This is a genomic window from Micromonospora chersina (assembly GCF_900091475.1).
Taxonomy (GTDB): Bacteria; Actinomycetota; Actinomycetes; order Mycobacteriales; family Micromonosporaceae; genus Micromonospora; species Micromonospora chersina.
Window position 1 is genome coordinate 171,119 of the sequence record NZ_FMIB01000002.1, and the last position, 223,195, is coordinate 394,313.

Annotated in this window: 217 protein-coding genes, 3 pseudogenes and 2 riboswitches (2 of these 222 cut by a window edge); of the genes and pseudogenes, 133 read left to right on the forward strand and 87 right to left on the reverse strand. The window is 75.4% G+C overall.

Annotation, left to right across the window (positions count from 1 at the left end; genetic code table 11):
- The 3 genes in view from GA0070603_RS00620 to GA0070603_RS00630 are tightly spaced (at most 50 nt apart) and all read left to right on the forward strand, a layout consistent with a single transcriptional unit that may run on beyond the window.
- Positions 1-1,549: the 3' portion of an acyl-CoA dehydrogenase family protein gene (locus GA0070603_RS00620; RefSeq protein WP_091305607.1), read on the forward strand. It extends 173 nt beyond the left edge of the window; only the last 1,549 of its 1,722 coding nucleotides appear in the window; its start codon lies beyond the left edge, outside the window; the stop codon is at positions 1,547-1,549.
- 50 nt (positions 1,550-1,599) lie between these two features.
- Positions 1,600-2,142 (forward strand): GNAT family N-acetyltransferase, encoded by a 543-nt coding sequence (locus GA0070603_RS00625; protein WP_091305609.1) that lies wholly within the window; start codon positions 1,600-1,602, stop codon positions 2,140-2,142.
- Between the two features lie 41 nt (positions 2,143-2,183).
- Entirely contained in the window at positions 2,184-2,594 is a 411-nt protein-coding gene (locus GA0070603_RS00630; RefSeq protein WP_091321334.1) for a hypothetical protein, read from the forward strand.
- Between the two features lie 45 nt (positions 2,595-2,639).
- Here GA0070603_RS00630 and pgi read toward each other — a convergent pair whose 3' ends face one another.
- A complete protein-coding gene (gene pgi / locus GA0070603_RS00635; protein WP_091321335.1) occupies positions 2,640-4,274 on the reverse strand; it encodes a glucose-6-phosphate isomerase in 1,635 nt (544 codons plus the stop codon).
- Positions 4,275-4,523: 249 nt separating this feature from the next.
- On the opposite strand from pgi, the gene GA0070603_RS00640 reads away from it, so the two are divergent.
- The 4 genes from GA0070603_RS00640 (at position 4,524) to GA0070603_RS00655 (ending at position 9,403) form a co-directional block, all read left to right on the forward strand.
- Positions 4,524-6,485, forward strand: a complete 1,962-nt coding sequence (locus GA0070603_RS00640; RefSeq protein WP_091305611.1) for an ABC transporter ATP-binding protein — start codon at positions 4,524-4,526, stop codon at positions 6,483-6,485.
- A 78-nt stretch (positions 6,486-6,563) separates the two neighbouring features.
- Positions 6,564-7,613: an aldo/keto reductase gene (locus GA0070603_RS00645; RefSeq protein WP_091305613.1), complete on the forward strand. Its 1,050-nt coding sequence runs from the start codon at positions 6,564-6,566 to the stop codon at positions 7,611-7,613.
- Between the two features lie 132 nt (positions 7,614-7,745).
- Positions 7,746-8,813, forward strand: coding sequence for a hypothetical protein (locus GA0070603_RS00650; RefSeq protein ID WP_208862769.1), 1,068 nt, complete (start codon positions 7,746-7,748; stop codon positions 8,811-8,813).
- A 41-nt stretch (positions 8,814-8,854) separates the two neighbouring features.
- Positions 8,855-9,403: an RNA 2'-phosphotransferase gene (locus GA0070603_RS00655; protein ID WP_091305615.1), complete on the forward strand. Its 549-nt coding sequence runs from the start codon at positions 8,855-8,857 to the stop codon at positions 9,401-9,403.
- A gap of 52 nt (positions 9,404-9,455) precedes the next feature.
- Here the strand turns inward: GA0070603_RS00655 and GA0070603_RS00660 are convergent, their stop codons facing one another.
- The 5 genes from GA0070603_RS00660 to GA0070603_RS00680 form a co-directional block, all read right to left on the reverse strand.
- Positions 9,456-10,727, reverse strand: coding sequence for a sulfite oxidase (locus GA0070603_RS00660; protein ID WP_244282329.1), 1,272 nt, complete (start codon positions 10,725-10,727; stop codon positions 9,456-9,458).
- A 97-nt stretch (positions 10,728-10,824) separates the two neighbouring features.
- Positions 10,825-11,340, reverse strand: coding sequence for an NUDIX domain-containing protein (locus GA0070603_RS00665; RefSeq protein WP_091305619.1), 516 nt, complete (start codon positions 11,338-11,340; stop codon positions 10,825-10,827).
- 39 nt (positions 11,341-11,379) lie between these two features.
- On the reverse strand, positions 11,380-11,907 hold the full coding sequence (locus GA0070603_RS00670; RefSeq protein ID WP_091305622.1) for a DUF2199 domain-containing protein: 528 nt from the start codon (positions 11,905-11,907) through the stop codon (positions 11,380-11,382).
- A gap of 10 nt (positions 11,908-11,917) precedes the next feature.
- Positions 11,918-12,490, reverse strand: coding sequence for a riboflavin biosynthesis intermediates N-glycosidase (locus GA0070603_RS00675; protein ID WP_425270396.1), 573 nt, complete (start codon positions 12,488-12,490; stop codon positions 11,918-11,920).
- Between the two features lie 52 nt (positions 12,491-12,542).
- Positions 12,543-12,872 carry a nucleoside triphosphate pyrophosphohydrolase family protein gene (locus GA0070603_RS00680; protein WP_091305628.1) on the reverse strand — a complete coding sequence of 110 codons (330 nt, stop codon included), beginning with the start codon at positions 12,870-12,872 and terminating at the stop codon, positions 12,543-12,545.
- Between the two features lie 121 nt (positions 12,873-12,993).
- Here GA0070603_RS00680 and GA0070603_RS00685 point away from each other — a divergent pair, with 121 nt between their 5' ends.
- Positions 12,994-13,359, forward strand: a complete 366-nt coding sequence (locus GA0070603_RS00685) for an ADP-ribosylation/crystallin J1 (protein WP_091305631.1) — start codon at positions 12,994-12,996, stop codon at positions 13,357-13,359.
- Positions 13,360-13,411: 52 nt separating this feature from the next.
- Here the strand turns inward: GA0070603_RS00685 and GA0070603_RS00690 are convergent, their stop codons facing one another.
- From GA0070603_RS00690 to GA0070603_RS00710, 5 genes are all read right to left on the reverse strand, one after another.
- Positions 13,412-14,053: an SRPBCC family protein gene (locus GA0070603_RS00690; RefSeq protein ID WP_091305634.1), complete on the reverse strand. Its 642-nt coding sequence runs from the start codon at positions 14,051-14,053 to the stop codon at positions 13,412-13,414.
- Complete coding sequence (locus GA0070603_RS00695; protein WP_091305637.1) at positions 14,050-14,412, reverse strand: ArsR/SmtB family transcription factor; 363 nt, start codon at positions 14,410-14,412, stop codon at positions 14,050-14,052. The genes GA0070603_RS00690 and GA0070603_RS00695 overlap by 4 nt, the downstream gene beginning before the upstream one ends.
- 92 nt (positions 14,413-14,504) lie before the next feature.
- On the reverse strand, positions 14,505-15,167 hold the full coding sequence (locus GA0070603_RS00700; RefSeq protein WP_091305640.1) for a peptidoglycan recognition protein family protein: 663 nt from the start codon (positions 15,165-15,167) through the stop codon (positions 14,505-14,507).
- 74 nt (positions 15,168-15,241) lie between these two features.
- Entirely contained in the window at positions 15,242-15,988 is a 747-nt protein-coding gene (locus tag GA0070603_RS00705) for a lysozyme (RefSeq protein ID WP_091305642.1), read from the reverse strand.
- 144 nt (positions 15,989-16,132) lie between these two features.
- Positions 16,133-16,843: an MBL fold metallo-hydrolase gene (locus tag GA0070603_RS00710; protein WP_091305645.1), complete on the reverse strand. Its 711-nt coding sequence runs from the start codon at positions 16,841-16,843 to the stop codon at positions 16,133-16,135.
- Between the two features lie 147 nt (positions 16,844-16,990).
- Here GA0070603_RS00710 and GA0070603_RS00715 point away from each other — a divergent pair, with 147 nt between their 5' ends.
- From GA0070603_RS00715 to GA0070603_RS00755, 9 genes are all read left to right on the forward strand, one after another.
- Positions 16,991-17,341 (forward strand): YciI family protein, encoded by a 351-nt coding sequence (locus GA0070603_RS00715; protein WP_091305648.1) that lies wholly within the window; start codon positions 16,991-16,993, stop codon positions 17,339-17,341.
- On the forward strand, positions 17,338-18,558 hold the full coding sequence (locus GA0070603_RS00720) for an RNA polymerase sigma factor (RefSeq protein ID WP_091305652.1): 1,221 nt from the start codon (positions 17,338-17,340) through the stop codon (positions 18,556-18,558). Before GA0070603_RS00715 ends, GA0070603_RS00720 begins: the two co-directional genes overlap by 4 nt.
- Positions 18,555-19,391, forward strand: coding sequence for an SMP-30/gluconolactonase/LRE family protein (locus tag GA0070603_RS00725; protein WP_091305654.1), 837 nt, complete (start codon positions 18,555-18,557; stop codon positions 19,389-19,391). The genes GA0070603_RS00720 and GA0070603_RS00725 overlap by 4 nt, the downstream gene beginning before the upstream one ends.
- Before the next feature lie 192 nt (positions 19,392-19,583).
- Positions 19,584-20,405 carry an ABC transporter ATP-binding protein gene (locus GA0070603_RS00730; RefSeq protein WP_091305657.1) on the forward strand — a complete coding sequence of 274 codons (822 nt, stop codon included), beginning with the start codon at positions 19,584-19,586 and terminating at the stop codon, positions 20,403-20,405.
- 5 nt (positions 20,406-20,410) lie between these two features.
- Complete coding sequence (locus GA0070603_RS00735) at positions 20,411-21,118, forward strand: ABC transporter ATP-binding protein (RefSeq protein ID WP_208862770.1); 708 nt, start codon at positions 20,411-20,413, stop codon at positions 21,116-21,118.
- Between the two features lie 27 nt (positions 21,119-21,145).
- Positions 21,146-22,024: a branched-chain amino acid ABC transporter permease gene (locus GA0070603_RS00740; RefSeq protein WP_091305667.1), complete on the forward strand. Its 879-nt coding sequence runs from the start codon at positions 21,146-21,148 to the stop codon at positions 22,022-22,024.
- Complete coding sequence (locus GA0070603_RS00745) at positions 22,021-23,160, forward strand: branched-chain amino acid ABC transporter permease (protein WP_244282330.1); 1,140 nt, start codon at positions 22,021-22,023, stop codon at positions 23,158-23,160. Before GA0070603_RS00740 ends, GA0070603_RS00745 begins: the two co-directional genes overlap by 4 nt.
- 52 nt (positions 23,161-23,212) lie before the next feature.
- Positions 23,213-24,484 (forward strand): ABC transporter substrate-binding protein, encoded by a 1,272-nt coding sequence (locus tag GA0070603_RS00750; protein WP_091305669.1) that lies wholly within the window; start codon positions 23,213-23,215, stop codon positions 24,482-24,484.
- Positions 24,485-24,624: 140 nt separating this feature from the next.
- The gene (locus GA0070603_RS00755) at positions 24,625-25,251 is read left to right on the forward strand and encodes a TetR/AcrR family transcriptional regulator (RefSeq protein WP_091305672.1); all 627 of its coding nucleotides are present in this window, start codon (positions 24,625-24,627) and stop codon (positions 25,249-25,251) included.
- 42 nt (positions 25,252-25,293) lie between these two features.
- Here the strand turns inward: GA0070603_RS00755 and GA0070603_RS00760 are convergent, their stop codons facing one another.
- Positions 25,294-25,737, reverse strand: coding sequence for a MarR family winged helix-turn-helix transcriptional regulator (locus tag GA0070603_RS00760; RefSeq protein ID WP_187399461.1), 444 nt, complete (start codon positions 25,735-25,737; stop codon positions 25,294-25,296).
- Positions 25,738-25,771: 34 nt separating this feature from the next.
- Between GA0070603_RS00760 and GA0070603_RS00765 the strand changes: the two genes are divergently transcribed.
- Positions 25,772-27,592, forward strand: a complete 1,821-nt coding sequence (locus tag GA0070603_RS00765; RefSeq protein ID WP_244282332.1) for an ABC transporter ATP-binding protein — start codon at positions 25,772-25,774, stop codon at positions 27,590-27,592.
- Positions 27,593-27,646: 54 nt separating this feature from the next.
- On the opposite strand, the gene GA0070603_RS00770 is transcribed toward GA0070603_RS00765, so the two are convergent.
- A complete protein-coding gene (locus tag GA0070603_RS00770; RefSeq protein ID WP_091305679.1) occupies positions 27,647-28,690 on the reverse strand; it encodes a hypothetical protein in 1,044 nt (347 codons plus the stop codon).
- Between the two features lie 487 nt (positions 28,691-29,177).
- On the opposite strand from GA0070603_RS00770, the gene GA0070603_RS00775 reads away from it, so the two are divergent.
- The 4 genes from GA0070603_RS00775 to GA0070603_RS00790 all read left to right on the forward strand — a co-directional run bounded on the left by GA0070603_RS00775 (position 29,178) and on the right by GA0070603_RS00790 (position 34,714).
- The gene (locus GA0070603_RS00775) at positions 29,178-32,108 is read left to right on the forward strand and encodes a M36 family metallopeptidase (protein WP_091305681.1); all 2,931 of its coding nucleotides are present in this window, start codon (positions 29,178-29,180) and stop codon (positions 32,106-32,108) included.
- Positions 32,109-32,322: 214 nt separating this feature from the next.
- Positions 32,323-33,591 carry a cellulose binding domain-containing protein gene (locus GA0070603_RS00780; protein WP_091305684.1) on the forward strand — a complete coding sequence of 423 codons (1,269 nt, stop codon included), beginning with the start codon at positions 32,323-32,325 and terminating at the stop codon, positions 33,589-33,591.
- 259 nt (positions 33,592-33,850) lie between these two features.
- The gene (locus GA0070603_RS00785) at positions 33,851-34,222 is read left to right on the forward strand and encodes a ribonuclease domain-containing protein (RefSeq protein ID WP_370464071.1); all 372 of its coding nucleotides are present in this window, start codon (positions 33,851-33,853) and stop codon (positions 34,220-34,222) included.
- Between the two features lie 60 nt (positions 34,223-34,282).
- Positions 34,283-34,714: a barstar family protein gene (locus tag GA0070603_RS00790; protein WP_091305689.1), complete on the forward strand. Its 432-nt coding sequence runs from the start codon at positions 34,283-34,285 to the stop codon at positions 34,712-34,714.
- Positions 34,715-34,727: 13 nt separating this feature from the next.
- Here the strand turns inward: GA0070603_RS00790 and GA0070603_RS00795 are convergent, their stop codons facing one another.
- On the reverse strand, positions 34,728-35,447 hold the full coding sequence (locus GA0070603_RS00795) for an HD domain-containing protein (RefSeq protein ID WP_091305691.1): 720 nt from the start codon (positions 35,445-35,447) through the stop codon (positions 34,728-34,730).
- Positions 35,448-35,490: 43 nt separating this feature from the next.
- Positions 35,491-35,934, reverse strand: coding sequence for an ATP-binding protein (locus GA0070603_RS00800; RefSeq protein ID WP_244282334.1), 444 nt, complete (start codon positions 35,932-35,934; stop codon positions 35,491-35,493).
- A 181-nt stretch (positions 35,935-36,115) separates the two neighbouring features.
- On the opposite strand from GA0070603_RS00800, the gene GA0070603_RS00805 reads away from it, so the two are divergent.
- Positions 36,116-36,751 (forward strand): DedA family protein, encoded by a 636-nt coding sequence (locus GA0070603_RS00805; protein ID WP_208862771.1) that lies wholly within the window; start codon positions 36,116-36,118, stop codon positions 36,749-36,751.
- Positions 36,752-36,791: 40 nt separating this feature from the next.
- Here the strand turns inward: GA0070603_RS00805 and GA0070603_RS32300 are convergent, their stop codons facing one another.
- Entirely contained in the window at positions 36,792-36,917 is a 126-nt protein-coding gene (locus GA0070603_RS32300) for a hypothetical protein (RefSeq protein ID WP_279627467.1), read from the reverse strand.
- Positions 36,918-37,116: 199 nt separating this feature from the next.
- Between GA0070603_RS32300 and GA0070603_RS00810 the strand changes: the two genes are divergently transcribed.
- Positions 37,117-37,725, forward strand: a complete 609-nt coding sequence (locus tag GA0070603_RS00810) for a bifunctional 4-hydroxy-2-oxoglutarate aldolase/2-dehydro-3-deoxy-phosphogluconate aldolase (protein ID WP_208862772.1) — start codon at positions 37,117-37,119, stop codon at positions 37,723-37,725.
- A gap of 147 nt (positions 37,726-37,872) precedes the next feature.
- On the opposite strand, the gene GA0070603_RS00815 is transcribed toward GA0070603_RS00810, so the two are convergent.
- From GA0070603_RS00815 to GA0070603_RS00900, 18 genes are all read right to left on the reverse strand, one after another.
- Positions 37,873-38,880 (reverse strand): LacI family DNA-binding transcriptional regulator, encoded by a 1,008-nt coding sequence (locus GA0070603_RS00815; protein ID WP_091305695.1) that lies wholly within the window; start codon positions 38,878-38,880, stop codon positions 37,873-37,875.
- Between the two features lie 84 nt (positions 38,881-38,964).
- Positions 38,965-39,735 (reverse strand): hypothetical protein, encoded by a 771-nt coding sequence (locus GA0070603_RS00820; protein WP_091305722.1) that lies wholly within the window; start codon positions 39,733-39,735, stop codon positions 38,965-38,967.
- Between the two features lie 48 nt (positions 39,736-39,783).
- Positions 39,784-40,260 (reverse strand): hypothetical protein, encoded by a 477-nt coding sequence (locus GA0070603_RS00825; RefSeq protein WP_091305725.1) that lies wholly within the window; start codon positions 40,258-40,260, stop codon positions 39,784-39,786.
- Positions 40,257-41,177: a carbohydrate-binding protein gene (locus tag GA0070603_RS00830; protein WP_091305727.1), complete on the reverse strand. Its 921-nt coding sequence runs from the start codon at positions 41,175-41,177 to the stop codon at positions 40,257-40,259. The genes GA0070603_RS00825 and GA0070603_RS00830 overlap by 4 nt, the downstream gene beginning before the upstream one ends.
- The gene (locus GA0070603_RS00835; RefSeq protein ID WP_091305730.1) at positions 41,174-41,911 is read right to left on the reverse strand and encodes a phage tail protein; all 738 of its coding nucleotides are present in this window, start codon (positions 41,909-41,911) and stop codon (positions 41,174-41,176) included. The genes GA0070603_RS00830 and GA0070603_RS00835 overlap by 4 nt, the downstream gene beginning before the upstream one ends.
- The gene (locus GA0070603_RS00840) at positions 41,892-44,510 is read right to left on the reverse strand and encodes a putative baseplate assembly protein (RefSeq protein ID WP_091305733.1); all 2,619 of its coding nucleotides are present in this window, start codon (positions 44,508-44,510) and stop codon (positions 41,892-41,894) included. Before GA0070603_RS00840 ends, GA0070603_RS00835 begins: the two co-directional genes overlap by 20 nt.
- Positions 44,507-44,944 (reverse strand): GPW/gp25 family protein, encoded by a 438-nt coding sequence (locus tag GA0070603_RS00845; protein WP_091305735.1) that lies wholly within the window; start codon positions 44,942-44,944, stop codon positions 44,507-44,509. Before GA0070603_RS00845 ends, GA0070603_RS00840 begins: the two co-directional genes overlap by 4 nt.
- A complete protein-coding gene (locus tag GA0070603_RS00850) occupies positions 44,941-45,279 on the reverse strand; it encodes a hypothetical protein (RefSeq protein WP_091305738.1) in 339 nt (112 codons plus the stop codon). Before GA0070603_RS00850 ends, GA0070603_RS00845 begins: the two co-directional genes overlap by 4 nt.
- Positions 45,279-46,850, reverse strand: a complete 1,572-nt coding sequence (locus GA0070603_RS00855; protein ID WP_091305741.1) for a phage baseplate assembly protein V — start codon at positions 46,848-46,850, stop codon at positions 45,279-45,281. Before GA0070603_RS00855 ends, GA0070603_RS00850 begins: the two co-directional genes overlap by 1 nt.
- A 61-nt stretch (positions 46,851-46,911) precedes the next feature.
- Positions 46,912-47,673 carry a CIS tube protein gene (locus GA0070603_RS00860; protein ID WP_091305744.1) on the reverse strand — a complete coding sequence of 254 codons (762 nt, stop codon included), beginning with the start codon at positions 47,671-47,673 and terminating at the stop codon, positions 46,912-46,914.
- Positions 47,673-47,882, reverse strand: a complete 210-nt coding sequence (locus GA0070603_RS00865) for a hypothetical protein (RefSeq protein WP_091305746.1) — start codon at positions 47,880-47,882, stop codon at positions 47,673-47,675. The genes GA0070603_RS00860 and GA0070603_RS00865 overlap by 1 nt, the downstream gene beginning before the upstream one ends.
- Before the next feature lie 1,351 nt (positions 47,883-49,233).
- Entirely contained in the window at positions 49,234-49,716 is a 483-nt protein-coding gene (locus tag GA0070603_RS00870) for a phage tail protein (protein ID WP_091305749.1), read from the reverse strand.
- Position 49,717: 1 nt separating this feature from the next.
- Entirely contained in the window at positions 49,718-50,932 is a 1,215-nt protein-coding gene (locus GA0070603_RS00875; RefSeq protein WP_091305752.1) for a phage tail sheath family protein, read from the reverse strand.
- Positions 50,933-50,949: 17 nt separating this feature from the next.
- Positions 50,950-51,630, reverse strand: a complete 681-nt coding sequence (locus GA0070603_RS00880; protein ID WP_091305755.1) for a carboxypeptidase-like regulatory domain-containing protein — start codon at positions 51,628-51,630, stop codon at positions 50,950-50,952.
- Positions 51,627-52,235: a glycine zipper family protein gene (locus GA0070603_RS00885; protein ID WP_091305757.1), complete on the reverse strand. Its 609-nt coding sequence runs from the start codon at positions 52,233-52,235 to the stop codon at positions 51,627-51,629. Before GA0070603_RS00885 ends, GA0070603_RS00880 begins: the two co-directional genes overlap by 4 nt.
- Positions 52,236-52,249: 14 nt before the next feature.
- Entirely contained in the window at positions 52,250-52,594 is a 345-nt protein-coding gene (locus GA0070603_RS00890) for a hypothetical protein (RefSeq protein ID WP_091305760.1), read from the reverse strand.
- A gap of 107 nt (positions 52,595-52,701) precedes the next feature.
- Positions 52,702-53,484: an LppM family (lipo)protein gene (locus GA0070603_RS00895; protein ID WP_091305761.1), complete on the reverse strand. Its 783-nt coding sequence runs from the start codon at positions 53,482-53,484 to the stop codon at positions 52,702-52,704.
- 152 nt (positions 53,485-53,636) lie between these two features.
- On the reverse strand, positions 53,637-54,794 hold the full coding sequence (locus GA0070603_RS00900; protein ID WP_091305763.1) for an FAD-dependent monooxygenase: 1,158 nt from the start codon (positions 54,792-54,794) through the stop codon (positions 53,637-53,639).
- A 70-nt stretch (positions 54,795-54,864) separates the two neighbouring features.
- Between GA0070603_RS00900 and GA0070603_RS00905 the strand changes: the two genes are divergently transcribed.
- Both GA0070603_RS00905 and GA0070603_RS00910 read left to right on the forward strand, forming a co-directional pair.
- Positions 54,865-55,500 carry a TetR/AcrR family transcriptional regulator gene (locus tag GA0070603_RS00905; RefSeq protein WP_244282335.1) on the forward strand — a complete coding sequence of 212 codons (636 nt, stop codon included), beginning with the start codon at positions 54,865-54,867 and terminating at the stop codon, positions 55,498-55,500.
- A 101-nt stretch (positions 55,501-55,601) separates the two neighbouring features.
- Positions 55,602-56,726, forward strand: a complete 1,125-nt coding sequence (locus GA0070603_RS00910; RefSeq protein ID WP_091305765.1) for an FUSC family protein — start codon at positions 55,602-55,604, stop codon at positions 56,724-56,726.
- Positions 56,727-56,732: 6 nt separating this feature from the next.
- Here GA0070603_RS00910 and GA0070603_RS00915 read toward each other — a convergent pair whose 3' ends face one another.
- Both GA0070603_RS00915 and GA0070603_RS00920 read right to left on the reverse strand, forming a co-directional pair.
- Positions 56,733-57,428 carry an alpha/beta hydrolase gene (locus tag GA0070603_RS00915; protein WP_208862773.1) on the reverse strand — a complete coding sequence of 232 codons (696 nt, stop codon included), beginning with the start codon at positions 57,426-57,428 and terminating at the stop codon, positions 56,733-56,735.
- 75 nt (positions 57,429-57,503) lie between these two features.
- Positions 57,504-58,493 (reverse strand): LacI family DNA-binding transcriptional regulator, encoded by a 990-nt coding sequence (locus GA0070603_RS00920; RefSeq protein ID WP_091305767.1) that lies wholly within the window; start codon positions 58,491-58,493, stop codon positions 57,504-57,506.
- Between the two features lie 105 nt (positions 58,494-58,598).
- Here GA0070603_RS00920 and GA0070603_RS00925 point away from each other — a divergent pair, with 105 nt between their 5' ends.
- Together GA0070603_RS00925 and GA0070603_RS00930 are read left to right on the forward strand one after the other, a co-directional pair.
- A complete protein-coding gene (locus tag GA0070603_RS00925) occupies positions 58,599-59,855 on the forward strand; it encodes an MFS transporter (protein WP_425270398.1) in 1,257 nt (418 codons plus the stop codon).
- A gap of 101 nt (positions 59,856-59,956) precedes the next feature.
- A complete protein-coding gene (locus GA0070603_RS00930) occupies positions 59,957-60,289 on the forward strand; it encodes a hypothetical protein (protein WP_091305770.1) in 333 nt (110 codons plus the stop codon).
- A 7-nt stretch (positions 60,290-60,296) separates the two neighbouring features.
- On the opposite strand, the gene GA0070603_RS00935 is transcribed toward GA0070603_RS00930, so the two are convergent.
- Positions 60,297-61,004, reverse strand: coding sequence for an MBL fold metallo-hydrolase (locus GA0070603_RS00935; protein WP_244282336.1), 708 nt, complete (start codon positions 61,002-61,004; stop codon positions 60,297-60,299).
- Positions 61,005-61,145: 141 nt separating this feature from the next.
- Positions 61,146-61,275, forward strand: a riboswitch (cobalamin riboswitch).
- 46 nt (positions 61,276-61,321) lie between these two features.
- Between GA0070603_RS00935 and GA0070603_RS32305 the strand changes: the two genes are divergently transcribed.
- The 14 genes and pseudogenes from GA0070603_RS32305 to cobA form a co-directional block, all read left to right on the forward strand.
- The gene (locus tag GA0070603_RS32305; RefSeq protein ID WP_279627468.1) at positions 61,322-61,456 is read left to right on the forward strand and encodes a hypothetical protein; all 135 of its coding nucleotides are present in this window, start codon (positions 61,322-61,324) and stop codon (positions 61,454-61,456) included.
- A 152-nt stretch (positions 61,457-61,608) separates the two neighbouring features.
- Positions 61,609-65,277 (forward strand): cobaltochelatase subunit CobN, encoded by a 3,669-nt coding sequence (gene cobN, locus GA0070603_RS00940; protein WP_091305774.1) that lies wholly within the window; start codon positions 61,609-61,611, stop codon positions 65,275-65,277.
- On the forward strand, positions 65,274-67,637 hold the full coding sequence (locus GA0070603_RS00945; RefSeq protein WP_091305775.1) for a VWA domain-containing protein: 2,364 nt from the start codon (positions 65,274-65,276) through the stop codon (positions 67,635-67,637). The genes cobN and GA0070603_RS00945 overlap by 4 nt, the downstream gene beginning before the upstream one ends.
- Positions 67,637-68,248 (forward strand): cob(I)yrinic acid a,c-diamide adenosyltransferase, encoded by a 612-nt coding sequence (gene cobO, locus GA0070603_RS00950; RefSeq protein WP_091305777.1) that lies wholly within the window; start codon positions 67,637-67,639, stop codon positions 68,246-68,248. Before GA0070603_RS00945 ends, cobO begins: the two co-directional genes overlap by 1 nt.
- Positions 68,242-69,597, forward strand: a complete 1,356-nt coding sequence (locus tag GA0070603_RS00955) for a cobyrinic acid a,c-diamide synthase CobB (RefSeq protein WP_091305779.1) — start codon at positions 68,242-68,244, stop codon at positions 69,595-69,597. The genes cobO and GA0070603_RS00955 overlap by 7 nt, the downstream gene beginning before the upstream one ends.
- A complete protein-coding gene (cobI, locus tag GA0070603_RS00960) occupies positions 69,594-70,352 on the forward strand; it encodes a precorrin-2 C(20)-methyltransferase (protein ID WP_091305780.1) in 759 nt (252 codons plus the stop codon). The genes GA0070603_RS00955 and cobI overlap by 4 nt, the downstream gene beginning before the upstream one ends.
- A 2-nt stretch (positions 70,353-70,354) precedes the next feature.
- A complete protein-coding gene (cobM, locus tag GA0070603_RS00965) occupies positions 70,355-71,188 on the forward strand; it encodes a precorrin-4 C(11)-methyltransferase (protein WP_091321348.1) in 834 nt (277 codons plus the stop codon).
- Positions 71,185-72,330: a cobalt-precorrin-5B (C(1))-methyltransferase gene (locus tag GA0070603_RS00970; RefSeq protein ID WP_091305782.1), complete on the forward strand. Its 1,146-nt coding sequence runs from the start codon at positions 71,185-71,187 to the stop codon at positions 72,328-72,330. The genes cobM and GA0070603_RS00970 overlap by 4 nt, the downstream gene beginning before the upstream one ends.
- A 2-nt stretch (positions 72,331-72,332) precedes the next feature.
- Positions 72,333-72,932, forward strand: a pseudogene (cbiE, locus tag GA0070603_RS32525) (precorrin-6y C5,15-methyltransferase (decarboxylating) subunit CbiE); the annotation flags it as partial.
- 808 nt (positions 72,933-73,740) lie between these two features.
- Positions 73,741-75,486 carry a precorrin-3B C(17)-methyltransferase gene (cobJ, locus tag GA0070603_RS00980; protein ID WP_091321350.1) on the forward strand — a complete coding sequence of 582 codons (1,746 nt, stop codon included), beginning with the start codon at positions 73,741-73,743 and terminating at the stop codon, positions 75,484-75,486.
- Positions 75,474-75,632: pseudogene (locus GA0070603_RS00985) on the forward strand (4Fe-4S binding protein); the annotation flags it as partial. The gene cobJ and the pseudogene GA0070603_RS00985, both read left to right, overlap by 13 nt.
- A 26-nt stretch (positions 75,633-75,658) precedes the next feature.
- A complete protein-coding gene (locus tag GA0070603_RS00990) occupies positions 75,659-76,735 on the forward strand; it encodes a HoxN/HupN/NixA family nickel/cobalt transporter (RefSeq protein WP_244282337.1) in 1,077 nt (358 codons plus the stop codon).
- Positions 76,732-77,325 (forward strand): precorrin-8X methylmutase, encoded by a 594-nt coding sequence (locus GA0070603_RS00995; protein WP_091305790.1) that lies wholly within the window; start codon positions 76,732-76,734, stop codon positions 77,323-77,325. The genes GA0070603_RS00990 and GA0070603_RS00995 overlap by 4 nt, the downstream gene beginning before the upstream one ends.
- Positions 77,322-78,980: pseudogene (gene cobA / locus GA0070603_RS01000) on the forward strand (uroporphyrinogen-III C-methyltransferase); the annotation flags it as partial. The gene GA0070603_RS00995 and the pseudogene cobA, both read left to right, overlap by 4 nt.
- A 38-nt stretch (positions 78,981-79,018) precedes the next feature.
- Here the strand turns inward: cobA and crcB are convergent.
- The 3 genes from crcB to GA0070603_RS01015 form a co-directional block, all read right to left on the reverse strand.
- Complete coding sequence (crcB, locus tag GA0070603_RS01005; protein ID WP_091305794.1) at positions 79,019-79,381, reverse strand: fluoride efflux transporter CrcB; 363 nt, start codon at positions 79,379-79,381, stop codon at positions 79,019-79,021.
- Positions 79,378-79,872: a FluC/FEX family fluoride channel gene (locus GA0070603_RS01010; protein ID WP_208862981.1), complete on the reverse strand. Its 495-nt coding sequence runs from the start codon at positions 79,870-79,872 to the stop codon at positions 79,378-79,380. The genes crcB and GA0070603_RS01010 overlap by 4 nt, the downstream gene beginning before the upstream one ends.
- A gap of 121 nt (positions 79,873-79,993) precedes the next feature.
- Entirely contained in the window at positions 79,994-81,214 is a 1,221-nt protein-coding gene (locus GA0070603_RS01015) for an MFS transporter (protein WP_091305798.1), read from the reverse strand.
- 137 nt (positions 81,215-81,351) lie between these two features.
- On the opposite strand from GA0070603_RS01015, the gene GA0070603_RS01020 reads away from it, so the two are divergent.
- The 5 genes from GA0070603_RS01020 (at position 81,352) to GA0070603_RS01040 (ending at position 84,800) form a co-directional block, all read left to right on the forward strand.
- A complete protein-coding gene (locus GA0070603_RS01020; protein WP_091305799.1) occupies positions 81,352-81,801 on the forward strand; it encodes a MarR family winged helix-turn-helix transcriptional regulator in 450 nt (149 codons plus the stop codon).
- 141 nt (positions 81,802-81,942) lie between these two features.
- Entirely contained in the window at positions 81,943-82,380 is a 438-nt protein-coding gene (locus tag GA0070603_RS01025) for a DUF6766 family protein (protein ID WP_208862774.1), read from the forward strand.
- Positions 82,381-82,468: 88 nt separating this feature from the next.
- Entirely contained in the window at positions 82,469-83,776 is a 1,308-nt protein-coding gene (paaK, locus tag GA0070603_RS01030; RefSeq protein ID WP_091305801.1) for a phenylacetate--CoA ligase PaaK, read from the forward strand.
- A 37-nt stretch (positions 83,777-83,813) separates the two neighbouring features.
- On the forward strand, positions 83,814-84,185 hold the full coding sequence (paaI, locus tag GA0070603_RS01035) for a hydroxyphenylacetyl-CoA thioesterase PaaI (RefSeq protein WP_167544618.1): 372 nt from the start codon (positions 83,814-83,816) through the stop codon (positions 84,183-84,185).
- Positions 84,186-84,233: 48 nt separating this feature from the next.
- On the forward strand, positions 84,234-84,800 hold the full coding sequence (locus GA0070603_RS01040) for a dienelactone hydrolase family protein (RefSeq protein WP_091305805.1): 567 nt from the start codon (positions 84,234-84,236) through the stop codon (positions 84,798-84,800).
- A 60-nt stretch (positions 84,801-84,860) separates the two neighbouring features.
- On the opposite strand, the gene GA0070603_RS01045 is transcribed toward GA0070603_RS01040, so the two are convergent.
- Entirely contained in the window at positions 84,861-87,197 is a 2,337-nt protein-coding gene (locus GA0070603_RS01045; protein WP_208862775.1) for an adenylate/guanylate cyclase domain-containing protein, read from the reverse strand.
- Positions 87,198-87,387: 190 nt separating this feature from the next.
- On the opposite strand from GA0070603_RS01045, the gene GA0070603_RS01050 reads away from it, so the two are divergent.
- Entirely contained in the window at positions 87,388-90,330 is a 2,943-nt protein-coding gene (locus GA0070603_RS01050) for a helix-turn-helix transcriptional regulator (protein ID WP_091305807.1), read from the forward strand.
- A 112-nt stretch (positions 90,331-90,442) separates the two neighbouring features.
- Entirely contained in the window at positions 90,443-91,213 is a 771-nt protein-coding gene (locus GA0070603_RS01055) for a DUF5995 family protein (RefSeq protein ID WP_091258857.1), read from the forward strand.
- 81 nt (positions 91,214-91,294) lie between these two features.
- On the opposite strand, the gene GA0070603_RS01060 is transcribed toward GA0070603_RS01055, so the two are convergent.
- Complete coding sequence (locus GA0070603_RS01060; protein ID WP_139131783.1) at positions 91,295-91,843, reverse strand: CGNR zinc finger domain-containing protein; 549 nt, start codon at positions 91,841-91,843, stop codon at positions 91,295-91,297.
- A 124-nt stretch (positions 91,844-91,967) separates the two neighbouring features.
- Here GA0070603_RS01060 and GA0070603_RS01065 point away from each other — a divergent pair, with 124 nt between their 5' ends.
- From GA0070603_RS01065 to GA0070603_RS01075, 3 genes are all read left to right on the forward strand, one after another.
- A complete protein-coding gene (locus GA0070603_RS01065; RefSeq protein WP_091305809.1) occupies positions 91,968-92,819 on the forward strand; it encodes an alpha/beta hydrolase family protein in 852 nt (283 codons plus the stop codon).
- Positions 92,820-92,932: 113 nt separating this feature from the next.
- Entirely contained in the window at positions 92,933-93,334 is a 402-nt protein-coding gene (locus GA0070603_RS01070) for a hypothetical protein (RefSeq protein WP_091305811.1), read from the forward strand.
- Between the two features lie 80 nt (positions 93,335-93,414).
- The gene (locus tag GA0070603_RS01075) at positions 93,415-95,517 is read left to right on the forward strand and encodes an APC family permease (RefSeq protein ID WP_167544462.1); all 2,103 of its coding nucleotides are present in this window, start codon (positions 93,415-93,417) and stop codon (positions 95,515-95,517) included.
- Positions 95,518-95,607: 90 nt separating this feature from the next.
- On the opposite strand, the gene GA0070603_RS01080 is transcribed toward GA0070603_RS01075, so the two are convergent.
- The 6 genes from GA0070603_RS01080 to GA0070603_RS01105 all read right to left on the reverse strand — a co-directional run bounded on the left by GA0070603_RS01080 (position 95,608) and on the right by GA0070603_RS01105 (position 101,003).
- Entirely contained in the window at positions 95,608-96,567 is a 960-nt protein-coding gene (locus GA0070603_RS01080; protein ID WP_091305813.1) for a TIGR03557 family F420-dependent LLM class oxidoreductase, read from the reverse strand.
- A gap of 190 nt (positions 96,568-96,757) precedes the next feature.
- Entirely contained in the window at positions 96,758-96,964 is a 207-nt protein-coding gene (locus GA0070603_RS01085) for a hypothetical protein (RefSeq protein WP_091305815.1), read from the reverse strand.
- A 118-nt stretch (positions 96,965-97,082) separates the two neighbouring features.
- The gene (locus tag GA0070603_RS01090) at positions 97,083-98,285 is read right to left on the reverse strand and encodes a low temperature requirement protein A (protein WP_091305818.1); all 1,203 of its coding nucleotides are present in this window, start codon (positions 98,283-98,285) and stop codon (positions 97,083-97,085) included.
- Between the two features lie 254 nt (positions 98,286-98,539).
- Positions 98,540-99,469 (reverse strand): helix-hairpin-helix domain-containing protein, encoded by a 930-nt coding sequence (locus GA0070603_RS01095; protein WP_091305821.1) that lies wholly within the window; start codon positions 99,467-99,469, stop codon positions 98,540-98,542.
- A 234-nt stretch (positions 99,470-99,703) separates the two neighbouring features.
- On the reverse strand, positions 99,704-100,051 hold the full coding sequence (locus tag GA0070603_RS01100) for a TcmI family type II polyketide cyclase (RefSeq protein ID WP_091305824.1): 348 nt from the start codon (positions 100,049-100,051) through the stop codon (positions 99,704-99,706).
- A 133-nt stretch (positions 100,052-100,184) separates the two neighbouring features.
- Positions 100,185-101,003, reverse strand: a complete 819-nt coding sequence (locus GA0070603_RS01105; protein WP_425270399.1) for an AfsR/SARP family transcriptional regulator — start codon at positions 101,001-101,003, stop codon at positions 100,185-100,187.
- Positions 101,004-101,436: 433 nt separating this feature from the next.
- On the opposite strand from GA0070603_RS01105, the gene GA0070603_RS01110 reads away from it, so the two are divergent.
- From GA0070603_RS01110 to GA0070603_RS01150, 9 genes are all read left to right on the forward strand, one after another.
- On the forward strand, positions 101,437-101,769 hold the full coding sequence (locus tag GA0070603_RS01110; RefSeq protein ID WP_091305827.1) for a TcmI family type II polyketide cyclase: 333 nt from the start codon (positions 101,437-101,439) through the stop codon (positions 101,767-101,769).
- Positions 101,766-103,496, forward strand: coding sequence for an acetyl-CoA carboxylase carboxyltransferase subunit alpha (locus tag GA0070603_RS01115; protein ID WP_208862776.1), 1,731 nt, complete (start codon positions 101,766-101,768; stop codon positions 103,494-103,496). The genes GA0070603_RS01110 and GA0070603_RS01115 overlap by 4 nt, the downstream gene beginning before the upstream one ends.
- Positions 103,493-103,972, forward strand: a complete 480-nt coding sequence (gene accB / locus GA0070603_RS01120; RefSeq protein WP_091305829.1) for an acetyl-CoA carboxylase biotin carboxyl carrier protein — start codon at positions 103,493-103,495, stop codon at positions 103,970-103,972. Before GA0070603_RS01115 ends, accB begins: the two co-directional genes overlap by 4 nt.
- Positions 103,972-105,495 (forward strand): acetyl-CoA carboxylase biotin carboxylase subunit, encoded by a 1,524-nt coding sequence (locus GA0070603_RS01125; protein WP_091305832.1) that lies wholly within the window; start codon positions 103,972-103,974, stop codon positions 105,493-105,495. The genes accB and GA0070603_RS01125 overlap by 1 nt, the downstream gene beginning before the upstream one ends.
- Complete coding sequence (locus GA0070603_RS01130) at positions 105,492-106,202, forward strand: SRPBCC family protein (protein ID WP_091305835.1); 711 nt, start codon at positions 105,492-105,494, stop codon at positions 106,200-106,202. Before GA0070603_RS01125 ends, GA0070603_RS01130 begins: the two co-directional genes overlap by 4 nt.
- Positions 106,199-106,606, forward strand: coding sequence for a cupin domain-containing protein (locus GA0070603_RS01135; RefSeq protein WP_091305838.1), 408 nt, complete (start codon positions 106,199-106,201; stop codon positions 106,604-106,606). The genes GA0070603_RS01130 and GA0070603_RS01135 overlap by 4 nt, the downstream gene beginning before the upstream one ends.
- Complete coding sequence (locus GA0070603_RS01140) at positions 106,603-107,871, forward strand: beta-ketoacyl-[acyl-carrier-protein] synthase family protein (RefSeq protein ID WP_091305841.1); 1,269 nt, start codon at positions 106,603-106,605, stop codon at positions 107,869-107,871. The genes GA0070603_RS01135 and GA0070603_RS01140 overlap by 4 nt, the downstream gene beginning before the upstream one ends.
- 115 nt (positions 107,872-107,986) lie before the next feature.
- A complete protein-coding gene (locus GA0070603_RS01145) occupies positions 107,987-109,234 on the forward strand; it encodes a beta-ketoacyl synthase N-terminal-like domain-containing protein (protein ID WP_091305844.1) in 1,248 nt (415 codons plus the stop codon).
- Positions 109,235-109,483: 249 nt separating this feature from the next.
- Entirely contained in the window at positions 109,484-110,866 is a 1,383-nt protein-coding gene (locus GA0070603_RS01150) for a class I adenylate-forming enzyme family protein (protein ID WP_091305847.1), read from the forward strand.
- Here GA0070603_RS01150 and GA0070603_RS01155 read toward each other — a convergent pair.
- A complete protein-coding gene (locus GA0070603_RS01155; RefSeq protein WP_091305849.1) occupies positions 110,764-111,483 on the reverse strand; it encodes a 4'-phosphopantetheinyl transferase family protein in 720 nt (239 codons plus the stop codon). The genes GA0070603_RS01150 and GA0070603_RS01155 overlap by 103 nt on opposite strands.
- 17 nt (positions 111,484-111,500) lie before the next feature.
- Here GA0070603_RS01155 and GA0070603_RS01160 point away from each other — a divergent pair, with 17 nt between their 5' ends.
- The 12 genes from GA0070603_RS01160 to GA0070603_RS01215 all read left to right on the forward strand — a co-directional run bounded on the left by GA0070603_RS01160 (position 111,501) and on the right by GA0070603_RS01215 (position 122,769).
- Positions 111,501-111,764 carry an acyl carrier protein gene (locus GA0070603_RS01160; RefSeq protein WP_091305851.1) on the forward strand — a complete coding sequence of 88 codons (264 nt, stop codon included), beginning with the start codon at positions 111,501-111,503 and terminating at the stop codon, positions 111,762-111,764.
- The gene (locus GA0070603_RS01165; protein WP_091305853.1) at positions 111,764-112,009 is read left to right on the forward strand and encodes a hypothetical protein; all 246 of its coding nucleotides are present in this window, start codon (positions 111,764-111,766) and stop codon (positions 112,007-112,009) included. Before GA0070603_RS01160 ends, GA0070603_RS01165 begins: the two co-directional genes overlap by 1 nt.
- Positions 112,002-113,135 carry a beta-ketoacyl-[acyl-carrier-protein] synthase family protein gene (locus tag GA0070603_RS01170; protein WP_091305856.1) on the forward strand — a complete coding sequence of 378 codons (1,134 nt, stop codon included), beginning with the start codon at positions 112,002-112,004 and terminating at the stop codon, positions 113,133-113,135. Before GA0070603_RS01165 ends, GA0070603_RS01170 begins: the two co-directional genes overlap by 8 nt.
- Before the next feature lie 53 nt (positions 113,136-113,188).
- Positions 113,189-113,716: a beta-ketoacyl synthase chain length factor gene (locus GA0070603_RS01175; protein ID WP_091321359.1), complete on the forward strand. Its 528-nt coding sequence runs from the start codon at positions 113,189-113,191 to the stop codon at positions 113,714-113,716.
- Positions 113,713-115,329, forward strand: a complete 1,617-nt coding sequence (locus GA0070603_RS01180) for a class I adenylate-forming enzyme family protein (RefSeq protein WP_091305858.1) — start codon at positions 113,713-113,715, stop codon at positions 115,327-115,329. Before GA0070603_RS01175 ends, GA0070603_RS01180 begins: the two co-directional genes overlap by 4 nt.
- A complete protein-coding gene (locus GA0070603_RS01185; protein ID WP_091305861.1) occupies positions 115,326-116,585 on the forward strand; it encodes a beta-ketoacyl-[acyl-carrier-protein] synthase family protein in 1,260 nt (419 codons plus the stop codon). Before GA0070603_RS01180 ends, GA0070603_RS01185 begins: the two co-directional genes overlap by 4 nt.
- Before the next feature lie 65 nt (positions 116,586-116,650).
- Complete coding sequence (gene hppD / locus GA0070603_RS01190; protein WP_091305863.1) at positions 116,651-117,757, forward strand: 4-hydroxyphenylpyruvate dioxygenase; 1,107 nt, start codon at positions 116,651-116,653, stop codon at positions 117,755-117,757.
- Complete coding sequence (locus tag GA0070603_RS01195) at positions 117,754-118,677, forward strand: phytanoyl-CoA dioxygenase family protein (protein WP_091305865.1); 924 nt, start codon at positions 117,754-117,756, stop codon at positions 118,675-118,677. Before hppD ends, GA0070603_RS01195 begins: the two co-directional genes overlap by 4 nt.
- A 2-nt stretch (positions 118,678-118,679) precedes the next feature.
- Positions 118,680-119,477, forward strand: a complete 798-nt coding sequence (locus GA0070603_RS01200; protein ID WP_091305867.1) for a DUF3050 domain-containing protein — start codon at positions 118,680-118,682, stop codon at positions 119,475-119,477.
- The gene (locus GA0070603_RS01205; protein ID WP_091305869.1) at positions 119,474-120,445 is read left to right on the forward strand and encodes a thiamine pyrophosphate-dependent dehydrogenase E1 component subunit alpha; all 972 of its coding nucleotides are present in this window, start codon (positions 119,474-119,476) and stop codon (positions 120,443-120,445) included. The genes GA0070603_RS01200 and GA0070603_RS01205 overlap by 4 nt, the downstream gene beginning before the upstream one ends.
- The gene (locus tag GA0070603_RS01210; protein ID WP_091305871.1) at positions 120,445-121,410 is read left to right on the forward strand and encodes an alpha-ketoacid dehydrogenase subunit beta; all 966 of its coding nucleotides are present in this window, start codon (positions 120,445-120,447) and stop codon (positions 121,408-121,410) included. The genes GA0070603_RS01205 and GA0070603_RS01210 overlap by 1 nt, the downstream gene beginning before the upstream one ends.
- A 3-nt stretch (positions 121,411-121,413) precedes the next feature.
- The gene (locus GA0070603_RS01215; protein WP_091305873.1) at positions 121,414-122,769 is read left to right on the forward strand and encodes a hypothetical protein; all 1,356 of its coding nucleotides are present in this window, start codon (positions 121,414-121,416) and stop codon (positions 122,767-122,769) included.
- A 72-nt stretch (positions 122,770-122,841) separates the two neighbouring features.
- On the opposite strand, the gene GA0070603_RS01220 is transcribed toward GA0070603_RS01215, so the two are convergent.
- Positions 122,842-123,675, reverse strand: a complete 834-nt coding sequence (locus GA0070603_RS01220; protein ID WP_091305875.1) for an alpha/beta fold hydrolase — start codon at positions 123,673-123,675, stop codon at positions 122,842-122,844.
- 58 nt (positions 123,676-123,733) lie between these two features.
- Between GA0070603_RS01220 and GA0070603_RS01225 the strand changes: the two genes are divergently transcribed.
- Complete coding sequence (locus tag GA0070603_RS01225) at positions 123,734-124,423, forward strand: TetR/AcrR family transcriptional regulator (protein WP_244282340.1); 690 nt, start codon at positions 123,734-123,736, stop codon at positions 124,421-124,423.
- A gap of 23 nt (positions 124,424-124,446) precedes the next feature.
- Here GA0070603_RS01225 and GA0070603_RS01230 read toward each other — a convergent pair whose 3' ends face one another.
- Positions 124,447-125,130 carry an SGNH/GDSL hydrolase family protein gene (locus tag GA0070603_RS01230; RefSeq protein ID WP_091305879.1) on the reverse strand — a complete coding sequence of 228 codons (684 nt, stop codon included), beginning with the start codon at positions 125,128-125,130 and terminating at the stop codon, positions 124,447-124,449.
- 75 nt (positions 125,131-125,205) lie between these two features.
- On the opposite strand from GA0070603_RS01230, the gene GA0070603_RS01235 reads away from it, so the two are divergent.
- A complete protein-coding gene (locus GA0070603_RS01235) occupies positions 125,206-125,667 on the forward strand; it encodes an SLOG cluster 4 domain-containing protein (protein ID WP_091305881.1) in 462 nt (153 codons plus the stop codon).
- Here the strand turns inward: GA0070603_RS01235 and GA0070603_RS01240 are convergent, their stop codons facing one another.
- The 5 genes from GA0070603_RS01240 to GA0070603_RS01260 form a co-directional block, all read right to left on the reverse strand.
- Positions 125,668-126,570 (reverse strand): hypothetical protein, encoded by a 903-nt coding sequence (locus tag GA0070603_RS01240; protein WP_139131784.1) that lies wholly within the window; start codon positions 126,568-126,570, stop codon positions 125,668-125,670. It abuts the gene before it with no gap.
- A 114-nt stretch (positions 126,571-126,684) separates the two neighbouring features.
- Positions 126,685-127,317: an HAD family hydrolase gene (locus tag GA0070603_RS01245; RefSeq protein ID WP_091305884.1), complete on the reverse strand. Its 633-nt coding sequence runs from the start codon at positions 127,315-127,317 to the stop codon at positions 126,685-126,687.
- Positions 127,314-127,706 carry an MmcQ/YjbR family DNA-binding protein gene (locus GA0070603_RS01250; RefSeq protein WP_091305886.1) on the reverse strand — a complete coding sequence of 131 codons (393 nt, stop codon included), beginning with the start codon at positions 127,704-127,706 and terminating at the stop codon, positions 127,314-127,316. Before GA0070603_RS01250 ends, GA0070603_RS01245 begins: the two co-directional genes overlap by 4 nt.
- 245 nt (positions 127,707-127,951) lie before the next feature.
- Complete coding sequence (locus GA0070603_RS01255; protein ID WP_091305888.1) at positions 127,952-129,175, reverse strand: MFS transporter; 1,224 nt, start codon at positions 129,173-129,175, stop codon at positions 127,952-127,954.
- Positions 129,172-130,743, reverse strand: coding sequence for a class I adenylate-forming enzyme family protein (locus tag GA0070603_RS01260; RefSeq protein WP_091305890.1), 1,572 nt, complete (start codon positions 130,741-130,743; stop codon positions 129,172-129,174). The genes GA0070603_RS01255 and GA0070603_RS01260 overlap by 4 nt, the downstream gene beginning before the upstream one ends.
- 358 nt (positions 130,744-131,101) lie before the next feature.
- On the opposite strand from GA0070603_RS01260, the gene GA0070603_RS01265 reads away from it, so the two are divergent.
- The 7 genes from GA0070603_RS01265 to GA0070603_RS01295 all read left to right on the forward strand — a co-directional run bounded on the left by GA0070603_RS01265 (position 131,102) and on the right by GA0070603_RS01295 (position 139,177).
- A complete protein-coding gene (locus tag GA0070603_RS01265; RefSeq protein ID WP_208862982.1) occupies positions 131,102-132,382 on the forward strand; it encodes an SGNH/GDSL hydrolase family protein in 1,281 nt (426 codons plus the stop codon).
- Between the two features lie 59 nt (positions 132,383-132,441).
- Positions 132,442-133,665, forward strand: coding sequence for a cytochrome P450 (locus GA0070603_RS01270; protein WP_091305894.1), 1,224 nt, complete (start codon positions 132,442-132,444; stop codon positions 133,663-133,665).
- Positions 133,662-134,645: a LipP1 family hormone-sensitive lipase gene (locus tag GA0070603_RS01275; protein ID WP_091305896.1), complete on the forward strand. Its 984-nt coding sequence runs from the start codon at positions 133,662-133,664 to the stop codon at positions 134,643-134,645. The genes GA0070603_RS01270 and GA0070603_RS01275 overlap by 4 nt, the downstream gene beginning before the upstream one ends.
- 79 nt (positions 134,646-134,724) lie before the next feature.
- A complete protein-coding gene (locus GA0070603_RS01280; protein WP_091321362.1) occupies positions 134,725-135,846 on the forward strand; it encodes an alpha-hydroxy acid oxidase in 1,122 nt (373 codons plus the stop codon).
- Between the two features lies 1 nt (position 135,847).
- Positions 135,848-137,161, forward strand: coding sequence for an aminotransferase-like domain-containing protein (locus GA0070603_RS01285; RefSeq protein ID WP_091305898.1), 1,314 nt, complete (start codon positions 135,848-135,850; stop codon positions 137,159-137,161).
- Between the two features lie 69 nt (positions 137,162-137,230).
- Positions 137,231-137,482, forward strand: coding sequence for a hypothetical protein (locus GA0070603_RS01290; RefSeq protein WP_013286617.1), 252 nt, complete (start codon positions 137,231-137,233; stop codon positions 137,480-137,482).
- Between the two features lie 39 nt (positions 137,483-137,521).
- Positions 137,522-139,177, forward strand: coding sequence for a ribulokinase (locus GA0070603_RS01295; protein WP_091305899.1), 1,656 nt, complete (start codon positions 137,522-137,524; stop codon positions 139,175-139,177).
- 151 nt (positions 139,178-139,328) lie between these two features.
- Here the strand turns inward: GA0070603_RS01295 and GA0070603_RS01300 are convergent, their stop codons facing one another.
- The gene (locus GA0070603_RS01300) at positions 139,329-140,765 is read right to left on the reverse strand and encodes a glycine hydroxymethyltransferase (RefSeq protein WP_091305901.1); all 1,437 of its coding nucleotides are present in this window, start codon (positions 140,763-140,765) and stop codon (positions 139,329-139,331) included.
- An 18-nt stretch (positions 140,766-140,783) separates the two neighbouring features.
- Positions 140,784-140,873: riboswitch (ZMP/ZTP riboswitch) on the reverse strand.
- 140 nt (positions 140,874-141,013) lie between these two features.
- Between GA0070603_RS01300 and GA0070603_RS01305 the strand changes: the two genes are divergently transcribed.
- A complete protein-coding gene (locus GA0070603_RS01305) occupies positions 141,014-141,820 on the forward strand; it encodes an SDR family NAD(P)-dependent oxidoreductase (protein WP_091305903.1) in 807 nt (268 codons plus the stop codon).
- A 60-nt stretch (positions 141,821-141,880) separates the two neighbouring features.
- Here the strand turns inward: GA0070603_RS01305 and GA0070603_RS01310 are convergent, their stop codons facing one another.
- The 4 genes from GA0070603_RS01310 to GA0070603_RS01325 all read right to left on the reverse strand — a co-directional run bounded on the left by GA0070603_RS01310 (position 141,881) and on the right by GA0070603_RS01325 (position 145,710).
- On the reverse strand, positions 141,881-142,381 hold the full coding sequence (locus GA0070603_RS01310; RefSeq protein WP_091305905.1) for a hemerythrin domain-containing protein: 501 nt from the start codon (positions 142,379-142,381) through the stop codon (positions 141,881-141,883).
- 110 nt (positions 142,382-142,491) lie between these two features.
- A complete protein-coding gene (locus GA0070603_RS01315) occupies positions 142,492-143,985 on the reverse strand; it encodes a S8 family peptidase (RefSeq protein WP_091305907.1) in 1,494 nt (497 codons plus the stop codon).
- A gap of 146 nt (positions 143,986-144,131) precedes the next feature.
- Positions 144,132-144,995 carry an NAD(P)H-hydrate dehydratase gene (locus tag GA0070603_RS01320; RefSeq protein WP_091305909.1) on the reverse strand — a complete coding sequence of 288 codons (864 nt, stop codon included), beginning with the start codon at positions 144,993-144,995 and terminating at the stop codon, positions 144,132-144,134.
- Positions 144,979-145,710 carry a histidine phosphatase family protein gene (locus tag GA0070603_RS01325; RefSeq protein WP_091305912.1) on the reverse strand — a complete coding sequence of 244 codons (732 nt, stop codon included), beginning with the start codon at positions 145,708-145,710 and terminating at the stop codon, positions 144,979-144,981. The genes GA0070603_RS01320 and GA0070603_RS01325 overlap by 17 nt, the downstream gene beginning before the upstream one ends.
- Before the next feature lie 146 nt (positions 145,711-145,856).
- Between GA0070603_RS01325 and GA0070603_RS01330 the strand changes: the two genes are divergently transcribed.
- From GA0070603_RS01330 to GA0070603_RS01340, 3 genes are all read left to right on the forward strand, one after another.
- Positions 145,857-146,087 (forward strand): hypothetical protein, encoded by a 231-nt coding sequence (locus GA0070603_RS01330; protein WP_091321364.1) that lies wholly within the window; start codon positions 145,857-145,859, stop codon positions 146,085-146,087.
- A gap of 142 nt (positions 146,088-146,229) precedes the next feature.
- The gene (locus GA0070603_RS01335; RefSeq protein WP_091305915.1) at positions 146,230-146,559 is read left to right on the forward strand and encodes a hypothetical protein; all 330 of its coding nucleotides are present in this window, start codon (positions 146,230-146,232) and stop codon (positions 146,557-146,559) included.
- A 35-nt stretch (positions 146,560-146,594) separates the two neighbouring features.
- A complete protein-coding gene (locus tag GA0070603_RS01340; protein ID WP_091305917.1) occupies positions 146,595-147,578 on the forward strand; it encodes a DNA polymerase domain-containing protein in 984 nt (327 codons plus the stop codon).
- Positions 147,579-147,582: 4 nt separating this feature from the next.
- Here GA0070603_RS01340 and GA0070603_RS01345 read toward each other — a convergent pair whose 3' ends face one another.
- Positions 147,583-148,089, reverse strand: coding sequence for an Lrp/AsnC family transcriptional regulator (locus tag GA0070603_RS01345; RefSeq protein ID WP_091305919.1), 507 nt, complete (start codon positions 148,087-148,089; stop codon positions 147,583-147,585).
- A gap of 72 nt (positions 148,090-148,161) precedes the next feature.
- Here GA0070603_RS01345 and pdhA point away from each other — a divergent pair, with 72 nt between their 5' ends.
- From pdhA to GA0070603_RS01370, 5 genes are all read left to right on the forward strand, one after another.
- Positions 148,162-149,367, forward strand: coding sequence for a pyruvate dehydrogenase (acetyl-transferring) E1 component subunit alpha (gene pdhA / locus GA0070603_RS01350; protein WP_091321367.1), 1,206 nt, complete (start codon positions 148,162-148,164; stop codon positions 149,365-149,367).
- Entirely contained in the window at positions 149,367-150,371 is a 1,005-nt protein-coding gene (locus GA0070603_RS01355) for an alpha-ketoacid dehydrogenase subunit beta (protein ID WP_091305921.1), read from the forward strand. The genes pdhA and GA0070603_RS01355 overlap by 1 nt, the downstream gene beginning before the upstream one ends.
- Positions 150,368-151,753, forward strand: coding sequence for a dihydrolipoamide acetyltransferase family protein (locus tag GA0070603_RS01360; protein WP_425270400.1), 1,386 nt, complete (start codon positions 150,368-150,370; stop codon positions 151,751-151,753). Before GA0070603_RS01355 ends, GA0070603_RS01360 begins: the two co-directional genes overlap by 4 nt.
- 97 nt (positions 151,754-151,850) lie before the next feature.
- Positions 151,851-153,530 (forward strand): right-handed parallel beta-helix repeat-containing protein, encoded by a 1,680-nt coding sequence (locus tag GA0070603_RS01365; RefSeq protein ID WP_091305924.1) that lies wholly within the window; start codon positions 151,851-151,853, stop codon positions 153,528-153,530.
- A gap of 196 nt (positions 153,531-153,726) precedes the next feature.
- Positions 153,727-155,004: a L,D-transpeptidase gene (locus tag GA0070603_RS01370; protein ID WP_091305926.1), complete on the forward strand. Its 1,278-nt coding sequence runs from the start codon at positions 153,727-153,729 to the stop codon at positions 155,002-155,004.
- Positions 155,005-155,065: 61 nt separating this feature from the next.
- Here the strand turns inward: GA0070603_RS01370 and GA0070603_RS01375 are convergent, their stop codons facing one another.
- Entirely contained in the window at positions 155,066-156,085 is a 1,020-nt protein-coding gene (locus GA0070603_RS01375) for an SMP-30/gluconolactonase/LRE family protein (RefSeq protein ID WP_091305929.1), read from the reverse strand.
- Positions 156,086-156,271: 186 nt separating this feature from the next.
- Here GA0070603_RS01375 and GA0070603_RS01380 point away from each other — a divergent pair, with 186 nt between their 5' ends.
- Entirely contained in the window at positions 156,272-156,637 is a 366-nt protein-coding gene (locus GA0070603_RS01380; RefSeq protein ID WP_091305931.1) for an STAS domain-containing protein, read from the forward strand.
- An 81-nt stretch (positions 156,638-156,718) separates the two neighbouring features.
- Here GA0070603_RS01380 and GA0070603_RS01385 read toward each other — a convergent pair whose 3' ends face one another.
- Together GA0070603_RS01385 and GA0070603_RS01390 are read right to left on the reverse strand one after the other, a co-directional pair.
- The gene (locus tag GA0070603_RS01385; protein WP_091305934.1) at positions 156,719-157,087 is read right to left on the reverse strand and encodes an FKBP-type peptidyl-prolyl cis-trans isomerase; all 369 of its coding nucleotides are present in this window, start codon (positions 157,085-157,087) and stop codon (positions 156,719-156,721) included.
- A gap of 175 nt (positions 157,088-157,262) precedes the next feature.
- Positions 157,263-157,829: a DoxX family membrane protein gene (locus GA0070603_RS01390; protein WP_091321371.1), complete on the reverse strand. Its 567-nt coding sequence runs from the start codon at positions 157,827-157,829 to the stop codon at positions 157,263-157,265.
- 228 nt (positions 157,830-158,057) lie between these two features.
- On the opposite strand from GA0070603_RS01390, the gene GA0070603_RS01395 reads away from it, so the two are divergent.
- Positions 158,058-158,756 carry a CBS domain-containing protein gene (locus GA0070603_RS01395; protein ID WP_091305935.1) on the forward strand — a complete coding sequence of 233 codons (699 nt, stop codon included), beginning with the start codon at positions 158,058-158,060 and terminating at the stop codon, positions 158,754-158,756.
- 13 nt (positions 158,757-158,769) lie between these two features.
- On the opposite strand, the gene GA0070603_RS01400 is transcribed toward GA0070603_RS01395, so the two are convergent.
- The 6 genes from GA0070603_RS01400 to GA0070603_RS01425 form a co-directional block, all read right to left on the reverse strand.
- A complete protein-coding gene (locus GA0070603_RS01400) occupies positions 158,770-159,486 on the reverse strand; it encodes a helical backbone metal receptor (RefSeq protein ID WP_091305936.1) in 717 nt (238 codons plus the stop codon).
- Between the two features lie 78 nt (positions 159,487-159,564).
- Positions 159,565-160,116, reverse strand: coding sequence for a hypothetical protein (locus GA0070603_RS01405; RefSeq protein ID WP_091305938.1), 552 nt, complete (start codon positions 160,114-160,116; stop codon positions 159,565-159,567).
- Positions 160,113-160,631 carry a DUF6286 domain-containing protein gene (locus tag GA0070603_RS01410; RefSeq protein WP_091305940.1) on the reverse strand — a complete coding sequence of 173 codons (519 nt, stop codon included), beginning with the start codon at positions 160,629-160,631 and terminating at the stop codon, positions 160,113-160,115. The genes GA0070603_RS01405 and GA0070603_RS01410 overlap by 4 nt, the downstream gene beginning before the upstream one ends.
- 28 nt (positions 160,632-160,659) lie before the next feature.
- Positions 160,660-161,115 (reverse strand): Asp23/Gls24 family envelope stress response protein, encoded by a 456-nt coding sequence (locus GA0070603_RS01415; RefSeq protein WP_167544463.1) that lies wholly within the window; start codon positions 161,113-161,115, stop codon positions 160,660-160,662.
- 164 nt (positions 161,116-161,279) lie between these two features.
- Positions 161,280-161,468, reverse strand: coding sequence for a hypothetical protein (locus GA0070603_RS01420; RefSeq protein ID WP_091305946.1), 189 nt, complete (start codon positions 161,466-161,468; stop codon positions 161,280-161,282).
- A 77-nt stretch (positions 161,469-161,545) separates the two neighbouring features.
- Complete coding sequence (locus tag GA0070603_RS01425) at positions 161,546-162,625, reverse strand: DICT sensory domain-containing protein (RefSeq protein WP_091305949.1); 1,080 nt, start codon at positions 162,623-162,625, stop codon at positions 161,546-161,548.
- A gap of 183 nt (positions 162,626-162,808) precedes the next feature.
- On the opposite strand from GA0070603_RS01425, the gene GA0070603_RS01430 reads away from it, so the two are divergent.
- Both GA0070603_RS01430 and GA0070603_RS01435 read left to right on the forward strand, forming a co-directional pair.
- Positions 162,809-163,675 carry a DUF2726 domain-containing protein gene (locus GA0070603_RS01430; protein WP_091305951.1) on the forward strand — a complete coding sequence of 289 codons (867 nt, stop codon included), beginning with the start codon at positions 162,809-162,811 and terminating at the stop codon, positions 163,673-163,675.
- 253 nt (positions 163,676-163,928) lie between these two features.
- Positions 163,929-165,245, forward strand: coding sequence for a hypothetical protein (locus tag GA0070603_RS01435; protein WP_167544464.1), 1,317 nt, complete (start codon positions 163,929-163,931; stop codon positions 165,243-165,245).
- Between the two features lie 161 nt (positions 165,246-165,406).
- Here the strand turns inward: GA0070603_RS01435 and GA0070603_RS01440 are convergent, their stop codons facing one another.
- Both GA0070603_RS01440 and GA0070603_RS01445 read right to left on the reverse strand, forming a co-directional pair.
- Positions 165,407-166,225: a hypothetical protein gene (locus GA0070603_RS01440; RefSeq protein ID WP_244282341.1), complete on the reverse strand. Its 819-nt coding sequence runs from the start codon at positions 166,223-166,225 to the stop codon at positions 165,407-165,409.
- Positions 166,226-166,397: 172 nt separating this feature from the next.
- On the reverse strand, positions 166,398-166,745 hold the full coding sequence (locus GA0070603_RS01445; RefSeq protein ID WP_091321378.1) for a histone-like nucleoid-structuring protein Lsr2: 348 nt from the start codon (positions 166,743-166,745) through the stop codon (positions 166,398-166,400).
- A gap of 247 nt (positions 166,746-166,992) precedes the next feature.
- On the opposite strand from GA0070603_RS01445, the gene lon reads away from it, so the two are divergent.
- Positions 166,993-169,329 (forward strand): endopeptidase La, encoded by a 2,337-nt coding sequence (gene lon, locus GA0070603_RS01450; protein WP_091305954.1) that lies wholly within the window; start codon positions 166,993-166,995, stop codon positions 169,327-169,329.
- A gap of 54 nt (positions 169,330-169,383) precedes the next feature.
- Here the strand turns inward: lon and GA0070603_RS01455 are convergent, their stop codons facing one another.
- Both GA0070603_RS01455 and GA0070603_RS01460 read right to left on the reverse strand, forming a co-directional pair.
- A complete protein-coding gene (locus GA0070603_RS01455; protein WP_091305957.1) occupies positions 169,384-171,183 on the reverse strand; it encodes a DEAD/DEAH box helicase in 1,800 nt (599 codons plus the stop codon).
- 105 nt (positions 171,184-171,288) lie between these two features.
- The gene (locus tag GA0070603_RS01460; protein WP_091305959.1) at positions 171,289-172,116 is read right to left on the reverse strand and encodes a hypothetical protein; all 828 of its coding nucleotides are present in this window, start codon (positions 172,114-172,116) and stop codon (positions 171,289-171,291) included.
- A 133-nt stretch (positions 172,117-172,249) separates the two neighbouring features.
- Here GA0070603_RS01460 and GA0070603_RS01465 point away from each other — a divergent pair, with 133 nt between their 5' ends.
- Positions 172,250-173,392 carry a sensor histidine kinase gene (locus GA0070603_RS01465; RefSeq protein ID WP_091305961.1) on the forward strand — a complete coding sequence of 381 codons (1,143 nt, stop codon included), beginning with the start codon at positions 172,250-172,252 and terminating at the stop codon, positions 173,390-173,392.
- Positions 173,389-173,994, forward strand: coding sequence for a response regulator transcription factor (locus GA0070603_RS01470; protein ID WP_091305963.1), 606 nt, complete (start codon positions 173,389-173,391; stop codon positions 173,992-173,994). Before GA0070603_RS01465 ends, GA0070603_RS01470 begins: the two co-directional genes overlap by 4 nt.
- 117 nt (positions 173,995-174,111) lie before the next feature.
- Here the strand turns inward: GA0070603_RS01470 and GA0070603_RS01475 are convergent, their stop codons facing one another.
- Positions 174,112-174,852 (reverse strand): ArsR/SmtB family transcription factor, encoded by a 741-nt coding sequence (locus tag GA0070603_RS01475; protein WP_091321380.1) that lies wholly within the window; start codon positions 174,850-174,852, stop codon positions 174,112-174,114.
- Between the two features lie 129 nt (positions 174,853-174,981).
- Between GA0070603_RS01475 and GA0070603_RS01480 the strand changes: the two genes are divergently transcribed.
- Entirely contained in the window at positions 174,982-177,195 is a 2,214-nt protein-coding gene (locus GA0070603_RS01480) for a glycoside hydrolase family 43 protein (protein ID WP_091305965.1), read from the forward strand.
- A gap of 73 nt (positions 177,196-177,268) precedes the next feature.
- Here the strand turns inward: GA0070603_RS01480 and GA0070603_RS01485 are convergent, their stop codons facing one another.
- Positions 177,269-177,802, reverse strand: a complete 534-nt coding sequence (locus GA0070603_RS01485) for a 2'-5' RNA ligase family protein (RefSeq protein ID WP_091305967.1) — start codon at positions 177,800-177,802, stop codon at positions 177,269-177,271.
- A 121-nt stretch (positions 177,803-177,923) separates the two neighbouring features.
- Between GA0070603_RS01485 and GA0070603_RS01490 the strand changes: the two genes are divergently transcribed.
- The 7 genes from GA0070603_RS01490 (at position 177,924) to GA0070603_RS01520 (ending at position 185,078) form a co-directional block, all read left to right on the forward strand.
- Entirely contained in the window at positions 177,924-179,036 is a 1,113-nt protein-coding gene (locus tag GA0070603_RS01490; RefSeq protein ID WP_244282342.1) for a cytochrome P450, read from the forward strand.
- Complete coding sequence (locus tag GA0070603_RS01495; protein WP_091305969.1) at positions 179,033-179,818, forward strand: isocitrate lyase/PEP mutase family protein; 786 nt, start codon at positions 179,033-179,035, stop codon at positions 179,816-179,818. The genes GA0070603_RS01490 and GA0070603_RS01495 overlap by 4 nt, the downstream gene beginning before the upstream one ends.
- Positions 179,819-179,925: 107 nt before the next feature.
- The gene (locus GA0070603_RS01500) at positions 179,926-180,891 is read left to right on the forward strand and encodes a hypothetical protein (protein WP_091305971.1); all 966 of its coding nucleotides are present in this window, start codon (positions 179,926-179,928) and stop codon (positions 180,889-180,891) included.
- Positions 180,892-180,895: 4 nt separating this feature from the next.
- Positions 180,896-182,500: an asparagine synthetase B family protein gene (locus tag GA0070603_RS01505; protein ID WP_091305973.1), complete on the forward strand. Its 1,605-nt coding sequence runs from the start codon at positions 180,896-180,898 to the stop codon at positions 182,498-182,500.
- A gap of 94 nt (positions 182,501-182,594) precedes the next feature.
- On the forward strand, positions 182,595-183,068 hold the full coding sequence (locus GA0070603_RS01510) for a DUF1203 domain-containing protein (RefSeq protein WP_091305975.1): 474 nt from the start codon (positions 182,595-182,597) through the stop codon (positions 183,066-183,068).
- A 36-nt stretch (positions 183,069-183,104) separates the two neighbouring features.
- Positions 183,105-184,040, forward strand: a complete 936-nt coding sequence (locus GA0070603_RS01515) for a PfkB family carbohydrate kinase (protein ID WP_091305977.1) — start codon at positions 183,105-183,107, stop codon at positions 184,038-184,040.
- A gap of 45 nt (positions 184,041-184,085) precedes the next feature.
- Positions 184,086-185,078, forward strand: coding sequence for a linear amide C-N hydrolase (locus tag GA0070603_RS01520; RefSeq protein ID WP_091305979.1), 993 nt, complete (start codon positions 184,086-184,088; stop codon positions 185,076-185,078).
- A gap of 50 nt (positions 185,079-185,128) precedes the next feature.
- Here the strand turns inward: GA0070603_RS01520 and GA0070603_RS01525 are convergent, their stop codons facing one another.
- Entirely contained in the window at positions 185,129-186,571 is a 1,443-nt protein-coding gene (locus GA0070603_RS01525) for an LVIVD repeat-containing protein (RefSeq protein WP_091305981.1), read from the reverse strand.
- 138 nt (positions 186,572-186,709) lie between these two features.
- Here GA0070603_RS01525 and GA0070603_RS01530 point away from each other — a divergent pair, with 138 nt between their 5' ends.
- Positions 186,710-187,393, forward strand: coding sequence for a DUF305 domain-containing protein (locus GA0070603_RS01530; protein ID WP_091305982.1), 684 nt, complete (start codon positions 186,710-186,712; stop codon positions 187,391-187,393).
- A gap of 41 nt (positions 187,394-187,434) precedes the next feature.
- Here the strand turns inward: GA0070603_RS01530 and GA0070603_RS01535 are convergent, their stop codons facing one another.
- On the reverse strand, positions 187,435-187,746 hold the full coding sequence (locus tag GA0070603_RS01535; RefSeq protein WP_091305984.1) for a hypothetical protein: 312 nt from the start codon (positions 187,744-187,746) through the stop codon (positions 187,435-187,437).
- A gap of 205 nt (positions 187,747-187,951) precedes the next feature.
- Here GA0070603_RS01535 and GA0070603_RS01540 point away from each other — a divergent pair, with 205 nt between their 5' ends.
- From GA0070603_RS01540 to GA0070603_RS01560, 5 genes are all read left to right on the forward strand, one after another.
- Entirely contained in the window at positions 187,952-188,179 is a 228-nt protein-coding gene (locus tag GA0070603_RS01540; protein WP_091305986.1) for a GntR family transcriptional regulator, read from the forward strand.
- A 39-nt stretch (positions 188,180-188,218) separates the two neighbouring features.
- Positions 188,219-189,433: a sensor histidine kinase gene (locus GA0070603_RS01545; protein WP_091321384.1), complete on the forward strand. Its 1,215-nt coding sequence runs from the start codon at positions 188,219-188,221 to the stop codon at positions 189,431-189,433.
- Entirely contained in the window at positions 189,430-190,095 is a 666-nt protein-coding gene (locus tag GA0070603_RS01550) for a response regulator (protein WP_091305987.1), read from the forward strand. The genes GA0070603_RS01545 and GA0070603_RS01550 overlap by 4 nt, the downstream gene beginning before the upstream one ends.
- A gap of 121 nt (positions 190,096-190,216) precedes the next feature.
- On the forward strand, positions 190,217-191,008 hold the full coding sequence (locus tag GA0070603_RS01555) for an ABC transporter ATP-binding protein (RefSeq protein ID WP_091305989.1): 792 nt from the start codon (positions 190,217-190,219) through the stop codon (positions 191,006-191,008).
- Positions 191,009-191,013: 5 nt separating this feature from the next.
- Positions 191,014-193,494 (forward strand): ABC transporter permease, encoded by a 2,481-nt coding sequence (locus GA0070603_RS01560; RefSeq protein ID WP_091321385.1) that lies wholly within the window; start codon positions 191,014-191,016, stop codon positions 193,492-193,494.
- Between the two features lie 105 nt (positions 193,495-193,599).
- Here the strand turns inward: GA0070603_RS01560 and GA0070603_RS01565 are convergent, their stop codons facing one another.
- Positions 193,600-195,003: a serine/threonine-protein kinase gene (locus GA0070603_RS01565; RefSeq protein WP_091321387.1), complete on the reverse strand. Its 1,404-nt coding sequence runs from the start codon at positions 195,001-195,003 to the stop codon at positions 193,600-193,602.
- 555 nt (positions 195,004-195,558) lie between these two features.
- Here GA0070603_RS01565 and GA0070603_RS01570 point away from each other — a divergent pair.
- The 8 genes from GA0070603_RS01570 (at position 195,559) to GA0070603_RS01605 (ending at position 202,708) form a co-directional block, all read left to right on the forward strand.
- A complete protein-coding gene (locus GA0070603_RS01570) occupies positions 195,559-196,200 on the forward strand; it encodes an RNA polymerase sigma factor (RefSeq protein WP_091305991.1) in 642 nt (213 codons plus the stop codon).
- A gap of 16 nt (positions 196,201-196,216) precedes the next feature.
- Entirely contained in the window at positions 196,217-197,014 is a 798-nt protein-coding gene (locus GA0070603_RS01575) for a hypothetical protein (protein WP_208862777.1), read from the forward strand.
- Positions 197,015-197,177: 163 nt separating this feature from the next.
- The gene (gene egtA / locus GA0070603_RS01580) at positions 197,178-198,413 is read left to right on the forward strand and encodes an ergothioneine biosynthesis glutamate--cysteine ligase EgtA (protein ID WP_091305993.1); all 1,236 of its coding nucleotides are present in this window, start codon (positions 197,178-197,180) and stop codon (positions 198,411-198,413) included.
- Complete coding sequence (gene egtB / locus GA0070603_RS01585; RefSeq protein WP_091305995.1) at positions 198,410-199,744, forward strand: ergothioneine biosynthesis protein EgtB; 1,335 nt, start codon at positions 198,410-198,412, stop codon at positions 199,742-199,744. The genes egtA and egtB overlap by 4 nt, the downstream gene beginning before the upstream one ends.
- A gap of 16 nt (positions 199,745-199,760) precedes the next feature.
- Entirely contained in the window at positions 199,761-200,507 is a 747-nt protein-coding gene (egtC, locus tag GA0070603_RS01590) for an ergothioneine biosynthesis protein EgtC (RefSeq protein WP_091305997.1), read from the forward strand.
- A gap of 39 nt (positions 200,508-200,546) precedes the next feature.
- Positions 200,547-201,512, forward strand: coding sequence for an L-histidine N(alpha)-methyltransferase (gene egtD / locus GA0070603_RS01595; RefSeq protein WP_091305999.1), 966 nt, complete (start codon positions 200,547-200,549; stop codon positions 201,510-201,512).
- A 237-nt stretch (positions 201,513-201,749) separates the two neighbouring features.
- Entirely contained in the window at positions 201,750-202,337 is a 588-nt protein-coding gene (locus tag GA0070603_RS01600) for a TMEM165/GDT1 family protein (protein WP_091306001.1), read from the forward strand.
- A 167-nt stretch (positions 202,338-202,504) separates the two neighbouring features.
- Positions 202,505-202,708, forward strand: coding sequence for a hypothetical protein (locus GA0070603_RS01605; protein WP_091306003.1), 204 nt, complete (start codon positions 202,505-202,507; stop codon positions 202,706-202,708).
- Positions 202,709-202,741: 33 nt separating this feature from the next.
- Here the strand turns inward: GA0070603_RS01605 and nhaA are convergent, their stop codons facing one another.
- Complete coding sequence (gene nhaA, locus GA0070603_RS01610) at positions 202,742-204,043, reverse strand: Na+/H+ antiporter NhaA (RefSeq protein WP_091306005.1); 1,302 nt, start codon at positions 204,041-204,043, stop codon at positions 202,742-202,744.
- A gap of 154 nt (positions 204,044-204,197) precedes the next feature.
- Positions 204,198-206,054, reverse strand: a complete 1,857-nt coding sequence (locus GA0070603_RS01615) for a polysaccharide biosynthesis protein (protein ID WP_091306007.1) — start codon at positions 206,052-206,054, stop codon at positions 204,198-204,200.
- 188 nt (positions 206,055-206,242) lie between these two features.
- Between GA0070603_RS01615 and GA0070603_RS01620 the strand changes: the two genes are divergently transcribed.
- The gene (locus tag GA0070603_RS01620; protein WP_091306008.1) at positions 206,243-207,694 is read left to right on the forward strand and encodes a tyrosine-protein kinase domain-containing protein; all 1,452 of its coding nucleotides are present in this window, start codon (positions 206,243-206,245) and stop codon (positions 207,692-207,694) included.
- Here GA0070603_RS01620 and GA0070603_RS01625 read toward each other — a convergent pair.
- Positions 207,675-208,250 (reverse strand): arsenate reductase/protein-tyrosine-phosphatase family protein, encoded by a 576-nt coding sequence (locus GA0070603_RS01625; protein ID WP_091321389.1) that lies wholly within the window; start codon positions 208,248-208,250, stop codon positions 207,675-207,677. The genes GA0070603_RS01620 and GA0070603_RS01625 overlap by 20 nt on opposite strands.
- A 144-nt stretch (positions 208,251-208,394) precedes the next feature.
- Between GA0070603_RS01625 and GA0070603_RS01630 the strand changes: the two genes are divergently transcribed.
- The 7 genes from GA0070603_RS01630 to GA0070603_RS01660 all read left to right on the forward strand — a co-directional run bounded on the left by GA0070603_RS01630 (position 208,395) and on the right by GA0070603_RS01660 (position 215,344).
- Positions 208,395-209,624, forward strand: a complete 1,230-nt coding sequence (locus tag GA0070603_RS01630; protein ID WP_091306010.1) for a glycosyltransferase family 4 protein — start codon at positions 208,395-208,397, stop codon at positions 209,622-209,624.
- Between the two features lie 126 nt (positions 209,625-209,750).
- Positions 209,751-211,535: a DUF4012 domain-containing protein gene (locus tag GA0070603_RS01635; protein ID WP_244282344.1), complete on the forward strand. Its 1,785-nt coding sequence runs from the start codon at positions 209,751-209,753 to the stop codon at positions 211,533-211,535.
- 13 nt (positions 211,536-211,548) lie between these two features.
- On the forward strand, positions 211,549-212,166 hold the full coding sequence (locus GA0070603_RS01640) for a hypothetical protein (RefSeq protein WP_091306015.1): 618 nt from the start codon (positions 211,549-211,551) through the stop codon (positions 212,164-212,166).
- A gap of 144 nt (positions 212,167-212,310) precedes the next feature.
- Positions 212,311-212,730 (forward strand): protein-tyrosine phosphatase family protein, encoded by a 420-nt coding sequence (locus GA0070603_RS01645; RefSeq protein WP_091306017.1) that lies wholly within the window; start codon positions 212,311-212,313, stop codon positions 212,728-212,730.
- A 68-nt stretch (positions 212,731-212,798) separates the two neighbouring features.
- Complete coding sequence (locus GA0070603_RS01650) at positions 212,799-214,061, forward strand: D-alanyl-D-alanine carboxypeptidase family protein (protein ID WP_091306019.1); 1,263 nt, start codon at positions 212,799-212,801, stop codon at positions 214,059-214,061.
- Positions 214,062-214,166: 105 nt separating this feature from the next.
- Positions 214,167-215,141, forward strand: coding sequence for a lysylphosphatidylglycerol synthase transmembrane domain-containing protein (locus GA0070603_RS01655; protein ID WP_091306022.1), 975 nt, complete (start codon positions 214,167-214,169; stop codon positions 215,139-215,141).
- A 20-nt stretch (positions 215,142-215,161) separates the two neighbouring features.
- Complete coding sequence (locus GA0070603_RS01660) at positions 215,162-215,344, forward strand: hypothetical protein (RefSeq protein WP_139131785.1); 183 nt, start codon at positions 215,162-215,164, stop codon at positions 215,342-215,344.
- 24 nt (positions 215,345-215,368) lie between these two features.
- On the opposite strand, the gene GA0070603_RS01665 is transcribed toward GA0070603_RS01660, so the two are convergent.
- A complete protein-coding gene (locus GA0070603_RS01665; RefSeq protein WP_091306027.1) occupies positions 215,369-215,563 on the reverse strand; it encodes a hypothetical protein in 195 nt (64 codons plus the stop codon).
- 196 nt (positions 215,564-215,759) lie between these two features.
- On the opposite strand from GA0070603_RS01665, the gene GA0070603_RS01670 reads away from it, so the two are divergent.
- The gene (locus GA0070603_RS01670; RefSeq protein WP_091306078.1) at positions 215,760-217,046 is read left to right on the forward strand and encodes a D-alanyl-D-alanine carboxypeptidase family protein; all 1,287 of its coding nucleotides are present in this window, start codon (positions 215,760-215,762) and stop codon (positions 217,044-217,046) included.
- 13 nt (positions 217,047-217,059) lie between these two features.
- On the opposite strand, the gene GA0070603_RS01675 is transcribed toward GA0070603_RS01670, so the two are convergent.
- Entirely contained in the window at positions 217,060-218,085 is a 1,026-nt protein-coding gene (locus GA0070603_RS01675; RefSeq protein WP_091306080.1) for a LacI family DNA-binding transcriptional regulator, read from the reverse strand.
- Between the two features lie 127 nt (positions 218,086-218,212).
- Here GA0070603_RS01675 and GA0070603_RS01680 point away from each other — a divergent pair, with 127 nt between their 5' ends.
- A complete protein-coding gene (locus GA0070603_RS01680) occupies positions 218,213-219,043 on the forward strand; it encodes a M15 family metallopeptidase (RefSeq protein WP_244282346.1) in 831 nt (276 codons plus the stop codon).
- A gap of 37 nt (positions 219,044-219,080) precedes the next feature.
- On the opposite strand, the gene GA0070603_RS01685 is transcribed toward GA0070603_RS01680, so the two are convergent.
- Positions 219,081-220,121, reverse strand: coding sequence for a M36 family metallopeptidase (locus GA0070603_RS01685; protein WP_091306084.1), 1,041 nt, complete (start codon positions 220,119-220,121; stop codon positions 219,081-219,083).
- A gap of 98 nt (positions 220,122-220,219) precedes the next feature.
- Between GA0070603_RS01685 and GA0070603_RS01690 the strand changes: the two genes are divergently transcribed.
- Together GA0070603_RS01690 and GA0070603_RS01695 are read left to right on the forward strand one after the other, a co-directional pair.
- Positions 220,220-220,726: a DinB family protein gene (locus tag GA0070603_RS01690; RefSeq protein WP_091306086.1), complete on the forward strand. Its 507-nt coding sequence runs from the start codon at positions 220,220-220,222 to the stop codon at positions 220,724-220,726.
- A gap of 106 nt (positions 220,727-220,832) precedes the next feature.
- Positions 220,833-221,873, forward strand: a complete 1,041-nt coding sequence (locus GA0070603_RS01695) for a zinc-dependent alcohol dehydrogenase family protein (RefSeq protein ID WP_091306088.1) — start codon at positions 220,833-220,835, stop codon at positions 221,871-221,873.
- A gap of 59 nt (positions 221,874-221,932) precedes the next feature.
- Here GA0070603_RS01695 and GA0070603_RS01700 read toward each other — a convergent pair whose 3' ends face one another.
- Positions 221,933-222,712 (reverse strand): alpha/beta hydrolase, encoded by a 780-nt coding sequence (locus GA0070603_RS01700; RefSeq protein ID WP_091306090.1) that lies wholly within the window; start codon positions 222,710-222,712, stop codon positions 221,933-221,935.
- Between the two features lie 164 nt (positions 222,713-222,876).
- On the opposite strand from GA0070603_RS01700, the gene GA0070603_RS01705 reads away from it, so the two are divergent.
- Positions 222,877-223,195 carry the 5' portion of a hypothetical protein gene (locus GA0070603_RS01705; protein WP_091306091.1) on the forward strand. Its footprint extends 74 nt past the window's final position, so the window shows 319 of its 393 coding nt (coding positions 1-319); it begins with the start codon at positions 222,877-222,879; its stop codon lies beyond the right edge, outside the window.

Here is a 223,195-nt window from a genome sequence, read left to right on the forward strand (position 1 = left end):
CAAGGAGGGACTCTTCGCCACCTTCCTCACCCCGGCCGCCGACGCCGGCGACGACCCGGACAAGCGCTGGGACACCGCCCGCAACGCCGCCCTCAGCGAGATCCTCGGCTTCTACGGCCTCGGCTACTGGTACACCTGGCAGGTCACCGTGCTCGGCCTCGGGCCGGTCTGGCAGAGCGGCAACACCGCCGCCCGGGCCCGCGCCGCCGCGCTGCTCGACGAGGGCCACGTCATGGCGTTCGGTCTCTCCGAGCGGCCGCACGGCGCCGACATCTACTCCACCGACCTGCTGCTCACCCCCGACGCCGACGGCGGCTTCCGGGCCACCGGCGGCAAGTACTACATCGGCAACGGCAACGTCGCCGGCCTGGTCTCGGTCTTCGGCCGCCGCGCCGACGTCGAGGGCCCCGAGGGGTACGTCTTCTTCGCCGCCGACAGCCGGCACCCGGCGTACCGGCTGGTCCGCAACGTGGTCAACGCGCAGATGTACGTCAGCGAGTTCCGCCTGGAGAACTACCCGGTGCGCGCCGAGGACGTGCTGCACACCGGCCCGGCGGCCTTCGACGCCGCGCTCAACACCGTCAACGTCGGCAAGTTCAACCTCTGCACCGCCTCCATCGGCATCTGCGAGCACGCCATGTACGAGGCGGTCACCCACGCCCACCAGCGGATCCTCTACGGCCGGCGGGTCACCGACTTCCCGCACGTGCGCCGCGAGCTGACCGACGCGTACGCCCGCCTGGTGGCCATGAAGCTGTTCAGCGACCGGGCGGTGGACTACTTCCGCTCGGCCGGCCCGGACGACCGGCGCTACCTGCTGTTCAACCCGATGACCAAGATGAAGGTCACCACCGAGGGCGAGAAGGTCATCGACCTGCTCTGGGACGTGATCGCCGCCAAGGGCTTCGAGGCCGACACCTACTTCGACAAGGCCGCCAAGGACATCCGCGGCCTGCCGAAGCTGGAGGGGACGGTGCACGTCAACCTGGCGCTGATCCTCAAGTTCATGCCCAACTACCTGTTCCGGCCGGCCGCGCACCCGCCCGTGCCGACCCGGCAGGATCCGGCCGACGACGAGTTCCTGTTCCGGCAGGGCCCGGCCCGCGGCCTCGGCGCGATCCGCTTCCACGACTGGCGTGCCGCGTACGACGCCCACGCCCACCTGCCCAACGTGGCCCGGTTCCGGGAGCAGGCCGACGGGCTGACCGCCCTGCTCGCCGCCCACGCGCCGGACGAGGCCCAACAGCGGGACCTGGACTTCCTGCTCACCGTCGGCCAGCTCTTCGCCCTCGTCGTCTACGGCCAGCTGATCCTGGAGCAGGCCGAGCTGACCGGACTCGACGCCGACCTGCTGGACGAGATCTTCGACCTGCTGGTCCGGGACTTCTCCGCGTACGCCACCGACCTGCACGGCAAGGCGGCCACCACCGAGGCGCAGGCCGCCTGGGCGCTGGCCCACCTCCGGCGGCCGGTAGTCGACGCCGACCGCACCGCCCGCGTGTGGCAGCGGGTGGTCGCCCTCTCCGGCGCGTACGAGATGCACCCCTGACCAATGCGGCGGGGGCGTCCTGGGGCGTCCCCGCCCGGTAGGTTGCTCGGGTGTTCGCCCTCTCTCTGACCGACGACGCCGAGCTGCGGCAGCTGATGCCGTGGCACGCCGACGAGTTCCTCGCCAACCTCGACCGGTGCCGGGAGCACATCGCCCCCTGGGTGGGCGCGTCCTTCGTGGCCACCGACGCCGAGTCCGCCCGCCGGGTGCTGCAGAACTACGCCGACCGGTGGGCCCGCGACGACGGCGGGATCTGGGGCATCTGGCAGCGCGGCACCCTGGTCGGCGGCGTGCTCTTCGTCTCGCTCAGCACCACCACCGGGGTCTGCGAGGCCGGCTGCTGGCTGGAGGCGGGCGCCGAGGGGCAGGGCCTGGTCACCCGGGCGGCCCGGGTGATCATCGACTGGGCGGTCCGGGACCGCGGCATCCACCGCGTCGAGTGGGTCACCAAGGCCGGCAACGACCGCAGCATCGCGGTGGCCCGCCGGCTCGGCATGAGCCGCGACGGGGTGCTGCGCGGGGCCGCCCCGACGCCGGAGGGCCGTGCCGACATGGAGGTCTGGTCGGTGCTCGCCCCGGAGTGGACGGCCTGACCCCGGCCGGTTCTGTCGTACCCGGACGTCAACATGTGTCCATGGCTGTCCCCGCACTGGCCGACCGGTCCCCCCAGCCGCGCGCCCTGCCGCTGCGCGAGGTCCGCACCCGGCTCACCCAGCTCGTCTCCCTCGCCGAGCTGACCGACACCGTCACCGTCGTCACCCGCGACGGCGATCCGCGCCCGGTCGCCGCGATAGTGCCCGCCGCGGCGGCGCGCACCGCGGCGCAGGCCCGCGCCGACGCCGAACGGATCGCCGCGATCAGCGCCGGCTGGTCCCGGCGGCTGGAGGAGCTGCACCGGCAGAGCAGCCGGCGGCACGCCGCCGAGCTGCGCGCGCTCACCGACGCCCTCGCCGAGGTGTGGGCCGAGCTGGACCGTCGCGCACCGGCCGGCGACCCGGCGCTCGCCCGGCTCCGCGCCGCCCACGCCGACCTGCTGCGCGGCTGACCGCGCGGCCTCCGACCAGCTCGGGCCGGAGGCCGCGGGCGTACGTCAGTCCCGGCCGCGCTGGGACCGGTAGCGGCGGATCAGCGCGGCCGTGGAGGAGTCCACGTCGCCGAGATCCGGTCCGCTCCCGGTGAGCTTCGGTGCGAGCTGGTTGGCCATCACCTTGCCCAGCTCCACGCCCCACTGGTCGAAGGCGTTGATGTCCCAGACCGCGGCCTCGGTGAACACGATGTGCTCGTAGAGGGCGATGAGCTGGCCCAGCGTCGCGGGGGTCAGCTTCGGCGCGATGATCGACGTGGTCGGGTGGTTGCCCGGCATGACCCGGTGCGGCACCACCTCGGGCGCGGTGCCCTCCGCCTCGACCTGCTCCCGGGTGCGGCCGAAGGCCAGCGCCGCGGTCTGCGCGAAGAAGTTCGACATGAACAGGTCGTGCATGTCGCCCAGGTCGTGGTTGGGCTGGCTGAACGCGATGAAGTCGGCCGGGATCAGCCGGGTGCCCTGGTGGATGAGCTGGTAGAAGGCGTGCTGCCCGTTGGTGCCCGGCTCGCCCCAGAAGATCTCCCCGGTCGGGTACGTGACCGCCCGGCCGTCCCGCGTCACCGACTTGCCGTTGCTCTCCATGGTGAGCTGTTGCAGGTAGGCCGGGAACCGGTGCAGGTACTGCGAGTAGGGCAGCACCGCGTGGGTCTCCGCGCCGAGGAAGTCGGTGTACCAGACGTTGAGCAGGCCCAGCAGCGCCGGCACGTTGCGCGCCACCGGCGTGCTCCGGAAGTGCTCGTCCACGGCGTGGTAGCCGGCCAGCAGCTCCCGGAACCGCGCCGGCCCCACCGCCAGCATCACCGACAGCCCGACCGCCGAGGGCAGCGAGTAGCGCCCGCCCACCCAGTCCCAGAAGCCGAACATGTTCTCCGGGTCGATGCCGAAGTCGCGGACCCGCTGCTCGTTGGTGCTGACCGCCACGAAGTGCCGGGCCACCGCGCTGTCGTCGGCGTCCAGGCCGGCCAGCAGCCAGCGCCGCGCCTGGTCGGCGTTGGCCAGCGTCTCCTGCGTGGAGAACGTCTTCGAGACCACCACGAACAGCGTGCTGGCCGGGTCCAGGTCGGTGGTCTTGTCGTGGATGTCGGTCGGGTCGATGTTGGACACGAACCGGCAGGTGATCCCCGCGTCCCGGTACGCCTTCAGCGCCTCGTACGCCATCACCGGCCCGAGGTCGGAGCCGCCGATGCCGATGTTGACCACCGTGCTGATCCGCTCGCCGGTGTGGCCCCGCCAGGCGCCGGAGCGGACCCGCTCGGCGAAGGCCGACATCCGGTCCAGCACGGCGTGCACGTCGGCGACCACGTCCTGGCCGTCCACGGTGAGCGACGCGTCGCGGGGCAGCCGCAGGGCGGTGTGCAGCACGGCCCGGTCCTCGGTGGAGTTGATGTGCTCCCCGGCGAACATGGCGGCGATCCGGTCGGTCAGCCCGACCCGCTCGGCGAGCGCGGTCAGCAGGCCCAGCGTCTCGTCGGTGACGAGGTTCTTGCTGTAGTCCACGTGCAGGTCGGCGACCTCACCGGTGAGCCGGTCGCCCCGCTGCCCGTCCGCGGCGAACAGCTCCCGCAGGTGCGTGCCGCGCATCGCCTCGGCGTGCTTGCGCAGGGCCTGCCATTCGTCCGTGGTGGTGACGTCCACAGCCATCGGGTCGATCTTCTCCTTCACGACGGGTCTGCCAGCGGGCCGGCGTCGCCCCGCTGCCGGCGACCCCACCAGCCTGCCACCCGGGACGGGTACGCGCGACGCGACCCGACATCGCCCCACCCCTCGGGAGCAGAGAACCGCCGGCGCGACACGTGATTGGGACGCGTGTTCGACACGCCGGTTACGGGCAGACAGCTATCGACTGCGGAAAGTAAGCTCCGGTGCTGCCCGTCCCGGCCAGGAGGTGCCATGACCAGGGTGATCGGCCCACGCCCCCCGTCCGAGCAGGACGACCCGTCCGAGCAGGACGACCCGGCCGAGGAGGCGGGGCTGCCCGAGCTGGAGGACCCGCACTGGATGCACCGGGCCACGGAGTTCGCCCACACCACTTTCTGGTCGGTGGCGCGGCGGCTGCCCGCCCTGGTCCGTGAGGCCCTCGCGCTGGCGTGGCGGACCAGCCGACGGGACACCATCGCCTCGATCGGGCTCAACGTCGCCGCCGGGGTGCTCACCACGCTCGGACTGCTCGCCACCACGGGGGTGCTGCAGCAGCTCTTCGCCGCCGGTCCGACGCCGCAGCGGATCCGCGCGGCGGTGCCCGCCCTGGTGCTGGCCGCGGCGGCGGTCACCGTCCGTGGTGCGCTCACCGTGGCTGCGGGCTGGGCACAGGCCCGGCTCGTTCCGCAGATCAACTACGCGGTCGAGCTGCGGCTCTTCGAGACCACCTCGGCGGTCGAGCTGGCCGCCTTCGACGATGCCGGCTTCGCCGAGGAGATGGATCGGGCCCGGGACCGGGGCCTGGCCGAGGCGGCGTCCATCGTGAACGACACCGTCAACCTGGTCACCGGGGTGGTCGGCGTGGCGGCCACCGCCGTGGCGGTGACGGTGATCCACCCGCTGCTGCTGCCCTGTCTGCTCCTCGCCGCCGCGCCGGAGGCGGTGACGGCGGTGCGGATGGCCCGGCACCAGCACCTCGATTGGCTGGCCCGGATCACCCGGCGGCGACGGAAGTGGATGCTCGCCGACCTGATGGCCGAGCGGCGGACCGCCGCCGAGATCCGCGCCTACCAGATGCGCGAGTTCCTGCTCGCGGAGTTCCACCGGATGATGACTCTGGAGACCCGCGCCGAGCTGCGCCTGGCCCGCTCGCAAATGCTGACCCGTGGGGTCGGCCTGTCGATCACCGGCGTCGCCACCTTCGTCCTGTACGCGGTTCTCGGCGGTCTGTTGCTCACCGGGGTGGTCGTCCTCGCGGCTGCGGCCACCGCCCTGCTGGCACTGCAGTCGGCCCGGGCAGGCCTGCGGACCGCGGTGTTCGCCACCAACTCGCTCTACGAGGACGCCCTCTATTACCAGGACTACCGGAACTTCGTCGACCGGGCCCTCCAACGTGTCCCCGTCGGCGGCACCCGGCCGGTCGACGGCTTCGAGCGGATCGATCTCGACCGGGTGAGCCTCCGCTACCCGGACACCGAGACGGCCGCCGTCGACGAGGTCAGCCTGACCGTCCGCCGCGGCGAGGTGATCGCGCTGGTGGGGGAGAACGGCTCCGGCAAGACCACCCTGGCCAAGCTCATCGCCGGCCTCTACCGGCCCACCGCCGGCGTCATCCGCTGGGACGGCGTGGACACCGCGGAGCTGGACCCCCGGCAGACCGCCGCCCAGGTGGCGGTCATGAGCCAGGACTGGTGGAAGTTCCCGTTCACCGCCCGGCAGAACATCCGGATCGGCCGGCACGACCGGCCCGCCGACCGGCCGGGGCCGAACATCGAGGACGCCGCCCGCGACGCCGCCGCGCACGACATGATCACGGAGCTGCCGTTCGGGTACGACACGCTGCTGGACCGGCAGTTCAAGGACGGGCAGGACCTCTCGGGCGGGCAGTGGCAGCGGCTCGTGGCGGCCCGCGGTCTCTACCGGGACGCCCGGCTGCTGATCTGCGACGAGCCGTCGGCGGCCCTCGACGCGCGGGCCGAGCACGCCCTCTTCCAGCACCTGCGGCGCCACCCCGACCGGGCCGTCGTGCTGATCACACACCGGCTGGCGAACGTCCGGCACGCCGACCGGATCTTCGTGATGGACCACGGCCGGCTGATCCAGCAGGGCGACCACGACGAGTTGATGGCGCAGGAGGGTCTCTACCGGGAGCTGTTCGAGTTGCAGGCGGCCGGCTACCTGGCGCAGGCCGGGGAGGCCGCGGCGGAGAGTTGACCTCGAGCACGCTCGAACTCCTACGGTGACCGCACCGGCCGCCGCCCGGTCAGCGCGGCGTCATCCCAGGGAGCCCACATGCGTTACCGCGTCCTCGGCGGCACCGGCATCCAGGTCAGCGTCCACTGTCTCGGCACCATGATGTTCGGGTCGGTCGGCAACCCCGACCACGACGACTGCGCCCGGATCGTCCACACCGCCCTCGACCGGGGGATCAACTTCGTGGACACCGCCGACATGTACTCGGCGGGCGAGTCGGAGGTGATCGTCGGCAAGGCGCTGCGGGGCCGGCGCGACGACGTGGTCCTGGCCACCAAGGTGCACTTTCCCATGGGGGAGGGACCCAACCGGGGCGGGAACTCGCGACGCTGGATCGTCCGCGCCGTCGAGGACAGCCTGCGCCGCCTGGGCACCGACTGGATCGACCTCTACCAGGTGCACCGGCCCGACCACACCACCGACGTGGAGGAGACCCTCGGGGCGCTCACCGACCTGGTCCGGGCCGGCAAGATCCGGGCGTTCGGCTGCTCGACGTTCCCGGCCGAGGAGATCGTCGAGGCGCAGCACGTCGCGGAGCGGCGGGCGCTCGGCCGGTTCCGCACCGAGCAGCCGCCGTACTCGATCCTGGCGCGCGGGATCGAGCGGGCGGTCCTGCCGGTCTGCCAGCGGTACGGCATGGGCGTGCTGGTGTGGGCCCCGCTCGCCTCCGGCTTCCTGTCCGGCACCTACCGGCGGGGCGCGGCCGTCGACCTCACCGCCGGCCGACCGGCGCGCAACCCGGACCGGTTCGACCCGGCGCTGCCCGGCAACGCCGCCAAGTACGCCGCCGTCGAGGAACTGGTCGCGCTCGCCGAGGAGGTCGGCTGCTCGCTGCCCGAGCTGGCCGTCGCGTTCACCGTGGCGCACCCGGGTGTCACGTCGGCGATCCTCGGGCCGCGCACCATGACCCAGCTGGAGGGGCTGCTCAAGGGCGCGGCGCTGACGCTCGACGACGCGGTGCTGGACCGGATCGACGAGATCGTCCCGCCCGGCACGAACCTCTACCAGCCGGACGGCGTGTGGTCCCCGCCCGCGCTCACCGACGCGTCGCTCCGCCGCCGGCCCCCGGCCGACCGCGCCGCCGCCTGACCGCGGTTGCCGCCGGCGGGGACCGCCTGACCGCACGGTCCGCCGCCGCCCGGCGCCGGCGTGCGCCGGCGGTCGCCGCTGGACCGGGCCGACCGTTGCCGCCGGACGCCGCCCTCGGGCAGGATGCGCGGAATGGCCCGCCCGTCAGTCCGCCGCGCCACCGCCGTCGCGGCCGTGCTCGCCCTGGTCGCCGCCGGCTGCTCCGACCCGGCCACCCGGCCGGCTGCCGCGCCGACACCCACCGGCCCGGTCAGCGCGGCACCGGCCCCGCCGGCCGGCCCGTCGCCCGTGCCGGCCGCCCGGGCCGGACTCGGTGGCCGGCCCAGCCCGAGTGCCCGGCCGTGCACCGTCTTCCCGGCGGACAACGTCTGGCACGCCGACGTCTCCCGGCTGCCCGTGCACCCGCGCTCCGCGGCGATGATCGGCGCGATCGGCGGGGGCGCCACGGTGCACGCCGACTTCGGCTCCGGCCGGTGGGAGGGCGCGCCGATCGGCATCCCGGTCACCGTCGTCCCCGCCGGGCAGCGGCGGGTCCCGGTGACCTTCGGGTACGCCGACGAGAGCGACCCGGGACCGTACCCGGTCCCGCCGGACGCGGCGGTCGAGGGCGGACCGGACGGCACCGGCGACCGGCACGTGATCGTCTGGGACCGGGCGGCCTGCCGGGCGTACGAGCTGTTCGACGCGCACCGGTCCGGCGGCGGCTGGCGGGCCGGCTCGGGAGCGGTCTTCGACCTGCGGTCCAACAGGTTGCGGCGGGCGGGCTGGACGTCGGCCGACGCGTCCGGACTGTCCATCCTGGCCGGGCTGGTCCGCTACAACGAGGTGGCCGCCGGCCGCGTCGACCACGCGATCCGGGTGACCGTGCCGCGCACCCGCACCGGCTGGACCTGGCCGGCCACCCACTCCGCCTCGTCGGCCACCGACCCGGCGCTGCCGCAGCTCGGCCAGCGGCTGCGCCTCAAGCGCTCGGTGGACCTGTCCCGGCTGCCCCGGCAGGCCCGGATCGTGGCCGAGGCGATGCAGCGGTACGGCTTGGTCGTCGCGGACCACGGTTCGGCCTGGTTCCTCTCCGGCGCCCCCGACCCACGCTGGGACAACGACGCCCTGCACGCCCTGGGCGGCCTGCGCGGCAGCGACTTCGAGGTGGTGGACGCCGCGGGGCTGATGGTGAGCGCCGGTTCGGGGGCCACCGGCTGATATCCGTCGACCGCCCCCGGCCGGTGGGTCACACTGTCGAGGTGGATCATCGTGACCTGGTCCGGGTGAGCAAACGGATGTCGCTGGCCCTGCGCCACCGCCCCGACCAGTTCCACCTGACGCTCGACCGGGCCGGCTGGGTGCCGGTCGCCGACCTGCTCGCCGCGCTGCGGATCACCCGCGCCGACCTGGACGCCGTGGTGGCCGGCAACGACAAGCAGCGCTTCGCCGTCGAACGCGGACCGGACGGGGTCGACCGGATCCGGGCCAGCCAGGGCCACTCCGTCCCCGTCGACCTGGGCCTGACCCCGGCCGTGCCGCCTGACCGGCTCTTCCACGGCACCAGCGAGACGGCGCTCCCCGCGATCCGGGCCGAGGGCCTCCACCGGGGCCGCCGCCACCACGTGCACCTCTCCCCGGACGTGGAGACCGCCCACCGCGTCGGCGCCCGCCGGGCCGGCGCGGTGGTCATCCTCACCGTCGACGCCGCCGCCATGGCCGCCAACGGCTACCCGTTCTACCGCAGCGCCAACGGCGTGTGGCTGACGGACACGGTCCCACCGGCCTACCTCACGCTCCCGGTGGGTTGATCACGAAGTGGTGACTACCGGCGCCGGCGTGCCGGGCAACCGTCGGGTGGGGTCAGAGGGCTGTGACCGGGTGGTGGACGATCCCGTCGAAGAGGTAGGCCAGGGTGTTGGGGGCGGCGCGGTCGGGCTGGGTGGCCCCGGTGGTGTCGGTGGCGCGGGCGCGGAGGGTGTACCGGCCCGGAGCCGAAGGGCGCCAGCGCGCGGTCCAGCGCTGCCAGGGGCCGCCGCGGTCGGCGGCGACCAGGTCGGCGGGGCGCCAGCCCTCGCCGGTGTCCACCTCGACGCGGTCGATCGGGCCGTTGCCCGACCAGGACCGGCCGCGCAGCAGCAGGTCCGCGCCGGCCGGCACCCGGGCGTCCCAGGCCAGCTCGAACGCGCTCTTCACCGGCTGCGCGCCCAGCACCGTGCCCTCCGCCGGGTGCCCGGGGCCGAACATCCGGTAGAACCGGGTGTTCCACGGGGAGAACAGGGGAGTGGTGGAGACCTCGACGGGGCCCACCCACTTGATCGAGGAGATGCCGATCCAGCCGGGCACCACCACCCGGACCGGGAAGCCGTGGTCGGCGGGGAGCGGCTCGCCGTTCATCTCGTACGCCAGCAGCACGTCGTCGAGGGCCTTGGCGATCGGCAGCGGGCGGCGTACCCGGCCCAGGTTGACCCCGCCGGTCACGTAGTCCGGGTCCAGTCCCTCGGGCATCACGTCGACCGCGTCGTCCCGCAGCCCGGCGAGGCGCAGCACCGTGCCCAGCCGGACGCCCCGCCAGTGGGCCACGCCGACCCCGCCCAGCCCCCAGGCCACCCCCGGCGCCGGGTCGTCCTGCTGCTCGGCGAAGTAGCGCCGGCCGTTGCCGGCACATTCGAGCAGCGCGGTGCTCTCCTCGGCCGGCAGCCGGCGCAGCTCGTCGAGGCTGAACTCGACCGGGGTGTCCCGGGTGGGTGCGCCCCGCAGCCCGGAACCGAACAGGCGCAGCCGCCACGTGTCGGCGTCCAGACGGGGCGTCACGGTGTGGTTGCGGACGAAGAACCTGTCGTTCGGCACCACGTACCCCTGCCCGGCCAGCGCCGTCCAGCGCATCTCGGCGTTGGTGTCCAGCGGGCGCAGCAGCTCCGGGGGCAGCGGCTTGGCGATCGGCGTACCCGGGTCGACGCCGACCGGCGCCGGGGCCATCGCGACCGGCTCGCGCTCGTCCGCCGCGGCGGTCAGCGCGGCCATGGCCGCTCCCAGCTCCAGCAGCCGGTCGCGGTCGACGCCCGCGCCGCGGGCCTCCCCGGCCAGCCACTGCCGGCTCCGGCGGGTGTCGTGGTCGGCTTCGGCGTGGGACACGGGTGACCTCCGGAGGCTCGGCGACGCTGCCTTTCCTATTCAATCAATAGGAGTTTTCGTGGCGTCGCCCGAGGTCCGGGTCAGGTAACCGGGTCAGTCAGTCGGCGGGCCGGCCCGCGAGGAAGTCGGCCAGCACCCGCGTGTGGGTGGAGAACGCCAACTCGACCGGCTCCGTGAGCACCAGCCACTCGGTGGCCTCCTCGGTCGGCGCCGACGGGGGCAGGTCACCGACCGGCCGTTCGGGCAGCACGCCGAAGACCATCATGGTGCCGCCGGCCGGCGCCCCGTGCACCGCGAAGAGCCGCGCCTCGTCGGCCTCGGCGAGCAGGCCGGTCTCCTCCCGCAGCTCGCGGACGAGCGCCTCGGACCACTCCTCGCCGTACTCGATGAAGCCGCCCGGGAGGGCGAGCTGGCCGCGGGCCGGCTCGATGTCCCGGCGGACCACCACCACGCCGAGGCCGTCCGGGGTGCGGACCGGCAGGACCGCCACCGCGACGGGCAGCGGGTTGCGCCACACCGTCTCCCCGCAGGCCAGGCAGACGCGCGGCCACCCGGCCTCCGCCGGGTAGGCCGCGCCGCAGAACGAGCAGTGCGTGTACGGTGCGGCGGTCACGCCGCTGCACGTTACCCGCCCGGGCGCCGCGGCGCCCCTTCACCCGCCCGTGCGGGGTGTCTCCGAGTGCCGCAGCCGGTCCGCGATGCGGCGGACGTCCGCCATGGTCATCCCGGTCCGCTGTGCCACCGCGAGCGGGTGGTCGGTCGGCTCGACCTCCACGAGCGGCTTCCGGCCGACCGGCTGGGTGTGCACGTTCGTCTTGAGTTGCAGGGTGCTCCGGCCGTAGACGGGCAGCTCGGTCGACAGCCAGCCGAAGTAGGGCGGCTCCGACTCCCGGCCCGGGCTCTCCCACAGCTCGACCGTGCGGGCGAAGTTGGCCGCGCTGAGCGACACCCAGACGCCCCAGGAGAAGGCGCCGTCCGCGTCGCGCAGCGGGATGTCGACGGTGCCCTGGACGAAGAAGTGCTCGCCCTGGATGACGCAGAGGTCCGGGGTCAGCTGGCTGCCGTCCGCCGCCGCCACCTCGTCGGACCAGTAGGCCGGCGCATGCGTGCGGTACGACAGGGGCGCTTCCTCGTGGCGCGCGCCGCAGGTGCCGCAGGTGTAGCCGAGGGAGTCGTGCATCCGCGTGACCCTAGCGGAGCGCGCCGGCGGCGTCCGCGCGGAGGGCGGCGCGGGCGTCCATCAGGGCGAAGCCGAGCAGGTTCGCGCCCCGCCACCGTGCCGGGTCCGCGGCGCGCGGGTCGTCGGCGGCCAGCCCGATGCCCCAGACCCGGTCCAGCGGGCTCGCCTCGACCAGCACCCGCTCACCGGTCCCGAGCAGGAACCGGCCCAGCTCCTCGTGCTGGCCGAACTTGGCCACGCTGCCGGCCACCACGATGTCGTAGCGGCGGGCCGCCCAGGTCGCCTCGTCGAAGCCGCGGACCTGCCGGCCGAGCGCCTTGGCCCGGTGCGGGTGCGCGGCGTCGAGGACCCGTTCGGCGACCTCGTCGTCGCCGAAGAGGGTGGCCTTGTGCCACATCATCCAGTGCTCGGCGGTGGCGTACGTCCGGCCGTCGACCGTGAACGGCGCGGGCCACCACTGGCTCAGGCAGCCGGCGCCGACGCTGCCGTCCCGCTGCGGGCGGTGCCCCCAGAAGTGCAGGTATCTCACCCGCGCTCCGGAGTGGACGGCGGCGGTCAGCTCGGCGACGGATCGGATCGGCACGATCGACAGTCTGCCGGAGGGCACCGACACTCCGCCGCCGCATTTCCCCGGCTCAGCGGTTGTCGCCGCTGCCACCCAGCACGCCACGGCCCTGGCGGCTGGCCAGCTTGGCCAGGTTGGCCGTTGCGATGTCGTCCAGCGACAGGTCGAGGTAGTCGGCGAGCACCGCCACGTACCAGAGCACGTCACCGAGTTCCTTGGCGATGTCGGCCCGGTCGATCCGCGACTCGTCGCCGTCGAGGTCTCGGACCCACTTCTTGAACTTCTCGGCGATCTCACCGGCTTCGCCGACGAGCCCGAGCACCAGGTGGAGCAGCTCGTTCCTCTTGTCGCGTGGAGCGGCGGTACGGAGGGCGCCACGCTGGTACTCATCCAGGTCCATGGCGGGCCAGTATCTCGAACCCCTCCCACCGACCAGCGGGGCCCTCCACGCCATGCTCCGCCGCCACACCACCGAATCCCCTCGCGGCGCCCGGGCCGCCGCCGGTAGCCTGCCCCGACCGATGTGGAAGGAGGAGGCGGTGGAGACCATCACGCTGTGGCGGCCGACCGGGCCGGAGGAGTTGGCGCTCGTCGAGGCGTCCGGCTGGCGCGCGTGGCCGCCTCGCCTCCCGGACCAGCCGATCTTCTACCCGGTGCTCACTGAGGAGTACGCCGTCCTGATCGCCCGGGACTGGAACGTCCCGGCGTCCGGCGTCGGCTACGTGACCCGGTTCGCGGTGCGGCGCGACTTCGCCGAGCGCTACCCCGTGCGGCAGGTCGGCGGCCGGGAGATCCGCGAACTGTGGATCCCCGCCGAGGACGTGCCGCTGCTCAACGCGAACCTCGTCGGCCGCATCGAGGTCGTGCACGAGTTCCACCCCGCCTGACCGCGCGACCGTGCCCGTGCCTGTCGAGGGCACGGGCACGATCGGCGGGGAGTCAGGGGGTCGGGGCGCCGGTGTAGAAGGCGGTCGTCCGGTCGCCGGCGGCGCGGGCCTCGTCGGCCGGGGTGCCGGCGGCGATGCTCGCCTCGGTCCAGCGGGCGCTGGCCTCCGTCATGAAGCGGCGGCCCTCGTCCGAGCCCATCCAGGCGACGGCCTCGTCCGGGGTGATCCCGGAGCCGTCGGCCGCGAGGTGGGAGGCCAGCCCGAGCAGTGCCCCGTCCCAGCCGACGCCGACGGCGCCCGGCCCGTACTCGGCCCACCGCGCGTCGTCGACGTGCGCGACGTGCTCCAGCTCGAACCGGGTACGTCCGGCGCCGGCCTCGGTGAGCCGCACCTCGATCCAGCTCACCTCCCCGCCGAACTCCCAGGTGGCGGCGAAGCTGTGCGGCGGGTCGCAGCGCTCGACGGTGCCCCCGGCGTTTCCTTCCAGCTGGTAGCGCCCCCCGAGCTTCAGCTCGCCCGAGATCGGCAGGAACCAGCGGGGGATCCGCTCGGCGCTGGTGCAGGCGTCCCAGACGTCCTCCACCGGCGCGTCGTACGTCTGGCTGATGGTCATGACCCGCGCCTCGCCGGCGGGGAGCGTGCGGGTGCCCAGCCGGCGCTCGACGGCGCTGATCTGCCCGGTCACGTCGATCATGGTGTGTTCCTCTCCTCGGAGTTGTCCTCGCGCAGCCGCCGCTCGCGCCGGCCCCGGGCCAGTTCGGTGGCGAGTGCCGCCAGCGGCGGCGCCCAGAACCGGCGGAAGCCGGCGAGCCACTCGTCCAGCTCGCGCAGCGGGCCCGGGTCCACTGCGTAGAGGCGGCGGGTGCCCTCGGCGCGCACGGTCGCGAAGCCGTGTTCCCGCAGCACCTTGAGGTGCTGCGACACGGCGGGCTGGCTGATGCCGAACTCCCGCTGGACGGTCGCGCCGACCGTGCCGGCGGGCTGCTCACCGTCGGCGAGCAGCTCCAGGATCCGGCGGCGCACCGGGTCCCCGAGGACGTCGAAGGCGTGCACGCCCTCTTTCTATCAGACCGGGCTTATATAAGCGAGCGCTGAAACGCCGGACACCTTCCGTTCGAGGCGAACGGAAGGTGTCCGGGATCCGGTCAGGCGCCGAGGCGGGCGGCCACGGTGCTGCGCAACTCCGGGAGCCGGTCGTGCAGCAGGCCGGGGCACTGGGTGCTGTTGAAGTCCTTGTGCCCGTAGATCTCGGTCGGCGGGATGCCGTACTGCTGGCAGGTGAAGGCGCAGAACCACACCAGGCTGTCCCAGAGCGCCTGCGGGGGCTGCACGTCGAGGTAGATGCCGTCGTTCTCGATGCCGATGGCCTGGCTGTTCTGCCCGACGCAGTGCGCGCCCTGCACCATGGTCTGCCCGTGCAGCAGCCCGTACAGGCTGCCGTGCCGGCCCTCGGTGAGGTAGCCGCCGCGGCTGTTGGTGAAGTGCTGCCCGGAGTCGAGCCAGCCGTTGGTGTCCATGTGCAGGTTCTGGATGTCGCGCGAGTTCCGGTAGGCCTGCGCGAGGCTGTAGTCGGTGGTGTTCGGGAATGCGGTGTGGTGAATGATGATCTTGTTGGGCCGGCTCTGCACCACGCTCACCGCCGACGAGGGCGGGCGGGCGCCCCACGTCGCGCAGTTGGCGATGGTTGGCTGGTCGATCCGGGTGGCGACGGCCCGGGCGTCGCGGTCGGCGCCGAACTGGGTCAGTGCGGTGGCGCCGAGCAGGACCGCGCCGCGCAGCACGGCCCGCCGGGGAACGGGTACGGACATCGGGGCCTCCTCGTCGGGGGGACGGACGCCGCCGGTGGCGGGCGGCCGGCAGGCCGGCCCGCCACCGGAGCGGGTCAGCAGGGTCCGTTGCAGGCCAGCACCTTGAGCCGGTCCAGGGTGCCGTTCCAGACGTTCTGGTCACCCGGGAAGACGCCCGAGGAGGCCCACTGCCAGAAGGAGTACGTCCCCCAGCCGGCCGGCAGGGTGCCGACGCTGCTGGAGTAGCGCGCGATCCACAGCGGGTTGTTCGCGGCGAACTGCGAGGTGTTGCCGGTGCAGGTGCTCCACCAGTCGGTAGTGGTGTAGATGGTGGCCCACCGGCCGGTCCGCGCGTAGTACTGGTTGACGAACGACGCGATCCAGCTGCGCATCGACGCCTGGCTCAGGCCGTAGCAGGTGGCGCCGTACGGGTTGTACTCGATGTCGAGCGCCCCGGGCAGCGTCTTCCCGTCCTTGGACCAGCCGCCGCCGTGGTCCACGAAGTAGTTGGCCTGGGTGGCGCCGCTCGTGGTGTCCGGGCGGGCGAAGTGGTACGACCCGCGGATCATCCCGACGTTGTAGGAGCCGTTGTACTGCTGGGCGAAGTACGGGTTGGTGTAGTACGTGCCCTCGGTCGCCTTGACGTACGCGAACCGGGCGCCGTTGCTCCAGGCGGCGGACCAGTTCACGTTGCCCTGGTGGCTGGAGACGTCCATGCCGGGCAGGCCGGCCGGCGCGGCGCTGGCGGGTGTCGCGCCGACGACGGCCGAGGCGGCCAGGGTGACGGTGGCGAGCAGGGCCGTGGCGGCCGTACGCAGCGCCGATCGCAGGGGACGGTTCATCTTTCCTCCCTGGGGGTTGGGGGGAGTCTGACGAAAGGAACTGTCAGTATTAGGTCACACAGCGAAGAATTCTTGCAATAGATGCATGGAAGTTTTTCGTTGTGTGGGTAGGTGGTGGGTGCGGCCCGGTGACGGGGAGTCGGCTCAGCCCAGGCGGCGGAGGAAGGCCCGGACCTGCTCGCGGGCCCGGTCGGTGAGCTCGGGCCCGTGGGTGAAGGCGGCCACGTCGTAGTCCAGCTCGCCCAGCACGTGCGCGGTCCGCTGGGTCATCCGGAAGTCCGTGCAGAACGACCGCACCGGCCAGCGCACGCCGGCCACGTTGAACAGCGCGTCCCCGGTGACCAGAACCCGCGTCGGCTCGTGCAGCAGCGACACGTGCCCCGGGGAATGGCCCGGGGTGTGCACCACCCGCAGGCCGCCGCCGACCGGGAGCACGTCGCCGTCGGCCAGCGGCCGGGCCACCGCGACGGCCGGGAACCGGCCGCCCGCCAGGCGGGTGAGGAAACGGCCGACCGTGTTCCCGCCGCCCTGCGGCGGCACCCGGCCGGACTCGGCGTACGGCACGTCGGCCCGATGCGCGGCGACCGGGGCGCCGGTGCGCCGGGCCAGCTCGGCGGCCCCGCCGGCGTGGTCAGCGTGCGCATGGGTCAGCACGATCCGGGTCACGTCGGCGGGGGTCTTGCCGATGGCCGCCAGCCCGCGCACGATGCGGGCCGGGGCCCGTCGCACGCCGCAGTCGACAAGCGTGACGGAGCCGTCGTCGTCGACGAAGGCGTAGGAGTTGACCATGGCACGACCCACGGTGGGGATGCGCCAGACCCCGGGGGCGAGCGGAACCGCCGCGGTTCGTGCCATGCCCCGAGTGTCGGACGCTGGCGACGGTCGATCAACACCTGGGTCCGCGGAAATCCCTCGGGCCGGCGTGTCGATCGGCCGGGTCCCGGTTCGTGTGGAGGGTGGAGGGGCCGGAAGCGACCGGCCGCCGGACGAGGAGGCAGTCCCGTGAAGCAGTACCTGATCAGCATGTACCAGCCGGCCGGCGGGGGCGTGCCGGACCCGGAGTTCCTGGCCGGGGTGATGCGCGAGGTCGACGCCATCGGCCGGGAGCTGCGGGAGGCCGGCTGCTGGGTGTTCGGCAACGGGCTGCACGCCCCGGAGACCGCCACCGTGCTGCGCCCGAAGGGCGACGAGGTGCTGGTCACCGACGGCCCGTTCGCCGAGGGCAAGGAGTATCTGGGCGGCTTCACCATCATCACGGCGCCCGACCTCGACGCCGCGCTCGACTGGGGTCGCCGGTACGCCCTGGCCACCACCCTGCCGGTGGAGGTGCGCCCGTTCCAGGGCGAGGCATGACCGGGCCGACCGACGTCGAACGGGCCTTCCGCGCGGAGTACGGCCGCGCGGTCGCCGTCCTGGTCCGCCTGCTCGGCGACATCGACCTCGCCGAGGAGGCGGTCCAGGACGCGTTCGCCGTCGCGGTCGACCGGTGGGCGGTCGACGGGCCACCGCCCAGCCCGGCCGGCTGGATCATCACCACGGCCCGGAACCGGGCGATCGACAGGCGCCGCCGCGAGGCGACCCGCGCCGACCGGCACGCCCAGGCCGCCCTGCTGTACGCCCCCGAGCCACCCACCGAGGAGGGGCCCGTGCGCGACGACCGGCTCCGCCTCATCTTCACCTGCTGCCACCCGGCGCTCGCCGTCCCGGCCCGGGTCGCGCTGACCCTGCGCCTGCTCGGCGGGCTGAGCACCGCCGAGATCGCCCGGGCCTTCCTGGTGCCGGAGCCGACCATGGCGCAGCGCCTGGTCCGGGCCAAGGCCAAGATCCGGGACGCGGGCATCCCGTACCGGGTGCCCCGCGACGCCGACCTGCCCGACCGGCTGCGCGCCGTGCTCGCCGTGGTCTACCTGATCTTCACCGAGGGGCACACCGCCAGCGCGGGGGAGCGGCTGGTCCGCGACGAGCTGTGCGCCGAGGCGATCCGGCTGGGCCGGTTGCTGGCCCAACTGATGCCGGACGAGCCGGAGGTGCTCGGGCTGCTCGCCCTGATGCTGCTCACCGACGCGCGGCGGGGCGCCCGGACCGCGCCGGACGGCACGCTCGTGCCGTTGGGCGCGCAGGACCGTGGCCGGTGGGACCGGGCGCTGATCGCCGAGGGGCAGGCGCTCGTGCGGCGCTGCCTGCGGCGGGACCGGCCCGGCCCGTACCAGATCCAGGCCGCGATCAACGCGGTGCACAGCGACGCGGCGACCGCCGCGGACACCGACTGGCGGCAGATCCTCGCCCTCTACGACCAGCTCGTGGCGCACGCGCCCGGGCCGGTCGTGGCGCTGAACCGGGCCGTCGCGCTGGCCGAGGTCGCCGGTCCGGCCGCCGCCCTCGCCGAGGTCGACCGGCTGGACCTGGCCGGCTACCACGTGCTGCACGCCGTCCGCGCCGACCTGCTGCGCCGCCTCGACCGGCCCGCCGAGGCGGTGGCCGCGTACGACGCGGCGATCGCGCGCACCGACAACACCGCCGAACGGGAGTTCCTCCGCCGCTCCCGCGACCTGCTGAGGAGCCACCCGTGAGCGCACCGGAGATCCTTGTCGACGGACTCGCCTTCGGCGAGTCGCCCCGCTGGCACGACGGGCGGCTCTGGCTCGCCGACTGGGGCGCCGGGGAGGTGCTGACCGTCGACGCGGCGGGCCGGACCGAGGTGGTCGCCCGGGTCGACGGGCTGCCGATCTGCTTCGACTGGCTGCCCGACGGGCGGCTGCTACTGGTGGCCGGGAGCGCCGGGCGGCTGCTGCGCCGGGAGCCCGACGGCGCGCTGCGGACCCACGCCGACCTGGCCGCGCTGGTCCCGCACCCGTGGAACGAGGTGGTCACCGACGCCCGGGGGAACGCGTACGTCAACACCATCGGCTTCGACTTCCCCGGCGGGGAGTTCCGGCCGGGCCTGGTGGCCCTTGTCGCGCCGGACGGCGGTGTCCGGCCGGTCGCCGACGACCTGGCGTTCCCCAACGGCATGGCGCTGACCCCGGACGGGGGCACCCTGATCGTCGCCGAGTCGTACGCCGGTCGGCTCACCGCGTTCGACGTGGCCGCCGACGGGACGCTCGGCGGGCGGCGGGTCTGGGCGGCGGTGCCGGACTCGGCGCCGGACGGCATCTGCCTCGACGCCACGGGCGCGGTCTGGTACGGCGACGTGCCGAACCGGTGCGCCGTGCGGGTCGCCGAGGGCGGCCGGGTGCTCGACCGGATCGAGCTGGACCGGGGCTGCTTCGCCTGCGCCCTCGGCGGTCCGGACGGGCGCACCCTCCACCTCGTCACCACACAGTGGAGCCCCGCGGCGCTGTCCGGCGGGCCGCGCACCGGCCAGGTGCGCACCCTGCGGGCGCCCGCCCCGGCCGCCGGCTGAGCCCGGCCGACCCTGCACGACGGGTGCAACTCCGCGCGCGCCGCGGAATCGTGATCCCGTCGATATCACCATGCCCTCCGGGAGGCATTGACGAACACTCGCCGAAAAGTACACTCCCGGTGTAATAAGTTTCCCCGCTTCGCCCGAGCCGCACCGCGCACCCCCGACGCCGCGTCCTCTCCCGAGGTGAAGATGAGCCCACCCCCCACCCCCGTGGACGGCATCGACCTGGCGCTGTACGGCGTCGGCGTCCGGTTCGGCGGCCTGGTCGCCCTCGACGACGTCTCGCTGCGGGTGCCGCCCGGCCGGATCGTCGGCGTGATCGGCCCCAACGGCGCCGGGAAGACCACCCTGTTCAACGTGGTCTGCGGCTTCGTCCCGCCGACCAGCGGATCGCTCACCCTGGACGGCCGGCCGTTCCGGCCCCGCCCGCACCGGCTGACCCGGCTCGGCATCGCCCGCACGCTCCAGGGCGTCGGCCTGTTTCCCGGGCTCACCGTGCTGGAGAACGTGGTGGCCGGTGCCAGCCACGCGGCCCGGGCCGGCTTCGCCACCGCCCTGTTCGGCCTGCCGCGCAGCGACCGCGACGAGCGCCGGCTGCGCCGGGAGGCCCTCGACCTCCTCGCCGAGCTGGGTGTGGCGGCGCACGCCGGGGCGGCCCCGGCCACCCTGCCGTACGCGGTCCGCAAGCGGGTCGCCCTGGCGCGCGCCCTGATCGCCCGGCCCCGGCTGCTCCTGCTCGACGAGCCGGCCGGCGGGCTCGGGGCCGACGACGTCGCCGAGCTGGCCGAGCTGGTCCGCACCCTGCCCGAGCGGGCCGGCGGCGCCTGCTCGGTGATGCTGGTCGAGCACCACATGGACCTCGTCATGTCCGTCTGCCAGGAGCTCGTGGTGCTCGACTTCGGCCGGGTCATCGCCGCCGGCACCCCGGACGAGGTCCGCGACGACCCGGTGGTCACCGAGGCGTACCTCGGCGCCGACGTGCCGGCCGAGGCGGCGGGGGCCGGATCGTGACCGGGATGCTGGAGGTCGAGGCCGTCAGCTCCGGCTACGGGCCGGTGCCGGTGCTGCGGGACGTGACGTTCGCGGTGCCCGCCGGGACCATCGCCGCCGTCCTCGGCGCCAACGGGGCCGGCAAGACCACCCTGCTGCGTACCCTGTCGGGTCTGCTGCGGCCCACCGGCGGCCGGATCCGCTTCGACGGCGCGGAGCTGCGCGGCGTCCGCGTCGAGCGCCTGGTCCGGCGCGGCCTGGCGCACGTGCCGGAAGGCCGGGGCGTGGTGGCCGAGCTGACCGTGGAGGAGAACCTGCGCCTCGGCGGGCTCTGGCGCCGCGACCGGGCCGACGCCCGGCGCGCCCAGGACGAGGTGTACGAGCTGTTCCCCGCCCTGGCCCGCCGGCGCCGGCACGCCGGGCACCAGCTCTCCGGCGGGGAGCGGCAGATGCTCGCCCTCGGCCGGGCGCTGATCGCCCGGCCCCGGCTGCTGCTGCTCGACGAGCCGTCGCTCGGCCTCGCCCCCAAGGTGACCGCGCAGATCATGGCGCTGCTACGCCGGCTCTGCGACGACCGCGGGCTCACCGTCCTGCTGGTCGAGCAGAACGTCCGCAGCGCCCTCTCCGTCGCCGACCAGGGCGTGGTGATGTCGCTGGGCCGGGTGGTCACCGCCGCCCCGGCGGCCCGGCTGCGCGACGACGCCCAGCTCCGGCACGCGTACCTCGGGTTCTGACGGCCCGGCGAGCAGGAAGGATCCGCATTGGACCGGTTCTTGTTCCTCACCTTCGGCGGGCTGTCCACGGGCGCGGTCTACGCCGCGTTCGCCCTCGCCCTGGTGCTCATCTGGCGGGCCGCCCGGCTGGTCAACTTCGCCCAGGGCGCGATGGCCGTGGCCACCGCCTACGTCGGCTACGCGGTGGCGTCCGCGACCGGCTCCTACTGGGTGGGCCTGGGCGCCGCAGTGCTCGCCGGCCTGCTGCTGGGCGCGCTCGTCGAACGGGTGCTCATGCGCTTCGTGGGGCACGCCAACCCGCTCAACGAGGTCATCGTCGCGCTCGGTCTGGTGCTGCTCATCCAGGCGGTGCTCGGCATGGTGTTCGGCAACGGCTACCGGCCGGCGCCCGCACCGTTCGACACCGACGCGCTCACCGTGGGCGGGGTCGCCGCGCTCTCCCCGTACGACCTGTGGGTGCTCGGCGCGGTGCTCGTGGTCGTGGTGCTGCTGGCGCTGCTGTTCACCCGTACGCCGATCGGCCTGCGGATGCGGGCCGCCGCGTTCGCCCCCGAGGTGTCCCGGCTGCTCGGCGTCGACGTCTCCCGGATGCTCACCCTCGGCTGGGCCCTCGCCGCCGCGGTCGGCGCGCTCGCCGGCATGCTGGTCGTCCCCACCGGGCTGGGGTTGCACCCCCACGCCATGGACCTGGTCTTCGTCGTGGCGTTCACCGCCGCCGTGGTCGGCGGCCTGGACAGCCCGGCCGGCGCGGTGGTCGGCGGCCTGCTGGTCGGCCTGATCCTCTCGTACGTCACCGGCTACCTGGGCCCGGACACCACCCCGCTGGCCGTCCTGGTGCTGCTGCTGGCCGTCCTCCTGGTCCGCCCCGGCGGGCTCTTCTCCAGCGCGAGAGCGAGGCACGTGTGACCGCCACCCGCCCCTCCGCCCGCTCCGGGGTGGACCGGCCCGCCGGGCCGTCCCCGCTGCGCCGGCTGCTGCCCGGGGCGCCCGCCACGGCCGGCGCGCGCGGGTCGACCCTGCTGCGCCACCTGGCCGTCGCGGTGCTCGCCGGCACCCTTGTCGTGCTGCTCACCAACCAGCTCGCGCCCTACCAGAACCTCCAGGTGGCCCGGGTCTGCGCGTTCCTCTGCGTCACCGCCGGCTACACCGTGCTGGTCGGGCTCAACGGCCAGCTCTCCCTGGGGCACGGGGCGCTCATGGCCACCGGCGCGTACACCGTGGCGCTGGTGCAGCGGGGCTTCGACGAGCGGGGGATCCAGGGGCGGTGGATCCTGCCGCTGTCCCTGCTGGCCGCCCTGGCGGCGACCGCGCTCGCCGGTCTGGTCATCGGACTGGCGGCGGCCCGGCTGCGCGGGCCGTACCTGGCCGGCGTGACCCTCGCGGTCGCCACGCTGGTGCCGGCCGTCAGCACGATCTTCACCGGCGTGTTCAACGGCGAGCAGGGGCTGCGCTTCCCGGCGGAGACGCCACCGGCGTTCCTCGGCGCGTACTTCCAGCCGGAACGGTGGCTCGCGTGGATCGCTCTGCTCGCCGCGCTGCTGACCGTGCTGCTCCTGGCCAACCTCGTCCGCAGCCGGTTCGGCCGGTCGCTGCGCGCCGTACGCGACGACGAGGTGGCCGCCCGGCTCGCCGGCATCCACGTCGCCCGCACCCAGGTGCTCGCCTTCGTGGTCAGCGCCGGCTGCGCCGGCCTCGGCGGCGGCGTGTACGCCGTGCTCACCGCCACCGTCGCGCCCGGCAAGTTCCCCCTGGAGCTGTCGCTGTTCCTGCTCATGGCCATCGTGATCGGCGGGCTGGGCAGCCTCGCCGGCGCGGTCTGGGGCGCGGTGCTGCTGGTCGCGCTCCAGGACCTGCCGAGCCTGCTCACCGAGACCTTCAGCCTGCCGTCCGGCCTGGCCCAGCGGCTGGAGGGCAACCTCGCGCTGGCTGTGTTCGGGCTGATCCTCATCGTCGTCATGCTCGCCGCCCCGGGCGGCCTGCACGGCGCCTTCCGCACCCTCGCCGCCCGGCTGCGGGCCCGCCGCCGCGCGCCGGAGCACTGACCACCTTCGGTTCCACCCGCCCGTTCGCACCGCCGCACCGGAATGGAGAACCATGCGCCCCACCACCCGCCGCATACTCGCGGCCGCCACCGGCCTCGCCCTGCTGGCCGCCGTGCCGGCCTGCGCCGACGACGAGAAGCAGGCCGCCGAGAACGTCCCCGGCGTCACCGACACCGAGATCGTCATCGGCACCCACCAGCCGCTCACCGGCCCCGCCGCACCCGGCTACTCGAAGATCTCCGCCGCCACGAAGGCGTACTTCGAGCACGTCAACAGCAAGGGCGGGGTGAACGGCCGGAAGATCGTCTACAAGGTCATGGACGACGGCTACAACCCCGCCAACACCGAGAACGTGGTCCGCAAGCTGGTGCTCGACGACAAGGTGTTCGCGCTCCTCGGCGGGCTGGGCACCCCCACACACACCAACGTGCTGGAGTTCGTGAAGACGCAGAAGGTGCCCGACCTCTTCGTCTCCTCCGGCAGCCGGAACTGGAACCAGCCCGACAAGTACCCGACCACCTTCGGCTGGCAGCCCGACTACACCGTCGAGGGCAAGATCCTCGCCACCTGGGTCAAGCAGCAGTTCCCCGGCGCCAAGGTCTGCCACTTCGGGCAGAACGACGACTTCGGCCGGGACTCCCTGGCCGGGGTCGAGAAGGTCCTCGGCGCGGTGGCGGCGAAGCAGACGTACACCACCACCAACCAGCAGGTCGGGCCGGCGATCGGGGCGCTCAAGGCGGCCGGCTGCCAGGTGGTGATCTCGGCGAGCATCCCGGGCTTCACCGCGCTGGCCATGGGGCAGGCCGCCGGGCAGGGGTTCCGCGCGCAGTGGGTCGTGTCCAACGTGGGCGCCGACTACACCACGCTCTCCAACCAGCTCGGCGACAAGAAGGTGATCCTCGAGGGCATGGTCGCCGACAACTACCTGCCCATGGTGGGCGACAAGGCCAACCCGTGGATCCAGGAGTTCACCAAGATCCACCAGCAGTACAACTCGGCCAACCCGGTCGACGGCAACGCGATCTACGGCTACTCGATGGCGTACACGTTCGTGCAGGCGCTGCTCGCCGCCGGCAAGGACCCGACCCGGGAGAAGCTGGTCGAGGCCGTGCGGAAGGGTGGCTTCCGGGGGCCGGGCCTCACCCCGTTCCGGTACAGCGACGACGTGCACGCCGGCTACAGCGGGGTGCGGCTGAACAAGGTCCAGAACGGCGCCCAGGCGTACTTCGGCCCGACGTACACCACCGATGACGGCGACGGCGCCGTCACCGAGTTCACCGAGCCGCCGGCCACGCCGCCGGCGGACGCCATCCCGACCACCTGACCAGCGCCACGGGCCGGGCGGCCGTCACCGCGGTGACGGCCGCCCGGCGGCGCGCACGTAGAGTTGCGCAGTCCGGCGCGACAACCACCGGGGGGCGGGCGGGTCGCGCGGGCCACGAGCCACGCACAGGGGGCAGTCGCATGATCGAGGTGGACGCCGACGCGCCGGCGCGGGTGGACGGCCGGTCGGCGCGGGCCGAGCGGACCCGCGCCGCCATCGTCGAGGCGCATCTGGCCCTCATCGACGCGGGCGACCTGCGGCCCACCGGGGAGCGGATCGCCGAGCGCGCCGGGGTGTCGCTGCGCACCCTCTGGACCAACTTCAAGGACATGGAAACCCTGTTCGCCGCGACGGGGCGGCTGGTCGGGGAGCGGCTGGACGCCCTCTGGCGGCCGATCCCGCCGGAGCTGCCGCTCACCCGGCGGATCGCGGAGTTCTGCGACCAGCGGGCCGAGATGCTGGAGGTGCTGGCGCCCTCCGCGCGCGCCTCGGCGCTGCGGGAACCGTTCTCGCCGCAGCTGCGGCGCAACCGCGAGGCGGCCATCGCCCGCGTCCGCCACGAGATCGAGCTGGCCTTCGAGCCGGAGCTGGCGCACGCGGGCCCGGGGCGCGAGCAGCTGCTGGACGCGCTGACCGTGGCCTGCACCTGGGCGGCGTGGGCGATGATGCGCGACGCCATGGGCCTCGACGTGGCGGCGGCCCGGGCCACCCTGGCCCGCACCATCGGCGCGCTGCTCGTCGACGCCATCGCCGCCGGCCTGCGCTGACCTGACCTTTCGCCCCGCTGCCGACCGGCCCGGTCGGCTGCGTCAGTCGTCGCGCAGGCGGCGCAGGATCCGGGTCAGCTCGGTCCGGTCCGCCGGGTCCAGGGCGCCGAAGAACCGTTCCGCCTCGGCGGCCCGGGCCACCCGGATGGCCTCGCCGACCCGTTCGCCCTCGCCGGTGAGCGCGACAAGCGTCGCCCGCCGGTCCACCGGGTCGGGCCGCCGCTCGACCAGCCCGCGCTCCGCAAGGCCGTCGACGACCTCGGTGGCGGAGCGGGGCGCGATGCGCAGGTGCTCGGCGAGCGTGCTGAGCCGCACCGCGCCGTGCCGCATGAGCACGGCGAGCGCCCGGGCGTGCCCCGGGTTGATCTCCCAGGGTTCGAGGGTGCGCCTGGACTGGTGGCGCAGGCGCCGGGCCACCGCCCAGAACGTCTCGGCCAGGCTCTCCTCGTCGTCGCTGCCGGTCACCGGAATACGGTAGCAGCACATGCTGTTGCTACCTCATGATGAGGTAACCTCAGCAATGTCCCCGACGGAAGAGAGCACCCCCTTGGACGGATTCCGAGACGGCCGCGGTGGCGGCCGAACCACCGTGACCCCCGCCGAGAAGGCGCAGGCCCGCCAGGTGTCCCTGCGCCGGATCGGCGGCCTCTTCACCGACCATCGCGGTCCCCTCGCGGCCGTGGTGGCGATCATCGTGGCGTCGTCCGTGATCGCGATGGCGTCGCCGTTCCTGCTGCGTACCGTGATCGACCGGGCCCTCCCCGAGCGCGACCTGACCCTGCTGGCCTGGCTGGTCGCGGGCATGGTCGGGGTGGCCGCCGTGACCGCCGTGCTCGGCGTGGCGCAGACCTGGATCTCCACCCGCGTGGGGCAGGAGGTCATGCACCGGCTGCGCACCGACGTCTTCACCCACCTCCAGCGCCAGTCGATCGGCTTCTTCGTCCGCACCCGCACCGGCGAGGTGCAGTCGCGGATCACCAACGACATCGGCGGCATGCAGGCCGTGGTCACCTCCACGGCCACGTCGATCGCCGCCAACCTCACCACGGTGGTCGCCACGGTCATCGCCATGGTCGCGCTGAGCTGGCGGCTCACCCTCGTCTCGGTGGTCGTGCTGCCGCCCGCCATCTGGCTGACCCGTCGGGTGGCCCGGCTGCGCCGGGAGATCACCGCACGCCGCCAGCGCGAGCTGGCCGACCTCAACGTCACCATCGAGGAGGGGCTGTCGATCAGCGGCGTGCAGCTGGCCAAGACCCTCGGGGCCGGCGCGACCCTGGTCGACAGGTTCACCGCCTCCTCGGCCCGCCTGGTCGACCTGGAACTCCGCTCGGAGCTGGCCGGCCGCTGGCGGATGGCCTCGATGACGGTGATCTTCGCGGCGATCCCGGCCGTCATCTACCTCGGCGCCGGCCTGCCCGGCACCGCCGGCACGCTCACCATCGGCACCCTGGTCGCCTTCACCGCCCTCCAGGGCAACCTGTTCCGGCCGCTCATGGGCCTGCTCAACGTGGGCGTCTCGCTGACCGCCTCGATGGCGCTGTTCGCCCGGATCTTCGAATACCTGGACCTGCCCGTCGAGGTGGCCGACCCGGCACACCCGGTCGCCCTCGACCCGGCCCGGGTCCGCGGCCACCTGCGCTTCTCCGACGTCACCTTCAGCTACCCGGGCAGCGACACCGCCGCCGTGGCCGGCGTCAACCTGGACGTCCCGGCCGGCACCAGCCTGGCCCTCGTGGGCGAGACCGGCTCCGGCAAGAGCACCCTCGCCGCGCTGATCAGCCGGCTGCACGACCCCGATGCCGGCCGCATCACGATCGACGGCGTCGACCTGCGCGACGTGCGCCTGGCCGACCTGGCCGCCGTCGTGGGCGTGGTCAGCCAGGAGACCTACCTGCTGCACGCCACCGTGCGGGAGAACCTCCGGTACGCGAAGCCCGACGCCACCGACGCCGACATCGAGGCCGCCGCCCGCGCCGCGCAGATCCACGACCTGATCGCCGCGCTCCCCGACGGCTACGACACCGTGGTCGGCTCCCGCGGCCACCGGTTCTCCGGCGGCGAGAAGCAGCGCCTGGCCATCGCCCGCACGCTGCTGCGCGACCCGCGGATCCTCGTGCTGGACGAGGCGACCAGCGCGCTGGACACCGAGACCGAGCGCGCCGTGCAGCGCGCCTTCGACGAGTTGGCCCGGGGCCGCACCGTGGTCACCATCGCGCACCGCCTCTCCACGGTCCGCGACGCCGACCAGATCGCCGTGCTCGACCACGGCCGGATCGTCGAGTCCGGCACCCACGCCAGCCTGCTCGACCGCGCCGGCCGGTACGCGTCGCTCGCCGCCTGAGCGCCGTGCCTCGAGCGCAACCAGACCAGCACCGACAACTGCTGATTTGCTGGCTCAGGCGTCGGGCGGCCCGGGGCTGTCCGGGTCGCCCGACGGGGTCTCGCCGAACGGGGTCTCGCCGGACTGCGGCGTCGGTTGCGGCCCGGAAGGACGACGCGGGGGAGGCGGGGCGGGCGGCGGCGGGAAGGGTTCGAGCGGGGTGAACTGCTCGACCGGGGCGTCCGGCCGGGGAACCCGCCGGCCTTCCGGCGGGCGCTTCCGCTGCTGCGGCGGGTGGTCCGTCCGGAGCGCCTCCGGCATACCGGCCGCCTGCGTGGCGCCGTTCTCGGGCGAGCCGGTCGTTGGCGCGGTGCCGTTCTCGGGGCGGCGTGCGCGCTGTTCTTCGGCGTACGCGGCGCGCCGGCGGTCGAGGTCGCGCTGCCACTCCAGGGCGATGCGCTGGTCCCAGTACGGCTGGAGCAGCCTGCGGACCGGCTCGTCGAGGTACACCGACACGTCCGGCTCGCAGGTGAACGTGACCTCGCCGCGCTCGTAGGCCCACGGGAGGGCGTCGTCGCCGGTCATCGCACCCTCCAGCACGGCCATGAAGGCGCGGGGGAGGTCCGGCGGGATGTCCGAGGCGCACCGCATCGCGATGCGCCGGAACCGCTGGAGCGCCTGCGGCTGGAACTGGTCGACGTACCAGCCGAACAGTTCCGGCCGCGCGTTGTGGGACGTCCAGGTGAAGGTCGCCCGGACGACGAAGTGGTAGACCTGCCCCTGCGCCGGGACCAGCAGGGTCGGCGCCGCCCGCCGGTCGACCAGCGTCACGGGCGAGGATTCCGCCTCCTGCCACTGCAACTGGTCCAGCAGGGGCCGGGCCGCCGTCCACAGCCGCGCCGCCCCGCGCCGCGTGGCCGCCCAGAGCTCCCGAGCACGGCCGCGCCACCGCTTCCACCGGTCCGGCGCCGGCACTCCGCCCCGATCGCCCTCGACGCTCCGGCCGCGGCCGCCCTCGACGCTTCCGCCCTCGACGTTTCGACCGTGGCCGGCCTCGGGACCGCCGCCGTCCGTCTCGCCGGCGTGGGAGCCGCCGTCCTCGCCGGGCGTCCCGGTCATCGCACCCCTCTCCGATGGAGTAGCCGCGCGTCGTACGGCCGCGCCGGTACGGGGTCGGTGCGGCCGCTCGAGGGGTGTGCGGAGACGCCGAGCCGGCCCTCCGCGGTCCCACGCTAACAAGCCGACGCGGCGGCTCCCGGCAGCCGCGCGGGGCGCGGGCCGGCGTGCCGCTCGTGGACGTCACGATCGCTGACGCACCTGCGACCGGACACGCCGACGACAAAGCACCCCAGCCGAGGGCATCGTGGTGGTCCGCTTCGCCCACCGTCGCCTGGTGCACGAGACCGACGAGGTGCGCCGCGAGACCCTGGCCATCCTCGCGCGCCGCGCGGCCGCCACCGGCTGAGCCCGCCGCGCACGGCGTGGCCGCCAGGAGGAAACGCCGCATCGACGCATGAGAACTTGTGGATGTTCGGCCGGTGTCGAGTGTCCTGTTGAGCTGGTCGGATGGCGGGACGGACATCGCCGTTCGATGACAGGAGGGACCGTGCGCACACCATCGCGTGCGACGACGGGGGCCACCGCGCTGCTACTCGCGGCCGGGCTGGTCCTGACCGCGGGAGCTGGCGGCCAGGCGGCACCCCGGCACGAGATTCCGACCCAGGCGCAGCCCGGCCACCTGCCGGGCGACAGCCACGACAGCAAGACGAAGGACAACCGGAAGGGGCGGACCGCGCCGACCGACCGCCAGCAGGACCGGGCCGCCGCGCTCGGCGCCCGGGTCCGCTGGACCGACTTCGGCACGCCCGCCGTGCTCACCGCCACGAGCCGGCCGCTCGCCACCGGGCTGCCCGCCGACCCGGCCGCCGCCGCGCGGGCGTACGTGGCCGCGAACCGTGAGGTGCTGGGGCTGACCGCCGAGGGCGCCGCCGCCCTGGAGCAGTTGACCGTCGCACCGATGGGGGACGGCGCCACCGTGCTGTTCCGGCAGCGCTTCGGTGACCTGCCCGCCGCGGTCGACGGCATGCTGGCCGTCGGCGTCCGCGACGGGGTGGTGTGGCACGTCAGCTCGTCCCTGGCCCGCGACGCCGGCGCGCCCGCCCCGGCCACGATCAGCGCCGACGAGGCACGGCGGGCCGCTGCGGCCGACGCCGGCCTGACCGACCCGACCGTCCTGCGTACCTCGCTGGTCGCGGTGCCGACCGCGGACCGGGGGCCGCGGGCGGCGTACGAGGTGGTCCTCGGCGCGGACGTCACCGGCGCGGACCCGGCGGCCTTCGCCACCTACGTGGACGCCCGCGACGGCAGCGTGCTGGTCCGCGAGGACCTGGTCGACCACGACGTGGACAACCCGTCGTGGGAGGTCTTCCCGAACTCGCCGTCGGTCGACAAGTCCTCCACCGACACTCGGGTACGCTGGTGCGCCGAGCCGGCGGCGGGCTGCGACGAGGTGGTCGGCGTGCCCGGGCACCCCGCCTGGGACGTGGACCCGGCCACCGGGACGTCCACCACCACGACGCGGGGCAACAACGCGTTCGCCGTGCAGAACTGGTTCAGCAACGACCCGTTCAGCGTGGGCACCGAGACGGCCACGCCGCGCCCGGACCGCAACTACGCCTACCCCTGGACCAACCAGTGGTACGTGCAGAAGTGCAGCCCGGACACCTTCACCTCGCCGCAGGCCAACGACATCGACGCGGCCCGGGCCAACCTGTTCGCCATGCACAACCGGATGCACGACTGGTCGTACCACCTGGGCTTCACCGAGGCGACCTGGAACATGCAGCGGGACAACCTCGGCCGCAGCGGGCTGGGCAACGACCCGGAGCAGGGCAACGCGCAGGCCGGCGGCGTCAGCGGCGGCCCGCCGGCGTTCGCGGCCCGCAACAACGCCAACCAGATCACCCCGCCGGACGGCATCGCCCCGACGACAAACATGTACCTGTGGCAGCCGAGCGCCGGCTCGTTCTACGCGCCCTGCGTCGACGGCGACTTCGACATGTCGGTCATCGCCCACGAGTACGGGCACGCCGTCAGCGGCCGCATGATCGCCGGACCGAACGCCGGTGTCAGCTCCCCGCAGGGGATGAGCGAGAGCTGGTCGGACCAGCTCGCCATGGAGTACCTGTACGAGCACGGGTACGCGGCGCCGGGCCGGAAGGGCTTCACCATCGGCGAGTACACCACCGGCGACCCGAACGCGGGCATCCGCAACTACAACATGAGCGACAGCCCGCTCAACTACAGCGCGATCGACTACGACTTCGTGGGCCTCCAGGTGCACGCCTCCGGTGAGGTGTGGAGCGCCACCAACGCCGACATCCGGGCGGCCATGATGGCCCGGTACGGCGCGGGCGACGCGGCCCTGCAGAAGTCCTGCGCCGACGGGGCGACGCCGGTGACGGCCTGCCCGGGCAACCGGCGCTGGATCCAGCTGGTCTTCGACTCGTTCCTGCTGATGGCGGTCAGCCAGGTCAGCATGGTCGACGCGCGGGACGCGATGCTCGCCGCCGACCGGATCCGCTTCGGCGGGGCCAACCAGGACCTGCTCTGGAACGCGTTCGCCGCCCGGGGCCTCGGTGAGACCGCGGCCAGCCTCGGCAACGCGGACGTCAACCCGACGCCCGGCTTCACCTCCCCGTACGCGGGCGAGGCGACCCTGACCTTCCGGCCGGTCGACGACGACGCGGTGGTGTCCGGGGCGCAGCTGTTCGTGGGCCGCTACCAGGCCCGAGCCGTGCCGGTGGCGGACACCGACGCCGCCACGGCGCTCACCGACCAGGTGAGCCTGGTCCCCGGCACGTACGAGTTCGTCGTCCGGGCCCCCGGCTACGGGCACGTCCGGGTCGGCCCGGTGACCGTGACGGCCGGCCAGGTCCGCGACCTGCCGGTGACGCTGCGCCGCAACCTCGCCTCGACGGCCGCCGGCGCGACGGTCGGCGGGGACGGGATCAACCTGGCGCGGATCGCCGACGACGACGAGGCCACCAACTGGGCCTCGCTGGGCGCGCCTGTCGCCGGCCGGCAGGTCACCGTCGACCTGGCCGGGGGTACGCAGCAGGTCCGCCGGGTGCAGGTCAGCGCCATGCTGCGCCCGCCGGTGGCGGGCGACGCGGACGCCGGCACGCAGAACCGGTTCTCCGCGCTGCGCCAGTTCTGGGTCCTCGCCTGCACGGCGGGGGACGGGGTGAGCTGTGCCGACGCGGCGAACTACCGGGTCGTCTACACCAGCCCGGCGGATGCCTTCCCGTCGGTGGCGCCGCGGCCGCGGGCCCCGGAGCTGATCGTCCGGTCCTTCGACATCCCGCGGACCAGGGCCACCCACCTGCGGGTGGAGGTGGTGACCAACCAGTGCACGGGCGCGCCGGACTACGCCGGTGAGCAGGACGCCGACCCGCGGGCGGCGACCGACTGCGCCACCGCCAGCCCGCAGGCGCAGAACGTGCGGATCGCCGAGTTCCAGGCGTTCGCGCAGTAGGCGACGGGGTGCGGGCGGGCGACGCCCGCCCGCACCCCTTGCCAGGCATCGGCAACCATCACTACATTCATCGGCGGGCGCCGCCGTACGGCGGCTGCACGTCCCGCCCGAGCCGGGCAGTTCCGGTACGCGCCGTCGCGCGCGTCCGCACGCGAGGTCCCCGCAGTCTCCGCGCCGCCGGTCGGTCGACCGGTGGCCCGCCGAGAGGACCCCGATGAGGATCTCCCACGCCCGTCCCGCCCCGGTTGTGGCGGCCGTCGCCACCCTGGCCGCCGCCGTCGTCGTCACCCCGCTGGTGGCCGGCCCGGCCGCCGCCGCGCAGGGCTGCCAGGTCGACTACCGCCCCACCGTGTGGCCGGGCGGGTTCACCGCCACCGTCCGCGTCGCCCCCGGCGACACCGCCCTGAACGGCTGGACGGTCGGCTGGACGTACCCCGGCGACCAGCGGATCACCGGTGCCTGGAACGCCGTGGTCAGCCAGTCCGGCGCCAGCGTCACCGCCCGCAACGCCGCCTGGAACGGCAGCGTGCCGGCCGGCGGCGCCACCGAGTTCGGCGTCCAGGGCACGGTCGGTCCGGCCGCGCCGGCGCCGACCGCCTTCACGCTCAACGGCGTGCCCTGCAACGGCGCGCCGCCCGGTCCGACGACCGCGCCACCCTCGCCGTCCGGCTCACCGACGACCTCGCCGAGCGCGACGACGTCCCCGAGCCCGACGCCGACCACCTCGCCGAGCCCGACGACCTCCCCGAGCCCGACGCCGACCACCTCGCCGAGCCCGACCGGGCCGCCGCCGGCCGGCTGTGCCGGCGCCGTGCTCTGCGACGGGTTCGAGAACCAGACCGGGTCCGCGCCCTCCGGCGACTGGGCCGTGGTGCACCCGGACTGCGCCGGCACGGGCGCCGCCGCCGTGGACACCGCCACCGCCCATGCCGGGAGCCGGTCCGTCCGGATCGACGGCGGGGCCGGCTACTGCAACCACGTCTTCGTCCGCGCCAACCGCGACCTGTCCGCGGTGGGGGCGGTCCGCTACGGCCGGCTCTGGGTCCGCCACACCACAGCCCTCCCGGCCGACCACGTCACGTTCCTGGCCATGACCGACGCCGCCGACGGCAACCGTGACCTGCGGATGGGCGGTCAGAACGGCGCGTTGCAGTGGAACCGGGCCTCGGACGACGCGACGCTGCCCGAGCAGAGCCCGGCCGGGGTGGCGCTGAGCGTGCCGCTGCCCACGGGCCGCTGGTCCTGCGTGGAGTTCATGGTGGACGGGAACACCGGGCAGTTGCGCACCTGGCTCGACGGCGCGGCGGTCGCCGGGCTGACCGCCGACGGCGTGCCGACCCACGACGTCGACGGGCAGTGGTACGGCCGCACCTGGCGTCCCCGGCTCACCGACCTCAAGATCGGCTGGGAGAGCTACGGCGGCGCGGCCGACACACTCTGGTTCGACGACGTGGCGCTGGGCGCCACCCGGATCGGCTGCTGAACCGGCCCGGCCGGGCGGTCCGAGGGGCCGCCCGGCCATGGTCGATCATCGAGCGTTCACCCGGCATTCGGGGCGCGGTCGCCGCGCGGGTCTGTACGCCGGGAAGGATCACCGCCAGACTGGGCGCGGCCGGACAACGACACCGGTCGATGCCGTCGCCCAGTTCGGGGAGGATCCCTTGATCACGCTCGCGACACCGCTCCGCTCCACCGGCGCCCGCGTACGCCGGGCCCTCGGCGCGTGCGCCCTGCTCACCGCCATGGTCGCCGCCGCGCTCGTCGGTCCGCCGGCGGTCTCCACCCGGCTCGCCGAGCCGGCACAGGCCGCCGTCTACAGCTCCTGCACGATGACCCGCTGCGCCGACGCCCGCACCGCGCGTTCGGGCTGGTCCGCCAAGAGCTTCCCGACCAGCCGCGGCTGGTACTCCTGGAGCGGCGGCCTGTGCAACTTCGCCGGCGGCCGGTTCTACAACTACGAGGGGCAGCTCCCCACCAACGCCACCTACTACGAGTACGACGTCTACCCGCGCGCCTGCGGCGCCGCCCGGGACGCGTACCGGATCGTGGTCAACAAGAGCACCGGGGCGACCTGGTTCTCGCCCGACCACTACGCCAACTTCTACCGGCTCTGACAGGCGTCGGGCGGGTCGGGCCGGCGGGCCCGGCCCGCGCCGGCCGGAAAGGATCGACCGATGGGCGCAGCGTCCCCGCACCCGCCGGCCTGGCTCGTCCTCGACGGCGGGCCGGAGCCCGAGCCGGCCGGGGTGCCGGTGGCCGCGGCGGCCGCCCGGACCCGGGCCGGCCTGTTCGAGGCGCTGGCCGCGGCCCTGCCCCTGCCCGTCTGGTTCGGGCGCAACTGGGACGCCCTCGCCGACGTGCTGGCCGACCGGCTCGACGCCGGCCCGCTGACCCTCGTCGTGCGGGACGCGGTGGACCTGCTCGCCGATGAGCCGCCCGCCCAGCTCGGCACCCTGCTCGACGTGCTCGGCGGGGTCGCCGCCGGCGGCCACCGGCCGCTGCGCGTGGTGCTGCGCGACCGCCCCGACCGGCTGCCCGCGCTGCGCGACCGGATCACCGCCGCCCTGGGCGGCCGCGTCGGCGCCCCACCCCCGGACGCGAGCTGACCACAACCGCCGGTCAGTTCGGCTGGTCGAGGATCGCGCTGAACCGTTCCTCGGCCAGGTCGAGCTGGGCGAAGATGTGCCGCTTCACGGGCGCCGACAGCGGCGTGTCGGGCCGGGCGATGAGGTCGCGGAAGACGGGCACCAGCGGCCGGTACTTGGCCGCCGAGCGGGCCACCTTCGGCCCGACCGTGTGGATCACGCCCACCCCGTTGTCGGTGAAGTCCGATACCTTGATCACCCGCGCCCAGGGCTCGCGGTCGAGGCTCGCCGCCACGTGTTCCCGGTACTGGACGTGCCGGTCGCGTCCCGGGTCGTACGCCGGATTGGTGACCGCGCCGACCAGCCGGGCGACCCGCGGGCCGAACCGCGCGGCCAGCGCGGCCAGCGCCGCCGGGGTGGGATCGCCCGCGGTGTCCGGGCCGGCCAGTTCGGCGGGGTGGTCCTCCACGGCGTCGTGCAGCAGGCCCGCCACGATCACGTCCACGTCCCGCACCTGGTAGTGGTGCATCATCCGGATCGCCACCCGGAGCAGGTGGTTCAGGTACGGCTCGCGCACCCGCCGGTCCTCCCGGTGCAGTTCGGCGGCGAGGTCGAGGGCGGCGGTGAGCCGCTCCCGGGCGGGCTCGTCGAACGCCTCGACCTCCAGCCGGAAGCGGGCCAGCAGGCCCGGCTCGCCGTGGATCTCGGTGATCGCGTGCATCGGCATTGTCGCCAGGTACGCCGGGAACTCCATGCGTCCCTTATAGCTGATCTTCGCCAGCAACGGCCGGGTCGGGTCAGCTCCCGGTCAGTCGCTTGACCAGGCGGACGGTGGTGCCCTCCGGAGTGCCGGCGACGCTCACCTCGTCCATCACCCGGGTCATGATCATCTGCCCCCGGCCCCGGTCGCCGGACTCGCCGTCGGCGTCCGTCCGCCAGCCCCCGCGGTCGCGCACCTCGATCGTCAGGTGGTCGTCGCGCAACTCCGCGCGGAGCGTGGTGATCCCCTCGGGGGCGAACCGGTAGCCGTGCTCGATGGCGTTGGCGCACGCCTCACCGGTGGCGATCAGCACGGTCTCGACGTCCCACTCGCTCACCCCGTGCGCGCGCAGCCAGCCCCGCAGCCGCTCCCGGGTGGGCGCCAGCCGCGCGGGGTCGGCGGGCAGGTCGACGGTGAAGACCGGGGCCGTCCCGGCCGGGTCGTCGCCCGGCACCAGCCCGGCGGCTGTCCCACCCTCCACGTCCGGTCCCCCGTCCCGCGTACGTCCCGGGCCTGGGCGCTTGCCGTCACCGTCCCGTCCTGTCGGTCATTGTCCCCGGTCGGGGCCGGCCTTATTCCTCGACCCGGCGGTTGGTTCCGACCTGATGTCCGATCCCGCCGGGCGGGCGCGGCGCCGCCGGGCCGCGGGTCACAATCGGCGGGTGGACCGGGTGCTGGACCTGCTGGTGGCGCTGCCGCCCGCGCTGGTGCTGGCCCTGGTGTTCCTGCTGCCGGCGCTGGAGGCGTCCACCTTTCTCGGGCTGCTCGTGCCGGGCGAGATCGCGGTGCTGGTGGGCGGGGTGCTGGCGCACGAGGGGCGGCTGCCGCTCTGGGCGGTGATCCTCGCGGCGGTCCTCGGCGCGGCCCTCGGCGACCAGGTCGGCTATCTGGTGGGCCGCCGGTACGGGCGGCGGCTGCTGGCCCGCACGCCCCGCCGGTTCGTCCGCTCCGGGGAGGTGTCGCGGGCGCTGGATCTCGTCCGCCGCCGGGGCGCCGCCGCGGTGGTGATCGGCCGGTGGGCGGCCGCGCTGCGGGCGCTGGTGCCCGGGCTGGCCGGGATGAGCGGCCTCCCGCGCCGCGCGTTCACCCTGGCGAACCTGGCCGGGGGCGCGCTGTGGGCGGTGACCGTGGCACTGCTCGGCTACCTGGCCGGGGCGTCGTTCCGGCTGCTGGAGCGGCGGCTCGGCTGGGGCGGCGAGGCACTGCTCGCCGTCGTGGTGCTCGTGGTGGTCGTGCGGGTGGTCCGGGCCCGGCGGGCCGCCCGCCGCGAACGGGCGCACGCCGCCGGACCCCGCTGACCGCGCCGGTGGTCCGAGCCGGCGGGAGCGTGGTCGTGGGTCACATGGGGAAGACGGTCCAGAGCCAGTCGCGGAGCCCTGCCGTCCGGTGCCGGCGGCGGTGGTTCGCCGGTACGTCGCAGTGTCCGGCGCGGTGCTGGTCCCGCTGCCGGTGCGGCGCGCTCATCGCGCCGAGGTGGTCACGCCCTCTCTTTTGATCATGGCTTCGATGGTCGCAGGACCGCCCGCGGGCGGCAACGGGATTACCGGCCGGGCCGGCGCCGCACCGAGGGGGAGCGCCGGCCCCATCCGCGGTCGGGGCAGCCCGACGGCGCCCGCACGGTGCAGAATGCGGCCGGCAGTGGCCACGGTGGAGGGAGCACAGGGTGAACGGGCACGACTTCGCGCCGGTCTTCGGCCCCGCCCGGGTGATGGTGATCCTGCGCGACCTGCCCCCCGACGAGACCGTCCGGCTCGCCGAGCGGGCCTGGGACGTCGGCATCGACGTGGTGGAGGTGCCGATCCGCACCCCCGACGCGGTCCTCGCGTTGCGCGCCGCCGTGGACGCCGGCCGGCGGCGGGACCGCCTCGTGGGCGCCGGCACGGTCCGCACCCCCGCCCAGGTCCGGCAGGCCGCCGGCGCGGGAGCCGCGTTCACCGTCGCCCCCGGGCTGGACCTCGCGGTCGCCGACGCGGCGGTCAGCTACGGCATCCCGCACCTGCCGGGCGTGGCCACCCCCACCGAGGCGCAGCAGGCCCTCGACCACGGCCTGGTCTGGCTGAAGGCGTTCCCGGCGGTCAGCCTCGGCCCGGCGTGGTTCCGGGCGGTCGCCGGGCCGCTGCCCGAGGCGCGGTTCGTCGCCACCGGCGGGATCGACGCCGACAACGCCCGCGACTTCCTGGCCGCCGGGGCGCGGGTGGTGGCGGTCGGGTCGGCGCTGGCCGACCCGCGGCAGATCCCGCGCCTCGCCGCCCTCGCCGCCGGCGAGGACTGAGGCCGGCCGGCGGAGGCGTCCGGGGTGTCCGGCGGCCAGGACTGAGGCCGGCCGGACAGCGGCGTCCCGGGTGTCCGGTGGTTGGGCCGGTCGGGTTGAGCTGGCGGGCCCGGGCCGGTCGGGTTGAGCTGGCTGAGCGCGGGCCGGTCAGGTCGGGGCGGGGCCGAGGCTGTCCCGGCGGACCAGTTCGGCGGGGAGGCTCTCCACCCGGTCCCGCCCGTCGGCCGGCTCCAGCGCCAGGGTCATTGCCCGCGCGCCGAGTTCCGCCAGGGGCAGCCGGACCGTGGTCAGCGCCGGGGTCACGTCGGCGGCGATCGGCATGTCGTCGAAGCCGACCACGGAGATCTCCGCCGGCACCCGCACCCCGCGGGCGCGGAGCAGGTTCAGCGCGCCGACGGCCATCGAGTCGTTCAGCGCCACGATCGCGGTCAGCCCGGGCGCGGCGTCCAGCAGTTCCGCCGCGGCCCGGGATCCGCCGTCGCGGGTGAAGTCCGCGTACCGGATCGACGCCTCCGGCAGCGGCTCGCCCAGCCCGGCGCCGAGCCCGGCGATCCGGTCGCTCGTGGTGGTGAGGGAGCGCGGGCCGGCGAGCACGCCGACCGCCCGGTGACCGAGCCGGCGCAGCTCCGCGCCGAGCAGGCGGGCGCCCTCCTCGTTGGCCGGCAGCACGGCGTCGCCCCGGTGCCGGTGCCGGCCGATCACCGCCACCCGCCCGCCGGTGGCCGCGTACGCGGCGAGCCGCTCGTCGAGCAGGGCGTTGACCGTGGGGTCGTGGTAGCCGGAGCCGGCCAGCACGATGGCGGCGACCTGCTGGGCGCGGAGCAGGTCGACGTACTCCACCTCGCGTTCGGGGTCGCGGTAGCTGTTGCAGATGATGACCAGCCGGCCCCGCTCGGTGGCGACCCGTTGCAGCCCCCGGGTCACCTCGGCGAAGTACGGGTCGGAGACGTCGTGCACCAGGACGCCGACCACGCTGCGCTGCGGCCGGGCCAGCAGCTGGGCGTGCGCGTTCGGCACGTACCGCAGCTCGGCCACGGCCTTCAGCACCCGGTCGCGCAGCTCGTCGGCGACCGGCTTGCTGCTGCCGTTGATGACCCGCGACGCGGTCGCGGGGGAGACGCCCGCCCGACGGGCGACGTCGGCCAGCGTCGCCATGCGCACCCCCTCGCACACCCCGGTGGCCGAGAGGCTACCGCAGCGCCGCCGGGAAAGCCCTTGCCTGATCGGCGGAGGCGGCGATCACCCCGAGCGCACGGTGGGGCGCGAGGTGGTCGCCGTGGTGCGGACCGCCTTGACGATGGCGGGGATGGAGCCGATCAGCAGGACCAGCGCCCAGATCACCGCCACCACGGCGAAGACCACCGCGCCCAGGTCGTCGGTGATGCTGACCAGGATCCCCGGCACCAGCTGGTGCAGGAACTCCAGCACGACCGTGCACAGCAGGGTGGTCAGCGCCAGCAGGACGAGGCCCTTGTTCTGGAGGAAGCGCGGCTGGGCGGCCAGCAGCAGCGCCGCCCAGACGAGCTTGAGCAGCAGCACCAGGCCGAGCAGCACGGCCGCGTCGCCGACCGGGAAGAACCCCCACACGGCCAGGTACGCGAGCGTGCCGAACGGCGCGGCCAGGAACAGCGAGACCATCACGGTCAGCTCGACGAACGCGACGATCAGCAGGACCAGCGAGGCGAGCAGCAGCAGGATCGAGAAGACCAGGGTGGCCACGCCCTGCACCCGGCCCTGGATCCGGTCCGGCACCACCAGGCTCAGGCTGAACAGCCCGGTGGTCCACAACGCGACCACGTCGACGAGCGCCAGGTACCCGGTGCCCCGGCCGGACGGCTCGGTCACCGCGCCCACGTCACCCAGCTCGACGCCGAGCTGCCCGGCGCTGTCCCGCAGCGCGCCCCCGGCGTCCCCGCCGCCGGTGAGCGCGGCCGACCCCAGTTCCAGCCCCACCACCAGCGCGATGGCGAGCAGCGCCAGCAGCAGGAACGGTTTGCGCAGCTCACCCATGTCGCGCCTCCTCACCGGCCGGCGCCGGCCGGCCTGGCCCGTGTCCGCTCAGGACCGGGTGACGGTGACCACGCATCCGCCACCTCCCGGGCACCGCAGGACGACCTCGGTCTCGCCGTCCACCGCCACCTTCGCCACCGCCGCGCCGTCCTCGCCGGGGGTCACCTCGTCGGTGACCGTGACGTCGGCGTCCCCCGGCGCCGGGGCGGTCACCACGAACGGCGCCGCGCTGCGCAGCACCAGGCTGCGCAGGCGGCCCGGATCGGACACCCGCAACCGGCAGGCGGTGCCGAAGCCCACCACCACGCCCTCGGCGGACGGGCTCGGCCCGCTGGCCGGCGGCACGCACGCCACGGTCACCGTCGCCGGGTCCACCGTGCCGGCGTTCCCGCCGAACCGGGCCAGCCAGCCGGGCCCGGCGGCCGGGTCGCCCCGGTCGTGCCGGCCGCCGCCCACCGCCACCACGTAGAGCACCACCAGCAGCCCGGCCAGGGCCGCCAGCAGCACCTTCTGCCGCCCGCTCACGGCTGGAGGAGCTGGGTGAACCGGATCTGGTCGACCCCGGCGAAGTACCTGTCGGTGCCCTGCGTCTTGCTCACCGCCACCAGGGTCAGCTTGTGCGGCCCCCGAGCCAGTTCCACGGTGCCCACGTCCACGAAGTCGGTGCGCACCACCGTCGGCGTGAAACCGAGGAAGGTGTCGCCGACCTGCCGGCCGTCGACCAGCCAGATGGTGTTCGCGTAGTCGAACGAGGTGGTGCGCACGGTGGACAGCCGCCAGGTGCCGTCCGCCGGCAGGTCCACGGACACGGTCACCCGGTCACCCACGGCCCGGCCCAGGAAGAACAGCTGGGCGTCCCCGGACCAGACCACCTCGCAGCAGTTCTCCTGGGACACCACCTGCGCCTCCACCGCCGTCGTGGACTGCACCGTCGCGCCGGCGACCAGGCTCTCCGCCTCCACGGTCACCACCTCGGCCCGGGCCGGGGGCGCGGGGTCGCCACCCCGGGTCACCAGCCAGACCACCGTCCCGGCCACCACGAGCAGCAGCGCCGCCGCGGCCGCGAGCCACGGCCACGGCGCCCGCTTCGGGGGTACGACGGCCCGCACGTCGTACGTCACCCGCCCGCTGGACCGGGAACTCTCCTCCGGCGCGGTGTTCGCCGAGTACGCGAACCCGGTCATGTCGTAGCGCCGGGGCGGGGTGCCGGGCGGCACGGCGAGCCGCACCAGGAACGACACGGAGCCCTGCCCGGGTACCACCCGCTGCGGCTCGGCCACGGTGAACCAGCCGCGCTGGGTGCCCTCGCCGGGTGCCACGTCGAAGACCACGGTGTCCGGCGCCTCGCCCGGGTTGGAGACGGTGAAGGTCAGCTCGCCGCAGTTGCGCGCGTCCAGGGTGAACTGCTCGGCGGCGGCGACGACGGTCCATTCGGTGGTCATGACGGCTCCTCTGAGGGCTGGTCCGGTGGTGCGGGGGAGGGCACGTGCGCCCGGCCGACGGCCCGGACGGACGCCACCCCGGTGGCCGCGCCCTCCGGGCCGTCGGCGTCGGAAGGCTCCGGGTCGGCGGCGGGGGCATCGGTGGGCTCCGGGTCCTCGGTGCCGGGCGGCTCCTGGTCGCCGGCGGCGGGTGGTTCCGGGGCGGCGGGGTCCGGGGCGGGTTCGGCGGCCGGGTCGGTGGTCACCTCGACGGTGACCGCGGCGGGCTTCTCCGCCTCGACGATGCGGGTGACGAGGGCGAGCCGGCCGGCGGCGGCCGGCGGCACCCGCACCACCACGTGGAACGGCCGGTCGGCCGGCTCCTCCAGCACGAACCCGGTCACGCCGGTGGCCAGTTCCAGCGCGGTCCGCATCCCGTACGGCGTGCCCCGCCACCGGGCCAGCAGCGCGCCGTGCGCCACCAGGTCCCGCAGCCGGCCCACCGGCAGCGGCAGCGGCGCGTCCGCCCGGGGCGCGGCGACCACGTGGTCCATGGCCACCCACCGGGTCAGGTAGGCCACGAACCCGTCCGGCGTCCGGTACGGCGCGAACAGCGCGTCCACGTCGGCGAGCACCGCCTCGTCCGGTGCGTGCAGCGCCTCCATGACGTCCAGCAGCGCGCCCAGCACGCTGCCCGGGCCGGCGGCCCGCTGGTACGCGGCCGGCAGCAGCCGCTCAATCGCCGCTCGGCGCATCCTGCCGCACCACCTCGATGTCGTGCTCGCCGGAGCAGAGCAGCCAGGTGCCGGGGACGGTGACCACGTCGGCGGTGGCCTGGTTGGCGCTGGCCGTCCAGTCCTCCGCGTCGCCGCTGCGGTACACGCCGCGCTCGCCGCCGGCCAGGATCAGCCGGCCGGCCCCACCGGCGCCGGCGGGCACGGTGGCGGCGATGGCGTCGACCGGGACGAACCGGGTCCGGTCGCGCAGCGGCAGCCCGCAGTTGACCGACACGGGCTGCCACTGCGGCTGCGCGGCCAGGGTGTCCAGCCGGACCACGCCGCCGCTCTGCGTGGCGGCCAGCGCCAGGGGGCCGCTGAACGCCAGGTCCCGGCAGGTGCCGCCGATCCAGCCGCTGCCCATCGACTGCCACTTCACGTCGGACTCGAACAGCCGCGTGCGGTGGCAGCCCTGCCCGGGTTTCTTCGGGTCCGGCTCGCCGGCGCCGCTCCACAGCAGGGTGGCCGGGCCGTCGTACTGCACGGCGAGCACCCGGTTGTCCACGTTGGCCAGGCCGACGTGCGCGAAGGTGCCGGGGCGGCCGGCCGCGGTGGACAGGTAGACGCCGAAGCCGGCCTGCGCGGCCACCGCCACCCCGGGCGCGCCGCGCTCGGAGACGAACGACCGGACCGCGTAGAAGCCGCGGTCGGCGTCCGCCGGGTCGACGAGGATCTGCAACGGCACGGCGCCGGGCAGCAGGGACACCTCGTACAGGCCGGCGTCGGTGGCCAGCAGCAGCGCCCCGGCGCCGTCGCGGTCGATCCAGGCCAGGTCGCGTACGCCGGAGTCCAGGTCGGTGAGCAGCGTCCAGGTCTCGCCGAGGTCGGTGCTCAGCCGGACCCGGGAACCACCCGAGTCGCGCGCGGTCACCACGGCCACCGAACCGGCGCGGGGCACCACGCCGGGGCGGACCGGGGCGGGAGCGGGCACCACCCGGACCACGCTCTCGCCGTCGAACCGGCCGGCCGGCTCCCAGCCCGCCCCCGCGTTTGTGGAGCGGAACAGGACCGGACCGCGCCCGGCGTACCAGGTGCCCGCCTGGTACTTGTCGACGGCCACGGCCCGCACCTGGGCGTCCGGCGCCTCGTCGACAACGAACCGGACCGACTCGACGTAGCGCACGCCCGGCTCGGCGTGCTCCAGCAGCCGGTACACGTTGGAGGCCCGCAGCGGCTCGCCGAACGCCCAGCCGGCCGGGTTGAGCGGGGTGGGCAGCGGGCTGAGCGTCTGGTGCAGCCGGTCGTGGATGCGCCGGCGCACCGCGTCCACGTCCTCCTCGCGGCGGACCACCACCCGGGCCCGGACGGAGACCGCCTTGTAGCGCGCCCAGCCGGCCCGCACCGCCGTGCCGAGCGCCCGGCGCCGCTCCAGGTCGGCCTCCACCCGGCGGCGGGCCTCCTCGACCTCGTGCTCGCGCAGCACCGCCACCGGCAGCCGGCCGCCGGGGCGGGCCTGCTCCGGCACGTACGGCACCAGCACCACCTCGACCTCGCCGGGGCGGGCGAAGCTGTAGACGGCCGCCCGGGTGAACGCCCGGGCCCGGGCCACCGCGCCGGAGCCGGCGGCGAGGATCTCGTAGTCCCGGGCGGTCACCGCGCGCTGCTGGGCGAAGAACTCGTAAGGCCCGCGCGCCAGGGCCGACTCCAACGACTCCAGGTCCCGGCCCCCGGCTGCCGGCGCCGGGTTGTCAACCCTCAGCCCGGGCAACGGGTCGCGCAGGCTGGTCAGCGTTCCGGCCGCCACGTTCCCGGCCGGCCCGCCGCCGCACCGGTACCAGAGGCGGACCTGCCGGCCGGCCGGCGGCACCGCCGCGACCGGCCCGGGCGCCCCCTCGACACCCGGCCCGGCCCCGTCGGCCGGCCGCAGGTCCAGCGCGGGGGCGAAGGTGACCACCCCGGAGGCCCGGTCGACCAGGTAGACCTTGGCCTGCGGGCCGACGCCGGCGAAGCTGTCCACCGGTCGCCAGATCTCGTACGTGCGGCCCTCGTGCTCCCGCGCCGCCGCGCCCAGCTCCACCGACCCGGTCGGCACCTCCACACCGAGCAGCAGGTCCAGCGCCTCGGTGGTCCGGGTCAGCGGCGCCCGGGCCGCCCGGAACACCTGCCCGGCCTGCCCGGTGCCGGTGCCCAGCAGCTCCGCCTCGACCGGCTCGCAGTGGTGCACGCGAACCGTCACCTCGGTCTCGCCGGCGGGCAGCACGGCCGGCTCGGTGGTCACGAAGACGACCGGCCGGGGGTCCGCGCCGCGGGCGGCGGCGACCCGGGTGCCGGCCGGGACGCGGACCGCGCCCCGGTCCGGGCCGGTCCGGGTGAAGCGGACGTCCGCCCAGGCGGCGGCCGGCGGGTGCCGGGTCACGCCGAGCAGGTTGAGGAACGCCACGTAGGCCTTCTCCGGCAACTGGTTCAGGCGGTAGATCATCACCTCGGTGAGGTAGGCGAACGCCTCCAGCAGCGCCATCCCCGGGTCGTGCGCGGAGAGGTCCGTCCAGTCGGGGCAGGACGCGCGGATCCGTTCCCGCGCCTCGGTGACCAGGTCGAGGAAGGCGCGGTCGTCCAGGTGCGGCACGGGCAGTGTCATGCTGTCGCCTCCTCGCCGGGTCCGTCGTCGACGGGGAGCAGGTCGACGGAGAAGACCAACTGGCCGGGGGAGAGGCTGGCCCGCACCCGGTAGTCCAGCCGGATCACCAGCCGCCACGGCTCGTCCGCGTCCGGCCCGGCGTCCACGTCGAGCACCTCGACCCGCGGCTCCCAGCGCCGGATCGCCTGCCGCACGTAGTGGATGGCCAGGCCGGCCGTGGTGTCGTCGTTGGGCGCGAAGACCAGCCGGTGCAGCCGCGACCCGTACCCGGGGCGCATCAGCCGCTCGCCCGGCGTCGTCGACAACAGCAGAAACAGCGCCTGGCGTACGGTCTCGTCGCCCTCGGTCATGGCCAGGCCGCCGGCGGCGGTCAGCGCGAGACCGCCGGCGCGACCGGCGTCGAAGCCGGCGCCCACGAACCGGAAGGCCCTCATGCGTCCGCCCCCAGGAAGGTCTGCCGCGGATCCCGGACGGTGTGGTGGACCAGCCCGGGCGGGGTGCCGTCGGTCAGCCCGTCCAGGTTCGACAGCACCACCCGGTGGCCGTCCACCCGCAGCCAGGCGCTGTAGCCGACGGTCACCTTCAGCGTCTTGGCACAGGGCTTGATGGTCGGCCCGTAGTTGGGGCACGCGGTGATGTCCCGCCCCTCCGGGTCGTCCTCGACCAGCACCGGCACGCCCCGTACGGTCACCCACCGCTGCGAGGGGCGGTTGGCCACCCGGCCGTCGTGGTCGCAGGTGATCAGCGAGTCGCGGTGGATCCAGCGCATCAGCCACCTCCGTGGGCGCGGGCGAGGGTACGGGCCTGGGCGGCGGCGGTCTCGGCGTCCTCGGCCGCCTCCGCCTGCAGGAAGTCGACGGTGCGGGCGCGCACCACCATGGCCCGGCCCGGCGCCGAGAGCACCAGGTCACCGGCCGCGTGCACGGTGGTCAGCTCGGGCCGCAGCTCGACGAAGCTGCCGCCGTCGGTGGCCAGCCGCAGCGCGCGCCCGTCGTCGTCGATGACGATCGACTGGCCGGTGCCGGTCCGCATCGACCAGCGACGGGACCGCCCCGACACGATTCCCGCGTCGTACGGCTCGACCGCGCCGAACAGCGACCCCAGCACGACGCCCGACGCCGGCTCGCCGCCGGGCAGCGCCACCAGCACTGTGTCCTCCGGGTCGGGCAGCGCCACGATGCCCTTGCCCCGGCCCGCGCCTGGGCAGACCACGGCGAGCCAGCCGGCGTCCAGATCCCCGTACGCGGGCAGCGTCACCCGCGCCCGGCCCAGCCCGTCCGGGTCGTCCACGTCGGTGACCGTGCCGAGGGTGACAGTGGCCGCCACGGGCGCGGCGGGCGGCGGTGGTGCGGGCGGGACCGTGGAGAAGCGCGTCAGGTGCCCGTTGGCGTCGAGGGTGTGCACCACCTCGGTGAGCACGTACACCCCGGCGACCGGATCGGGCACCCCGGCCAGCGCGATACGCCGGCCGGGGCGCAGCGCCGGATCACCCTCGGCCGTGCCCTCGGCGGTGACCAGCGCGGCGACCCGGGCGTCCACACCGGCCTGGGCGAGGGCGGCCAACTCGTCGTCGCTGCGGCCCGGCTGGTCGACGGCCGTGCGCATCCCGTCGGCACCCACCCCGCCCGGGTCCGGCCGCAGCGGGATCCGCCGGCCGGAGCGGGCCTCGCCGGCCTCCTGGCGCAGCGGCTCGGCGCGCTGCGGGTGCCAGCCCAGCACCGCGCACCCGCCGCCGGCCCGATCCAGGTTCTCCGCGATCCGCAGCGCGTGCACGGTCCCGCCGAGGGTGAGCGGGACGGGGTCGCCGTGCCCGTCGAGGGTCATCAGGCGCAGCCGGTCGCCCTCCACCGCCAGGTGCAGCCCGGCCCGGCCGGCCACCTCGCGGAGCAGTTCCAGGTCGGTGTGCCGGTGCTGGAGCAGCCGCTCCAGGCGCGGCCCGTCGGTGTCCGCGTCGACCGTGAGCCCCAGGCCGGCGCAGAGCACCCCGGCCAGCTCGGCGACCGTCACGGACTCGAACACCCGCAGCTCCTGCCGCTTGCGCAGCCGGTGCAACGGGTCGTACGCCCTGATCCGCAGCAGCGCCACGCCGTCGCCGGCGTACTCGACCTCGACGGCGGTCACCTCGCCCGTGAACAGGGCGTCGGACTGGCCGTCCAGGCGCAGGTCGAGGGCGGCGCCCGGGCGTACCGGCGGGTCGAGGGCGGCGGCGCCCGGGGCGGTGGCCACGGTGAGCTCGCACTGGGTCGGCTGGTCCAGGCGGGCGGCGACCCGGACGCCACGCAGCCGGCGGGGGTCGGCCAGCGGGGCGCCGTCGATCGTCACGGCGGCAGCCCGGATCACGACACACCTCCCGTCCCGCTCGGGCCTTCTGCCATTGGGCCGGCGGTGGTGGCGACCCGGTTCATGGCGTGCCTCCCGTTCCGCTCGGGCCGTCGGGCGGCGACGTGGCGGTCGTGGTGGTGGGCACGGCCAGGGCGGTGCCGGCGGGCACGGTGAGCGGGTCGCTGATCCGGTTGTGCTCGGCGAGCAGCCGCCAGCGCAGCGGCGAGCCGAGCGCGTCGTGCGCGAGCAGGTCGAAGCGCACCCCGGACCAGCCCGGCTCGGCCGCGCCGTCCGCGGCGGCGACCACCGCCGACCCCGGCGGCACGGTCGGCGTGCTCGCCGCGGCCAGTTCCTCCTCGAAGCCCGCCTGCGCCGCCTCGGCGGTCTCGGCCACCCGGACCAGCTTGAGCCGCAGCCAGGAGCGGCGCGGGGTGCCGGTGAGCGTGAACGCGTCGAAGCGCTCCGCGATCGCCACGATGACGCCCGGCACGTTCCAGGTCTTGCCCCAGACCAGCCGGACCAGCGGGGGTCGGAGCCAGCCGTGCTCGACGGCGGAGTTCTCCGCCAGCATCCACAGCGGACGGGTGAGCGCGCGGACGTCCTCGGGGCGTGCCGGCGACTCCACGAAGTCCGTGTCGAAGAGCAGGTCCAAGACGAGTTCGGTCCGTCCGCCGCCGGTGAAGACCAGCGGGTCGTCGGCGAGACCGGCCCCGGTGAGCTGCCCGTCCGGTGCGCCGCGCGGGCGTACCCCGGCCAGCCGGGTGACCTGCACGGTCTCCGGGTTGAGGAGGCAGTCCACGCGGGTGCCGGACTCGTCCACGAGGAAGGCGACACGTTCCATCAGTCACCCGCCTGTTCCCGGTCGAGCCGGGCCAGCCGGTCGGCGTCGCCCGCCGCGACCACCGGCGCCCACAGCCCCCGGTCGTCGGGCAGTGCCGGCCACGGATCCCGCCCGGCCACCCGCGCGGCCCCGTCCTGAGCCGTGCCGCCGGTTCGGTCGTCGGTCTGCTCGCTGGCTTCCGTCGGCAGCGGCGGCCACGGACCGGCCACCGCGCCCGTCCACCCCGGACGGTCCGAAGCCGGCTGCCCCGCCGTGCCGTTCGCGGTCCGGTGTGCGGGTGCGGGTGCGCTGAGGTTCGGGTGCACCTGTTGTCGTCCCGGCGACAACAGGTGCACCCGAAGGTCGTCGGCGCGGGGCGTCGCCGTCCGAGCTGCGCGCTGTTCCGGTAGAACGGCCGGCGGTTCGGGCCGGACCCGGCGCGTGGCCGCGTCGGCGCGCGGGGCTGCGGGCGCGCTCGGGTTGACGGCCGCTGGCGGGTGGAGCCGCAGGGTGCGGCCGGCGGTTCCCGGCTCGTCCGCGCTGGCAAAGACGGTGTCCCAAGCGGACCGACCGCGGCCGGGCGCGCCGGGCGAGGACTCCCGTGGGACGCGGGCCCGGCCTGGCCACGATCCGGGCGCGACAGCGGTGTCGGCCAGCATCCCCGCTGACGCGTCGGTCTCGAGCGCCGGTCGCACTGGCTCGTTGGTCCCGAGCGCCGGGCCCGCTGGCTCGTTGGTCCCGAGCACCGGGCCCGCTGACACTTCGGCCTCGCCGAGCCGTGGCCCCGGTGGCACGTCGGTCTCGCCGAGTGACCAGTGCGTCCGGCCAGCCGGGCGTGGCATCGCCCCGCGTCGGCCGGCGCCGTCATCCGACCACTCACCACGGCCGGCATCGTCGAACGACGAGGCTCCCGGGAGTCCGCGCACGGCACCCGATGCGGCGGACTCCCACGCGAGGCTGCGTGTCCGGAAGGGGCCATCCCCGCCGCCCGACCGGGTTTCGTCCGACGGCGCACGCCCCGCAACCTCGTCACTCCACGTTGACGCGTGCGGGGATGACGCGCCGCCAGCAGTGCCGGGTGCGACAGCCCTGCCCGGGTCGGCAGGCGTGCCGGCGCCGACTGCCCCGGTCCGAACCGGATCGACCTGCGAGCCGGTGCGCCTGCGTAGATCCCCCGTCACCACCCCGGCCCTCCCTCCGGAGAATCCGGCCGCCCCACCGCCCGGCCCTGGCCGCCCATCCGAACCCGGAACCGCCGGCCGCAAGGGCAACCTCCGCGTGCCCCGACCCCCCGCATCCCCGCCACGTCCCCCCGCCGCCTCCTCATCGATCAAGAGGTTTGCGTCGGCGGAGGCGTCGGATCCGACGCAAACTTCTTGATCAACAGGGGAGGCGGGGGCGGGGGTGGGGTGGGGGAGGTCGTGGAGGAGGCCGGGGGCGTGGGCGGCTACCAGGCGGAACCAGTGTTCGGGGGGTTCGCCGGGGCGCCGGGGTGGGGGTTCGGGAGAGCCGCCGCGCGGTGGGGTGGCGGCCGCCGTGGCGAGGCGGTCGGCGGTGGCCCGGAGCAGGCGGGCCAGCCGGTCACGCGGTCGTCGGGGCGGCGGCACTGCCGGACTCCAGTTCGAGCCCCTCGTACGCCAGGGTCAGCGCCTCGATGGCGATCTCCTGGGACAGGGTGTTCAGGTGGGCGCCCCGCCATCGCGTCGGCCACGCGTTGATCATGTTCCAGCGCAGCACCTCGGCGGTGCCGGCCGGGTCGAGCAGCACCACCGAGACGTTGCGCCGGTTCACCGTGCCCTTCGCGGCCGCGTTCACCCAGTCCCACAGCTCGCGGGACGAGGTGAGGCCGAAGTGGAGGGTGACCGGGGCGTACTCGACCTGGCCGGGGACGGCCCGGATCCGCTCGTTGCCCGCCTCCCGGTACGCCAGCGCCGGTATCGCCACCTCGAAGCCGCTGACCTCGGTGAAGTGCCCGTTGGTGATGCCGTTGATGAGCAGCTTGAAGTGGTACGCCCGGTAGGGGTCGACGGGCGCGCCCGGCTGCGGGGTGGCCGTGGTGGGCATGTCAGCCTCCGATCGTCTCGGTCTCGGTGCCGCCGGCCCACTGGCTCAGCTTGAACACCACGAATTCCGCGGGCTTGACCACCGCGATGCCGATGTGCGCCACCACCATCCCGGCGTCGCGCACGTTGGCCGGGTTGGTCTCCTCGTCGCACTTGACGAAGAACGCCTCCTCGGGCGTGCGGCCGAGCAGCGCGCCGTCGCGCCACACCCGGGTGAGGAACGCGCCGATGTCGCGCCGGATCGAGCGCCAGAGGGTGTAGTCGTTGGGCTCGAACACCATCCACCGGGTGCCGCCCGCGATGGCCTGCTCGATGGCGATGGAGAGCCGCCGGACGTTCAGGTAGCGCCATTCGCTGGCCTCGGCGGCGAGCGTACGGGCGCCCCAGAGGCGGATGCCCTCGCCGGCGAAGAAGCGGATCACGTTGACGCCCTTGGGGTTGAGCACGTCGTGCTCGGGGCGGGTGACCCGGTACGCGAGGTCGACGGCGCCGCGTACGGGCTCGTTGGCCGGCGCCTTGTGCACCCCGCGCAGGGCGTCGGTGCGCGCCCAGATGCCGGCCACGTGCCCGCTCGGCGGGGTGAGCACGAGGTCGCCGCTGAGCGGGTCGCGCACCCGGATCCAGGGGAAGTAGTAGGTGGCGAAGTCCGACTGCCGGGGGCGGTCGCCGCCGGGTGGGTCGTCGTCCGGCTTCGGCGTACCCTCGGCGGGTTTGCCGGACGACCTGGGCGGGGTGGCGACCCGGGTGAGCCGGGAGATGTCCTCCACCTCGGGCGGCGGGTCGCAGATGGCGACCATGGTGCGGAGCCGTTCGGCCGTGCTGATGAGCGCCTCGTGCGAGACCGGGTCGTGGTAGCCGGGCGCGGCCAGGATGTTGATCTCGTCGATGGCCTCCAGCAGTTGCAGGCCGCCGCGCTTGCCGCCGGTGCCGGTGAGCTGGCCGCCCTCGCCGACGTTGACCACCCAGCAGCGGGTGCCGCCGTTGTCGAGGAAGCCGAACACCGCCCGCGCGAGGGGGGTGCTCTCCAGGTTGTCGCCGTCGGCGTAGAGCCGGAGGAACTCCGACCAGCTGTTCACCGCGACGGCCTCGTTGACGCGGGCGGTGCGGTTCGGGGCGAGCCCGACGAACGCGGCGGTGCTCGTGCCGACCGGACCGATCGGGCGGGCGCCGCTGGGCACCTCCTCGACGTAGATGCCGGGGGAGAAGTAGGTGGGCATCGGTCCTCCTCGAGGAGTCAGTCGGGGGCGCAGACGACGACGGGATCGCTGTCGGCGGGGTCCAGGTCGGCGGTGTGGGTGCGGCCGCGGCCGACCAGCCGGATGCGGACCGGCCGGTCCGGGGCTTCGGGGTCGTGCGGGACGCCGACCAGCCGGAACCGGCCGCCGGCGTCGGTCTCGGTGGCCTGCGCGGTGCCGACCAGCTCGACCCGCATGGCGGCGAGCGGCTGCCGCTCCGGCCCGACCACCCGGCCGTCGAGGGTGCGCATGTCGAGCTGCCGCAGCCGCAGCGGCTGCCGCACCGGCGGCGCGGACGGCGCCGGCCGGTCGATCCGCGCCGGCACGTCGAGCAGCAGCGCGGGCCGGGGCGCCACGCCGAGGGCCCGCCAGAGCGCCGGGTCCCCGGCGGCCAGCACCACCTCGGGCTGGCCGGCCGCGGTGGCGGCGGCGAGGACCCGGTCCAGCGCCGGCAGCGCCGCCGGCCCGCCGCCGCTGACCAGCAGCCGGACCACGAACCGGTACGGCTCGCGCGTCCCGCCGCTGCCCGCGGTCTGCCGGGCCGGCCGCAGTTCGAGGGGCCAGACGGTGAGGCCGCCGCCGGGGTCGTCGCGGGGCGGGCCCAACGGGACGGGGTCGCCCGCCGCCCCGGTCAGCCAGGCCGCGAGGTCCGCGACGGCCGCCTCGATCGCGCCGGTCATCGCGGCGGGGTCCCCTGGATCCGGTACGCGATGGCCTCGTTCCAGACGTGCGGGTAGACGCCGATCTCGAAGTAGCGGGTGAACCGGTTGATCGGCGCGTTGCTGTGGTCGTGCCAGAGCAGCCACACCGGGGCGATGGTGAACAGCATGTAGTTGAGCGCGACCAGCGGCAGGTAGAGCGGGCCGAGCAGGCGCGCCTGGAGGATGTGCACGTCCTCGTGCCGCTGGATGCCGGGGCTGGACCCGGCGCAGACGGTGCCGATGGTGGTGGCGTAGCGGGGTGAGACGCCCTCGACCACGTTGACCCGCCCGCTGCCCTGGGAGACCACCCGGTCGAGCTGGTGCCCGAAGACCAGGTGCAGGGCCAGGTAGAGCGCGCCCGCGACGGTGTTGAGCAGGCTCCAGGTGTGGTCGACCACGAAGAGGAAGATGCCCTTGGGGTCGAGGCCGTACGTGCCGGCCGCGGCGACCGCCCAGCCGAACGGTGCGCCGACGAGCAGCCCGACGACCGCGCCCACGAGCAGGCCGATGGTGCCGCCGGCGGCCCCGCCGAGCACGGCGCCGAGGACGATGTGGACGGCGGCGCTGATGATGCCGAGGATCATGGGGGTCACCTCTCTCAGACCCAGGAGCGGATGTAGCGGGGCTCGCGGCCCTGCGCGAGCTGGGTCGGCGACGCGTTCGTCGCCTGCCGGTTGCCCGGGGGCAGTTGGTTGATGCCGAGGGCGGCGGAGAAGATGACCAGCCCGTTGAAGAACGCGATGATCCACTTTTCCGGGCCGGCGTCGGTGGCGAACGCGGCGGTCAGGTACGACAGGGCGAGCGCGAAGCCCAGTGCGATCCACTTGCGCGCCTTGTCGCCGCTCGGGCCGATCAGCCCGCCGATGACGTTGGTGGCGAGCAGGGTGGCGGCGCTGGCGCCGGTGAGGCTCCCCAGGGCGGCCCAGGTGAAGAGATCGTTCACGGCGATCCCCCCTTTTCGATTGTGCGGTGGTGCGGTCGGGGTGGGTGGTGCGGCGGCCCCGGCTGCTGCGGCGCCGGGTGCCGCCCGGGTGGCGGCGTCGTGCCCGCTCAGGCCGGCCGGTCGGCCGGGGGAGTGGGCGCGGGGGTGGGTGCGGCGGGTGCGGCGGCGGCCGGGCCGCGCGGGCGGCGGAGCAGGAGGACGACGACCACGGCGGCCAGCAGCAGCACGACCACGCCGCCGACGACCAGCAGCCAGGGGAATCCGCCGCCGCCGTCCGCGGCGGCGGCCGGGGTGACGGAGGCGGAGGGCTGCGCCGGGGCCTCGGCGACGGCCCGCAGTTCGGCCGGCTTCGGCTGGTTGGCGACCACCTTCCAGCTCACCGACCGGCCGTTTATGGTGCCGTTGGTGTCCAGCACCCGGCCGGGGAACGTCACCGAGATCTCGAACGACATCAAGGTCATGAAAGCCTGCTGGTTCCGCGGATCCTGTTCGGCGACCTTTCCGCCGTATTTCTTCGGATCGAGCGGGAGCGAGAAGCGGTAGAGATCGCCGTCCCGGGAAAGATTCACACTCTCGCTGGTGAATTGCGACAGGGGCGTTTTCCGGTACGCGACCTGAATGCCGTAGTAGTTGGCGTCCTCGTACCGCGTCTCGGCGCCGGCGGGGAGGGTGGGGATGTTCTGCCGCAACTCGGCGAAGGCCGCCGCGACGTCGGGGTTCCGGCGCTTGAGCACGGACTTCTCGGCGGTGAGCAGGAGTTGGCCGGTGACCGTGTCGTCGGTGTCCACGGTCAGCCCCAGGTTGAGTTGCATGCAGCCGCTCAGTGCCGCCACCAGGGCGAGACACACCGCGAGGCGCAATGCCCGGCTGCGGCGGAGTCTCGTATTCATGGGCACAGTGTGTGTGATCGCAATCACGTCCAGCAGTCAGCGATCAGTCACACGCTTGTCGCCGATCTTACCGGCCCGTTCTCCCATTCGGGCGAGCCCGGAAAACGCACGCGGTCGATATTCTGGAGGGTTGTGCGCCGCGCAATTTCGGATCAGGCCCGGGGTGGCTGCCAGTCGGCGTACCTGGCCATGCCGCGCAGCGCCGCCCGGGACGGGGTCAGCCGCAACAGGCCGTCGCGCAGGCTGACCGCCGCCGGGTGGCGGAGCTGCTGGCCGAACCGGGCGGCCCGGGCGGAGGCCCGGGCGACGGCCTGGCTGCGGGGTCGCCGCTGCCGGTCGTACGCGGCCAGCGCGCCGGCCAGGTCGGCCGGCCCGCCGGCGCAGGCGGCCCCGAGCACCACGGCGTCCTCGATGGCCTGCCCCGCGCCCTGCCCGAGGTGCGGGGTCATCGCGTGCGCCGCGTCGCCGAGCAGCGCCACCCGGCCCCGCACGTACGACGGCAGCGGGGTCGCCAGGTGGAACAGGTCGGTGCGGAGCACCGCCTCGGGCGGGGTGGCCGCCAGCAGCGCGGGTATCGGCTCGTGCCAGCCGCCGAAGCGGGCCCGGACGGCCGCCAGCTCGTCCGGCTCGCGGCCGCCCTGCGGGGCGGTCTCCGCCGCGTACCAGTAGAGCCCGCCGTCGCCGAGCGGGACGGTGCCGAACTCGCGGCCGGGCCCCCAGGTGACGGCCATGGGCGCCGGCGCGGTCCAGCGGATCGCCGCCCGCCAGGCTGTCGAGCCGGAGTACGCCGGCGCCGGCAGGTCCGGCCAGAGCCGCCGGCGCACCACGCTGCGCAGCCCGTCGGCCCCGACCACCAGGTCCCCCCGCAGCGTGGCCGGCGCGCCGCCCCGCCGGTAGGTCACCGCGGGCAGGTCGGCGTCCACGTCGACCACCTCGGCCCCGGTGACCAGGGTCGAGGTCGGCAGAGCGGCGCGGAGCAGCCGGTGCAGCGCGGTGCGGTGGATGCCGAGCGCGGCCGTGCCGAGCGCCCGTTCCAGCTCGGCCCCCTCGATCCGGGACAGCCACCGGCCGTCGCTGGTCCGCAGACCGCCCGGCGTGTCCGGCGCGCCGTGCCGGCGGACGGCGTCGCCCACACCGAGCGCGTCGAGCCCGCGCAGCGCGTTCGCCATGAGGGTCAGGCCGGCCCCCAGCTCGCGCGGCTCGGCGGCACGTTCCAGCACGGTGACCCGCCAGCGCCGGCGGTGCAGGGCCAGCGCCGCCGCGAGCCCGCCGATGCCGGCCCCCACCACGATCGCGTGCGGCTCGCCCATCCCGACCACCTTTCTACGCCTGTAGAAGGGCATACTACATCCGTAGAACGCCGACGAGGAGGGACCACAGGTGAGCGGACGCGCGGCCCGGGTGGCCCGGCTGGCCGACGCGGCCGTAGAGCTGCTGGCCGAGGGCGGCATGCGGGCCCTGACCCACCGCGCCGTCGACGCGCGCGCCGCCATGCCGCCCGGCACCACCTCGGCGTACCTGCGGACCCGGCAGGCGCTGATCGAGGCAGTGGTCCAGCGCCTGGCCGACCTCGACCGCGCCGACCTGGCGGCCCACGAACTGCCCACCGAGGCAGCGCCCGAGCCGCCCCGGGCCGCACCGGCGCTCGGGCCGGAGGGGCTCGACCGGCTCGCCGCCGGGGTGGCCGAGGTGCTCGACCGCTGGCTCACCACCGGACGCACCCGGTCCCTCGCCCGGTACGCCTGCCTGCTGGAGGCCGTGCACCGGCCCGAGCTGCGGCGGATCCTGGACCACGGCACCGCGCTCCGCGTCCAGGCCCGGGACCTGCTGGCCCGCGCCGGGGCGCCGGACCCGCGCCGGCAGGGCGACCAGTTCGTGGCCTTCGTCGACGGGCTGCTCTTCGACCGCCTGGTCGGCGCCGGGGCGCTCAGCGCGCCACCGCCCGGCACGCCGGCCAGCCGGGAGGACCTCCGGGCGGGCGTGCGTACCCTGCTGCGGGCGTTCACCGGGACCTGACCGACCGTGACCACCGCCACCGGTGGGATCGTGGCGCCCGCCGCTGCCGCCCGGCGTGCCGGGCCGCAGGATGAGGACGCGGGATCAGGGAGGCGGGGCGAATGGCGGGGTGGCGGAAGGTGGGCGAGGCGGCCGGGCGGCTGCGGCGCGGCTGGCTGCCGGTGGTGGAGGCCACCCTGGCCGCCACCGTCGCCTGGATGCTCGCCACCCGGCTGGTCGGCCACCCGCAGCCGTTCTTCGCCCCGGCCGCCGCGCTGATCGTGCTCGGCCAGGCCCGCGGCCAGCGGATGCGCCGGGCCGTCGAGGTGGTGCTCGGCGTCGCGGCCGGCGTGCTGGTCGCCGACCTGGTGGTGCAGGCGCTCGGCCCGCGGACCACCTGGACGGTGCTCACCGTCATCCTGCTCACCGTCGCGCTGGCCGTGGCGATCGGCGCCAGCTCGGTGACGGTGGTGCAGGCCGCCGTCTCCGCGCTCTACCTGGTGGTGGTCTCCCCGCCGACCGAGTCGCTGGTCCCGTTCCGGTTCGTCGACGCGCTGATCGGCGGCGCGGTGGCAGTGGTGGCCAGCCAACTCGTCGACGCCCGCCGACCGCTCGCCCCGCTGGTCGACGAGTTCCGGCACACCTTCGAGGAGCTGGCCGGGGTGCTCGGTGAGATCGCCGAGGCGCTCGACCGGGCCGACGACGCGGCGGCGCTGGCCGCCCTGGAGCGGGCCCGGCACGCCGACGCCGGGGTGGAGCGGCTGCGCGGCGCGGTGCAGGCCGCCGGCGAGGCCCTGCGGCTCAACGTACGCCGCCGCCGGCACCTGGGCCGGCTGCGCTCGGTGGAGGGCTCCATCCGGCAGATCGACTACGCGGTCCGCAACGTCCGGGTGCTCGCCCGGGCGGCGGTCACCCTGACCCGGGGCCCCGCACCGGTCCCCGCCGAGCTGGGCGGCGCCGTGCGGACCCTCGCCGAGGCCGTGCGCTCGGCCGGCGACGCGCTCGCCGCCGACCTGACCGGGCAGGACGCCGTCGCCGACGCCCACGCCGAGCGGGCCGACGTCGCCGCGCTGGCCGCGGTCCGGGTGGCCGGCCGGCTCTTCACCCCCGGGCAGACCCTGCCGCTCGCCATGATCATCGGGCAGGTCCGGGCCACCGCCATCGACCTGCTGCGCGGCGTGCGGGGCGACGACGACGCGACGGTGCTCACGCGGGTCGACGCGGCGGTCGCCGGGCCGGGGGACTGACCCGGCTCAGCCCACCAGCCAGTCCACCGCCCGCCGCCGGATCTCCGCCGGCACCTCGTGCCCGCCGGTGAACTCGGCGTACTCGGCCGGGTAGCCGAGGGTGTGCAGGCGGGGCACCAGCCGCCGGCTGCACACGTCGATCGGCAGCACCCGGTCTTCGGTGCCGTGCGAGACGAACACCCGGGGCCGGCCGTGGGTCACCAGGGGCGCGGCGAAACCGGGGGAGAAGGCCAGCACCGCGTCGACCAGGTCGCCGTTGGTGAGGCCCAGGGAGAGGGCGTATGAGGCCCCGTCGGAGAAGCCGCCGACCGTCACCCCGGCCACCGGGTACGCGCCGAGCGTCGCGGCCAACAGCGCGTCGATCCGGGCCACGTCCGGGCCGTACCCCTCGGCGATCAGGTCCCAGGTGCTCGCCACCGCCTGCGGGGCGAGCAGCAGCAGCCGGTGCGCGTCGGCCAGCGGCAGCAGCAGGTCGAGGCCCTGCCGGGCCGAGCCGCCCGCACCGTGCAGCAGCAGCACCAGCCGGTACGGTCCCGTGCCCCCGGGCGGCACGTGGCGCAGCGCGGGCGGCCCGCCCGCCGGATCGGGCACCTCGGCCGGCCCGGCCGGACCGGGCGCGGCCACGGCGGTGGGGCGGGCGGTCAGCCGGCCGTGCCGGTACCCCTCGTCGGGCTGCCGGTGCGGCGGCGCGGGCTCGGTCACCTCGCCCCCCTGTCGTCGGTCGGATCCGGCGGCGGATACCCGGCTGCGGGCCGCTCAACCGCCCGGCCGCCCGGATCAGGCGCTCTCGCGCGCCACCAGCGTCGAGGGGAACGCGGTCACCGGCGGCACCGGGCGGCCGTCCAGCACCGCCGTGGCCGCCGCGGTGGCGATCCGGGCCACCGGGTGGGTGGCCGTGGTCAGCGCCGGGCTGCTCACCGCCGCGTACGGGATGTCGTCGAAGCCGCCCACCGCCACGTCGTGCGGCACCCCGATCCCGCGCCCACGCAGCGCCGCGATCACGCCCAGCGCGGTGGCGTCGCTGGCCGCGTAGATCGCGTCGGTGTCCGGCCAGCGGGTCATCGCCTCCAGCGCCGCCCGGCCGCCCCGCGCGGCCGTGAAGTCGCCGGTGACCAGCCGCACGGGCAGCCCGGCCGCCCGCATCAACCCCTCGTACGCGGTCACCGACCGCTCGGCGCAGCTCAGCCAGCGCGGGCCGGTGACCATGGCGATCCGGCGACGGCCGCCGGCGTGCAGGTGGCGCAGCACCGCGTCGGCGCCGGCGGCGTTGTCGACGTCGAAGGAGGGCACGGCCGGGGAGCCGGTGCCGATCGAGACCACCCGCCCGCGCAGGCCGGCGGGCACCGCGTCGAGCACCCGCGCCGTGGTGTTGACCAGCAGCACCCCGCAGACGCTCCGGTCGTCGCCGAGCCGGCGCAGCCCGGCCGGGGCGTCCAGCGGCAGCCACTCCAGGGCCACCCCGACCCCGTGCGGGGCGCACACCCGGGCGGCCGCGCTCACCAGCCGGTCCACGTACGGGTCGTCCAGCACGCCGGCGTCGGTGCCGGCGACCGCCACGACGAGGCGTACCCCGGCGCCCCGGACCAGCGCGCGGGCCGTGACGTTCGGCACGTAGCCGAGCCGGTCGGCGGCGGCGCCCACCCGCTCGCGGGCGTCCACCGACGCGAAACCGTAGCCGCCGAGCACCCGGGAGGCGGTGGCACGGGAGACGCCGGCCGCCCGCGCGACGTCGTCGAGGGTGGCCGGGCGGCTGGTGGGCGTCTCCATGTCTGGTCCTCCCCGTGGTGGCCGTTCTGTCGGCATCATGCCCGGTCAGGGCCGGCCGGGGTAAGGGGTGGGAGCGTTTGTGGTGGTAGCGCTCTCAGGTGTGCGATGGTCGTCGGACGACTTCGCGGAGAGGACCACACCACGGTGAGCAGCACCATCGACGCGCCGGCCGAGGCCCGCGCCGTGAACCCGCGGGCGGTCCTGGCCGCCCGCAACGGCGTGGCGGCCGTGTTCGCCCTCAACGGCCTGGCCGTTGCGACCTGGTTCTCCCGGGTGCCCGCCATCCGCGAGGCGCTCGGGCTCAGCGCCGGGCGGCTCGGCCTGCTGCTGCTGGCCATGTCGGCGGGCGCGCTGGTGGCCATGTCCACCGCCGGACTGGTCACCCTGCGGCTCGGCCCGGCCCGCACCGTGGCGGGCTCGACAGTGCTCGTCGCGCTCGGCCTGACGACCGCCGGCCTGTCGGCCAGCCTGGGCGGCTCGCTGCTCGGAGTCGTGATCGGGCTCTTCGCCGTGGGCTACGGCTCCGGCACCTGCGACGTGGCGATGAACGTCGAGGGCGCGGCCGTGGAGAAGCGGCTCGGCCGGACGATCATGCCCCGGTTCCACGCCGCCTGGAGCCTCGGCTCGGTCGCCGGGGCCGGACTGGGCGCGGGCGCGGCCCGGCTCGGTGTGCCGGTCGGCTGGCACCTGCCCGTGATCGCGGCGGTGGTCCTGGCCGGCACGCTGCTCGGCGTCCGCGCCTTCCTGCCCGCGCCGGCCGAGACGGCCGCCTCGACCGACCCGGCCCGCCACCGGCGCGCGCTGCTGGCCACCTGGCGGGAGCCGCGCACCCTGCTCATCGGCCTGTTCGTGCTGGTGATGGCGTTCACCGAGGGCAGCGCGAACGACTGGCTGGCGGTGGCGTTCGTCGACGGGTACGGGGTCAGCGAGGCGGCCGGCGCCGCCGTCTTCGGGGTCTTCGTGGTCGGCATGACCCTCGGCCGGACCGCCGGCACCGTGGCGATCGACAGGTGGGGCCGGGTGCCGGTGCTGTTCGGCACCATCGCGCTGGCCGTCACCGGCGCCACGTGCGCCGTGCTGGCGGGCTCGGGGCCGCTCGCCGTGGTCGGCGTGGCGCTGTGGGGCGTCGGTGCGTCGCTCGGCTTCCCGGTCGGGATGAGCGCCGCCGCCGACGACGAGGACCGGGCGCCGACCCGGGTCAGCGTGGTGGCCATGATCGGCTACACGGCCTTCCTGGCCGGCCCGCCGCTGCTCGGCTTCCTCGGTGACCACCTGGGCATCCTGCACGCCCTCGGCGTGGTGCCGCTCCTGCTGCTGCCCACCCTCGCCCTGGTGCCGGTGCTGCGCCCGCGGGCCCGCTGACCGGGCGGCCCGCCGTCCGCCAGTGGACTCCCATCCGGCTCCCAGCCGGTTGCCAGGTACGGGTGCTGCACTGGACGGGACGCCGAGGAGAGGAGGCGGGCATGGGCTGGTTCAGCCGACGGGCCGCCGACCCGACGACCCCGACGAAGCTCGACCGGGAGGCCACCCGGGACGACCTGGCCGCGCTGGAGGCCTTCGTGACCAGCCGGCGCGGGGTGGAGTTCTACCTGGAACCGGAGACCACCGCCACCGACACGACCGTGGTGGCCATCGCCCACGACGGGGAGTGGATCCGCCGCCGCACCGGCTCGCCCCGGGCCGCCGGGAAGATCGCGCAGAAGCACGCGGTCCCGCTCTACGAGGCCGCCCGCACCGGCTACCCGGAACGGATGCGGGCCTGGAACCGGGCCCACCCGGAGCGGCGCGCCCGCTGACCCCGTCTCAGCCGCCGGCCAGCGCCGCCCGCGCCTCGGCCAGCGGCAGCGGCTCGTCGTGGGCCGAGACGTACCAGGCGACGTCGTCGTCGAGCAGGCTCGCCGCGAGGGCCAGGTCGGGCCCGTCCTCGGGGGTCCGCAGGTGCGCGGGCGGCGGGTACCAGCAGTCGCCCAGCAGCAGCACCCCGGAGTCCGGCACGAGCACCACGGCGGAGTCCGGCGCGTGCCGGCCGCCCACGTGCCGGACCACCACGCCGGTGGGCAGCGTCACCTCGTCGGTGAAGGTGCGCGTGGGCGGCAGCACCGCGAAGCCGTCCCAGGAGTCCACCGCCAGGGCCCGGGCCCGGAAGCTGTGCCCGAGGAGGGGGTTCTCGCGGACCTGCTCGCGCAGGTAGCGGTGGCTCCACGGCCGGGCCGCCTCGGCACGCAGCGGGGCCACCGCGGACTCGTGCCCGACAATCTCCACTCCCGGCCAGGCGCAGGCGCCCCACACGTGGTCCCAGTGGTGGTGGGTGTAGACCAGCCAGCGCGGCTCCGGCAGCCCGGCCGCCGCCAGCGCGGCCCGGACCTCCCGCGCGTGGGCCGGACTCTGGCCCGCGTCGACGAGCACACTTCCGCGGTCGTCGGCGACCACCGCCACGGTGGGGCGGACCGCGAACGGGTCGGGATCGCCGGGGAACAACCAGACCCGACCGGCGAGATGCCGCAGCGCCACAGTCAGTTCCTCCCCGCTCCCCGGTCCACGATCGACCGATGCTACCGGTCGGGCGCCGCTCCGGGCCGCCCCGACGGCGGGGGGACCCGGCGTTGACCCGCGCCGGGCGGCTGTGGCAGCATTCGCGGCCTGACGGCAGTGAAGGAAGCCGGTGCGATTCCGGCGCGGTCCCGCCACTGTCACCGGGGAGCGATCCCCCCTCGTGAGTCACGGCCGTGCGTGCGCGGTTGGAAGGCCGGGGGTGAGCGTCGATCCGGGAGCCAGGATACTTCGGCCGTCGGAGAACCCCAGGGCGTGGACACCCGAGGAGGACCCCGATGCACGGCCTTTCCGCCATCGACGACGATCGTCGTATCCGGCCGGCGCGCACCGACGCGCCGTTGACCGCACACCCCGCCGCCCCGCAGGCCGTCGCGCCGCGCGCCGGGCGGGCCCGCGCCGTCCGCCACTGATCGTCCCGCCGGGTTCCGCACCCGGCCGGGCACCCCTGCCGACGTGTCGTCGGTGAGCCGTCCGCCGGACCCGCGTACCCGCAGAACCCGCACCCGCCCCCGCCCGCCGCCGGCCCCGCCGCGCCGCCGGGCGTCACGCTCCGGAGCCGTCCGTGCGCATCCTGCTGCTCTCCACCGCCGACACCGACCTGCTCGCCGCCCGCGCCAGCGGCGCCGACTTCCGGCTCGCCAACCCCGCCCGGGTCGCCGCCGACGCCGTGCCCGCGCTGCTCGACGGCGCCGACCTGGCCGTCGTACGCCTGCTCGGTGGCCGGCAGGCGTGGCCGGACGGCCTCGCCGCGGTGCTCGACTCCGGCGTGCCCACGGTCGTGCTCGGCGGCGAGGCGGTGCCCGACGCGGAGCTGATGGCGGCGTCCACGGTGGCCGCCGGGGTGGCCGCCGAGGCGCTCGCCTACCTGGTCGAGGGCGGCCCGGAGAACCTCGCCGAGCTGGCCCGGTTCCTCTCTGACACCGTGCTGCTCACCGGCGAGGGCTTCGCCCCGCCCGCGCCCACCCCGCCGCACGGGATCCTCGGCCCCGACCCGGTCCCCGACGGCCGGCCGGTGGTGGGCATCGTCTTCTACCGGGCGCACGCGCTGGCCGGGAACACCGCCTTCGTCGAGACCCTGGCCGACGCGGTCACGGCGGCCGGCGGGCAGCCGCTGCCGGTGTACTGCGGCTCGCTGCGCGGGCTCACCCCGGGCGCGGGCCCGCTCGATCTGTTCGCGCGCTGCGACGCGCTCGTGGTGACGGTGCTCGCGGCGGGCGGTGCGGTCGCCGCGGACGCCTCCGGCGGCGGCGACGAGGACGCCTGGGACGTCGGCGCGCTCGCCGCCCTGGACGTGCCGATCGTCCAGGCGCTCTGCCTCACCAGCGACCGCGACCGGTGGGCGGCCAGCGACGCCGGACTGTCCCCGTTGGACGCCGCCATGCAGGTGGCCATCCCCGAGTTCGACGGCCGGATCGTCACCGTGCCGTTCTCCTTCAAGCGGATCGACGCCGACGGGCTCTCCGTCTACGAGCCCGACCCGGAGCGCGCCGCCCGGGTCGCCGGCATCGCCGTCCGGCAGGCCCGGCTGCGGCACGTGCCGAACGCCGACAAGCGCCTGGCGATCGTGCTCAGCTCGTACCCGACCAAGCACTCCCGGGTCGGCAACGCCGTCGGCCTGGACACGCCGGCCTCCGCGGTCCGGCTGCTGGCCGCCCTCGCCGACGCCGGCTACCACCTGGGCGACGCTCCGGTGCCGGACGACGGGGACGCGCTGATCCACGCCCTGATCGCCGCCGGCGGGCACGACGTCGAGTGGCTCACCCCGGAACAGCTCGCCGCCGCCGAGGCCCGGGTGCCGGGGGAGACCTACCGGCGCTGGTTCGACGCCGTCCCCGCCCCGCTGCGCGAGCGGATGCGGGAGCACTGGGGCGAGCCGCCCGGCCGGCTCTACACCGACGGCGGCGACATCGTCCTCGCCGGGCTGCGCTTCGGCAACGTGGCGCTGCTCATCCAGCCGCCCCGCGGCTTCGGCGAGAACCCCGTGGCCATCTACCACGACCCGGACCTGCCGCCCAGCCACCACTACCTGGCCGCGTACCGCTGGCTGGCCGCACCCGTCGCCGACGGCGGTTTCGGCGCGGAGGCCGTAATCCACCTCGGCAAGCACGGCACCCTGGAGTGGCTGCCCGGCAAGGGCCTCGGGCTGGCCGCCGACTGCGCCCCCGACGCGGTCCTCGGCGACCTGCCGCTGGTCTACCCGTTCATCGTCAACGACCCCGGCGAGGGCACCCAGGCCAAGCGCCGCGCCCACGCCGTCGTGGTCGACCACCTGGTGCCGCCCATGGCCCGCGCCGAGACCTACGGCGACCTGGCGAAGCTCGAACAGCTCCTCGACGAGTACGCCACCGTGCAGGCCCTCGACCCGGCCAAGGCGCCCACCGTGCAACGGCAGATCTGGGACCTCGTACGCGCCGCCGAGCTGCACCACGACCTGCACCAGGCGGAGATGCCCGGCGCGGACGACTTCGACGACTTCGTGCTGCACCTCGACGGCTACCTCTGCGAGGTCAAGGACGTGCAGATCCGCGACGGGCTGCACGTGCTCGCCGAGGCGCCCGCCGGGGAGGCCCGGGTCAACCTGGTGCTCGCCGTGCTGCGCGCCCCGCAGGTCTGGGGCGGGGTGCGGGCGCTGCCCGGGCTGCGCCAGGCCCTCGCCGCCCACGCCGGCCTCGACGAGGCGGCGCTGCTCGCCGAGCCCGGCGCGCGGATCGCCGTGCCGGCGGCGCTCACCGAGGCCGTCGACGGGCCGGCCGCCACCGCGGCCGACGCCGTCGACCTCGTCGAGGCCCTGGCCCGCCGGCTCGTGCTCGGCATGGAGACCCTCGGCTGGGACGACACCTTGGCCGGCGCGGTGGTCGAGGAGGTGGTCGGCGCTCCGGTGCCCGACGCCACCGAGGTGCTCCGCTTCGCCGCCCGCGAGGTGGTGCCCCGGCTGGACCGCACCACCGACGAGATCGACCGGGTGCTCGGCGCGCTCGCCGGCCGGTTCGTGCCGCCCGGCCCGTCCGGCTCGCCCACCCGCGGACTGGTCAACGTGCTCCCCACCGGGCGCAACTTCTACTCGGTCGACCCGAAGGCCATCCCCAGCCGCAACGCCTGGGACGTCGGGGTGGCCCTCGCCGACTCGCTGCTGGCCCGGCACCTCGCCGACACCGGGGCGTACCCGCGCTCGGTCGGACTCACCGTCTGGGGCACCAGCGCCATGCGCACCCAGGGCGACGACATCGCCGAGGTGCTGGCGCTGCTCGGCGTCCGTCCCACCTGGGACGACAGGTCCCGGCGCGTCACCGGCGTCGAGGTGGTGCCCCTGGCCGAGCTGGGCCGCCCCCGGATCGACGTCACGGTGCGCATCTCCGGCTTCTTCCGGGACGCCTTCCCGCACGTGGTCGCCCTCATCGACGACGCCGTCCGGCAGGTCGCCGCGCTCGACGAGCCGGCCGCCGAGAACCACGTGAAGGCGCACGTCGACGCGGACGTCGCCGAGCACGGCGACCCGCGCCGGGCCACCGCCCGGATCTTCGGCTCCAAACCGGGGGCGTACGGGGCCGGGCTGCTGCCGCTCATCGACGCCCGGAACTGGCGCACCGACGCCGACCTGGCGGAGGTGTACGCCGTCTGGGGCGGCTACGCGTACGGGCCCGGGCTGGACGGGCGGGAGGCGCGCGCCGACATGGAACGCTCCTTCGCCCGCATCGCCGTCGCCGTGAAGAACCAGGACACCCGCGAGCACGACATCGTCGACTCCGACGACTACTTCCAGTACCACGGCGGGATGGTGGCCATGGTCCGCCACCTCACCGGCGGCGCCCCGGCCGCGTACGTGGGCGACTCCGCCATGCCGCACGACGTGCGCACCCGCACGCTCGGCGAGGAGACGCGGCGGGTGTTCCGCGCCCGCGTGGTCAACCCGCGCTGGATCGCCGCCATGCGCCGGCACGGCTACAAGGGCGCCTTCGAGCTGGCCGCCACCGTGGACTACCTGTTCGGCTACGACGCCACCGCCGGGGTCGTCGACGACTGGATGTACGAGCGGCTCGCCGAGGCGTACCTCTTCGACCCGGAGACCCGGGAGTTCCTGGAGCGGTCCAACCCGTGGGCGCTGCGCGGCATCGCCGAACGGCTGCTGGAGGCCGCCGACCGAGGGCTGTGGGCGGCGCCCGAGCCGACCACGGTCGACCGCCTGCACGAGACGTACCTGGCCAGCGAGGGCGACCTGGAGGACCGGCAATGACGAGTTATCCGTTCAGCGCGGTGCTCGGGATGGACGAGATGCGCCTCGCCCTGCTGCTCAACGCGGTCAGCCCGGCCGTCGGCGGGGTCCTGGTCCGGGGCGAGAAGGGCACCGCCAAGTCCACCGCCGTCCGCGCCCTGGCCGGGCTGCTGCCCCCGGTCGACCGGGTCGCCGCCTGCCGCTTCGCCTGCGACCCGGCCGCGCCCGACCCGGGCTGCCCGGACGGGCCGCACCCGGCCGGGTCGGCGGCCGAGCGCCGCCCGGCCCGCCTGGTCGAACTGCCGGTCGGCGCCGCCGAGGACCGGGTGGTCGGCTCGCTCGACCTCGAGAAGGCCCTCGCCGAGGGGGTACGCGCCTACGAGCCCGGCCTGCTCGCCGCCGCCCACCGCGGCGTGCTCTACGTCGACGAGGTCAACCTCCTCCACGACCACCTCGTCGACCTGTTGCTGGACGCCGCCGCCATGGGCCGCTGCCACGTCGAGCGGGAGGGCGTCTCGGTCAGCCACGCCGCCCGGTTCCTGCTGGTCGGCACCATGAACCCGGAGGAGGGGGAGTTGCGCCCCCAGTTGCTCGACCGGTTCGGGCTCACCGTCGAGGTGGCCGCCAGCCGCGACCCCGCCGTACGCGCCGAGGTGGTCCGCCGCCGCCTCGCCGCCGACACCGACCCGGCCGGCTTCGCCGCCGGCTGGGCGGAGGCGGACGCCGAGGTGGCCCGCCGGGTCGCCGCAGCCCGGCGCCGCCTGCCCCGGGTGGCGCTGCCCGACGCGGCGCTGCGGCAGATCGCCGAGGTCTGCGCCGCGTTCGACGTGGACGGCATGCGCGCCGACATCGTGACCGCCCGCACCGCCGTGGCGCACGCCGCCTGGCAGGGCCGGGACCGGGTGACCGCCGACGACGTCCGGGTCGCCGCCCGGCTGGCCCTGCCGCACCGCCGCCGCCGGGACCCGTTCGACACCCCGGGGCTGGACGAGCAGCGCCTGGACGAGGCCCTGCGCCGAGCCCGCGAGCAGCACCCCGACGACGACCCGGACGACGGCGACCCGGACGGCGGCCCGGACGGTGGTCCCGGCGGTCCCGGGCCGGACGCCGGTCCTCGTGGCGGGGACGGCGGCTCGGACGGCGCCGGGTCGGACCCAGACGGTCCCAGCCGGCCGGCCCACCGGAAGGGCGGCGCCGACGGCCGGGACCGCTCGGGAGGGTCCGACGAGGACGGCCGCCCCGGGCCGCCGGACGACGGCGGCGGAGCCGGCCGGGACGGTCGCTGGCCGGCCAACGGCCGGACCGGCGACGGCGACTTCACCGACGGCCGAACCGGCGACGGCAGGTTCGACGACGGGTACCGGTCGGGCGAACGCGCCGGCCACGACGCCGCCGGGGCGGACCGTTTCGGTCATCCAGGCGATGACGCGGGCGCCGGAGAGGGCAGAAATGGCGCCGACGCCGACCGGCCGGCGGGAGAGGCGTCGCCGAGTGGCGGCCGGCCGCACACCCGCCGGTCCCGATCCGGCGGCCCGCCGGGGGACCCGGACCACGCGGTGGGCGCGAGCGTCGCCGTTCCCGACCCGGGGCTGCGGGCCCGGCTGTTCACCGCGCCCGGCGTCGGCGAGGGGGTGCCCGGCCGGCGCTCCCGGGCCCGGACCGGGCGGGGCCGCACCACCGGCGCCCGGGTGCCCGCCGGCCGCGCCGAGGCGCTGCACCTGCCGGCCACCGTCCGGGCCGCCGCCCCGCACCAGGCCGCGCGGGGCCGGGGCGGTGGGCCGCTGCGGCTGCGCCCGTCCGACGTGCGCGAGGCGGTCCGCGAGGGGCGCGAGGGCAACCTCGTCCTCTTCGTGGTGGACGCCAGCGGGTCGATGGGCGCCTCGGAGCGGATGTCCGCCGTGAAGGGCGCGGTGCTGGCCCTGCTCACCGACGCGTACCAGCGGCGGGACAAGGTGGCAGTGGTCGCCTTCCGGGGCACGGGCGCGCAGACCCTCCTCCCGGCCACGTCCTCCGTGCTGGCCGCCTCGACCCGGCTGGCCGAGTTGCCCACCGGCGGGCGTACCCCGCTCGCCGAGGGACTGCTCGCGGCGGCCGACCTGCTCCGGGTGGAGAGGTTGCGCGACCCGAAGCGGCGCCCCCTCGTGCTGGTGGTCACCGACGGCCGGGCCACCGCCGGCCCCCGTCCCCTCGACCGGGCGGACCGGGCGGCAGCCGTCCTCGCCGCCACGGGCGCCCCCTGCGTCGTCGTCGACTGCGAGTCCGGCCCGATCCGCCTCCACCTGGCCCGCCGCCTGGCTGCCCGTCTCCGAGCCCCGCACCACCACCTCGCCGACGTGACCAGCGACCCGCTCGTCGGCCTCACCACGAGGAGCGTTGCCTGATGCCGCAGGGAAAGCCGAGCCATGTGCCCGTCGACGGGTTGACCACCCGGCAGCGGCGGCACCGGCCGCTGGTCATCGTCCACACGGGACAGATGAAGGGGAAGTCGACGGCCGCGTTCGGGCTGGCGCTGCGGGCGTGGACCGCCGGGCTGCCGATCGGCGTGTTCCAGTTCGTCAAGAGCGCCAAGTGGCGCGTGGGCGAGGAGAACGCCTTCCGGGCCCTCGGCGAGGTGCACGAGCGCACCGGGCAGGGCGCCCCGGTGAGCTGGCACAAGATGGGCGAGGGCTGGTCCTGGATCCAGCGCGGCGGCGACGCCGACCACGCCGAGGACGCCCGGGAGGGGTGGCGGCAGATCCAGCGGGACCTGGCCGCCGAGCGCTACGGGCTCTACGTGCTCGACGAGTTCACGTACCCGATGAAGTGGGGCTGGGTCGACGTCGACGAGGTGGTCGCCACGCTGCGCGACCGGCCCGGCTTCCAGCACGTGGTGATCACCGGCCGGGACGCCGACCCGCGGCTGGTCGAGGCCGCCGACCTGGTCGCCGAGCTGACCAAGGTCAAGCACCCGATGGACGCCGGCCAGAAGGGCCAGAAGGGCATCGAATGGTGACGCCCTGGGCGCTGCCCCGACTGGTCGTCGCCGCCCCGGCCAGCGGGCACGGCAAGACCACAGTGGCGACCGGGCTGCTCGCCGCGCTGCGCCGCCGCGGCCTGGCGGTCAGCCCGCACAAGGTCGGACCCGACTACATCGACCCCGGCTACCACGCGCTCGCCGCCGGCCGCCCCGGCCGCAACCTGGATCCCTGGCTGGTCGGGCCGGAGCGGATCGCCCCGCTGCTGCGCCACGGCGCGTCCCTGCCCACCCCGGCCGACGTGGCGGTCGTGGAGGGGGTGATGGGGCTGCACGACGGCGCGGTGGGACACGGCGGGTACGCCTCCACGGCGCACGTCGCCCGCCTCATCGAGGCGCCCGTGCTGCTGGTCCTCGACACCACGGCGCAGGGCCGCTCCGCCGCCGCGCTGGTGCTCGGCCTGCGCGCCTTCGACCCGGCCGTACGCATCGGCGGGGTGATCCTCAACCGGGTCGGCTCGCCCCGGCACGAGACCCTGCTGCGCGACGCGCTCGCCGAGGTGGACGTGCCGGTGCTCGGCGCGGTGACCCGGGCCGCCGAGGTCGCCGCCCCCTCCCGCCACCTCGGGCTGGTGCCGGTCGCCGAACGCGCCCCCGAGTCGGTAGCCGTGGTGGCCGCGCTCGCCGACCTCGTGGAGTCCACCGTGGACCTCGACGCCGTGCTGGCGCTGGCCCGTACCGCGCCGCCGCTGACCGCGCCCGCCTGGGACCCGGCCGCCGCCGTCGGCGGTCCCGCCGGCGCCGCCCGCCCGGTCGTCGCGGTCGCCGGCGGGGCGGCCTTCACCTTCTCGTACGCGGAGACCGCCGAACTGCTCACCGCGGCCGGCGCGGCTGTGGTGACCCTCGACCCGCTGCGCGACGGGGCCCTGCCGCCCGGCACCCGGGCCGTGGTGATCGGCGGTGGCTTCCCCGAGCTGCACGCCGACGCCCTGGCCGCCAACACCGCGCTCCGCGCCGAGCTGGCCGGCTTCGACGGGCCGGTGGTGGCCGAGTGCGCCGGGCTGCTGTACCTCGGCCGCGCCCTCGACGGGGTGCCGATGTGCGGGCGGCTCGACCACACAGCGCGGATGACCGGCCGGCTCACCCTCGGCTACCGCGAGGCCGTGGCCGCCGCCGACTCCCCGGCGCACCGTGCCGGCGACCCGGTACGCGGACACGAGTTCCACCGCACCGTCACCGACCCCGGGCACGGGGACCGCCCCGCGTGGCACTGGGACGGCGCCGCGCACGGCTTCGTGGCCGGGCGGGTGCACGCCTCCTACCTGCACACCCACTGGGCCGGGCACCCGGCGGCGGCCCGGCGGCTCGTCGAGGCGGCGAGCCGGTGAACCCGCCCGGTGCCGTGCTGACCGGGGTCGGGGTCGGACCCGGCGACCCCGAACTGCTGACGCTCAAGGCCGTGCGGCTGCTGGGCGAGGCCGACCTGGTGTTCGTACCCGTGCTGGACCGGCACGCCGCGGACCCGGACGCGCCCCCCGGCCGGGCCGAGACGACCGTGCGGGCGCACGTGCCCGCGGACCGGCTGCGCCGGCTGCCGTTCGCCCTCGACGACCGCGGCGGGGTGACCGCCCGCCGCGAGCGCGCCTGGGACGCCGCGGCGGCGGCCGTGGTGGCCGCCCTCGACGCGGGCGCCCGGTCGGTCGCCTTCGCCACCATCGGCGATCCCAACGTCTACTCCACCTTCGGCTACCTGGCCGACGGCGTCCGGGCCCGGCGGCCCGCGGTCGAGGTGCGGACCGTGCCCGGCATCACCGCCATGCAGGAGCTGGCCGCCCGGGCCGGCGTGCCGCTCTGCGAGGGCCGCGAACCGCTGACCCTGCTGCCCGCCACCGCCGGGCTCACGCCGGTCGCCGACGCGCTCGCCGGCCCCGGCACCGTCGTCGTCTACAAGGGCTGGCGCCGCCACCCCGATCTGGTCGACGAGCTGCGCCGGCAGGGCCGGCTCGACGACGCCGTGCTGGGCCGGGCGGTCGGCCTGCCGGGCGAGCGCATCGGACCGGTGGACGGCGACGCCACCGACCTGCCCTACCTGTCGACGCTGCTGGTCCCGGCCCGCCGGGACGGCCGGGGAGGAAAACTGTGACCATCACCGGCAAGGTCTGGTTCGTCGGGGCCGGCCCCGGCGCCGCCGACCTGCTCACCCTGCGCGCCGCCCGGGTCATCGCCGAGGCCGACGTGGTGATCTGGGCCGCGAGCCTCGTGCACGCCGACGTGCTCGCCCACGCGCGGCCGGGCGCCGAGATCGTGGACTCCTCCCAGCTGCCCATCGAGGGGGTCCGCCCGCTCTACGAGCGCGCCGCCGCCGACGGGCTCACCGTGGCCCGGATCCACTCCGGCGACCCGGCCCTGTGGGGCGCCGTGCAGGAGCAGCTCGACCTGTGCCGCGCCCTCGGCCTGGCCGTGGAGGTGGTGCCCGGCGTGTCCTCGTTCACCGCTGTCGCCGCGCTGGTCGGCCGGGAACTGACCATCCCCGAGGTCGCCCAGTCGGTGATCCTCACCCGCCTCGAAGGCGGCAAGACGCCGATGCCGCCCGGCGAGCGGGTCCGCGAGTTCGCCCGGCACGGCACCACCATGGCGCTGTTCCTCTCCGCCGCCCGCTCCGGGCAGGCGCAGGCGGAGCTGCTGGCCGGCGGCTACCCGCCGGAGACCCCGGTGGTGGTGGCCTACCAGGCGACGTGGCCGGACGAGCTGGTGGTCCGGTGCGCGCTGGGCGAGCTGGAGGCCACCGTCAAGGCGCACAAGCTCTGGAAGCACACGCTGTTCCTGGTCGGACCGGCGCTCGCCGCCACCGGCACCCGCTCGCACCTCTACCACCCGGGCCACTTCCACACTCACCGCCGGGCCGAGCCGGCCGCCCGCGCCGCGCTCCGCCGCGCCCGCGCCGACCGGTCCGGCGACGCCGCCGGGGACGGCCGGTGACGTACGCCGAGCCGCCGCTGCGCGAGCCGGACCTGCCGCGTACGGCCAAGGTCCGGCCCACCGCGCTGCGGACCGGCTGGACCACCGGCGCGTGCGCCACCGCGGCGACCAAGGCGGCCCTGACCGCGCTGGTCACGGGCGAGCCGCAGCGCCGGGTGGAGATCGGCCTGCCGGCCGGGCGGCGGGTCACCTTCGCGGTGGCCCGGTGCGACCTCGACCCGTCCCAGCGGGCGGAGGCCGTGGTGGTCAAGGACGCCGGCGACGACCCGGACGTCACCCACGGCGCCGAGCTGACCGCCACCGTCACCTGGCGGGACGAGCCCGGGCTGCGCCTCGACGGCGGGCCGGGCGTCGGCACGGTCACCCGGCCGGGGCTCGGCCTGGCGGTGGGCGGCCCGGCCATCAACGAGACCCCGCGCCGCATGATCGGCCAGGCCGTCGCCGAGGTGGTCGACCTGGGCGAGACCGGGGTACGCGTGGTGATCAGCGTGCCCCGCGGCGAGATCATGGCCCGCAAGACCACCAACCGGCGGCTCGGCATCCTCGGCGGCATCTCCATCCTGGGCACGACCGGGATCGTCCGGCCGTTCTCCACCGCCTCGTGGCGGGCCAGTGTGGTGCAGGCCGTGCACGTGATGGCCGCCCAGGGGGAGCGGACCGTGGTGCTGTGCACCGGTGGGCGTACCGAGCGTGCCGCCCGGGCGCTCCTGCCGGACCTGCCCGAGGTGTGCTTCGTCGAGGTCGGCGACTTCACCGGCGCGGCGGTCACCGCCGCCGTCGGCGACGGGATGACCGGGGTCGTCTTCGTCGGCATGGCCGGCAAGCTGGCCAAGCTGGCCGCCGGCATCCTCATGACCCACTACACCCGCTCCAAGGTGGACCTCTCGCTGCTCGGCGCGATCACCGCCGAGGCCGGCGGCGACCCGGACCTGGTCGCCGCGGTGGCGGCGGCCAACACCGGCCGGCACGCGTACGAGCTGTGGGCGGCCGCCGGTCTGCTCGGCCCGGCCGGGGACCTGCTCTGCCGGCGGGTCCGTCAGGTGCTGCTCCGCTTCGCCGGCCACGCGGTCACCGTCGACGTGGCCATGGTGGACTTCGCGGGCGCCCGGGTGGTCGCCTCCTCCGGACGGTGGGCCGCGTGACCCCTACCGTGCTCGTGGCCGGGATCGACGCGGCCGGCCGACCGGCGCACCCCGCGCTCGCGGAGGCGCTGGCCGGCGCCGGGCTGGTCGTCGGCGCGGCCCGGCACCTGGCCGCCGTGCCGGTGCCGCCGGGCTGCGCCACCGTCGTGCTCGGCCCGCTCGCCCCCGCCCTGGACCGGCTCGCCGCCGCCGTCGCCGCCGGCACGCCCGCGGTGGTGCTGGCCAGCGGCGACCCCGGGTTCTTCGGCATCGTCCGCCGGCTCCGGGCGGCCGGCCTGCCGGTGCGGGTGCTGCCCGCCGTCTCCAGCGTGGCCGCCGCGTTCGCTCGCGCCGGCCTGCCCTGGGACGGCGCGGCCGTGGTCACCGCGCACGGACGGGACCCGCGCCCCGCGCTCAACGCCTGCCGGGCCCTGCCCACCGTCGCCGTGCTCACCGCCCCCGGCGCGGGCGCGGCCGAACTGGGCGCCGGCCTGGCCGGCTGGAACCGTCGCCTCGTCGTCGCCGAGCACCTAGGCACCCCCGACGAACGGGTCACCTGGACCACCCCCGCCGAGGCCGCCGCAAGAACCTGGTCCGACCCGCACGTGCTGCTGAGCCTCGCCCCGGAGATCGCCACACCCGAGGACCCGGCCGCGTCGATCTTGCACTTGCGGCCCGCCTCGCTTCCGGTTCGACCGTTTCGCCCGGGCACCAACTGCAAGATCGCGGGGGATGTCGGGCGGATGCGCGGGGATGACCAGCCTGCTGCCGCGCCTGTCGGGGGTTGGGCCTTGCCCGAGTCCGACTACGTCCATCGGGGCTCGATGATCACCAAGGCGGAGGTTCGGGCTCTTGCCGTGGCCCGGTTGCGGCCTCGGCTGGGACGGCTGGTCTGGGACGTCGGCGCCGGCAGCGGCTCGGTCGGCATCGAGTGCGCCCTGCTCGGCGCGGCGGTGCTCGCCGTCGACCGCGACCCGGACGCGCCGATCCGAGCCAACGCCGCCCGGCACGGCGTCGACGTCCGGGTGGTGACCGGGGCGGCCCCGGGCGCCCTGGCCGGGCTGCCCGACCCGGACGCGGTCTTCGTCGGCGGGGGCGGCGTGGACGTGCTCGCCGCGGTGGCCGACCGCCGCCCGCCCCGGATTGTGGTCACCCTGGCCGCCCTCGACCGGGTCGCGCCGTCCGTGCACCTGCTGCGCGCCGCCGGCTACGCGGTCGACGGCTGCCAGCTCGCCGCCGCCCGCCTCGCCGACCTGCCCGGCGGCTCCCTGCGCCTGGCCGCCACCAACCCGGTCGTCCTGCTCACCGGGGAGCTCCCGTGACCGTCCACCCGGAGGAAGCCGTGACCACACGCTCGGACCCGTCGACCGGGGAGCTCCCGTGACCACCCGCCCGGAGGAAGCCGTGACCACACCCTCGGACCCCCTCGCCATCGCGAGGGGCAGGAAGGGGCCGTTCCCTGTCGGACTCGTGGCGGCGACCGCCGCCGGGCGGCGACACGCGCACCGCCTCGCGGCGGCCTGGCCGCACGCCCGGCTCGTGGAGGCGGAGAGCGTCGCCGACGCGCTGCGGGCGGCCTGGCGGGAGTACGACGCGGTGGTCGCCTTCCTGGCCACCGGCGCGGTGGTCCGGATCCTCGCCCCGCTGCTCGCCGACAAGCGGACCGACCCGGCCGTGGTGGTGGTCGACGAGCCGGCCCGGCACGCGGTGGCCCTGCTCGGCGGGCACGCCGGCGGCGCCAACGCCCTCGCCGCCGAGGTCGGCGCGTTGCTCGACGCCCGGCCGGTGGTCACCACCGCCACCGACGCGGTCGGCCTGCCCGGTCTGGACACCCTCGGCTGGCCCGTGGAGGGCGCGGTGGCCGCCGTGTCCCGGGCGATCCTCGACGGCGAGCCGGTCCGGCTGGTCGCGGACGCCACCTGGCCGCTGCCCGCCCTGCCGGAGAACGTCCGCGTCGAAGTCGCACCCCTGCCGACCGACCCGGCCTCAGCCGAGCACGACGGGAGCGGGGCCGGGTGGCGGATCCTGGTCACCGACCGGGTGGTGCCGCTCGACGGGCGGACCGTGGTGCTGCGCCCGCCGTCCCTGGTCGCCGGGATCGGCTCCAGCCGGGGCGTGCCCGCCGCCGAGGTGACCGGCCTGCTGGGCCGCGCGCTCGCCGCCGCCGGCCTCAGCCCGGCCAGCCTGCGTTGCCTGGCCAGCGTGGACCTGAAGGCCGACGAGGCGGGCATCCGGGCGACCGCCGACGCGTACGGCGTACCCCTGGAGACCTGGCCGGCGGCGGACCTGGCGGCGGTCGACGTGCCGCACCCCAGCGAGGTGGTCCGCGCCGCGGTCGGCACGCCGAGCGTCGCGGAGGCCGCGGCGCTGCGCCACGGCGGCGCGCTGCTGGTGCCGAAGACCGCCTCGGCGATGGCCACCGTCGCGGTGGCCCGGCGGGCCCCGCGCGGCCGGCTGGCGCTGGTCGGCCTCGGCCCCGGCGCGGCCGACCTGCGCACCCCGCGCGCGGTGGCGGAGCTGCGCCGGGCCTCCGTGGTGGTGGGGCTGGACCAGTACCTCGACCAGGTCCGCGACCTGCTCCGCCCCGGCACCCGGGTGCTGGCCAGCGGGCTCGGCGCGGAGGAGGAGCGGGCCCGGGCCGCCGTCGCCGAGGCCGCCGCCGGCCACGCCGTCGCCCTGGTCGGTTCCGGCGACGCCGGGGTGTACGCGATGGCGAGCCCCGCCCTGGAGTACGCCGACGACCGGATCGACGTGGTCGGCGTGCCGGGGGTGACCGCCGGCCTGGCCGCGTCCGCGCTGCTCGGCGCGCCGCTCGGGCATGACCACGTGTACCTGAGCCTGTCCGACCTGCACACCCCGTGGGAGGTGATCGCGTGCCGGATCGCCGCAGCGGCGGAGGGGGACCTGGTGGCGCTGCTCTACAACCCGCGCAGCCGTACCCGGGACTGGCAGCTCGGCGCCGCCCTGGAGACCTTCGCGGCGCACCGCCCGCCGGACACCCCGGTCGGCGTGGTGCGCAACGCCAGCCGCCCCGGCCAGTGGGTGCACCTGGCCACGCTCGCCACCCTCGACCCGGCGCTCGTCGACATGTACAGCGTCGTCGTGGTCGGCAGCTCGCAGACCCGGGTGGTCGCCGGCCGGATGGTCACGCCCCGGGGGTACCGGTGGCGGTCGTGACCATCGGCCCCTGCCAGGGCTGCGGCGCCTGCCTGCTCACCTGCCCGGTGCACGCCATCCGCCCCACCCCCGCCGGCCTGCGCGTCACCGACCGCTGCACCGGCTGCCTCGAATGCCTGGAGATCTGCCCCGTGGACGCCATCCGCGTCGACCCCGAACCCGGAGGGAAGCAATGACCTCGACCCCGACCGCCGCCCCGCCCGTCGGCCGCTGGAGCCGCGCCGAACGGGCCCGCCTCGGCGGCATCGTCTGCGCGGTCGCCGCGTTGCACGTCGCCGGCGTCACCCTGTACCTGTACTGGAACCACCAGCCGGTCGCGGCCGGCGGGCTGGCCGGCGCGGGCACCCTGGCGTACGTGCTGGGGGTGCGGCACGCCTTCGACGCCGACCACATCGCCGCCATCGACGACACCACCCGGCTCATGCTGCTGCGCGGCCGGCGGCCGGTCGGCGTCGGCTTCTTCTTCGCGCTCGGGCACAGCGCCGTGGTGCTGCTGCTCGCCCTGGTGATCGGGCTCGCCTCCAGCCGGCTGTCCGGCGCCCGCATGGACGGCTTCCGTGCGGTCGGCGCCACCGTCGCGGCGGTCACCGCCACCGGCTTCCTGCTGCTGGTGGCGGCCCTCAACGCGGCGGTGCTGGCCGGGCTGGCCCGGCTCTGGCGGCGGCTGCGCGCCGGCGCGCTGGACGAGACCGAGCTGGACCTCCTGCTGCTCAACCGGGGCCTCATGCACCGGATCCTGGGGGCCCGGGCCCGCACCCTGGTCCGCTCCTCCTGGCACATGGCTCCGGTCGGCTTCCTGTTCGGGCTGGGCCTGGAGACGGCCAGCGAGGTGACCCTGCTGGCGCTCTCGGCGAGCACCGCCGCCGCCGGTGGGCTGCCGGTGCTGGCCCTGCTCACCCTGCCGCTGCTCTTCGCCGCCGGGATGTCCGCCATGGACACCGCCGACAGCCTGCTGATGAGCCGCGCCTACTCGTGGGCGTACCGGCAGCCGGCCCGGCGGCTCTGGTACAACCTGGCCACCACCACGATGACCGTACTGGTCGGCGGCCTGGTCGCCAGCGTCTACCTGGCCGGGCTGCTCGCCGACCGGCTCGGCGTCGCGGCCCTGGCCGGGTACGCCTCGATCGCCGACCATTTCGAGCAGCTCGGCTACGCCGTGGTGGGCCTCTTCGCGCTCGCCTGGGGCGGCGCCGTGCTGCTCTGGCGGCTGCGCGGTTACGACCGCCGCTACGGGCGGGCGGAATCATGACGCGCACCGTGCACCCCATCGAGGCGGAGTCGTACCGGATCCTGCGCGACCGGGTCGACCTGTCCCACCTGCCGCCGCTGACCCGGGCGGTCACCGAGCGGGTGGTGCACGCCAGCGCCGACCTCGACTACGTCACCGACCTGGTCTGCGACGAGGCCGGCCTGGCCGCCGGGCTGGCCGCGCTGCGGGCCGGCGCGCCGATCGTCACCGACGTGTGGATGGTCGCCGCCGGCATCACCCGGGCCGGGCGGGAGATCGTCTGCCCGGTCGCCGAGCCGGCCGCCGCCGAGCTGGGCCGCGCCGCCGGCGTCACCCGTTCGGCGGCGGCGGTGCGGATCGCGTACGACCGGGTCGGCCCGGGCGCCGTCTGGGTGGTCGGCTGCGCCCCCACCGCGCTCGTCGAACTGATCGGCCTCGACGCGGCCCCGGCGCTGGTGGTCGGCCTGCCGGTCGGCTTCGTCGGCGCGGCCGAGTCCAAGGCGGCGCTGCGGGCCAGCGGCCTGCCCGCCGTGTCCAACGTGGGGGAGAAGGGCGGCTCCGCGGTGGCCGCCGCCGCCCTCAACGCCCTGCTGTACCTGGAGGACAAGTGAACGACCGTACCCCGCTGCTGATCGTCGGGCACGGCACCCGCAGCGCCGCCGGCGTCGGCCAGTTCGCCGCGCTCGTCGAGCGGATCCGCCGCCGGGAGGCCGTCGCCGACGTGGAGGGCGGCTTCATCGAACTGTCCCGCCCGCCGCTGACCGACGCGGTCGGCGCCCTCGCCGGGCGGGGCCACCGCCGCCTGGTGGCGCTGCCGCTGGTGCTGGCCGCCGCCGGGCACGGCAAGGGCGACATCCCCGCCGCCCTCGCCCGGGAGAAGCGGCGCCACCCCGGCCTCCGGTACGCCTACGGCCGGCCCCTCGGCCCCCACCCGCTGTTGCAGGAGGTGCTGTCGGAGCGCGTCGACGCGGCGCTCGACGGCGCCGACCGGGCCGGCACCTGGGTCGCCCTGATCGGGCGCGGCTCCACCGACCCGGACGCCAACGCCGAGGTGACAAAGGTGGCCCGGCTGCTCTGGGAGGGGCGCGGCTACGCCGGCGTGGAACCCGGCTTCGTCTCCCTCGCGGAGCCGTCCGTGCCGGCCGTGCTGGAGCGGCTGCGGCGGCTCGGCGCCCGGCGGATCGTGGTCGCCCCGTACTTCCTCTTCGCCGGGGTGCTGCCCGACCGGATCGTGGCCCAGAGCCGGGAGTTCGCCGCCGACCGTCCCGACCTGGACGTGCGGGTCGCCGAGGTGATCGGCGACTGCGACGCCCTCGCCGACCTGGTCCTCGAACGGCACGCCGAGGCGCTGCGCGGGGACATCCGGATGAACTGCGACACCTGCGCGTACCGGGTGGCGCTGCCCGGGTTCGCCGACAAGGTGGGGCGGCCGCAGACCCCCCACCACCACCCCGACGACCCGGCCGACGGCCACGGCCACCACCATCACCACGCCGACCATCACCACGAGCCGGCGTTGCGCCCCGGCCAGGTCGCCGTCGTGGGCGGCGGGCCCGGCCCGAACGACCTGATCACGGTACGCGGCAGGGCGCTGCTCGACGCCGCCGACGTGGTGGTGGCCGACCGGCTCGCCCCCGCCGGGCTGCTGCGCGGCCTGCGCCCCGGCGTGCTCGTGGTGGACGCCGCCAAGGTGCCCCGCGGCCCGTCGATGGCCCAGGAGACCATCAACGAGACACTCGTGGCGCACGCCCGCGCCGGCAAGCGGGTGGTCCGGCTCAAGGGCGGCGACCCGTACGTCTTCGGCCGCGGCCACGAGGAGGTCCTCGCCTGCGCGGCGGCCGGGGTGGAGACGGTGCTGGTGCCCGGGGTGAGCAGCGCGGTGGCCGCGCCCGCCCTGGCCGGCGTGCCGGTCACCCACCGGGGCGTGGCGCACGAGGTCACCGTGGTCTCCGGGCACCTGCCGCCCGGTCACCCGGACTCCCTGGTGGACTGGGCCGCCCTGGCCCGGGCCCGCGGCACGCTGGTGCTGCTCATGGCGGTGGACACGGTCGGGCGGATCGCCGCCGAGCTGCTCGCCCACGGCCGGGCGGCCGGGACGCCGGTGCTGGTGGTCCGGGACGCCGGCCACCCCGAGCAGTGGACGGCCCGGTGCCGGCTGGACGAGGTCGGCGCGCTGGCGGATCGCGACGACGTCCGGCCACCGGCGGTCTTCGTGGTCGGACCGGTGGTGGCGCTCGCCGCCGACCCCGCTCCGGCGCCCGAGGGGGCCGAGCCGGTGCGGGGTGAACGTGGCGGTGGGGTGGATCAGCCGGTGACGGCGCCGGCCAGGGCGTAGCCGACGGTGGCCGCGGTGAGGCCGGCGGCGAGGCTGCCCAGGGCGTTGGCCAGGGCGTGCCCGCGGGCGCCCTCGCGGTGCAGCCGCAGCGTCTCGTAGCTGAGCGTTGACCAGGTGGTCAGCGCGCCGCAGAAGCCGGTGCCGACCAGCGCGGTCACCGCGGGGGAGGCGGGCACCGCGGCCACCGCGCCGAGCAGCAGCGACCCGGCGACGTTGACGGTCAGGGTGCCCCAGGGGAAGGGGGAGTCGTCGCGGGCCTGCACGGCCCGGTCGGTCAGGTAGCGCAGCGGCGCGCCCAGCGCCGCCCCGAGCGCGATCAGCAGGACGGTCACCGGACCGCCCCGACCCGGGCCCGGGCCAGCAGCCGGCCGGCCACCGCGTCTCCGGCCCAGACCGCCAGCAGCGCCCCGGCCAGGGTCGCCGCCAGGTACGCCAGCGCGGTGCCGGGCGCCCCGGCGGCGATCGCCCGCTGGGTGTCCACCGCGTAGGTGGAGAAGGTGGTGAAGCCGCCCAGCACGCCGACGCCGAGGAACGGCCGGACCAGCGGGCCGGGTGGGCGGGCGGTGAGCACCGCCATGAGCGCGCCGATGAGCAGGCAGCCGCCGAGGTTGATGCCGAACGTGGCCCACGGGAAACCGGTGGGCTCGTGCGGGAACGCGGCCTGGAGCCCGGCCCGGGCCAGCGCGCCGAGCACCCCGCCGGCCGCGATGACGCCGAGCACGGCCACCGGGTGCGCGGCCAGCTCCCGCCGGTCGGCGGGGACGTGCAGGTCGACGTCGGGGTCGACGCGGAACTCGGACGGTCCGGTCACGGTGCCTCCCACCAGGACGGGCATCACTGGCAGGGACCGTTGGCGAGCGTGTCGCGGTTCTCCCGGCACGTTCCGGGACGGCGGGCCCCACCGCCGCGCCGAGCATAGCGCCGCCCCGCCGGGCCCTGCCGGGTCAGGCCGCCACGTCGGCCAGCTCGCGGGCCGCCGCGTCCGCCGGGGTACGCCGGGCGTGCCGCTCGGCCAGCAGGAGCACCGCGAGGCCGAGCAGGGTGAGCCCTGCGCCGGCCCAGATCGGGGCGGTGAAGCCGAGGCCGGCGTCGATGGTGAGCCCGCCGAGCCAGGCGCCGAGCGCGTTGCCGATGTTGAACGCGGCGATGTTCGCGCCGGAGGCCAGTGTCGGCGCCCGGCGGGCGTACTTCATGATCCGCATCTGCAGCGGCGGCACGGTGGCGAAGCCGAACGCGCCCATCAGCAGCAGCGAGCCCACGGTCAGCGCCGGACTCGCGGCGGTCAGCGCGAAGCCGGCCAGCACCAGGGTGAGCACCGCGAGGACGGTGACCAGGGTCCGGGAGAGCGACACGTCGGCGGCCCGGCCGCCGGCCAGGTTGCCGGCGAAGAGTCCGACGCCGAAGAGCACCAGCAGCCACGGCACGGTCCCGGTGGCGAAGCCACTCACCTCGGTCAGCGTGTACGCGATGTAGGTGAACGCGCCGAACATGCCGCCGAAGCCGAGCACGGTGACCACCAGTGAGAACCAGACCTGGGCGTGGGTGAACGCCCGCAGTTCGCCGCGCAGGCCGCCGGTCGGAGCGGCGTCGCCCGCCGGACCCCGCCCGGGCACCAGGAGGGCGAGGCCGACGAGCGCGACCAGCCCGATGCCGGTGATCGCCCAGAACGTGGCCCGCCAGCCGAGGTGCTGGCCCAGGAGGGTGCCGAACGGCACGCCGAGGACGTTGGCGGCGGTCAGGCCGGTGAACATGAGGGCGACCGCGCCCGCCCGCCGGGCCGGCGGGACCAGGCCGGTCGCCACCACCGCGCCGATGCCGAAGAACGCGCCGTGGCACAGCGCCGCGACGATCCGGCCGGCCAGCATGGTCGCGTAGTCGCCGGCCAGGGCGGAGAGCAGGTTGCCGGCGATGAAGAGCACCATGAGCCCGAGCAGCACCGGCTTGCGGCGCAGCCGGGTGACGGCGGCCGTGAGCGCCACCCCGCCGACGGCGACGCTGAGGGCGTACCCGGAGATCAACCAGCCGGCCACCGACTCGCTGACCGCGAAGTCGGCGGCGACCTGGGGGAGCAGCCCCATGATCACGAACTCGGTCAGCCCGATGCCGAACGCCCCGATCGCCAGGGCGATCAGGCCGCCGGGGAGGGCCGAGGTGCGCTGTGCCATGCCGTACCCAATCCATGTGTCCGAAAACAAGAGGCGCGTGCAACTACCCGCGCCGACAACGAGATAGTTGCACGCGCTTTATATCGGCGCAAGGGTGGTAACCTGGGCGACGTCCAGGTCACACCGGAGGAGGCGCCATGGGCATCGGCGACGACGCGGTCGAGATCCGCGCGCAGGGCTGGCGTACGCTCGCGGCGCTGCACGGCCTGATCGAGACCGCCCTGGAACGCGCGCTCCAGGCCGAGCACGACCTCTCCGTCGTCGAGTACACGGTGCTCGACGCGCTCTCCCGGCAGCACGGCTGGCACATGCGGATGCGGCAGCTCGCCCGCGCCGCGGCGCTCTCCGGCAGCGCCACCACCCGCCTGGTCACCCGGCTGGAGGAGCGCGGCCTGCTCACCCGGGTCCTCTGCGCGGACGACCGGCGCGGCATCTACACCGAGCTGACCCCGGCCGGCTCGGAACTGCTCGGCCGCGCCCGCCCCACCCACGACCGGGTGCTCGCCGACGCGCTCGTCGAGGGCGAGCGCACCCCCGAACTGGCGCCGCTTGTCGACGCGCTGCACCGGCTCCCCGCCGCCCACTGATCCGCTGACCTGCGGCTCCAACCCCCCTGCTCGGTTGCGTCGATCTGGCCGGCCGGCACCCCCGCCGCCGGTTGCGTCGGTTTCGAGCCCGCCACACCGGGGCACTTCCCGGGGCGATCGACCGACGTAAGGGGGTTCGTGATGGCGGGAGGCAGCAGCACAGCCGGCACGCGTTCGGCGCGGTCCCGCGCCGCCGGCAACGGAGGCAGCGGCCGGAGCCGGCCGGAGGGGCCACCCTTCCGCAAGCCGGCGTGGCCCAAGGCGTACTCCTTCGCCCTGGTCACCGGGGCGCTCTTCCTCTTCTCCTGGCTCGGCCAGTTCCTCTTCCAGATGGCCGTGGAGAGCAACGAGGCCAGCCAGCACGGGCAGAGCTTCGCGTGGAGCGAGTTCCTGCCGCAGTTCTTCGCCAGCACCTTCGAGAACTGGCAGTCGGAGTTCCTCCAGCTCATCTGGCAGGCCGCCGGCCTGGCCCTCTTCTACTACTGGGGCTCCTCGCAGTCCCGCGAGTCCGACGACCGGATGGAGGCCAAGCTGGACGCGCTGCTGCGCGAGCGGGGACTCGACCCGGACAACCCCTGACCTGGCAGGACGGGCCGTACGGGCGTACGGTGATCGGCACCGCCCGGCGCGACGCGGCGCCGGGCGACCCGTCGCTCAGGAGGCCACCGTGCAGGACCGCACCCCTCGTCCGGACGAGCTGGAGCCCGTCGAGCGGGCCGGCGTCGACGAGCTGCGGGCGCTGCAACTGGACCGGCTGCGCTGGTCGCTGCGGCACGCGTACGACAACGTGCCGCACTACCGGCGGGCCTTCGACGCGGCCGGCGTACACCCCGACGACCTGCGCGAGCTGTCCGACCTGGCCCGCTTCCCGTTCACCGGCAAGGCCGAGCTGCGGGAGAACTACCCGTTCGGCATGTTCGCCGTGCCCCGCGAGCGCGTCGCCCGGCTGCACGCCTCGTCGGGCACCACGGGCCGCCCCACAGTCGTCGGCTACACCCGCGCCGACCTGGACACCTGGGCGAAGCTCATGGCCCGCTCCATCCGGGCCTCCGGCGGCCGGCCCGGCGACCGCGTGCACGTGGCGTACGGCTACGGGCTCTTCACCGGCGGGCTCGGCGCCCACTACGGCGCCGAGGAGCTGGGCTGCACGGTCATTCCGGTCTCCGGTGGCATGACCGAGCGGCAGGTCATGCTGATCCGCGACTTCGCGCCCGAGATCATCATGGTCACGCCCAGCTACATGCTGGCCATCGTCGACGAGATGGAGCGCCAGGGCGTCGACCCGAGGTCCACCTCGCTCCAGGTGGGCATCTTCGGCGCCGAGCCGTGGACCGAGGACATGCGCCGGGAGATGGAGCAGCGCCTCGACATGCACGCCGTCGACATCTACGGCCTCTCCGAGGTGATGGGCCCCGGTGTGGCCGTCGAGTGCGTGGAGACCAAGGACGGCCTGCACCTCTGGGAGGACCACTTCTACCCGGAGATCATCGACCCGGTGACCGGCGAGGTGCTGCCCGACGGCGAGCGCGGCGAGCTGGTGCTCACCTCGCTCACCAAGGAGGCCATGCCGGTGGTCCGCTACCGCACCCGCGACCTCACCCGGCTGCTGCCCGGCACCGCGCGCACCATGCGCCGCATCGAGAAGATCACCGGCCGGACCGACGACATGATGATCGTGCGCGGGGTCAACGTCTTCCCGACCCAGATCGAGGAGCTGATCCTGCGGACGCCCGCGCTGTCGCCGCACTTCCAGTGCGTCCTGGACCGGCAGGGCCGGATGGACACGCTCACCGTCAAGGTGGAGCGGCGGGCCGGGGTGGCCGCCGACGAGGCCGAGCGGGCCGGGAAGGCCCTGGTCGAGCAGGTCAAGAACACCATCGGGGTGAGCGTGGCGGTGCAGGTCATCGAGCCGGACGGGGTGGAGCGCTCGATGGGCAAGATGCGCCGGATCGTCGACCAGCGGCCGGGGCGCTGACGTGGCGGGCGACGACGGCCGCACCGCGGCACACGACATGTTCGACGCCGACGTGGCGTCCAAGGGGCTCGGCATCGAGCTGGTCTCGGCCGGCGACGGCACGGCGGTGGCCCGGATGCGGGTCACCGCGGCCATGCTCAACGGCCACGCCATCGGCCACGGCGGCTTCGTCTTCCTGCTCGCCGACACCGCGTTCGCGCTGGCCTGCAACAGCCACGGCCCCGCCACCGTCGCCGCCGGCGGCGAGATCAGCTTCCTCCGCCCGGTCCGCGAGGGCGACCTGTTGGAGGCCCGGGCCGCCGAGCGGGTCCGTTACGGCCGCAGCGGCATCTACGACGTCACGGTGTGGCGGGACGGCGAGGTGGTCGCCGAGTTCCGCGGCCGCAGCCGCACCATCGCCCGCGACTGACCGGCGCGGCGGCCGCCCCGCCGACCGGGTGCGGGCCACGATGGGGGGATGGCACACATCCTGCTCCTGCACTCCGTCTACGGGCTGCGGCCCGCCGTGCTGGCCGCCGCCGACCGGCTCCGCGCCGCCGGGCACCGGGTCGCCACCCCCGACCTGTACGAGGTGCCGGCCGCGGAGACCGTCGAGGCCGGCTTCGCGCTGTTCGAGAAGATCGGCCAGGACGCGGTCCTCGACCGGGCCCGGGCGGCGGTGGCCGACCTGCCCGCCGCGACCGTGCTGGCCGGCTTCTCGATGGGTGCCGGTGTGGCCGGGGCGCTGCTCGCCGAGCGGCCGGAGGCGGCGGCGCTGCTCCTGCTGCACGGCACCGGCGGCGACCCCGGCTCGGTACGCCCCGGGCTGCCCGTGCACCTGCACCTCGCCGACCCCGACGAGTACGAGACGCCGGACGAGGTGGACGAGTGGCAGCGGGCCATGACCGCGGCGGGCGCGGAGCTGACCGTGTACCGCTACCCGGGCGCCGGGCACCTCTTCACCGATCCCGGCACGCCCGACCACGACGCGCCGGCCGCCGCGCTCACCTGGGACCGCGTCCTGGCGTTCCTCGCCGACCGCTGACCCCCGGACGACGTCCGGGTCGGAGTGGCCCCGTGCCCGCTCCGGCCCGGACGTCGCGTCTCAGGCGGCGGCAGCGCCGGCCCCGACGGCCCGCCGTGGTCGGTCCTGAGCGGGCGTGACGTGGCGCCGTGCCCGGCCGCCGTCCGGCGGACGCGGCGGCCCGACGGTCGGCGGTCTCCCGCCCACCTGGCCGACCTGGCCCACCGACACCGCCGCCGGACCGACCTGGCCCACCGACACCGCCGCCGGGCCGACCTGGCCCACCGACACCGCGGCGCCCACCGGCACCGCGGCGCCCACCGGCACCGCAGCGGCCACCGACACCGCGCCCGGGCCGCCCGGTAACGCGTCGACGAGCCCCGGGAACAGCCCGAGGCGCCCCCGCGCCGGCCGACCGGCCCGGTTCCCCCCGGTCCGGTCCGCGCCATGAGCCCGCCCGGCGGAGGCGCCCCCCGACGCCCCCACCGGTCGGCCCACCGCGGCGCCGGCCCGCCCCGCCCCGCCGGCGACCGGCGAACCGACGCCGGGCGTCCGGCCGGCCGCCGCCGGGACCGGCGCCGGTCGGGCCCCTCCACCCGACCGGCGTCCCGCCCCCGCCGCGCAGGCCGCCCGGCCCTCGGCGCCGTCCGTGACCACCCCGGCCGGACGCATCGCCGCGCCCGTTCCGGCATCCCCCAGCCGGCGGGTGAACGCCGCCCGGACCGCGCGGGGCAGCCGGTGCGTGGCCACCCGGGCCACCGCGGGCTCGGTGACCGTGTAGCCGCCGGCGCCGGTGCACCGCAGCAGGCCGGCGTCGACGAGCGCGCGCAGCACCGGCTCGGCGCGCCCGGCCGGCCAGCCGAGCATCCGGTCCACCGTGGCGGCCGGGACCTCCGCGCCCCGGGCCGCGGCGGCCATCAGCACCGCCCGCCGCTCGCCGTCCAGCCGGTCCAGCCGGGCGTCGACCAGCCGGCGGACCGGCTCCGGCACCCCGCCCGGCTCGCCGTCGGGGTCCGGCGTCGCCGCGTACGCCGCCGCGGCGGCCGGGTTGCCGCCCACCAGCGGGAGCAGCGCCGCGACCCGCGCGGCGGGCCGGCCGGCCCGGTCGAGCAGGTGCCGCAGCAACCGTCCGGTGTCGACGGTGCCCAGGGCGGGCAGCGACACCCGGCGCCGGCGGCCGGTCGCGCCGGGCAGCAGGTCGGCCCAGCCCGGGCCGTGGGTCGCCACCACGGCGAGCGGCAGCCCCCGTTCGGTCGCGGCGGCGAAGAGCCGGTGCAGGAACCGGCTCAGCGCCGGCGCGGCGCGGTCCAGGTCGTCCACCGCCACGACCACCGGCTGCGCGGCGGCCAGGCCGAGCAGGACCTCCCGGCACACCTCGGCGCCGCGGGCGGCCGCGCCGGCGTCGCGCGGCGCGGCGAGGAACTCGGCCAGCGCGTGCGCCGCCGCACCCCGCCGCGCCGGCGGCAGGAGGCCGTCCAGGGTGGCGGCCAGCCGCCGGCGTACGGTCTCCGGCGGGTGCGTGTCGCGGACCCCGGCGACGGCGCGGACCATGTCCGCCAGCGGCGCCAGTTCCCCGTCCGGGAACGGCGGGCAGTGCGCCACGCACCACCGCACCGGGGCGCCGTCCACCGTCGACACCGCCCGGACCAGCTCGTGCAGCATCCGGCTGCGCCCGCTGCCCGCCGGGCCGACGAGCGAGATCCAGCGTGGACGCCGCTCCCGCACCGTCCGGGCGATCTCCTCGCCGGCCGTGGCCAGTTCGCGGCGGCGGCCGACCAGCGGGCCGTGGTGGCGGGCCGGCCGGTGTCGGGCCACGCCGGTCACCCGCCAGACGTCCAGCGGCTGCGCCTTGCCGGCCACCGCGATGGCGGCCAGCGGGCGCTCCTCGACCAGGCCGGCGACGGCCCGCCGGGTGGCCGCGCAGACCACCACCCCGCCGGGCGGGGCGTACTCCTGGAGGCGGGCCGCCGTGGTGATGACCGCGCCGCTGGCCGCGCCGTGCCCGCCGTCGTGGGTGCCGGCCAGGTCGACGAGCACCTCGCCGGTGGCCACGCCGACCCGGACCCGCAGCCGCGTGCCGGCCGGCAGCCGCCGGTCCAGCGCGGCCTGGATCTCCAGCCCGGCGCGCACCCCCCGGTACGCGTCGAACCCGTCGGACCCGTGCGCCCCGAACAGCGCCATCACCGCGTCGCCGACGTACTTCTCCACCACGCCGTGCCACCGGCGCAGCACCGCGGCCACCGTGCCGAAGTACGCCTGTTGCAGCGCCCGGACGTCCTCGGGGTCGAGCCGCTCGACCAGCCCGGTCGACCCGACGATGTCGGCGAAGAGCACGGTGACCGTGCGCCGCTCCTCCGGCACCGGCCAGCGCGCGGCGGTGACGGCCTCCCGACTCCCCACGGGCGTGGTGATCAACATCGCACCCACCCTTTCCCCGGTCCGGTGCCCTGACGACCTCCGGAGACTTTCACCACCGGGTTCTCGGGGGATCGGTAGGACGACGTATGTCGACCACCCGCAACCATTAGTCGCAATGTCGACGCGAGGAGTACCACAAGGGCACTGAGCCCGTAGAACGGTGCGGGAACCTGTGACTAGGCTGCGTGACATGGCCAGCGATGTGGACACCGCGCCGCTCGTCGGCCGTGCCGACACGGTGGCGGCGCTCCGGTCGGCGCTGCTCGACGACGTCGCCCCCGGGCAGACCGCGGCGGTGTTCCTCACCGGCGAGAGCGGCGTGGGCAAGACCCGGCTGCTGGCCGAGGTCGGCGAGCGCCTGCGGGACGCGGGCGCGCTGGTCCTCACCGGCGCCTGCCTCGACATCGGCGACGCCTCCCCGCTGCACCCGGTCCGCCAGGCGCTGCGCCGCCTCGACGCCGACCTGACCGAGGCGCGCACCTCCTCGGCCGTCCGCGGCCTGCTCCAGGTCTTCGACGAGGAGACCCCCGGCCCGGACGGCGCGGGCGCGCTGCTGGAACGGGTCTCGCGCGGCCTGCACCTGGTCGCCGCCGGTCGGCCGCTGGTGCTCGTGCTCGACGACCTCCAGTGGGTCGACCGGAGCACCCGCCAGCTCCTGCTCTACCTGCTCGCCGGGCTCGGCGACCTCCAGCTGTCGGTGCTTGCCGCGATCCGCGCCGAGTCCTTGCAGGGCGCGCACCCGCTGCGCCGCGTGCTCACCGAGCTGCGCCGGCTGCGCTCGGTCCGGGTGGTGGACCTGGCGCCGCTGGACCGGGCCGGCACCGACGAGCTGGCCGCCGCGATCGCCGGCACGCCGCTGCCCCCCGAGGCCGCCGACCAGCTGTGGCAGCGCAGCGGCGGCAACCCGTTCGTGGTGGAGGAGCTGGCCCGCGACCTGCGCGACGGCCACGACGGGCTCTCCGACACGCTGCGCGAGGTCTTCCTGGCCCGGGTCGACGCGTTGCCGCAGCCCGCGCACGCCGTGGTGCACGCGGTCGCCGCCGGTGTCGAGCCGGTCGAGCACTGGCTGCTGGCCCAGGTCGTCCGGCTTCCGGAGGACCGGCTCATCGAGGCGGTCCGGGAGGCCGTGGCGCACCGGCTGCTGGTCGGCGCCGACGACGGCTACCGGCTGCGGCACCGCCTGGTCGCCGAGGTGCTCGCGCACGAGCTGCTGCCCGCCGAGCGGGCCGCGCTGCACCGCCGCTACGCCGAGACGCTCACCTCGGCCACCGCCGAGCTGCACCAGGCCCGGCTGGCCCACCACTGGCGGCTGGCCGGCGAGCCGGCGCGGGCCCTGCCGGCCGCGATGGCCGCCGCCCGGGAGGCCGAGCGGTTGCACGGCTACGCCGAGGCGCACCGCCACTGGTCGGCCGCGTTGAGTCTGGCCGACACCCCGCCCGCCGTGCTGCCCGACGGCGGCCGGCCCGAGCCGGTCGAGGTGAACCGGGCCGCGCTGCTGACCCACGCGGCCGAGTCGGCGCACCACTGCGGCGAGCACGCCCGCGCCCTGGCCCTGCTGGAGGAGCTGGCCGCCGACCCGGCCGGTCCGCCCACCTGCGCCCTGCGCATCCGTCGGGCCCGCTACCTGGCCGCCGCCGGGCGTTCCGCGCCGGCCGAGGCCGAGTACCGGCAGGTGCTGGCGGCGGACGACTGCACGCCCCGGGAACGGGCCACCGCCGCCGCCCACCTGGCCGAGCTGCTGCTGCACCTGGGCCGCTACGCCGAGGCCGGCGACCAGGCCCGGGAGGCGCTCCGGCTCGCCGCCGAGGTCGAGGGCGCCGCCTCGGAGGTGGTGCTGGCCAGCGCCGCGCTGGGGTTCAGCGAGGCCTATCTGGAGGACCCGGACGCGGGGCTGGCCGTCATGCGCCGGGCGCTGGACACCGCCGAGCGCTCCGGCCGGCCGGAGGACGTGGCCTGCGCGTACCTGCACCTGGCCGAGCTGCTCACCGGGCCGCTGAACATCCTCGAGGAGGGTGTGGTGGTGGCCCGCCGGGGCGCCGAGCGGGTAGCCGAGCTGGGGCTGGGCCGCACCTGGGAGACCCGGCTGCTGGCCATCGCCACCAACGGGCTGTTCCGGGTGGGGCAGTGGGCCGAGGCGGAGAAGGTCGTGGCGGCCGCGCTGCGGCACCGCCCGTCCGGCGCCGACGCGGTGGAGCTGCTGCTCGCCCGGTGCCGGCTGTCGGTGGGCTACGGCGACGTCGAGGCCTCCGACCGTGACCTGGAGGCGGTCGCCACGGTGCTGGCCGGTGGCGGGGCCCGGCACGTGCTGCCGATGCTGATCCTGCGCGCCGGGCTGGCCATGTGGCAGGGCCGGCACGACTTGGCCCGGCAGGCGGTCCAGCGGGGCTTGACCGAGAGCCGCTCCGACGACGTCATCGTGCTGGCCACCCTGGCCTGGCACGGGTTGCGCGCGGAGGCGGAGGCGTCCGCCAGCCGCACCGTCGAGGTGGACCCGAACGCGGTCCGCCGGCTGCGCGAGGTGGTCGAGCGGGTGACCCGCAAGAGCGGCAGGGCGGGCGCCCCGGTGCGCTACGTCGCCGACGCCTTCCTGGCCCTCTGCGCCGCCGAGCTGAGCCGGCTGGACGACGGCCGGGGCGACCCGGAGCTGTGGGCCCGCGCGGCCACCGAGTGGGACCGGCGCAACCACCCCTACCCGGCGGCCTACTCCCGGTTGCGGCAGGCCGAGGCGCTGCTGGCCCGGCGCAGCCGGGTCGCCACCGCCGGCAGGCTGTTGCGGCAGGCCCACCGGACGGCCCAGGCGCTCGGCGCGCTGCCGCTGAGCGAGGAGATCCGCACCCTGGCCGGGCGGGCCCGGGTGACCCTGGAGGAGGCCCCGGCCGCCACCCGTCCCGCGCCCCGGCCCCGGGCCGCGGCGCCGGCCGCGCCCGCGGTGGACGAGCTGGAGGTGCTCACCGCCCGGGAGCGGGAGGTGCTCGCCGCGGTCGCCGAGGGGCTGACCAACCGGGAGATCGGCCAGCGGCTGTTCATCAGCGAGCGGACCATCGGCGTGCACGTGTCGCACATCTTCGACAAGCTCCAGGTCCGCACGCGGGTGCAGGCCAGCGCGATCTTCCTGCGCAACCGCCCCGAGTAGCCGTACGTCGGCAATACGTCGTTCTACTGATCCGGCCGGCGTACGCCGGCTGGAAGGCTGTCCTGCGTCACCGGGTGGCGTCGTGGGGGGCGCCGACCACTGTGGAGGAGAGATGACCGAACCGGTATGGGGTCCTGTGCACCAGGACATCGTCGGGCTGCTCGCCGACCACCCCGCCGACGTGCCGGCGGTCGTCGACCATCTCACCAAGCTCCAGGACCTGCTGGTCCGGCTGCCTCCGCTGGAGGAGAGCTGCCCGCTGGCCGACTTCAACAAGCTCTACCTGGTCATCACGTCGACGGTGCTCGACGGGCTGTACGACGACCGCTTCACCGACCCGGCCTTCCTGGCCCGGCTGGACGTGGAGTTCGCCGCCCGCTACTTCGACGCGCTGCGGTTCTGGACCGACTCCCACCCGAGCACCCCGAAGGCATGGTCGTGCCTGTTCCAGCGGATGCGCGGCCCGGACGCCCGGCCGTTGCCGTCGGCCGCCGCCGGGGTGAACGCCCACATCAACTACGACCTGCCGTTCGCGCTGGTGACCACCTTCGACAGCCTGGATTCCGAGCCGGTCGACGGCAGTGACCAGCACCGCGACTATCTGGAGATCAACAAGATCTTCGCCGAGCGGATCCCGGAGCTGCGCCGCGGCTACCTGGACCACTGGCAGCTGATGATCGACATGGTGAACGGCGACATCGACGACTGGTACCAGGGCGAACTGGTCGAGTACACCCGGAACGTGGCCTGGCGCAACGCGCAGAAGATCTGGCGCTGCCGGCACGACCCGGACGCCCGTGAGTGTGAGCGGATGCGGCTGGACGACAACGCCGCGCTGCTCGGCCGGCTGCTGCTCTCGCCCCTGGGGGCGTTCCTCCAGTAGCCGGGACGGGGGGTCCCCGCGTCCCGCCGTCCGGGCGTGGGACGCGGGGACGCCGCCTGTGGCGGGTGGCCGGCGCGACGGTCAGCCGCGCCGGGAGCGCCCCCGGTAGGCGGCCGCCGCGGCCCGGTTGTTGCACAGTTCGCAGCAGTAGCGCTGCCGGCCGGCGCGGGTCCGGTCCAGGTAGGGCGCGTCGCACCCGTCGGCCGCGCAGACCCCGAAGCGTTCCGCCCCGCCGGCCGTCGCGGCCCGGGCGAGCGCCCCGGTGACCAGGGCGGCGAACGGCCCGACCGGGCCGGGCCGGGGCAGCGGGGTGAGCCGCAGCGTGCCGTCGGGCGCGGCCTCGACCGCCGTGCCGGCGCTCACGTCGGCCAGCACCTCGTTGAGCGTGGCCACGCGGGCGGCCGGATCGGGCGCGGCGAAGACCCGGTGGAGCCGGTCCCGCAACTCCCGCAGCCGGGGCAGGTCCGCCTCGGTGAGCGGCTCGGTGACCTCGGCGAGGCCGAGTTCCCGGCCGGCGGCCCGCAGGCGGACCACCGAGAGCTGGTCGACCGGCTCCTGGAGCACCCAGTAGCTGTGCAGCAGCGCGATGGCCAGCCGCAGCGCCGGTTCCAGCTGTGGCACCGCGCTCATCCGCGCCTCCTCCCTCGTCCGGTCGCCGGCACGCCCGCCGCCCCCTCGGCACTTGACCGATCGCCGCCCGCCATCCTAGCGTCGTCAGTTACTAAACGCTTTTAAGAACTTATGGAGGTGGCGTATGCGACGTCTGCCCGTCATCGTGTCCGTGGCGGCGCTGCTGGTCGCCGGCGCGGTCGCCGGCGCCGGTGGGGCCCACGCGGAGGCACCCGCCGACCCGGACCGCGCGGCGGCCACGGTGGTCCGCGACATCGAGATCCCGGTCGCCGGGCAGCCGGCCGTCCGGGCCTGGCTGGTCCGCCCGCAGCGCTCCGGCGGCGGGCTGGCCGGGGTGCTGGACCTGCACTGGTTCGAGCCCGGCCGGGCCAACCAGGACCGCGGCGAGTTCCTGGCCGAGGCGACAGCCCTGGCCGGCCGGGGCGTCGTGTCGGTGCTGCCGCAGCTCACCTTCCCGTGGGCGGGCGACCCGGTCGGTGACGCCCGGGACCGGGCCGCGGTCACCGCCCAGCTCGACGCCGTGCGGGCGGCGTACCGGCGGCTGCTCGCCGAGCCGGGGGTGGACCGGAAGCGCACGGCGGTGGTCGGCCACGACTACGGCGCCATGTACGCCGTCGACCTGACCGCCCGCGAGCCGGGGCTGCGCACCGCGGTGCTCCTCGCCCCGGACGCCACCTGGGCCAACTGGTTCGACAGCTACTGGCTCCAGCTGCCGGCGGGGGAGCGGGCGGCGTACCGGGCCGTGTTCGCCGGCCTCGACCCGGTGGACCTGGTGGGGCGTCTCGGCGCCGGCGCGTACCTCCAGTTCGCCGGCGCGGACCGGTTCGTCGGCGCGGAGACCCGCGCCGCCTTCGCCGCCGCGGCGCCGCAGGCCAAGGTGTCGCTCTACCCGGGCGAGGAGCACGACCTGAACGCCGCCCGCACCCGCGACGACCGGCTCGCCTGGCTGGCCGGGCGGCTGGGACTGGGCGACTGAGCCGAGGGAACCAGCGGTCGGCCGGCGCCGCGAGCGCCGGCCGGACCGCGGGGCAGCGGCGGGCCGACGGCGCGACCGGGTGTCGGCCCGGCCCGACCGGGTACCCGCCCGCCATGTCGCACACCGGACCGGTCCGCCGCTTCGCCTTCCGGTTCGACCCGGCGTTCCGGCTGCCGCTGGCCCTGCTCGGGGTGCGGCCGGAGACCGCCCGGGTCGAACTGGGCCCCGACGAGCTGACCGTACGGTTCGGCCCCTGGCGGCTGCGCACCGACCGGGACAACGTCACGGGGGTCGAGCTGGGCGGCCCGTACCGCTGGTGGCGGGCCGTCGGCCCGCACCTGTCCCTGGCCGACGGCGGCGTCACCTTCGGCACCAGCGTGGCCGCCGGGGTCTGCCTCCGCCTCGCCACCCCGGTGCCGGCGCTCGCCCCCGGCCCCTGGCCGCGCCACCCGGCCGTCACGGTGACCGTGACCGACCCGGAGGCGCTGCGCGACGCGCTGGCCGGTCCGCCCTGATCTTTTCCCGCTTGCCCGGTTCCGCCGGGCCGTGCCCGGGGTACCGCCTACCGTCGGGTTCAGGGCCTGAAGGGGTGCAGATGGCGGAGGGACGGGACGGGGCGCAGCCCCGGCGGACGCGGGGGCGCCGCCCCCAGGCACAGGTGGCCGCGGCGGAACGGGCGCTGCGCGCCGCCCGCGATCCGGAGCACGGCGACCGCGCCCGCCGGACCGCGACGCTGCCGGCGAGCGTGGAGAGCCCGGTCCGGCCGGCCGAACCGGCGAGCCGGCTGAGCCGCTGGCTGTTCCAGCACCGGGTGCAGCCCGTCGGCCCGGAGACCCGGGAGCACCAGGCGCGGACCCACCCCTGGTGGCAGGTGATGTGCCTGACCGGCGTCGACTACTTCTCGACGCTGTCCTACCTGCCCGGGATCGCGGCGGTGGCGGCCGGCGCGCTGAGCCCGCTCGCGACCCTGCTCATCGTGGCGCTGACCCTGTTCGGGATGCTGCCCATGTACCGGCGGGTGGCCCGGGAGAGCCCCCACGGGCAGGGCTCGGTCGCGATGCTGGAACGGCTGCTGCCGTTCTGGCGCGGCAAGCTGTTCGTGCTGGTGCTGCTCGGCTTCGTGGCCACCTCGTGGATCATCACGATCACGCTGTCCGCCGCCGACGCGACAGTGCACCTGCTGGAGAACCCGATCCTGCCCGAGTCCTTCCCGCACGGCACCACGGCCGCCGTGCTGGTGACCGTGGTGCTGCTGCTCGTCCTCGGCGGGGTGTTCCTGCTGGGCTTCAGCGAGGCCGTGCAGGTGGCCATCCCCCTCGTGGCGGTCTTCCTCGCGCTGAACGCGGTGATCGTGGTCGCCGGCCTCGCCGAGATCGCGGCCGACCCGGGGAGCCTCAGCGGCTGGACCGATCGGCTGACCGAGGTCGGCGGGGCGGGTGACGTGCTGGCCACCAGCGTGCTGGCGTTCCCGCTGCTGGTGCTGGGCCTCTCCGGATTCGAGACCGGGGTGAGCATGATGCCGCTGGTCAAGGGCGGCGACGGCGACGCCGAGCGGCGGCTGGCGGTCCGGATCGGCAACACCCGCAAGCTGCTCACCACCGCCGCGCTGATCATGTCGGTCTACCTGATCGCCACCACGTTCGTCACCACCGTGCTGATCCCGGCGGACGCGTTCGAGCCCGGCGGGGCGGCCAGCGGTCGGGCCCTGGCCTTCCTGGCCCACGAGCACCTGGGCGAGGCGTTCGGCACGGTCTACGACATCAGCAGCATCTTCATCCTCTGGTTCGCCGGCGCCTCGGCGATGGCCGGCCTCATCAACATCGTCCCGCGCTACCTGCCCTCCTACGGCATGGCGCCGGAATGGGGGCGGGCCGTCCGTCCGGTGGTGCTGGTCTACACCGCCATCAGCATCGCCATCACGGTCGCCTTCCGGGCCGACGTCAACGCCCAGGCCGGCGCGTACGCCACCGGCATCCTGGCCATGATGGTCTCCGGCGCGATCGCGGTGACCATCTCCGCGTACCGGGCGCGGCACCGGTTCGCCGCCGCCGGCTTCGCGGTGCTCACGCTCGTGCTGCTCTACGCGCTCGTCGAGAACGTGATCGAGAAGCCCGACGGGATCACCATCTCCGGCCTGTTCATCGCCGGCATCATCGCTGTCTCGCTGATCTCCCGGGTGTCCCGCACCACCGAACTACGCACCGAGCGGATCGAGTTCGACGACGCGGCGCGGCGGTTCGTCGCCGACTCGATCGCCCACGACGGCCGGCTGCACCTCATCGCCAACAAGCGGCAGAGCGGCTCGCTGAAGGAGTACCGGGTCAAGGAGCGCGCCCAGCGCGGCATGAACCCGGTGCCCGGCGCCGCCGACGTGCTCTTCCTGGAGATCGACGTCAGCGACCCCTCGCGGTTCAGCGAGGTGCTGCGGGTGCACGGGGTGGAGGTCGGCGGGTACCGGATCCTGCGCGCCAGCAGCCCGGCCGCGCCCAACGCCATCGCGGCCATCCTGCTGGCGCTGCGCGACGCCACCGGAATCCGGCCGCACTGCCACTTCGAGTGGTCCGAGGGCAACCCCATCGCGCACCTGCTGCGCTACCTGATCCTCGGCCGCGGCGACACCCCGCCGGTGGTCCGGGAGATCATCCGCAAGTCCGAGCCGGACCCCACGCGCCGTCCGGGCATCCACGTCGGCGGCTGAGCCCCGCCGCCGGCCGCCGGCCCCGTCCGGGTCCGACACCCGAAGGGGTACGCACACCGCCACCCGGACCGGGCTGCGCCCGGCTACCGGTCAGCCGAGTTGGCGCACCCGGTCGAGGAAGCCGCCGGCGCAGAAGTCCAGGAAGCCGTCGGGGTCCGGGCCGGCGTTCTGCAGGACGATGTGGTCGTAGCCGGCCTCGACGTACGCCCGCGCCTTCGCCAGGTGCGCCTCGGGGTCGGGGCCGACCGAGAACTGCCGCCGGATGTGCTGGTCCTCGACCCAGACCGTGGCGGCGTCGAAGTTCACCGGGTTGGGCAGCTCGCTCATGACCTTCCAGCCGGTGACCGCCCACCGGCTGGTCTCCTTCGCCGCCTGGACCGCCTGCTCCTCGTCCGGGGCCCAGGCCAGCGGCACCTCCGCGTAGCGCGGTCCCTGACCGCCGGCCTCCCGGTAGTGCGCGACGATCGACGACTTCGGCTCGGTGGCGAAGAGCCCGTCGCCCAGCTCGGCGGCGGTCGCCGCGGAGGACCGCCCGCTGGCGGCCACGGCGATCACCGGCGGCGTCTCCGGCAGGTCCCAGACCCGGGCGTCCTCCAGTTGGAGGTGCCGGCCCTCGTACGACTGGTAGCCGCCCTGCCAGAGCAGCCGGATGATCTCCAGGGCCTCGCGCAGCCGTTCGTGCCGGCCGCGGACGCTGGGGAAGCCCTGCCCCACCACGTGCTCGTTGAGCCGCTCGCCGGCGCCCACGCCGAGGGTGAACCGGCCGTCGGAGATCAGCGCCATGGTGGCCGCGGCCTGGGCGATGATCGCCGGGTGGTACCGGACCGAGGGGCAGGTGACCCCGGTTGCCAGGCCCAGCGTGCTGGTCTTCGCGGCGATGGCGGCGAGCGCGCTCCAGGTGAAGCAGGAGTGCCCCTGCACCTCCAGCCAGGGGTGGTAGTGGTCGCTCATCTCGACGAAGTCGAAGCCGGCCTGTTCCGCGCGGACGGCCTGGCGGATGAGTTCCTGCGGGCCGAAGGCCTCCGAAGCCAGCTTGTAGCCGATCTGCATCGCCGTGGTCTCCCGTCCCCGCGTGGCTGGACCGCTGCCCTTCCCACCCCGCGACCCGGCAAACGCCGCCGGAATGAGGAACCCAGCCTCCTAGGACGCGGTAAGCGTGGTGACGTGGCACACGCCGGCACGGAACGGCCCGCGCCGCGGGGGAGCGGGGCGCGGGCCGGGGTGGTGCGGGGGTACGGGCCTACTTGGACGGCTCGGGGAGCTTGCAGTCCACCTTGGGGTTCGCGCCGATGTAGTTCAGCGGGCCGGCCACGATGGTGACCAGGATGGTGCCGGCCTCGGCGCAGTTGGTGTCGTCGTTGCCGTAGTAACCGCGCTGGCCGGCGGCGATGGCGCCGATGACGAGCCAGATGACGACCAGGACGCCGACTATCGAGGTGCCGCGCATGGGTTGCCTCCACTGGGGTTGTGGTGGATTCGAGGTGGAGGCCATGTACCCCGAGCGGGTGAACGGTCAAACGACGCCCAGGTCCCGGCGCGGCCGATTCCGACCATGCCGCGACGGCTCAGTGCGGTGGCGAGGGATCCTCCGGCGGCCTGCCCCGGCTGCGCAGGTGGTCGGCGACGGCCACACCGACCAGCACCAGCATCGCCCCGAGCGCGGCGTAGACGGGCGCCAGGAACAGCGCGCCGGGCGCGATGCTGAGCAACGCAAGGACGCCGCCGGGCCGCGACAGGGACACCCGGCTGAACACCTCGTACTCGAAGGCTGCGCGACCGACCAGGAACAGCGCCGGCCCGCCGAGGAGGATCGCCAGCCAGGCCGGCGGGGTGCGCCCGGTCGGTTCGAGCAGCACCAGGTCGAACCCCGCCGCGCTGGTCACCACCCCGGCCACCATGAGGAGATGGGTGTACGGGGCGGAGTTCAGGAACTTGCTCGGCTGCTTCGCCATGGCGATGGCGTGCGGCAGCAGCTCGCCGGACTTGTGCACGTAGATGCGCCAGAGCAGCAGCGTGGTGGCGAACGCGACGGCGAACGCGCCGATGTTCTCCGTCTCGGAGTGGTGCAGGCTGAAGACGGTGCCGGTGACCAGGATGGCGTCGCCCAACGCGATGATGAAGAACTGCTGGTAGCGCTCCGACAGGTGCTCGGCGGTCACGTTGCGCTGGGCGTCCGGCACCACACCGAGGCCCGGCACCGGATACGCGAGCCGGAACCCGAGGTAGTCGATGGCCAGGGCCAGCAGCCAGAGCGTCTCGCGGGCGTGGCCGCTGACCGTGGCGCCGACGAGCCAGGGGATGGCGGAGACCGCGAACCAGATGAAGATGCGGGCCGCCCGGCGCTGGGTCTGCCGGTGGCGCCGGACCGTCGGCATGAGGAACAGCCCGCGTCCGAGATGGATCGCCACGTACGTCCCGGCGAAGACCAGCCCGCGGGCGCCGAACGCCTCCGGGATGGCGGTGGTCATGAGCAGCGCCCCGAACATGACCGCGACGATCAGCAGCTTGATCTCGGTGCGTTGCGGGTCGTACAGGTCGGTGACGAGGGTGGTGATCGCCCAGGTCCACCACATGGCCATCAGCATGATCAGCGACTGGACGGCCCGTTGCCAGTCGACCTCGATGACCAGGCCGCGGGAGATGAGCGAGAGCGCGACCACGTAGACCAGGTCGAAGAAGAGCTCCAGCAGGGTCACCCGGCGTGGCGCCTCGGGATCGCGCACCGGGGGTCGCCGCTCGGCGGGCTGCTCCGGCGTGGCGGTGGGCACGAGGTGCTCCTGCGGTGGCGGGATCGGCGCGGCGGGCCGTCCGGCCCTGCACCGACCGTAGCGACGCCCGCGCGGACCCGTGCCGCATTTGCCTATTCGCGCCCGTCCGGGGCACCACGCCGCGACCGGTCCCACCCGCCCGGCCGGGCCCGGTCCGGCTTGACCGCGCCGACTCGCCCCGGGCCGGCTCGCCGGCCGCCGGACACGGCGCGGGCCGGTGGCGACCCTCGGTCACCACCGGCCCGCGCGTCGGATCAGGCGTCCTCGCCGGCGCCGACCGGGAGCACCCGCTCCGCGTCGGCACGGGCGCCGGCCAGCACCTTCGCCTGCTGCGACCAGGTCGCCAGGCCCGGGGCGGCGCGCAGGCCGGCGGCCTTGACGGTCTCCCGCAGCGCCGCCTCGTCCAGCTCGGCGAGCTGCTGGTAGGTGCGGATGCCGGCGGCCTGGAGGGCGGCGGCCAGCTTCGGCCCGATGCCCTGGATCCGCCGGAAGTCGTCCGGGGCCTCCGCCTGGACCGGAGCGGCGTCCTCGACCGCGGCGCGCGGCGCGGGCACCGCCACCGGCGCGACCGGCTCCGGCTCGGCGACCGGCTCGGCCTCGACGGCCACCGGCTCGGCCGGCACGGTCGCCGGCTCGGCGGCCGGCGCCGGCTCGTTCTCGGCGGCCGGGATGGCGGCCGGCTCCGCGTCGGCGGCCACCGGCTCCGGCGCGGTCCGGACCGGCTCGGTCTCCTCGACCGCGACCGGCTCGACGGCGACCGGCTCGGCGGCGACCTCGACCGGCTCGACCGGGCGGACCGGCTCGTCCTCGGACCGGGCCGGCTCCTCGACGGCCACCGGCTCGACGGCAGCGGGCTCGACGGCCGCGGACTCGGCGGACGCCGGCTCGGCGGACGGCAGGGTGGTGGCCTGGGCGGCCAGCGTGGCGGCGGCCGGGGCGCCGTCCTGCTCGACCGGGGCCGGCTGTTCGGTCACCGCGGCGGGCGCGGGCACCTCGTCGACCACCGCCTCCGGCCGCTCCTGGTCGACCGTGGCGGTCACCTCGGGCGCCGGGGCGGCGGCACCCTCCACCGTGGGCGTACCGGTGCCGGCCCCGTTCCGGCGGCCGCTCACCACCCACCCGATGCCCAGGCCCACCAGCAGGGCCAGGATCAGAACCAGCCACTGCCCGAAGCTCGACGGCATGCCAACCTCCTCCTATGTACGTAAGCGACGATCGCGAGAAAACAGGGGGCAGCTTCGCACACGTACGCGCGGGGCGACAGGGAGGTCGGCGGCTGCCGTCGCTGGTGGGACCGGGCGGTGCCGGCCGGTGGCCGCGGGATGACCGTGCGTGTGCCGCGGGGTCGCCGAAGGGGCGCCCCGGACCCTGGTGCCGTTCGAGGGTCCGGGACGCCCCGGTCTTCGGTGCGGTGACGCTCAGCAACCCCGCCGGGGCGCCGGCAGGTCGACCGCGTCCCAGCTGTAGAAGCAACCCGCCACGGCGTCGCGAGGGGACCGCCAGGTCGGCAGGTACGGCGAGGTGTGCGCCGACAGCCGCTCGTTGACCTGCTGGTACAGCGGGTTGTCGCGGACCTCGGCGGCCAGGTCCGGGTCGACGGCGACCGTCTCCATGAGGTGCACGCACAGGTCGTGGAGGTAGTACAGCGACCGGTGCCGTACGCCGGTGAGGCGGGGCAGCTCGGTGGCGTCGGACTCGGCGAAGATCTGCGCCACCCGGCCCTGCGCCCCCGGCACGATCCGGCTGACGACCAACAGTCGACTCATCGGGACCCCTCTCGCCGCTCGTGGTGCCCCGACCCCGGGCGAGGAGTTCGGTCACCGTGCGGCACACCCTGCCGGGCCGGCTGTCACGTGGCCGTCACGACCCGCGCGGGGACATTGATGGCGGTGGTGACGCTCAGCGGGGGTGCGGTGTGGTGGGCGCGGTCGGGCCGCGGGGCGGGGAGCCGGCCGGGCGGCCGTTGCTCCGGTCCGGCCGCCGCTGGGGGGCCGGCCGGGTGGCCCGCCGGATCGGGGCGAGGGTCTCGTCGAGCAGGGCGCACATGGCCGGGGACGGCTCCAGGCGCAGTTCGCGCAGCAGCAGGTCCCGGTAGACGTAGAAGGCGTGCACCGCTTCGAAGGCGTTGCCCTCGGCGAGGTGGATGCGGACCACCAGGCGGTGCGGGGTCTCGCGCAGCGGTTCGGCGGCCATGGCCTCCAGCGCCGCCTCCAGGGCCTCGCCGTGCCGGCCGGCGGCGAGGTGGTTGCCCGCGAGTTCCTCAAGCATGTGCAGCCGGAGCTGGCGCAGCCGTTCGCGTTCCAGCAGCACCCAGTCGTCGTACCAGCCGGGGAGCAGGTCGTGCCGGCCGGCGCCGGCGGCCCCGCGGGGCACCTCGCCGTCGCGTACGCGGGCCGCGGTGGCGACCAGCTCGTCGACGTCGAGGTGGACGGTGGGGTCGAGGCGGACGGTGTCCCCGTCGGTGCGCAGCGGGCAGCAGGGGTCCTGCCGGAGTCGCCACAGCGCGGTGCGCAGCGAGGAGAGCGCCCGGTCCTCGGGGGTCTCCGGCCAGAGCAGTCCGGCCAGGTGGCTGCGGGTGGCGCCCGGGCGGAGCCCGATGAGGGCGATGACGCGTTGCAGGCCCCGGGGGACCACCACCGGGACGTCGTCGTGGAGCAGCCGGAACCCGCCGAGCAGGTGCAGCGAAACCCGTGGGGCGGGGTCTCCCGCCGTGGGCATTCTCGATCCACCGGACACGGGCGCACCCCCCTGCACCGGAACCCTCGTTCCGACCGTCCTCTGTGCCCGGCTCGGCTGCCGCGACGCCGGTGTCGGAACGGCTCCGCCGTGGCGGAGAAAGCCCGCTGTGACCGGGCTGACCGGTACGGAGAATATCAACACTTGTTACTCTGCGTCAATGAGGCGTCGGTTTGCTGACCGTCCGTAATGGTCAGACGAACCGCCTGTGAACTGCGAAAAAGTGTCGCTATCTATTCGGGCCTGTTGATCTTCCCATAGCCGGCGCACAGCTTGCGTCAACGCAGCGTCACGGACTTCCCGGGCCGATGGTGGCCGGTTGACGCCGCGTTGACGGTGCCGGCGGCACCGTGGCGCCAGTCGTCCGGCGAGACCGGTCGCCACGCACCGGGACGCACCCAGGGGAGGCTGCGCAATGGACCGCTCGCTCATCGTCGCCAAGGTGGTGCCCACCGCCGAGGATCGGGTCGCCGAGATCTTCGCCGAGTCCGACGCCACCGAACTGCCCGGGCTGGTCGGCGTCCGGCACCGCTCGCTCTACCGGCTGCACGACCTCTACGTGCATCTCCTGGAGACGGACGAGCCGGCCCAGGGCGCGGTGGAGGAGGCGCGCGGCCACCCCGAGTTCATCCGGGTCAGCGAGCGGCTGCGCCCGTACATCTCGCCGTACCTGCCGACCTGGCGCTCGCCCCGCGACGCCATGGCCCACTGCTTCTACCGGTACGACGCGACCGGGCGGCGGTCGTGACCACCACCGCGCCCCGGGACGAGCAGCTCTGGTCGCGCTGCGACGGGTGCTCCTCGCTGCTCTACCGCAAACGCCTGCGGCGCAACCTCGACGTGTGCCCGGAGTGCGGCTCACACGCCCGGCTCGACGCGCCGGACCGGGTGGCCCAGCTGGTCGACCCGGACTCGTTCACCCCGCTGCCCGACCGGGCGGTACGGGTCGACCCCATCGGGTTCGTCGACGCGCTGCCCTACCCGCACCGGCTCGGCGCGGCCCGCACCGGCACGGGCCTGGACGAGGCGGTGGTCTGCGGGACCGCCCGGGTCGGCGGGCACCCGGTCGCCCTGGCGGTGATGGACTTCCGCTTCCTCGGCGGCAGCCTCGGCTGCGCGGTCGGGGAGCTCATCACCCGGACCGCCGAGCGGGCGCTGGCCGACGCCGTGCCGCTGGTGCTGGTCACCGCCTCCGGCGGGGCGCGGATGCAGGAGGGCGCGCTGTCGCTCATGCAGATGGCCACGGTCAGCCAGGCCGTCGCCGGGCTGCGCGAGGCGGGGCTGCTCACGGTCAGCGTCATCACCGACCCGACGTACGGCGGGGTGGCCGCCTCCTTCGCCACCAACACCGACGTGGTGCTCGCCGAGAGCGGCGCCCGGCTGGGCTTCGCCGGCCCCCGGGTGATCCGCCAGGTCACCGGCGCCACGCTGCCGGAGGGCTTCCAGACCGCCGAGTTCCTGCTCCGGCACGGCCAGGTCGACCTCGTGGTGCCCCGGCACGCGCTGCGCGGCCGGCTGACCGCGCTGCTCGCCGCCGCCGAGGCGGGCCGGCGGGTGCCCGTACCCCGGCCGGAGCCGGCGCCGCGACCGGCCGCCGCGGCCGACGCGCCCGGCCCGGCCCGCGATGCCTGGGAGACGGTACGCACGGCCCGGCACCCCGGCCGGCCCACCACCCTCGACTACCTGGAGACCGCCTTCGACGGCTTCGTGGAGCTGCACGGCGACCGGCTCGGCGCGGACTGCCCGGCGATCGTCGGCGGCGTGGCCCGGCTGGACGGCCGGCCCGTCATGGTGATCGGCCACCAGAAGGGACACACCACGGCGGAGCTGGTGGCCCGCAACTTCGGCATGGCCAGCCCGGCCGGGCACCGCAAGGCGCTGCGGCTGATGCGCCTCGCGGCCCGGCTCCGCCTGCCGGTGGTGACCCTGGTGGACACCCCGGGCGCCGACCCGGGCGTGGACGCCGAGCAGCAGGGCCAGGCCGCCGCGATCGCGGAGAACATCCTCGCGCTGAGCGTGCTGCCCACGCCTGTCGTCGCGGTGGTCACCGGGGAGGGCGGCAGCGGCGGCGCGCTCGCCCTCGCGGTCGCCGACCGGGTCCTGATGCTGGAACACGCCGTCTACTCGGTGATCAGCCCGGAGGGCTGCGCCGCGATCCTCTGGCCGGACAGCTCGGCCGCCCCGCAGGCCGCCCGGGCGCTGCGGCTCACCGCCGCCGACCTGTGCCGGCTCGGGGTGGTCGACGAGGTGGTGCCCGAGCCGCGGCCCGCCGCCCACGGCGACCCGGCCGCCGCGGCCGAGCTGCTGGGCCGGGCCGTGACCGCGAACCTCGCCCCGCTGCTCGCCGTGCCGCCGGCCACCCTGGTTCGCCGCCGCCGGCAGCGGTTCCGCCGCTTCGGCGCGGCCCGGGCCGTGGACGGGACCGGGCCGCGCGACGTCATCCGGAACGGCACGCGGACGGAGGTGGCGCCATGAGCGGGGACGCCGGGCCCGAGGAGGTGCTGGACGGGCTGAGCCGGCACGCCCGCAAGCTGGTCGCCGAGCTGGCCGGCCCGGTCCGCCGGGTACGGCTGCGCAGCGGCGAGACCGTGCTGGAGGTGGAGTGGCACGACCCGGCCCGGCCGGCGCCGGCGCCGCGCGCCGACGTGGACCCGGTCCCCGCGCCGCGGGTCGAGGCGGCGGCGCCCGTGGCGGACCGGCCGGCGGTGCGGGCGCCCGTCGTGGGCACCTTCTACCGGTCGCCCGAGCCCGGCGCCGCGCCGTTCGTGGCGGTCGGCGACGTGGTCCGGCCCGGCCAGGTGGTCGGCATCGTCGAGGCCATGAAGTTGATGAACGAGGTGACCGCCGGCCAGGCCGGACGGGTGGTCGAGGTGCTCGTGGAGGACGGCAAGCCCGTCGAGTACGACCAGCCGCTGATCGCCCTGGAACCGCTCACCGGACGGGACGGCTGATGTTCGACAAGCTGCTGATCGCCAACCGCGGCGAGATCGCGCTGCGGGTGCTGCGCGCCTGCCGGGAACTCGGTGTCCGGACGGTGGTGGTGCACTCCAGCGCCGACGCCGACTCGCTGCCGGTGCGGCTGGCCGACGAGACCGTCCGGATCGGACCGGCCGCCAGCCGGCAGAGCTACCTGAACGCCGCCGCGATCGTCGAGGCGGCCCGGCAGACCGGCGCCCAGGCCGTCCACCCGGGCTACGGCTTCCTCTCCGAGGACGCCGACTTCGCCGAGATCTGCGCCGAGAACGGGCTCACCTTCGTCGGCCCGCCGCCGCAGGTGATGGCCGCCCTCGCCGACAAGTCCACCGCGCGGGCGCTGATGAGCAAGGCCGGCCTGCCGCTGCCGCCGGGCAGCGTTCGGACCCTGCCGACCGCCGCCGAGGCCCTGGAGGTGGCCGCCGAGGTCGGCTACCCGGTGATCGTCAAGGCGGCCGCCGGCGGGGGCGGGCGCGGGATGACGGTGGTCCGCTCGGCCGCCGCGCTGCCCCGCGCGTACGCCCGCACCCGCGCCGCCGCCCAGGTCGCCTTCGGCGACGACCGGGTGTACGTCGAGCGGTACCTGGCCGACGCCCGGCACGTCGAGGTGCAGGTGCTCTGCGACAACCACGGCAACGGGATCCACCTGGGCACCCGGGACTGCTCGGTGCAGCGCCGGCACCAGAAGCTCATCGAGGAGGCACCCGCCCCGGCGCTGCGGCCGGCCACCCTGGACACCCTCGCGGAGACCGCCCTGCGCGGCGCCCTGTCGGTCGGCTTCACCGGCGCCGGCACCGTCGAGTTCCTGGTGGACGAGGCCGAGCGCTGCCACTTCCTGGAGATCAACTGCCGGATCCAGGTGGAGCACCCGGTGACCGAGCTGGTCACCGGCATCGACCTGGTCCACGAGCAGCTGCACGTGGCCGCCGGCACCCCGCTGCGCTGGCGGCAGGAGGACGTCCGGCTGCGCGGGGTGGCGGTCGAGTGCCGGGTCAACGTGGAGGACCCGGACCGCGACTTCGCGCCGGCCCCCGGCCGGCTGGACCGCTTCCGGCCGCCCGGCGGCCCGTTCACCCGGGTCGACACCCACGGCCACGTCGGCTACCTGGTCAGCCCCCACTACGACTCGCTGCTGGCCAAGGTGGCGGTCTGGGCGCCGGACCGGGACGGCGCGCTGGACCGGCTGGACCGGGCGCTCGGCGAGTTCGACGTGGCCGGCCCGGGCGTGCGCACCACGATCCCGTTCGCCCGGCGGGTGCTGCGCGACGCCGCCTTCCGCGCCGGGCGGCACACCACCGCCCTGGTCGACCGCCTGCTCAGCCCTCCCGCCGCCGGCGCCCCTCCTGCCGTCGACGCCCCGCCGGCCGCCGCTGCCGTCCCGGCCGCCGAGCCCGCCGTGCCCGCCCCCGTGCCCGACATCCGAGCCGACGCCGACCCGGCCGGCCGTACCCCCGTCACCGCCGTGCCCGCCGCCGGCCCGAACGCCTGGAGGAACCCATGACCGTCGCCCCCGACCGCCCGCTCGCCAACGAGATCACCGACATCCTGGTGACCCACTGCGGCCTGGACGCCGACGCGGCCGCCCGCACCCCGGCCGCCAGCCTGGAGGAGCTGGGCATGGACTCGCTGGCGCTGCTCGAACTCTCCGCGGTCGTGGCCGACCGGTGGCGGGTGAAGATCCCCGAGCAGGCCGGGCAGCTCAGCATCGCCGGCGTCGCCGACCTGGTGGCCCGCAGGACCGACCCGCCGCCCGGGCACACCGAGAACGCCGTCGACATCGCCGCCCCGCTGCCGCTGGTCTGGGAGATCACCAACGACGTCGCCCGGTGGACCGAGCTGTTCACCGAGTACGCGGTGGTCGACATCCTGCACTCCGACGGCGACACCGTCCGGTTCCGGCTCACCATGCACCCCGACGAGAACGGCACCTCGTGGAGCTGGGTCAGCGAACGCACCGCCGACCCGGCCACCCGCGAGGTGCACGCCCGGCGGGTGGAGACCGGCCCGTTCGAGTACATGCGCATCCACTGGCGCTACGACGAGATCCCCGGCGGCACCCGGATGACCTGGGTGCAGGACTTCGCCATGAAGCCCACCGCGCCGGTCGACAACGCCGGCATGACCGAGCGGATCAACACCAACAGCAAGGTCCAGCTCGCCGTCATCAAGGAGAAGATCGAGCGGGCGTACGCGGGAGGCGCGCGATGACCGACACCGGTACCGCCCGCGTCTCCGTCCACGACGTCACGGCCGACCGCCGGCGCGGCGGCGAGCTGCGGGTGCTGCTCGGCCCGAAGACCGTCGGCAGCACCTCGGGCTTCATGGGGGTGGCCACCCTGGCGCCGGGGGAGCGGATCGCCGAGCACTACCACCCCTACAGCGAGGAGTTCCTCTACGTCGCCCGGGGCGCCATCACCGTCGACCTGGACGACCGTCCCGTGCCGGTCGCGGCAGGGGAGGCGCTCTTCGTGCCCCGGCACGTACGCCACCGGCTGCGCAACACCGGCGACGAGCCGGCCGAGGTGGTCTTCCACCTCGGACCGCTCGCGCCCCGCCCGGAACTCGGCCACGTCGACACCGAGGGCGCCCCACCACCCCGGAAACCGTCGTGACCGGCCGGCGGACCGTGGTCACCGGCGTCGGCGTCGTCGCCCCCGGCGGCGCCACCCGGGACCGGTTCTGGAAGACCATCACCGAAGGGCGCACCGCCACCCGGCGGATCAGCTTCTTCGACCCGTCGCCGTTCCGCTCGCAGATCGCCGCCGAGTGCGACTTCGACCCGGACGCCGCCGGCATCACGCTCGCCGAGCGGCAGCGCGCCGACCGGTACGTGCAGTTCGCCCTCGCCTGCTCCGCCGAGGCGCTGGCCGACAGCGGCCTGACCCTCTCCGACGCCGAGCGGGAACGCGCCGGCGTGGTGCTCGGCACCGCGGTCGGTGGCACCATGGCGTTGGAGAAGGAGTACGTCCGGGTCAGCGACTCCGGCCGGCACTGGCTGGTCGACCACACCCTCGGCGGCCCGTACCTGTACCAGGCGCTGATCCCCAGCAGCCTGGCCGCCGACGTGGCCTGCCGGCACGGCCTGCACGGCCCGGCGCAGGTGGTCTCCACCGGCTGCACCTCCGGCATCGACGCCATCGGCTACGCCCACCAGCTCGTCGCCGACGGCGAGGCCGACGTCGTGCTGGCCGGGGCGGCCGACTCGCCGATCTCCCCGGTCACCGTCGCCTCGTTCGACGCGATCGGCGCCACCAGCCCCGACAACGACGACCCGGAGCACGCCTCCCGGCCGTTCGACGCCGACCGGCACGGTTTCGTCCTGGCCGAGGGCGCGGCCGTGCTGGTGCTGGAGGAGGCCGAGCACGCCCGCCGCCGGGGCGCGCACGTCTACTGCGAGGTGGCCGGCTACGCCAGCCGCAGCAACGGCTTCCACATGACCGGGCTGCGCCCCGACGGCGCGGAGATGGCCGTGGCGATCACCGACGCGCTGCGCCAGGCCCGGCTCGCCCCGTCCGCGGTGTCGTACGTCAGCGCGCACGGCTCCGGCACCCGCCAGAACGACCGGCACGAGACCGCCGCGTTCAAGCGGGCGCTGGGCGCGACGGCGTACCGGGTGCCGATCAGCTCGATCAAGTCGATGGTCGGGCACTCGCTCGGCGCGATCGGCTCGATCGAGATGGCCGCCTGCGCGCTGGCCATCGAGTACGGCGTGGTCCCGCCCACCGCCAACTGGACGACCCGGGACCCCGAGTGCGACCTGGACTACGTGCCCAACGAGGCCCGGGAGGTGCCCGTGGACGTGGCGTTGTCGGTGGGCAGCGGCTTCGGCGGCTTCCAGTCCGCGATGATCTTCCGCCGAATGGCGGTGCACCCGTGAGCGCGAGGAGTGAGCCGGTGTTGCGAGCCCCGCAGTCGCGAACAAGGACGGCACCCGTGAGCGCGAGGAGTGAGCCGGTGTTGCGAGCCCCGCAGTCGCGAACAAGGACGACGCCGTGACCGCCCGTGCTGTGGTGACCGGGATCGGCGTGGTCGCGCCCACCGGCGTCGGCGCCGACGCCCACTGGGCCGCGGTGCTCGCCGGCACCCGGCGCACCGGGCCGATCACCCTGTTCGACCCGGCCGGCTACCCGACCCGGATCGCCGGGGAGGTGCCCGACTTCGACCCGGCCGGGTTCACCGACACTCGGCAGCGGGTGCAGACCGACAGGTGGACGCACCTCGGCTTCGCCGCCACCCGGCTGGCGCTGGCCGACGCGGGCCTGCCCGAGGAGGCCCCCGACCCGTACCGGTGGGCGGTCACCCTGGCCAGCTCCTCCGGCGGGAACCTGTTCGGGCAGCGGGAGCTGCAACGGCTCTGGGGCGGCCCGAGCCGGACCGTCGGGGCGTACCAGTCGATCGCCTGGTTCTACGCGGCCAGCGTCGGGCAGCTCTCCATCCGGCACCAGCTCAAGGGACCCTGTGGGGTGACCGTCTCCGAGTCGGCCGGCGGGCTGGACAGCCTGGCCCACGCGGTGCGGACCATCCGCCGCGGCACCCCGATCGTGGTGGCGGGGGCGACCGAGTGCCCGCTCAGCCCGTACGCGTTGGCCTGCCAGCTCCGCTCGGGGCTGCTCAGCGACGTCGCCGACCCGGAGCGAGCGTACCGGCCGTTCGACGCCGCAGCGGGCGGGTACGTGCCGGCCGAGGGCGGCGCCGTCTTCGTGGTGGAGGAGCTGGGCCACGCGCTGGCCCGGGGCGCCCGGATCTACGGGGAGATCACCGGTTGGGCGGCCACCCACGACGCCGCCCCGACCGACCCGCAGGCCGGCCCGGACCCGACCCACTACGCCCGTGCGCTGCGGCTGGCCCTGGACCGGGCCGCGGTCCGCCCGCACGACGTGGACGTCATCTGGCCGGACGCGCTCGGCGTGCCCGCGTACGACCGGGCCGAGGCGGCCGCCCTGCGCGCGGTCTTCGGTGCCACGACCCCGCCGGTGACCACGCAGAAGCCGTTGACCGGCCGGGCCCACCAGGGCGGTTCGGCGCTGGACGCGGCCACCGCGCTGCTCGCCTTCCACCACGGCCTGCTGCCCGCCTCGGCCGGCCCGGAGGAGCCCGCTGCCGGGTGCGAGCTGACCTTCCTGCGCCGGCCGCGCCCGCCGCGCAGCCGCATCGCCCTGGTCGGGGCGCGTGGCTTCGACGGCTTCAACAGCGCGGTGGTGCTGCGCGGCGCCGCCCCGCCCCCGGCGTCCGGGACCTGATCTCGCGTGCTCCGCCGCTCGGGCAGCATCCGGCGGCCGGCGGGGTACCGAGCCGGCGTGGGGCCGATACTGCCTGTCCGATCGAGCCTGAGCAATCCGCCCAGCCGCTTTTCTTGATCTAGCCATTTGCATGTAGCAATGCATGGAACGGCTGTCGTACTGTTCCGTCAGCACCCCGGAGAACGCACCTGTTGGGCGGATTTCGCCCACTTCGAGGCTGGGCGGTGGGCGGTCGTGACAGCACATCCTATGGCGGGAGATCCTGCGTCGACAGTGGATGGTTGGGTGGACGACATTCTGTTCACCGGCCGTCCCACCGACGTTTGTCTCCGTCTGCCGGAGCCGGTCGACAAGGGCACCCTGCGCCGCATGGTCGGCGAGGCGCAGACCCGGCTGGCCGAGGCCGGCCTGCGTCCCGGCGGCGCCGCGGCGCTGCGGCTGCCCCCGTCGCTGGCGTACGTGGTGCACCTGCTGGCCACCTGGCGCACCGGCGCCCAGGCGATCCTCCTGGACCACCGGCTCACCGACCACGAGGTCGACAAGGCGCTACGCCGGCTCGGCCCGCAGGTGGTGGTGGCCCCGGTGCGGACCGGCGGCGGCGCGCTGCGCATCTTCGTCGACGTCACCGCCGGCGTCACGTCGTACTCGGACCGCCCGGCCGGCAGCCCGCACGCGGTGATCCAGCTCAGCTCCGGCTCCACCGGGCCCTCCAAGGTGATCGGCCGGACCGCTGAGGACCTGGTCGCCGAGGTGCGCCGCTACACGCGGATCGACGGGGTGGCGCTGCCCGGCGAGCGGATCATCCTGCTGCCCTCCATGGTCCACGTGCTCGGCCTGGTCGGCGGGCTGCTCTACGGCCTGCACGCCGGCGTCGAGCTGTGCCCGCCGGAGCGGCTCAGCGGCGACGCCATCCTCGCCGCCGTCGCCGCCCAGGACAGCCCGGCCACCGTGCTCGGCGTGCCGTTCCACATCGGCCTGCTCGCCTCCACCGTGCCGTCCCGGCCGCTGCCGCAGCTCAAGCGGATGACCACCGGCGGGGAACTCGTCCCGGCGGCCGTGGCCCGCGCCTTCACCGACCGCTACGGCGTCCCCCTGGGCAACATGTACGGGATGACCGAGGTCGGCGTCATCGGCACCGACCTGTACGGCGCCCACCGGCCCGCCATCGCCCCCGCCCCCGGCATCCAGGTCCGCGAGTCCGGCGGCGAGCTGTGGGTCAGCTGCCCGGCCAACCCGTACGTCGGCCTGGCCGACCCGACCCGCTGGGCCGACGGCTGGCTGCACACCCGCGACGCGGGCGTGGTCGACCCGGACACCGGGCTGGTCACCATCAAGGGGCGGCTCGACTCGCAGGTCTCGGTGGGCGGCATGAAGGTCGACCTCACCGAGGTGGAGGCCACCGTCGCCGAGCTGCCCGGGGTGACCGCCGCCGTGGTGGTCTGGGACGACGGGATCACCGCGTACGTGCAGACCGACGGCTCGCTCTCCGAGGACACCCTGGACAAGCTGCTCGTCGAGCGCCTCGCCGGCTACAAGCGCCCCCGCACCCTGCACCTGCTCGACCAGCTGCCCCGCACCACCACCGGCAAGCTGGTCCGCTCCGCGACGGCGCTGCGGGACGAGGCGTCATGACCGGCCCGCTGTTCTCCGACGACCTCGACCGGTCCGGCCGCCCCGACGACCGCCACGGCGAGCACCAGGCCCGCGTCGCCGGCCGGATGGCCGACCCGTACCCCCGGGCAGCCGGGGACCGGGCGCAGCAGCTCGCCGCCGCCGTCCGGCCGGGGCATCCGGCGGCGCAGTCCGCCGTCGCGCAGGCCGGTGCCGAGCGCCTTGCCGACCGCCTCCTTGGCCGTCCACAGGCGCAGGAAGTCCAGCTCGCGGTCGGTCTCGTCCCGGGCGGCCAGCCAGGCCGCCTCGTCCGGGTCGTACCAGCGCCGGGCCAGCGCCGTGGCGGGCAGCCGCCGGCGCCACTCCACGTCCACCCCGACCGGTCCGCCCGCCCGGGCGGCCACCACGACCACCCCGTCGACGTGGCTGACGCTGACCGGCAGCGCCCGCCCGTCGTCGGCGTGCACCTCCGGGCGCCCGCCGGGCGCCCGTCTCACCCCGATCTCCGCCTCGGGCCGGCCGAGCAACGCGCCACCCGCGCGCCTGAGCAGCCGCCGCGTCAGCTCCCGCTGGTCGCCGGCGGCGCGGCCGGTCCACACGTACACGGTGTCCCGACCGGGCACCGGTAGCTGGTTCACGGAAAGAGGTTAACGCCATGCGAGACGAGGTCCGCACCTTCGTCATCGAGCAGCTCGCCGACATGAACTACGACGTCGAGGACATCGACGACGACACCACTCTCGGCCCCTCCGGCGTCGACCTCGAATCTCTGGCCCTGGCCGACCTCGCCGTCCGCGTCGAGGACCGGTACGGCCTGAAGTTCGACGACGACGAGTCGGAGAAGCTGGCCCTCATGACGGTCGGCGAGTTCACCACGATGGTCGCCGACCGGGTGACCGCGAACAGCGACAACTCCTGATGACCGGTCAGCCCGACCTGGGGCGAGCTGACCTGGTGAGCATGCTCGCCGAACTGACCGCGAAACCCGTCGACCAGGTGCCGGACCGGATCGGCTCGATGGAGCTGGCCTGGCTGGTGCACCTCGTCGAGCAACGCTACGACCGCCGGCTGGACCTGACCGACGACCAGCTCGCCGGCATCCGCACCGTCGACGACGCGCTGGCGGTGTTCCACACCTCGCTGACCGCTCCCGCAGATGGCTGAGCGGGAGCACCTGAGGATCACCGGCGTCCACGCGGTCAGCGCCCTGGGTAGGGGCGCCGACGCGCTGCTCGCCGGGGTGCTGGCCGGCGCCCCGGCGTTCACGCCGGTGCGCCGCTTCGACACCACCGGCCGCCGGGTCACCGTGGCGGCCACCCTGCCGGAGGTCGGCACCCTCGCCGACGAGCTGACCGACGCCGTCGACCGCGCGTGCCGGGCGGCCGGCCTGGACCGGACGCACCGGGCCGGCGCCGCGCTGTTCCTGGCCACGCACGGCGGCCCGCACTCGCTGCCCCCGCCGGGCGGCGGTGACCTCGGGCCGGAGGTGCCCGCGCTCGCCGGTCACCTGGCCCGCCGCTGCGGCCTGGGCGGACGCACCCGCACCTACACCACCGCCTGCGTGTCGGCGAGCACGGCCGTCGCCGACGCCGCGACCCTGATCGGCCGGGGCGACCTGGACCGGGTCGTGGTCGCGGCCGGCTACCTGGTCGAGCCGGACCAGTACGCCCTCTTCGACGCCGGCCGGGCGCTCGCCGCCGACGGGGCGGTCCGCCCGTTCAGCGCCGGCCGGCAGGGGCTGCTGCTCGGCGACGCGGTGGTCGCGGTGGTGCTGGAGTCGGCCCGCGCGGCCGCCGCCCGGGGTGCCCCGACGGTGGCGACAGTGGCCGGCTGGGGGCGGGCCGGCGACGCGTACCACCCGTGCCAGCCGCACCCCGAGGGGCACGGGCTTGCCCGGGCGGTCGAGGCGGCGCTGCGCCGGGCCGGGCTGCCGGCGGCGGCCGTGGGCTACGTCAACGCCAACGCCACCGGCACCCCGTACAGCGACGCCTCTGAGGCGGCGGCACTGGGCCGGGTGTTCGGCGCGGCGGCCGGCCGGATCCCGGTCAGCTCCACCAAGTCGGTGCACGGGCACGCCCTGGAGGCGTCCGGGCTGCTCGAACTGGTGGTCACCGTGCTGACCCTGGGCCACAGCAAGCTGCCGGTCAACGCCGGCTGGCTGGGCCCCGACGACAGTTGCCCGCTGGACGTCATCACGGACGCGCCGCGCCCCGCGCCGACGCCGCACGCCCTGACCCTGAACGCCGCCTTCGGCGGCGCCAACACGGCCCTCCTGGTGAGTGCGCCGTGACCGCCGCCCAACCCGACCCGCGATCTTGCACTTTCCGCCCCGACAACCCGGGCATAAGGCCCGCCCCGGGGGCGCCAACTGCAAGATCGCGTGGAGGGGTTGTTCTTGCCGAGGCGCGGTGGGACGGGGTTGCGCCTGGGGTGCCGGGGTTTGTGTATTCGGGGTTCGCGCCGGTGGTCGTGGCCGTCGCTGACCGCTGTCTGCGTGCGCGGTACGGGGAGGGGCCCCTGCCGGCCGGCAACCGGACGGCAGTCGTGCTGGTCAGCGCTAGCGGTGACCGGGCCAGCGCCGCGCACGTCCGGGCCACGGTCGCGGCCGGCGGCCGGGTCGGTCCGCTGTTCTTCTTCCAGTCGGTGCCGAACAGCGTGGCCGGGCACGTCGCGGCGCGCTGGGGACTGGACGGGCCGGTGGTGTGCCTCAGCCCGACGGGGGACGCCAGGGCGGAGGGTGCCGCCGAGGCGGACCTGCTGCTGTACGACGGCGACGCCGCGCAGGCGTTGCTGGTCCTGATCGAACAGGCACCGGACGGTACGCCGGGCGAGGCGACCGCGGTGCTGCTGGGGGAGGGAACACGTCAATGAGGACGAGGGGACTGCGCGGCGCCCTGGCGGCCGACACCGAGGTGGGCGCGGGGAACGTGCTCGCCCGGGTGCTGACCCACGGCGCCGACCCGGCGGGACCGGGACTCACCTTCGACACGGCGGTCGACGGCCACCCGGCCGAGACCCCGCTGACCCTGGGCCGGCTCGACGAGATGGTCGCCGCCCGGGCCGCGTGGCTGCACGAGCGCGGGGTGCGGCCCCGCGACCCGGTGGCCGTCTGGGCCGGCGCCGCCGCCGACATGGTGCTGTCGTTCCTGGCGCTGACCCGGCTCGGCGCGATCCCCGCGCTGATGAACGGCAAACTGCGCCCGGAGATCGCCGCCGAGTACATCCGCCGGCTGCGCGCCGCCGGGGTGCTCGCCGACGCCGCGCACGCCGCGGCCCTGCAGGGGCACGACCTGGGGGCGCCCCTGCTCGGCGAGCCCGCCGAGGCGGGCGGAGGCGACCCGGCGGCGGCACCGCCGCACTACCGGCACCACGACGAGGACCCGATCGTCATCACCCACACCTCGGGCACCACGGGGGTGCCGAAGGCGGTGCTGCACTCGCACGCCAGCCTCTTCGCCGCCACCCGGCACCTGCTGGCCATGCCGCAGGCGCAGGGCACCAGCCGGATCCTCAACGCGCTGCCCGCCCCGCACACCGCGACCGTGCTCATGGTCAACCAGGCGCTCGGCAACCGGGCGGAGATGTACCTCCTCTCCGAGCAGGGCGGCGAGCGGGTGCTCGACGCCATCCAGCGCTGGCGGCCGGACGGCGTGTTCGGGTTCTCCGTCACCTGGGCCGAGCTGGCCCGGTTCGACCTGTCCGCGTACGACCTGGACTCGGTGCGGCTGTGGTTCAACACCGGCGACTGCTCGCACGAGCCGCACGTGCGCCGGCTGGTCAGGGTGGGCTCGCGGGACGTGATGACCCGCGACGGGGTGACCCGGGTGCCCGGCTCGGTCTTCATCGACGGGCTGGGCTCCAGCGAGATGGGGCACTCGATGTTCCACATCACCCACACCGTCGACACCGACCGGTACGGCCGCTGCGTCGGCCGCCCGTACCGCTTCACCAAGGTCGCGGTGCTCGACGAGGCGGGCAACGAGCTGCCACCCGGGCAGGTCGGCTGGCTGGGCATCGACTCGCCGTCGCTGTTCCGCGGCTACTGGAACGACTCGGTCACCACCTACCGGTCCCGGCTGCGCGGCTGGTACCTCACCGGCGACCTGGTCCACGCCGACGCCGACGGCCGCTACTACCACCTGGACCGGGCCGTCGATTCGGTCGAGACGGGCGACGGGAAGCGGTTCTTCACGGCCCTGTCCGAGGAGCGGATCCTCGCCGCCTGCGCCGACGTCACCGACTGCACCGTGGTGATCGTCAAGGAGAGCGACAAGGTCGAGACCGACGTGCTGCTGGAACTGGCCGCCGGGGCGGATCCGGCCGAGGACCGCACCGCGCGGATCCGTGCCGCGCTCGGGCCGGACCTGGCCGCCACGCTGCGCCGGGTGGTGCCGGTCCGCGCCGACGACATCCCGGTCACCGTGACCGGCAAGGTCCGCAAGGTGGCGCTGCGCGAGCGCTATCTCAGCGAGTCACCGTCATGAGCGCCGTCATCACCGGCATGGGACTGTTCACCCCGGCCGGCCGGGGCGTCGAGGAGACCTTCACGGCCCTCACCACCGGCCGGTCCGGGCTGCGCCGGCCCCCCGAGGGGCACCCGGCGCGGGACAGCCTCGAGGTGGCCGGCGTGCTGCCGGAGATCGACCCGCGCAGCGTCGCCTCCGGGCCGGAGACCAAGGTGCTCGACCGGATCGTGCTGCTCGCCCTCCTCACCGCCGCCGAGGCGCTCGCCGACGCCGGCATCGAGGTGGGACGGGACGTCGACCCGGACCGGATCGGAGTGATCGTCGGCGGGGTCGGCGGGATGTCCACCCTGGAGAGCCAGGTCCTGGCGCGCGCCGAGCGGGGCCGGCCGGCGGTCAGCCCGTACCTGCTCACCGGCATCCTGCCGAACATGCCGTCGGCCCGGATCGCCATCGCCCACGGCATCCGCGGCTACAGCTCGTCGGTGGGCACGGCCTGCGCCTCGGGCGCCCAGGCCGTGGCGGACGGGGTACGCCTCATCCGGGCCGGCGAGGCGGACGTGGTGGTGTGCGGGGCGAGCGAGGCGCCGCTGTTCCCGACCTTCGCCGACACCTTCGGCAACGCGCGGGCCCTGGCCCGCGGCTGGGACGAGCCCACCGAGGCGAGCCGCCCGTTCGACAAGCGGCGCAACGGGTTCGTGCTGGCCGAGGGGGCGGCGCTGCTGGTGCTGGAACGCGCCGAGCACGCCGCCGCCCGGGGGGTCACCGGCTACGCCGAGGTCGCCGGCTACGGGGTGAACACCGACGCGTACCACCCGACCGCGCCCCGGCCGGACGGCGCCGGGGCGGCGGCGTGCATGCGCCGCGCGCTGGCCCTCGGGGGCGTCGAACCCGCCCAGGTCGGCTACGTCAACGCGCACGGCACCAGCACGAAGCTCGGCGACATCGCCGAGACCACCGCCCTCGCCGAGGTCTTCGGCGTCGGCGGGGTGCCGGTCAGCTCCACCAAGGCCCTCACCGGGCACCTGCTCGGCGCCTCCGGCGTGCTGGAGGCGGCGGCCACCGCCCTCGCCCTCGGGCGCGGGCTGCTCCCGCCCACCTACCACCTCGACGATCCGGACCCGGACTGCGAGGCGGACCACGTCCGCGCCGCGCCCCGGGCCACCCGGGCCGACCACGCGCTGACGAACTCGTTCGGGTTCGGCGGCCAGAACGTCAGCCTGCTGCTGCGCCGGACCAGTGGGCCGGCGCGGCGGGCCGCCACGCCGGCGGGCTGATCGGACTCCATCCCGGGCGGACGCCCGGGTCGCAGTCACGGGGGGAACAGGGGGAAAGGCTACCGATGGACATCAATGGTATAGATCACATCGAACTGTACGTGGGGGACGCCCGGCAGGCCGCCTTCTACTTCGACACCGCCGTCGGTTTCCGGCTGCGGGGGCAGGGCGGCCCGGAGACCGGGCTGGCCGGGCAGCGCTCGCTGCTGCTCGAACAGGCCGACATCCGGATGGTGCTCACCACCGGGCTGACCGCCGAGCACCCGGCGTCGACGTACGTGCACCGGCACGGCGACGGCATCGCCGTGGTGGCCCTGGAGGTCGACGACGCCGCCGGTGCGTACGCGGAGCTGGTGGCCCGGGGTGCGACAGGGGTGACCGCGCCGCGCACCTTCACCGGCGCGGACGCCGAGGTGGTGACCGCCGAGGTCGGCGGCTTCGGCGACGTGCTGCACCGCCTGGTCGAGCGGCGCGGCGACGGGACGGAGTTCCTGCCCGGGGCCATCGAGGCGGTGCCCGGCGGCGGCGACGCCCCGCTGCTCGCCGAGATCGACCACCTGGCGGTGTGCGTGCCGCCCGGCCAGCTCGACGAGACGATCGGGCACTACGAGAAGGTCTTCGGCTTCGCGCAGATCTTCGAGGAGCACATCGAGGTCGCCGGGCAGGCCATGAACTCGAAGGTGGTGCAGAGCCCGTCCGGTCGGGTCACCCTCGTGCTGCTCGAGCCGGACACCGGCCGGCGGCCCGGGCAGATCGAGGACTTCCTGCGCTGGCACGCCGGCGCCGGGGTGCAGCACCTCGGGCTGCGCACCGACGACATCGTCACCGCGGTCGGCGCCCTCGCCGGCCGGGGGGTGCGCTTCGCCGGCACCCCGGGGGCCTACTACGACGACCTGGAACAGCGGGTCGGCAAGGTGGACGCGCCGCTGGACCGGCTGCGCGATCTGAGCATCCTGGTCGACTCCGACCACGACGGCCAACTGCTCCAGATCTTCACCGAGTCGATGCACGTGCGCCGCACCCTCTTCCTCGAACTCATCGAGCGGCGCGGGGCACGCACCTTCGGCAGCGGCAACATCAAGGCGCTCTACGAGGCCAAGGAACGTGAACTGGCCGCGGCGGGGGCGACCCCCGCCGTCGCGGCCGGGACGGCAGGAGGAGTTGGGGCATGACCACCACACATCCGGCACTGACCGCCGAGGAGGAGGCGCTGCTGCCGTCCGACGAGGACGTGCGGCACTACGCCGAGCACGGCTGGTACCTGACCAGGAAGCTGCTCACCGACGACGAGGTGGACACCCTCGTGGCGGCGGCCGACCGCTACTACGCCGGGGAACGGGACCGGCGGCTGCCCGTCCGACCGCCGAAGCTGGCCTACTGGGAGCCCGCCAAGGGCGACGTGCAGCGGCACAACGACTACGTGCACTACGAGCACGACGCCCTGGGCCGGATCCTGCGCAAGCCGCTGATCGGGGCGGTCGCGGCCCGGCTCGCGCAGGCCGACGAGATCCGCGTCTTCCAGTCCACCCTCATCTACAAGCCGCCGATCTCCGGCGAACCGTCCAACATCGTGCCCTGGCACTTCGACAAGCACTACTGGGCGTCGTCCTCCTCGGAGAACATGCTCACCGCGTTCATCCCGTTCCACGACTGCGGCGAGGAGATGGGCACCATCACCGTGGTCGACGGCTCGCACCGGTGGCGGGAGATCGGCGCCGACGACACCGTGGTCCGGCACTTCGCCGACCGGGACCGCGACCAGCTCGAAGCGATGCTCGCCGAGAACGCCGCCCACAACCACGCCGAGATCCGGAAGATCCCCATGGTGATCCCGAAGGGGCACATGAGCTTCCACCACTGCCGCGTCTACCACGGCAGCGGCCCGAACGTCAGCGACCGGCCCCGCCAGGCCGTCTCGCTGCACCTCCAGGACGGCGCCAACGCCTGGCGGGAGTATCCGCTCTCCGACGGCACGCTCGCCGCGTACAACCACGACGTGCTGGTCCGCCGCACCCCGGACGACCGGCCCGACTACGCGGACCCTGAATTCTGCCCGGTCATCTGGCGCCACCGCGCCCAGCAGGGAGGCTGAACATGTCACGGTACGACTGGGGTAAGACGCACCCGGGCATCGAGCGGCTGGAGCGGGCGGTGACCGACCGCCGCGACGTGGTGGTCAAGCACCCGCTCTACGCCAACCTCGACACCCACGACGCGCTGGTCACGTTCATGGAGCACCACGTCTTCGCGGTGTGGGACTTCATGTCGCTGCTGAAGTCGTTGCAGCGCCAGCTCACCTGCGTGACCGTCCCGTGGATCCCCACCGGCCCGACCGGCAGCCGCCGCCTCATCAACGACATCGTCATGGTGGAGGAGAGCGACGAGCTGGGCGACGGCTACATCAGCCACTTCGAGCTGTACGTCCAGGGCATGCGGGAGGCCGGCGCCGACACCGGCGCGGTGGACCGGCTGGTCGACCTGCTGCGCGCCGGCCGGCCCGTCACCGCCGCGCTGGCCGAGGCGGGCGTGCCCGCGCCCTCGGCCGCGTTCGCCGCCACCACCTGGCGGATCATCGAGAGCACCCCGGTGCACTGCCAGGCGGCCGCCTTCGCCTTCGGCCGGGAGGACCTCATCCCGGAGATGTTCACCCAGGTCGTCGCTGTGAACGAGCGCAGCAACCGGCTCAACACGTTCGTCGACTACCTGGAGCGGCACATCGAGGTCGACGGCGAGCAGCACACCCCCATGGCCATGCAGATGCTCGCCGATCTCTGCGGCGACGACGACACGAAGTGGCAGGAGTGCGCCGACACGGTCAACGCCGCGCTCGCCGCCCGCGCCCAGCTCTGGGACGACATCCTGGCCGCCGTCAAGGAGGGGCGTCCGGCGTGACCGACTCCGACCCGGTCCGGCTCTACCGGACGGTCCGGCTGATCCGCCGCTTCGAGGAGCGGGCGATCGAGCTGGTCGACGCCGGGGAGATCGTCGGCGGCATCCACCCGTACCTCGGTCAGGAGGGTGTCGCCGCCGGGGTCTGCGCGGCGCTGCGGCCGGCGGACCTGGTGACCGGCACCCACCGCGGGCACGGGCACGTGCTGGCCAAGGGCGCCGACCCGGCCCGGATGCTCGCCGAGCTGTGTGGCCGGGTGACCGGCCTCAACCGGGGCCGGGGCGGGTCGATGCACGCCGCCGACTTCGGCGTCGGGGTGCTCGGCGCCAACGCCATCGTCGGGGCCGCCGGCGCGATCCTCACCGGAGCGGTGTGGGCGCGCCGGCGGCGCGGCGACGACGTGGTCGGGGTGACCTTCTTCGGCGACGGCGCGGTGAACGAGGGGATGCTTCTCGAAGCGTTCAACCTGGCCGCGCTGTGGCGGGTGCCGGTGCTCTTCGTCTGCGAGAACAACGGCTACGCCACCACCATGCCGGTCGAGGGCGCTGTCGCCGGCACCATCGCCGGCCGCGCCGCCGCCTTCGGGATGCCGGCGGCCGCGGTCGACGGGCAGGACCCCGAGCGGGTACGCGAGGTCACCGCCGCCGCCGTCGCGCGGATGCGCGCCGGCGGCGGCCCCGAGCTGGTCGAGGCCCGCACCTACCGGTTCGACGCCCACCACACCTTCGAACACCGGGTACGCCTCGACTACCGCCCGCCCGAGGAGGTGGCGGCCGGCCGGTCCCGGGACCCGGTCGACATGGCCGCCGCCCGGCTCCCGGCGGCCGACCGCGCGGCGGTCGACGCGGAGGTCGAGGCCACGCTCGACGCGGCGGTGGACTTCGCGCTGGCCAGCCCGGTGCCGGACCCGGCCACCGCCCTCGACCACCTGTACGCCAGCGGGCTCACCGCCCGGACCGGAGGTGGCTGATGCCCCGGCTCTCCTACCGCAGGGCGCTCACCCGGGCGCTCGCCGACGAGATGACCCGCGACGAGTCGGTCTTCCTGCTCGGCGAGGACATCCGGGTGGCCGCCGCCAACGTCACCACCGGCCTGCTGAAGAAGTTCGGCCCGGAGCGGGTCCTCGACACGCCCCTGTCGGAGCAGGCGTTCACCAGCTTCGCCACCGGCGCCGCGCTGGCCGGGGCGCGGCCGGTGATCGAGTTCCAGATCCCGTCGCTGCTCTTCCTGGTCTTCGAGCAGATCGTCAACCACGCCCACAAGTTCCCGCTGATGACCGGCGGCCAGTGCGCGGTGCCGGTCACCTACCTGGTGCCCGGCTCCGGCTCCCGCACCGGCTGGGCGGGGCAGCACTCCGACCACCCGTACAGCCTCTTCGCCCATGTCGGGGTGACCACCGTGGTGCCGGCCACGCCGGCCGACGCGTACGGGCTGCTGGTCTCGGCGATCCGCTGCGACGACCCGGTGGTGGTCTTCGCCCCCGCCGGGGCCCTCGACCTGCGGGCCGACGTCGCCGACCTCGCCCCGGTGCCGCTGGGGCGGGGCGTGGTGCGCCGGCCCGGCACGGACGTCACGGTCGTCGCGGTCGGGCACCTCGTGCACGACGCCCTGGCCGTCGCCGACGAGCTCGCCGGCCAGGTCTCGGTGGAGGTCTTCGACCCGCGCACGCTGTACCCGTTCGACTGGGACGGGCTGCTCGACTCGGTGTCCCGCACCGGGCGCCTCGTGGTGGTCGACGACTCCAACCGGTCCTGCGGGATCGCCGGCGAGATCATCGCCACAGTGGTCGAGCGGGTCCCGCTCGCCGCGCCGCCCCGCCGGGTCACCCGCCCGGACGGCGCGGTGCTGCCCTTCGCGCCCGCCCTGGACCGGGCCGTGCAGCCCGGCCGCGACCAGCTCACCGCCGCCATCCAACTGACCTGTAAGGACGGATGAACGATGGACCCGAACTACCCGTGGCCGCCCGCCGGGCAGGCGTGGACCGACCTGCCCGAGCCGACCCGTACGGCGATGGTGGCGGCGGGCGCCGGCGCCTGGGAGAAGATCTTCCACGGCCGGGCCACGTACAACAAGCAGTGGCGGCTGGCCCGGCCCCCGGTGCTGACCGCCGACGCGTTCCGCGAGCTGAACGAGGTCTGCGACCGGATCGCCCAGCTCATCCTGGAGGCGTGCCAGCGCCGCGCCCGCACGGCCGGGGAGCTGCGCCGGCTGCTCGACGTGCCGGAGGGGGAGACCCGGCTGCTCGACGAGGACGAGCCGCTGCACGAGGGGCTGCTCGCCGCGTACCGGCCGGACGTGCTGTTCTCCGGCGGCGTGCCGTGCATCGTGGAGTACAACATCGACAGCAGCCTCGGCGGCGGCTTCGACGCCGACACGGTGATCTACCGGTACGCGGAGCTCTACCGGGAGCACGGCCTGCTCGACGGTCTGCCGGCCCGGCCCGCGCCGTCCCTGCTCGACCAGCGGTTCGTGGCCATCCGCGACACCCTCGGCCTGCCCGACGGCGCCCGGGTGGCGCTGCTCATGGACTTCGACGCCGAGTACCCGGGCCTCGACGACCCGGAGACGTTCATCCGGATCCTGTCCCCGCTCGCCGACCAGGCGAAGCGCTTCGGCATCGACCTGGTCATCGCCCCGGTCTCCACCGCCACGCTGGACGGGCAGCGCCGGCTGGTGGTCGGCGGCGCCCCGGTTGACGCGCTGTTCCGGCTCTTCGTGCCCAACCGGGTCACCCCCAGCGCCGGCCTCGACGCGGTGGCCGGCGCCCTCGCGGCCGGCACCCTGCCGATGTTCGTGAGCACGGCCGCCTGGCTGCTCAGCAACAAGGTGAACTACGCCTGGCTCTGGGCCGACCTGGACCTGCTGTCCGAGACCGACCGGGCGCTGGTCCGCCGCTACGTCCCGCACACCGTGGCGCTCACCGCCGACCAGCTCGACCGGGCCCTCGCCGAGCAGGCCGACCTGGTCGCCAAGCCGGCCGGCGGCTCGGCCGGGCACGGGGTGCTGATCGGCCGGGAGATGAGCGCGGTGGCCTGGGAGGACGGCGTACGGGCCGCGATCGACGCGGGCGGCAACATCCTCCAGCGCTACCACGAGGCCGACCGGGTGGCCATGGACTTCGTGCAGATCGAGACCGGCGAGACGGTCACGGCCGAGGTCCCCTACAGCCTCGCCCCGTACCTGTTCGGCAGAACCGGTTCGGGCGCCCTGGCCCGAGTCGGCTACCCCGGCTGCGAGGGCGTCCTCAACCTGGCAAGAGGCGTCCTGATGACCGGCGTCCTCCTCACGGACTGACCCCGCCCCTCTGCCGTGTTGATCAAGAAGTTTGCGTCTGCCGGAGCCGGAATCCTGACGCGAACTCCTTGGTCAACGCTGGGCTGCGGGGGAGGTGGGGGTCGTGAAGAAGGCGGTCAGGGGGTTGATGAGGGTTGGGGGTGCCACCGCGATGCCGTTGTGGGGGCTGCCGGGGACGCGCAGGGTTCGGGCTTTCGGGATGATCGCGGCCAGGCGGTCGTTGATCTCGGTGAAGTAGGGCGCGGCCTTGGCGCCGCTGATGAGCAGCGTCTCGGCGGTGATCCCGGCGTACTCCTCGGCCGGTCCCTCGTACGCCTCGATCTGCCGCGACTCGGCCAGCGTCATCCCCACCAGGCTGCCCATGGTGCGCCCGACCTCGGTGCGCAGGAACGCCCGGCAGATCGCGGTGCGCACCGCGAGCGGCAGCTTCGACGCCGGGGAGTGGGGGTTGACGGCCGCGCCCACGATGGCGAGGGCCCGCGCGGTGTTCCCGGCCCGGACGGCCTGCTCGGCCGGGTCGAGGAACGTCGTGGGCAGGCCGTGCCCGGCCAGGCGGAGCGGGGCGTCGTAGGCGGCGATCCGGTCCAGCGGCAGCCGGAGCGCGGCCCGCAGCACGACGAACGCGCCGTAGCTGTGCCCGACGGCCCGGCGTGCGCCGGTGTGCGCGAGCACGGCGCCGAGGTCCTCGATCTCCTGCTCCACCGTGTACGGCTCGCGCCGTGGCGCGGCGTCGGCCCGGCCCCGCCGGTTGTACAGGTGCACGGTGAACCGGTCGGCGAGCCGCGCGGCGAGCCGCCGGTACTCGTGGATGGTCACCCCGCCCCCGTGCACCACCACGAGATCCGGTCCGCTGCCCGTCGAGTGCACGACGATCCCCGCGCCGTCCGGTGCCGTGATCCGCTGCATGACCGCTCCCTCCCACCCCGCGAAACCGCGAACGCTGTTTGCAGTTTACAGTGGTGTGGTGAGCGGCGCACCGAGGGATCCGGCCGAGGGCGACTCCGCCGGACGGTCGATCTGGACCCGGCCGCAGCGCGGCGCCCGCGGCCCCGCCCCGACGCACAGCCGGGACGAGATCGTCGCCGCCGCGGTCGCGCTTGCCGACGCCGACGGGCTGGGCGCCGTGTCGATGCGCGCGGTCGCCGGGGCGCTCGGCATGGCCGCCGGGTCGCTCTACCGGCACCTGTCGTCCCGGGACGACCTGCTGGACCTGATGGTCGACAGCTGCGTCGGCGAGCTGCGGCCGTACCCGGCGGACGACGGGACCTGGCTCGACCAGTTCCTCCTGCTGGCCCGCCGCCAACTGGCGCTCCACCGGCGCCACCCGTGGCTGCCCGACGCCATCGCCCGCCCCACGGTCCCCGGGCCGAACACCCTCGCGTACTTCGACGCCTGCGTGCGCCTGCTGCAACCGGTCGAGGCCGGTGTCGCCGCGAAATTCGAGGCGATCGCCATGGTCACCGGCGTGGTCTCGCTCTTCGCCCGCAGCGCGGCGGCCACCGGCACCCTCACCTTCGACCACGTCGACCTGGCGGCGTACCCGCACCTGGCCGCCGCGTTCGCCGCACCGCCGTCGGCCCCGCCCACCCAGGACCTCTTCGAGCGCACCCTCCGCAGCCTGCTGACCGGCCTCCTGACCCCCGACCGGACCTGACCCCCCGTTCCTTGGGTGGCGGCTCAGCGCGAGGGGTGCAGGTGGGCGCTCAGGACGCGGAGGGTTTCCGCTGTCGCGATGGCGTCGCTGCGGGCGCTGCCGTGGCGGCCGTCGCTGCTGTACAGCGACGGGTCCGCGACGAGCGGGTGGTCGGTCAGGTGCACGTGCAGCGTGCCGAGCCGTTCCGCCAGCCGCCCGGTGTGGGCGGAGAGCCGCCGCATCCGCTCGCTCAGCCCCGCCCGCAGCGGCTCCGGCACGGCCGGGCTGTGCGACACGTCGAACATGCCGACCGTGATGACGTCCGCCCCGGCGCCCTTCAGCGCCGTGACCATCGCCTCCAGTTCGGCGTCCACGGCCGCCGGGTCGTACCCGGGGCGGAACGCGTCGTTGCCGCCGCACACCACCAGCGCCAGGTCCGGCGCGAACTCCAGCGCCGCCGCGAGCTGCGTGGCCCGCACCTCGTGCGCCCGCAGCCCGCGCCGCCCCAGGTTCCGGTACGCCAGCTCGGGCCGCACCGCGCGCAGCTCGGCGCCGATCCGGTCGGCCCACTGGAGGTCCGGGTAGCCGTCGACCGGCTCGCACATGCCCTCGGCCACGCTGTCGCCCAGCACCACGAACCGCCGCCACGGGTGCCCCCGCAGCAGCTCGCCGGCCTCACCCGGGCGCAGGCACCACGGATCCGTCGCTTCGGTCACCGTCGATCCCACCCCCGCACGCTAACCCAGCCGCACCGGATCCGTCGATCATGGACCCGACGGTCGCGGACCCGGGACAATGGCGGGGTGCAGGTGGCGGTGTGCGGGCCGGCGGAGGCGACGCCGGAGGAACTGGCGGCGGCCCGGCGGGTGGGGGAGCTGCTGGCCGCGCGCGGGGTCACGGTGCTCTGCGGCGGGGGCGGCGGGGTGATGGCCGCCGTCGCCGCCGGCGCCCGCGACCGCGCCGGCCTGGTCATCGGGGTACGCCCCGACGATGGCAGCGCCCCCGGCCCCGTCGAGCTGTCCGCCTCGGTGGTCACCAACATGGGCCAGGCCCGCAACGCGATCCTGGTGTGGAGCGCGGACGCGGTGATCGCCGTCGGCGGCTCCTGGGGGACCCTCAGCGAGGTGGCGCTGGCGATGCGGCGCGGCGGCATCCCCGTGGTGGTGCTCGGCGGCTGGCGCGTCGTCGACGCCGACGGCGTTCCGGTCCCCGGGCCGACCCACGCGGCCACCCCCGAGGACGCCGTGCGCCTGGCCCTCGATTGATCAACCCGGGTCAACCCGTCCCGGCCCGGTCGTGCGTGACCCGCCCCCGAGCAGCGTGCGCACGCGCAGGAGCAGCAGCAGGTTCACGAGCACCAGCGGAAAGCCGGCGAACTCGTGGTCGAGCAGCCAGAAGACCTGCACCACGAGCAGGTGCAGGACCAGCGCCGCGGCCACGAGCCGCAGCCCGCCGCGCCGGAGCCCCGCCCGCCACCAGGCCAGCCCGACGGCGGTGAGCAGCACGCACGTGGCGGCGGCCGCCGCGTGGACCTGGTGTGCGGTGGCCGGCTCCCGGGCCAGCAGCACAAGCGGACGTCCCAGCGCGAAGACCACGAACAGCGCGGTCGCCGTGAGCACTGTCGGCGCTGACGGCAGGGCCAGTCCCGTCGGCAGCCCCTCCCTCGGCAGCCTGGCGAACCATCGGGCGGGAGCGCCCGCGACCAGGTCGGCGCGGGCGTGCAGCCGGTTGACCGCGTTCTCCCGCTCGCTGAGCGGACGGCGGTGCACGCCGAGGCGGACCACCAGCCAGACGAGAACGACGGTGCCGTAGATGATGGCGGCGACCGGCTCGTAGAAGTAGTTGTTGTCGGCGGTGAGGAACTTGCCCACCTCGTCGATGAAGAGCCCGAACCCGACGCCGCCGACCACGGCGGCGAGCCGGGCGACCCGGGGACCGAGGAACAGCAGGGACACCAGTTGGCCGGCCAGCATGCCCAGGCCGCCCCACAGGACGTGTGCCACGTGCAGACCCCCCGAGCCGACCTCGGGATAGTCCGCCGCCGCCAGGACGGCGCGGGTCACCCCGACGCACAGCACCGCGCTGACCAGGAACAGTTCGACGCGTTCCGCGCCGGCCGCCGAGCGGATCAGGGCCGGTCGCGCGACCGGCGTGTGCCCAATGTCCACCCCGCCATGCTCGGCGACGGTCCCCGCCACGGGCATCGGGTGAACTCCCGGGCCAGCCCCCGAGGCGTGACCCCGAGGGGGTCGCCACGGGCCCCGGGGCGACCAGAGTGCCGGTCAGCCGAGCAGCGCCAGCAGGTCCCCGGGCCGGGCCGCGCTGAGGTCGGCCGCCTCGGTCGGGTCGTACTGGTGGCCCCAGGCCGCGGCCACCGCCACGGCGCCGCTGTCCCGGGCGGCCCGCAGGTCCAACGGCGAGTCACCCACGTACGCGGCGCGGCCCGGTGGCACGCCCAGCCGGCGGCAGGCCAGCTCGACGCCGTCCGGCGCCGGCTTGGGGCGGGACACCTGGTCGCCGCCCAGGACGACAGCGAAACGGCCGAGCAGGCCGACCCGGTCGAGCAGGATTTCGGCGGCGCGGTGGCTCGCGCCGGTGAACAGGCCCACCGGCACCCGGGCGGCGACCTCGGCGAGCACCTCGGCCACCCCGGGGTAGACGGTGACCCGCTCGGCCAGCGCGGCCAGGTGGCCGTGGTAGGCGGCCAGGTCCGTCTCGGTGGCCGGCCGCCCGAGCAGGTGGGTCAGCAAATCGACGGGAGCGCCGAGCGAGTAGCCCGCGATGACCTCGGCGTCGGTGCGCTCGGGCCCGCCGCCGGCCAGCACCGCCGCGCGGTAGGCCGCGGGCACCACCTCGTGCGACTCGATGAGCGTGCCGTCCATGTCGAAGACGATGCCGGCCACCGGCCCGCTCATCCGGCCTCCGCCCGGTGGGCGGCGGCCAGCCGCTTCGGGGCCCGCGCGTGCCACGCCTCGGTGACCAGCTCGGTCAGCTCCTCGACCCCGATCCGGTCGAGCCGGACCAGCACCGACGGGTGGCCCTCGAAGTGCGGCGTGGTGAAGTAGACCTCGGGGTCGTCGGCGAGCAGCGCCTCCTTCGCGCCCAGGTCGGGCACCCGGGCGCCGAGGATCGGACCGTCGGGCGCGGCGTCGCCCAGCGCGTCGAGGTCGGCGCGACGCAGCGGCCGCTCCCAGACGAAGAGCTTGTCGCGCACCCGCCAGGCCGGCAGGTCGTCGTGCGAACCGCGCTCGGTGGTCTCCGGCAGGGCGAGCGCGATCCGCCGGACGTCGTCCCAGGTCGCCATGGGCCGACCCTACGCCGGCCCACCGACACCGACCGTGGCACGCCGGTCGCGGGGAACCGGGCGCCGAGGTCGTCGCGTCCCCCTGCCCGGCGGGAGATCCTGGCAGACTGGCGGTACGGCCAGCCGACCGGAGCGGGGTGCCATGCGCCGGTTCGGCAACGGCGTCGTGGAACTCCGCTACCGTTGACCGCGCTCACCCCGCTTCGGCCGAAGGCCGGCACGGGCCGAAGCAGCACGTCGCGACGTCAGGCCGGGGTGGAGGCCACCGGTTCGGCGGCCGGCCGGTCGGCCGTCGGGCGGTTCAGCAGCAGCGGCGCCACGGTGAGCACCAGGCAGGCCACCGCCATCACGAGCAGCGCCGGGGTCAGCCCGAGCACCGCCACCGACCAGCCGCCGAGCAGGGCCCCGACCGGCAGGCCGAGGAAGGCCACCGAACCGGAGATGCCCAGCACCCGGGTCTGCAACGGCGCCGGCACCCGCTCGTAGAGGGCCGCGCCGAGCAGCGGGTTCACCGCCGCGATGGCGATGCCGGACACGAACGTCACGACGAGCACCACCACGAGGTCGTCGCTGAGCGCCAGGGCCAGCAGCCGGGGCGCGCCGCTGAGCGCCAGCCCGAACGCGAACGTCGTCCCCCGGGGCAGCCGGGTCCCGGCCACGGTGAAGAGCAGGTTGCCCAGCAGCGCGCCGGCGGAGAACACCCCCAGCAGCAGGCCGAACCCGGCCGGGTCGCCGAGCACCCGGTCCACCCAGAGCGGGATCCAGACGGCGACGCTGGCGTTGGCGAACATGTTCGACGCGGAGACGACGATCAGCATGGTGAGCAGCGTGCGGTCGGTGCGCAGGTAGGCGAAGCCACCGCGCAGCGCCCGCAGGTAGCTCTCGCGGGGCGCCGGCTGGGCCGGCGCGGGCGGGCGGACCAGCACGCCGATCAGCAGCGCGCAGGCGGCGAAGGTGGCCGCGTCGATCCAGATCGCCCGGGTCACCCCCACCCAGTCGATGAGCAGCCCGCCGAGCACCGCGCCGAAGAGCGTCATGCCCCGGGTCAGGCCGTCGTAGGTGGAGGTGAGCCGGATCAGCGGCACCCCGGCCCGCTCGGCGGCCGGCTTGAACAGCACGTGCTTGACCCGGTCGCCGATGCCGCGCAGCCCGCCGGCCACGGCGACCAGCACGAGCAGCGTGCCGAACCCCAGCCAGGGCGCCAGCGCCACCACGGCCATCGCGGCGGCGCTCGCCGCGTCCACGGCGACCGAGGTACGGCGTACCCCGAACCGGTCCGCCCACGGTGTGGCGAGGGCGCTGGAGAGCATGTACGGCAGCGTCTCGGCCGCCGCGACGAGGCCCATCCGGGTCGGGCTGCCGGTGGTCTCCAGCACCAGCCACGGGATGGCCACCACCGAGATCCGGGTGCCCAGGTTGGACAGCAGGTCGGCGCCGACCAGGGTGTACAGCTCCCGGCGCGGGTTCACGCCGGACTGCCGATGGCCGAGCCCAGCGACTCGGCGTCGGCCGGGTGGGCGGCGGCGTACCGGGCGCGTAGGGCGCGCTTGTCGACCTTGGCGGAGCGGTTCAGCGGCAGCGCGTCGAGGAACTCCACGGCGCCGGGCGCCCAGGTGTCGCTCAGCTCCCGGGTGACCAGGGCGATCAGCTCGTCGCCGGTGACCGTGGCGCCCGGCGCCGGCACCACGTACGCGTGCGGCAGCTCCCCGGCCACCGGGTCGGGCACGCCGATCACCGCGGCGGCGCGGACCTCGGGGTGGGCGGCGAGCACGTCCTCGATGGGCCGGGAGTAGATCGGCCAGCTGCGCTGCCGGGTGAGGATCCGGTCCTGCAGCCGGTCGACCAGGTAGAGGTAGCCGTCGTCGTCGAGGTGGCCGATGTCGCGGGTGCGCACCCAGCCGTCGACAAGCGTCTCGGCGGTCAGTTCGGGCTGGCCGTGGTAGCCGGCGAAGCTCAGCTTCGTGCGCACCCACACCTCGCCGTCCGTGCCGGCCGGCAGCACCCGGCCGTCGTCGTCGCGGATCTCCACGGCCACGTCCCCGTACGGGCGGCCGCAGGAGCGCAGCCGCTCCGGGTGCTCCGGGTCCTCGGTGAGCCCGGGCAGGGCGCAGATCACGACGGCCTCGCTGAGCCCGTACACGATGCGCAGGCACGGCCCGAAGCGGGCGATGGCCTGGCGCAGGCGGGCCGGCGCGGCGGGCCCGGCGCCCACGTTGAACATGAACATGGCGGAGAAGTCGGCGCCGTCGAGGGCCGGGTGGTCGAGGACCTCGTAGAGCATCGGCGGGGTGACGAAGGTGGACGTCAGCTTCTCGGCGTCGACGGTCCGGATGAACGCCGCCGGGTCCCACTGCTCGCGCAGGAACAGCACCCCGCCGGTGAACAGGTTGAACAGCGTGGTGATCTGGCCGCTGGCCAGCCACATGGGCGAGTGGGACAGGTGCCGCAGCAGCGGGAAGCCGGCCGCCCGGAAATCGGCGGCCAGGGCGAGGATCTGCCGGTAGAAGCTCTCCCGGTGGTGCACCAGCTTGGGCGTGCCGGTGGTGCCGCTGGTCTGGAGGAACGACTCCGGCGCGGGCGCCCCGGCGGGCAGGTCGGCCGGCCCGCCGCCGGGGGCCGTGAGGTCCGGGCCCGCGCCGCCGGGCCCGAGGCAGAGCACCGGTACGCCGGTCAGCCCGGCCGCGATCTCCGCGCCGAGCGGGTCGCGCGGGTCGTGCACGAAGGCGTCCGGGCCGGCCAGGGCGACGAACTCGTCGACCTCCCGCCGGGAGGTGACCGGGGCGACCCACATGCTCCGGCAGCCGAGCAGGTGCAGCGCGAGCTGGAGCAGCGGCCCCTCCAGGGTGTTGCCGAGCATGACCAGCACGGCGGCCCCGGGGCGTACGCCGTGCCGCAGCAGCGCGCCGGCCAGGCCGCGCACCTCGGCGGCGACCTCGGGGTAGGTGAGCCGGCGGCCCCCGCCGACGAGCGCCTCCCGGTCGCCGAAGCCGGCGAACAGGTCCAGCGCCTCGTGCACGTAGTTCGGCCGGTCGGTCATCGGGCAGCCCCCATCGTGGTCCGGGGACGGTCGACGGTGGCACCGGCGCCCGGTGCCACGACTACCGTCGGAAGCGGCGTCCGGGCAGGTCGGAGCCGGGACGCGACGGCAGGTGCCAGGGTCGGCGACCGCACCGCCGCCAGTGCCGAGCCTAGGCAGTCGGAGTCCCCAGAGGACAGCGCCCGAACGGCGTTCGGTGGCACCCCGAAGACATTTGATCATGTCGATAGGGTTGATTGACGCTCGTCATCGCCGACGGTTAGTTTCCGGTCCATCGCCCGGCGGCGGCGCCGACCGCGTCGCGCCCGGGGCTGCCAACGATGGAGGATCAATGCCGACCCCGAAGAGATGGCACGTCATAGCTTCCGCCGCAACCCTGCTGATCGCGGGCACCCCCGCGGTCACCGCGAGCGCCGGCCCCACCGACACCGACAGCGCCCGGCACGGGCGCGCGGAGTGGGCCGGCACCTGGGCCGCCGCGGTGACCCGCGGGAACACCGTCGGCCTGACCAACACCGGCCTGAACAACCAGAGCATCCGGATGACCGTGCAGACCACCGTGGGCGGCGACCGGCTCCGGGTCCGGCTCACCAACCTCTACGGCGAGCAGGCCGTCAAGGTCGGTCACGCCACTGTCGCCCGGCCGGACACCGCCACCGAGGACCGGTCCGACATCGACCCGGCCACCGTCCGGGACCTGACCTTCCAGGGCTCCTCCTCGACGACCATCAACAAGGGCGCCGAGCTGCTCAGCGACCCGCTGCCCTATCCGGTGGAGGAGCAGGAGGACCTGGTGGTCACCCTCTACTTCCCGGTGCTGACCGGCCCGGTCACCTTCCACGGGCAGTCCCGCGTCACCAACTTCATCGGCGCGACCGACCTCACCACCGCCGTGACCAGTCCCGAGTTCACCCGCAAGATCGACTGCTGCTGGATGTTCCTCTCCGGCATCGACGTGGAACGCCGGCTCAGCCCCGGCTCGGTGGTGGTGCTCGGCGACTCCATCGGCGACGGCAACGGCAGCACGGTCAACGCCGACCGGCGCTGGCCGGACCTGCTGGCCGAGCGGCTCATCGACGCCCGCCCCGAGGTGCGTACCCCGGGCGTGCTCAACCTCAGCCTCTCCGGCAACCGGCTCAACCACGAGGGCACCGAGCCCGGCGCCGGTGGCTTCCCCGGCTACTACGAGCTGGGCCCGAACGCCCTGGCCCGGCTCAACGAGGACGTCTTCCCGCAGACCGGGGTGCGGACCGTCATCACCCACCTGGGCATCAACGACATCTGGATGAACGGCGACAGCGCCGAGGCCATCATCGCCTCGCTGCGCCAGCTCAACCAGCAGGTCGAGGAGCGCGGCCTGACCAGCCTGGTCGGCACCATCACCCCGTACGAGGGCAACGGCGGTCCGGGCGTGTGGACCGAGGAGAAGGAGGCCACCCGGCAGGCGGTCAACACCTGGCTCCGCGGCGCCGGCGCCGCCGAGTTCGACGGGGTGCTCGACTTCGACGCCGTGCTGCGCGACCCGACGCACCCGAGCCGGCTGCTGCCGGCGTACGACGCCGGGGACCACATCCACCCGAACGACGCCGGCGCGCAGGCCATGGCCGACGCCGTGCCCTTGCGACTGCTCGGTCTGTGACACCGGTGGGGGCGGCGTCGGCATCACGCCGCCCCCACCGTCTTTCCTGGGGAGGAACTGTGGACGTCGACGAGATCCTGACCGGCCTGTACAGCGAGCAGGGCCGGCAGAACCCGTACCCGTGGTACGCGGCCCTGCACGAGCACGGGCCGATCAACGCGGTCCCGAAGCGGGCCGAACACAGCACGATCACCGCCGTGGCCGGCGGCTACGACCTGGTCGACCAGGTGCTGCGCGATCCCGGCTGGTACAAGGGCGCCCCGCCCGACTGGCAGGACCAGGAGATCCTGCGCACCTTCCTGACCTCGATGATGTTCATCAACCCGCCGGACCACACCCGGATGCGCGCGGTCTTCGCCAAGACGTTCACCCCGCGCCGGCTGGGCGCGCTGGAGCCGGTGATCGTCCGGATCGTCACCGACCGGCTGGACCGGATGGCCGAGGCCGGCGCGGACGGCGGCGAGGTCGACTTCGTGGCCGACTTCGCGTACCCGGTTCCGGCGCTGGTGATGGCCGAGTTCATCGGCCTGCCGGAGGCGGACCTGGCCTGGTACCGGCAGCGGGTCGACTGGATCGACGAGTACATGGACGTGGCCGGCAAGACGCCGGAGCGGCTGGCCCGCGCCAACCAGGCCGCCGAGGAGCTGCGCGGCTACTACCGCGAGCTTCTCGCCCACCGGCGGCGGCAGCCCGGCGAGGACCTGATCAGCGGTCTGGTCGAGGTGCTGGACGCCGGCGGTGTCGACCTCACCGAGGAGGAGTTGATCAGCAACCTCATCGTGCTGTTCAACGCCAGCTTCGTCACCACCGTCTACATGTTCAGCAACGGCCTCCCGCTGCTCCTGGCCCACCCGGACGTGATCGCCGCGCTGCCCGGCGACGACGCGCTGGCGCGGGGCTGCGTGGACGAGGTCCTGCGGATGGAGAGCCCGGTGCACTTCCTGGCCCGCGCCGCGCCGCACGACACCGAGGTCGGCGGCCTGCCGGTCGCGCGGGACGAGAACGTGCTGTTGCTGATCGCCGCGGCCAACCGCGACCCGGCCCGCTTCCCCGACCCGGACCGCTTCGACCCGCACCGCGCGGGCCCGCCCTCGCTCGCCTTCGGCGTCGGGCTGCACTTCTGCCTCGGCTCTGCGGTGTCCAGGCTGGAGGGCCGGCTCGCCCTGCCCCGGCTCTTCGCCCGCTTCCCCGAGCTGGCGGTCAGCCAGCCCTACACGTACAGCGGCAGCCTCTTCCTGCGCGGCATCGACAAGCTCTTCGTGACCACCGGGGAGGCCCGATGACGCTCGACCCGCAGGTGGCGGCGTGGCGGTCCGCGCGCGCGGCCGCCGGCACCGCGCCCCTCTACACCCAGACCCTGGCGGAGGCCCGCGCCGCCGACCTCGCCGCGATCCGCGCCGGCGCCGGCGCGGTCGAGCCGGTCGAAGAGGTACGCGACACGCAGGTCCCCGGCCCGGACGGGCCGCTTCCGGTGCGCATCCACCGGCCGGCAGGGGACGGCCCGCTGCCCACCCTCGTCTACTTCTTCGGCGGCGGCTGGACGCTCGGCAGCGTGGACACCGCCGACGGGATCTGCCGCCGGCTGGTCAACCTCGCCGGCTGCCAGACGGTGACCGTCGGCTACCGGCTGGCCCCCGAGCACCGCTTCCCGGCCGCCGTTGACGACTGCCACGCGGCGCTGCGCTGGCTGGCCGCGCACGCCGACGAGTTCCGCGTCGACCCGGAGCGGCTGGCCGTCGGCGGGGACAGCGCCGGCGGCAACCTGGCCGCCGCCGTCACCCTGCTGGCCCGCGCCGACGGCGGCCCCCGGCTCGCCGCCCAGCTCCTGGTCTATCCGAACACCGACCAGCGGCCCGGCCGCGGGCCCACCGGCACGGAGGACCCGCTGCTGTTCAACCGGCACTCGGTCGAGTGGTACCGGCGGCACTACCTGGCCGACCCCGGCGACGCCGCCCACCCGCTCGCCTCGCCGCTGCTCGCGGAGGACCTCTCCGGCCTGCCCCCGGCCCTGGTCATCACGGCCGAGCACGACCCGCTGCGCGACGAGGGGGAGCGGTACGCCGAGCGGCTGGCCGAGGCCGGCGTCCCCACCGAGGCCACCCGGTACGACGGCATGGTCCACGGCTTCTTCGCGATGCCGGGCGTGTTCGACGCGGGGCGGCGGGCCCAGGAGCAGGCGGCCGCCTTCCTGCGAACACGCTTCGGCCTCACCCCGGCCGGGTCGGCCGCCGGCACGGCGGCGGGCGGACCGGACCGTGGCTGACCTCCGGACGACCGACCCGGAGCCGGCGACGCCTCACCCGCTCAACCCGGCGGACGTCACCCCGACGCCGGTCGAGCCGGTGGCGGGGCGGGGAGCGGCTGAGCCCGGCGAACCCGCGTTCGTGGCGCCGGCCAGCCTGGCCGACTTCGCGGAGCTGGCCCGGGCCGCGCTCCCCGCCGACGTGTGGGACTTCGTGGCCGGCGGCAGCGGCACCGAGACCACCCTCGCCGCGAACCGGGCGGCCCTGGACCGGGTGGCGGTGCTGCCCCGGATGCTGGCCGGGGTGGACACCCCGTCCACCGAGGCGGCCCTGCCCGGCGGCCGCTACGCCCTGCCGGTGGCGGTCGCGCCCATGGCGTACCAGAAACTGCTGCACCCCGACGGCGAGGTGGGGCTCGCGGAGGCGGCCCGCGCGGCCGGCGTGCCCTACGTGGCGAGCACCCTGGCCAGCACGCCCGTCGAGGAGGTCGCCGCGGTCGGCGGCACGGTCTGGTTCCAGCTCTACTGGCTGCGCGACCGGGGCATGGTGGCCGACCTGCTGGACCGGGCGCTCACCGCGGGCTGCGCCGGGCTCATGGTCACCGTCGACGTGCCGGTGCTCGGCCGGCGGCTGCGCGACGTGCGCAACGGCTTCGCCCTGCCGCCGCACGTCACCGCCGCGAACCTGCCCGGCGGCCGGGACGACCTGGCCCACCAGGGCACGCCCGGGGTGTCCGCGGTGGCCGCGCACACCGGCGCGGTCTTCGCCCCCGCGCTGAGCTGGGCCGACCTGGCCTGGCTGCGGGAGCGTACCCCGGTGCCGTTGCTCGTGAAGGGCATCCTGGACCCACGCGACGCGGTCCGCGCGGCGGACCTCGGCGTGGACGCCGTGGTGGTCTCCAACCACGGCGGCCGGCAGCTGGACGGCGCGCCGGGCAGCGCGGCCGTGCTGCCCGAGGTGGTCGCCGCGGTGGGGGAGCGCTGCGCGGTGCTGCTGGACAGCGGCGTGCGCGGCGGCACCGACGTGCTGCGCGCCCTCGCCCTCGGCGCGGCCGGCGTGCTTGTCGGCCGGCCGTTGCTCTGGGCCCTGGCGGCCGGCGGGCGGGCCGGCGCCGAGGCGGCCCTGGCGCTGCTCGCCGCCGAGTTGCGCGACGCGTTCATCCTCAGCGGCTGCGCCGACCCGGCGGCGGCCCGCGAGCTGCGTACCCGGACCGGAGGCTGACGTGGAGCCCGTGGACCTGGCCGTCACGGACCTGCACCCGAGCGTGGACGACCCCGCGTTGAACTCGATGAACTTCCTCAACGAGGTGGCGCAGCACTACCCGGAGGCGGTGTCGCTCGCCGCCGGCCGGCCGTACGAGGAGTTCTTCGACTCGGCCGTGCTGCACGAGCACCTGGACGCGTTCCGCCGGCACCTCGCCGACGACCTCGGCCTGAGCCCGGCGCAGGTCGACCGGACGCTGCTCCAGTACGGCCGGACCAAGGGCGTCGTCCACCACCTGATCGCCCGCAACCTGGCCGTGGACGAGCAGCTCACCGTCGACCCGGAGGCGATAGTGGTGACCGTCGGCTGCCAGGAGGCCATGTTCCTGGTGCTGCGCGCGCTGCGCGCCGGGCCGCGGGACGTGCTGCTCGCCGTGGCCCCCACGTACGTCGGGCTGACCGGCGCGGCCCGCCTCGTGGACCTTCCGGTGCGCCCGGTCACCGGCGGGCCGGACGGCGTCGACCTGGCCGACCTGCGCGCCCAGGTGCACCAGGCCCGGGCCGAGGGTTTGCGACCGCGCGCCTGCTACGTGATGCCCGACTTCGCCAACCCCTCCGGCGTGCGGATGGACCTGCCCCAGCGCCGGCGGCTGCTCGACCTGGCCGCCGAGGAGGACCTGCTGCTGATCGAGGACAACCCGTACGGCCTCTTCCCGGCCGCCGGCGCCGAGCGGCTGCCCACCCTCAAGGCGCTGGACACCCGCCGCCGGGTGGTCTATCTGGGCTCGTTCGCCAAGACCGTGCTGCCCGGCGCCCGGGTCGGCTACGTGGTCGCCGACCAGCGGGTGGCCGGCTCCCACGGCACGGTCGGCCCGCTCGCCGACCAGCTCGCGAAGATCAAGAGCATGGTCACCGTGAACACCTCGCCGATCAGCCAGGCCGTGATCGGCGGGGCGCTGCTGGCCCACGACTGTTCGCTGGTCGCCGCCAACGTCCGGGAGCGGGCCGCGTACGCCCGCAACCTGCGGCACATGGTCGACGGGCTGGCCCGCCGCTTCCCGGCCGGCGGGCCGGTGCGCTGGAACGTCCCGGCCGGCGGCTTCTTCGTGGTGGTCACCGTGCCGTTCACGGTGGACGACGCGCTGCTGCACCGCTCCGCCCGCGGGTACGGCGTGCTCTGGACCCCGATGGCGCACTTCTACGACGCCGGCACGCCGGTGAACGCGCTGCGCCTGTCGGTCAGCGCGGTCACCCCGGAGCAGATCGACCTGGGCCTGGACCGGCTCGCCGCGCTGATCACCGACGAACTGGCCACGGTGGGCGCGCCGGCCTGACACCGCACTGTCGTCGTTCCGCCACCACCCGTGTTCCCGGGCGGGACGGCCACCGTTGATAATGGACGGATGGTTGCCTGGGAGTACGCGTTGCTGGTCCGCCGCTATCAGGGGCAGGGCCGCAATTTCCACGTCTCGTTCGTCTGGTACGGCCCGGACGGGTCGCGCACCGACGTGACCGCGTACGGCGACACCGCGATCGCGCACCTCAACCGGGTCGGCCGGGAGGGCTGGGAACTGGTCTCCGCCGCCGAGGACGTGAACAACGTGCAGGGCAGCACCGAGGTGCACCGCTACCACCTCAAGCGCCCCCTGCGCTGAGCGGCTAGCGTGATCCTCCCAGGTGGGGGAGGAGCAACGGTGGGCCGGTACGTCGTCGGGGTGGACTTCGGCACGCTGTCCGGGCGGGCCGTGGTGGTCGACGTGGCCGACGGCGCCGAGCGGGGCAGCGCGGTGCACGCGTACCGGCACGGGGTCATCACGGAGCGGCTGCCCGGCGGGCCGGCGCTGCCGCACGGCTGGGCGCTCCAGGACCCGGCGGACCACGTCGAGGTGCTGCGCACCGCGGTGCCCGCCGCCGTCCGCGCCGCCGGGATCGACCCGGCGGAGGTGGTCGGCGTGGGCCTCGACGCCACCTCCTGCACGGTGCTGCCCACCCGCGCCGACGGCACCCCGCTCGCCGAGCTGCCGGAGTTCCGGGCCCGCCCGCACGCCTGGCCGAAGCTCTGGAAGCACCACTCGGCGCAGCGGCAGGCCGACCGGATCAACGCCCTGGCCGCCGAGCGCGGCGAGCCCTGGCTGGCCCGGTACGGCGGTCGGGTCTCCGCCGAGTGGCAGCTCGCCAAGGCCCTGGAGGTGCTGGAGGAGGACCCGCAGGTCTTCCGCCGCGCCGACCGCTGGGTCGAGACCGCCGACTGGCTGGTCCGGCGACTCTGCGGCAATCCGACGCGGAATGCCTCCGCCGCCGGCTTCAAGGGGCTACGCCAGGACGGCCGCTACCCGGCCGCCGACTTCCTCGCCGCGCTGCACCCGGACCTGCCGGGCCTGCTCACGAAGATCGACGACGGGCCGTTGCTGCCGCCGGCCGCCCGGGCCGGCGGGCTGACCGCCGAGGCCGCCGGCTGGACCGGACTGCCCGCCGGCATCGCCGTGGCCGCCGGGGCCATCGACGCCCACGTCACCGCGGCGGCGGCCCGGTCGGTCGCGCCCGGCCGGATGCTCGCCGTCCTCGGCACCTCCACCTGCCTGATCATGAACGCCGACACCTGCCACGAGGTGCCCGGCGTCTGCGGCGTCGTCGAGGGTGGCGTCACCGCCGGCCGGTGGGGCTACGAGGCCGGCCAGAGCGGCGTCGGCGACATCTTCGCCTGGTACGTCGACAGCGCCCTGCCCGCGTCGTACGCCGCCGAGGCCGCCCGCCGCGGGATGCCCGTGCAGGACCTGCTCGACACGCTCGCCGCCGACCAGCCGGTGGGCGGGCACGGGCTGCTCGCGCTGGACTGGCACAGCGGCAACCGGTCGGTGCTCATGGACCACGAGCTGAGCGGGGTGCTGGTCGGGCTCACCCTGGCCACCCGGCCCGAGGAGATCTGGCGCGCCCTGCTGGAGGCGACGGCGTTCGGCGCCCGCACCGTCGTCGAGGCGTTCGAGGCCGCCGGCGTACCCGTCGACGAGCTCACCGCCGCCGGTGGGCTCACCGCCAACCGGCTGCTGCTGCGCATCTACGCCGACGTGCTGCGCCGCCCGCTGCACGTCCTCGACGCCGCCCACCCGGCGGCGCTGGGCGCGGCCATCCACGCGGCCGTGGCCGCCGGGGCGTACCCGGACGTGGAGAGCGCATCGGCGGCCATGGGCGCGTCACACCGCGAGACCTGGCACCCGGACCCGGCCCGGGCGGCGGCGTACGACGAGCTGTACGCCGACTACCAAACCCTGCACGACCACTTCGGCCGCGGCGGCACGAACATCCTCCACCGCCTACAGGCGCGCCGCCACCACTCCCACCGAACCCCCTGACCCGCCCGAGACCCGCCCCCACCCGCCCACACCCGCCCAGCCCGGCGCATGCGGCGGGTCAGGCGGGCGTGCGGCAGTGGCGCGGGCACGGCCGGTGGGACGGGGACGCCCCGCGCGGCCGAGGCCGGGCGGGGCGTCCAGGAAGAGATGGTCAGCCGAGGTCGACGGACGGGTAGAGGGGGAAGCTGCTGAGCAGGTCGCTGGCCTGCTTGCTCACCGTCTCGGCCAGGGCCGGGTCGAGGACGTACTTGGCCTTGGACGGGGTGCCGTCGGCGTTCGCGCCCGGGGTGGTCTGGCTGAGCACGGTGTGCATCAGCTCGGCGGTGGTGTCCATCTCGCTGGCGCCCAGCCCGCGGGTGGTCAGCGCCGGGGTGCCGATCCGGATGCCGGAGGTGTACCAGGCGCCGTTCGGGTCCTGCGGGACGGCGTTGCGGTTGGTCACGATGCCCGAGTCGAGCAGCGCCTGCTCGGCCTGGCGACCGGTGAGGCCGTAGCCGGAGACGTCGATGAGCACGAGGTGGTTGTCGGTGCCGCCGGTGACCAGCTTCGCGCCCCGGCGCAGCAGCCCCTCGGCGAGGGCCTGGGCGTTGTCGACGATCCGCTGGGCGTAGTCGGCGAAGTCGGGGCGGCGGGCCTCGGCCAGGGCGACGGCCTTGGCGGCCATCACGTGCGGCAGCGGGCCGCCGAGCACCATGGGGCAGCCCCGGTCGACCTGGTCGGCCAGCTCGGGACCGCAGAGCACCATGCCGCCGCGCGGGCCGCGCAGCGACTTGTGGGTGGTGGTGGTGACGATGTGCGCGTGCGGCACCGGGTCGAAGTCGCCGGTGAAGACCTTGCCGGCGACCAGGCCCGCGAAGTGCGCCATGTCGACCATGAAGGTGGCGCCGACGGAGTCGGCGATCTCCCGCATGATCCGGAAGTTCACCTTCCGGGGGTACGCCGAGTAGCCGGCGACCAGGATCAGCGGCTTGAACTCGCGGGCCGCCTCGGCGACCTTGTCGTAGTCGACCAGGCCGGTGGCCGGGTCGGTGCCGTAGCTGCGCTGGTCGAACATCTTGCCGGAGATGTTGGGCCGGAAGCCGTGGGTGAGGTGGCCGCCGGCGTCCAGCGACATGCCGAGCATCCGCTGGTTGCCCAGCTCGCGGCGCAGCGCGAACCAGTCGGCCTCGGTGAGGTCGTTGACCTGGCGTACCTGGGCCTTCCTGAGCGCCGGGGACTCGACCCGGTCGGCCAGGATGGCCCAGAAGGCGACCAGGTTGGCGTCGATGCCGGAGTGCGGCTGCACGTACGCGTGGGCGGCGCCGAACAGTTCCTTGGCGTGGTCGGCGGCGAGCGCCTCGACGGTGTCGACGTTCTGGCAGCCGGCGTAGAAGCGGCGGCCGATGGTGCCCTCGGCGTACTTGTCGCTGAACCAGTTGCCCATGGCCAGCAGGGTGGCCGGGGAGGCGTAGTTCTCGCTGGCGATGAGCTTGAGCGATTCGCGCTGGTCGGCCAGTTCGGCCCCGATGGCGTCCGCCACCCGCGGCTCGACGGCCCGGATCACCTCCAGCGCGCTGCGGAAGGCGGTGGATTCGGCGTTCAGCGACATGCGACCTCCTGGTGACGTGCGGAAGGCCCAGGCGCTCGGCATGCGTCCTCGTGACGGGGCCGCTCCCCGATGGTTCTCCATCCCCACGCGCCAGTCACGGCCCGCGCCGATCCTACCGGGTGGGCCTCCGGCCGGCCGGGCGCACCTCCGCCGCGCGCCGGCGGGGTTGGGCCGCCCGGGGCTGGGCAAACCCCTCGGGTGGGGGCAGGGCCACGCGGCCCACGCCCCCGGGAAGAGGAGGCACGAGGATGAGCACACCGACGACCGGCCGTCCGCTCGCCGTGGTGACCGGCGCGTCCAGCGGGATCGGGTACGAGTTGGCCGCCCAGTTCACCGAGCACGGGTACGACGTGGTGGTGGCCGCCGAGGACCCGGCGATCGCCACGGCGGCGCGGAACCTGCGCCGCGACAACGGCCCCGAGGCGTACCCCGTCCAGGTGGACCTGGCCACGCCCGACGGGGTGGAGCAGCTGACCAGGGCCGTGACGGAGCTGGGCCGGCCGGTCGACGCGCTGGCGCTCAACGCCGGCCGCGGCGCCGGCGGCGACTTCGTGGGCGGGACGGACCTGCGCGACGAGCTGACCGTCGTCGACCTGAACGTGCGCTCGACGGTGCACCTGGCCAAGCGCCTGCTGCCGGGCATGGTGGAGCGGGGGCAGGGGCGGGTGCTGTTCACCTCGTCGATCGCCTCGACCATGCCGGGGCCGTACCAGGCGGTCTACAACGCCTCGAAGTCGTTCGTGCAGTCGTTCGCGGAGGGGCTGCGCAACGAGCTGAAGGACAGCGGCGTCACCGTGACGTCCCTGATGCCCGGGCCGACCGACACCGAGTTCTTCGAGCGGGCCCACATGGAGGACACCCGGGTCGCCCAGGGCAGGAAGGACGACCCGCGCGCGGTCGCCGAGGACGCCTTCGAGGCCCTCATGAAGGGGGAGCACAAGGTGGCCGCCGGCTCGTTCGTGAACAAGCTGCAGACCGCCGCCGGCAAGATCGTCCCGGACCGGCTGAAGGCGGAGCAGCACCGGAAGATGGCCGAGCCGGGCTCGGGCAGCTGAACCGCGGAAACGACGGCGGGACCCGGCCTGCGCCGGGTCCCGCCGTCACGCCGTGCCGGGTCAGGCGATGACCGCGTCCAGCGACTTCTTCAGCGCCTTCGGGGCGGCCGGGGTCTTCGGCGCCTTCGGGCGCAGGTCGATCATCCGCTGGCCGATCTCCTGGAGCTGGTTACGGCCGAGCGCCTCGCGCACCTTGGGGAACCACTCCTGCTCCTCCTCCTCGACGTGGTGCAGCACGTTCTCGATGAGCACCGTCGTCTTGGCGTTGAAGCGCTCGTCGTCCGCGTCCATGGTGAAGAGCTCGAAGCAGAGCACGTCGGCGACGTGGTGCTCCTCGTACGACTCCAGGATGTCGTCCTCGACGTCGGGCACGAGCTTGCGGACCTCCGGGTACATCACCTCGTTCTCGAGGTAGGTGTGCACCGTCAGGGCCTCGAGGATCTGCTTCACCAGCTTCTGCCGCTCGCTCGCCGGGCCCTCCTCGGCATCCTGGAAGGCCTTGAACAGGCGGCGCATCTCCTTGTGGTCCTCCTTGAGCAGGACGATCGCGTCGGTGGACACCGGGGTACCTCCTAGAGTCGGTTGATGTGGCCCCCCTACCCCCGTCCCGACCAGGACAAACGAACGGGGCCCGGCGACACGTCGCCGGGCCCCGTCGTTGGTGCTACCCGTTACTTCACCACGTTGTACGCGTCGACGATGCCGGCGCCGTAGAACCCGTTACGGGCCCCGCCGGAGCAGGTCGCGTCGTAGAAGTGCGCGCCGTTCGGGTGCAGCGGCACCAGGTTGAAGACGCCCTCCGGGCAGGACTGCGCGACCGACGTGCGCTCCAGGAACGACGCCAGCTGGCCCGGGGTCATCCCCGGGTGCGCCGACAGCGCCAGCGCCGCGACGCCGGTAGCGTGCGGGCCGGACATCGATGTGCCCTGCTTGTACCCCCACCCGTTGGTGCGGGTGGTGGTGTTGAAGGTCGTCGACAGGATCTGGTCCGCGCTGGTCGGGCTGGCGCCCTGCGTGCGGATCCGGCTGTCGCCACCCGGCGCCGTCACGTCCACCACGCCCTGGCCGTACGAGGAGTAGTAGCTCTTCGCACCGGTCGGGCCGACCGCGGAGACGGTCACCACGCCCGGGGCCTCGGCCGGCAGGTCGAGACAGGCGCTGGTGAGGTCCACCCGGTTCTCCTGCTCGGCCGGCGGCACGTTGTCCGGGCTGCCGGTGTCGGTCACCTTGTGGGCCAGGTCGTAGTTGGAGTTGCCCGCGGACGCCACGTTGAGCACGCCCTTGGACTGCGAGTAGCGGATGGCCCGCTGCACGGCCTGCCACACCGGACGCTGGCGCGCGTCGTTGCGGCAGTTCAGCTCCCACGGGTCGATGTAGTAGCTGTTGTTGGTCAGCTGCATCCCGTGGTCGGCGGCCCAGAGGAAGCCGCACACCGCGGCCTCCGGGTAGATGAAGCCGCCGTCGTCGACGACCTTGACGGCGGCGACCTTGACGCCCGGCGCGATGCCGGTCACGCCGACGCCGTTGATGGCGGCGGCGATGGTGCCGGCCACGTGGGTGCCGTGGTCGCTGGTGGTCGGGTTCCACGCCGCCTCGGTGGTGTCGGTGACACCGCCGATGCAGGACGTGCTCTTGTCCTTGGCGATCTGGGTCGCCAGGTCCGGGTGGGTGCTGGAGATGCCGCTGTCCAGCACGCCGACGACGACGTTCGCGCTACCGGTGGTGACCGCGTGGGCCTGCGGGACGTGGATCATGTTCATGTCCCACTGCTGGCCGTAGAGCGGCTCCTTGGTCGGGTCGCCGGTGGCGCTGGCGACGTCGGCCGCGGAGACCTCCACGGTCTCGCCCTCGTCGAGGGCGGTGCCCAGGCCGGCGGTGGACGCGACCGACTCGACGCCCGCGCCCGCCACCTGCGTGGCGAAGTCCGGGTTGGTCGAACGGACGACGAGCACGCCGATCTGGTCGTAGGTGGCCACGACGGTGCCCTTGGCGGCCGCCACGCGGGCGGCGGCCTGGCTGGTGTTGGCGCCCTGCGGGGCGAGGACCAGATACGAGGTGTCCGGTCCGGCGGCCGCCGCCGGTGCCAGCCCGCCGGTGAGGGCGAGGCCGACGCCGAGCGTCGCGGCGGACGCGGCGGCCAGTGTCTTGCGACGGAGGTTCTTCACACAGACTCCCAGGGGGCCGATCCGGCCGACCCCACTCCCTGGTGGGAAGCGGGCCGGCGGAAGACGAGCAGGTTGCTTGCCTTCGGTCAACCAGCGTAGGGAGCCGGTGTGTTGTTACACACATCCGAACGGATGAACAACAACCGTCAGACGGTGGCCACCGTGTAGGGGATCTCGTCGAGCAGCTCGCGGGCCAGGAAGCCGATCCGGCCGTAGCGGGGGACCAGGCGTTGCCCGCTCACCGCGTGGGCGAACGCGGCCCAGCAGGCGGCCTGCGCCGGCTCGGCGCCCCGGGACAGCAGCCCCGCGAGCAGCCCGGCCCGGACGTCGCCGCTGCCGGAGGTGCCCAGCCCGGCGTCACCGCTCTCCTCCCGCCACGCCCGCCCCTCCGGGGTGGCGATGTGGCCGTAGAGGGAGACCACGGCGTCGTACCGGCGGGCCAGCTCGACCGCGTCGGCGTCGAGGTCGTCGCCCGGCTTCCGGCCGAGCAGGTGCCGGGCCTCGGTGAGGTTGGGGGTGAGGACCACCGGACGCCCCGAGCCGACCAGCAGGTCCGGCTCGTGGCTGAGCGCGCCGAGGGCGTACGCGTCGAGCACCAGCGAGGTCTCCGGGCCGGCCGCGTCGAGCACCACGTGCAGCAGCGCCCGGGTGGCGTCGATGTCCTTCAGGCCGGGGCCGACCGCCACCACGTCCGCCTCGGCGACCAGGCCGCCGAGCAGGTCGCCCGGGTCGCCCTGGACCGCGCCGTCGGCGGTCTCCGGCAGCCCGACCACCAGCGCCTCGGGCACCTGGATGCTGAGCGCGGCGGCGGTGGACTCGGCGGCGGCCAGTTGCAGCACACCGGCGCCGGCGCGCAGGGCGGCGACACCGGCCAGCAGCACCGCGCCGGGGGTGAACCGGGACCCGCCGACCACCAGCACCGTGCCGCGGGCCTCCTTGCCGCCGGTCGGCACCGGCAGCGCCCAGTCCCGCAGGAGGGCGGGGGTGATGACCTCAGACCGGCTCGGCATGGACCTCGTCCTCCCTGGTCGGCCGCGCTCCCTGCCGGTGCAGGTGCGCCACGTCGTTGAACACGTCCGGGGTCAGCCGGCCGGTGGCGTCGGCCGACCAGGCGGTGACCGAGCAGTTGGCGATCACGTGCTCCCGGGTGAGCGCCATGAGCTCCGCCTCGGTGAGCCCCTCCACCAGGTATCGGAGCAGGAACACCAGCGCGTCGTGGCCGAACAGCAGCACCCGGCCACCGGCATGGTCCCGGCGCAGGTCGCCGAGGAGGGCGCGCAGCCGCAGCGCCACGTCGGTCCAGGACTCGCCACCCGGCGGGCGGTAGTAGAACTTGCCGAGCCGGGCGCGGCGCGCCGACTCCTCGGGATAGCGCTGCCGGACGCCGTGGCCGGTCAGCCCGTCGAGGATGCCCAGCTCCCGGTCGCGCAGCCGCTCGTCCCGGCTGGCCGGCACGCCGGTGCCGGCGAGGGCCAGCTCGGCGGTCCGCACCGCACGCAGGTACGGCGACACCACCGCCACGTCCGGCCGCCGCCCCTCGGGCAGGCCGGCCAGCCAGCGGCCGGTCGCCCGCGCCTGCTCCTCGCCGGTGGCCGACAGCGGCACGTCCGCGTCCCGGTGGGTCAGGTCGATCAGCTCGGCGCCGGACGTCTCGGCCGCCGTGGCCGCGACGTTCGCCGTGCTCTCGCCGTGCCGGACGATCCAGAGGGTTGCCAGTTCCGCCATGCGGCCTCCGGTACCCGGGCCGTCCGGCGGGTAACCGTCCGGCCGGTGGCGGTCCCCGGGGCCCGGCGGGCGTGAACGGCGGCCGGGCGGGTAAGCGCGGTCGGCCAACCGGAAGCCGACACAGGGGGAGGTGTGCCGTGGCGACGATGGTCCGACAGCCAGAAAGCCCGGTCAAGGACAAGAACTACGACCTGATCCACGCGGTGCAGATGTCACTCAAGCACGTCTGGCACATGGAGACCTACATCGCCGACGCGGAGGACCGGGGCGACACCGAGCTCGCCGCCTGGTTCCGCAAGATGCAGGAGAACAACCGCAAGGCCGCCGACCAGGGCAAGAAGATGCTCATGGACCGGCTCCAGAAGGAGAACGGCTGACCGTACGACAGGAGGCCGGGTGGGGTGCGCCCACCCGGCCACCGGCGTGTCCGGAACCCGTCGGGGCGGCGCGCTGTGGCATCGACCGGGCAGAATGTCGACCGGCGTACCGGGGTGGGCCCGGTGGCCGGGGAGGCGACGCATGGCGACGGTCATCAGGGGTCTGCGGGAGGCGCTGGTGCTCTTCCTGATCGCGGTCGTGACGATCGCGATCGCGGTGGGCGTCTGGGTCGGGGTCAGCGGCGGTGACTTCGTCCACCGGCTGGGCGTGGCGTTCATGCTGGTCGGCGCCGTGATCGGGATGACCGGTGACCTCACCCTGAGCCGGATCGGGATGCTGCCCGCCCGGTCCACCTTCGGGCTGGCCCCGGAGCGGGAGGACGGCGGCGGGGGACGGGTGCTCACCGGCGTCGGCATCTTCCTCTTCGTCTCGGTCCCCCTGATCGTCGTGGGGGTCCTGCTCATCACCTGACGAGATCCCCGCGCCGGGACCGTTCGCGTCGTACGGTGTCAGGCGTGGCGACCACGGCGGCGGAGGAGATCCGGGTGGGGGAGCGGCTGGTCCGCGTCTCCAGCCCCGACAAGCCCTACTTCCCGGAGCGCGGACTGACCAAGCTGGACGTGGTCCGCTACTTCCTGGCCGTCGGCGACGGCATCCTGCGCGCGCTGCGCGACCGACCGACCATGCTGGAGCGCTGGCCGCGCGGTGTGTTCGAGGGCGCGAAGATCGCCACCCGGCAGACCAACAAGGGCGACGCGTTCTACCAGAAGCGGTTGCCGGCGGGCGCGCCCGAGTGGGTGCGCACCGCGCACATCACCTTCCCGAGCGGCCGGACCGCCGACGAGGTGGCCCCGAGCGAGCTGGCCGTGGTGATCTGGGCGGCCAACCTGGGCACCCTGCGCTTCCACCCGTGGCCGGTCTCGAAGGGCGACGTGGAGCGCCCCGACCAGCTCCGCATCGACCTGGACCCGATGCCCGGGGTGGACTTCGCCCAGGTGGTCCCGGTCGCCCACGAGGTGCGCGCGTTCCTCGACGAGCTGGGCCTCGTGGGCTACCCGAAGACCACCGGCGGGCGGGGCATCCACGTCTACCTGTCGATCGAGCCGCGGTGGAGCTTCGGCGACTGCCGGCGCGCGGTGCTGGCGCTCGGCCGGGAGATGGAGCGCCGGCTGCCCGACCTGGTGACCACCACCTGGTGGCGGGAGCAGCGCGACCGGCCGGTCTTCGTCGACTACAACCAGATGGCCCGCGACCACACCGTGACCTCGGCGTACTCGATCCGGCCCACCCCGCGGGCGCTGGTCTCCGCGCCGCTGGACTGGGCGGAGCTGGACGACGCGCGGCCGGAGGACTTCGACGTGGTGAGTCTGCCGGCCCGGTTCGCCGAGCGGGGCGACCCGCACGCCGGCCTGGACGAGCGCCGGTTCTCCCTGGAGCCGCTGCTGGAGCTGGCCGACCGCGAGGGCATCGAGGCTCCGCCCGAGCGGTAGGGCGTCACTGCCAGGGGCTCAGCGTCCCGTCGAACTCCTCGAAGACCAGCCAGGTCCGGGTCGACAGCACCCCGGCGATGCTCTGCACCCGGTCCAGCACCACGTCCCGCAGGGTGGCGTTGTCCGGCGCGCGGACCAGGGCCAGGACGTCGTGCTCGCCGCTGAGCAGCGCCGCGTGCTCGATGTAACGCACCCGGGCCAGCTCGGCGGAGACCTCGCGCCAGGTGTTCTGCTCGATGGTCAACGCGATGTACGCCGAGGTGCCCAGGCCGGCCGGCTCGGGCGCCACCTGGGCGCGGAACCCGGTGATCACCCCGTCGCGCAGCAGCCGCTCGACCCGGGCGTACGCGTTGGTGCGCGAGACGTGCACACGTTCGGCGAGCGTACGGATGGAGAGCCGGGCGTCCTCGGTCAGTTCGCGCAGGATCCGCCTGTCGACCTCGTCGAGCGGCCCGGCCGAACGTCCCGTTCCGCCCGTCGTGCCCGGTGCGGTTCCGGTCTCCTGGCTCATGAAGCCCGCCTCCTCGTGCCATTCGTCCCGCGTTCACGCCGGATGTTGAGTCAATCATCCGACAGCGGAAGCATAGGGCCACCACACGTCCAGGAGGTCCCCGCCGTGACGACCACACCCCAGGCGGTCCGCAGGGCATCCCCGCGCACCCGCCGGCCGGCCACCCCGGCCGCCACCGACCCGTCGGCCGGCCTGCTGCCCGAGAGCGAGCCGGTCCGGCTGCTGAACCCGGACGGCACCCCGCTGCCCGCCCGCGACGACTACCCGGAGCCGCCGGTCGAGGCGCTGCGCGAGATGTACCGGCGGATGGTCGTCGGCCGTCGCTTCGACGTCCAGGCCACCGCGCTGACCAAGCAGGGGCGGCTCGCCGTCTACCCGTCCTCGCGCGGCCAGGAGGCCTGCCAGGTCGGCGGGGTGCTGGCGCTGCGCGACACCGACTGGGTGTTCCCCACCTACCGCGAGTCGATGGCGCTGACCGCGCGCGGCATCGACCCCGTCGAGGTGCTCACCCTGCTCCGCGGCGACTGGCACTGCGGGTACGACCCGACCGCCGTGCACACCGCGCCGCAGTGCACCCCGCTCGCCACCCAGTGCGTGCACGCCGCCGGGCTGGCCTACGGCGAGTCGTACCAGGGCCGGGACACCGTGGCGCTGGCCTTCATCGGTGACGGCGCCACCAGCGAGGGCGACTTCCACGAGGGCGTCAACTTCGCCGCCGTGTTCAAGGCCCCGGTCGTCTACTTCGTGCAGAACAACAAGTACGCGATCAGCGTGCCGCTGTCCCGGCAGACCGCCGCGCCGAGCCTGGCCTACAAGGGCGTCGGCTACGGCGTGCCCAGCGAGCAGGTCGACGGCAACGACCCGGTGGCCGTGCTCGCCGTGCTGAACCGCGCCGTGGCGCACGCCCGCGCGGGCAGGGGCCCGTACCTGGTCGAGGCGCACACGTACCGGATGGAGCCGCACACCAACGCCGACGACCAGACCCGCTACCGGGACGCCGAGGAGGTCGAGGCGTGGCGGGACCGTGACCCGATCGCCCGGCTGGAGGCGTACCTGCGGAACCGGGGCGTGCTGGACGACGCCGCGGTAGCGGCGGTCGCCGAGGAGGCTGAGGCGTACGCCGCCGCGCTGCGCGACCGGATGAACGCCCAGCCCGAGGTCGACCCGCTGAGCCTCTTCGACCATGTCTACGCCGAACCGACCCCGCAACTGGTCGAGCAGCGCGAACAGGTCCGGGCCGAGCTGGCCGCGGCCCGCGCCGAGGAGGGGGACGCCTGATGGCCACCATGACCATGGCGAAGGCGCTCAACGCCGCGCTCGCCGACGCGATGCTGGACGACGAGCGGGTGGTCGTCTTCGGCGAGGACGTCGGCCAGCTCGGCGGGGTCTTCCGGATCACCGACGGGCTCCAGGCCCGGTTCGGCGACAAGCGTTGCTTCGACACCCCGCTCGCGGAGGCCGGCATCGTCGGGTTCGCCGTCGGCCTGGCCATGTCCGGGCTGCGCCCGGTGGTCGAGATGCAGTTCGACGCGTTCGCGTACCCGGCGTTCGAGCAGATCGCCTCGCACGTCGCGAAGCTGCGCAACCGCACCCGGGGCGCGCTCAGCGTGCCGATCGTCATCCGGGTCCCGTACGCCGGCGGCATCGGCGGCGTGGAGCACCACTGCGACTCCTCCGAGGCGTACTACGCGCACACCCCCGGCCTCAAGGTGGTCACGCCGGCCACCGTGGAGGACGCGTACTCGCTGCTGCGCGAGGCGATCGACGACCCGGACCCGGTCGTGTTCATGGAGCCGAAGAAGCTCTACTTCGGAAGCGGCGAGGCGGAGCTGCCGGTCCGGACCGCGCCGTTCGGCAAGGCAGTCGTTCGCCGCGCCGGCACCGACGCCACCCTCGTCGCGTACGGGCCGGCGGTGCCGGTCGCACTGGAGGCCGCCGAGGCCGCCCGCGAGGAGGGCTGGGACCTGGAGGTGGTCGACGTGCGCACGATCGTGCCGTTCGACGACGCCACCGTCGCCGCCTCGGTGCGGAAGACGGGCCGTTGCGTGGTGATCCAGGAGGCGCAGGGCTTCGCCGGGGTCGGCGCGGAGATCGCCGCCCGGGTGCAGGAGCGCTGCTTCCACGCCCTGCACGCCCCGGTGCTGCGGGTGTCCGGTCTGGACATCCCCTACCCGGCGCCGATGCTGGAGCACACCCACCTGCCCTCGGTGGACCGGGTGCTGGACACCGTGGCCCGGCTCCAGTGGGACGACCAGCCGGACGAGCGGTGGGTGGCGGCATGAGCGAACGCATGACCACCGCGACCGGGACCCGCGACTTCCTCCTGCCCGACCTGGGCGAGGGGCTGAGCGAGGCGGAGATCGTCGAGTGGCGGGTCGCCGTCGGCGACGTGGTCACCGTGGACCAGACCGTGGTGGAGGTGGAGACGGCCAAGGCCGTGGTCGACGTCCCCTGCCCGTACGCCGGCCGGGTCGTCGCCCTGCACGGCGCGGCGGGTGAGGTCCGCCCGGTGGGCCAGCCGCTGATCACGATCGCGTCCCTGGAGGGCGGCGGCGACGACCCGCACGCCACCTACCGCGAGGAGGAGCGGGCCGGCTCCGGCAACGTCCTGATCGGGTACGGCACCGGCCACGGCGGCTCGGGCCGGCGGCGCCGCCGGCCGCGGCTGGCCCTCGCCGCGGAGCCCACGGCCGCGACGGCGGACCCGACACCCGCCGCGACGGCGACGCCGACCACCGGCGGAGCCACCGGCGCGGACGGCGGGGCCCGGACGGCTCCGCTCGTCATCTCGCCGATCGTCCGGCGGCTGGCCCGGGAACGCGGCCTCGACCTGGCGGCCCTGCACGGCACCGGGCCGGGCGGGGTGATCCGCCGCGCCGACGTGGAGGCCGCGTCGGCCGCGCCGGCGGCGAAGCTCGCCGCCGTGCCGGACAGCCCGGCCGCGCACGTCGGGCTGGCCCCGGCCGCGGACGGCGACGTGGTGATCCCGCTCACCGGCATCCGCAAGGCCATCGCCGACAAGCTCTCCCGCAGCCGGCGGGAGATCCCCGAGGTGACCATCTGGGTGGACGTGGACGCCACCGGCCTGCTGGCGACCCGGGCCGCGATCAACGCCGCCACCCCGGACGCGCCGGTCAGCATCCTGGCCCTGCTGGCCCGGATCTGTCTCAGCGGCCTGCGGAGGTACCCGCAGCTCAACGCCCACGTCGACACCGAGGGGCAGCGGATCGTGCAGTCCGCCGGGGTGCACCTGGGCATCGCGGCGCAGACCGACCGGGGCCTGGTCGTCCCGGTGCTGCGCGACGCCCAGCAGCTGACCACCCGGGAGCTGGCCGCCACGCTCGCCGAGACCACGGCGGCCGCCCGCGCCGGCACCCTGCCCCCGGCGCGGCTGACCGGCGGCACCTTCACCCTCAACAACTACGGGGTGTTCGGGGTGGACGGCTCCACCCCGATCATCAACCACCCCGAGGCGGCGCTGCTCGGCGTCGGCCGGATCGTGGACAAGCCCTGGGTGGTCGACGGGCAGCTCGCCGTGCGCAAGGTGACCCAGCTCAGCCTCACCTTCGACCACCGCGTCTGCGACGGTGGCGTGGCGGGCGGCTTCCTGCGGCACGTGGCGGACTGCGTCGAGCAGCCCGCCCTCCTGGTGGCGAACGTCTGAACCGTGGGCCCCGGCCGCCCTGGCGGCCGGGGCCGCACCCCTGTTTCTCCGCCGCCGGACCGGGAAGACGAGCCCGGTCGCCGACGGGGAGGGACGGATGACGGACCCGCAGATGCCCTCGGCCGGTGGGGTGCGCCCGCATCCGGTCGCTGGCGCGCCGCTGATGAGCGACGCCCGGGAGCACGGGCTGACCGGGGACGGGACGACAAACGACCAGCCGGCCCTCGCCGCGTTGGTGGACCTGCTGGGCGACGCGTACGCCGCCGACGGGCGGGCCCGCGTGATCTACTGCCCGCCCGGGGTCTACTCGATCCGGGACGCCGGCACCGTCTGGCGGACCGGCGTCTCGCTGGTCGGCGCGGGTCCCGGCGCCACCCGGTTCGTGCTCGGCAACCCGGGCAACCGGGCCGACCCGACCCCGCTGGCGTTCCACACCGCCGAGCTGCACGGCGCGAGCCGGGAGCGGCACCTGGCGTACTGCACCTTCGCCGACTTCGAGATCGACGGGTCGGGGGTGGCGATGGCCGAGTACAACCCGCAGGCCAAGGGGCTGGGCCTCCAGTACGTGGTCCGGGGCGTGTTCCGCAACCTCTACATCCACCACACCGCGGCGACCGGCCTGGGCTGCGACTTTCTCCAGGACTGCATGATCGACGGGGTGCTGGTGGCCGGGTGCGGGCGGATGGACAACGGCACCGAGATGGGCGGCGCGGGCATCGGCATCGGGATCGGCGGCTGGGGCAGCGTCGAGCGGGTCAACGTCGTGAACTGCTCGGCCGTGGGCAACGCCACCAGCGGGATCTTCTTCGAGCTGCAGTTCGAGGGCGGGCTGCGCCCACGGGGCATCCGGGTGGTCGGCTGCCACGCCGAGGGCAACCGCTTCGGCATCGCCGACTGGGGCGCCAACGGCCTCGTCGTGTCGGCGTGCACGCTTGTCGGCAACCTCGACGCGGGCTTCCAGGTGTCGGCCAAGGGCACCACCGGCACGGCGGGTCGGGGCGGCCTGCTCACCGACTGCGTGATCGACGCGAACCTGCGCGACGGCATCAGCATCGGCAACACCCCCGGGCCGTACACGGTGCGGGGCAACCGGATCAGCGGCAACGGCCGGTACGGCTACCACCAGCGCAGCCTGGGCGACGCGGGGCAGGAGTGCGCCCGGGAGATCGTCATCGAGAGCAACGAGTTCTACGGCAACAGCCTGGACGCCGTCCGCTTCGACCGGCCGGTCCGGGACGCGTTCGTCGTCGGCAACCGGATCCGGGCGAACGGCCGCCAGTGCGGGCCCGGCGACCGGAACGGCGGCGACACGGTCCGGTACAGCGAGCGGTCGGTGATCGACCGCCGGGCGAGATGGCAGGGCGACGCGCACCGGGGCAAGACCATCCGGGTGGGCGAGCGGGTCGCGGTGGTGGCCGCGAACGACGAGAACGAACTGCACCTGTCCCCGGTCCGGCCGGGCGCCTTCACGGGCTGGAGCGGGGACACCCCGGACCCCGGGACCCCCTACGAGCTACCGGGGCCGCCGGCGACCCGGGCCGGCATCACCGTCAACGCGGCGATGGACTCGGCCACCATCCGGGGCAACCGGGTCTGGGACAGCCACGAGCCGACCACCCAGACGCACGGGCTGTGGGTCACCGCGGAGGGCCGCTGCGTCGACTGCCGGGTCGAGGACAACGACCTGGTCGGGAACGCGGAGGAGTCCGTCCGGCTGGACACGCCCCCCGTGGGCGGCCGCTGGGAACGCAACCACGGGGACGACGGCCGGGGGTGAACCGGTCGTCGCGGTTCGTCCGTCGCAACCGGTCACGGCCGTGACGCCCCACCCGTCGGCGTCGCCGATTCGCATTTCCGCACGCCCGCGCCGAAATCGGAATCAGCCGCTCCTGGCAATTCCGCCGAATATGCCACGGCGTCCCGACGGCCGTACAGAATGTGAGCCAAGGGGGAGTGGAAATGGGGTGCGGAATATGGACGTGAGGCGGCGATTGACGCTATTGGCGGTAACCATCGCAGCCACGCCGCTGGTCGTCGGCGGGTGCACCGCCGGCCAACGGGAGGCCGTGAAGCCCGGCCACGGCAAGGCGGCCGCCGCGCCGTCGGTGACGGTCACGCCGGCGGACCGCACGAAGGGCGTGCCGGTCAGCGCGGAGGTCGGGACCACGGTCAGCGGCGGGAAGGTCACCGCGGTGAAGCTCACCGACGACAAGGGTCGACCGGTGCCGGCGCAGCCGCGCGAGGACGGGTCGGGCTGGGTGCCGGACCGGCCGCTGGAGAACTCGCGGACGTACACCGCGGAGGTGACCGCGACCGGCGATTCCGGGCGGACGACCACGCAGAAGACGACGTTCACCACGATGGCGAAATCGACCAAGCCGACCATCACCAGCGAACTCTATTTCACCGACAATCAGACATACGGCACCGCGATGCCGGTGGTCGTCGCATTCGATCCGCCCATTCCGAAAGAGGCCAGAGCGGACGTGCAGCGCCGGTTGTTCGTGAAGACCGACCCGCCGCAGCCCGGCACCTGGTCCTGGATGTCGGACGGCAAGCAGGTCGAATACCGGGCGCCCGACTTCTGGAAGTCGGGCACGAAGATCAGCGTCAGGAGCGCCCTGGAGGGGCTGCCGATCGGCAAGGACGCCATCGGCGACGCCGACCACCGCGCGACCGGCAAGGTGGGTCGGCAGGTCTCGCTCGAGATCGACAACGCCACCAAGCAGATGTCGGTCTTCCGGGAGGGCAAGCTGCTCCGCAAGGTGCCGGTGAGCCTCGGCAAGTCGAGCACGCCCACCTCCAGCGGCAAGATGGTGATCATGGAGAAGTTCGACCACACCATCTTCGACACCCGGGGTTCGGCCGATCCCTACGTGGTCGAGGTCGATGACGCCCAGCGGCTCACCTGGGGTGGCGAGTTCATCCACTCCGCCCCGTGGTCAGAGGGGGAGCAGGGCTTCACCAACACCTCACACGGCTGCACCAACGTCTCCGCCGCCGCCGCGGACTGGCTGATGGGCGTCACCCAGGTCGGCGACCTCGTGACGGTCAAGGGCACCGAGGTGAAGCTGGACCAGGGCAACGGCTTCACGGCGTGGAACGTCGGCTGGGACGAGTTCGCCAAGGGCAGCGCGCTGCCCGTGCCGGCGGGGCTGAAGCCCACGCACAGCGCCACGCCGCACCCGGGCGCGGTGGCCGGCGGATCGGCGCCCGCACCGGCCCCGTCCAAGAGCAACACCGGCGGCTGACCACGGGGGGAGGAACGGCCGGGGCCGGCCCGCGAAGAGTGCGGGCCGGCCCCGCGCCGGTTCAGTCCAGGTCGACCCGGGCCACGCCCGTCGCGGTCAGGCTGCCCAGCCAGAGGCGCCGCCCGTGCTGCCGCACGCCGGTGACCATCGGGTACGCCCCGCTCGGGCCGTGCAACGTGCGCAGCACCCGCCCGGTCCCGTCCACCAGCGCGACAAGCCCGTAGCGGCGGGGCTGCGGCTGCACGGCCCCCGGCAGCAGGGCGACGAGTTGGCGCACCCGGGGATGCGGCAGCAGCTTCTCCATGATCGGCAGCCGCGGGCTGGGCAGCGCGATCCAGTAGGTGCCGTCGCCCACCGCGGAGACGTTGTCCGGGTAGGCCGGCAGGTCGGCCAGCACGGTGGTCCGACCGTCGGGCAGGTCCACCCGGACCAGCCGGTGGGTGGCCGTCTCGACGAGCATCAGGCCCGACTCGTCGGGCGTGAGCGCCACCCCGTTGGGGAAGTAGAGCCCGCTCGCCACCACCTCGGTGCGCCCGGTCCGCCGGTCGTACGCCAGCACCCGGCCGTTGGGCCGGTGCTCCAGCAGGTCCCGCTTCCAGTGCGAGAGCGGGAACCGGTCCGAGGAGTCGGTGAAGTAGATCGTGCCGTCCCGGGCCACCGCCGCGTTGTCGGCCAGGTGCACAGGCGGCCCCGTGCCGGTCAGCTCGTGCACGGCCCCGTCGGGCGTGACCCGCAGCAGCCCCCGGTACGCGTCGCAGACCACCAGCCCGCCGTCGACCGGGTCCAGCTCGATGCCGAGCGGCCGGCCGCCGGTCTCGGCGAGCAGCGTGGGGCGGGTGCCGGCCGGGGCGTCCGCCGGCCACCACCAGATCCGGCCGTCCTCGTCGCCGCTGATCACCCGGCCGTCCGGGTCGACGAGCACGTCCTCCGGGCCGTGCGCGCCCTCGGGCAGCGGCAGCAGGTCGGCCCGGTCCAGCCGGACGTCGGTGGGGGCCCACGGCCCGTCCAGGGGCGGCGGCACGGTGGCCGGCTCGCGGACCGGCCGGATCAGCAGGGGCACTCGCGGGCGGGGGACGACCATCCGGCCATTCTTCACCGCCGATGCCCTCGCCGGGAGTACCCGGCGGCGTGTCCGTACGGCGGGTTGGCCTCCGGCGGGCGGCCTGCGGGATGACCCGGAGACTGCTCAGGGTCCCACCCGGGACCTACCCGGAACCCCGCCGCGGGTGGGCCGGAACTGTCGGGGGTGGGGGATAGGTTCGGGGACATGGACAGCAGCGGCGACCGGTTCCACGTGGCGATGAGCGTGAGCGACCACGTGGTGGACCTGCGGGCGGTCGGCGAGATCGACATCGCGACCGTGGCGTCGTTCCGGGCCGCGCTCTGGTCCGCCCCGGCGCGGCCGGTGCTGCGGCTGGACCTGTCCGGGGTGCGGCTGCTCTCCGCCGCCGGGGTGCGCGCGCTGGTCGCCGCCCACCTGCGGGTCCGGGCCCGCGGCGGCGAGCTGGTGCTTGTCGATCCCGACCCGGTGGTCGCCCGGGTGCTGCGCGCCACCGGCCTGCACCGGGTGCTGCCGGTCCGCGAGTCGTCGTGCGGGTCGGCCCGGGAACTGGTGGCCTGCGCGGCGGCCTGACCGGCCCGACGCCACGGACGGGTCCTGACGCCCGTCAGGGCCGCCGGCGTGCCGCCGACGGCCCTGCGCACGGTGCGGGGGTCAGCGCACGCCGACCAGGTCCACCACGAAGACCAGGGTCTCGTTCGGCTTGATCACGCCGCCGGCGCCCCGGGCGCCGTAGCCCAGGTGCGGGGGGATGGTCAGCCGGCGCCGGCCGCCGACCTTCATGCCGACCACGCCCTGGTCCCAGCCGGCGATGACCTGGCCGCCGCCGAGCGGGAACTCGAACGTGTCACCCCGGTTCCACGACGCGTCGAACTCGCGGCCGGTCGAGTGGGCCACGCCCACGTAGTGCACAGTGGCCAGCTGGCCGGGGCGGGCCTCCGGGCCGTCGCCGACCGTGATGTCCTCGATGACGAGATCGGCGGGCGGCGCGCCCTCGATCGGGCCAACCTCGGGCTTCTCCATGAGCGGGTCTCCTCGGTGCTGACGGATGCGGTACCCGTCGATCCTGCCGGATCGCGGCCGGCCGATACGCGTCGGTCCCCGCCGCGGCGTGGCGGCGGGGACCGGTGGCGGGCACGAGAGTGGCGGGCGCCGCCTCTCGGTGACGCCCGCCCGGTGGGTACCGCCCGCGGTGACCTCACTTCAGCCAGGGCAGCCGCTGGACGATGGGGAGCTTCGCCCAAACCCGGCCGAGGCCGAGGGTGTCACCGGCGTTGACCAGGGCCAGGCCGGCCAGCAGACCCGCGTAGATGAGGTGGTCGTCCATGAACAGGTTGTTCTCGGGGGGCAGCACGGCCGTCCACATCATGACCAGCAGGAGCGCGCCGGCGACCGCCGCGACCCGGGTGCCGATGCCGAGGATCAGGGCCACGCCGATGCCGAGCAGGCCGAGCATGAACAGCCAGTCCGCCCACGCCGCGCCGGCGATGTCGTTGTAGAACCCCTTGAACGGGCCGGCCGCGCCGAAGGTCAGGAACCCCTTGGTCGGGCTGCCACCGTTGATCCAGGCCGCCTTCGCCGCGGTCTCGTGCCCGAGGCCGAACATCTTGTCGAGGAAGGCCCAGAGGAACGTCCAGCCCAGTGCCATCCGCAGTCCGGCGAAGACGTACCGGGTGGCCTTCTGTCGGGTGGTCTCGGCGTCCCGGGTGGTCTCGGCCGCCGGAGCGATGGTGTTGGCGGTGATCCGCTCGATCGTCGCGGTCATGGTGTCCACGTCCCTTCCTGTGCCTCGCACCGCGCTTGTCCGGTGGCACATTCATTCCACCGCCGCGGGGGCTCCGCCAGCAGGGCCGACCGGTGCCCTCCTGACCGGGACCTTGGTCCCCTTCCGGCCCGGTCCGGTCGGCCCGCCCGGGCCTGCCGGCCGCCTCTGACCAGCGGCGCCGACGCCGGCCTACCGTCGCGACAGGAGGGCCGGACAGAGGAGGCCGTGATGCGCACATGGCAGGTGGGCGACGTGATGACCAGGGACGTCGCGACGGTGGGGGAGGAGACCCCGTACCGCCGGATCGTCGACGTGCTGATCCGCCGGGGCGTCAGCGGCGTGCCGGTGGTGGACTCGTTCCAGCGGGTGCTCGGGGTGGTCTCCGAGGCGGACCTGCTGCACAAGGTGGAGTGGGCCGGGCGCCCCGACGAGCGGCGGGTGTTCGAGGGGCGGCGCCGGCGTACCGCCCGGGAGAAGGCGGGCGCGCTGGTGGCCCGGGACCTGATGACCGCGCCGGCGGTGACCACCCACGTGCGGGCGACCCTGCCCGCGGCGGCCCGGCTCATGGACGAGGAGGCGGTCAAGCGGCTGCCGGTGCTGGACGACCTGGGCCGGCTGGTCGGCATCGTGACCCGCGGCGACCTGCTCCGGGTGCACCTGCGCACCGACGCGGAGATCCGCGAGGAGGTGGTGCGGGAGGTGCTGCGCCGGGTCCTCGCCGTCCGGGACGGCCTGGTCACCGTCCAGGTCCGCGCCGGCGAGGTCACCCTGGACGGACGGCTGGACCGGCGCAGCGCCGTCGAGCTGGCCGGCCGGCTCGCCGGGCAGGTCAGCGGCGTGGTGGCGGTGCACAACGCGATCGGGTACGACGTGGACGACACCACGCTCATGGAGCTGGACCCGGTGCACGCCACCCCGGTCGCCTGACCGGTCGACGGGCTCAGGCCGCCGCGGCGAGCTGGGCGGCGAGCAGCGCGGGAGCCTCGGCGAGCGAGGGTCCGTACCAGGTGAGGTGCCGGCCGGAGACCAGCGCGGCCGGCACCCCCGGGAACGCCTCCGGCCCGTCGTCGGCGGTGAACCGGTACGGCTCGTCGGGCAGCACGACCAGCTCCGGCGCCCGGGCGCGCAGCTCGTCGAGTCCCGGCCGGGGGTAGCGCTCCGGGTGGTCGGCGTACCGGTTGGTCACGCCGAGCCGGCGCAGCACGTCACCGGCGAAGGTGTCCCGGCCGAGCACCACCCAGGGGCGCCGCCACACCGGCACCACGGCCGCCCGGGGCGTGGCCGGCGCGGGCGGCGCCGTCCAGGCCCGGCGGGCGGCGCGCAGCCAGTCCGGCTCGCCGGCCACGCCGACCGCGCCGACCAGCTCGCCGAGCTGGGTCAGGGCCTCCGGCACGGTACGCGGGAAGGTGACCCGCACCGGCACACCGGCCGCCCGCAGCGCCTCCGCGTCGGCGAGGCGGTTCTCCTCCTCGTTGAGCAGCACCAGGTCGGGCCGGAGCGCGCGCACCCGGTCCAGGTCCGGGTACTTGCTCCCGCCCACCCGGGCCACGTCCAGCCCCGCCGGGTGGGTACACCAGTCGGTAGCGCCCACCAGCACCTCGGGGCGGGTCAGGGCCACCGCCTCGGTCAACGACGGCACCAGCGACACCACCCGCACGACCGCTCCCTCCCACGTCCCGGCCCATCGTCGCGTATCGACGGTCGCCGGTCCCCGGTCGGCGGGTCTGATCGGCGGTCAGCGGGCCGCCTCGTCCACCAGCACTGTCACGTCCAGGTGGGCGGGACGGCAGCCGACCGTGGCGGCGAACCGGCGTACCGCCGCGTCGACGTGCGCGCGGGCCGCGTCGAGCCCGGCGGACGGGCTCAGGCGCACCTCCACCCACACGTCCGGCCCGGTGGCCGGGCCGGTCAGCACCACCCGGGCCCGGCGGACCCCGGGCGCCCGGAGCATGTCGCGTTCCAGCGCGTCGGTCAGCACGCCGCTCGCCACCCGGGTCCGGCCGGCCGCATCGCCGGGGTGCGCGAGCGTGCCACCGAGCCGGTCCGGCACCCGCAGCCCGGCGGCGAGCAGCCGCTGCCCGAGCAGCGCGAGAAGGAGCCCGCCGACGGCCACCGCGAGGGCGCTCCACGGGGCGCCGGCCCGCCACCAGCTCAGCGGCCCGGCCGCGAGCACCGGCACGCCGCCGCCGGGCAGCCGGCCCGCCCCGACCGCCGACGCGGCGCCGCCCGCCGCGACCAGCAACAGGGCGAGCACCGTCCAGAGCAGCCGGTGGGCGGCGTTGCTCACGATGCCCGCCGGGCGGGGACGAGCCGCACCTCGACCGGGTCGCGGCGGGGCGCGGTCAGCCGGTCCAGCTCCCGGCGCAGCGCGAACTCGACGTCGGCCCGGGCGGCCGGGTCGCCGGTGGCGGTCACCCGGGGGCGCCAGGCGTCACCGCGCCGGCGGACGCGTACCCGGGCCCGGCGGACGCTCGGCACGGACCGGACCGCCCGCGCCAGCCGCCGCTCCACCGAGCGGCGGTGCAGGTGCCAGCCGTCGTCGGCGGCGAGCCGCAGCCGGGCCGGCCGCCAGCGGCGCAGCTCGGCGACCAGGAGCAGCAGGCCCAGCAGGGTGACGGTGGCGGCGACGGTCCGCACCGGGGCGTCCCGCCAGCGGACGGCGCTCAGGGTGGCCGACCACCCGGCCGGCAGGGGGCCCGGGCGGCCCAGCGCCGCGAGCAGGCCGGCGACGGCCACCAGCACCCCGCCGGCCAGCAGGGCCACGGCGAGCAGCAGGGTGGCGACCCGGTTCACGCTGCGCACGTCGCGCTCCGGTCGCCGCGCGGTGCGCTCACGTCGCCTCCCGCGTGTCCGTCCCGGGTCCCGGGCCCCGGTCGCGCCGTCCGCCCTCGGGGTGGTCCCCGCCGGTCGGCGTGGCCCCCTCGGCGGGCAGGCGCAGGTCCACCACCGTGACGGTGACCGCCTCGACGGTCAGCCCGGTGCACGCCTCGATCCGGGCGGCGACCCGGCGGCGCACCGCCCCGGCCACCGCCGTCAGCTCGACGCCGTGCGCGATCACGACGTCCAGGTCGACCCGGACGGCGCCGCCGTCGGCGCGGACCGTGGCGAGCGGCTCGCTGACCGCCCCGGTACGCCGCGCCGCCTCCTCGGCGAGCCCGGCCATCCGCTCCTCCGACCAGGCCGTCCGGCCGCTGACGAGGCCGGCCGCGGACGCGCCGTCGGGCACCGGCGCCTGCGCGGCGGAACGGTCGGGCACCGGCGCGTGCGCGGCGGAACGGTCGGGCACCGGCGCGAGCGCTGGCGCGGACGCGGACGCGCTGGGACGGTCAGGTGTCGGCGCTGGCGCGCCGGGACCGTCGGGTGTCGGCGCCAGCGGGCCGGGACCGTCGGGTGCCGGCATGGGCGGGGCGGTCGCGCGGCGGGGCAGGATGCCGGTCATCACAGGCCGCCTCAGCGGCGCCGGGCGGCGGTGGCCCGGTCGGCGAGCCCGGGCACGGTGACGTCCCCGTCGCGGACCCGGACCAGCAGCCAGCCGACCAGGCCGGCCACGGTGGCGGCGGCCGCCGCCCCGGCGCCGCCCAGCGCCCAGACCGCGACCACCAGGAACCCGGCGAGGAAGCCGAACTGCCCGCGCGTCATGCCCCCACCTCCGCTCCGCCGTGCTCGACCGGACCGGCGGGGCGTACCCGTTTCGGGGCGTGGCACTCCTCGGGCGGTCAGCCGGCCGGGACGGGCGCGCGTTCCGAGGGCAGCGACGCCACGGGTACGCCCTGCCGCACCGCCCACTCCACCGCGTGCCGCAGGTCGGCGACCGGCAGCGGCCGCCGGGCGGTCACGGTGACCGCCGCGTGCACCGCGTACGCGACGAAGGGGTACGAGTGGGCCAACCCGGCCACCGCCTCCCGGAGCCGGCCCACCACGGCGAGCGCCGCCGCCTCGTCCCGCCCGGGCAGGATCAGCTGGAACTCGTTGTCGGCGAGGCGGACGGCACGGTCGACCGGGCCCAGCACGCTGGTGACCGCCGCGAGGACGGCCTGGCCCTCCCGGGCCGCGCCGCGCCGGCCGAAGCGTTCCGGCGCGCCGGCCGGCTCGTCCACCCGGAGGCCGACCAGCGCCACCGGCAGGGTGCCCGAGGCGGTCACCCCGTCCACGTTGGTCCACCGGCGCAGCCCCGGCTCGTCGAGCAGGACGTCCGCCGGCTCGACCGGACGCGCCCGCTCACCCCGCCGGGCCAGCAACCGCAGCGCGGCCTCGGCGCGGGACTCGCCCGGTGCGGCCGGGATGTCCCGGACCCGTGCCACCGCCTCGTCCAGCCCGGCCCGCGCCGGCCCGGGCAGCCGCTCGGCGAGCCGCCCGGCCAGCCGGATCACGTCGTGCAGCGCCTCGTCCCGGCGGAAACCCCAGCGCCCGTCGAAGAGGCGGCCGGCCTCCAGGGTCTCGGCCGGCGCCACCTCGGCCCGGTCGTACGCCACCAGGCTCGCGCCGAAGCGCGGCGTCAGCGCCAAAACGCTCCACTCCCGGGCCAGCTCCTCGGTCTCCTCCAGCACCACCGGGTACGCCCCGGCGGGCAGGTCCGGCGGCGGCCCGCCCACCATGCCGACCACGGTGACCGCGGCCCGGCCGGCGATCCGCTGGTAGACCGCGCGTTCCCGGGCGAAGTACGGCAGCCGCTGGAAGAGGGCGAACACGACGAGCGGCCCGTCCTCCGCCTCGGCCAGCGCGGCCCGTTCGATGGCGTGGGAGACGGCGACGAGGTGGCGTTTGGTCAGGCGTTCCGGGGTCCGTCCGCTGTGCACCGGCCGAGCGTAGAGGCCACGAACCCGACGCGCACCCGATGCCGGGTCGGGGACAGCCCGCGGGGACCCTTCCGCGGCCCTCGGGCGGTCCGGCCGATCGGATACCGCCGCACCGCCGAGGCGGCCACCATGATCGACGTCCTAGACTCGGGCGTCGACCGAACGACGGATGGATCTGGCGAGATGACGAGCACCGGCAGCGTGGCCGCCTCCTGGCTGCGTCCGATCCCGCCCGGGGTCGCGCCGCAGCTCACCCGCGCGGGCCAGGTCGGGTATCCGGCCCGGCGGCTCGGCGAGCTGGTGCAGGGCCGGCCGCCGGGCGTCACCGGCCACCAGTGGAGCACCGCTGGCCGGGAGGGCTTCGACCAGGTCGTCTGCGCCGCCGACACCGGCCTGCCGCTGTTCGCCGTGCGCTTCGCCGCGCCCGCGCCCGCCGGGTCGCCCGCGCGCCGGGCCGAGCGGATGACCAGCGCGGTCTGCGCCGCGGTCGGCCTGCCGCTGCTGCGGGTGGAGTCGCCCACGTTGCGCGGCGCCGAGCACGCCCGCCGCCTCGTCGAGTACGTCATCGACGCGCGCGGCTACGCCGCCGGCACCGACCCGGACAGCGGCGACGCCGTCGGCTTCCGGGAGATCGTCGGCCGGCTCCCGGACGGCCGCCGCGGGCCCGTGAACGACCTCGGGGCGCTCACCCGGGCCGCCGCCGTCGAGGCGTACGTGGAGCGCCGGCTCGCCGACCCGATCGTCCGCGGGCTGCACGTGCGGTGGGCGGACGGCCCGGCCGAGGGCTGGAGCTGGGTCGAGGTGCGGCCCGGCCGGTGCCTCGTGGAGCGGGTGCACCTGGCCGCCGAGCGCCTCTCCTGCGGCGTCGACCCGGGCCGGCTCGCCGAGGACCTGTCCGCCGTGGCGGTCGGGGAGCGGCTGCGCGACCTGGACGCCGCCGGACCGTCCCTGGTGGACCGGGACGAGTTGCGCGGGCGGATCCGGCGGCTCGCGGCCCGGCGCGACGAGTTCGACGGCGGCTTCGCCTTCGACCACCTCTGCGCCGACTGACCGGCGTTCCCGGCTCGCGGGTGTCCCCGCGAATTCTCCCGTTCCCCGGTTGAACCTTCGCCGCCGTCGCTCCGTACCTAAGCGGGAATGGACGCAGATCTTCCCCGCCGCGCCGGACGGCGCGGTGACGGTGCGGAAAGGGCATCGTCGGTCATCGACGTGCGACCGGAACGTCGCAGTGATCCTCACCCCGAATTCCATCGGTCCGCCGGGGTCACCAGTCAGCTACCGGATCGAGAAGGAGAGCAATTCGATGCGCAGGTCCACACGGGCGCGCCGGTCATCCGGTAACGCGCGGAGCAAGCGTCTGCTGGCCGTGGTCGGCACGCTCGCGGTCTTCGGCGGAATCGTCGCCGTCACCCAGATCTCGTCCGCCCAGGACCGGCGGACCACCGTCCGTACCGCCTCGGCGTCCTGCGTGCCCGCGAGCCCGGGCGCCACCGCGCCGGCCGGCCAGGGCAGCACCACCCGGACCTGGCAGAACGGCCGGTGGGTCCGCAACCACTGGGGTGACGGGCAGATGTCGTCCGCCGAGTGCCAGCAGACCAAGGGGGGCGGCGCGGGCGCCGCGAAGCCGACCGTGGCCTGCCCGGACGTGCGGAGCAAGCTGCCGGAGGTGCCGGACCAGGCGCGCGCCGAGGTGGACCGCAACCTCGCCCTGCTGGACAGCCAGATCGCCGAGGCCAACCGGCGGCTCGCGGCGGACGGCGCCCGCAACGGCGACTTCGTGAACAACGCCATTCTGCGGCCCCTCGCCGACAAGCGGACCGCGACGTTGAACCGGATCGCGACGGCCATCGGCCGCGTCGCCGACCGCCCGCAGGGCCTGGACCAGTTGGCCCAGTGCGCCCTCGCCGACAACGCCCAGAACGGCGGCCAGACCGGCGGCCAGAATGGGGGCCAGACCGGCGGGGACAACAACGGCGGGCAGACCGGCGGGGACAACAACGGCGGGCAGACCGGCGGCAACAACGGCGGCCAGACCGGCGGGAACAACGGCGGCAACAATGGCGGCAACAATGGGCTCCAGGTGCTCGCCAAGGACTGCTCCAACAGCCAGCTCCAGGCGCACGACGGCTTCCAGAACGGCAACCGCTGCGTGAGCACCGCGTTCGGTGAGGTCGGCGCCGCCGCCAACAACCCCTCGCTGCTCATCACGCAGTTCCCGAACCGGGTCCAGCGCAACCAGCCGTTCACCCTCCGGGTGAGCACCCGGAACCTGATCCGCGACCGGTTCCTCGCCGCCGGCCAGGGTGGCTACTACCTGGAGAGCTCGCTGCTCAACGACCAGGGCCTGGTGCGGGGCCACTTCCACACCGCGTGCCGGATGCTGCAGACCACCCAGGCGGCGCCGTCGAACCCGCAGGACGTTCCGGCGTTCTTCGTGGCGACCGAGGACGGCGGCGGCAGCCGCCAGGCCGACCAGGTCACCATCCAGGTCCCCGGTCTGCCCCAGTCGGGCCTCGCGCAGTGCGCGGTCTGGGCCGGTGACGGCTCGCACCGCATCCCCATGATGGAGCGGGCCAACCAGACCCCCGCCTTCGACGCGGTGCGGATCCGGGTCAACTGAACACCGACGGCCGGAGCCGCCCGGGGGCACGCCCGGGCGGCTCCGGCCGTCCCACGATCCTGACCCCAGCGTTGATCATGAGGTTGGCCGCGACGAACAGGACGAACCGCGCCGCCAACCTCATGATCGACACGGACCGGCACCGCGCCGGCCGTCGGCGCTCAGCGCGGGAGGTGGGTGCAGTGCGCGACCGTGGCATCGTCCGGCACGAGGGCATCGGGGCCTCCGGAGGCGCGGGCCTCGGCCTGCCGGACGCGGCGGATGACCTCGGCCGGCCCGTCGGTGACGAGCAGGTCCCGCACGCCGGCCCAGTCGGTCAGGGCGTACGGGCTGACGATGCGGCTGGCGCCGTTGCTGAGCAGCGCGACGCCGTGCAGGTCGTCCAGGGGCTGGCTGCCGGTGACCGCCTCCTCCGCGGCGTACGGGTCGTCCTTGGCGATCCAGTAGCCACCCGGCTGGTTCCGGCGGGCCCGGAGCGCCTCGACGCAGGACTCCCGGACGCGCTCGTACTCCGGCGTGCCCGGCACGAGGCCGTCCAGCGGCGCGGAGCAGGCGCGCCGGGCGGTGGCCTCGCGCGCGTCGGTGAGGACCCGCGGGCCGCCACGGACCTGGTCGAGGACGAGAAAGGAGTCCGCGAGCAGGAGATGGTCCAGGCGGCCTCGGTGGGCGCGGACGATCGCCACTGTCGCCTGAGGGCTGGCAGGGTGCGCGATGTCGCAGGTGTCGCGGTGGGCGGCGGCGACCTCGCCGATGGCGGCGGCGAGGAGCGACACGAGATCCCGCCCGTCGTCCCGCGACAGCCGGCCGAGCAGCGCGCCGCCCAGGCGGTGGGTGTACCAGGCGACGCCGTGGGCGCAGATCGTCGCGGTGCCCGGGATGCCGGCGCCGTCCAGCAGCACGGCGGCGTCGGGAACCGCGCCGAGGAAGTCCTCGTTCGGCCGGCCGGCGTGGCCGGCGCTGGTCGCCATGCTGACGCGCACCGGTGGCCTCCTGGATCCGGGATCGCGCGCGTGCGGACCGGTGCGCGCGGGGTGAAGTTCGCTGCCGGGATTGCCCGCCCGGCTGAAAATTGTTAACGGTGGGAAAAGCCGACCGGGGCCACGCCGATTTCTCAGCGTGACCCCGGGATGCCCGACGGTGAACCGGGAGGGCTCAGCGGTTCTTGTACGCCTCCACCACCGAGACGGGGATGCGACCCCGCTCGGAAATCTCGTAGCCGTTCTTGGCGGCCCATTCCCGGATGGCGCGGTTCTGCTCGCGGTCCATTCCCGAGGTGCTGGGGCGGGTCACACCGCGCGCCGCGCGCCCGGCCTCGACGGGGCCACGCCCGATCCGCCTGCCAGCGCTGATGTACGGGTCCAGCGCCTTGCGCAGAACGCCCGCGTTCTCGTCGGAGACGTCGATCGTGTACGCCACGCCGTCCAGGCTGAACTCGACGGTCCGATCGGCCTTTCCGCCGTCGAGGTCGTCGGTCAGAACGGTGATTACTTTCCTTGCCATCGCCATTACTCCCTGTGTCGGGCGGGGTGTGGCTAAGAGTTTGACGTATCTCGCGGCAATTTCGCAACAATACCCGTCCTTCGCCATTCGGCGGGTCGCCTTATCTCCGTGCCGCCAAATGGGCGTTCAGGCCCGGTGAGGCTGTCCGGCCGGGCGGCGGGAGTGGCATGGGTCACAAGCCGGAACAAGGGAGACGGTTTGTTACTTGAGCCTGACACGCTCAACTCAACGTGATAGCAGGTGTTCGATGGCAACTCTTCCGGTACTTCCTCTGACCGACGCCGTCCTGCTGCCCGGCATGGTCATCCCGGTGACCCTCGACCCGACCACCCAGGCCGCGGTCGACGCGGCCCGCGCCACGGGCGACAAGAAGCTGCTCGCCGTGCCCCGCCTCGACGGCGAGTACGGCTCGGTGGGCGTGGTCGCCACCATCGAGAAGGTGGGCCGGCTGCCCAGCGGCGAGCCCGCCGCCGTGGTCCGCGGCCTGGCCCGGGCCCGCATCGGCTCCGGCGTGCCCGGACCGGGCGCCGCCCTCTGGGTCGAGGCCACCACCCTCGACGAACCCGCCCCCGCCGGCCGGGCCCGGGAACTCGGCCGCGAGTATCGCGCGCTGATGACCTCGGTCCTCCAGGAGCGGGGCGCCTGGCAGGTCATCGACGCCATGGAGCGCATGACCGACCTGTCCGAGCTGGCCGACGCGGCCGGCTACGCGCCCTGGCTGACGCTGGCGCAGAAGACCGAGCTGCTCGCCGCCCCGGACGTCACCGCCCGGCTGGAGCTGCTGGTCGGCTGGGTGAAGGACCACCTGGCCGAGCAGGAGGTCACCGAGCGCATCAACAACGACGTGCGCGAGGGGCTGGAGAAGTCGCAGCGCGAGTTCCTGCTCCGCCAGCAGCTCGCCGCCATCCGCAAGGAACTCGGCGAGGACGAGCCGGACGGCTCCGCGGACTACCGCTCCCGGGTCGAGTCCGCCGACCTGCCCGAGAAGGTCCGCGAGGCGGCCCTGCGCGAGGTCGGCAAGCTGGAGCGGGCCAGCGACGCCTCCCCGGAGGCCGGCTGGATCCGCACCTGGCTCGACACCGTCCTCGAGATGCCGTGGAACACGCGTACCGAGGACAACACCGACCTGGCCGCGGCGCGTGCCGTGCTCGACGCCGACCACGCCGGCCTGGCCGACGTGAAGGACCGCATCCTGGAGTACCTCGCGGTGCGCAACCGGCGCGCCGAGCGCAACCTCGGCGTGGTCGGCGGCCGCGGCTCCGGCGCGGTGCTCGCCCTGGCCGGCCCGCCCGGCGTCGGCAAGACCAGCCTCGGCGAATCCGTGGCGCGGGCCCTCGGCCGCAACTTCGTCCGGGTCTCCCTGGGCGGCGTCCGCGACGAGGCGGAGATCCGCGGTCACCGGCGCACCTACGTGGGCGCGCTGCCCGGCCGGATCGTCCGCGCGCTGCGCGAGGCCGGCTCGATGAACCCCGTGGTGCTCCTCGACGAGGTCGACAAGCTGGCCGTCGGCTACTCCGGCGACCCGGCCGCCGCCCTGCTGGAGGTGCTCGACCCGGCGCAGAACCACACCTTCCGGGACCACTACCTGGAGGTCGACCTCGACCTGTCCGACGTGCTGTTCCTGGCCACCGCGAACGTGGTGGAGAGCATCCCCGGCCCGCTGCTGGACCGGATGGAGCTGGTCACCCTGGACGGCTACACCGAGGACGAGAAGGTGGCCATCGCCCGGGACCACCTGCTGCCCCGGCAGCGGGAGCGGGCCGGGCTGACCGCCGACGAGGTCACCGTGGCCGACGGGGCGCTGGCGCTGATCGCGGGTGAGTACACCCGGGAGGCCGGCGTCCGGCAGCTCGAACGTGCCCTCGCGAAGATCCTGCGCAAGGTCACCGTGGCGCTGGCGTCCGATCCGGCGCCGGTCCGCGTCGACACCGACAACCTCGCCCGCTACCTGGGCCGGCCCAAGTTCACACCGGAGTCGGCCGAGCGGACGGCGGTGCCCGGCGTGGCCACCGGCCTGGCGGTCACCGGAGCCGGCGGGGACGTGCTCTTCATCGAGGCCACCAGCATGGAGGGCGAGCCGGGGCTGACCCTCACCGGCCAGCTCGGCGACGTGATGAAGGAGTCGGCGCACATCGCGCTGTCGTACCTGCGCTCCAACGGGCGACGCCTCGGCATCGACCCGAACGCCCTCGCCGGGCGGCGGATCCACGTGCACTTCCCGGCGGGCGCGGTGCCGAAGGACGGCCCGAGTGCCGGCATCACCATGGTGACGGCGCTGGCGTCGCTGGTCACCGGCCGGCCGGTCCGCCCGGAGTTCGGCATGACCGGCGAGGTCACCCTCTCCGGCCGGGTGCTGCCCATCGGCGGCGTGAAGCAGAAGCTGCTCGCCGCCCACCGGGCCGGCCTGACCGAGGTGATCATCCCGAAGCGCAACGAGCCGGACCTGGACGACCTGCCCACCGAGGTCCGCGAGGCGCTGACCATCCACACCCTCGCCGACGTGGCCGACGTGCTCGCCCTGGCGCTGCGCCCGGCCGAGGTCGACGCGGAGACGCTGGGCGGCCAGCCGCTCGCCGCGGCCTGACCAACCGACACGCCGAGGCCCCCGGTCCACCCGGACCGGGGGCCTCGGCCGTGCTCACCAGCGGTCCCGGCGCTCCCGCCGCTCGCCGCCGTCGCCGTCGCGGCCGCGCCGCTCCCGGCGGTCACCGTCGAAGCGGCGCTCGCCGCCGCCGTCGCCGTCCCGGTCCCGGCGCACGGTGGCCTTGCGGCCCTTGATGGTGCTGCCGCGCAATCCCTGGATCACCTCGTCGGCGACCCCGTACGGGACCTCGACCAGGGAGAACCGGTCGGCGATCTCGATCGAGCCGATGTCCCGGCCGCTGACCCCGGTCTCCCCGGTGATCGCGCCGACCAGGTCCTGCGGGCGGACCCCGGCGCGCCGGCCCAGCCCGATGAACACCTGTGTGGTGCCCCCGGCGCGGGGACGCGCGCCACCGCGCCGGTCCCGGCCCTCGTACCCCGGTCGGGTCTCCCGGGGCGCGCGGACCGCGACCTGCGGGATCTCCTCCTCCTCGTCGGCCGTGCCGGGCAGGGTGGCCTCGTGGGCCAGCCGCACCGCGGCCAGCGCGACCTCCATGAGGTCGAACTCGTCGGTCAGCGACTCGACGATCGCCCGCACGGGCTCCAGGTCGTCCTCCAGCAGCGACTCCCGGAGCGCCGCCTGGGTCAGCTCCAGCCGCCGGGTGCGCAGGTCCGCCACCGTGGGGATCTTGTCGACCGCGATCCGCTGGCCGGTGACCCGCTCGATGGTCTTGAGCATCCGGTGCTCGCGCGGCTCGGCCAGGGTGATGGCCACGCCCTCCCGCCCGGCGCGGCCCACCCGGCCGATCCGGTGCACGTACGACTCGGGCGCCGACGGGACGTCGTAGTTGACCACGTGGGTGAGCTGCTCCACGTCCAGGCCGCGGGCCGCCACGTCGGTGGCCACCAGCAGGTCGGCGGTGCCCGACCGCAGCCTGCCCATCACCCGGTCGCGCTGCTCCTGGCTCATCCCGCCGTGCAGCGCCTCGGCCCGGTAGCCCCGGCCGTTCATTGTCTCGGTGAGCCGGTCCACCTCCTCCCGGCTGCGGCAGAACACGATCGCCGCGGTCGGCGACTCCACGTCGAGCACGCGGCCCAGCGCCGCCGGCTTGTGCGCCCGCGCCACGATGTACGCGCTCTGCCGCACCCGCGGCGCCTCGCCGGCGACCGGCCGCTCGCGCTCGATCTGGATGCGCTCCGGGTCGGTGAGGTGCTTGCGGGCCAGCCCGTCGATCCGGGCCGGCATGGTGGCCGAGAAGAGCACTGTCTGCCGGCCGGCTGGGGCGTGCTCCAGGATCGCCTCGATGTCCTCGGCGAAGCCCATGTCGAGCATCTCGTCCGCTTCGTCGAGCACCACGGTGGCCAGCGCGCCCAGCCGCAGGGTGCCCCGGGCGATGTGGTCCAGCGCCCGGCCCGGGGTCGCCACCACCACGTCCACGCCGGCGTCGAGGGCGCGCAGCTGCCGGCCGATCGGCTGGCCGCCGTAGATCGGCAGCACCCGGGCGCCCAGGTCCTTGCCGTAGCGGTGGAACGCCTCGGAGACCTGCACGGCCAGCTCCCGCGTGGGCACCAGCACCAGCGACACCGGGTCCCCGCCGGGCCGGTCGTCGGGCATCCGCTGCAACAGCGGCAGGGCGAACGCGGCGGTCTTGCCGGTGCCGGTCGCCGCCTGCCCCAGCAGATCCCGGCCGGCGAGCAGCGGTGGGATCGCCTCGCGCTGGATCGGGGTCGGCTCCTCGTAGCCGAGGGCGGCCAGCGCGTTCAGCAGTTCGGTGCGCAGCCCGAGGTCCGCGAAGGCGGCGGCCTCGTCCTCGGCGGGGGTGGCGGGATCGGTCGGGGTTGGTGCGGAACTCATGGGGCAAGCCTTTCATCACCCCCACCCGGCCGTCGCGGCGACCGCCGCAAACCGTCACCCCCGCCACGCCGGGGTGACCCGGCCGGCCCCCGTGCCCCGGCCGGATCACCCGGACACGACCGCCAGCAGGGTGGTCACCCCCACGGCGATGTCGAACGCCACGCACCACTCCGCGTACCCCCGGGGCACCACCCGGTCCGTGCGGTGGTGCGCCAGGTCCCAGGCGGCGTGCGCCAGCCAGCCGACGCCGACGAGCACCCCGGCGAGGCCGGCCGGCCCGAGCAGGGCGGCCGCCGCCAGCCCGCCCCAGACGGCCAGCCCGGCGAGCTGCCACGCCAGGTTCCGGCGATCGCCCCACTGCCGCCGCCAGGTGCCGATGAGCAGGTAGCCGGCCGGCAGCACCAGCAGCGTCCACGGGGAGACCACGGTCGGCGCGAACCAGAGGTCCACGGTCATCAGCACCGCCAGCCCGGTCGGCCACCGGCGCGCCACGGCGGCGGCCACCGGATGGCGGCGGGCCGGCGCCGGATGCGCGTGCCGGTGCCGCAGCGCCACCACTGCCATCGCCGGCAGCATCAGCAGGTGGCCGCCGAGCATCAGCGCGTCGTCCCCGACCAGCCCGGCCCACCACGGCGGGAGCAGCAGCAGGAACGGGACGTACATGACCGCCACCATCTCGGCGGTCGCGGCCCACCCGTGGCCCCGGTGCCACATCCAGGCCGCCATGCCCAGCCCCATGTCCGTCGCCATCACCAGCGCGCCGACATCCGCCCGGGCCAGCACGTCGGCGCCGCCGAGCCGCTCGGCGCCGGCCCGCCACAGCGGGCCCAGCAGCAGCATCCCGACCACCATCGCCACGACCATCCCGGCCAGGTGGCCGGCCAGCCGTCGGGCGTCCTCCCGCAGGGGTACGCGTACCGTCGTCTCCGTCATGCCCCGACCCTGCCGGCGCCCCGCGCACGGGACCAGGCACGTCCGTCACCGGAAAACCGTGCGTCGCGCACGGGTCCCACGTGACGTTCCGCAGGGGTGAACCGTGCGGCCGGCGGCCCTAGGATCGGCGGACATGACTGTCGACTCCGCGGACCGCCGGCTGCGGCGGGCCCGGCAGCTCACGCTGGTGTCGCTGGCGACGAACGTCGGGACCACCCTGCTGCTGCCCGGCGTCGGGCTGGCCCGCGAGCCGGACCCGCTGCGGCTGGCGCTCGGCCTGGTGGGGCTCGCCGCCGTCACCGCCGCCCAGGCGGCGGTGCTGCACGCGGCGGTCACCCCCTGGCTCGCCGCGCGGTCCCGGCGCCGCCGGCACGCCGCGCTGGCGGTGGCCGCCCTGCTCAGCCTGCCGCTGGTCGGCCCGGTCGCCGCCGGCGCCTGGCCGACCTGGGCCTGGCTGGGCGCGTCGCTGGTCGGCATGTCCCCGCTGCTGTTCCGGCCGCTGCCCGCCCTGCTCGCGGCGGCGGCCGTGCTCGGCGTCTCGGCCGCGGTGACGCAGGCGACCGGCGGGCCGGCGCGCGCCGCCCTGCTCGTCACCGGCGGCGTCGGCGCCGGGATCGCGGCGGTCACCTGGCTCCAGGTGTGGTTCTGGGACCTGCTCGTCGAGGCGCGGCAGGGGCAGGCCGCCGGGGCCCGGCTCGCCGCCGCCGAGGAGCGGCTGCGCTTCGCCCGGGACGTGCACGACCTGCTCGGCCACGACCTCACCGTCATCGCGCTCAAGGCCGAGCTGGCCGAGCGGCTGGCGCCCGTCGACGCCGCCCGGGCCGGGCGGGAGGCCGCCGAGGTCCGCCGGCTCGCCGGGTCCGCCCTGACCCGGGTACGCGAGGCCGTGCACGGCTACCGGGCCGTCGACCTGGCCGAGCAGCTGGCCGCGGTGGGGGAGGTGCTGCGCTCCAGCGGGGTGCGCTGCACCGTGGTGCCGCCGGCCGGCGAGCTGCCCGCGCCGGTCGCCGCCGACCTGGCCGCCGTGGCGCGCGAGGCCGGGACGAACGTGCTGCGGCACAGCCGGGCCGACTGGTGCCGGATCGAGCTGACCCGGGAGGACGACCTGGTGACCATGACGGTACGCAACGACGGCGCCGGCGGCGCCGGCCCGGACGGGCTCAGCGGCGGCCTGCGCGGGCTGGCCGACCGGCTGGCCCCGGCCGGCGGGAGTGTCCGCGCGTACGCCGAGGACGGGGTGTTCCACCTGGTGGCGACCGTGCCGGTGGCCTCGTGATCCGGGTGCTGCTGGCCGACGACGAGGAGCTGATCCGGCTCGCCCTCGCGGCCCTGCTCGACCTGGAGCCGGACATCGACGTGGTGGCGCACGCCGCCGACGGCCGTGCCGCCCTCGACGCGGCGCTGGCCCACCGGCCCGACGTGGCCGTGCTGGACCTGGAGATGCCGGCGCCCGGCGGGGTCCAGGTCGCCGCCGAGCTGGCCCGCGTGCTGCCCGACTGCGCCACGGTGATCCTCACCGGGCACGGCCGGCCCGCCCACCTCCGGCCGGCGCTGGCCGCGGGTGCGCGCGGGTTCCTGGCCAAGGGCGCGCCGGGCGGCGCGCTGGCCGACGTGATCCGTCGGGTGCACGCCGGCGCCCGGTACGTCGACCCGGCCCTCGCCGCCGAGGCGCTGACCCTGCCGGAGTGCCCGCTCACCCCGCGGGAGCTGGAGACGCTGCGCCTGGCCGAGCTGGGCACCCCGGTCGCGGTGATCGCCCGGCGGACCCACCTGGCGGCCGGGACGGTCCGCAACCACCTGGCGGCGTGCGTGCAGAAGCTCGGCGCGGCCGACCGGGCCGAGGCGGTCCGGCGGGCCCGCGAGGCCGGCTGGCTCTGACCCGGCCGCAGCCGCGCGCCGGCCGGATCACCGCCGTCTGCGCCGGGGCGGGCAGCGGGTCAGCCGGCGGGTGGCGGCAGCGCGCCGGCCGGAACAGCAGGGCCGGGTGGCGAGGGGTCAGGCGCGGGCGGGGCCGGTGTCCCGGGCGGGCGGGGCCAGGGCGGCCGGGTCGAGCGCGAGGGCCTCGGCCAGGGCGGGGCGGCCGGCCGGGGTGACCCGGAGGGCCCGGCCGGTGCCGCGCGCGGTCCAGCCGAGGTCGAGGAAGCGCCGGCAGAGCGCGGCGCCCAGCGCGCCGGCCAGGTGGGGGCGGCGCTCGGTCCAGTCCAGGCAGTCCCGGACCAGGGGCCTGCGGGCGGCGCGCAGCGGCGCGACGGGCACGCCGAGGTCGGCCAGCCAGGCGATCCCGGCCGGGGTCACCGCCAGGCCGCCGGAACTGTCGAGCACGCCGCGGGCGAGCAGGGCGTCGTGCACGAGTACGCCGAGCCGGCCGGCCAGGTGGTCGTAGCAGGTCCGGGCGTACGCGAGGGACGCCTGGGCCGACGCGGCGCGCAACGTGCGGGGCGGGGTCGCCGGGGCGGGCGCCCTGCCGGCCAGGTCCTCGACGAGCTGGGCCACCGACGGGTCGGCGAGGCGGACGTAGCGGTGCCGGCCCTGCCGTTCCTCGACGAGCAGCCCGCCGCGGACCAGCCGGGTGAGGTGGTCGCTCGCGGTGGAGGGCGCGACCCCGGCGGACCGGGCCAGCTCGCCCGCCGTCCAGGCCCGACCGTCGAGCAGGGCGAGGCAGAAGCCGGCCCGGGTGGGGTCGGCGAGCAGCGCGGCGAGCCCGGCCAGCGCGCGGCCGTCGGTGCGGGTGGTCATGCCGCCATGCTGGCACGCGAACGGTTCGGTACCCACCGACCCGTGCGCGTCGCTCTTTACATCGTTGTCTCCAACGTTGTAGAAACGGGGGCACCGCAGTGACCTCCGTCTACCTCCAAGGCAGGCCTGATGGGACACCTCCACCGCGGCGGCGTGCTCGCCGCCGCACTCGCTCTGCTCCTGACGACGACAACGGCCGCCGCACCGGCCGCCGGGGCCGACCGCTACCGGAACCCGGTCTCGGCCGGCTTCGCCGACACCTTCGCCGACCCGGCCGTGGTCCGCGGCGACGACGGCCTCTGGTACGCCTTCGGCACCTCCGACCCGCTGCGCGAGGGCGAACGCCGGGCGCACCGGGTGCCGATCGCCCGCTCCGCCGACCTGGTCGACTGGACCTACGTGGGCGACGCGTTCGCCCCGGACCAGCGACCGTCCTTCGCCGCGCCCGGTGCGGCGTTCTGGGCGCCCGACGTGCGCCGGATCGCCGACCGCTGGGTGATGTACGTGACCGTCACCGACACCACCGTCTCCGGCGACACCTTCGACACCGCGATCGGGGCGGCCACCGCGCCCACCCCGGCCGGACCGTGGACGTTCGCCGACGAGCCCGTCGTCGCCCCGCGTCCGGGCGGGGGCGGCGGCTACCTGTGGACCATCGACCCCAGCCAGTTCACCGACGTCGACGGCCGGTCCTACCTGTACTACGGCAGCTACTACGGCGGCATCTCGGTCACCGAACTCTCCGCCGACGGGCTGCGCGCGGTCGGCGCGTCCACCCTGGTCGCCATCGACAACAAGTTCGAGGGCGGCTACGTGCTGCGCCACGACGGCTGGTACTGGCTGTTCGCCTCCACGGCGAACTGCTGCGCCGGCCCGGCCACCGGCTACTCCGTACAGGTCGGCCGGGCCCGCGACCCGCGCGGCCCGTTCGTGGACCGGGAGGGCCAGCGGCTCGACGTGTCCCGGGCCGGCGGCACGCCGGTGCTCACCCAGAACGGCAACCGCTGGATCGGCACCGGGCACAACGCCGTGCTCACCGACCTGTCCGGGCAGGACTGGATCGCCTACCACGCGATCGACCGGGCCGATCCGTACCTGGACGAGCCGTTCGGGATCAACGAGCGGCCGATGCTGCTGGACCGCCTCGACTGGGTGGACGGCTGGCCGACCGTCAACGCGGGCGCCGGGCCCTCCGAGGAGCCCCGCTCCGCGCCGGTCACCACCGGCCGGGTCGACGCCCGCTTCGACACCGCCGACCTGCACGACTGGCGGAGCGGCACGGGCGACTGGCGGGTGACCGGCGGCGTCCTCGCCGGCACCGGCACGCTGACCAGCCGGACCGGGCTCGGCGGCGACGTGCGGGCCGAGGCCGACCTGCGGCTGTCCGGCGCGGAGACGGCCGGGCTGCGGCTCGGGACGGTGGACGTCACGGTCGGCGGCGGCCGGCTGACCGCCCGGCAGAGCGGCGGCGCCACGGCGAGCGTGCCGCTGCCCGCCGGGCTCGACCTCACCGACCGGCACAACCTGGCCGTGGAGGTACGCGGCCGGCACCTCGTCGCCGAGCTGAGCCCGGCCCGCCTCGGCGACCAGCTCGCCGTGGTGACGCTGGCGCTGACCCGGCCGGCGGCCGGCCCGCTCGCGCTGCGCGCCGAGGGCGGCGCGGCCGAGTTCGACAACGTGAGCGCGGCCCGCCTGTACCGGCCGGTCCGGCACACCGTCGCCCCGCCCCGGGTCGGCCCGGTGCTCCCGGAATACTCCGACGAGTTCACCGACGGGCTCGACCCGGCCTGGCAGTGGATCCGGCCCAACCCGGCCGCCACCGTCACCGGCGGCGCGCTGCGCTGGCCGGTCGAGTCGAGCGACCTCGTCGGCACCGGCAACACGGCCGGGATCCTGCTGCGCGACGCGCCCGCGGGCGACTACGTGGCGGAGACGAAGGTGACCCTCGACCTGGGTGAGGACGTGGTCCGCAACTACCAGCAGGCGGGTCTCGTGGCGTACGTGGACGACGACCGGTTCGCCCGGCTAGCCCAGGTGGCCATCTGGAACACCCGCCAGGTCGAGTACGGCTACGAGCTGCCCTTCGCCGGCCAGCCCGTCTACGGCGGCAGCATCGTCGGCACCCCGGCCACCACCACCTGGCTGCGGCTGGCCCACCACGTCGACCCGGTCAGCGGCGAGCACGAGTTCCGGGCCGGGTCCAGCCGGGACGGCACGCACTGGACGTGGGGCGCCGTGTGGACCTTCCCGGCCGACACCACTCCCCGGATCGGCCTCGTCGCGCACGGCGGCGCCACCCCGGCGGTGACCGCGGAGTTCGACTACCTGCGGTTCCACCGCTGACCCGCGCGACCGGGGCCGCCCGTCCGCGGGCGGCCCCGGCCCGCCGGGACGGTGTGGTGACGGGCGGTCCCGGTCAGGCGCCGGGACGCGGGCAGGCCGGGGCCAACTCGCTGACCGTCCGCGTGTCGCTGTCGTAGCTGCGTGCGGCCACGAACTCCCCGCCGGGCCGCTCCGGTCCGGTGACCGCCCGGGCCCGGCGGCGGTCGGCGTCGCGGAACCGCAGCGCCAGGCTCAGGTGCGGCACCCAGCGGCCCGGCAGGTGCCACGGGTGCGGACCGGGCGCACCGGCGAGCACGTCCCAGACGGCGCCGTGCAGGGCGACGAGCTGCGGAGTCGGGCGGACCAGCCAGACCAGCGGGGCGCTGCCGTCGAGGACCGCCACCCGGTCCAGCCGGGCCGGCAACGGCAGCGCCGCGTCGCAGAGGTCGGCGAGGCGTTGCTCGGCGCCGGCCGGGAATTCGTCGACCGATGCGAGGGTGAGGTGCGGCCGGTTCGTCGGGTGCGCGTTGCGGGCCAGGCTGGGCAGGCCGGCGGCGGCGAGTCGGTCCCAGGCCGCCCGTACCGCCTCGTCCAGCTCCGGCGAGCAGAGGAGTTCGACAGTACGCACGCCGTCAGGCTAACCGCCGGCGGTGTGCGGCGACGTCCCGTGAGGGATGCCGACCGCGGCGAGTCGGCGGCGGCGCGATCGTTCGGTCGGCGCCGAAGGAAGCCGGCCGTACGGTCGGGCGATGAGCTGGCCGACGATCCCGCCCGACCCCGACACGCCCCCCTGCGGGCCCCCCGTTCCCGTCGACGGCGGCTGGGTGGTCACCCGCCACGCCGACGTGGTCGCCGTGCTGACCGATCCCCGGTACGTGGTGCCCGTCGCGCCCGGCGGCCCGCCCGGCACCCTGGCCTGGCTGCGCGGGACGGTCAGCCGGTTCAGCGCCCCGGACCGGCATCCCGGCCGGCGCGCGCTCGGGGTGGCCGCGCTCCGCGACCTCGACCCGGACGAGTTGGTCGCCGCCGCCGCCCGCCTGACCACGCAGACGCTGGACCGGCTCGCCGCCGAGAGGACCAGCGATCGCGGCGAGGCGGCGGGCCGGGTGGAGGTGATGGGCCCGCTCGCGCGGCGCGTACCCCTGGAGGTGCTGGCGGCGCGGCTCGGCCTGGCCGACCCGGCGGCGGCCGTGCCGGCGGTGACCGCGGTGGCCGCCGCCTACCACCCCGGCGCCGACCCGGCCGCCGTGGCGCTCGCCGACCGGGCGGTGGCCGTGCTGCTGGCGATGTCGCCGCCGGCCCCGGCCGAGGCCGCCGCGAACCGGGTCGGGCTGCTCGTGCAGGCCGCCGACGCGACCGCCGGGCTGATCGGCGCCGCCGTCCGGCACGGGCTCGCGGCGCCGGCCGCGCTCGGCACGGCCGACCTGCTCGCCGAGGTGCTGCGCCTGGACCCGCCGGTCCGCGCCACCCGCCGGGTCGCCACCGGCGCGACCCGCCTGGCCGGCCGGGACATCGGGCCGGACGCCGCGCTGCTGCTCCGCTTCGACGCGGCCAACCGGGACCCCGCCGTCCACGAGGACCCGGACCGGTTCCATCCCCCTGCCGGGGAACAGGCCGACCGCGCCGGCCGCCCCGCAGGCGCGGGGCCGAAGGGCCACCTGGCGGTCGCCCGCCGTCCCGGGCGGGCGCTGACCTTCGGCGCCGGGCCCCGGGGCTGCCCGGGGGAGCGGCACGCCCTCGCCCTCGCCGCCGGCGTGGTCGAGGTGCTGCGCGCGCGGTGCCGGCCCGCCGGAACGCCCGTCCGCTACGCCCCGCACCCCACCCTGCGTGTCCCGACCAGCATCGAGGTGATGTTCCGATGAACGACCGCGCCGCCGCCTTCCACGCCCTGCACCGGCCGGGCCGGCCCCTGTTGCTGCCCAACGCCTGGGACCACGCGTCCGCCGCGGCGCTGGCGGCCCGGGGTCACCCGGCCGTCGGCACGACAAGCCTCGGGGTGGCCGCGGCCGCCGGAAAGCCGGACGGGACCGGGGCGACCCGGAGCGAGACCTTCGACCTGGCCCGCCGGCTGCGGGGCGTGCCGGTGCTGCTCACCGTCGACATCGAGGACGGCTTCGGTGACGACCCGGCGGCGGTGGCCGGGTACGTCGCCGAGCTGGCCGCGCTCGGCGCGGTCGGTGTGAACCTGGAGGACGGGCGCCCGGACGGCACGCTCGCGCCCGTGGAGCTCGCCGCCGCCAAGATCGCGGCGGTCCGGGCGGCCGTGCCGGGGCTGTTCGTCAACGCCCGCACCGACGCCTGGTGGCTGGGCGTGCCCGACCCGCTGCCGGCGGCCCTCGAACGGGCCGCGGCGTACCGGGCGGCGGGCGCGGACGGGCTGTTCGTCCCGGGCGCGCCCGACGACACGGTCGCGTTGCTGGTGGCCGAGGCGGGGCTGCCCCTCAACGTCCTGCACCGCCCGGGCGGGCCGGACCTGGCCGCGCTGGGCCGGCTCGGGGTGGCCCGGGTCAGCACCGGCTCGCTGCTGTTCCGCGCCGCCCTCGGCGCCGCGCTGCACCTGGCCGACGCGGTCCGCGCCGGCGGCGACGCCGGCCTGCCGCCCGCGCCGGATTACGCCTGGGTGCGGGACCTCTCGGCGGGATGAGCACCTTAGGGGGGAGATAGGAGGATTGTTCGGGGAGCTGCCGGTCCAGGTGATTACGGTGTGTTCAGGTTCGACTACGCCGTGTCCTGCCCGGAGAGGGGCCGACCATGCGAGTGCCCAGCCGAAGCCCCGGCCACCAGCCCGGATCCGCCGTCGCGTCCGCCGCCCCCGCCCGCCGACTGCCGCCGGCCGCCGGCCGGCGCCCCGGGCCCGAGCAACCGGACCTGGCGGCGTACCGGGCCGCGGTGGCGGAACTGCTCGTCGAGGTGGGCGCCCTCGCGGACGCCCCGTCCACGACGGCCCGCCAGGTGCTGCTCGACCAGCGGCTGCGGGAGCCGGCCATCGCCGCCGTCCTCGACGCCACCCCGCAGGGCTTCGTGGGCGCCCGGGAGACGCTGCTGCTGGAGATGGCCCGCTACCAGCCCAACACCCGCAGCTCGGCGCAGGACCTGACCGCGCTGGTGCGGATCTACCTGCTCTCCCGGATCGACGTGATGTGGTGGCGGGACAGCCCTACCTTCCTCACCGACGGCCAGGTCGACACCAGCACCGACCTGGTCGACCTGGAGTGGCTGCGCCGGCGCGGGCTGCTCGCCTTCCGCTACCAGGAGCAGCCCGCCACCGTCCTCGGCCGCGGGCTGCGGGCGGTCCGGCGGCGGCTGCGCCCGGACGCCACCCCACGTACCGCCGGGGTGCGGTTCCGCCGGGCCCGGCGCGAGGTGATCGCGCTGCTCAACGACGTGGGCCGGGAGTTCGCCGCGGCCGCCCGGCCGGGCACCCCGCCGCTCTGGGTCACCAGCCTGGCCCGCAGCGCCGAGCACCAGTACCGGCTGCGCCGGCTCGGCTACGCCGCCATGGTGCCCAGCGGGCACTGCCTCGGCTGGGCGGCCGACGTGGAGCTGGCCTGGTACGGCCGGTTCGGCGCGCGGGACCTCCTCGCCGACCTGCTGCTGGCCCGGCAGGAGGCGGGCGAGCTGAACGTGGTCGACGAGGGCCAGGCGTGGCACCTCTGCCTCGCGCCGACCGCCCAGCGCCGGTTCCGGCGCGCGTACGAGGCCGAGATGGGGGTCTGAGCGGATGTGCGGCATCGCGCTGAGCATCGGCCCCGAGGCCGACCCGGCCACCTTCCGCCGGATGCTGGCCGTCCTCGCCCCGCGCGGCGAGGTGACCGAGACCCGGCAGGAGGACGGCCTGCTCACCGGCGTACGCCGGCTGCGGGTGGTGGACCGCGAACGGGCGGTGCAGCCCTGGGTCTCGCCCGACGAGCGGCACGTGCTCTGCTACAACGGCGAGGTCTTCAACCACCACGAGCTGCGTGCGGAGCTGACCCGGCTCGGGTACGAGTTCCGCACCACCGGCGACACCGAGGTGGTGCTCGCCGCGTTCCGCCACTGGGGCGAGGAGGCGGTGCGCCGGCTGCGCGGCGAGTACGCCTTCGTGGTGGTGGAGCGGGCCACCGGCCGGGCGTACCTGGCGCGGGACCCGCTCGGGGTGAAGCCGCTCTACTGGTCCCGTGGCCCCGGCTGCCTGCACCTCGCCTCCGAGGTCAAGGCCCTGGTCGGGCACGGCGCGCCGATCAGCGAGGTGCCGCCCGGGCACCACGGCTGGGCCGAGCCCGACGGGCCGGTCCGGCTGCGCCCGTACGTCGACCTGCTCACCCTGGGCGCCGGGCTGCCGGTGATCGACGACCCGGACGAGGCCGCCCTGCTCGTCCGTGTCGCGCTCACCGACAGCATGCGGGTACGGCTGGACACCGACCTCACCGTCGGCGTGGTGCTCTCCGGCGGCCTGGACAGCTCGCTGGCGCTGCTGCACGCGCGGCAGCTGCACCCGGACTGCGTGGCGGTCACGGTCGGCGTGCCGGACAGCCCCGACGTGGCGTACGCCCGGCGGCTCGCCGCCGACCTGGGCGTGCCGCACGAGGTGGTCGAGCTGCGCCCGCGCGACATCCGGCTGGCCGACGTGCGGGAGGCGATCCGGATCTCGGAGCTGACCGAGTACGGCGACATCATCAACGCGGTGGTCTCGGTGCCGATCTTCCGGCGGCTGCGGGAGCTGGGCGTGAAGGTGGTGCTCACCGGCGACGGCTCGGACGAGCTGTTCGGCGGCTATCCGATGTACCACCAGGTCGGCCCGGAACGGTCCCGCCGGCTCTTCCTCCACAAGATCCGCAACCTGTGCCGCACTGAGCTGCAACGGGTGGACCGGGCCAGCATGGGTCACGGCGTGGAGGCCCGGGTGCCCTTCCTCGACCTCAGCGTCGTCGAGCTGGCCATGCGGCTGCCGCTGGACCTGAAGCTGCGCGACGGGCAGGAGAAGTGGATCGTCCGGCGGGCCTTCGCCGACCTGCTGCCCGACTACATCCGGCGGCGGCCGAAGAACCCCATGTCGTACTCGTCGGGGCTGCACGAGCGGGCCCGCCTCTACAAGCCGCTCTTCGCCCGGCTGCACCGCTCCTTCGGCTACCAGCTGCTCGAACCCGTCCGGCGCGACTTCGACAGCGTGCTCACCCGGTGCGGCAACGACCTGGACCGCGCCATCGCCGACGGGCTGGCCCGGCCGGACTACACGGTGCTGGAGCACGCCCGGGACCTGGTCGGCGCGGCGAGGTGGAACGCCGCGCCGGTGGTCCGCCGGCTGGTCGGCCCGCGCGCCGTGCGGCGCGTCGCGTCCCGCCCGTGACCTCCGCCGGGGCCGCCCACCTGGGCGGCCCGGCCGGCACGCGAGGTCCGATCGCCGCCAGCCACCGGCCGCGTCCCCGGCCAGGCTGGAGGGCATGACGACGACGCGCACCAGGTACGTGATCCGACCCGTGCCCGCCGAGGCGCTGGCCGAGCTGCGACGCACCGGCCGCGACGCCTCCGGCCAGCCGCCCGAGCGGTGCTGCGCCGAGGGCGGCGAGCCGCTGCGCTGCTGCCTCCGCGACGCCACCCCGGGCGAGCCGCTGCTGCTCTTCGGGTACGCCCCGCCGCTGCCGCCCGGCCCGTACCGGGAGGTGGGGCCGATCTTCGCGCACGCGGTCGACTGCCCCGGCCCGGCCGACCCGACGGCGTACCCGCCGGACTGGCGGGGGCGGCCCCAGGTGCTCCGGGCGTACGACCGGCGGGGCCGCATCGTCGGCGGCCGGCGGCACGACGGCGACGACCCGGAGGCGGTCATCGCCGAGCTGCTGGCCGACCCGGCGGTGGACCGCCTGCACAGCCGCAACGTCGTGTACGGCTGCTGGATGTTCGCGGTGGTCCGCGGCTGAGCGCGTGACCGCCGGTGGCCGGGGTATCAGCCGGGGATGACCGGACTGGACGCGATCGTGGTGGGACAGGTGGCCCGGGACCTCGTGCTGCTGGTGGACGAGGTGCCCGGCCCGTCCGGGACGGCCCCGGTGCGCTGCCGGCGGGAACTGCTCGGCGGCAAGGGGGCCAACCAGGCCGTCGGGCTGGCCCAGCTCGGCGTCCGGGTGGGGCTGCTCGGCGTGGTGGGCGAGGACGAGGTCGGCGACCGGCTGCTGGGCCGGGCCCGCAGCGACGGCATCGACGTGGCCCCGGTGCTGCGCCGGCCGGACACACCGAGCGCGCTCATCGTGGACGTGGTGGACGGCCGGGGCCGCTGGCGGTACCTGGAGGACATCCCCGAGGCGACCCTGCTCACCGAGGCGGACGTGACCGGCGCGGCCGAGGTGCTGCGGGCCGCCCGGGCGGTGGTCGTCCAGCTCCAGCAGCCGCTGCCGGCGGTGCTCGCGGCGACCCGGCACGCCCGCGACGCCGGCCGGCTCGTGGTGCTCGACGGCGCGCCGGACGACCCGGACGGGTCGGCGGAGCTGCTGTCCCGGGCCGACGTGCTGCGGGCCGACGCGCGGGAGGCCGGCCTGCTGCTCGGCGGCGACCCGCCGAAGGACGCCGACGCGGGGCTGCGCGCCGGCCGGGACCTGGCCGCCCGGGGGCCGGCGCTGGTCGCGGTCGAGGTGGCGGGGGAGGGGAACGCCTTCGTCTGGCCCGGCGGGGAGCTGTTCCTGCCGCTGAGCGAGACGCCCACGGTGGACAGCACCGGCGCCGGGGACGCGTTCGTCGCCGCCGTGACGGCCGGCCTGCTCCGCGACGACCCGTACCCCCGGCTGGCCCGGTACGCGGTGGCGGCGGCCGGCGCGACGGTGGGCCATCCCGGCGGCCGGCCCGCCCTCACCCCCGAGGCGATCGAGGCGCAGCTGGCCCGGATCCCGGAGCGCTGACGTCCCGGATGGACATCCGTCGCCGCCTCTTCTAGCGTCGCGGGCATGCGGAGGACCCTGCTCGTCACCGGGCTCGCCCTGCTCCTCGTGGCCACCGGCTGCGGTGGTGGCGGCCGGCCCGCCGAGCCGGCCGGGGCCGGCACGCCGACCGCCTCCCGGCAGGACGCCGGCCAGGTCGAGCAGAGCCTGGCCAGCCTGCGCCGGGTCGACGACCTGCCGCTGTACGAGATGACCTACGTGGGCGACTACGACCCGACCGTGGGCGTCGCGGGCACCCCGCAGGCCACGCCGTTCGGGTGTTCCCTGTTCGCCGCCCGGGGCGACCGGAGCCGGCCGCTGTTCGCCCGCAACTTCGACTGGGACGCGAACCCGGCGCTGGTGCTGCGCACCGACCCGCCGGACGGGTACGCCTCGATCTCCCTGGTGGACATCTCCTACCTGGGGGTGACGGCCGACCCCGCCGGGGACCGCCGGCTGCTAAACGCGCCGCTGCTGCCCTTCGACGGGATGAACGAGCGGGGCCTGGCCGTGGGGCTGGCCGCCGACGACGGCGCCACGGCGGAGCCGGTGCCCGGCCGCCCCACCGTGGGTTCGGTGCGCATTCTGCGCCTGGTGCTCGACTCGGCCGCCACCGTGGACGAGGCGATCGCCGTGTTCGGGCGCTACAACCTGGACTTCGACGGCGGCCCGCCGCTGCACTACCTGATCGCCGACGCCACCGGGGCGTCCGCGGTGATCGAGTTCGTGGACGGGCGGATGCGGGCCGAGAAGGGCCGGGGCGCCTGGCAGGCGCTGACCAACGTGCCGGCCGTCGGGGTGGCCGACCGTGACCTGCGCGCCGACCACCGCTACGGGGTGCTGGCCGAGGCACTGGACCGGGCCGGCGGGGCGGTGGACGCGCCGGGCGCGCTGCGCCTGCTCGACGCCGTGCGGCAGGCGCACACCCGCTGGTCGGTGACGTACGGGCTGCGCACCGGCGAGGTGCGGCTGGTCACCGCGGGCGGTGGCGAGCGCGACTACCGGCTGCCGATGACCTGACCCGGACCGGTCCGGCCCCGTCGTCCGCGGGACCGGACCGACCGTCGGTCCTACCGGCTCTCGTAGCCGGGCTGCGTCTGCACGTTCAGCTCCTGGAACCGCGTCTGGTTGTCGGTACGCGGGTCGTTGATCTCCAGCACGTCCAGGCCCTTCCGGATGTCGCTGGAGTAGATGTGGCCGTTGTAGTAGTAGGCGGACCAGGAACCGCCGACCTGGAGCTGGGTCGCCGAGAGCGGACCCCGCTCCCACCAGCCGATCTCGGTCGGGTGGGCCGAGTCGGTGAAGTCCCACACCGAGACGCCGCCCTGATACCACGCCTGGACCATGATGTCGCGGCCGGGCACCGGGAGGAGCGAGCCGTTGTGGGCGACGCAGTTCTCGGTGTCGGCGTTCAACCGGGGAATCTTGTAGTAGCTGCGGAAGACCAGGGAGCGGTCGTCTCCGCTGCCGGTGATGTCGTAGATGGCGTCCGCGCCCTTGTCCCGGTCGATGGTCTTGAGGCAGGTCGCCGCGCCGCCCCCGCCCAGCTCGTCGGTGAAGACGACCTTGGTGCCGGTGTTGTTGAACGTCGCCGAGTGCCAGAAGGCGAAGTTCTTCGTGTCGCGCACCCGGTCGATCACGCGGGGCGCCTCGCGGTTCGCGATGTCCATCAGGATGCCGTCGCCCATGCAGGCTCCCGCGGCGAGATTCCGCTCCGGGTAGGCGGTGATGTCGTGGCAGCCGGTGGTCGCCGAGGTGCTGGAACCCTTGTACCCGCCGTCCGGGAAGAGGTTCGGGGTCGCCACCACCGCCGCCTGGGTCGGCGCCGCCACCGGCACCTTGACGATGGAGATGGAGTCGTGCGGCGGCTGACAGTCGGGGAAGTCGGCCGACGGGCTGTACGACGACACGTACAGGTACACCGTGCCACTGTCCCGGCCCGGGACGAGGGTGTGGGTGTGCGAGCCGCAGTCGGTCTCGACCGACTTCACGTAGCGCGGGGCGGTCTTGTCGGTGATGTCGAAGATCTTGATGCCCTCCCAGGACGACTTGACCGTCGCCGACTGCGAGGTGCTGGCGCACGAGTCGTCGCTGCGGGACGAGTCGGTGGAGAGGAAGAGCAGGTTGCCGTGGACGGAGACGTCGTTCTGCGAGCCCGGGCAGAGCACCTGGGACACGATGGACGGCGCGCTCGGCCGGGCGATGTCGTAGATGACGAAGCCGTTGTAGTTGCCGACGAAGGCGTAGTGGCCCTGGAAGGCCATGTCGGTGCCGAGCGAGGTGTCGAACGGCGCGCGCGGCGGCAGGTTGGCGATCTGGCGGACGTTCGGGCTGCTGGCGATCGCGTCGACGGGCAGCCCGATGCCGGGCGCGGCGGCCGGCGCTGCGACGGGATCGGGCGCTTCCTGAGCGCTGCTGGGTTGGGCGGTGGCCACGCTGGCGACGAGGAGAGCGGCTGCGGCCAGGCTGACGGTCCGGAATGGACGGCTGCGTGACGTGCGGAAACGGATCATCGGCAACACCCTTCGAAAGGGGGATGATGATCCCCACACCTTACCGGCATATGACGTGCATCTATGTGATCTGAGTCACATGAAGGGTCGGTGGTCTATGGATAGGATCGCTGTCACCTCGACCGGAGGGAGCGGCGTATGACCGGCCGGCAGGGACGGGTCTGGGCCGCCGTCACACTGGCGGCCATGCTCGTGGTCGCCGTCGGCCTCACGCTGTCGGCGCGTCGGGCCGACCGGCCGACGCTCGCCCGGACGACCGCCGTCAGCGCGTCGCCCACCCCGGACGGTCCGTCGGTGGTCGTGCCCGGCCGGCCCGGGGAGCCGGCGGCCACCCGCGCCGCGCAGGAGGTCCGGGGCGCCGCGCCGCCCCGCTACAACGGCCTCGACGTCTGGTACGTCCGGATGATGATCCCGCACCACCAGCAGGCCGTGGAGATGGCGAGCCTCGCCCCCGACCGGGCCGCCGACCCCCGCGTACGCGCCGTCGCCGACCGGATCCGCGCCGCCCAGGGGCCGGAGATCGGGGTGCTGCGCGGCTGGCTCGGCGAGCGCGACCTGCCCGCCGAGGTCCCCGGGCACGACCACGGCACGATGCGCGGCATGCAGTCCGCCGAGGCGATGCGGCAGCTCGCCGCCGCCCGGGGCGCGGAGTTCGACCGGCTCTTCGTGCGGATGATGACGGCGCACCACGAGGGCGCCGTGGTCATGTCCACCGACCTGCTCAAGGTGGGCGCGGACCAGACCCTCCAGGAGTTCGCCAACGGGGTCGCCAGCGAGCAGTCCGCCGAGATCGCCCGCCTCCGCGAGCTGATCACGCCCTGAGGCCGCCTCATCCCCGCGGCCGGTCGGGGAATCTTGGACACTCACCGTTCGCTGCGAACGACAACTGTCCAAGATCGCGCCGGTGTCGCGCCTTCGCCGCCGCAGGCGCCGTCGTGGTCGGCCGGGCGGGGGCAGCGGGCGTCGCCGGGCAGCCGGGCGTCACACCAGATCCGGGTACGCACGAACTGCCGGTCCTCTTCGCTGAGCGTGGTCTCGCCGAAGTCGATGGCGGTGACGTGGCCGAGCGAGTCGCGCAGCGCGACGGCCAGCGCGGTTGCCTCGACCAGCCGGGTGAGCGTGGTGGGCAGGTGGATGATCCAGCGCGGCTCGGAAGCCGCGTCGGTGGCGTCCATGGCTCTCCGTGGGGGTGCTGAAGGGAAAGGTCGACCGGTGCCGGGGCGGACCTTCCGCCCCGGCACGTCCGGGTCTCCTGCCCGGCTGAGCCGTTCCGGTGCCAACCCGAGCGACCCGGAGGCAGCCTATGTCAATAGGTGGTATAGGTCAACCATGCGCAGGAGGTGAGAGGATCGGGGCAGGTGCCAGCCCGAAAGGATCCGCGTGTCTCCGATCCCGCTCAGCTATACCGACATCGCTGCGGACATCACCTCGAAGATCGACTCGGGGGAGTACCAGGCCGGAGCGAAGCTGCCCTCCTACACGCAGCTCGCCGACCTCTACTCGGTGTCGTTCTCGACGGCCGCTCGCGCAGTGGCGCTGTTGCGTGACCGTGGTGTGGTCGTCGGTTCGCCCGGACGGGGCGTCTTCGTGGCCGACCCGTCCGCGTAACGGGGTGGGCATCGACGCATGCGGTGGCCCGTACGCTGGGTGACCGTGGACCGCATCGTCTTCGGCCGCCCGCTGCGCAGCGTCGCGTTCGACGTCGCCGTCTCCGGGCTGGTCGCCCTCTTCGCCGTCCTGGGGATCTTCGCCCAGGCCGGCGGGGCGGCGGCCACCGCCGTCGGGATCGTGATGGCGCTGGTCCTGCTGTTCCGGCGGATCCACCCGTCGGCGGTGGCGGCCGGAGTGGCCGCGCTCGCGCTGCTCCAGGTGGTCGCCGGTTGGGGCCCCCTCGCGTACGACGTCGGTGTGCTCATCGCCCTCTACAGCGTGGTCAAGTACGCCGACCGGCTGCGCGACGGCATCCTCGCCGGCATCGTGGCCGCGATCGGCGTGCTGCTCGCCGCCGTCCAGACGCCCGGACCGGCGCCCTGGTGGGCCGGCGCGCTCTACTACGGCCTGATCACCGGCGCGGTCTGGCTGGTCGGGCTGAACGTGCGGACCCGCCGGCTCTACGTGCTGAGCCTGGAGGAGCGCGCCGCCACCCTGGAACGGGAGCGGGAGGCCGAGTCCCGGGCGGCGGTCGCCGAGGAGCGCACCCGGATCGCCCGCGAGCTGCACGACGTGGTCGCGCACAGCATGGCCGTGATGATCGTGCAGGCCGACGGGGTCCGGTTCACCATCGACCGGGACCCGGCCACCGCGCGGGAGGCGGCAAAGGTGGTGGCCGACACCGGCCGGCAGGCGCTGGAGGAGATGCGGCGCCTGGTGGGCGTACTCCGGGAACCGAGCCGGCCGGAGCCGGCGGCCGCGCTTGACGCGGTGCCGGCGCACCGGCGGCCCGCCCTGGTCGAGCTGCCCGACCTGCTGGACCGCTTCCGCGCTGCCGGCCTGCGCATCACCGACACCGCCACCGGCACGCCGGTCGCCCTGCCGCCCGGCCTGGAGCTGACCGTCTACCGGGTGGTGCAGGAGAGCCTGACCAACGCGCTCAAGCACGCCGGGGTGGGCGCGGCGGTCGAGTTGCGCCTTGAGTGGTTCGCGGACGCCGTCGTGGTCCGGGCGGTCGACGACGGGCGCGGCCGTCCGGTGGTCCGGCCGGCGCCGTCCGGCGGGCACGGTCTGGTCGGCATGCGCGAGCGGGTCGGGGTGTACGACGGCAGCCTCGCCGCCGGCCCCACGCTGGGCGGGGGCTGGCGGGTCGAGGCGCGGCTGCCGCTACCGTCGGCGCCGGGCACCGAGGAAGGGAAGGCGGCGGCATGACCGTCCGGGTGGTGATCGTGGACGACCAGGCGCTGGTGCGCGCCGGGTTCCGGATGGTGCTGGACTCCCAGCCGGATCTCACGGTGGTCGGCGAGGCGATCGACGGCGCGGACGCGCTGCGGGTGCTGGACCGGGTCGAGGCCGACGTGGTGGTGATGGACCTGCGGATGCCCACCATGGACGGCGTGGAGGCGACGAGGAGGATCTGCGCCCGTCCGGCCGGCAGCCGGCCCCGGGTGCTGGTGCTCACCACCTTCGACACCGAGGCGGACGCGTTCGCCGCGCTCCGCGCCGGGGCCAGCGGCTTCCTGCTCAAGAACGTCCCGCCGGAGGACCTGCTCGCCGCGATCCGGGTGGTGGCCGAGGGCGACTCGGTGGTGGCCCCGTCGATCACCCGGCGGCTGCTGGACCGGTTCGCCGGCCAGCTCGGCCCGGCGCCCGCCGAGGACCCGCGGCTGGCCCAGCTCACCGAGCGGGAGCGGGAGGTGCTGCTGCTCGTGGCGCAGGGGCTCTCCAACGCCGAGATCGCCGCCCGGGTGCACGTGGCCGAGGCGACGGTGAAGACCCACGTCGGCCGGATCCTGGCCAAGCTCCAGCTCCGCGACCGGGTCCAGGCCGTGGTGCTGGCCTATGAGAGCGGGCTGGTCACGCCGGGCGGCTGACCCGGCGTACGACCTGGGTCGTACGGGTCCACCCGGTCGGGGGCGACCACCGGCGTACCGAGGTCGAGCGCGCAGGTGGAGATCACCGGCGGGGTGCCGCGCATAGCGTCGGAAAGGTCAGATGACCCTGTCCGACAGGAGCACCACGTTGTCCGCAACCACCACCACCGGCGTCGCCGTCACCGCTCGTGAGCTGCGCCGGGAGTACGGCGCCGGGCTGTCCCGGGTCGTCGCCCTCGACGGCGTCGACCTCGACCTGGCCGCCGCCCGGTTCACTGCCGTGATGGGCCCGTCCGGCTCCGGCAAGTCCACCCTGCTGCACTGCCTGGCCGGCCTGGACCGGCCGTCGGCCGGCACGGTGCGCATCGGCGACGCCGACCTGGCCCGCCTCGACGACCGCCGGCTGACCCGGCTGCGCCGGGACCGGATCGGCTTCGTCTTCCAGAAGTTCAACCTGCTGCCCACCCTCACCGCCGAGGAGAACATCGTGCTGCCGCTGGCCATCGCCGGCCGGCGGCCCGACCCGGAGTGGCTGCGGCAGGTGGTGGCCGCGGTGGGCCTCACCGACCGACTCGGGCACCGGCCCGCGGAGCTGTCCGGCGGCCAGCAGCAGCGGGTCGCCGTGGCCCGGGCCCTGGTCACCCGACCCTGGGTGATCTTCGCGGACGAGCCCACCGGCAACCTGGACTCCCGCTCCGGCGCGGAGGTGCTGCGGCTGCTCCGCGAGGCGGTGGACACCCTCGGGCAGACGGTGGTCATGGTGACCCACGACCCCAAGGCCGCCGCCCACGCCGACCGGGTGGTGTTCCTCGCCGACGGGCGGCTGGTCGACGAGCTGCACGCGCCGACCGCCGGCCAGGTCCTCGACGCGCTGACCCGCCTCGAGGCCGGCGCGTCGCCGGTGGGGCGGTGACCGGGATGCTGCGCCTCACCCTGCGCCAGATCCGCGCCGAGGGGCTGCGCCTGCTGCTGTCCTCGCTGGCGATCGTCCTCGGCGTCGCCTTCGTCGCCGGCACCCTGATGTTCACCGACGGCATGCGCGCCGGGGCGTACGAGCGGGCCGGCGCCTTCGACCGGCACACCGACCTGGCCGCGTACGCCGGCAAGGTGGCGCTGCCGCCCGCCCTGGTCGACCGGGTGCGCGCGGTCGACGGGGTGGCCGCGGCCGAGGGGGAGCTGACCGGCACCGCCGGGGTGGTGGGCGCCGACGGGCGGCCCGTGCTCGGCTACGCCGTGCTCGCCGCGATCCCCACCGACCCGGCCCTCCAGTCCTACGACGTGGTCGCCGGGCGGCTGCCGCAGCGGGCCGGCGAGCTGGTCCTCGACGAGGAGACCGTCGCCGACCAGCGCTTCGCTCTGGGCGGCCCGGTGCGCGTGGGCGGCAACGGCGGGCCGGCGCGGGCGTACACCCTGGTCGGCACGGTCGACGTGGCCGGCAGCTCCCGCGACGTCGGCGGGCCGTTCATCGGCCTGGCCGGCGCGGACGCCCTCGCGGTGAGCGGGGAGCGCGGCTACGGCCGGATCATGGTGGCCGCCCGGCCGGGCGTGGACCGGGCGGCGCTCGCCGACCGGGTCCGTGCGGCGGTCGGGCCGGACGTCGCGGTCCGGGACCGCACGGCGATCCTCGACCAGGCCGTCGCCGACGCGGTCCGTGACCGGCGGCAGTTCGAGCTGTTCCTGGGCACCTTCGCGGCGGTGGCCGTGGTGGTGGCCGGCTTCGTGATCGCCAACACCTTCGCCATCGTGCTCGCCCAGCGGTCCCGGCGGACCGCGCTGCTGCGGCTGGTCGGCGCGACCCGGGGTCAGGTCTACCGGGCCGCCCTCGGCGAGGCGGCGCTGACCGGGCTGCTCGCCTCCGCCGTCGGGGTGCTGGCCGGCGTGGGCCTGGCCGCCGGCCTCGGCGCGCTGCTGTCCACGCTGGACGCGCCGGTCACCGGCACGGTCACGGTCACGGCCCGTACGGTGCTGCTCTCCCTCGGCCTCGGCACGGTGCTGACCGTGGTGGCCGCCGCGGTGCCCTCCTGGCAGGGCACCCGGGTCGCGCCCGTGGCCGCGCTCACCGACGCCGCCGTGCGGCCCGCCCAGCGGGCCGGCCGGGTCCGGCTCGCGGCCGGTGCGCTGGTCCTCGCCGCCGGGGTGGCCGCCCTGGCCGGGGCCGGGGCCACCGGCCAGGTGCCGCTGGTCGCCGCGGGCGGGATCCTGGCCTTCCTGGGCATCGTGCTGTTCGGCCCGGTGCTGGTGCCGGCGCTGGTCCGGGCGCTCGGCCGGCCGGTCCGCCGGCTGCTCGGCGTCCCGGCCGGGCTGGCCGTGGCGAACGCCGTGCGCAACCCGCGCCGGGTGGCCGCCACCGCCACCGCCATGGTCATCGGGATCGGCCTGGTCTCCGCGTTCGTGGTCGGCGCGGGCAGCGCCAAGGCCGGCATCGAGCGCGCCGTGGACGCGCGCATCGGGGTGGACTTCCTGGTCACCGGCATCGGCGGGGACCTGCCGGCGCCGCTGGCCGGTGAGCTGGCCGCCCGGCCGGAACTGGGCGTGGTGCACGAGCAGCGCAGCCGGGTGGTCGACGGCCTGGAGGTGCGGGCCGCCCACCCGACGCTGGTCCGGCGGACGCTGTCCGCGGTGGACGCCGGCGACCCGGCCGCCCTCGGCCCGGGAACGGTGCTCGTGCACCGGGAGTTGGCCGCGGCCCGCGGCTGGTCGGTCGGCAGCACCGTCCCGCTCGCCGGCCGGTCGTTCCGGGTGGCCGCCGTGGTGGCCGACGACAACCCGGCCCTGGCCGGCAGCCCGGTGCCCGCCGGACACGTGGTGGACCTGGTCGACGCGGACTTCGCCGGCCTCTTCCCGGCCGTGCGCGGTCACCTGGCCGAGGTGGACCCCGCCGACGGGGTCTCCGCCGACGCCGCCCGGGCCGCGGTCGAGGAGGTGCTCACCCGCTATCCGACCGTCAACCTGCTCGACCAGGCCGCCTACAAGAAGATGCTCACCGGCACGGTGGACCTGGTCCTCGGCTTCGTCACCGCGCTGCTCGGCCTGGCCGTGGTGATCGCGCTGGTCGGCGTGGCGAACACGCTCACCCTCTCGGTGGTGGAGCGGACCCGCGAGAACGCGGTGCTACGTGCCGTCGGGCTGAGCCGCGGCGGGATGCGGGCGGTACTCGCCGTCGAGGCGGTGCTCACCGCGCTTGTCGGCACCCTGCTCGGCATCGCGCTCGGCACCGGGGTGGCCACCGGCGGGATGGCCGTGCTGGCCCGCATCGGCGGCGACTTCACACTGGTGCTGCCGTGGGGACGGCTCGGCCTGATCGTCGCGGTGGCGGTGGTCGCCGCGCTGGCCGCCTCGGTCCTGCCCGCCCGCCGGGCGCTCTCCCGGCCGATCGTGACCGCTCTCGGCGCGGACTGAGCCCAGGGGCGCCCGGAACCCGGCCGAGCCGGCCCCGCGGCAGCCGCGCGGCCGGGTTCCGGGCGCCGCCGGGTCGGGGTGCGGGTGGGACGGGGTGCCGCCGGGTCAGCGGCCGGACGCGGGCTGGGCCCCGCCGCCGTCCGTGCCGCCCTCGCCGCCGGTCGCGGGGTCGGTGGTGGTGGTCGTGGTCTCGCTCGGTGTGGTGGTGCCCGTCGACGGCGGGGTGGTGCTCGGCGCGGTCGTCGGCGCGCTGGGCGCGGTCGACGGGGTGCTCGACGGGGTCGGCTGGACCGACGTGCTCGGGGAGCCGCTCGGCGTCGCCGAGCCCGAGGTCGAGGGCCGGCCGGTCGGGCCCACCGGCCGGTAGCTTCGGCCGCCACCCTCCGTCGGGGGCGCCTCGGTGACCGCGGCGTCCGCCACCGAGTTGCTCGGGGCAACCGCCGGCACCGTCGAGTCGATCTGGGTGGCCGGCGCCTCGGCGTTCTTCGCCGCGCCCAGCGCGGCTCCCAGCGCGGTCAGCGCCACCAGCACGGCGGCCGCCGCGCCGACAAGCGTGCCGCGCCGACCCGCCCGGCGGGCCGGGGCCACCAGGGCCCCCGGGGTGGCGGCGGTCAGGTCGTCGCGGGTGCGGCTCGACCCGGTCGCGCCGCGCAGCGCCACCGGCACCATCGCCGTGGGCGCCTCCGAGCCGGCCGTGCGAGCCGCCTCGGCCATCGCCGCCGCGGTGGGGAAGCGGTCCGCCGGGTCCTTGGCCAGGGCCCGGGCCACCAGGTCGCGGACCGGCTGCGGGATCTCCACCGGCAGCTCCGGCGGCTCGTCGTCGAGGTGCCGGACCGCCACCTGGAGCGGGTTGTCGCCGGTGAACGGCGGGCTGCCGGTGAGGCAGCAGTAGGCGACCGCGCCGAGCGCGTAGACGTCGGTGGCGCCGGAGACCGGACGACCGGCGGCCTGCTCGGGGGCCATGTAGAGGGCGGTGCCGGGCACCGCGTTCGTGCTGGTGATGCTGGTCACGTTGGTCGACCGGGCCACCCCGAAGTCGACGAGCACCACGGTGCCGTCGTCCTGCACGAGCAGGTTGCTCGGCTTGACGTCACGGTGGACGATGCCCCGGGTGTGCGCCGCGTGCAGGGCCTGGGCCACCTGCGCCACGATGGACATGGTCTCGCCGACCTCGAGCTGCCCGGCCGCCTCGATGCGTCGCGACAGCGGCTCGCCCGCCACGAACTCCATGACCAGGTAGTCGGCCCGGCCGCCGTCGGGCAGCTCGTCCTCGCCGCAGTCGAAGACCTGGACCACGCCCGGGTGGCGCAGCGACGCCATGATCCGCGCCTCGGCACGGAAGCGGGCGATGAAGTCGGGGTCGGAGACCAGTGCGGGCAGCAGGACCTTCACCGCGACCGGACGGCCGAGCACCAGGTCCGTGGCACGCCAGACGTCGCCCATGCCGCCGGTGGCGACACGGTCATCAAGGCGGTACCGACCGCTGAGTACGACGTCTGAGGACAGCACCTCCATACCGTACCCAGAGTGGCGGCGGAGTATTTCCCGCGATCTCTCCCGTCACGGCCGGCGGGCGGCCTGACGACGCTCGACCGAACGGTCAACCGCCGCCACGCCGAATGGCTGACGGTGACGACTCGGGTACGATCGGCCAGGTATGAGCGCTCGACAGTTCGTGTGTCCGGATTCCGGCCTCGCGTACATCCCCTGTTCACCGGCGCGCAGCGCGATCGCGGTGGCGTTCGTTACATCAACCCGCCGTGACCGGTGGTAGAGAATTCTCACTCTTTTTCCGGCCGGTTGCGCCTTGTCGCACCGATCGTCCGCTCCTAGCGTTGGCCGGGCTCCCGGCCGCCCCAGGACGCCGGTACGGTATGTCCGCCGACGGCCGTCCTGCGCGGCGGTGTCGAACGGCGCGCCCGCACCCCCGTGCTGGCGCAGATCAGGTCAGCAGGGGGCTGATGGTGGGGGTGGAGGTCCGGTCGTCCGACCGGGCGGGCGTCGGGCACACCGGCACCGGCGCACGCCGGTCCGGGGAGTCGGCACGTCGGGGACGGCGGAACGATGACCGGTGAGCTGAACGAGGCGGTCGTCGCCGCGCAGGCGGGCGACGAGGCGGCGTTCCGCTTCCTCTACCGCAGCCTCCAGCCCGGCCTGCTCCGCTACCTCACCGCCCTGGTCGGCGCCGACGCCGAGGACGTGGCCTCGGAGGCGTGGCTCCAGATCTCCCGCGACCTGCCCAGCTTCACCGGCGGCGAGTTCCGCGCCTGGACGGTCACCATCGCCCGCAACCGGGCCATGGACCACCTGCGCCGGCAGCGCCGGCGGCCGGCCCTGCCGGTGCCCGTTCAGGCGCTCAGCGAACTGGCCGGCGACGCCGACACCGCCGAGCGGGCCGGCGAGACGATCGGCACCGAGAGCGCCCTGGCGCTGATCGCCAGCCTGCCGCCCCGCGAGGCGGAGGCGGTGCTGCTGCGCGCCGTGATCGGGCTCGACGCGGAGACCGCCGGGCGGGTGCTCGGCCGGCGGGCCGGCGCCGTGCGCACCGCCGCGCACCGGGGGCTGCGCCGGCTGGCCGGCATGCTGGAGCGTGCCGACGCCGACGAGTCGTCGGACCGGGCCGGGGGAGCGACGCCGCCCCGCCCCCGTACCGGCCGGGGACGGCAGGCGCCGCACGCGCCCAAGGCCGAGCCGGCGGACGGTTGACGTGGAGGGAAACGGGATGAGCTTTCGCCGGTCCGACCGGCCCGCCGACCGGGCGGAGTCGGAGCGCCTCCTCGACGCGGCCCGCTCCGGCGCACCCGCGGAGCCGGGCGGCGACCCGCTGGCGCACCTGCTCGCCGCGGCGGCCGCCCCGGCCGACCCGGGCGAGCTGGCCGGCGAGGAGCAGGCCCTCGCCGCCTTCCGCGCCGCCCGGGCGGCGCCGGCCCCGGTCCCGGTCCGGGCCGTGGCGCCACGGCCGCGCCACCGCTTCCGGCTCGGCGCGGCCCTGGCCGGGCTCGCCGCCACCGCCACCGCCGGGGTCGCGTTCGCCGCGGTGAGCCTCGACCGGGGCACCGAACCGACACCCACGCCCGCGCCGGGCACCTCGGGCAGCGCCGGTGCCGGCAGCACCGGCCCGGGCACACCGACGGACTCCGGACCCGGGAGCGCCGGCCCGAGCGGTGGCGTCCCGTCCACCGCGCCGACGCCCGGCGCCTCCGGTGGGCCGGGCCGGCCGCCGAGCGCCGGACAGTTGACCGGGCTGTGCCGCGGCTACCTGGCGAAGTCGGACGGGCAGCGGGCCCGGGCGCTGGAGACCCCGGCGTACGCCGACCTGGTCGCCGCCGCCGGGGGCGCCGACCGGGTCGAGGGCTACTGCCTCGCCCTGGTGCCGGAGAAGTCACCGGAGCCCGCGCCGAAGCCGTCGGCCGACGCCGGCAGGGCGACGCCGTCGGCCGACTCCCGCAGGGCGACGCCGTCCACGCCGGCCGCCCCGACCCCGCGGACCGGAAAGCCGACAGGCGCCCCCGGCCGCTGAGCCGGCTCGGCCCGCAACCGGATTCCGGACAAAAATTCATCTCCTCGGGCGCGCGAACTCCGTCTGCTAGACAGAAGATGGTGGGACCCGCGGGACGCCCGGCCGGCACGGCAGGCCTCCCGGCCGACAGCGTGGTCGCCCGCCAGGGGAGAGGAGCCGTCTCGTGGTGATGTCGCCGGAGCTGGACCGGACCACCGTCCTGGGGGACGAGGCGGCGGCCCGCGGGCACCTGGCCAGGATCTGCTTCAAGACCGGGCCACCCACCCTGACCGGCGTCGAGCTGGAATGGACGGTGCACGACGCCGCGGACCCGACCCGCCCGGTCGACCGCGAGCGACTGCGCCGGGCGCTGGGACGGCACAGCCCCGTCACCATCGACCCCACCAGCCCGGCCGCCGGGCTCCGGCGCGGTGGCACCGTGACCGTGGAGCCGGGCGGGCAGGTGGAGATCTCCTCCGCGCCGCGACCCTCGGTCGCCGCGCTCATCCTGGCCACCGAGGCCGACACCGCCGAGCTGCGGGCCCTCCTGGACGCCGCCGGCCTCGTCCTGGGCCGCACCGGAATGGATCCCTGGCGCCCCCCGCGCCCCGTCGTGGAGACCCCGCGCTACCGGGCCATGCGCTGCGTCTTCGACCGGCACGGGCCCGCCGGACGAGCGATGATGTACAGCACCGCCGGGCTCCAGGTCTGCCTGGACGCGGGCGAGCCGGACCGGGTGGCCGAGCGGTGGGCCGCCGTCCACGCCGTCGGGCCGCCGCTGCTGGCCGCCTTCGCCACCGCCGACCGGCACGCCGGCCGGCGCACCGGCTGGGCCTCCACCCGGATGGCCGCCTGGCTGGCCATCGACCCGGCGCGCACCCGACCGGTCTGGTCACCGGCCCGCGCCCACCTCGACCCGGTGGCCGCCTGGACCGAGTACGCGCTCGCCGCGCCGCTGCTCTGCCTCCGCGGCGACGGTCCGGACTGGACCCCGCCACCGGGCGTCACGTTCGCCGACTGGCTGGCCGGGGCGCTGCCGCACCCGCCGAGCACCGACGACCTGGAATACCACCTCAGCACGCTCTTCCCGCCGGTGCGCCCGCGCGGCTACCTGGAGGTCCGCTACCTGGACGCCCAGCCCGGTCGGGAGTGGACGGTGCCGCTGGCGGTGCTCGCCGCGCTCCTCGCCGACCCCGCCACCACCCGGGACGCGCTGGCCGTGGCCACCCCGGTAGCCGACCGCTGGTCCGTGGCGGCCCGGCGGGGGCTGACGGAGCGACCGCTGGCCGCCGCCGCGGCGGCCCTGTTCGACCTGGCCCTGGCGGCCCTGCCCCGGCTGGACCTGCCGGCCGGGATCCACGACGAGACGAGCCGAGCGATCCGGCGGCGCCGCGCCGCCGCGGAGAGGGGACACCGGTGACCACGACCGACCGGCCGGCCACGGAGGGCGAGCAGTTGCGCAGCCGGATCGCGGCCGAGTTGGAGCGCACCCGCGCCCGGACCGCGCTGCTGACCGACGCGGTGGACGACGACGACCTGGTGCGGCAGCACTCCACGCTGATGTCCCCGCTGGTCTGGGACCTGGCGCACGTGGGCAACCAGGAGGAGCTGTGGCTGGTCCGCGACGTCGGCGGGCGCGAGCCGGTGCGCCGCGACATCGACGACCTGTACGACGCCTTCAAGCAGCCCCGCAAGGACCGCCCGGCGCTGCCGCTGCTGCCCCCCGCGGAGGCACGGGCGTACGTGCGCACCGTCCGGGACAAGGTGTACGACCTGCTGGACGGGATCCGGTTCACCGAGCGGAGGCTGGTCGAGGACGGCTTCGCGTTCGGCATGATCGTCCAGCACGAGCAGCAGCACGACGAGACCATGCTCGCCACCCACCAGCTGCGCGCCGGTGGCCCCGTGCTGGACGCCGCGCCGCCGCCCGAGCCGCGGGTCCGGGTCGGCGGCGAGGTGCTGGTGCCGGCCGGGCCGTTCACCATGGGCACCTCCACCGACCCGTGGGCGCTGGACAACGAGCGCCCCGCGCACACCGTCGACCTGCCGGCGTACGCCATCGACGCCGCGCCGGTCACCAACGGGCAGTACCGCGCCTTCATCGCCGACGGCGGCTACGACGAGCCCCGCTGGTGGAGCGAGGCCGGCTGGCGGCACCGGGTCGAGGCCGGGCTGAGCGCCCCGATGCACTGGCGGCGGGACGGCGACGGCTGGGCGTACCGCCGGTTCGGCCGCTGGTCGCCGGTGCGCGACGACGAGCCGGTGGTGCACGTCTGCTTCCACGAGGCGGCGGCGTACGCGGCCTGGGCCGGCAAGCGGCTGCCCACCGAGGCGGAGTGGGAGAAGGCGGCCCGCTGGGACCCGGCGACCGGCCGGTCCCGCCGCTACCCGTGGGGCGACGAGGACCCGACCGGCGCGCACGCGAACCTGGGGCAGCGGCACCTGTGGCCGGCGCCGGTGGGCGCGTACCCGGACGGCGCCTCCCCGCTCGGCGTGCACCAGCTCATCGGCGACGTCTGGGAGTGGACCTCGACGCCCTTCCGGGGCCACCCGGGCTTCGTGGCGTTCCCCTACCCGGAATACTCGGAGGTCTTCTTCGGCGACGACCACCGGGTGCTGCGCGGCGGCTCGTTCGGCACCGACCGGTCGGCCTGCCGGGGCACCTTCCGCAACTGGGACTACCCGATCCGGCGGCAGATCTTCAGCGGTTTCCGCTGCGCCCGCGACGCCCGGCCCGAGGAGGCGGCGTGACGGGTGGTGCGGCCTGATGTGCCGACACCTGGCGTACCTCGGTCCGCCGGTCAGCCTCAGCAGCCTGCTCTTCGACCCGCCGTACGGGCTGCTGCGGCAGTCCTGGGCGCCGCGGGACATGCGCGGCGGCGGCACCATCAACGCCGACGGCTTCGGGGTCGGCTGGTACCCGGGCGACGGCGACCCGGTCCGCTACCGGCGGGCCCAGCCGATGTGGAGCGACACGACCCTGCCGGACCTGGCCGCCGTGACGGTCACCGGCGCGGTGCTGGCCGCCGTCCGGTCCGCCACGGTCGGCATGCCGCTGCACGAGACGGCGGCGGCGCCGTTCGCCGAGGGGCGCTGGCTGTTCAGCCACAACGGGGTGGTCCGGGGCTGGCCGGACAGCCTGGTGCCCCTCGCCGCCGGGCTGCCCGTCCGTGACCTGCTGACCCTGGAGGTGCCGACCGACTCGGCGCTGCTGTGGGCGCTGGTCCGGCATCGGCTGCGGGCCGGCGCGGCGCCCGGCGACGCCCTCGCCGAGACCGTCGCGGCGGTCTCCGCCGCCGCCCCGGGATCGCGGCTGAACCTGCTGCTCACCGACGGCGCCACCGTGGCGGCCAGCGTGGCCGGGCACGCGCTGTCGATACGCCGTACCCCGGACTCGGTGCTGCTGGCCTCCGAGCCCTTCGACGACGACCCCGGCTGGCGGGCGGTGCCGGACGGCCGGCTCGTCGTGGCCACCGCCGGAGGGCTGGACAGCCGGGAGCTGACGGTCGCCTGAACCCGTTTCCCACACCGGTAGGAACAGGAAGGACTGCTGATGAGCGCGGAGCCGCTGGAGATCCACCTGGAGGAGCAGGACCTCGGCCGCAGTCTGCGGGAGGACGTGCGGGCCGGGCTGACGGCGACGCCGAAGTGGCTGCCACCGAAATGGTTCTACGACGCCCGGGGCAGCGCGCTCTTCGAGGAGATCACCCGGCTGCCGGAGTACTACCCGACCCGGGCCGAGCGGGCGGTGCTGGCCGCGCACGCCGACGACATCGCCGCGGTGACCGGCGCGAAGACGCTGATCGAGCTGGGCTCCGGCTCGTCGGAGAAGACCCGGCTGCTGCTGGACGCGTTCACCCGACACGGCGACCTGGGCACCTTCGTCCCGCTGGACGTCTCGGTCAGCGCGCTGCGCCAGTCCACCGCGCAGATCGCCGCCGCGTACCCGGGGCTGCGGGTGCGGGGCATCGTGGGCGACTTCACCCGGCACCTGGACCGGCTGCCCACCGGCGGCCGGCGGCTGGTGCTGTTCCTCGGCGGGACCATCGGCAACCTGCTGCCGGCGGAACGGGCGGAGTTCCTCACCGCGATGCGTGCGGCGCTGGAGTGCGGCGACTGGCTGCTGATCGGCACCGACCTGGTGAAGGACCCGTCGGTGATCGTCCCCGCCTACGACGACGCGGCCGGGGTGACCGCCGAGTTCAACCGGAACGTGCTCCGGGTGATCAACCGGGAGCTGGGGGCGGACTTCGACCCGGCGGCGTTCCGGCACGTGGCGGTCTGGGATCCGCAGCGCGAGTGGATCGAGATGCGGCTGCGCGCCGAGCATCCGGCCCGGGTCCACGTGCTGGACCTGGAGGTGGGGTTCGCCGCCGGCGAGGAACTGCGGACCGAGGTCTCGGCCAAGTTCCGCCCGGAGGGGATCGCCCGGGAACTGGCCGCGGCCGGGTTCGTCCGGCAGGAGTTCTGGACCGATCCGGACGGGCTGTTCGGGGTCAGCCTGGCCCGGGCCGACTGACCCGCCGGGCCGCCGCGGGTGAGCCTGTTCACCCGCGGCGGCCCGCCCCGCGATGATCGGCTAGGCTGGGCGGCGCGAAGGGGAGTAGCCCCCAATGTCGTGGTCGACATACTGGTGCGTTCCGCATCCGGCCACGCGGCCCCGGTCCCCGGGGCGGGCGAGACCTTCGACTCAGGCTGTCGCAGCCGGGTCGAGGGCGCCTCCGTACCTCCTCCCGGCTTGATCGGGAAGGTTCACATGGACGGTTTCCTCGTCGCGCTGGTGATCAGCTTCGGCGTCATCTTCGTCGCCGAGCTGGGCGACAAGTCCCAGCTCATGGCGCTGACATTCGCCACCCGGTTCAAGCCGGTGCCGGTGCTCATCGGCATCACGGTCGCCACCGCTATCGTGCACCTGGCCTCGGTCGCCATCGGGTACGGCCTCCACGCCGCGCTGCCCACCAGCTGGATCTCGCTCATCGCCGGTCTCGCGTTCCTCGGCTTCGGCGCCTGGACGCTGCGCGGCGACAAGCTGACCGAGGAGGAGAAGCGCAAGGCGGAGAAGAGCAGCCGCAACGCGATCATCACCGTCGGTGTGGCGTTCTTCCTGGCCGAGCTGGGCGACAAGACCATGCTGGCCACCATCACCCTGGCCACCAAGTACGGCTGGTTCGGCACCTGGCTGGGCTCGACCCTCGGCATGGTGGCCGCCGATGCCCTGGCGATCCTGGTGGGCCGCCTCCTCGGCCGGCACCTGCCGGAGAAGGCCATCCGGTACGGCGCGGCCGTGCTCTTCGCCATCTCCGGCCTCTGGCTGGTCCTCGAGGCGGTCGCCGAGCTCGCCTGACTCCGTCTCCGCCGTCGCGGCCGGTGACCCGGTCGCGGCGGCGGAATCCCGGTTCCGATGATCGTGGACGGCGTCCCTGGGTATGAACATCTGGGCCGCGCCGGGCGGAGTGACCGTCGCCGGGCGGGTGCCACTGGAGCAGATGGGACGACCGGGAGGTTCCGCGCATGAGTCGACACGACGAGCCCAACGAGTTCGGTTTCGCCGGGGAGGGCACCGCTCCGGAGCCCCCGCCCGGCGCACGCTCGGACGAGCAGGACCGGGCCGAGGAGGTCGCGGTGCCGGGCGACGACCTCCTCGACCCGTACGCCGACGCGGTGGAGGAGGAGACCGACGGGACGGAGGAGGAGAAGGCCCACCGCCGACGGTGACCCCCGGCGCGGCGTGCCGGGCGCGTTGCCGCGCTACGCGCTCTCGTCCTGGTAGACGTCCGGCACGCCGTCGCCGTCGGAGTCCCGGCTCTCCCGCTCGCTGATCCGCCGGTAGACCCGGTTGCGCCGGATCAGGACCGTCGCGGCCAGCGCGGCCGAGAGCAGCGAGCCGAGCAGCACGGCGACCTTCACCCGCTCGTCCTCGGGGCTGCCCGGCCCGAACGCCAGCTCGCCGATGAGCAGCGAGACGGTGAAACCGATGCCGGCCAGCAGGGCCAGCCCGGCCAGGTCGGCCCAGGTGATCTCCTCGTCGAGTTCCGCCCGGGTGAACCGGGCCAGCAGGAACGTCGAGCCGAACACCCCGACCGCCTTGCCGAGCACCAGCCCGGCGGCCACCCCGAGCACCACCGGGTCGGTGAGCACCCCGGCCAGGTCGACGTCGACAAGGGTGACCCCGGCGGCGAAGAACGCGAAGACCGGCACCGCGAAGCCCGCCGAGACGGGCCGCCACCGGTGCTCCAACCGCTCGGCGAGCCCCGGCCCGCGACCCCGGGTGGCCAGCACGGGCACGGTGAAGCCGAGCAGTACCCCGGCCACCGTGGCGTGCACCCCGGAGGCGTGCACGAGCGCCCAGGCGGTCACCGCGAGCGGGATCAGCGCCCACCACCAGGTCCGGCGGCGCTGCACCAGCAGGGCGAAGGCGGCGATCGGCAGCAGCGCCCCGAGCAGCGGCACCGGGTGGAAGTCGGCGGTGTAGAAGACCGCGATGATGATGATCGCGAAGAGGTCGTCGACCACCGCGAGGGTGAGCAGGAAGGCCCGCAGGCCCTGCGGCAGGTGCGAGCTGACCACGGCGAGCACGGCGAGCGCGAAGGCGATGTCGGTGGCGGTGGGGATCGCCCAGCCGCGCAGTCCCGCCCCACCGGCGCCGAGGGTCACCGCGAGGTAGACCAGCGCCGGCACGATCATGCCGCCCATCGCGGCCACCACCGGTAGCGCCGCCCGCCGGGGGTCGCGCAGGTCACCGGCCACGAACTCCCGCTTGAGCTCCAGGCCGACCACGAAGAAGAAGATCGCCAGCAGGCCGTCGGCGGCCCAGGTGGCCAGGCTCAGGTCCAGGTGCAGTGCCGCGCCGCCGGGCCAGGGCACCCAGTCGCCCAGGTCCGCGTACGCCGAGCGCCAGGGAGAGTTGGCCCAGATCAGGGCGATGACCGCGCCGAGCAGCAACAGCCCGCCGCCGACCGTCTCGGTGCGCAGCACGTCGGCCAGGAACCGGGCCTCCGGCCACGACCGTCGGGAGAGCAGGCGAGGAAACTGTCGGGTGGGGTTGGTCATGCGGTGTCCGTTCCGGGAGCAGGGGTCGGCGAAAAACGCCGACCAGTCTTCCCGGCACACCGCTTCCGACCCTATCGGGCCGGACGGCCCGCGGCGACCGGACCGGGTGGGACGCTCCTCTCACCACGTGGACGGAGCGTCCCACCCCACGGGTTCAGCGCTGCCCGGGCAGCACCGGCAGTGACGCGTCGGCCGTCTCGCAGAGCGCGGCCAGCCGCTTGATCAGCTCGTCCGGGTCGGCGTACGGGTCCAGGCCGCGCACCTCGTCGGGGTCGAGCGCGGGCACCCGGACGTGGGAGATCAGCGGGTGCAACGGGCGGCTGTCCGCCTCGTCGGCGCCGAACAGGTGCTCGTGCAGCTTCTCGCCCGGGCGCAGCCCGGTGTAGACGATGTCGACCGGGCGGTCCGCCTCGGCGGCCAGCCGGCGCGCCACGTCCGCGATCCGGACCGGCTCGCCCATGTCGAGCACCAGCGCCTCGCCGCCGCGGCCGACGACGGCCGCCTGGAGGACGAGGTGCACCGCCTCCTGCACGGTCATGAAGTAGCGGGTGACGTCCGGGTGCGTGACGGTGATCGGCACCCCGGCCCGGATCTGCGCCTGGAACGCGGTCAGCACCGACCCCCGGCTGCTCAGCACGTTGCCGAACCGCACGCTCAGGTAGGTCCCGCCCAGCCGCTCCGCGTGGTACGCGGTGAGCCGCTCGGTGATCCGCTTCGAGTAGCCGAGCACGCTTGTCGGGTTGGCCGCCTTGTCGGTGGAGATGTTGACGAACTCGGCGACGTCGCGGCACGCCTCCAGCACGTTGAGGGTGCCCCAGATGTTGGTCTTGATGGCCTCGCCGGGGTGCCGCTGGAGCATGGTGAGGTGCTTGAGTGCGGCGGCGTGGAAGACCACGTCGGGCTGCCGGTCGGCGATCACCCGCGCGATGCCCTCGGCGTCCCGGATGTCGGCCAGGATCAGCTCCGGGCCGTCCAGCAGGGCCCGGCCGTGCAGCGACATCTGCAGGGCGTGCAGCGCGGACTCGTCGCGGTCCAGCATCATCAGCTCGCCCGGCTCGCAGCGGGCGATCTGCCGGCACAGCTCGGAGCCGATCGAGCCGCCCGCGCCGGTGACCAGGACGCGGCGGCCGGCCAGCCCGCCGCGTTCGACGGCCAGCTCGGCGACCCGCTGCGCCCGGCCGAGCAGGTCGTTGAGCTGGAGGTCCCGCACGTCGGTCACGGCGACCGGGCGGTCGAGCAGCTCGCGGACGGGTGGCAGCACCTTGAACGCGGCGCCGGCCTCGAGGGTCCGGGAGCGCACGTCGCGCAGGAGCCTCGGCTCGGAGCCGCTCATCGAGAAGATGACAGTGCGCGCTCCGGTGCCGCGCACCGCCGCCCCGATCCGCTCCCGGCCGCCGAGCACCCGCAGCCCCTCCAGGCGCAGCCCGCGGCTCTCCGGGTCGTCGTCGAGGAGGCCGACCGGGCGGTAGCGGCTCTGCGGGTCGCGCAGCAGCGTCCGGACCAGCCGCTCGCTGGCGGCGTCCACCCCGTAGACCAGGCACCGCTCGGCGTCGGGCACCGGGCGGTGGTGCCGGTCCTGGCGGGCCCGCCAGACGCCCCGGGCCGCCGCCATCAGCACGAGCGCGACCGCGCCGCCGAGCAGCGGGGTGCTGGCCGGCACCGGCCGGTCCGCCCACGGCAGCACGACGGCGAGCGTGGCGAGGGTGGCGGTCGCCGCCGTGCCGGCCAGCCCGCGGGCCTCCCCGGCGCTGCCGATCGGGTGCCGGCCGTGCGTCCGCAGTCGGACCAGGGTGAGCACCGCATACACCGCGGCGCAGCCGAGCGCAACGGCGAGCACCCGGGCGCCGGCGCCGGCGGTCAGCGCGAATTCGTACCGGGTCCACGCCGCGCCGAGAAATCCGCCGCACCACGCGGCCGTGTCCAGCGTTAACAGGGAGAGGGTGGCCACCCGGTGGGTGACCCGCCCCCGTGGTCGTACGGCGTCCTCGGCGGCGGTGGCTTCACGATCCATGGATTGCCCTCTGCGTCCGATCCGTGAATGGGAGGATTTAGACCGTCTGTGCGGCTCTGATCGTTTACATTCGTCGAGTCACTTCTCGTCATGTATAGGCGTTTTCAATCCTGGCACGTGTACTGGGGTTTTTAGGGGGCTTTCGTGCAGTTTCATCGGCAGACCGGCGTGTCGCGAGGGGGAGCGTGATGGACGTGCTCGGCTACCTGCGCCTGGTCCGACGCCACTGGTGGATCGTGCTGGTCACGGTCATGATCGCCCTGGGTGCCGCCGCTCTGGTAACGGTCCGTACAGCGCCTCGTTACGAGGCGTCGGTGACCTTCTTCGTCACCACCCCGAGCCAGGGCGTCACCGACGCCTACCAGGGCAGCCTCTTCCTCCAGCAGCGGGTGAAGTCCTACGGTGACCTGCTCACCAGCGACCGGCTGGCGCAGAGCGTGGTCGCCGAGGCGCCGCTCGGGCTCACCGCCGACCAGGTGCAGCGCCGGATCACCACCTCCACCGAGGCCGGCACCGTGCTGCTGAAGGCGACCGTCACCGACACCGACCAGACCCGGGCGCTCAAGACCACCGAGACGCTCTCGGCCAAGTTCGTCGAGTTGGTGCAGAAGGTGGAGACCCCGCCGGACGGCAAGGCGCCGCCGATCAAGCTCGAAGTGGTGAGCGGTCCCCGGGTGACCTCCAGCCCGGTCTCGCCGCAGCCGGTGCGGAACCTGGTCATCGGCGGCCTGCTCGGGCTGCTGCTCGGGGCGGGGCTGGCCGTGCTGCGCGGGCTGGCCGACGTCCGGATGCGGGACGCCGCCGCGCTTCAGCGGGTGACCGGCAGCCCGCTGCTCGGCGAGATCCCGTTCGAGTCCGGCGCCAAGGCGGCCCCGCTGATCGTCGGCGAGGCGGCCAACTCCCCGCGCGCCGAGGCGGTCCGCAAGCTCCGGACCAACCTGCGCTTCGTCGACGTGCACGAACCCGCCCGCGTCATCGCGGTCACCAGCGCCCTCCAGGGCGAGGGGAAGACCACCATGGCCTGCAACACGGCCATCGCGCTGGCCGAGGCCGGCTGGCGGGTGCTGCTCATCGACGCCGACCTGCGGCGGCCGAAGGTCGGCGACTACCTCGGCCTGGACGGCGGGGTGGGGCTCACCGACGTGCTGGTCGGCGACGTCCAGGTCGGCGACGTGGTGCAGCGCTGGGGTGACAAGTCGCTGCTGGTGCTGCCCAGCGGCGCCACGCCGCCCAACCCCAGCGAGCTGCTCGGGTCCAAGGCGATGGCGGACCTGCTGGTGGCGCTGCGCGAGTCGGCGGACATCGTGATCATCGACACCGCGCCGCTGCTCGCGGTCACCGACGGCGTCGTGGTGGCCGTGCAGGCCGACGGCGCGCTGCTGGTCACCCAGCAGGGACGGACCTCCCGCAGCCAGGTGGCGGCCGCCGCCCACGCGCTGCACTCCGTCTCCGTGCGCCTGCTCGGCTGCGTGCTGAACATGGCCAAGGTGGCCAAGGCGGACGCCTACCAGTACGAGGCGTACAAGGTGGTCGTGCCTGCCGCCCCGTCCGTGCCCACCGACCGGGCCGGGGTGGCCCGGCGGGGGGAGCCGGCCGCCGTGGGCGACCACACCCAGGAACTCACCCGGCTGTCCCGATGAGCGCGAGCACCGGTCGGATCGACCGCTCGATCTCCTCGGCGCAGCGCCGGAAGTCGGCGGGGGAGCCGCCGATCGGGTCGCGCAGGTCGTCCGCGTCGGGGGTGGCGGGTTGCAGCCGCCCCCGGGCGCGGGCGGCCACCGCCACCGCCGCGCGCAGCGGGGAGTCCGCGCGCGGGGCGGCCGGCTCGGTCGCCTCGGGGGCCTCCGCCGCGGCGGCGGCCAGCCGGGCGAACTGGCGGAGCGTGAAGGTCCGGGGCAGCGCGGCCGGTGCCAGCGCGGTGCAGACCGAACGCTGCCGCCGGGTCGCGGTCAGGACGAGGCCGGCCCGGGTCAGGTGCTCGGGGCGCAGCCGGCGGGTGCGGAACGCCGCCGGGTCCGCCCCGGTCCCGGCGGCCACCTCGATGGCGTACGGGTGCATGGGTGCCCCGTCCAGGGCGTCGGTGCCCGCGCTCGCCACCGCGACCGGCAGGTCGCGCAGCAGCCGGCGGGCGATGAACTCCGCCATCGGTGACCGGCACATGTTGGCGTGGCAGACGAAGAGCACCCCGTCGACCATCTGCACCCCTCTCGTCGGCACGGTCGCGGGACGTGGCGCCGCGACGGCGGTGTTCCGGCGGTCGCGGCCGGACGCAGAGGGGATGCCGGCATCGTACGGGGTGCCGGGGCGCGCGCGTCGGGAAGCCGCGCCGGGAGCACGCCCATGAAGATCGGCATCCTGTCGTACCACTTCCCGCCGGAGCCCGCGTTCATCCCGGGCAGCCTGGCCGAGGAGCTGGCCGCCCGCGGCCACGAGGTGCGGGTGCTCACCGGCTTCCCGGACTACCCGGGCGGGCACGTCTACCCGGGCTGGCGGCAACGCTGGCGGCACCAGACGCACAGCGAGCGGCTGACCGTCCGCCGGGTGCCCCGGTACGCCGGCGGTGACGGCTCCGCCAAGGCGCGGATGGCCAGCTGGCTCTCCTTCGCCGGCAGCGTGGCGCTGACCGGCCGGCGCTACCTCGGCGACGTCGACGCCCTGTACGTCTTCCAGCTCCCGGCGGTCACCTTCGCCGCGGCCGGCCTGCTGCGCCTGCTCGGCCGGGTGCCGACCGTGCTGCACGTGCAGGACGTCTGGCCGGAGGAGGAGCCGGACCGGGCGGGGGAGGCCCGCCGGTGGTCCGGCCGGCTGGACGCCACCCTGCGCCGGATCTACCAGGAGGCAGGCGCCGTCGCGGTCACCGCACCGTCCATGCGCGACCTCGTGGTCGCCGGGGGCGCCGACCCGGACCGGGTGCGGGTGGTGCTGAACTGGACCGACGAGCGGATCTTCCGCCCGACCGAGCCCAGCCGGGCCGCCCGGCGGCTGATCCGCCGGGACGACCGCTGCGTGGTGATGCACGCCGGGACGATCGGCGTACGCCAGGGGCTGGAGACCGCGGTGCGCGCGGCGGCCACGCTGGACGACCGGATGGACCTGGTCCTGGTCGGCTCGGGAGCCGAGGAGCGGCGGGTGCGGGGGCTCGCCGCCGAGCTCGGGGCCGACAACGTCCGGTTCGTCGACCGGCGGTCCCCGTTGGACATGCCGGAGCTGTACGCGGCGGCCGACTACCAGCTCGTCATGCTGCGTGACCTGCCGGAGCTGCGAGGCATGGTGCCCGGCAAGCTCCAGGCCGCGCTCTCCTGCGCCGCGCCGGTGGTCGCCTCGGCCGGCGGTGACACGGTGGCGCTTGTGGAGCGCGCCCGGGCCGGGCTGTCCTGCCCGCCGGAGGACTGGGCCGCGCTGGCGGACCGGTTCTGGCTCGCCTCGGCGATCCCGCCGCCGGCGCGGGTGGACATGGGTCGCCGGGGACGGGACGCCTACCTCCGGGAGATGTCGTTGCGGGCCGGCGTGGACCGGATCGAGCGGCTGCTGCACGAGGTCTCGGCACGCGCCGCGACCGCCCGCCGCTGACTGGAACGATCCTCACGAAACCGCCACACCATGGCGAAGTGCACGATAAAGCCGCGAACCCGTGGAAATTCGTGCTACAAAGCGATCAATCGTCATTGGTGTCCGATTTCAACCGGGGAGAGCGGTGTGACGGAAAGCGGTGGGTCGGCCCGCCGGCGGCGGCGCTCCCGGCGCCGCAGCCGGGCCCGCGTACGCCGGGTGCTGCTCGTCGGGCTTGTCGTCGTCTCGGTGCTGCTGGCCGCCGGCGGGTGGGTCGGGTTCCGCGGCTGGCAGGCCCGGGCGCACCTGCTCAACGCGGCCGGGCTGGCCCAGGAGTTGAGCACGCAGGTGGTCGGCGGCGACGTGGCCCGGGCCCAGCGCACCCTCGCCGCGCTCCAGGAGCAGGCCGCCGCCGCCCGCGGCGCCACCGGCGACCCGGCCTGGTGGCTGGGCCAGCAGGCCCCGTACGCCGGCGACGACCTGGCCGCCGTGCGCCAGATCGCGGTGGCCGTGGACGACCTGGCCCGGCTCGCCTTCCCCACCCTGCTCCGCCTCGACCTCGCCTCGCTGGTGCCGAAGGAGGGAAAGCTCGACCTGGGCCGCCTACGCGGCGCGTCCGCCGAGCTCTCCGTCGCCGACCAGGCGGTGCGGCGGAACGGTGAGCGCCTGCGCGCCGTGTCCACCGACGACCTGGTGGGGCAGGTCCGGGATGCCGTCGCCGGGTTGCGCACCGAGTTGGACCGGCTGGGGGAGCTCACCGCCGCCGCGGATCAGGGCGCCCGGCTGCTGCCCGCGCTGCTCGGCGCCGACGGTCCCCGCAGCTACCTGCTGGTCTCCCAGAACCCGGCCGAGTTGCGCGCGACCGGGGGCATGTTCGGCGCGCACGCGGTGCTGCGGGCCGAGGGCGGTCGGATCCGGATGTCCGGCCAGGCCAGCGCGGGCAGTCTGCGGTCGTTCGACCCGCCGTTGCCGGTGAGCGAGGAGATGCGGCGCCTCTGGAAGGACCTGCCCGGGACGTTCCCCGCGGACGTCAACCTCAGCCCGGACTTCCCGACCGCGGCCGCGCTCTACCGGGAGATGGTCCGCCGGCGCACCGGCACGGCGGTGGACGGCGTGCTCGCCGTCGATCCGCTGGTGCTGTCGTACCTGCTCGGCGTGCTCGGGCCGGTCACCGTGCCGGGCCGGCCGAGCCTGGCCGGCAGCAGCGTGGTCCGGACCCTGCTCAGCGACGCCTACCGGACCCTCGACAACAAGGCGCAGGACTCCTACTTCGCGCAGGCCGCGTCCGCGGTGTTCGACGCCCTCTTCACCAGGGCGGTGAATCCCCGGTCTCTTTTGACCGTTTTCAACCGTTCTATTACCGAACGACGGATATTGTTCTGGAGTGTCCATCCCACGGAGCAGCGCGTCCTCGGCGACAGCCAGTTGGCGGGGAAGCTCCGCGAGAAGGACACCGTGCCCACTGTCGGCGTGTTCCTCAACGACGGCAGCGGCGCGAAGCTCGGCTACTACCTCAGGTTCTCGGCAACCGTGACGGTCGGCGACTGCCAGCCGGACGGGCGCCGTGAGCTGCGGCTACGGGTCACGGTTCACTCCACCGCCCCGAAGTCGGGTCTGGCCGAGTCGGTCACCGGCCTCGCGCTCTCCGGCGATCCGTACACCGCCCGCACCTTCGTGTCGGTGTACAGCCCGACCGGAGGGGCGGTGCTCGGCGGCCGGCTGGACGGCCGGGACACCGCGATGGGCAGCGGGACCGCAGGTAGCCGCCAGGTGACCGTGGCGAACGTGGAGGTCAAGCCGGGACGTACCCGGACCCTCGACGTCACCCTGCTCACCGGCACGACGAGCGCCGGCACGGCCGAGCTGGTGCTCACACCCACCGTCACCCCATGGACCACCCAAGTTGTTTCCGCACCAAGCTGTGATCAGTAGGAGGGAATCCATCATGCGGCTATCCCGCATCTTCATGGCGCTCACGGTCGGCCTGGCCGTGGCGGCCGTGCCGACGGCGGCCGGCGCGGCACAGCCGCAGCCACCGGTGTACACGCCGGGTGAGGCGTCACTGACCGTCACACCGACGACCATCCGCCTCGGCGAGACCTTCACCCTGAGGGGCGAGGGCTGGGCGGCCGGGACGGTGACGATCAACGTGACGATCACCGGCAATCCCAACGCGGCACCCGCGGGGTCGGTCCGCCGGAGCGACGGCAGCGCCGTTGCCATGACCGCGGTGGCCTACCAGCAGCCGCAGTCGGCGCCGACCACGTTCACCGTGACGGCGGACGGCGACGGCAACTTCACCACCACCTACCGGCCGAGCCGGACCGGGCGGCACGTCTTCACCGCCGTCCAGGGGACGCAGGAGGACAGCGCCACGGGCATCGTCCTCCCGGCGCGGCCGGACCGGCCGGGGCGGCCGGGCGGCGGCCACCTGCCGGTGACCGGTGACAGCATCGGCACGCCGCTGAAGCTCGGCGGTGGCCTGGCCGGCGCCGGCGCGGTGCTGGTGCTGCTCTCCCTGGCCTGGCGCCGGCGCGGCCGCTTCGGGATCGGTTCCCGCTGACCTGAGGCGCGCCGGGCAGGGCCCGGACCGATCTCCGAGGGTGCCCGCCGGATCCCGGCGGGCACCGTCGTGTCGGCGGTGCCCGCCGGATCCCGGCGGGCACCGTCGTGTCGGCGCGGCCTACCGGGGCCGCACAATGACCGGATGCACGGGACACCGCAGTGGACGGACCGGACCGGACTGCTGGCGCTGCCCGGCGGCGCCACCGTACGCGGGCGGCGGATCGCGTCGGCGGCCTCGCCCGCCGACTTCGCCCTGCTGCTGGCGCCCGGCCCGACGCCGGCCTGGCCGGCCCGCAGGATCCGCTGGCCCGACTTCTGGCTGCCGCTGGATCGCGCCGACGCGCTCGACGCGCTGCGGGAGGCGCGGCGCCGGGCGTACGCGGGGGAGCGGGTCGAGGTCGCCTGCCACGGCGGCGTCGGCCGGACCGGCACCGCCCTCGCCGCGCTGGCCGTCCTGGACGGCCTCGCTCCCGCGCAGGCGGTGGCCTGGGTCCGCGAGCGCTACCACCCCCGGGCGGTGGAGACCCCGTGGCAGCGCCGGTGGCTGCGCCGGGTCGGCTGAGCCGCCACGGCCCGGTCCCGGGGTGAGCCGCGACGGCCCCGGAACTGGGCTGGGTAGGGTGCCTCTCCATGAGAGCCCGGGTCCTGGCCGCCAGCACCGTCGTCGCCCTGCTCGTCACCGGGGCCCCGACCCCGGCGGACGCCGCGCCGCCGGTGACCGCCGCCGGGGCGGCGGTGCCCTGTCCCCGGATGCCGGCGCCGAAGGTGACCCGGCCGCCGCGCCCCACCCCACCGCCGTCGGTGCCCGAACAGCGGGCCGTCGGCGGGGAGGCGCTGGCCACCGAGGGCCTGATCACCGCACCCGGCAGCCCGGCGCCGCCAGCGGTCACGGCCACCACCTGGCTGGTCGCCGACCTGGACACCGGCGCCGTGCTCGGCGCCTGCGGCCCGCACGAGTACGGCACCCCGGCGAGCACCCAGAAGCTGCTGCTGGCCGCCACCCTCCTGAACCGGATCGATCCGAAGCAGGTGGCCACCGCGACCCGGGCCGACCTGGACATCGAGCGGGGCAGCTCGGCCGTCGGCCTCCTCGTCGGCGGCCGGTACGCGGTGGAGACGCTCTGGTTGGGGCTGCTGCTCCAGTCCGGCAACGACGCGGCGAACATGTTGGCCCGGCTCGGCGCCGGCAGCGCCCGCGCCGGCGTGGCCCAGATGAACGCCGAGGCGCACCGGCTGGGCGCCCTCCAGACCCACGCGGTGACCCCCTCCGGGCTGGACGGCCCCGGTCAGTTCACCAGCGCGTACGACCTGGCGTTGATCGCCCGCGCCTGCTTCGCCGACGCGCGGTTCCGCCGCTACGCGCTCACCGAGCGGGCCCAGATCCCGGCCCAGCCCGCGCTCAAGGCCGGTGGTTTCCAGATCCAGAACGAGAACCAGCTGATCTACCGCTACCCCGGCGCGCTCGGCGGCAAGACCGGCTTCACCGAGCTGGCCCGGCACAGCTACGTCGGCGCCGCCGAGCGCGGGGGCCGCCGGCTCGTGGTCACGCTGCTCGGCGCCGAGGCCCGCCCGGTACGCGGCTGGCAGCAGGGCGCCCAGCTGCTCGACTGGGGCTTCTCGCTGCCCCGGGACGCCTCGGTCGGCCGGCTGGTCGAGCCCGGCGAACTGGACGCCGAGCGGGCCGCCCCCAGCGGCTCCCCGGCGGCGGTCCGCCCCACGCCGCCGGCACAGTGGCGCGGGCCGGCCGGGACCGCGCTGCGCCGGATGGCCGACGGCGACTGGCGGGTCATCGTGCCCACCGCCGGCCTGCTCGCCCTCGTCGTCGGCGGGCTGGCGGCGGTGCTGGCCGCCCGCCGGGGCCGCTCCCGCGGGGCCGGCCGCCGCCGCGCCTGACCACCGGCCCCGCCGCGCCTGACCGCCCCGCCGGGCCGCGTACCGGTCGGGCGGACCGTCGGCGATGCCGCCCGCCCGGGCGGCCGCTCGCCCTATCGTCGGGTCATGCGGGACAGCCGGCCGTCCTCCGGCGGCCTGGCGCGAGCCCTGCACATCACCCCGCGGAACGTGTTCCTGCTGGTCATGCTGGGTCTCCTGGTGCACTTCCTGCTGCCGCAGCTCGGCCAGGTACGCACCGCGCTGAGCGCCCTCCGGCACGCCGATCCGCTGGCGGTGACCGGCGCCCTGCTCGCCGCGGCTGCCACCTACCTGTTCAGCGCGCTCGCGCTGCGGCTCGCCGTCCCCGCCCCGATGCCGCTCGGCCGCACGGTCGCCGTCCAGGTGGCCGCCACCTTCGTCAACGGGATCGCGCCCGGCGCGCTCGGCGGCGCGGCCCTGAGCCTGCGCTACCTGCACCGGCAGGGGCTGACCGTGCCCGCGGCGGCCACCGCGGTCGCCGTGAGCCGGGTCGCCGGGGTGCTCGGCGTCGCCCTGCTGCTGCCCGTCCTGCTGCCGTTCGCCCGGGGGACCCGCCGGCACCTGGTCGACGCGGCGGCCGGCCGCGCGCTGGCCGTCCTGCTCACCGTGCTCGCCGTGCTGGTGGCCGTCGCCGTGGCGCTGGCCGTACCCCGGTGGCGGGCGCGGCTCCGCGCGGCCCGGCGCCAGGTCGCGGACGCGCTGCACGCGCTGGTCCGGGGCGGCCGGCTCGTGCCGCTGCTGACCGTGAGCGTGGCGCTGACCCTGGCCTACGCCGTCGCGCTCTGGCTGGCCCTGCTCGCCGTCGGCCTGCCCGCCACGGCGGCCCTGCTCGCGCCGGTGGTGCTGGTGTCCGTGCTGGGGGAAGGGGTGGCCACCGCCGCGCCGACCCCCGGCGGGCTCGGCGCCACCGAGGCCGCCCTGGTCTCCGGCCTGCTGCTCTACGGCGTCCCGACCGGAACCGCGGTCGCCGGGGTGCTGATCTACCGGCTCGCCACCTTCTGGCTGCCCGTGCTCCCCGGCTACGCGGCGCTACGCGTGCTCGTGCGCCGCGGCGCGGTCTGACCGACCGCCGCGTGGACGGCGTGACCACGGGTATCCGCCCGGGCATGGAGCACCCCGGGCGGATGGTGGTGGACCTCCGGGCGCTGCTGCCCCGGCGGCTACGCGAGGCGTTGCGGGGCGTGCTGCACCGGCTGCTGGACGCGGTCGGCGACGCGACGGCCGTGGTCGCCGCGCTGCTTCAGTCCACCGGCGGCCTCCGCTGAGCGCTGCCGCCGTGCCTCGAACGGTCAGGGCCGGGGCTCGACGTCCTCGCCGGCGGCCCGGGCGCGGTCGGCCTCGGCGTCGGCCGCGCCGACCGGCGTGCCGTCGGAGTCGCGGGTGGCGTCGCCGGCGTCGGTGTGCGCGCCCTCGCGCTCCTCGGCGCCCTCGACGGCGTCGGCCGCCGCGGCCAGCCCGATGGGGGCGAAACGGGGTTCGGTCATGGTGTCCTCCTTCGATGTCCTCCCTCCGGGCTACCCCACGGGCGGAACGCCGACACCTCACCCGCCGCTGCGTCCGCCCGGTGCCGGGCCCTCGCAGCGCGGGTGCGGGGCGGGTAGCCTACCGCCGCGGGCGGGCGGCCGGACGCGAATGGCCGAGCGGGTGACCCGTTCGGGTCGGCGTGGCTAGCCTCCGGCCATGAGGACCTGGGGACCGTCCGCGGTGCTGGCCGCCGCCCTGCTCGTACCGGCGTCGATGCTGTCCACGCCCGCGACGGCGGGCACCCGGGCGCCCGTCCGACGGCTGCCGGCGGGGGCGCCGCCCTGCCCGAACGTGCCCGCCCCGGCGACCCGGCCGCCGCAGCCGCCACCGGCGGCCGACCCCGCAGCGCGGGCGGTCGGCGGCGCCGCCCTGGCCACCGCCGGCCTGGCCCTGCCGCCGGCCGCGCCCGCGCCGCCGGCCGTGACCGCGACCTCCTGGGTGGTCGCCGACCTGGACACCGGCGCGGTGCTCGGCGGCTGCGGCCCGCACGAGTACGGCGTGCCGGCGAGTGTGCAGAAGCTGCTGCTGGCGGCCACCATGCTGCCGAGGCTGGACCCGGGCCGCGAGGTGACCGTGACGGCCGAGGACCTGGCCATCGAGCCGGGCAGCTCGGCGGTCGGGCTGGTCGCGGGCGGCCGGTACCGGATCGAGACGATCTGGCTGGGCCTGCTGCTGAAGTCCGGCAACGAGGCCGCCAACGCCCTGGCCCGGCTGGGCGGCGGGCCGGACGGGACGGCCGGCGGCATCCGCGCGATGAACACCGAGGCCCGCCGGCTCGGCGCGTTGCAGACCCACGCGGTCACGCCGTCCGGGCTGGACGGCCCGGACCAGTTCACCAGCGCGTACGACCTGGCGTTGATCGCCCGGGCCTGCTTCGCCGACCCGGCGTTCCGCCGGTACGCCGCCACCCGGACCGCGCAGGTGCCCGCCCAGCCGGCGCTGCGCGCGAAGGCGTTCGGCATCTCCAACGACAACATGCTGCTCGACCACTACCCGGGGGCGATCGGCGGCAAGACCGGCTTCACCGATCTGGCCCGGCACACCTACGTGGGCGCGGCCGAGCGGGGCGGCCGCCGGCTGGTGGTGACAGTGCTCGGCGCGGAGGCCACCACGCAGCGCGGCTGGCAGCAGGGGGCCGCGCTGCTGGACTGGGGCTTCGGCCTGCCCCGGGACGCGGCGGTCGGCCGGCTGGTCCGCCCCGGCGAACTGGACCGGGCCGCCGCGTCGCCGACCGGCGCGGCGTCGGCCCTCGCCGGCGGCGCGGGGCTGGGCGGCGCCGGCGCCGCGACCACCGGCTCCTGGCCGGGCACCGGCCCCTCCGTGGCGGTCGGGGCGGTGCTGGTGGCCGGGGGAGCCGTGCTGCTGGCCCGGCGCCGCCGGCACGCCGCCCTCGCCGCGCTGCCACCCGGGGCGACCTCACGTGGGGCGCCCGAGGACGGCTGAGCCGCCCCCGGCCCTACCCGGCGGCCGGGGGCGCCGTGCTGTCCCGGACCACGAGTTCGGTGGCCAGTTCGACCCGGGGCGACTCGATGTCCTCGCCCTGGGCCAGGCGCAGCACCGTGCGGGCGGCGAGCCGTCCCATCTCCACAAGCGGTTGGCGGACGGTGGTCAGCGGCGGGGAGGCCCAGCGGGCTTCGGGGAGGTCGTCGAAGCCGACGATGCTGATGTCGTCGGCGACCCGGAGCCCGCGGCGGCGGACGGCCTCGTAGACGCCGAAGGCCATCTGGTCGCTGGCGGCGAAGATGGCCGTCGGCGGGTCGTCGAGGTCCAGCAGCGCGGCGCCGGCAGCGAAGCCGGAGGCGTGGTAGAAGTCGCCGGGCTGCACGAGCCGGTCGTCCAGCGGCACCCCGGCCGTCGCGAGCGCGGCCCGGTAGCCGTCCAGCCGGGCCCGGCTGCACAGCAGGTGCGTGGGGCCGGCCACGAAACCGATCCGCCGGTGGCCCAGCCCCAGCAGGTGCTCGGTGGCGGACAGTCCGCCGGCCCAGTTGGTCGCCCCGATCGCCGGCACGTCCGTGCCCGGCACCCCGGCGGCCGGGTCGACCACCACCACGGGCACGTTGAGCCGGCGCAGCTGGGCGTGCACGGGCGGGGTCAGGTGCGAGGTCACCACGATGACCCCGTCCGAGGCGCGGTCCCGCAGGTTCTGCAACCACTGCCGGGTCGAGGTCGACTCGCTGTGGATCGCCGAGACCACGGTGCCCACCCCGGCCGCGTGGCCGACGTCCTCGACGCCCCGGATGATCTCCACGGCCCACGGGCTGTCCAGGTCGTTGAAGACCAGGTCGAGCAGGTTCGCCTGGCGCACCGTGCGGCTGCCCCGGCGCCGGTAGCCGTGGTGGCGCAGCAGTTCCTCGACCCGTTCCCGGGTGTCCGGGGCGACGTCCGAGCGGCCGTTGAGCACCCGGGACACGGTGGGCACGGAGACCCCGGCCTCCCGCGCGATCGCGGTGATGGTCACCCTGGGCTCGTCGTCCGCGTTCACCCGTGTCTCCTCCACCGGCCGGGAGCGCCGGCCGCGAATCCTGGGACGGCGGGCCCGCCCCACCGGCAATCTTGCCGCATGGCCGGTGCCGGCCCGGCGGCGCCGCGATGCTGGTAGACACGGCAGGGTGAGGACCGGGACACGCGGGGCCGCCGCCCTCGCCGTGCTGGCCACGGTGCTCGCCACCGCGTGCCAGCGGCCCGCGCCGCGACCGGCCCCGTCCACCCCGCCCCCGCCGTCGGCCGGCCCGAGCGGCCCCCGCGCCCCGGCCGACTTCGTGGACCTGGCCGCCGTCGACAGGAGCGTCCGCACCGACATCCGGTACGCCACCGCGCACAACTTCGTCGGCCGGCCGATCACCGGCTACCCCGAGCCGCTCTGCCTGCTCACCCGGCGGGCGGCGGAGGCGCTGCACCGGGTGCAGGCCGCCGCCCTGGCCCAGGGGCGCAGCCTCAAGGTGTACGACTGCTACCGCCCGCAGCGGGCGGTGGACGAGTTCGTCGCCTGGGCGAAACTCCCGGGCGAGCAGGGGATGAAGGCGGAGTTCTACCCGGACGAGCCGAAGGGCCGGCTCTTCGCCGACGGCTACATCGGCGCGCCCACCGCGCACAGCCGGGGGAGCACCCTCGACCTGACCCTGGTCCCGGCGCCGACCCCCGACCAGCCGGCGTACACGCCGGGCCAGCCACTGGTCGCCTGCACGGCGCCCGCCGGCCGGCGGTTCCCGGACAACTCCGTCGACATGGGCACCGGCTTCGACTGCTTCGACCCCCGCGCGCACACGGCCGACCCCCGCGTCACCGGCGCGGCCCGGGACAACCGGGAGCTGCTGAAGCGGCTGATGACCGCGCAGGGCTTCGAGAACTATCCGCGCGAGTGGTGGCACTACCGGTACGTCGACGAGCCGTACCCGGACACGTACTTCGACTTCCCGGTGGCCCGGTCGTCGCTGCGGTGAGCGCCGCCCCGGCGGGGAGCGGCGCCCACCGCCGCGGTCAGAGGATGCCGCGGGCGACGAAGGCGGCCCGGGTCGCGGTCGCGGCCTGGGTGCCGTAGAGGCGCTGCGCCGCGGCCACGGTGGCCAGCGCCGCGTCCCGGAAGGTGACGTCCGTGGTGAAGGCGAACTGCGCCTCCACGATCAGCGTGCTGGCCCGGCGGTCGCCGAGCGCGGTGCGGATGTCCCACAGCGCGCGGGACCAGATCTCGCCGTCGGCGTGCACCTCGCCCACCAGGTCGGCGGGGTAGACCTTGGTGCCGTCGAGGCGGCGCAGGCAGTGCGGGGCGGTGCGGGTGTAGGAGACCGAGTCCCAGTCGGCCACGCAGGACTCCGGGGTCTTCGTCGGCACGCCGGTGGCCCAGCTGGTCACGACGACCGCCAGGTAGTCGCCGAACGCCTCGCCGATGGCGCCGGACTCCAGCGTGGTGCCGAAGCCGGGCACCTGGCCGTCCTGCACCGAGTGGCCGTACTCGTGGACGATCACCTCGGCGTCCTCGCCGTCGTCCACGCCGCCCTTGCCGAGGGTGATGTTCGCCTTGTCCTCGCGGAAGAACGAGTTGTCGCCGCCGTACTGGTCGATGCGCAGCTCGATCTGCCGCTGGTTGACCGGCCGCAGCGTGCTGCCGAAGCCGAGCGACTGGAGGTACGCCTGGGCGGTGTTCACCCAGTGGTAGCCCATCACCTGCTCGAACTGGTCGGCGTCCCGGTGCCAGGCCGGGTACGCGCCGTCGACCACACGGGCCGGGGTGCCGGTCTTGCTCTTGACCACCACGTACTTCCCGGTGAGGGTCCCGGAGCCGTCCAGGTTGGTCAGCGGCACCGACCGGTACGCCCCGGCCAGCGCCGGGTAGTCGGCGTCCTTCTGGTCGGTCAGCGACTGGTCGCCGAGCTGCTGGACGGGATTGGGCGCGAAGACCGTCGCGGTGGCGGTGTGGTCATAGGTGTCGGCGGCGGCCTGGACGGTCGTGCCGCCGGCCACCAGCGCCGCGGTGACCGCCGAGGCGACCAGCGCGGAACGTCGGACGTGGGGGTGCATCATGATCCCTTCGGAGGTGGATCGATGCGCTGAGACTAGGCTCCCCCGGAAGCACTGCCAAGCAACCACGGGCAGGCCCCGGGCCGGCGAGGAGGAACCAGGTGGAGACCGAACGGATCGGCCCGCCGCTGCTGGCCGGGGAGCGGGAGACGTTGCGCGCGTTCCTCGACTTCCACCGCGCCACCCTGGCCCTGAAGTGCGAGGGGCTGACCGACGAGGAGCTGCGGCGGCAGTCGTCGCCGCCGTCCACACTGTCCCTGCTCGGCCTCGTGCGGCACCTGGCCGAGGTCGAGCGCACCTGGTTCCGCCGGGTGATCAACGCCGAGGACGTCCCGCTGATCTGGTCGGCGACCGGGGACTTCCAGGAGGCGTACGACGCGAGCGCGTCGAGCCGGTCGGAGGCGTTCGAGGCGTGGCAGCGGGAGGTCGAGCACGCCCGCCGCATCGAGCGCGAGGCCGAGTCGCTCGACGTCACCGGCCACCAGGCCCGCTGGGGCGAGGACGTCTCCCTGCGCCTGGTGATGCTGCACATGATGCACGAGTACGCGCGGCACAACGGCCACGCCGACTTCCTCCGCGAGGCCATCGACGGGACCGTCGGCGTGTGACGTGCCCGCGGCCGGGACCTCGGTCCCGGCCCCCGGGTCCTCCGGCCCTGCCCGCCGCACCTGCCACGGAGAAGCGTGGGAGGTGACAACGGTGTGAGGAGGAGCCATGAAGGCACTCGTGTACGGCGGGCCGGGCGAGAAGTCCTGGTCCGAGATCCCGGACCCCACGATCGTCGACCCGCGGGACGCGATCATCCGCGTCGACGCGGTCACCATCTGCGGGACCGACCTGCACATCCTCGGTGGCGACGTGCCCGAGGTCCAGCCGGGCCGGGTGCTCGGCCACGAGGCGGTCGGCACGGTCGTCGCGGTCGGCGACGGCGTCGCCAGCCTGAAGGTGGGTGACCGGGTCCTCGCCTCCTGCATCTCCGCCTGCGGCGTCTGCCGCTACTGCCGCGAGGGCGCCTACGGGCAGTGCCTCGGCGGAGGCGGCTGGATCCTCGGCCACACCGTCGACGGCGTGCAGGCCGAGTACGCCCGCATCCCGTTCGCCGACCTGTCCACGTACCGGCTGCCCGAGCAGGTCCCCGACGAGGCGGCCGTGCTGCTGGCCGACATCCTGCCCACCTCCTACGAGGTCGGCGTGCTCAACGGCCGGGTGCGTCCCGGCGACACCGTCGTGGTGGTCGGCGCCGGCCCGATCGGGCTGGCCGCCATCCAGACCGCCCGGCTCTACTCGCCGGCCCACATCGTGGCCGTCGACAAGGCGCAGAGCCGGCTCGACGCGGCCAAGCGGTTCGGCGCGGACCTGACCGTGCTCGCCGACGACGACCCGCTCGAGGTGGTCCGCTCGGTCACCGACGGGCTCGGCGCCGACGTGGCCGTCGAGGCGGTCGGCGTCCCGGCCACCTTCGAACTCTGCACCACCCTGGTACGCCCCGGCGGCCGGGTGGCCAACATCGGCGTGCACGGCAAGCCGGCCACCCTGCACCTGGAGCGGCTCTGGATCCGCGACATCACCATCACCACCGGCCTGGTCGACACCCGCACCACGCCGACGCTGCTGAACATGCTCGTCGCCGGCCAGCTCGACACGGCGCACATGGTGACCCACCGGTACCGGCTCGACGAGATCGTCGAGGCGTACGACGTCTTCGCCCGGCCGGCCGAGACCGGCGCCCTCAAGGTCGTCCTGACCCGTCGATGACGACGGCCGACCGTCACCCGCCGCGCCCCCGGCCCCCGTCGGAGGCGCGGCGCGTCGGCTCAGCCGTCGCCGGGCAGCGGCAGCCAGGCCAGCACGTCCTGGATCCGCGCGTCCCAGTACGCCCAGTCGTGGTCGCCGGGGCCGAAGTCCACGGTGACCGGCAGCCCGCGGCGGCGTGCCGTGTCGACGAAGCGGGTGTTGTCCTCGTACAGGAAGTCCTCGGTGCCACAGGCCACGTAGAGGGCGGGCAGGTCGTCGCCGGCCCGTTCGAGCAGCGCCATCGTGTCGTCCTCCGGGCCCGCCACGTCCCGGTCGCCCCAGACGGTGTGCCACACGGCGGGGTCCAGGGGGGTCGTCGGGTGGTGGCGTCGCCGGGCGACGTCCAGCGCGCCGGAGAGGCTGGCCGCGGCGGCGAACCGGTCCGGTCGGCGCAGCGCCCACTTCAGCGCCCCGTAGCCGCCCATGGACAGGCCGGCCACGAACGTGTCCTCCCGCCGGTCGGAGAGGCGGAAGTACGACCGGCAGACCTCCGGCAGCTCCTCGCTGAGGAAGGTCCAGTACCGGTTGCCGTGCGCCTCGTCGCAGTAGAAGCTCCGCTGGACCTGCGGCATGACGACGGCGAGGCCCAGCGGCGCGACGTACCGCTCGATCGAGGTGCGCCGGGTCCAGATGGTGTCGTCGTCGGTGAGGCCGTGCAGCAGGTAGAGCACCGGCGGGTCGGCGGCGCTCGCCCCGCCGGGCATGCCGATCCCGGCCGAGCCGTGCTCGGGCAGCAGCACGGTCATCGACGTGCCCATGCCGAGCGCCGTGGAGAAGAAGTCACACCGGATCCGGGCCATGGGCTGGGAGCGTACCGGGCGCCCGGCGCCGGGCCGATGGTGGCCGAATCGACGGTTCCTATTGCCGTGGGGCGTCCAGGGGGGACAGGATGACCAGGCGCGCCGGAAACACACCCGTAACCTGCGTGCCGCTGGTCTCTGTCACGAGGAAGTGGGAGTCAGTCATGAGCGACGTGTCGACGGCACTGGGTGTGCGCCTCTACCCGGACCTGGTCGAGCCGGGCGGCCTGGCTCCCGCCCTCGTGCAGACCGCGGCCCGGCACCAGCTCGACATCGGCCGGGTGACCGCCCCCGAGCAGGGCCGCAGCCGGTTCACCTGCGCCGAGGCGTCCTCCGACCGGGGTGTCGTCTGCGTCAGCCTCGGCGCCCAGGCCCGCTACTTCATGATCGACCTGCGGGTCGACGGTGACGTCCAGGCCCGCGGCGACGCCACCGACCTGCTCCAGGTCGCCCAGGTGGCCGCCGCCTGGCGGGCCGGGTGCA

Coding starts and splice junctions, on each gene's coding strand:
- GA0070603_RS00630 (WP_091321334.1), top strand. CDS start 2,184: ATGGCTGTCCCCGCACTGGCCGACCGGTCCCCCCAGCCGCGCGCCCTG.
- pgi (WP_091321335.1), bottom strand. CDS start 4,274: ATGGCTGTGGACGTCACCACCACGGACGAATGGCAGGCCCTGCGCAAG.
- GA0070603_RS00640 (WP_091305611.1), top strand. CDS start 4,524: ATGACCAGGGTGATCGGCCCACGCCCCCCGTCCGAGCAGGACGACCCG.
- GA0070603_RS00645 (WP_091305613.1), top strand. CDS start 6,564: ATGCGTTACCGCGTCCTCGGCGGCACCGGCATCCAGGTCAGCGTCCAC.
- GA0070603_RS00650 (WP_208862769.1), top strand. CDS start 7,746: ATGGCCCGCCCGTCAGTCCGCCGCGCCACCGCCGTCGCGGCCGTGCTC.
- GA0070603_RS00670 (WP_091305622.1), bottom strand. CDS start 11,907: ATGCACGACTCCCTCGGCTACACCTGCGGCACCTGCGGCGCGCGCCAC.
- GA0070603_RS00680 (WP_091305628.1), bottom strand. CDS start 12,872: ATGGACCTGGATGAGTACCAGCGTGGCGCCCTCCGTACCGCCGCTCCA.
- GA0070603_RS00685 (WP_091305631.1), top strand. CDS start 12,994: ATGTGGAAGGAGGAGGCGGTGGAGACCATCACGCTGTGGCGGCCGACC.
- GA0070603_RS00690 (WP_091305634.1), bottom strand. CDS start 14,053: ATGATCGACGTGACCGGGCAGATCAGCGCCGTCGAGCGCCGGCTGGGC.
- GA0070603_RS00700 (WP_091305640.1), bottom strand. CDS start 15,167: ATGTCCGTACCCGTTCCCCGGCGGGCCGTGCTGCGCGGCGCGGTCCTG.
- GA0070603_RS00705 (WP_091305642.1), bottom strand. CDS start 15,988: ATGAACCGTCCCCTGCGATCGGCGCTGCGTACGGCCGCCACGGCCCTG.
- GA0070603_RS00710 (WP_091305645.1), bottom strand. CDS start 16,843: ATGGCACGAACCGCGGCGGTTCCGCTCGCCCCCGGGGTCTGGCGCATC.
- GA0070603_RS00720 (WP_091305652.1), top strand. CDS start 17,338: ATGACCGGGCCGACCGACGTCGAACGGGCCTTCCGCGCGGAGTACGGC.
- GA0070603_RS00730 (WP_091305657.1), top strand. CDS start 19,584: ATGAGCCCACCCCCCACCCCCGTGGACGGCATCGACCTGGCGCTGTAC.
- GA0070603_RS00735 (WP_208862770.1), top strand. CDS start 20,411: ATGCTGGAGGTCGAGGCCGTCAGCTCCGGCTACGGGCCGGTGCCGGTG.
- GA0070603_RS00750 (WP_091305669.1), top strand. CDS start 23,213: ATGCGCCCCACCACCCGCCGCATACTCGCGGCCGCCACCGGCCTCGCC.
- GA0070603_RS00755 (WP_091305672.1), top strand. CDS start 24,625: ATGATCGAGGTGGACGCCGACGCGCCGGCGCGGGTGGACGGCCGGTCG.
- GA0070603_RS00760 (WP_187399461.1), bottom strand. CDS start 25,737: ATGTGCTGCTACCGTATTCCGGTGACCGGCAGCGACGACGAGGAGAGC.
- GA0070603_RS00765 (WP_244282332.1), top strand. CDS start 25,772: ATGTCCCCGACGGAAGAGAGCACCCCCTTGGACGGATTCCGAGACGGC.
- GA0070603_RS00770 (WP_091305679.1), bottom strand. CDS start 28,690: ATGACCGGGACGCCCGGCGAGGACGGCGGCTCCCACGCCGGCGAGACG.
- GA0070603_RS00780 (WP_091305684.1), top strand. CDS start 32,323: ATGAGGATCTCCCACGCCCGTCCCGCCCCGGTTGTGGCGGCCGTCGCC.
- GA0070603_RS00785 (WP_370464071.1), top strand. CDS start 33,851: ATGGTCGCCGCCGCGCTCGTCGGTCCGCCGGCGGTCTCCACCCGGCTC.
- GA0070603_RS00790 (WP_091305689.1), top strand. CDS start 34,283: ATGGGCGCAGCGTCCCCGCACCCGCCGGCCTGGCTCGTCCTCGACGGC.
- GA0070603_RS00795 (WP_091305691.1), bottom strand. CDS start 35,447: ATGGAGTTCCCGGCGTACCTGGCGACAATGCCGATGCACGCGATCACC.
- GA0070603_RS32300 (WP_279627467.1), bottom strand. CDS start 36,917: ATGAGCGCGCCGCACCGGCAGCGGGACCAGCACCGCGCCGGACACTGC.
- GA0070603_RS00815 (WP_091305695.1), bottom strand. CDS start 38,880: ATGGCGACGCTGGCCGACGTCGCCCGTCGGGCGGGCGTCTCCCCCGCG.
- GA0070603_RS00820 (WP_091305722.1), bottom strand. CDS start 39,735: ATGGGTGAGCTGCGCAAACCGTTCCTGCTGCTGGCGCTGCTCGCCATC.
- GA0070603_RS00830 (WP_091305727.1), bottom strand. CDS start 41,177: ATGACCACCGAATGGACCGTCGTCGCCGCCGCCGAGCAGTTCACCCTG.
- GA0070603_RS00835 (WP_091305730.1), bottom strand. CDS start 41,911: ATGCGCCGAGCGGCGATTGAGCGGCTGCTGCCGGCCGCGTACCAGCGG.
- GA0070603_RS00840 (WP_091305733.1), bottom strand. CDS start 44,510: ATGACACTGCCCGTGCCGCACCTGGACGACCGCGCCTTCCTCGACCTG.
- GA0070603_RS00845 (WP_091305735.1), bottom strand. CDS start 44,944: ATGAGGGCCTTCCGGTTCGTGGGCGCCGGCTTCGACGCCGGTCGCGCC.
- GA0070603_RS00850 (WP_091305738.1), bottom strand. CDS start 45,279: ATGCGCTGGATCCACCGCGACTCGCTGATCACCTGCGACCACGACGGC.
- GA0070603_RS00860 (WP_091305744.1), bottom strand. CDS start 47,673: ATGGAACGTGTCGCCTTCCTCGTGGACGAGTCCGGCACCCGCGTGGAC.
- GA0070603_RS00870 (WP_091305749.1), bottom strand. CDS start 49,716: ATGCCCACCACGGCCACCCCGCAGCCGGGCGCGCCCGTCGACCCCTAC.
- GA0070603_RS00875 (WP_091305752.1), bottom strand. CDS start 50,932: ATGCCCACCTACTTCTCCCCCGGCATCTACGTCGAGGAGGTGCCCAGC.
- GA0070603_RS00880 (WP_091305755.1), bottom strand. CDS start 51,630: ATGACCGGCGCGATCGAGGCGGCCGTCGCGGACCTCGCGGCCTGGCTG.
- GA0070603_RS00885 (WP_091305757.1), bottom strand. CDS start 52,235: ATGATCCTCGGCATCATCAGCGCCGCCGTCCACATCGTCCTCGGCGCC.
- GA0070603_RS00895 (WP_091305761.1), bottom strand. CDS start 53,484: ATGAATACGAGACTCCGCCGCAGCCGGGCATTGCGCCTCGCGGTGTGT.
- GA0070603_RS00900 (WP_091305763.1), bottom strand. CDS start 54,794: ATGGGCGAGCCGCACGCGATCGTGGTGGGGGCCGGCATCGGCGGGCTC.
- GA0070603_RS00910 (WP_091305765.1), top strand. CDS start 55,602: ATGGCGGGGTGGCGGAAGGTGGGCGAGGCGGCCGGGCGGCTGCGGCGC.
- GA0070603_RS00920 (WP_091305767.1), bottom strand. CDS start 58,493: ATGGAGACGCCCACCAGCCGCCCGGCCACCCTCGACGACGTCGCGCGG.
- GA0070603_RS00925 (WP_425270398.1), top strand. CDS start 58,599: ATGGTCGTCGGACGACTTCGCGGAGAGGACCACACCACGGTGAGCAGC.
- GA0070603_RS00930 (WP_091305770.1), top strand. CDS start 59,957: ATGGGCTGGTTCAGCCGACGGGCCGCCGACCCGACGACCCCGACGAAG.
- GA0070603_RS32305 (WP_279627468.1), top strand. CDS start 61,322: ATGCACGGCCTTTCCGCCATCGACGACGATCGTCGTATCCGGCCGGCG.
- GA0070603_RS00945 (WP_091305775.1), top strand. CDS start 65,274: ATGACGAGTTATCCGTTCAGCGCGGTGCTCGGGATGGACGAGATGCGC.
- cobO (WP_091305777.1), top strand. CDS start 67,637: ATGCCGCAGGGAAAGCCGAGCCATGTGCCCGTCGACGGGTTGACCACC.
- GA0070603_RS00955 (WP_091305779.1), top strand. CDS start 68,242: ATGGTGACGCCCTGGGCGCTGCCCCGACTGGTCGTCGCCGCCCCGGCC.
- GA0070603_RS00990 (WP_244282337.1), top strand. CDS start 75,659: ATGACCTCGACCCCGACCGCCGCCCCGCCCGTCGGCCGCTGGAGCCGC.
- GA0070603_RS00995 (WP_091305790.1), top strand. CDS start 76,732: ATGACGCGCACCGTGCACCCCATCGAGGCGGAGTCGTACCGGATCCTG.
- GA0070603_RS01015 (WP_091305798.1), bottom strand. CDS start 81,214: ATGGCACAGCGCACCTCGGCCCTCCCCGGCGGCCTGATCGCCCTGGCG.
- GA0070603_RS01020 (WP_091305799.1), top strand. CDS start 81,352: ATGGGCATCGGCGACGACGCGGTCGAGATCCGCGCGCAGGGCTGGCGT.
- GA0070603_RS01025 (WP_208862774.1), top strand. CDS start 81,943: ATGGCGGGAGGCAGCAGCACAGCCGGCACGCGTTCGGCGCGGTCCCGC.
- paaI (WP_167544618.1), top strand. CDS start 83,814: ATGTTCGACGCCGACGTGGCGTCCAAGGGGCTCGGCATCGAGCTGGTC.
- GA0070603_RS01040 (WP_091305805.1), top strand. CDS start 84,234: ATGGCACACATCCTGCTCCTGCACTCCGTCTACGGGCTGCGGCCCGCC.
- GA0070603_RS01045 (WP_208862775.1), bottom strand. CDS start 87,197: ATGTTGATCACCACGCCCGTGGGGAGTCGGGAGGCCGTCACCGCCGCG.
- GA0070603_RS01050 (WP_091305807.1), top strand. CDS start 87,388: ATGGCCAGCGATGTGGACACCGCGCCGCTCGTCGGCCGTGCCGACACG.
- GA0070603_RS01055 (WP_091258857.1), top strand. CDS start 90,443: ATGACCGAACCGGTATGGGGTCCTGTGCACCAGGACATCGTCGGGCTG.
- GA0070603_RS01060 (WP_139131783.1), bottom strand. CDS start 91,843: ATGAGCGCGGTGCCACAGCTGGAACCGGCGCTGCGGCTGGCCATCGCG.
- GA0070603_RS01065 (WP_091305809.1), top strand. CDS start 91,968: ATGCGACGTCTGCCCGTCATCGTGTCCGTGGCGGCGCTGCTGGTCGCC.
- GA0070603_RS01070 (WP_091305811.1), top strand. CDS start 92,933: ATGTCGCACACCGGACCGGTCCGCCGCTTCGCCTTCCGGTTCGACCCG.
- GA0070603_RS01075 (WP_167544462.1), top strand. CDS start 93,415: ATGGCGGAGGGACGGGACGGGGCGCAGCCCCGGCGGACGCGGGGGCGC.
- GA0070603_RS01080 (WP_091305813.1), bottom strand. CDS start 96,567: ATGCAGATCGGCTACAAGCTGGCTTCGGAGGCCTTCGGCCCGCAGGAA.
- GA0070603_RS01085 (WP_091305815.1), bottom strand. CDS start 96,964: ATGCGCGGCACCTCGATAGTCGGCGTCCTGGTCGTCATCTGGCTCGTC.
- GA0070603_RS01095 (WP_091305821.1), bottom strand. CDS start 99,469: ATGCCGTCGAGCTTCGGGCAGTGGCTGGTTCTGATCCTGGCCCTGCTG.
- GA0070603_RS01100 (WP_091305824.1), bottom strand. CDS start 100,051: ATGAGTCGACTGTTGGTCGTCAGCCGGATCGTGCCGGGGGCGCAGGGC.
- GA0070603_RS01105 (WP_425270399.1), bottom strand. CDS start 101,003: ATGCCCACGGCGGGAGACCCCGCCCCACGGGTTTCGCTGCACCTGCTC.
- GA0070603_RS01110 (WP_091305827.1), top strand. CDS start 101,437: ATGGACCGCTCGCTCATCGTCGCCAAGGTGGTGCCCACCGCCGAGGAT.
- accB (WP_091305829.1), top strand. CDS start 103,493: ATGAGCGGGGACGCCGGGCCCGAGGAGGTGCTGGACGGGCTGAGCCGG.
- GA0070603_RS01125 (WP_091305832.1), top strand. CDS start 103,972: ATGTTCGACAAGCTGCTGATCGCCAACCGCGGCGAGATCGCGCTGCGG.
- GA0070603_RS01130 (WP_091305835.1), top strand. CDS start 105,492: ATGACCGTCGCCCCCGACCGCCCGCTCGCCAACGAGATCACCGACATC.
- GA0070603_RS01135 (WP_091305838.1), top strand. CDS start 106,199: ATGACCGACACCGGTACCGCCCGCGTCTCCGTCCACGACGTCACGGCC.
- GA0070603_RS01150 (WP_091305847.1), top strand. CDS start 109,484: ATGGCGGGAGATCCTGCGTCGACAGTGGATGGTTGGGTGGACGACATT.
- GA0070603_RS01160 (WP_091305851.1), top strand. CDS start 111,501: ATGCGAGACGAGGTCCGCACCTTCGTCATCGAGCAGCTCGCCGACATG.
- GA0070603_RS01165 (WP_091305853.1), top strand. CDS start 111,764: ATGACCGGTCAGCCCGACCTGGGGCGAGCTGACCTGGTGAGCATGCTC.
- GA0070603_RS01170 (WP_091305856.1), top strand. CDS start 112,002: ATGGCTGAGCGGGAGCACCTGAGGATCACCGGCGTCCACGCGGTCAGC.
- GA0070603_RS01180 (WP_091305858.1), top strand. CDS start 113,713: ATGAGGACGAGGGGACTGCGCGGCGCCCTGGCGGCCGACACCGAGGTG.
- GA0070603_RS01185 (WP_091305861.1), top strand. CDS start 115,326: ATGAGCGCCGTCATCACCGGCATGGGACTGTTCACCCCGGCCGGCCGG.
- hppD (WP_091305863.1), top strand. CDS start 116,651: ATGGACATCAATGGTATAGATCACATCGAACTGTACGTGGGGGACGCC.
- GA0070603_RS01195 (WP_091305865.1), top strand. CDS start 117,754: ATGACCACCACACATCCGGCACTGACCGCCGAGGAGGAGGCGCTGCTG.
- GA0070603_RS01200 (WP_091305867.1), top strand. CDS start 118,680: ATGTCACGGTACGACTGGGGTAAGACGCACCCGGGCATCGAGCGGCTG.
- GA0070603_RS01210 (WP_091305871.1), top strand. CDS start 120,445: ATGCCCCGGCTCTCCTACCGCAGGGCGCTCACCCGGGCGCTCGCCGAC.
- GA0070603_RS01215 (WP_091305873.1), top strand. CDS start 121,414: ATGGACCCGAACTACCCGTGGCCGCCCGCCGGGCAGGCGTGGACCGAC.
- GA0070603_RS01220 (WP_091305875.1), bottom strand. CDS start 123,675: ATGCAGCGGATCACGGCACCGGACGGCGCGGGGATCGTCGTGCACTCG.
- GA0070603_RS01245 (WP_091305884.1), bottom strand. CDS start 127,317: ATGAGCGGGCCGGTGGCCGGCATCGTCTTCGACATGGACGGCACGCTC.
- GA0070603_RS01250 (WP_091305886.1), bottom strand. CDS start 127,706: ATGGCGACCTGGGACGACGTCCGGCGGATCGCGCTCGCCCTGCCGGAG.
- GA0070603_RS01260 (WP_091305890.1), bottom strand. CDS start 130,743: ATGACCGACCGGCCGAACTACGTGCACGAGGCGCTGGACCTGTTCGCC.
- GA0070603_RS01275 (WP_091305896.1), top strand. CDS start 133,662: ATGACGCTCGACCCGCAGGTGGCGGCGTGGCGGTCCGCGCGCGCGGCC.
- GA0070603_RS01290 (WP_013286617.1), top strand. CDS start 137,231: ATGGTTGCCTGGGAGTACGCGTTGCTGGTCCGCCGCTATCAGGGGCAG.
- GA0070603_RS01300 (WP_091305901.1), bottom strand. CDS start 140,765: ATGTCGCTGAACGCCGAATCCACCGCCTTCCGCAGCGCGCTGGAGGTG.
- GA0070603_RS01305 (WP_091305903.1), top strand. CDS start 141,014: ATGAGCACACCGACGACCGGCCGTCCGCTCGCCGTGGTGACCGGCGCG.
- GA0070603_RS01320 (WP_091305909.1), bottom strand. CDS start 144,995: ATGCCGAGCCGGTCTGAGGTCATCACCCCCGCCCTCCTGCGGGACTGG.
- GA0070603_RS01325 (WP_091305912.1), bottom strand. CDS start 145,710: ATGGCGGAACTGGCAACCCTCTGGATCGTCCGGCACGGCGAGAGCACG.
- GA0070603_RS01330 (WP_091321364.1), top strand. CDS start 145,857: ATGGTCCGACAGCCAGAAAGCCCGGTCAAGGACAAGAACTACGACCTG.
- GA0070603_RS01335 (WP_091305915.1), top strand. CDS start 146,230: ATGGCGACGGTCATCAGGGGTCTGCGGGAGGCGCTGGTGCTCTTCCTG.
- GA0070603_RS01345 (WP_091305919.1), bottom strand. CDS start 148,089: ATGAGCCAGGAGACCGGAACCGCACCGGGCACGACGGGCGGAACGGGA.
- GA0070603_RS01355 (WP_091305921.1), top strand. CDS start 149,367: ATGGCCACCATGACCATGGCGAAGGCGCTCAACGCCGCGCTCGCCGAC.
- GA0070603_RS01360 (WP_425270400.1), top strand. CDS start 150,368: ATGAGCGAACGCATGACCACCGCGACCGGGACCCGCGACTTCCTCCTG.
- GA0070603_RS01365 (WP_091305924.1), top strand. CDS start 151,851: ATGACGGACCCGCAGATGCCCTCGGCCGGTGGGGTGCGCCCGCATCCG.
- GA0070603_RS01370 (WP_091305926.1), top strand. CDS start 153,727: ATGGACGTGAGGCGGCGATTGACGCTATTGGCGGTAACCATCGCAGCC.
- GA0070603_RS01375 (WP_091305929.1), bottom strand. CDS start 156,085: ATGGTCGTCCCCCGCCCGCGAGTGCCCCTGCTGATCCGGCCGGTCCGC.
- GA0070603_RS01380 (WP_091305931.1), top strand. CDS start 156,272: ATGGACAGCAGCGGCGACCGGTTCCACGTGGCGATGAGCGTGAGCGAC.
- GA0070603_RS01385 (WP_091305934.1), bottom strand. CDS start 157,087: ATGGAGAAGCCCGAGGTTGGCCCGATCGAGGGCGCGCCGCCCGCCGAT.
- GA0070603_RS01390 (WP_091321371.1), bottom strand. CDS start 157,829: ATGACCGCGACGATCGAGCGGATCACCGCCAACACCATCGCTCCGGCG.
- GA0070603_RS01395 (WP_091305935.1), top strand. CDS start 158,058: ATGCGCACATGGCAGGTGGGCGACGTGATGACCAGGGACGTCGCGACG.
- GA0070603_RS01420 (WP_091305946.1), bottom strand. CDS start 161,468: ATGACGCGCGGGCAGTTCGGCTTCCTCGCCGGGTTCCTGGTGGTCGCG.
- GA0070603_RS01430 (WP_091305951.1), top strand. CDS start 162,809: ATGACGAGCACCGGCAGCGTGGCCGCCTCCTGGCTGCGTCCGATCCCG.
- GA0070603_RS01435 (WP_167544464.1), top strand. CDS start 163,929: ATGCGCAGGTCCACACGGGCGCGCCGGTCATCCGGTAACGCGCGGAGC.
- GA0070603_RS01445 (WP_091321378.1), bottom strand. CDS start 166,745: ATGGCAAGGAAAGTAATCACCGTTCTGACCGACGACCTCGACGGCGGA.
- lon (WP_091305954.1), top strand. CDS start 166,993: ATGGCAACTCTTCCGGTACTTCCTCTGACCGACGCCGTCCTGCTGCCC.
- GA0070603_RS01455 (WP_091305957.1), bottom strand. CDS start 171,183: ATGAGTTCCGCACCAACCCCGACCGATCCCGCCACCCCCGCCGAGGAC.
- GA0070603_RS01460 (WP_091305959.1), bottom strand. CDS start 172,116: ATGACGGAGACGACGGTACGCGTACCCCTGCGGGAGGACGCCCGACGG.
- GA0070603_RS01465 (WP_091305961.1), top strand. CDS start 172,250: ATGACTGTCGACTCCGCGGACCGCCGGCTGCGGCGGGCCCGGCAGCTC.
- GA0070603_RS01475 (WP_091321380.1), bottom strand. CDS start 174,852: ATGACCACCCGCACCGACGGCCGCGCGCTGGCCGGGCTCGCCGCGCTG.
- GA0070603_RS01480 (WP_091305965.1), top strand. CDS start 174,982: ATGGGACACCTCCACCGCGGCGGCGTGCTCGCCGCCGCACTCGCTCTG.
- GA0070603_RS01490 (WP_244282342.1), top strand. CDS start 177,924: ATGAGCTGGCCGACGATCCCGCCCGACCCCGACACGCCCCCCTGCGGG.
- GA0070603_RS01495 (WP_091305969.1), top strand. CDS start 179,033: ATGAACGACCGCGCCGCCGCCTTCCACGCCCTGCACCGGCCGGGCCGG.
- GA0070603_RS01500 (WP_091305971.1), top strand. CDS start 179,926: ATGCGAGTGCCCAGCCGAAGCCCCGGCCACCAGCCCGGATCCGCCGTC.
- GA0070603_RS01505 (WP_091305973.1), top strand. CDS start 180,896: ATGTGCGGCATCGCGCTGAGCATCGGCCCCGAGGCCGACCCGGCCACC.
- GA0070603_RS01510 (WP_091305975.1), top strand. CDS start 182,595: ATGACGACGACGCGCACCAGGTACGTGATCCGACCCGTGCCCGCCGAG.
- GA0070603_RS01515 (WP_091305977.1), top strand. CDS start 183,105: ATGACCGGACTGGACGCGATCGTGGTGGGACAGGTGGCCCGGGACCTC.
- GA0070603_RS01520 (WP_091305979.1), top strand. CDS start 184,086: ATGCGGAGGACCCTGCTCGTCACCGGGCTCGCCCTGCTCCTCGTGGCC.
- GA0070603_RS01525 (WP_091305981.1), bottom strand. CDS start 186,571: ATGATCCGTTTCCGCACGTCACGCAGCCGTCCATTCCGGACCGTCAGC.
- GA0070603_RS01530 (WP_091305982.1), top strand. CDS start 186,710: ATGACCGGCCGGCAGGGACGGGTCTGGGCCGCCGTCACACTGGCGGCC.
- GA0070603_RS01535 (WP_091305984.1), bottom strand. CDS start 187,746: ATGGACGCCACCGACGCGGCTTCCGAGCCGCGCTGGATCATCCACCTG.
- GA0070603_RS01550 (WP_091305987.1), top strand. CDS start 189,430: ATGACCGTCCGGGTGGTGATCGTGGACGACCAGGCGCTGGTGCGCGCC.
- GA0070603_RS01555 (WP_091305989.1), top strand. CDS start 190,217: ATGACCCTGTCCGACAGGAGCACCACGTTGTCCGCAACCACCACCACC.
- GA0070603_RS01560 (WP_091321385.1), top strand. CDS start 191,014: ATGCTGCGCCTCACCCTGCGCCAGATCCGCGCCGAGGGGCTGCGCCTG.
- GA0070603_RS01570 (WP_091305991.1), top strand. CDS start 195,559: ATGACCGGTGAGCTGAACGAGGCGGTCGTCGCCGCGCAGGCGGGCGAC.
- GA0070603_RS01575 (WP_208862777.1), top strand. CDS start 196,217: ATGAGCTTTCGCCGGTCCGACCGGCCCGCCGACCGGGCGGAGTCGGAG.
- egtC (WP_091305997.1), top strand. CDS start 199,761: ATGTGCCGACACCTGGCGTACCTCGGTCCGCCGGTCAGCCTCAGCAGC.
- egtD (WP_091305999.1), top strand. CDS start 200,547: ATGAGCGCGGAGCCGCTGGAGATCCACCTGGAGGAGCAGGACCTCGGC.
- GA0070603_RS01600 (WP_091306001.1), top strand. CDS start 201,750: ATGGACGGTTTCCTCGTCGCGCTGGTGATCAGCTTCGGCGTCATCTTC.
- GA0070603_RS01605 (WP_091306003.1), top strand. CDS start 202,505: ATGAGTCGACACGACGAGCCCAACGAGTTCGGTTTCGCCGGGGAGGGC.
- nhaA (WP_091306005.1), bottom strand. CDS start 204,043: ATGACCAACCCCACCCGACAGTTTCCTCGCCTGCTCTCCCGACGGTCG.
- GA0070603_RS01615 (WP_091306007.1), bottom strand. CDS start 206,054: ATGGATCGTGAAGCCACCGCCGCCGAGGACGCCGTACGACCACGGGGG.
- GA0070603_RS01620 (WP_091306008.1), top strand. CDS start 206,243: ATGGACGTGCTCGGCTACCTGCGCCTGGTCCGACGCCACTGGTGGATC.
- GA0070603_RS01625 (WP_091321389.1), bottom strand. CDS start 208,250: ATGGTCGACGGGGTGCTCTTCGTCTGCCACGCCAACATGTGCCGGTCA.
- GA0070603_RS01630 (WP_091306010.1), top strand. CDS start 208,395: ATGAAGATCGGCATCCTGTCGTACCACTTCCCGCCGGAGCCCGCGTTC.
- GA0070603_RS01640 (WP_091306015.1), top strand. CDS start 211,549: ATGCGGCTATCCCGCATCTTCATGGCGCTCACGGTCGGCCTGGCCGTG.
- GA0070603_RS01645 (WP_091306017.1), top strand. CDS start 212,311: ATGCACGGGACACCGCAGTGGACGGACCGGACCGGACTGCTGGCGCTG.
- GA0070603_RS01650 (WP_091306019.1), top strand. CDS start 212,799: ATGAGAGCCCGGGTCCTGGCCGCCAGCACCGTCGTCGCCCTGCTCGTC.
- GA0070603_RS01655 (WP_091306022.1), top strand. CDS start 214,167: ATGCGGGACAGCCGGCCGTCCTCCGGCGGCCTGGCGCGAGCCCTGCAC.
- GA0070603_RS01665 (WP_091306027.1), bottom strand. CDS start 215,563: ATGACCGAACCCCGTTTCGCCCCCATCGGGCTGGCCGCGGCGGCCGAC.
- GA0070603_RS01670 (WP_091306078.1), top strand. CDS start 215,760: ATGAGGACCTGGGGACCGTCCGCGGTGCTGGCCGCCGCCCTGCTCGTA.
- GA0070603_RS01685 (WP_091306084.1), bottom strand. CDS start 220,121: ATGATGCACCCCCACGTCCGACGTTCCGCGCTGGTCGCCTCGGCGGTC.
- GA0070603_RS01695 (WP_091306088.1), top strand. CDS start 220,833: ATGAAGGCACTCGTGTACGGCGGGCCGGGCGAGAAGTCCTGGTCCGAG.
- GA0070603_RS01700 (WP_091306090.1), bottom strand. CDS start 222,712: ATGGCCCGGATCCGGTGTGACTTCTTCTCCACGGCGCTCGGCATGGGC.